The following is a 230,686-nucleotide window of genomic DNA, read 5'->3' as shown; positions in this document are numbered from 1 at the left end:
TACTGAAAACGCGGCTCTTCTTGGTCTTGACGATCCAATGCAAACCTGGTCGTCATCTTGGGGAGATTATGATAATGATGGTGACATGGATCTTTTTGTAGGTGCTAGTTCTGGTGACCATAAATTGATGCGCAATAACAGTGATGGTACATTTACTGATGTTACTGCAGGTGCTGGTGTATCTGGTGCTCCAACAGGTCATGAAAACGTAAGCCATGATATCGACAATGATGGATATCTTGATATTTTATGTAACGGAACTATTTTATATGGTAGAGGAGATTTAACATTTGAAGACGCTGACGATTCTCAAATCAATTATAAAAATGGCTCATTAGGCGATTTAAATAATGATGGGTTTATCGATGCGTACTACAATGGTACTATTTATTGGAACTTGACGACTCCTAACAACTGGATAAAAATCAATACGGTTGGTACAGCCAGCAATGTTCATGGTATTGGTGCTCGTGTTGAAATTTATTCTGATAGTGGAACTCAAATAAGAGATGTTAGAAGTGGTGAAGGTTTTGAGTTTATGAGTACCATAAATACTCATTTCGGACTTGGTACAGATACTACAGTATCACATATTATTGTTTACTGGCCAACTTCTGGTTGTGAAGTATACATGAATCCGCCTGTTAACCAAGAGTTTACTGCTGTTGAAGGTGCTGGTTCTTCTTGTGATCCTTTGGGTGTATTAGATGAAGAGTTAACGGCAGATTTCACAATATCTCCTAACCCAACTCAAAATATTTTAAACATCCATACAGGCATGTCTTTGCAAGGTGCCATTTATAACATTTTTGATATTAGTGGTAGACGTGTAATGGCTAGTTCCTTAAATGGAGCTGAGTCTATTGATGTCTCACAATTAAGTGCAGGAAGCTATATTTTAAGTATTGTTTCCGGAAACTCCATCAATAACCAAAAGTTTATCAAACAATAATAAATTTTATAATTGTTCTTAGAGCCGTTATCAATGATAGCGGCTTTTTTTATACTATTTTTGCACTATGCTAAAAGTTGAAAAACAGTCCTTTTCCTATGGTAAAAAACCGCTCTTAAAAAACCTAAGCTTTAAGGTTAATAAAGGTGAGAACCTTGCTATCATAGGAGAAAGTGGCTCAGGAAAAACAACATTACTCAAATTAATTTATGGTGAACATGACTTAGATGAAGGCGTCATTTTTTGGAAAGATGAACAAATATTGGGTCCAAAATTTAATCTTGTTGTTGGATATGACTTTATGAAATATGTGTCTCAAGAATTTGATTTGATGCCTTTCATTTCGGTTGAAGAAAACATCGGTAAATTCCTTTCAAATTTTTTTCCTGAAGAAAAAAACAAACGTGTCCGAGAACTGCTGGATGTTGTTGAACTTAGTGATTTCAAGGATACAAAAGTTAAAAACTTAAGTGGTGGACAAAAACAGCGCGTTGCGCTTGCTCGTGCATTAGCTAAACAACCTGAAATTATTTTGCTGGATGAGCCCTTTAGCCATATTGATAATTTTAAAAAACAACCGCTTAGACGTAAGGTTTTTAATTATTTGAAAAGAAACAACATTACCTGCTTAGTAGCTACTCATGATAAAAACGATGTTTTGGGTTTTGCTGATAATATTCTTTTTCTAAATAATGGAACTATTGAAATAATGGGTGCGCCAGAGGATTTATACCACAATCCGAAAACACCTTTAATAGCGTCTTTTTTTTATGAATTCAACATTATCGATGGCAAAATAGTATATGCCAATCAACTGAAAGTAGTTGATGATTCTTCTTTAAGGGTTGAAGTTGTTAAATGCTATTTCAATGGAAATGGTTATTTGATTGAAGCATTGCTAAATAATAAAAGCATTCTTTTTGAGTCTAAAAAAGAATTTTCAAAAGCAACACAAGTCTGCTTGGCTATTAACCCTTAGTCTTTATATTTATATCACTTTTGTGATTTCTAATTCCTGGTCTCTGAAAAATATTTTATCGCCTTCTACTTTCCCTTTAAGCAGTTCTCCTATTGGTGAATTAATGGAAACTGCATAGAACAAATCCTTTTTAATTATTAGCTGACCAATACTTACAGAAATAAAATAATTGAGTTGAGAGGTGTACACAATACTACCTAGGCTGACATAATTTAAGGTTCTCTTAGGGTCGAGCTTAGATAATAATTGCATTGTTTTTTCAATTTCGGCGAGCTGATTGCCTGCTTTTTCCCGTTCCATTTGAAGCATCGCGCGACTCGTTTCATATTTATCACCTGCAGTGCTTTTGGTCTCAGAGGCCATAGACTCCTGAATATCACTAATAGTATTTAAAATCGAAGCGTGTCGATTTGCAACAATTGTTTGACATTGATCGTACAGAGCCATTTTAAGTTTACTCATTGTTTTCTTTTGATTTAGGATACGTTAAAACACCGTAATATCCCATTTGGGTAATAATCCATGATTTTCTTTGTTCAATATATCGAGAAGCGGGATTGGCTTTGTAATTAAGTGGATTTGGCAATATGGCTGCAATAGCTGAAGCTTCGCGTTTACTGAGTTGCCACGCTGACTTTTTAAACCAATACTGTGAAGCTGCTTCAGCACCATATATTCCTGGACCCATTTCAATACTGTTAAGATACACTTCCATGATGCGTTCTTTACTCCAAATAAGCTCTATTAAAAACGTAAAATACGCTTCAAATCCCTTTCGAAGCCAACTTCGTTCTGGCCAAAGAAATATATTCTTTGCGGTTTGTTGACTAATCGTACTAGCTCCTTTTACACGCTTTCCTTTTTTATTGTCTTGATAAGCTTTTTCAATAGCCTTCACATCAAAGCCATGATGCGTCATGAAATTTTGGTCTTCGCTACAAATGACCGCCAATTGTAAATATGGAGATATCTTGTCTATTGATACCCAATCATGTTTCCATTCCTTATTACTTGTTTCGGTTTGTTCGAAACTTCGTATCACCATTAAAGGTGTTGTAGGAACAGGAGCCCACTTGAACACCACAACCAAAATAACCGATAGCACTACAAACCAAAACAAGGTTTTGAAAAGAAATTTGAAAATACGTTTTATAATCTTCATAACATCTGTTTATAACAAGTCTGCTAATTCTTTTCCAATCAAGCTGCCAATCGCCACTCCCATACCGCCAAGTCGAACACCACAATGGATGTTGTTTCCAATAGATTTCACTACAGGCTTTTTTTGTTCGCCTACACCCATAATACCAGTCCATCTATAATCGATTTCAAATGGTGTGTTTGGAAGTATGGTGGATTTTAAAAGCATTCCCAATTGGTCTTGAATCATTTTTGTGTGATTAAACTCTGTGGTTTCTTCGCCTTTAAAATCTAAGTTTCTTCCGCCTCCGAACAAAATTCGGTCATCAATATTTCTGAAATAATAATACCCTTCTTCCATGTGAAAAGTCCCTTTAATAAGCAAGCCTTTAATCGGCTTGGTAATCAGTACTTGTGCTCTAGCTGGTTTCACTCTAGGAATGCCAAGTTGGGAAGCAAAACCATTGGTGGCAATACACAGAGCCTTGGTCGTTATTTCAAAATGATTGGTTTTTATTTTTACGGAATTTACATCTTCTAAAAAGGATTCGACCGTAATCGAATTTAAAATGTGTATGTTTTTCTGTTGTGCTTTGCTAAGCAATGCCTGCATCATTTTTCCTGTATCGATTTGCCCTTCAAAAGCATTGAAAGCTAAACTGTTTTCACAGTTATGAAAACCAAAAGGGTTTTCTTTAAAACTGAAAACCTCCTTTTTAAACAACGGGTTTAAAAGTGTATTTATAAAGTCTTTGTTGTCGAGGCATCGTTCTAAAAGATCTGCATCAGAAAACAATTCATAACCACCTAATTGTTGGAAGTCGATCATCTTATCGCCTAAGGTTTTTCTCAATAAGCTTAAACCATCCACTCGTTTTTTCACCAATTGAAAGACTTCTTCTTCAGAATGTGACTGAAGGTCACTAAGTATTTCGCTTAAACTGCCAAAACAAGCAAAACCTGCATTTTTTGTACTAGCGCCTTGAGGTAGAATTCCTTTTTCGAGAACCAGGATCTTAGCTTTGGGAAAACGCTCTCTTAAACGCAATGCACAATTCAATCCAACAATACCACTTCCAACGATGGTGAAGTCTGTATTGGATAACCACGATTTTATTTCCCAGTATGATAGGTTCATAACTCTAAAATAGTGGTTTTTGTGTTAAGGATAGAAGCGGCATCCTTTTTTTGTAAACAAAAAAGATATAGCGGATAGCCTGCCTTTTTGTGAGGCATGAACAAAAAGAACACCCAAATAAAAAAACTCCGAAACCATTTGAATTTCGGAGCTTATAAACTAATCTTCTTTTTCAGGTTGGATCTCAAAATCCTCCATAAACTTGGTGGTATAATTTCCAGCCAAATAATCTGGATGGTCCATAAGCTGTCTATGGAATGGTATCGTAGTTTTGATTCCTTCTATGACAAACTCATCCAAAGCTCTTTTCATTTTATTGATAGCCTCTTCCCTAGTTTGCGCCGTTGTAATCAACTTGGCAATCATGGAATCGTAGTTTGGCGGAATAATATAACCTGCATAAACATGAGTGTCCAAACGTACACCATGACCTCCTGGAGCGTGTAATGTTGTGATGCGTCCTGGTGATGGCCTAAAGTCGTTGAATGGGTCTTCGGCATTGATACGACACTCTATGGAATGTAAATTCGGCGTATAATGTTTTCCAGAAATTGGTACACCTGCAGCTACTAAGATCTGTTCACGTATCAAATCGAAATCGATAACCTGCTCAGTAATAGGATGCTCTACCTGAATACGTGTATTCATTTCCATAAAGTAGAAATTTCGGTGTTTGTCTACCAAAAACTCTACGGTTCCTGCTCCCTCATACTTGATGTATTCGGCAGCTTTAACTGCAGCTTTCCCCATTTTATTTCGCAATTGCTTTGTCATAAAAGGAGATGGCACCTCTTCTGTTAGCTTTTGATGACGACGCTGTACCGAACAATCACGTTCAGATAGGTGACACGCTCTACCTGTAGAATCTCCAACGATTTGAATTTCGATATGACGTGGCTCTTCGATGAGTTTTTCCATGTACATATCGTCATTCCCAAAGGCTGCTTTAGATTCTTGTCTCGCAGAATCCCAAGCTGCTTTGAGGTTTTCAGGTTTCCAAACGGCACGCATTCCTTTTCCGCCTCCACCTGCAGTAGCTTTTAGCATGACAGGATAACCCACTTCTTTGGCAAGTTTTTCACACTCCTTAAAGTCTTCAATAATGCCATCACTTCCAGGAACACAAGGTACTCCAGCCGCTTTCATGGTTGCTTTGGCAGTAGCCTTATCTCCCATTTTTGCAATCATTTCCTCAGAAGCACCAATGAACTTGATATTGTGCTCTTCACATATTTTTGAGAATTTGGCGTTTTCAGATAAGAATCCGTATCCTGGATGGATTGCATCTGCATTAGTGATTTCTGCTGCAGCAATGATGTTGGATATTTTGAGATAAGATTCACTGCTTGATGGTGGACCAATACAAACCGCTTCATCTGCAAATTTCACATGCAAACTTTCTGCATCTGCAGTAGAATAAACAGCAACCGTTTTGATACCCATTTCCTTACAGGTTCTAATAACACGCAGTGCTATTTCTCCTCTATTGGCAATCAATATTTTTTTGAACATAACTTTTGGTTTAAGAATTCAACTTTCCAAGTTCAAACCATCTACAAATAATTAATTGGAAATGGCTAAGCACTTGGTGTTTTGAATTGTTATGATGGATCTACCAAAAATAACGGTTGATCAAACTCTACTGGAGAGGCATCGTCAACTAGAATCTTAACAATTTTACCAGAAACTTCAGACTCTATTTCGTTAAATAATTTCATGGCTTCAATAACACAAAGCACATCACCTTCTCCAATTGTAGATCCTACTTCAACAAAAACCGGCTTGTCTGGAGATGGTTTACGGTAAAAGGTTCCGATGATAGGTGATTTGATTGTTATGTATTTGGAATCGTCTGTAGCGGCAGGTGTTTCCGCTGCAGGAGTAGAGGCCACAGGAGCTGCTGCAGGAACTGCTGGAGCTGGAGCCTGCGCTTGTGCTACTGGAATTTGTTGAACATAAGTTTTTGGTTCGTCTTTGTCATCTGAACCTGTTCTGATGGTGATTTTAACATCATCCATCTCTAATTTAACCTCGCTTGCGCCTGATTTGGCTACAAACTTGATTAAGTTTTGAATTTCCTTAATATCCATAATAATTAGTCATTTTTATTAGTTAGTTAATCATAGTCATTCACTTAGGAGTTATATGCCCATTTAAAATAAATGGCGCCCCAAGTAAAACCGCCTCCAAAGGCAGCAAAAATGATTTTATCGTCTTTTTTCAATTGAGATTCGTAATCGTGTAATAATAGCGGTAAGGTTGCCGATGTCGTGTTTCCATATTTATGGATGTTCATCATGACCTTTTCTGATTCCAAAGCCACTCTATTAGCAGTAGCTTCTATAATGCGTTTATTGGCTTGATGAGCCGCTAACCATGAAATATCGTCGTTTGTTAGGTTATTGCGTTCCATGATACGCTCTGTTACATCTGCCATATTAAATACTGCATTTTTGAATACCGTTCGGCCTTCCTGAAATACAAAATGCTTACCTTCTGCAACAGCTTCTGGAGTTGAAGGGTAAGAAGACCCTCCATATTTGGCCTGAAGAAACTCACGTCCTTCGCCATTACTTCTTAGAAGTTCATCTTGCAGACCATATCCCTCGTAATTGGGCTCAAATAAAACAGCTCCTGCACCATCACCAAAAATGATACAAGTAGCACGATCTTCATAGTTAATCATTGAGGAGTTTTTATCCGCTCCAATAAGTAACACTTTCTTATATTTTCCAGATTCAATGTAACGTGCGGCCACAGACATTCCGTAAAGAAAACTAGAGCAAGCTGCTTCCAAATCAAATGAAAACGCATTGGTTGCTCCTATTTCGGTTGCTGTGTAAGCAGATGTCGATGCGGCTTTCATGTCTGGGGTTGCTGTAGCCACTATAACCAATTCAATATCTTTTGGATCGGTATTGGTTTTTGCGATAAGGTCTTTTGCTGCATTGATGGCTAAAAAAGAGGTTCCTTTTCCATCTTCCTTTAAAATTCTTCGTTCTTTAATACCTGTTCGTGTGGTAATCCATTCGTCGTTTGTGTCGACCATGGTTTCCAAAATTTGATTGGTCAATCTATACTCAGGTAAATAAGCGCCTACTCCTGTAATTGCGGCCGTGATTTTGCTCATACTAGATTTTTAAAAAGCGTCTTAAAAAGACGAAAATCGCCAAAAAAAGCAGAAATTTTAATGAATTTACTAAATTTTGGACGAATATGTTGCAAATTAAGTCGTTTTTAAGACTTTTAGAAATTAAACATAAAAAAAACGCCCAAGATTGAGCGTTTTATTATATGCGTGCATAATACCTATGCCATATTTTCTTCTGCTTCTGAATTGTCAATTAAAACTTGACCTCTATAATAAAGCTTTCCTTCGTGCCAATGTGCTCTGTGGTAAAGATGTGCCTCACCAGTAGTTGGGCAAGTGGCAATAGTAGGAGCCGACGCTTTATAGTGCGTTCTTCTTTTATCTCTTCGCGTTCTACTTATTTTTCTCTTAGGATGTGCCATTTTATATGTTATTTATCCGTTAATAGTTTCTTTAATTTATCCCAACGAGGATCGGTTTCCTCAATTGATTCATTTTCTTTTGTAGCCTGTTTTGGGCTTAATTCTTCTAATCTTTTAAGTATGTCAGAATTTAATGTTCCATCATTTACGCCAGGATGAATCCTTTTTGCTGGTAATGACAACACAATCAATTCATATATATACTGTGCCACGTTTATCTCAAATTCTCCATGAGGCAAAACAACAATGTCTTCGTAATCATCATTGAATTCCTTTCCAAACTTTACAACCAAGTTGAACACATCGTCAACACTTTGGTCATAAGGCTCATTTGTGAGGTCACAGTTAACATTAATGCTTCCTGAGATTCTAAATTGAATCTCTAGCAACGTTGTTTTTTTTTCTAAAAGCAACTCTGCTTTAACATCAACATCATTAAAATCATCATACTCAAAATGCTCAAAGAACGTTTTATCAATCTGATAATCAAAATGGTGCTTTCCTAGTTTAAGCCCTACAAACTGTATTGTATACTCCTTAAGAGGCTTCATCATCGCATTCATTTTGAGCCTGCAAATATAGACATTTTTATTAACTTACAATGCATTAGACTAAAAAATTAAGTCTTTTTAGGCCTTGCTTTTAAAGGGTTTTTTGAAAACTTAGTATATTCTTTTCGATTTCGAAAGATTTGGATAGCCATAAAGATTGCTTCTTTAAACGAACCGTTGTCTGCCTCTCCCTTTCCTGCTATCTCAAATGCGGTGCCGTGATCTGGAGAGGTTCTTACTCTTGTAAGTCCAGCTGTATAGTTCACACCATTGCCAAATGCAATGGTCTTAAATGGCACTAATCCTTGATCGTGATAAGCCGCTATAACCGCATGGAAATTTTTGTAATTTCCTGAACCAAAAAAACTATCGGCAGAGTATGGGCCATATACCAATTTTTTGTTGTTTCTAATTTTTTCTAGTGTTGGCTTCAATACATCATCATCTTCTTGTCCAATCACACCATTATCTCCAGCATGAGGGTTGATGCCCAAAACCGCAATTCTCGGTTTACTGATTCTAAAATCCTTTATTAAAGAATCATAAACAATATCGATCTTATTTTGAATTAACTCTGGTGTGATGTGTTGTGGTACATCTTTAACCGGAACGTGATCGGTCAACAATCCTACTTTTAAGTTTTCGGTTACCATGAACATAAGGCTTTTGCCTCCTAATGTTTCAGCGAGATAATTTGTGTGTCCTGGAAATTTAAACGTTTCTGATTGTATGTTGTGTTTGTGTATTGGAGCCGTAACCAAAACGTCAACAGCATTATCTTTTAAGGCTTGGGTGGCCGCTTCAAGTGATTTAACCGAATAGGCTCCAATAGTTATATCCTCTTCCCCAAAACTAATCTTTACATTCTCTTTCCAAACGTTTAAGACGTTTATCTTGCCATCAACAATTTGGTCGGTGTGGTTAATCCCATGAAAATTAATAGCGCTTCCAAAATGTTTTTTACAAAATGACATGGTTTTGGTAGAGGCAAAGATAACAGGCGTACAAAAATCTAACATTCTGTTGTCTTCAAACGTTTTGATTATGATTTCTGTGCCTATTCCATTTAAATCTCCAACAGAAATTCCAACTTTTATCTTGTGCTCTTTTTTCATTTAATTTCGTCTTGAGTCGTTTTAAAGAAAACTATTTGTTCTAAACTTTAGAAGCTATCGTATAAACTTCTGTCTTTTGTTGTGTATTGTGTATTTTTGTACTTGCAAATTTAACCATTTAATCGACAATATGTTTACAGGTATAATCGAAGATTTAGGAGTGATTCAAAATTTGGAAAACGACAAAGACAACCTCCATATTACTGTAAGGTCTGGATTTACATCAGAATTACAGATTGATCAAAGTGTTTCTCATAATGGCATATGTCTAACGGTTGTAAAAATCGATAATGAAAATTATACGGTTACTGCAATAAAGGAAACTTTGGATAAAACAAATCTTGGGAATTTAAAAATTGGAGCCCTAGTCAATCTTGAGCGCGCTATGAAGTTAGGCGACCGACTTGATGGTCATATAGTTCAGGGGCATGTAGATCAAACAGCTGTATGTAAATCTGTTGAAGATCTTGATGGTAGTTGGGTTTTTACTTTTGAATATGACTCATCGCTTCACAACATAACTATAGAAAAAGGCTCTATAACTGTAAATGGTGTAAGCTTAACGGTTGTGAATTCAAAACACAACAGCTTTAGTGTGGCTATCATTCCTTACACATTTGAAAACACGAATTTTCATGCCATCCAAAAAGGAACTGTTGTCAATTTAGAGTTTGACGTTATTGGTAAGTATGTCAAAAAAATAATGGGTAAAAATCTAGCTTTGTAATTTTTTTGAAAGCTTGATGCGTAAAATAATTCCTGAAATCAGCGCAATCACTAAAAAATAAGGCGCAAAATCATCGATAGGCAACCCAGGAGGAGGAGGTGGCGCTGGTGGTGGAGGCGTTCCGTCTACTTGCCCATTACATACAAAACTTATTAATACAAATAAGATTGAGGCAACATATTTCCTGTTTTGTATTTTCATCAGGCGGTAAAAGTATAAAAAAATCTGTCTTAACAAAATAAAAAAAAATCTAATACACCTCTCAAACGCTAAAAAATTCGACAAAGCGCATTTTTACTTCGTTTTTAGTTAAAATTTTCCTAATGTCAAATATATACTTTTTTGACATAACATAAAGAAAATCAACATTATTTTAGTTTTAAGTTGTTGTTTTCTCTTTAATCTGCTTTATATACGATAATTATCTATGTGCGGTTTTCTTTTTTAATTTTTAATGTCGGTGAATTTTATCCAATAGGCTTATTACTTCTGGTTTTTTTCTAACAGAGACGGGAACATTTTCTCCATTATTAAGCATAAGGTAACCTCCATCGGTTTTTATGAAGGCACTGATGTACTGTAGGTTCACCAAGTGACTTTGATGGACTCTTAAAAACCCGAAAGGCTTAAGCATATCTGAAAAATATTTTAAGGTTTTTGTTACAAATACTTTTTTGTTGTCCTTTAAAAAGAACATCGTGTTGTTGCTATCAGATTCACAACGAATAATGTCATCTAAATCGACAATTATGATTTTTTCAAGCGTATGTAACGATATTTTTTGAGGTTTTCTTTCGGGAGAAATCAAAGTCTCCTTTAAAATGCTTAAGCGCTCTTTGGTTGGTTGGATATGATTTTTCGCTTTTTGAATGGCTTGGTCTAAATCTGAATCACTATACGGTTTTAAAACATAGTCTATGGCTGCAAACTTAAAGGCCCGTATGGCAAATTCATCACTTGCAGTTACAAAAATGACTTTTGATTTGAGGTTTGGAAAAATCTCTAGGACATCAAAACCTGAGCCATCACCGAGCATGATGTCTAAAAACAAAATGTCTGGTTGCGTCTTTTGGAGAATTTTTGCAGCTTCAACGACGCTTTGTGCTGTTCCAACAATTTCAATATCTGAATGTTGGTCTTCAATATCCCTTTTTAAAAGTTCGAGGGCATCTTTAATGTCTTCTACTATTACTGCGGTTAGCATATCAATAATCGGTTTCTAACGGCAACATAAGGCTAATTTCTGTTCCTTTAATGTATCCGTTGGGTTGTTTTATTTCTTGAATTGTTAATGCGTTTTTTCCTGAAATAGATTCCAAACGCTCCTTGGTTACCTTTAACGCCATAGATTGGTGGTCGGCTTTTTGTTTTTGTTGCTGCGATTGATAAATCCCAATTCCATTATCTTGAATGATAACCTCAAGTTGTCCCTCTTTAGTTTTAAAGGAAATCGTCAACTTTCCTTCGTCCTCTATTTTTAGAATTCCGTGGCGAATGGCATTTTCAACAAAGGGCTGAATGAGCATAGGAGGAATCAGGATTTCTTCAGAATCAATTTCTAAATCAAGATCAATGTCATATGTAAATGGTTTTTCAGCCATTAGCTGCTCAACCCTTATGTAATGCTCTAGTGTTTTAATTTCTTGTTTTAAACTGATGAGTTCCTTTCTTGAGTTGTTTAAAGTATCTCTTAACAAGGCGGCGAAACTATTGACCGTTTCCTTCATTTTTTCAGGTTTTGTTGATGCTGTGGCTTTTATGCCGTTCAAAACATTGAATATAAAGTGTGGATTCATTTGGAGCCTTAACGCTTTCTGTTCTAGTGAAAGTAAATGGTTTTCAAGTTGCAATTGCTTTGTTTCTTTTTCATTCTTTTGTTTTAGCCTCTTAACATACTGCAATCCTAGAGTGGCTACTACTAAAAGTGCAAATCCAATTAAAGTCCATTGAAACCAGCTTTTTCGATACAAAGGTTTTTCAATAAAAAATGAAAATTGAAGCGGATTGCTTTCTATCCATCTATAATTTCTAGACTGTACGGTAAAGTCATGTTTTCCAAAATTAAGCTCTGAAAAATCTTGGGTGTTATTTACAGTCCACGGACTCCATCCATCGTTATTTAGTTTATATCTATATTCTATTCCGTCTGGATGATCTAAATCTATGGTCTTAAAAGAAAAGCTGACTTGTCGCTGATTGGGTTGTAATTGCAACACATACTCTGAGTTTGTACTTTTTAGGAGGTTAATTGAATCAACACTTTTATAAGCCACCTTTACGTCTTCCAAAAAAAGCACTGGTGTCTTTGTGTTTTGGTTGTTCTCTGAAGGAATGTATTCTGTTAAACCATAAATCGTCCCGAACCAAAGATGTCTGTTCTTGTCTATATCTACTGCATTAAGACAAGTCTCGACACCTAAAAAACCATCGTTTCGTGAAAAATGGAAAATGTCTTCAATTTCCGAATTCATGTTAAGTTCAAGCTTATCGACACCACGTTCAGAGCCAACCCATAAATAACCTTGACTGTCAAAAATAAGTTGATACACGTTCTCAGAAGTCAGGTCCTTCTTGCCTTGTAATTTTTTAAAACTCCTAAACTCCGTATCGTTTGACCTCCAAACTCCATTTCCTGCGGTTCCCAAAAACATACTGTTATTATTAAACACGATGGAGTTTATAGGACTGTTTTGACCTAAAACTATCCCTAAATCTGTAATCGTATTTCCTTTAAGATATCCCAAATGGCCTTTTTGGGTTACATACCACAATCTATTCTTCTTGTCTTTCTGAATATGTCTTATTTGCAAATCTTCAATGCCTTCAGACGAAGCATAAGTGTTGTATATTACCAATGAATCCTTTTCGGGTTGATAGCTAAATTTTACGATTCCACTCGCATAGGTAGCGGCCCAAATAGTATCATTTTCAGCATGTACCTGTCTAATCCAATCAAAAGGAAAGTCGCTTTCCGAATTTAACACCTTGGTGATTTCACGTTGCGTAAATCTTGGTTTTTTTATTGTTTTTAAACTGTCTTTTAAAATAACCTTTTCTTTTATTTTTCCTTTAAAAAGCAAACCCCTTCCATCAGAACCAAACCACAGATTCCCATTGATGCTACTGCTAATTGTTTTTATCTTGACTTCGGAAAAATCTATAGGAATATCTATGTCTTGAATTCCGAAAGCATTAATTTTCATCAATCCAGCTTCAGAATTAGAAATCCACAAACCATCCGCATTATGGTGAACCGCATAAACTCGGTTACCATTCAATCCTGTATCTGTATTGTAATGTTTGAAATTGTTCTGAAAATATTTATATAAGCCTCCTCCTGAAGTGGCTATCCATATGTTTCCTTGACGGTCTGTAAATGTTTGTCGCACATGTGGTGTTGACAAACCATTCTCTTGATTTATTGTAAAAAGTTCTTCATAAGAGTCGGTGTCAATTACTGATATGCCATTACTATCAGTACAAACCCATAACTGATTAGAGTTTTTTATAGATATCTGGTTGATCCTTAATGGTTCTTTGACCAATACTTCCTCTGACATGTTTGACTGGTTGTAAACTTTGGTTCCGTCGTCAAAGGTTGCAGCAAAAACTTTTGAACCAAAAACAGTAACCGATTTGTAATCATTCGCATCTAAGTTTTCTGCTGAAATCACCTCTTCGTTCATGTCTTTAAATACCCAAAGACCACTGCTAGTTGCCATCCAAAATCGTGAGCCATCATAAATCAAATCATTGATTTGAGAATTGTCAATCTCATTGTTTAACGTCTTCTTGATTAGAGTGTGTTTGTTTGAAAGCATGTAAAGACCACTGTCGGTAAGCACATAGGTTGCATTTCCAAACCTAGTGATATCATTAACCTTGGGCCCAGAAATATTGAATATTTTATTTCTAACCATAAGTGACACTCCTTTGTTGGTGCCTAAAAAAAGGGTGTCCTTCGAAGCCTTAATCGCATTAATGTAATTGGACTCTAAACCTGTTGTCTCATTATAAACTTTAAAGTCTTCACCGTCAAAACATACCAAACCTCCGCCTTGAGTTCCCAACCACAAATAGCCTTTTGCGTCTTGACTGATGGCATATACTTGTGACTGTGGCAGGCCGTCTTCGAGTGTATAAGGCCTAAGTTGTTTGTTTTGGGCATAAGTGATGTTTCCTATTATTAAACCAAGGAAGAAAAAAGGTGATATTAAAAACCTCAATGCTTTTGTCATAACTAAATGCAACTTACAATTTTGAACGCAGTTATAACGTTTCAAGTATGTCTATTTTCAAAACAAAAATTACTGCATTCTTTCAGAATGCAGTAATGAATATCTATCTACGGATGTTTTAGTTTTCATCCTCTGTACAAAATACATACGAATAAGAGGCCGGTTTGGTATTCGTTTTTGTATTTGCAATTACGGTTTCTGACTTCTTTAAGACATTATCCTTAAAGGTGATGTAGAACGGTTTTAGGTTGTTTTCCTTATCCTTATTTGATAGCACAATAACATCAGTGTGTTTCGGTGTTTTTTGAGCTTTTTCCAAAGCAACCATATCGTTGCTTAATCGATCGGACTTAAAAATCATTTTATCCAATTGAACGCCATTTTTAATGGCTCTGACTTGATAAAGCTTATTGCCCTTAAAATCAAATCCCGCTTCACCAAAAACAAATTTCACCTCTGGATTATTATGGCTCACCATGGTTTTTTGGGATATTAATCCGCCCCAAATCCAACCTATCTGAGGTCCCATTTTTACTTTGTACCATCTGCTAGTGATACCATTAATGGTGTGAGGCCTTTCACTTTTGGCCAACAATCTTACATTTGTTCCAATACCAATGGTGGTAAGCTGCTCACATTGTACTGACGGACAATCTCTTAACGCGACATCATCAGCCATAAGATACCTTGAGGCTTTACTCGCCGAATTGGTGTAGACTTCAAATTCTACTTCTGAAGATTGTGAAAATGCTTCAGATGCTATAAAGAATATAGCAACAATTAAAAGTGTTTGAATAATTCTAGTAAACGTATTTACCGTGCTTTGACCTAAGTCTTTTTTTAAAGTTTTCATACTGTTGTGTGTTTTGGAGTTATACTTCTTTTACTCAAATATATATTGACACAACAGTTAAAAAGACGTGCTTTTAGTATTCGTAAGCGCTAAACTAGAATTCGTTAAAATTGCAGGAAACAACCATAAAAAAAGCCCCATAAACTATTTGTTTACAAGGCTTTTTTACTTATTTAAAGTGGTCCCACTTGGGCTCGAACCAAGGACCCTCTGATTATGAGTCAGATGCTCTAACCAACTGAGCTATGGGACCAATAAGGCTGCAATATTACTACATATTTTAATACTCTACAAAAATTTCAAGTCAATTTAAGGCTTTATATCCTGACATAACTCAATAAGGACGCCATTTGTCGCTTTTGGGTGTAAAAATGCAATTATTTTGTTGTCAGCTCCTTTTTTAGGTGTTTCGTGAATCATTTTAAAGCCCTCTTCTTTCAATCGCTCAATTTCTGCTTCAATATCTTCAACAGCAAAGGCAATATGGTGAATGCCTTCACCCTTTTTTTCAATATACTTTGCAATGGGACTTTCTTCGTTTGTGGCCTGAAGCAATTCTATTTTGTTCGGACCTACTTCAAAGAAAGACGTCATGACTCCTTCGCTTTCTACGGTTTCCGTTTTATAATGAGCTTTTCCGAAAAGTTTTGCAAATAAATCATTTGAGCTTTCAATATCTTTAACTGCAATGCCTATGTGTTCAATTTTATCCATGATATTTTATTTGTCATCTATACAAAATTAATCCTTAAGCTTGAATTTTACTATGAAAATCCTCATAATCCTTAAATATCAACTACTTTTGCAAAACAATCAATTGGATTAATACTAAAAGTTGTTATCTTAATCTATAATCGATTTGACGGTAACAAATATGGTGACTATGGAAGAAACGCAAAGACAGAAAAAAATTGGAGGAATCCTACAACAGGATTTGGCAGAGGTCTTACAAAAAGCGGCTACTGATGGTGGATTGCGAGGTGTGATTATTTCGGTTAGTAAAGTTAGTGTGACGACCGACCTGTCAATAGCAAAAGCCTATTTAAGTATTTTCCCTAATAAAGAGGCGAAGGCTCTTTTGGAAGGTATCCGATCAAATACGGCCTTGATTCGTCATGAGCTGGCCAAACGCACCAAGAACCAACTCCGCAGAATGCCCAACCTAGAGTTCTTTATTGATGATTCTCTAGAATATATTGATAAAATTGAACAATCGCTTAAAGGTGAAGAGAACCCAATAAAAGACGAAGACCTTTTAGACAAGCGAAAAAAGTCTTAATCTTTTTTCTTTCGTGAAATAATGAGTTTTTCCTTGTACATCGCAAAACGCTATCTGTTTTCCAAAAGTAGCAACAATGCCATCAATATCATGACATTAATTGCAGCATTGGGAACGATTATAGCTTCTGCTGCTTTGTTTATTGTGTTGTCTGGGTTTGCGGGTTTGAAAGACTTTAGTCTTCGGTTTTCATCATTGGTTGATCCTGATTTAAAAATCGTGCCTGCACAAGGAAAATCCTTTGAAATATCTCAAAAACAATGGAGCGATCTTTCAGCTATTGAGGACATTTCCGTATGTTCCAAAATTATCGAAGAGCGCGCTATTCTTCAATCTGATAACAAACGGCAAATCGTTACCTTAAAAGGTGTGGACTCAAATTACAGTGCCGTAACCACAATTGATTCCGTCATTCTTTTTGGTCACTGGTTGGAACCCGAAACGGTACAAGTTGTGTCTGGTGGTGGCATTTCCAATAAATTATCGTTCGGTATTTTAGATACATCTACAAGCCTAACGCTTTCTGTTCTAAAACCTGGAAAAGGACAAATCACTTCTGTTAGAAGTGCTTTCAATTCCACTAAGGTCTTTAACGTTGGTATATTTGATATCAACGAAACACTTAACTACGAGTATGTCTATGCCGATATCGGCATCGTGAAACAACTGCTTAATTACAACGAAAATCAACTCTCAGGTATAGAAATCAAATTGTCTCCAAATGCAGATGAAGCGCAGATAAAAAAACATCTTCAAAATATTTTTGAAGACCAAATACACATCAAAAACAGAACACAGCTCAACAGCGCTTTATACAAAATGCTCAATACCGAAAACGTTGCGGTTTATCTAATTTTTACGCTTGTCATTGTAATTGCTCTATTTAATGTGGTAGGCGCTTTAATCATGATGATTTTAGATAAAAAAGAGTCTTTACATACCCTGTTCAATCTTGGTGCTACGACTAAAGATATCAGACGCATCTTTTTTCTGCAAGGTAGCTTAATGACCATTCTTGGCGGCATTGTCGGTTTAATAATTGGAGTTGCTATCATATTTCTTCAAAAGCAATTTGCCTTGGTCATGATTATACCCTCAGAACCCTATCCTGTAGTCCTTTCTTGGGTAAATTTTGTGATCGTACTCATTACTATTTCTACGTTGGGAATTTTGGCGTCAAAATTGGCATCCCAACGCATCACTAAACGCTTGGTAAAATCAAATTGATTTTTTTGTTTTGGGCAAGTTGCTATGCAACCAGGCTCTCGCAACTCGCTTTTAAAACCAGGGTTTTAAAGAGCTCAAACAAATTGTCTGCGCAAAGCAGCCAACTTGCTCCATCCTTCTTGCAACGTATTACGATGTAAACTGATAATCTGAAAACGTTTCCAATACCTCATCAAATGCAGCAAATACATCTTTAGAGTCATCGCTGGTTACCATTTTCATTCGGTATTCCTTGAAGTTTGGAATCCCCTTAAAGTAATTGGTATAATGGCGTCGCGTTTCAAAAACACCCAACTTTTCTCCTTTCCAATCTATTGACATTTGTAAATGACGACGTGCAGCTTCAACACGTTCTGCTATAGATATTGGTGCTAAGTGTTCTCCCGTTGAGAAATAATGTTTCACTTGTTTAAAAAACCATGGGTTACCAATTGAAGCACGACCAATCATCGCGCCATCCAATCCGTATTGATCACGCATTTCTTCAGCGCGTTCTGGAGTATTCACGTCACCATTCCCAAATACGGGAATATGCATTCTCGGATTGTTTTTGACTTCAGCTATAGGCTTCCAATCAGCATTACCTTTATACATTTGTGCGCGCGTTCTGCCGTGAATTGAAATCGCCTTGCAGCCCACATCTTGAAGTCTTTCAGCAACCTCAACAATCTTGATTGAATCATGATCCCATCCCAAACGTGTTTTAACGGTTACTGGTAGTTTGGTACGCTTGACCATTTCAGCAGTCAGTTGCTCCATCAAGCAAATATCCTTTAGGATTCCTGCACCTGCACCTTTGCTAACAACCTTTTTTACAGGACAACCAAAATTAATATCAATAATATCGGGATTGGATTGTTCAACAATATCAATGGTTTGCAACATGCTTTCCATGTTCGCTCCAAAAATCTGAATACCTACAGGTCGTTCTTTTTCATAAATATCAAGCTTCATGACGCTCTTTGCGGCATTTCGAATAAGCCCTTCGCTTGAGACAAATTCTGTATACACCACGTCGGCTCCTTGTTCTTTGCACAATGCTCGAAAAGGAGGGTCGCTCACGTCTTCCATTGGAGCCAATAACAATGGAAAATCAGGAAGTTCTATGTCGCCAATCTTTATCAAATCATATTCTTTTAAGCAAAATTAATGTTTTTTACGCTCAAGCTTGTGAGGGATTCTTTTCAATACCCAAAAACCATAAATACCAAGAGCGATTTCAGCAATCATCCCATACAAATAACCAAGCGATGGCGGACCGTCAAGAACTACACTAAGTAGCCTCCCAAAACCCAAGCCCAACATAAAAACAAGATTCGTAATTAATGCTGTCTTTAATAGCCTTGCATTGAAAACTCCTAGAATCCAAATCACAGAACACGCCAAATACAATCCCATTATGGCCTTGTAAAAGTTGTGTTCGTCTGTCGTTTTTGGAAACAATTCAAATTGAGCATCCGGAAAAAAAGCATACATGATGGCTACAGGAACCACAATGATCACCGAAATAATCAAGTGCACTTTGGTAATGATATCTTCCTTGGTGCTTAGGAACAAAACAAATTAAAATTCAAGATCTGCCTCAACTTCTTCTTCGCCTCTCTTAACGACAACTTTAGTCTTGTCGCCTTTATCAAATACCGACAAAGCTCTCATGTAGCTCATCATATCTGTAACAAGACTGTCGCCAAGCTTCACCACAATATCTCCTTTTTGAAGTCCGGCTTTTTGGGCAGGTTTATCTTCACTCACACCATCAATACGCATCCCTTTGCCATCGTATAAATAATCTGGAATAACACCTAAACCAACTTTAAACCTTGGAACATCCTCACTTTCGTTTTTGGTTTTTCTAAAAGCTAATTTTCCATTGTCATCAAGGTCAGAAATGATATCGAAAATATAAGTCGATATTGTTTTCATGCCTTCATAATTTAACTTTTCGAAATCGTCACCAGGTTTGTGATAATCTTCATGTTGACCAGTGAAAAAATGGAGAACAGGAATATCGCTATTATAAAAAGAAGTATGGTCGCTTGGACCAACTCCAGATTCATTTTCAATGATTTTAAATTTAGAGTTGTTGGCTTTTACCACTTGTTTCAATATTGGAGAGGTTCCCAATCCATATACAGCAAGTGTGCTATCTTGTTTTAACCTGCCAACCATGTCCATGTTCAACATGTAGTTTGCCTTTGACAAATCAATAGTCGGGTTTTTAGTGAAGTAATTAGAACCCAATAAACCCATTTCCTCACCTGAAAAAGTCATAAACAAATAGTTGTTCCCTTTATTTTTGCTTTTTAATTTTTTGGCTAAGTCCAATAACACCGCTACGCCACTTGCGTTATCATCAGCACCATTGTGAATTTCATTTTTTTCTCCTCGATACAAAGAGCCTTCTGCTCCATACCCCAAATGGTCGTAATGTGCACCTATGATTATGGTGTTTTCTGCTTTGTTGTCTAAATAAGCAATTACATTGGTTCCCGTAATGGTACTATCACCATCTTTAACCGTATAATTAACTTCCTGATGAGGATCTGTTTTGGGCTTAAATGAAAATTCTTGAAAATACCCTTCAGTTCCCTTAGCTTCCAATCCCATAGATTGAAACCTTTCAGCAATATATTCTGCTGCGGCTTTTTCGCCATCTGAACCTGTTTGACGGCCTTCAAGTTTATCATCTGAAAGAAACTTAACATCGTCTTCAATCGAAACTGCAACATCTGGGTTGGCGGCATTGTCTTTACAAGCAACCAAGGATAATGTCAAAAAAAGGATAAATAATATGTTTTTCATCTTATGAAATATTAATTTTGCGCAAATTTAGTCAATAAAGCTATGAAATACACATTTATCGTCTTAATTAGCCTAATCGTTTTCGGTTGCAAAGATACTAAGGAAGTATCTGAAACATCTGTTGCTGAAGAAAACACTATAACGGTTGAAACCTCAAATGACTCTTTGATATATCCAGGAGAGAAACACTTTAAATCGATACGTCAAGTTACTTTTGGTGGTGATAATGCCGAAGCTTATTGGAGTTTTGATGACAAGCAACTGGTGTTTCAATCAAACAATAAGGCATGGAATGTTGGCTGTGACCAAATGTTCTTGATGAATGTCAACGAAACTTTTAAAGACAAAATGCCTCCAATGATCAGTACTGGGAAAGGGAGAACCACTTGTGCATATTTTCTTCCAGATAACAAACACATCATTTATGCCTCAACACATTTAGGAGGTGATGATTGTCCGGAAACACCATTGCGAAAAAATGGAAAATACATTTGGCCAATATATGATACTTATGACATTTTTGTGGCGGATCTCGAAGGGAATATTGTAAAACAACTTACCAATGAAATTGGTTATGATGCCGAACCAACAGTCTCTCCTAAAGGTGATAAAATTGTCTTTACCTCAACTCGTAGTGGTGATTTAGAATTATACACGATGAACATCGATGGTACCGATGTGAAACAAATCACGAATGAATTAGGTTATGATGGAGGCGCCTTCTTTTCGCCTGATGGCACTAAATTGATTTTCCGTTCTTCTCGTCCAAAAACAGAACAAGAAATTAAAGAATATAAAGAGCTGTTGGCTGAAGGCTTGGTTGAACCAACAGATATGGAGCTTTACATCTGCAATGCCGACGGAAGCGATTTGCGTCAGTTAACGGATTTGGGCAATGCCAATTGGAGTCCGTTTTTTCATCCTTCAGGAGAAAAAATCTTATTCTCTTCCAACTTTGAAGCAGAGCGTGGATTTCCATTCAATTTGTATATGATTGATCTTGATGGAAAAAATCTTGAGAGAGTAACACATGGGGAAACATTTGATGCGTTTCCTGTCTTTTCAAATAATGGTAAGTATTTAGCCTTTTCTTCCAACAGAAATAATGGAGGCGGAAGAGATACAAATCTGTTTATTGCTGAGTGGCAAGATTAAATATGTTTGTTTTACTTATCGCTTCTACTTAAACGCTCGCGTTCTTCAGTGTCAATCGATCGTGCATTAGACTCTAGTTTGGTGTTTCCAAACTTGTATCTAAATCCGAGTCGAACATACCTATTGTCTATATCAGTAAACCCAAAACTGAATTGGTTTTGATATCTGGTGCTATATTCGAAATCTTGAAAATTAAACAAGTCACTTACCGAAAGTGAAATGATGCCTTTGTTTTTTAGAATGCTTTTCGATATCGCCAATTCTGAAGCCAATCTGTTTTCAACCACCTGAAACCCTTGTAAATTTTTTCCAATCCAAGTCAGGGCAAAAGTCATGTTCAAACTTCTGTCTTCCAAAAAGCTAAAATCGTTTTGCAGTATAGAGTAGTTAGACCATTGGTCTTGAGTGACTGCTCCTTGACCAAAATCGGTTTCTTCCTTAAAATTATAAAACGAGGTTACCGCATACACTGACCAGCTATTGGTAACATCAAAGCCTGTTATAAAATCAAAACCAAACTCAACAGATTTGTCAAAGTTTACAGAGATGTATTCAATGACGTTGGTAGCATTATTCTGTCTTGGGATTTCAGAAATGGCACCATCATAGTTTTTATAATAGGCTTCAAATGTAAAATATCGTGTAATACCAGTACCAACAACAAAATGATCTGTAAAGGTTGGAACCAAAAATGGATTTCCCGACACCACATAATTGTCGTTTAAGAAGAAGCGAAACGGATTTAGGTCGGCATAACTAGGTCGCGCAATGCTTCGTTTATAATTAGAATAAACATTATACTTTTCTGAAATATTATACAGAATACTGGCGTTTGGAAACCATTCCAAATAATCTTGCGTATTGGTAATATTGGTTAATGGTGAAATTCCTTCAACATTAGTCTGTTCCATTCGTAAGCCAGCGTTCACACTCCATTTCTCTGTGTTTAAGTCATAATTGGCATAAGCAGCATAGATTTTTTCATCATAATCGAAAGCGTCTGAATTTGGAACATCTAAAGTTTCTGTTCCTGAGTTTAAATCCACATCAAACTGTCTAAGGCTGCTTTCTGTTTTAATGTTGGAATATTTCACGCCTATATCAAAATTGGAATTGTCATCGATTGGCAAACCAAAATCAACTTTTCCTGAAAAAATATTAGTGTCTTGATTGTTTTCGGTGTTGAAGGCGGTTGCGTTCTGAAAACTATTATTGCTATCAAAAAAACGACTGAAGACGTTTTGGTTCCGTTCGTAGTTGTAGGCAGTGTAATGTGCGTTAAAAGCGAGTCTTCCTTTAGAAAGATTATGTTTGAAATCTAAATCAAATGCTAGGTTGTGTTTGTTGTCTCTTGATAAATTATCGGCTGTAAACCGAGATAAAAAAGCACTGTTACTATCACTAATGACGGTGTTGTTTCCAATTTTATATTTAAAATAAGGCACGTATAACGCATTTGAAGACAAGCTCAAGGTGCTTTTGTCACTAATAAAATAGTCAAAATTGGTATTGAGGTTGTGGGTCTCAACCCAAGTGTTTCTATTGGTAAAAGAGCGCCAACTTTCATCAACTCCATTTGAGTTGTTTAGAAAATTAACTGTGTCGTCGCCATCTCTATTGATTTTGTCTTTAGAATAGCTGTAATTTACATTGAAACTGATGTCATCGTTCTTGAAAAAGTGACTGGTCCCCATAGTATATCTAGGAAAAACACCTTGTGTGAAATTGGAAAACACACTGCCTCTGTATCCCGTAATTAAGTTTTTACTCATGACGATATTGACAACCACACCGCTTTCGGCATCGTATTTAGCTGAAGGGTTTGTAATGACTTCCACCGACTTGATAGCGTTTGCAGAGGAACCAGCCAGTAACTGGTTTAAATCCTCAGAAGATAAATTGACCTTTCTGTCGTTTATGTAAACTGTTGGATTGGAGTTTTTAACGGTAATCTCATCTCCGATGACCAAAACACCAGGTGTACTTTTAAGAACTTGAAGCATCGTGCCTTCAACCAAAGCCGTGTTTTCAATGTTGAACACCAAACGATCCGCTTCGCGTTTCAAAGTTGGTTTTTCAACCACAATGCTAACCTCATCCAACTCTTGGGAGGCTTCTTGTAGCGTAATGTTTTTTAAATCTAGGTTTCCAGTTAATACAATTTTTTGAAAATACTCTTCAAAACCTATAAAACTGACTCTTAAAACATAGGTATTGGCTTGCAAATCGAAAAAAGAAAAGGTGCCATTTGTTTCTGTCGATGAGCCCTTAAAAACTTCTGTTTCATCTTGACTCATCAGAACAACATTAGCAAACTCAATAGGATTTCCCATGTCATCAACAACGGTTCCGGTAACAGACATGGTCTGGCCAAAACCAAGACATGTACAGAAAGCAAAGAAGATAAACTTGGTTAGGGATTTCAAAATTAGCTTGGGTTTAATAATGCAATATAGCATTTGTTTTTAAATCCTAATTCTTGAAATTAACATCATTATACAGTTTTGTAGGCGTAAGTAGCATTTTTTGGATAAGAAATCAATTATATTTGCAGCATCTTTTAAAGAGGAACGGATTTTATGAAGCACATTAGAAACTTTTGTATCATTGCGCACATTGACCACGGAAAGAGTACCTTGGCAGATCGCTTATTAGATTATACAGGATCTGTTACGGCTCGTGAAAAGCAAGATCAGTTGTTGGACAATATGGATTTGGAACGCGAACGCGGTATCACTATCAAGTCGCACGCCATTCAAATGGAGTACGTCTACGAAGGAGAAACCTATGTTTTAAACTTGATAGACACACCAGGTCATGTCGATTTCTCTTATGAGGTTTCACGCTCTATTGCCGCTTGCGAAGGTGCGTTACTCATCGTTGACGCTGCTCAAAGTATTCAGGCGCAAACCATTTCTAATTTGTATTTAGCCTTGGAAAATGACTTGGAAATCATTCCTGTGCTTAATAAAGTAGACTTGCCAAGTGCCAATCCAGAAGAAGTTACCGATGATATTGTTGACCTATTGGGTTGTGATCCCGAAGAGGTTATTCATGCCAGCGGAAAAACAGGCTTTGGTGTCGATAATGTTTTAAAAGCGATCATTGAACGAATTCCTGCGCCATCGGGAAATGTTGACGAACCGCTTCAGGCCTTGATTTTCGATTCGGTTTATAATCCGTTTCGTGGTGTTGAAACCTATTTTAGAGTGATTAATGGTTCCATCAAAAAGAATCAAGAAATCAAGTTTATCGCAACCGGAAAAAAATACCATGCAGATGAGGTTGGCACCTTAAAACTAAAGCAATTCCCTAGACAGGAAATAAAGGCTGGAGACGTAGGCTATGTTATTACAGGTATTAAAGAAGCTAAAGAAGTTAAGGTTGGTGATACGATTACTGATGCCAAAAACCCAACCCAAAATGCTATTGAAGGTTTTGAGGATGTGAAGCCAATGGTATTTGCAGGAATCTATCCTGTAGACACCGAAGACTATGAAGATCTTCGTGCGTCTATGGAAAAACTTCAGCTCAACGATGCGTCATTGGTTTTTACACCTGAGAGTTCTGCGGCTTTAGGTTTTGGTTTTCGATGTGGTTTCCTTGGAATGCTTCACATGGAGATTATTCAAGAACGTCTGGAACGTGAATTTGATATGACCGTTATTACAACGGTTCCAAACGTGAGTTATCATGCGTATACAAATAAAGAGCCAGACCAAATTATTATCGTTAATAATCCTACCGATTTACCTGATCCATCAACTTTAAATCGTGTAGAGGAACCTTACATTAAAGCTACGATTATTACCAAGGCTGATTTTGTGGGTAATGTGATGTCGTTATGTATTGAAAAACGTGGCATCATAACCAATCAAACCTATTTAACGACTGAACGTGTTGAATTGAGTTTTGACATGCCTCTAGCTGAAATCGTCTTTGATTTTTACGACCGCCTAAAAACCGTTTCCAAAGGCTATGCGTCTTTTGATTATTCACCAATAGGAATGCGTGCTTCTAAATTGGTACGCGTCGATATCCTACTAAACGCTCAGCAAGTAGATGCGCTTTCTGCCCTGATTCATGCAGATAATGCTTACAGTATTGGTAAGAAAATGTGTGAAAAACTTAAAGAATTAATTCCGAGGCAGCAGTTTGATATTCCTATTCAGGCGGCAATTGGTGCTAAAATTATTGCGCGAGAAACCATAAAGGCTTTACGTAAGGATGTAACCGCAAAATGTTATGGTGGTGATATTTCCCGTAAACGTAAACTTCTTGAAAAACAGAAAAAAGGGAAAAAACGTATGCGTCAAGTTGGTAACGTAGAAATCCCGCAACAAGCATTCATGGCTGTTTTAAAGCTGAATGATTAAACTTTTTTAGTATCTTACTTCATGATCTAATTCATGGAGTCGACACCTAGAAAAATACTTATTTGTGAAGACCATCAAATTGTTGTTGATGGGCTTGTTTCTATTTTTAAGAATCAGCCCGATTACCAGGTTATTGGTTATATCAAAAACGGTGGTGAGGTTTTGACTTTTCTAAAACGCCAATTACCAGACGTGATTTTATTAGACATTAACCTTCCCGAGGTCAATGGTTTGGAAATACTAAAAAGTATAAGGCAATTAGAATATGATATTAAGGTTATTGTCTTAACCATGTACAACAAGGAAAATATCATCAGGAAAGTAAAACAGTTCAATGGAAATGGCTTCCTGTTGAAAAACTCTTCTACAGAAGATGTGCTTAAAGCACTTGATACCGTCTTTGATAGTAAAAGTTTTTACATGGGAAAAGGTGTAAAAAATTTAGTTGACGAAACCGATGGCTTTGTTCAAAAAGTGAATATAACCAATCGTGAGAAAGAAATAATCAAAGAGCTCGTAAAAGGTTATAATGTTCCTCAAATAGCTGAAAGACTATACATTAGCAATTACACTGTGGAAACCCATAAAAAGAATATTTTCAGAAAATTAAATATTCACAATAGTATCGATTTGGTAACGCTGGTCAATGAAAAAAACTTACTGTCATAGCTTGCTTTTTCTTTTTGTATTTGGCGTTACCCTTTGTTCAAATGCCCAAATCGATACGCTTGTTATAAACCATTCATTTACTCAGGTAAATATTAACACATTTGCAAAAAAAGTTCAATCTTCTGAAGGTTTTATCAATGAAGAAGATATCATTAATAGTGTTGGTTTTGAAAATGACCCTTACTTGTTCATTCCTATTGAGGATGATATTGCAACGGTCTTTTTTAGAGTTAAGAATGCAACAAATGAAAAAAAGGAGCTCATTCTAGAGTTGAACAATTCTTTATTGAATCATATTGATTTTTATCAATTTGAAGGCTCTCAGTATACCTTGATTAATCAAACTGGAACCAATTTTGCTTTCAACTCGAGACCTATTAATGATCGAAACTTTGTGTTTCCAATTAATTTGTCATCTCAAGAAACCAAAGCTTATGCCTTACAATTCAAAAAGGACAAAATCAGTGTTGTGGTTCCTTCTACTTTGTGGTCAAAAAAAAACTATGATAGTCATACCAAACGAAGTTATCTCATCATAGGAATCTATTTTGGGATTTCAGTCATTTCAATCTTATTCAGCCTTTATATTTTTAGTTTAGTAAAACTAAGAGTGTATTTAGTTTACGCATTGTACATAATTTTTCTTGGGCTCTATCTGTACTCATTCCTAGGATTGTTTTTTCAATATTTTATTGCCGAAAATGAAGCGTATAATAAATACATACATGTATTTTTTGTTGTTTGTACGACTATTTTTTTCGTACTCTTTTCTCAAAACATTTTAAATGCAAAGGTCTATGCTCCTAAAATCAAAAAAGCTTTGGATGTAATACTAATCATTGTCATCTTGACTCGATTCAGTGATTTTGTATTGCCTCACGAAATGTTCCTGAACATAAAGCCTTTCGTCATGCGGTTGTGGTATTTTTCATTCTTTGCAATCATTGGTCTGCTCTTGGTCCTAATCTACAAGTCTTATCCAAAGCAAAAGAAAATTACGCTTTTTTACTTGTTTGCTTTTTCCTTCATTGGTACTGCAACTATTTTCACGATCATAAATGTGAATAATGGCGCATTGTTTTCTTATGTTTATGGCATTCCTTTAATTCTTTACGCTTCTTTATTTGAAATTATTTTTCTAACCTTCACTTTAGTTCTAACGGTTAAGAACATTTATGATGAACGGAACGCGTTATCTGTTCAATTGGTCGAACAACAGAAAGGATTGTTTAATGCCTTTATTCTAGGAGAAGAAAGGGAAAGAGAAAGAATAAGCAAGGAGCTTCACGACCACATAGGAAGTCGATTAGGTTACCTGAAGCGCTTTGTAATCGACACAGTGAAGAATGACGATGTTGCCGCTTCAATCGATGAGATCTGTAATGATTTAAGGGATATTTCCCATGATCTTTCGCCTTCTGATCTTACATTGGTTGGTTTTGAAAGTTCTGTGGAGGAATTATGTCAAAAAATCGCTTCAGAAACAACACTTACGGTCAACTTTAACAGTCATAAGTTTCCTGAAGCACTTAATCATTCAACCTCAACAAATCTTTACAGAGTGGTTCAAGAAGCCTTCAATAACATTATGAAACACTCGGAAGCCACTCAAGTGGATGTTCAGCTGTTTGGTCATGATGACCATATAAGTATAAGCATTGAAGATAATGGAAAGGGCTTTGAGTTTTCAGTAGAAAAAGGCTTAGGGTTTAAAAACATGTCATCTAGAATCGGCCAAATCCATGGTGAATTAAATGTAGATTCTAAGCCAAACAAAGGGACATTCATTCTAATAAATATTCCTGTTTAAATCTACCTGAATTCAGGTATTGAATTCGAGATTGGGCTAATGTAGATTTATCCTTCTAAAACGCAATTAATTAATTTTCTCGATTAAAAAAAATTCAAGATGTATGTTTTAAATTGATTAACCATTGTCTTGAATGAGAGGCTTAGGTTTCAACACTTAAGCCTTTTTCTTTTATCTCAAAATATACCTGAACTCTGGTATTGCCTTTAAAAGGTCTACGAACCTACATTTACATTAATCAATTTAAATCATACATTATGAGAACAAGACTACTTTTACTATTATGCCTAATGTCTTTTACAAGTAGCATCGCGCAATTAAATGTGTGGACTGGTGCTGTAGATGATTTATGGTCTAACGAAAACAATTGGACGGGAACGGTTCCATCGAACTCTGACGACGTTCTTATACCTTCAGGGTTTGTCGTTACAATCGACTCACCCGCAAATATTCGGTCTATTGAGGTTCAAGGTAATTCCACTCTTAATATTACAGAGGCCTTAATCATTCAAAACCCATCAGAATTTGAAACAAATGTTGTTGTAAACTGGTCTTCGGGTGATTTGATTGGCCCTGGTATCTTATTGAATAGCGGAACCATAAACTTAACGTTTCCTTCATTTGATTTGAGCGGTTCTGTAGTACTCAATAATCTGGGTACAATTAACCTATCATCTGGAGCAAATATTGGTATTGGCACAGACTCTGTCCTCAATAACTCAGGAACGGGAACCATTGACTTCCTAACTACGGGTTCTTCTATTTATGCGGTGAGCGTTCCACCAAATACGCTTAACAACTTTGGTACTATTAAAACATCGTTCCCAAACCCAAGTGACAGTGGGACTATTGGAGGCACATTGATCAATACCGATGGTATTTTTCAAATCGATTCTGGAACACTAAATCTAAATACCACCGCTTTGAACATGATTGGTGGTGAATTTAATGTTGCCGCTGGAGCTACACTAAACTGGAACGGTCCTATTGACGCGATTGGTGTGATTACGGGTAATGTCTTCGGAACCTTAAACTGGGATGACGATTTATCAATGACAACAAACGTAATGCTTCAATTATCAGGAAACGGAGTGCTTACGAATACAGGAGGCAATATTGTTGGTGGAGGAACGCTCACCAATGCATCAACTATCACATTTGCTTCTGGGTCTTCCTCAATTGAAGATGCTTCAACATTGGATAATAACGGGTTATTGACTTTTGAAAGTGGAGCAGATTTAAGATTGGCAGCGAATTGTACCTTAAATAATTCTTCAACAGGAGTTATTGAGGTTTTATCAAATGCCACAGAAATTGCTTCTTTGGGTATTACTGACGATACTAGAGTTTTTAATAACGCAGGACTTATTACGGCAACAATGCCTAATCCGTCCGATACGTCTTCAATTAGTATTACCCTCAATAACGATGATGGAACAATTGAAGTAGACAATGGGACATTGAGCCTAAATTATTCAAATACAACATTGTCAAATGGCACATATAATATAGCCTCAACAGGAACACTGGCTTGGTTGTTTCCAATAAGTATTGAAGGAAACTTAACGGGTAATCTGGAAGGCACTCTTGATTGGCGTGCCGATTTGTTGGTTCCAACATCAGCAACATTGGATTTCACTGGTAATGGGTTTATTGATTGGATAACGGGTGATTTAGATGGTGGAGGTGTTTTGAATAATGAAACCATTATCATTAAATCAAGTGGCGGAACAAAACGAATTGATAACGGAAGCACGTTGAACAACAATGGCGAAATTAGACAAATTGTTGGTGGTACGATATCCATTGGTACAAACTCAATTCTTAACAACACATTAAATGGTACAATCATACTCGAGGCTTCTTCAGGGTTTAGTGCTTTTGGAGTTGCTCCAAACACATTAAACAATTTTGGACTAATTCAAAGCTCAGCAGTATCAAATAACACCTTTTTTAGTGTTCAGCTTTCTAATTCTGGAACTGTAGATGTTGTCCAAGACGGAATGGTTTTCACTGGAACGGGAACTTTTGTTAATAATGAAACTGGAGTCATAAAAGGGCAGGGTTCTATAACGCTTCCTGTTGGTTTTATGAACAATGGCACTGTTTCACCAGGCGCTTCTCCCGGAACCTTAGGGTTTGTAAATGATTATGATTCTAGCGCCACATCAATTCTTGAGATTGAGTTAAATGGCAGTGATCAAGGCGTCAACTACGATTTAATCACAATTAATGGCAATGCCAATCTAGATGGAAGTTTAGATGTCACTTTGGGATTTAACCCTTCCATAAATGATGAATTTGTTGTTTTAACGACTCAAAACAGCATAAATACTTGTAACCTACCTGTTTCTTTAACCTCTTCTTTTGGAGGTTTCAATTATGACTTTGATGTTGTTTGTAGAAATAATAACGTGTTGGTCCTAACTGTAATAAACGAAACCCTAAGTACCACAAACCTTGAAGTTGTAGATTCTAATGTGAATGTATACCCCAACCCTTCCAACGGTATTGTACACGTGAAGTCAAATCAGCGTATTTCGACAATAAATTTATATGACATTAATGGAAGGCATCTTCAAAAATACAATACAAACACCTTAACAATAGATCATCTCCCTAACGGACTTTATTTTATTGAAATAAAGATTGATGAAGTTGTAGTAAAAACAAAAAAACTAATCAAAATTTAAATACTAATTAACCCTTCAAATTATGAAAACTAAAGTTTACAAAACCGTTTTTTTAACCCTATTTGTTTTAGGGTTCTCAACGTCCTTAAACGCACAAGACTTCGGTTCTATAGTTCAAGAAAATGATTTGTTTTCAACGAACAAAGCGACCATAGACCTGCGAACCTATGAAGTCAATGTTGACGATTTTACCTTAGATTATTCTGTTGAAAATGCACCAAAAAGCATTACTGAACATGACGCACAACAAGAGGTCATTGGTTTTGCTTTACAAATGCTGGCATTTGGTGCAGGTCTTGGTTTAAACGGAGACCAGACATTATGGTGTCTTCATGCAGAATATTATTTGCGCTTGGCCATGTTAAAACGTGCAGCATTATATGGCTCGCTTGGTGCTATGTACAATGGATCTAATAGCGATTTACTCACTACAACAATTTTTGATGTGACATTAAAAGTTCTAATGTTTAGTCAGTTGGTAAAGCGCTTTCAACAAGTACGGTTTCTATATGGTCTGGCCGCGGCTTATGGTTTTGGTACTGAAAAATTTGAAGATGGTTTTTCATATGACTTGACAAGATTGACAATAGGGCTTGTCGTTGGTTTTCAAATGATGCTTTCGCCCGTATGGTCAATAATGCTCCAAACGAATATTTTTAATTATGCCGAGCAGACGCGATCGTATGAAGATTTTGAATATACAGACTATTCGAGATGGGCACTTATAAACAAAAGAAACCTAGTGCTTTTTTCTTTAGTATACACTTTGGGTAATTCTAAAAACTAATCATAAAAACACTCATCATGACAACACTAAAATCAAAACACAAACCTTTAATCACATTTATACCTTTAATACTGTTATTTTGCTTTTCATGTAGACCTATTATGGAGCCGATGGATGGACGTGAATACAAATTAGAGCTTCCTCCTGAAGATAAGCCCTCAAAAAATAGCTGGGCTCCTTTTGTTGGAGGTGGAAGTCTAGGCTATGGAAACAATTCCGTGGAAGGCGAATCAACATCTTCTTTTTGTGCTGGTGGAGAATTTATGTACAACTTTCTTGGCAACGATCAAGGAGGGCTTTATGGTGGTGCTTTTGGAAATTATATGACGACAAGTTCTGATGGCTTTGATGAAAGCTTATTCAGAGTGGGATTAAGAGCCCGATACTTTGATCATATCATACCATCGCAACGTCTTCAGCTCAGTTATGGTGCTGATATTTTTGCTGAAAGTGGAGAACGAGAATTCTCTATGGCAAAGGATGATATTTCTGGGTTTGGTGCCTCTGCTAAATTGGGTTTAAACCTTAATCTTCCTGATAACTTTTCAATTGGAGTTGAGGCACCCGTTTTCACATATCTAAACCGTAAATATGAATACAATGGAGGTGAAATAGAACAAAGCAGCACTTGGTTTGGAATCAATAAAGACAATGTGGTAATGGCGTATTTGAGGTTTGGGTTTTAGAACCAAAAACAAGTCGTTTTAAAAATTATTAAAAGACATGGTTTTTAAAATTGATTATTTGAAATTAGTCTTTTACATTGAAGTCTCTCTTGTTGAGACTTCTTTGTTTTGGACTTTTTCTACATCAAAATGCTTTCCTAAATAAACAAGATGATAACCCTCTTTGATACTGTCTATCTCTTTGTTAAAGGAGGAAATGATTTCTAGCTCACCCTCTTTGGTTTTGATAAAAAGAGGGATAATATTCTTATCCTTGTTGGCCATTTCAATTAAGGTAAGATAGTGGTCTTTACTGTTCACTTCAATTTCATGGATTGCAGGATAAGCTCTTGTAACTTCAGTTAGCCTGATATAATCATCTTTGTGTGAAAACAATCCTTCCTTAGGGTTGTTGTTGTCATCATTCATTTCGTCTGGAGTTACCAATCTAAAGCTTCCGTGTTCTCCAAAAACCTTTCCGAAGCGATCTATGGTATACTTATTAATATCTGAATTTGCGGTCATGGCCATTAAGTAGCCTACATCATTCAGTTCAATGTTATCGGTTAAGGTGTCAGAATAAATATTCGTGTTAATAGCTTCAATACCCAGTTCTTTAGCGCTATCAATATTAGATTGGTTACTATCTATCATAACCACACTTCTACCATTTTCTTCTAAATAATGTCCAATGAGCCTTGAAAATTTGGAAGCGCCAACTATTAGTATGCCTTCTGACTTTGTTAAAAACACTCCTACCAGCTTTGCAAAAAATCGTGCCGTAGTTGCATTAAGCAACACCGTTCCCAAAACAATCATAAACACAAGAGGAGTTATATACTCTGCTCCTGCTACTCCTTGTTTGATTAATTTACTACCAAAAAGCGAAGCAATACCTGCGGCTACAATACCTCTTGGTCCTACCCAACTTATAAATATTTTTTCCTTGGTTTTCAGTTTCGAGCCATGTGTACTTAAAAATACTGCCAAAGGCCTGATTACAAAAACTACAATAGCAAATAAGGCAGCTGTTTGCCAATTATAGAGTAATAATAGATCATCCATATTGATATTGGCTGCCAGAAGAATAAAGAGAATAGAAATTAACAGTACGCTTAAAGATTCCTTGAAATATAATAGCTCTTTAATGTTTTGAAGTTTTCCGTTTCCTAAAACCATTCCCATAACCACAACTGCCAAAAGTCCAGATTCATGAGCAAAAACATCAGATTCTACATAGACCAATAAAACCGTGGACAAGGATACCACATTCAATAAATAATGTGGAATTAAACCTTTATTGATTGCAAAAGCCAGCGCATGAGCAAAGGTAAATCCAAAGGTCGTTCCAAATAAAATAATCTTACCAAACTCAATGAATGCCGTTTTGGTAAATCCGCTATCACCTCCAACGCTTATGAACTCAAAAACCAAAACCGCAACCAAGGCTCCTATTGGGTCGATAAGAATCCCTTCCCATTTTAAAACCGTTGAGACATCCTTTTTTAAGGGAATATTTCTCAAAATAGGCGTTATAACGGTTGGGCCTGTAACGATAATAAGCGCAGAAAACAAGAAACTGATTTCCCAGCTCAATCCGAAAATTAAATACGACGCCAATGCAGCTCCAAAAAATGTCACTATGGAACCAAGGGTTATTAGCTTGGTAATCGATGGGCCAACATTTCTAATTTCAGAGCGTTTCAATGTCAATCCGCCTTCAAATAAAATTACGCTGATTGCCAAAGACACAAAATAATAAAGTCCTTCACCTGGGAACAATCCTTTTTCACCGTTCCAAATAGGTTCAATCCACTTGGTGCCATCTTCAGATAAAAACTCGGCAGCAATAGGTCCAACCAAAAGCCCTATTAAAATTAGCGGTAAAATTGCTGGAATCTTAAACTTCCATGCAAACCATTGTGCCAGTATTCCTAAAATGATAATTCCTGCTAATTCTAACATTAACTTGTTTTTGGTTTGGAGTAAAGTTAATAAGATTTACAAGAAATCAAAGACCCAATAAAGTCTAAGGTTTTATTACTTGACACACAACCTTCAAAATTCTTAATTTAATCTTAAGTCTTTAGTGAGTTGCTGTGTTTTTGTTATTTTGCAATCATGAATTTATATCCTATACAAGCCGGTAATTTTAAATTGGATGGAGGTGCCATGTTTGGTGTCGTTCCAAAATCACTTTGGTCTAGAACCAATCCTGCAGATAGCAACAATATGATAGATATTGCAGCACGTTGCTTACTCATTGAAGATGGAAATCGTTTGATATTAATCGATACAGGAATGGGAGACAAGCAAAGCGATAAGTTTTTTGGCTACTATTATCTTTGGGGAGACAACACCATTGATAAGTCTTTAAAAGCACATGGTTTTCATCGTGATGATATTACTGATGTGTTTATGACACATTTACACTTTGACCATTGTGGCGGAAGTATTCAATGGAATAAAGATAGAACTGGATACGAACCTGCTTTTAAGAATGCTCATTTTTGGAGTAATAACAATCATTGGAAATGGGCTACAGAACCAAACAATAGGGAAAAAGCTTCTTTTTTAAAGGAAAACATTCTTCCAATGGAAGAAAGCAGTCAGTTAAAATTTACGTCTTTACCAGAAACTGATTTACTTGAAAATTCTGAATTGGGCTTTGATATTTTTTTTGCCAACGGTCATACCGAAAAACAAATGATTCCTATGATTTCGTACAAAGGGAAGACAATTTGTTTTATGGCAGATTTATTGCCAACGGCTGGTCATATTCCGCTTCCTTTTGTTATGGGTTACGATACAAGACCATTGTTAACCTTGGATGAAAAGGAAAAATTTTTAAACCTAGCGGCTGATCACAATTACTTTTTGTTTTTAGAACATGATGCCCATAATGAAATCATCACGGTTCAACACACCGAAAAAGGGGTTCGTTTAAAAGAGGTATTCACTACCGAAGAAATTTTTAATTGATATGAAACTACATATAAAATATAGTCTTCTTTGTTTAGTTATTTCAACTCTATTCGTGAGCTGTGGTAGTTCTTCAGGAATCATTTCTACGCCCATAGAAAACATTGATAGTTCGCCCTTAAAGATCTCAGATCTCACTGAAGAAGAATTACACAATTGGCAACACCTCGATTTGGCGAATGATACAATTCCTGGAATGAGTGTTGATAAGGCGTATAATGAAATCATAAAAAACAGAAAAGGAAAAACCGTTATCGTCGCCGTTATCGATTCAGCAACAGATATCGATCATGAAGATTTAGATGACGTGCTTTGGGTAAATACAGATGAGATTCCCAATAATGGTAAAGACGATGATAACAATGGGTATGTTGATGATATCCATGGTTGGAATTTTATTGGAGACACCTATTATGAACAGTTTGAATATGTAAGGCTGTTGGCTTCAGGTCAAACCAATCATCCAAGATATACTGAGGCGCAAAATTTATATAACACAGAATACCAAAAGTATTCCCAACTTAAAACACAGTCTACCCAACTTTTACAACAGGTCAAGCAGGCCAATGATTTAATTGTCCTTCATTTAAACAAAAAAGATTATACCAAAGACGAGGTGTCTTCAATAAAAACTGAAGATCAAAACTTACAACAAGCCATTGCCATTGTAAAAAGCATCTATGCTTATGGATATGACCCTGTGTCTGATTTTATAAAAGCCATTGAGGGTGATTTGGTGACAATTAATGATCGCTTAGATTACCAACTTAACAAGAACTTTAAGGGCCGAAAAATAAATGATGATATAAACGATCTTTCTGATGTTGGCTATGGAAACAATAATCCTCGTCCTGTTAACGAAAATGAAAGCCATGGAACGCATGTCAGTGGCATTATTTTAGCCGAACGAAACAATGGTAAGGGCATGAAGGGTGTTGCCAATAATGCTAGGTTAATGGCTATTAGAAGCACTCCAAATGGTGATGAATATGATAAAGACGTGGCTTTAGCAATTAGATATGCTGTAGATAATGGTGCTAAGGTTATTAACATGAGTTTTGGAAAAGCCTTTTCTCCACATAGTGATTGGGTAAGGGAATCTATTGTTTATGCTGCAGCACATGATGTATTAATAGTTCATGGCTCCGGTAATGATTCTGATAATGTTGATATTAACAGCAATTATCCTAATGATGCCAAAGGAACGGAAGCTGAAATTGCCGACAATTTTATTACTGTAGGAGCCTTAAATCCTAGATATGGTGCAAACTTGGTGGCAGATTATTCTAATTATGGAAAAGTTAATGTGGATGTTTTTGCGCCTGGATCAGACATCTACTCTTCTACTCCTAACAATAATTATGAATCTAAGGACGGAACCTCAATGGCTGCGCCAAATGTAACTGGTGTTGCTGCTTTAATTCGTTCACAGTATCCTAATTTAACCGCATCTCAGGTAAAACAAATTTTAATACAATCTGGATTGCCAATCAGTGCTAAGGTGATGGTGGGTAAATCCAAAACCATTAAAAACTTATCTGATATCTCTAAATCAGGAAAAATAGTTAATGCCTACAACGCCCTTATTATGGCTTCACAGCTAGCAAATCAATAATCCAATAGACCTACTTCATGAAATCTCTTTTTGCATTTAGCTTCTGTTTTTTAGTCTTTTTGTCGACTCTGTGTATGAGTGCTCAAAAACCAAAAATGACGTATAAGTCAGACTCCTATTGGCAACAGCAAGCAGATTATATCATGAACATAGATATGGATGTTGAAACGTACCAATACACTGGGACGCAAAAAATTATTTATACCAATAACTCTCCTGATGAACTCAATAACGTATTCTATCATTTGTATTTTAATGCATTCCAACCAGGAAGTGAAATGGATGCGAGGGTTCAAAGTATTTCAGATCCCGATAAGCGCTTAGCCCAAAATATTGAGGGTAAAAATCAGCCTCTTTATGAAAGCCGAATAGCTAAATTACAGCCAAACGAAATAGGGTATTTAAAAGTGATATCGCTTTCCGTAAACGGAAAACCACTAACATATAAAGTTGAAGGAACAATATTAGAGGTCCACCTTGATAAAGGTATTAATCCTGGAGAGAAAGTCGAATTTGATATGGTCTTTAGAGGTCAAGTGCCTTTACAGATTCGTCGTTCCGGAAGGAACAGTAAAGAAGGGGTTGCATTATCTATGGGACAATGGTACCCAAAGTTAGCTGAGTATGATGATGAAGGTTGGCATGCAGATCCTTATATCGGAAGAGAATTTTATGGTGTTTGGGGTGATTACGATGTAAAAATCGCAATAGATAAACATTATACGATTGGAGGCACAGGATATTTACAAAATCCTGAAGAAATTGGTCATGGTTATGCGAAGAAAAATGTGATTACAGATGGTGATAAGCTGGTATGGCATTTTAAAGCGCCCAATGTTCATGATTTTTCTTGGGCTGCAGATCCAGATTACAGGCACGATACTTTTCAAATGAAAGACGGCCCAATGCTCCATTTTCTTTACAAAAAGGACATGGATTCAGAATACCTAAATAATTGGAAAGCTATACAATCTAAAGCAGCTGATTTTTTTGAATATTATAATTTGAATATTGGTTTATATCCTTATCAACAATATTCCATAATTCAAGCAGGTGATGGCGGAATGGAATATGGCATGTGCACATTTATAACAGGAGAACGCAGCTTCAATAGTCTTTTAAGTGTTGTGTCTCATGAAATTGCCCATAATTGGTTTCAATTTGTTGTCGCCAGTAATGAATCTAAGCACGAATGGATGGATGAAGGCCTTACAAGTTATATTGAAGATGAAGCCTTGAATGTAATCAAGGGAACGAATAAAGAAAATGCCCAAGAAACAGCCTATGAACGCTATGTTGGTTTTGCTAATTCAGGATATGAACAACCCTTAACAACACATGCAGATCGCTATGCTTCAAACAAAGCTTATAGCAGAGCTGCTTATAGCAAAGGTGCTGTATTTTTGTCTCAGCTTAGATATATTATTGGTGAAGATCAAGTCAAAAAAACAATCAAAAAGTATTATCGTGATTTCGCTTTCAAACACCCTAAGCCATTTGATATCATTCGTACAGCAGAAAAGGTTTCTGGACTTGAACTCGATTGGTATTTTATAGATTTTGCTCAAACCACAAATACAATCGATTATGGTATCAAAACTGTTGATAAACGCAGCGTAACACTTGAACGCATCGGACTCATGCCTATGCCTATTGATATAACCATTACGTATACTGATGATACTCAAGAACAATTTTATATTCCGCTTCGTCAAATGCGAGGAGAAAAGCCAACTTCAGCAACAATTCTAAGTGATTGGGCTTGGGCATATCCAACTTATTCTTTTGAAACTTCAAAAAAAATAAAATCTGCAGAAATTGACCCTTCTGGGTTTATGGCAGATGTGGATAGGGAAAACAATACGTACAACCGAAAGAAAAATAATTAGTATTTAATGTCTTAGCATGCATTTAGCTTTAGACTCTTTTACTATATTGCTATAATAGATTCTTATTAGAGAATTCAAACAAAAGACCAACACCTTGTTCTCATATTCAAAAAAAGAAAAGCTGAAAAGCCAAAAGTTGATAGAAGAGCTATTTTCACAAGGAAAATCACTAACTGTTTTTCCTTTGAAATTAGTATATCTAAAAACAACTTTTGATGACGGAGCAACAATGAAAACCGGTGTTTCTGTAAGTAAGCGAAATTTTAAAAAAGCCGTTGATAGAAACCGAATCAAACGCTTATTAAGAGAAGCTTATAGGCTTAACAAGGCGGTATATTTTAACAACATTTCAGGCTCTTATGCGTTAATGATTTTGTATCTTGGTAAAGATGGCGCAGATTTTGCTTCTATAGACAAAAAAATGAAAACGCTATTAAATAGCTTTCGTGAAAAAATGTCCCAACCATAAAAAATTTAGTTATGAAAAATAAATTTAAAAAACGTTTTATCATTCCGCTTTTGGCGCTTTTAATTTTTATTGGCTCAACAGCATTTAAAAGCGACCTTTTTGAGGTAGCCAAACAAATTGAAATCTTCACCACAGTATTTAAGGAACTCAACATGAACTATGTTGATGAAACCAATCCTGGAGATCTTATGGATACAGCTATAAAGAGCATGTTAGAAGATTTAGATCCTTATACCAATTACTATAATGAGCAAGATGTTGAAGCTTCAAGAATCAATAACTCTGGTGATTACACAGGTATTGGTGCTAATGTATTAACCTTAAAAGATAAATTGGTAATCATTGAACCCTATAAAGGCTATGCTGCTGATAAAGCTGGACTTAATGCTGGAGATGAAATAATTAAAGTGGATAATGTTGTGGTTTCTGATTTTAAGGACGATGCTGGTAATTTATTACAAGGTGCCGCAGGTTCTGATGTAACCGTAACCTATTTGAGACAAGGTCAAGAAAAAACTGCTACAATTAAGCGGGAAGCAGTTGAAATTAATGCTGTTCCTCATTATTCAATGGTGGACGAGGAAGTAGGTTATATTGTCTTACGAAAGTTTACCCGACAAGCGTCTTCAGAGACCAAAAGTGCCTTAAGAGCTTTAAAGAACCAAGGTGCTAAAAAAATCATTTTAGATTTAAGAGGAAATCCTGGAGGATTATTAACAGAAGCTGTTAATGTCACCAATCTCTTCGTTCCTAAAAACCAATTGGTGGTGACCACAAAATCTAAAGTAAAAAAGTACAATAAAACATATTACACACAAAGAGAACCTGAAGACACTGAAATTCCAGTTGTGGTTCTTATTGATGGTAGAAGTGCTTCTGCAAGTGAAATCGTCTCTGGTGCCTTGCAAGATCTCGATCGTGCGGTTGTTATTGGAGCACGAAGTTTTGGAAAAGGATTGGTGCAGCGTCCGAAACCTTTAACTTATGGCACACAAATCAAGATTACTATTTCCAGGTATTACACACCTTCTGGTCGTTGTATTCAAGCATTGGATTATTGGAATAGAGATGAAAATGGAAAGGCAACTCGCGTCAAACGTGAAAACTACACGGCTTTTAAAACCAAGAAAGGACGAACTGTTTATGATGGTGGTGGTATACAACCTGATTTAGAATTAGAGGTCACTAAAGAAAGTCCGATTACCAATGCTATTTTAGATGATAATCTTATTTTTAAATATGCTACCGAGTATTATTATAGTCATCCTAAGCCAGCAGAATTAGAATCTTTTGAACTCACAGAGGCCGAATTCAATAGTTTTAAAAATTTCTTGAGAACCAATAATTTCAACTTTGAAACAAAAGCTGAAAAGGCATTTGCCGAAGCGTATTTGATTGCCAAGGAAGAAAAGATTGGAACTGCAATCGATACTGATTATGAAGATTTGCTAAATGCTTTAAATCGTTATAAAAATCAAGCTATCGATGCTAATAAATCGGAGATTTTAGCGTTACTATCAGAGGAAATAGTTAAGCGTTATTTTTACCGAGAAGGTCTTTATGAATATTATAAAGCTACCAACCCTGAAATCCAGAAAGGGAAAGATATTTTAGGTGACCTTTCAGAATATAATGGCTACCTGAACTAGTTGAAATTTGATATAAAGCCCTAAATCAACTATATTGGAGGCAACCAAATCGCATTTATGAAAAAAATTGTTTTCATAGCTCTGTTATTTACATCACTACTTTTCGGACAAACGAAAGTGATGACTCATGAGGTTTATTTTGAAACAGATGAGTTTGAGGTTCCACCAACAGAGCATTACAGACTCCTTTTATTTCTTTCAGAAATTGAAGGTATGGATATCAAGAAGGTTTCCATTTATGGCTTTACAGATGATAGAGGAAGTGATGATTACAATCTGGTGTTATCACAAAACAGAGCCAATTCCATAAAAACTATTTTCTCAAACAATGAATTTGACGAAAGCATTATTACCAATGTTGATGGTAAAGGTAAAATTCTTTTGAAATTGATTAAGGAACAAGACGTTCATAAAATCAGAGGTTTAAACAGAAAAGTAGAAATCATTGTACAACCATACGATCCGCCTCGAACACCTAAAATTGAGGAAAAACCTACCGTAGAGGAAATTATCAAAGGCGAACTAAAAGCTGGTGATAAATTCACATTGGATAATATCCTATTTAAGACAGGTTACAGTAAGTTATTACCCGAATCGAAGCCTGTGCTTGAAAATATAGCAAAAGCACTTCTTGAGCGAAAAGACATCTATTTTACCATCCAAGGCCATGTATGCTGTACTCAATTTAGTAGAGATGCTATTGATAGAAAGACTAAAAAGCGGAACCTTTCAGTAGCAAGAGCAAAATACATTTATGATTATCTAGCTAAAAAAGGAATTAGCAAAAAACGTATGAAATATGTAGGAATGCGTCGTAAGTTCCCATTAGGAGGTGAACCTAAATACGATCGTCGTGTGGAGATTTTAGTGACTTACGTAGGCGATTCCAACTAAGATTTAATCATAGCTACATGCGGAATACCATCTTCAAGGTACTCCTCTCCTACTTCAAAAAATCCTAAAGTGTTGTAAAAGCGTTTTAGATAGGTTTGTGCTGATACTTTGATAGTGGTTTCCTTAAACTGCTTTTCAATAGCTTTTATAGAAGCTTTCATAATATCGTATCCATATTGGTGCTTTCGTTCTGAAGCTTTAACCACTACTCTACCTATACTGGCTTCCTTAAAATAGTCACCAGGAGCAAACACTCTTGAATACGCAATTAAGTTTCCATTCTTATAACCTAAAATATGAAGGGCTTTTTGGTCTTTTCCATCAATATCCTGATAAACACAATCCTGCTCAACAACAAACACCTCACTGCGTAATTGTAATAAGGCATATAGTTCTTTTGTACTTAAATCTTGATATGGCTTTACGGTAATTTGTATCATTAGTCCTGAACGATCACTTCTTTAGGATCTTTCTTATTGTATTCCGGCTGAATGGTTACGTGGTTTATATTATGGTTCTTTTGTAAAAGAGTTTCTATTTCTGAAAGTAACACATTAAACTCTGTTGTTGAAATATCTTCATTTAAATCTAAATGCGCTTCCAAATGTAATTCATCATCACTTAAATTCCATATATGAACATGATGAAGCTTTTTTACTTTAGGTAATTGATTAACCTCCCAAACAATATTTTTAATATTGATATGATCTGGAGTAAACAGCATTAACATCTTAGTTGAATCCTTTAAAAGGTAATAGCCAACCCAAATCAGATACAAAGCAATCAATAAAGTCAACACACTATCGACCCAAAAAAGTTCATAATACTTCATCAATAAACCTCCAATAAGAACAGCAACACTTGCTAACATATCTGTTAATAAGTGAAGATAAGCCGATTTGATATTAATATTGTTTTTAGAATCTTTTCGAAGTAAAAGCACACTGAAACCATTGGCTAGAATAGCTATTAACGATAACCAAATAACCACATTAGATTCGATTTCTTGCGGATTGTTAAAACGTTCTATAGCTTCCTTAATAAGTATAACGGCAACGATAATCAAAGTAGCCGCGTTGACAAAAGCTGCTAAAATTTCAGCGCGTTTATATCCAAATGTTCTATTGATGGAGGCTTTACGTTTTGATAATTTAGAAGCTACATAACTCACAATAAGCGATAGTACATCACTAAAATTATGAAGTGCGTCACTCAACAAGGATAAACTACCTGATAGTAATCCACCAACAACTTGAGCTGTAGTAATAATAATATTGAGAACAATAGATATGAGAAGGTTTCTACCTTTTAAGTCAGAATGTGAATGATTATGAGAGTGTGAGTGACTCATATATTAACAAGACATCGGAATCTTATCTACACGATTTTGATGACGACCGCCTTCAAATTCGGTTTCCAAAAATGTATCTACAATTTGAATGGCTTGTTGTAAAGACGTATAACGTGCAGGAATACAACAGATATTGGCATTGTTATGTTGCCTGGTCAATTCGGTAATTTCTTTAATCCAACATAAGCCAGCTCGCACTTTTGGGTGTTTATTTGCTGTCATAGCCACACCATTACCACTGCCACAAATAAGAATTCCAAAATCTACTTTTTTAGAACTGACATCTTCAGCTACTGGATGTACAAAGTCTGGATAATCAACACTACCTGTTGTATCTGTTCCATAATTTTTTACAGAAATTCCCTTTGATTCGAGATGTTTTACAATGGCGTGTTTATAGTCAGTTCCAGCGTGATCGTTTCCTATAGAAATAGTCATGGTGTAAGAATTTTAAGTAATGGATAAAAAACTACAGTTGAAAATTCAACTGTTGACAAAGTTACAAATAATAAAAACCGGTTAATAGTTTTTCTCATGACTTGTTAATATCTAAAAGTAATTTTTGAAAAGATTTTTTTGTGAATTACATATTTTTTTCAAAACAAAAACCGAAATGAAATAACCAAAAAATAACCTTTCTATTTTTAGTAGAGATATCAGCATCAAATTGTTAAGATACCAACAGCTTTTAGGATGTAAATTATTAAAAATAACTTGTCAACATACGTTATAAACAGCTGTTAATAGTAATTTAAATTCATCTAAAAATGAGCTATTTATATGTAAAGTTAATGTTAAATACATATTAAGAGATTATAATAACTCACTTTTCAAAATCAAAATAAAAAAAGTTATTCCACAAATTAACAGGCAATAATCATTACTATATTTTTTTAAAATTTTTAAAAGAAAAAAGATGATATGTATATATGTGTTGATAACAAGTTTTAAAAGAATATTTTACATTATGAAAACATATTTAAATATTTAAACCGTAGATTTGTACAAACGCGATAGATTTACTTCACTTGCTATTGCGTTCACAACGAATGAATTCCTAATACTTTTAGGAAATGAAATGATGATAACAATTACATGACAAAAAAGAAACACAAGAAGTCTAAGAAGAATAAGATTTCTAACCTTACAAATTCCATACTTAGTATTTTAAAAAAAGAACGTAACCAATCGTTCAACTATAAACAAATTGCCGCTATTCTTGGTGTGAGTGATGCCAGTAGCCGCAACCAAATCATAAAGACCTTAGCCAAACTAGCCTCTAAACAAGAAATTGAGCAGGTTGATCGTGGTAAATTCAAAGCTGTGGTCAATACCGAATACCACAAAGGCATTGTTGATATGTCTAGTCGTGGTTCGGCCTATATTATATCCGACGATTTTGAGGAAGATGTATTCATAGCATCCAACAATGTCAATAAAGCTCTTGATGGCGATGAAGTAGAATTTTATGCTTATAAGCGCAGAAAACGAGGCAAAATTGAAGGAGAAATAACCTCTATTGTTAAACGTGCCAAATCAGAGTATGTTGGTGTGATACAAATCCATAAAAATTATGCCTTTGTGATTCCTGATGGCACTAAGATGTACACCGATATTTTTGTTTCAATCAATAAAATCAATAAAGCTGAAGAAGGGGATAAGGTGTTGGTAAGTCTTGAAGACTGGCCAGAAAAAGCAGATTCTCCTTTTGGACGTGTCATCAAAGTCCTTGGTAAACCAGGTGAGCATAATACAGAAATCCACGCTATTTTGGCTGAATACGGATTACCTTATGAGTTTCCACATGATGTAGAAAGCTATGCGAACAGCATCGATACCTCTATTACCCAAAAGGAAATTGATAAACGTCGCGACATGCGCCAGGATTTAACCTTTACGATTGATCCTAAGGATGCCAAGGATTTTGATGATGCTTTATCATTTAAGGTTTTGGAAAATGGCTTATATGAAATAGGCGTTCACATTGCTGATGTATCGCATTATGTTAAGGAAAATACGGTTTTAGATGACGAAGCGTATGAGCGTGCTACTTCAGTGTATTTAGTAGATAGAGTAGTGCCAATGCTTCCTGAAATCTTATCGAATAATGCTTGTTCACTTCGCCCAAATGAAGAAAAATATACCTTTTCAGCCGTATTCAAAATCAATGATAGAGCAGAGGTTAAGGACCAATGGTTTGGAAGAACGGTAACCTATTCCGATGCGCGATTTGCCTATGAAGAAGCACAAGCAGTTATTGAAAACAATCCTAATTTCGGACTGTCATCTCGAGCGCAGTCGAGAGATCTTGTTAACAATGAAATACCTCAAGACGTGTCCTTAACTGGAAAAACGTACAATACACAACCCCAAATAGCAGAAGCAATTTTGGTTTTCGATAGGCTTGCTAAAATCATGCGTAGAAAACGTATGAAAGCAGGTGCGATTTCTTTTGATAAAGTGGAAGTAAAGTTCAATTTAGATGAAGAGGCTAATCCGATAGGTGTGTTCTTTAAAACCAGTAAGGATGCCAATAAATTGATTGAGGAATTTATGCTTCTAGCAAATAGAAAGGTAGCCGAATTTATAGGGAAGCAAAATCCTAAAAAGACCTTTGTATATCGTGTGCACGACGAACCAGATGATAGTAAATTGGCAGCTTTACAGAATGTTGTTGGTAGATTTGGATATAAACTCAACTTTAAGGATCGAAAAAGTGTTTCCAATTCCTTGAATAAATTATTGAGTGATGTGGTAGGTAAAAAAGAACAAAATTTAGTCGATACACTTACCATTCGTTCGATGAGCAAAGCCGAATATACAACTCACAACATTGGGCATTACGGTTTGGCTTTTGATTATTATACGCATTTTACCTCACCAATTCGTCGTTATCCAGATGTCATGGTGCATCGTTTATTGCAGCATTATCTCGATGGTGGTAAATCACCTAACGAAGATATTTATGAAGACCGTTGCAATCACTCCAGTAATATGGAAATGCTAGCGACTAAAGCAGAACGGGACTCCATTAAATACATGCAAATTCGATTTATGGAAGATCATAAAGATGAGGAGTTCGTTGGTGTCATTTCTGGTGTGACAGATTGGGGAATTTATGTGGAGATCATTCAAAATAAATGCGAAGGTATGGTTAGCGTAAGAGATATGAACGATGATCATTATCAGTTCGACCAAGATCATTTTGCCATGATTGGAAAGAACACCAAAACCATGTATCAACTAGGTGATGAAGTCGTGGTTCGTGTGAAAAACACCGATTTGGTCAAAAAGCATTTGGACTTCACATTGATTGGAAAACATGAAGAATAAATTGTAAATTGGGAGTATGATTCTAACAACAACAGATTCTATAGAAGGTAAGACTATTACCGAATATAAAGGCATAGTAACAGGTGTGGCCATTAATGATAAAAAGTTAGCCATGGGTTTTAGTGTATCTAAATATTATAAGGCTATTCAAGACAGTATTGATGATGTCAAGGAGAATGCTTTTCAAAGCTTACTAACTAATGCTAAAAAAATGCAAGCAAACGCTGTCGTCGGAATTAAAATTGATATCGAAATGACAACAAGTAATTATGCTATGGTTTCGGTAACAGGAACGGCTGTAGTTGTACAATAATTTCCAAAAAACTGTAACACTTTTATTTTTATAGACTCTTTATTCAGAAGCAAAGTCTAAATATTAAAACCAATCTCATGAAATTTTTTACAGTTATTACATTATTTATAGTTACCTCAATCGTATCTGCCCAAAATCCAAAAGAAAGACATGTAGGCGATTTTAATGAAGTGAAGGTATTTGATTTAATTGAAGTCAACTTGATTAAATCTGACGTCAATTCCGTTGAAATCACTGGTGATGATGTTGAAGATGTCGAGGTGATCAATAAAGACGGAAAGCTTAAAATTAGAATGAAGTTGGATAAAATATTTAATGGTGATCGAACCTTTGTAGCAGTTTATTATACCAAACTAGATTTGATTGATGGCAATGAAGGTGCTTTTATTACTTCAAATGAATTGATTACACAAGACTATATTGAACTTAGAGCTCAAGAAGGTGCGCGATTAAAAATAGGTTTAGATGTTGACAAAGTGGATATTAAGGCCGTTACTGGAGGAATCGTTGAAACGAGAGGTAAAGCCATTTCTCAAGATATTACCTTAAACACAGGAGGTATTTATGAAGGTAAAGCCTTTGAAACCAAAAACACATCTGTTAATATAAAAGCAGCTGGCGAAGCAGATGTTAACGCTTCAAAAGTAGTTGATGCCAGTGTATTAGCTGGAGGAGATGTATACATTTATGGAAATCCTAATAAAGTCAATGAGAAAACAACTTTTGGCGGTCGTATAAAAAGAATGAACTAGTCCGTTCTTTTTATTAGCTTTGTAGGAAAGCGATTTCCTAATATGTTCGACGATATTTTAGCGGCTATTCCATTTGGGATTATATTGGCATTTACTATTGGTCCAGTATTTTTTGTATTACTTGAAACCAGTGCTACCAAAGGATTTAAAAGTGCCTTTATATTTGATTTAGGGGTTATTTTTGCAGATATTATCTTCATTTTTCTCGCCTTTTACAGTACCAATAAGTTAATAGACAAAATAAAGGACGATCCAAATTTTTTGATTTTTGGAGGTGTCCTACTTGTTGTTTATGGCTTTATTTCTTTTATTAAAACCTCGAAATCTTTCCGTTCCATAGTTCGTGAATACCATAAAGTTGAAATGCCTAAGAATGCCTTTGGAAAATTGTTTATAAAAGGATTTTTACTCAATTTTATCAACATTGGCGTTCTTTTAGGTTGGTTGGGTTTTATTGTGATAGGAAGCTCTATAACAGAGTCGGAAAACGGCGTAACGATCTTTATAGCCACTATGTTAGCCACTTATCTATTGGTTGACTTGGTGAAAATAGCCATAGCTAAGCGTTTACGAAGTAAACTCACACCACGTTTGATTTACAAAACAAAGAAGATCATAGCATTGGTCATTCTAGGCTTTGGTGTATTGTTGCTTGTACAAGGGTTGTTTCCTGAAGGAAAAGACAAAATACAAGAACAAATCGAAAATCGCTTATAAAGTCTGAGTTTGGCAAAAACAGAATATCACATATACGTCGTTGAACTTTCTAAACGAGTTTACACTGAGAACCGAAAATTCAGAGAAAAAAACCCACAATTTAATGGTGTTCTGGAATGTTTGTATGTTGGCATGACCAGCAAAACGCCAAAGGAGCGATTTTTACAACACAAAACAGGTTATAGAAACAAAAAAGGATATAAAGTATCATCTAACATTGTAGAAAAATACGGATCATACCTAAGACCTAGTCTCTACAATCATATTCCGCCACTAAAAACCAGAAGCGAAGCCTTAAAAATGGAGGAAACCTTAGCATTGGAACTCAGAAGGCAACGCTATGCAGTTTGGTATAATTAGTTCAATTAAAGAGCTTAGCTAGACTGCTGAAACGTTTTATTCTTTTCCTTTAAAATTGCCAATTGTTTTTCTAAGAAAGTGATGGCTTGTTCTGTTTTGTAACTTGATCTTGATGCGAAATCCTTTAAATCTTCCTTAAATCTATCTTTACCAGATTTTGCGGCTTTGGATACATCATCTTTAACCTCATTAAAATCTTGAGTGAATTGATCTTTTATATCTTTCCCTTCTTTTTTTAGTTTATCCCTAGTTATACGGCCTTTGTCAGGAGCCAATAACAATCCTGCCGCTGTTCCAATTAATGCTCCTAATATTAAAGCACCTTTATACTGAATCATATCTTACGTTTTAAATTAAACTTTTGGTTATACATTCTATAGGTAGTAAATATGTTTGATTTGTTACAAATAACTAGTTACCAAAGGCTTAATTGGTTTGTATAAAAGCAAAGACGACATTATTCAAGGCAACCCTTTTCCATTTGAGGTGTCCAGCGGATTCGAACCGCTGTATTACTTTCATTAATTTTCATAAAAGTTAAAACAAAAAAAGAGATGCAATGCTGCATCCCTTTTCTCTCTGAGGCGTCTAGCGGATTCGAACCGCTGTAAAAGGTTTTGCAGACCTCTGCCTAGCCACTCGGCCAAGACGCCATTATGTAATCTTCTTTTGTTAAGAAGGAAGGCAAATGTAAAAAAAATTAGCATTATTCGCCATAAAGCCTCACTTTTTTCGTCTTTCGGTCATTTTTATCGTTACCATTTCCACATCACCACCTATTGGCGGATTTAACTTGCTTACGCTAACTGTTGCTTTTGTTACAAGTTGATCTTCTTTTAAAATACGTTTTAAAATGCGTTTGGCAACAGTTTCCAACAACTTTGAGGGTTGTAACATTTCTTCCTTTACAATCCTATTCAAAAGTACATAATCTACGGTATCCTTGAGATTGTCCGTTTGAGCAGAAGCTTTAAGATTAGCCTTTACTTCTAAATCAACACGATAGTCGCTTCCAATGGTGGTTTCTTCTTTTAAACAGCCATGATAAGCAAACACTCGAATATTTTCAACTTTAATGATTCCCATAATTAATAAAATAGTATTTGTAGGTCATTGTAGCAACACCTTAAAGATTCTTGAATTAGAACCATTATAGATTTTAATGAAATAAAAACCACATTCTAGATCTGATAATGAAAAAGATTTTTGAACCCTCTTTACAGATTTGATACGTTTTCCTAAACCGTCAAATACATCAACGTCAACAGATTCAACGAGCCCTTTAATGTTTACGATTCCGTAAGTTGGATTAGGATATATTTTTATAGAATTAAAATCAACATCTATTGTATTTAAACCCGTTACAGGGATTAATTTAGAATAAGTATGCTGTCTTCCACACTTTGTGATGGTTAAATTTACAAGGTACTCTCCAACACTATTAAACGAATGTGTTGGTTGCTGTATTGTTGAGGTATTTCCATCGCCAAAATCCCAATGATAGGTGTCTGCCCCAAAGTTGTCAAATACAAATGAAACAGTTGTGTTTGAAATACTATAATCAAAAAATGCGGTGAAGTCAAAATCTGCCATAACCTGATACAAAACAATATTAACGGCATTTTTAATAGTATTTGCATCTATATCTGATAAGGTATAATTATAGTTGATTGTTAAGGGGTCTGTATTAAAGAAAATTGTATTAAAAGTCACTGCAGCTGCATACGAACCTATTTGACTAGGATGTGAACTATCAGACGTATAGAGATCTAAATCGGGATGATACGTTCTTAAATAACGCCAAACCGCTCCAACAGGAGCAATTAAAGCATGGTTCTGTTCGGCAAGAATTTGATAATTTTGAGCCAGAGCGTCATCCATTCCTTCATAGGAACACATCCAAGGAAACGGATCACAGTCTGGAGATGAAAATCCATTTTCACGTCCCCATGTTCTAAAAAAAACAGGCTGAGTGCATTCGTTATTTAATCTAATATTTTGAACCAATTGAGAAGCATAAGGCGCTACCTCATTATCAAAAACAGGTCCTGTTAAAGCCACCTCAACACTTTGACCTTGAAGTGTAACATAGTCCCAGTCTTGTGAATTAATTTTAATAGATAAATCTGGGTTTTCAGCATGATTTATAAACCGCTGTCCTCCAAGCGTGTGTTCGTCAAAAATAAGCGTGTTTCCTGTTGAAGTTGCAATATCAGAAGTAATCTGAGCCAAATTATTTCCAGCCGTATAACTATTGCCTACAAAAAGAGCAGTTTTGCTTTGTTGTGAGTAAGAAAGCAAGCCAACAAGGACAAACAAAAAGAAAGAATCTATTTTCTTTTGCATAATTAACAAATCACCTATGCTAACAAATATAATTACTTTTCCCTACTATTTTATAAAATCCACCTTCATCAAAGCAACGCATATTGGTTTATTGATTAATTTTGCAGAGTTTTTATGACGTCTTAAGTTTTGATTTTATAAAAATTAAAAGATTTTGGTCTTTAAGAAATTATAATAAGATGTATTATGTCTGAAGAAAAAAAACCACTCAATTTCATTGAGCATATCATAGAGGAAGATCTTTCTAACGGATTGCCAAAAGACAAACTCCGATTTCGTTTTCCTCCCGAACCCAACGGCTATTTGCACATTGGTCACACAAAAGCCATTGGTATTAGTTTTGGGTTAGGGCAACAATACAATGCACCTGTCAATCTTCGATTTGATGATACTAATCCTGAAAAAGAAGAGCAAGAATATGTTGATGCTATCAAACGCGATATTGCTTGGTTGGGTTATCAGTGGGCAAATGAGTTATATTCTTCTGATTATTTTCAGACATTATATGATTGGGCTGTATTATTGATTAAAGACGGAAAAGCTTATGTCGACTCCCAATCCAGTGAAGCTATGGCAGAGCAAAAGGGAACTCCAACACAACCTGGTGTTGATGGGCCTTTTAGAAATAGGAGCATAGAGGAGAATCTAGATCTTTTTGAACGCATGAAAAATGGCGAATTCAAAGAAGGCGAACACATCTTGCGTGCTAAGATCGACATGAAACACCCAAACATGCTTATGCGAGACCCTATCATGTATCGTATCATGAAAAAACACCACCATAGAACTGGATATGATTGGTGTATTTACCCAATGTATGATTGGACACATGGTGAAAGTGACTATATTGAACAGATCTCACACTCTCTTTGTTCTTTAGAATTTAAGCCACACAGAGAGCTTTACGATTGGTTTAAAGAGCAAGTATATAAGTATGCGTCCAAAACGCTTCCGATGCTTCCAAAACAACGAGAATTTGCTCGTTTGAACTTAAGCTACACGATAATGAGTAAACGAAAGTTGCTCAAATTGGTTGAAGATGGTATTGTTTCGGGTTGGGATGACCCAAGAATGCCAACGATTTCAGGACTACGACGACGCGGTTACACTCCTAAATCCATAAGAAACTTTATTGAAAGAGTTGGTGTGGCAAAACGCGAAAATATTATCGACGTCTCCTTATTGGAATTTTGCATACGTGAAGATCTTAATCAAGCGGCTCCTCGAGTGATGGCTGTTTTAGATCCTGTTAAACTAGTTATCACCAATTACCCTGAAGATAAAGAAGAGTGGTTAGAGGCGGAAAATAATCAAGAGGACGAATCTGCTGGTTTCAGAAAAGTGCCGTTTTCTAGAGAACTCTATATCGAGCGTGCCGACTTTAAAGAAGAGCCTAGCAGCAAGTTTTTTAGATTGCAAATAGGAGGTGAGGTGCGTCTTAAAAATGCATATATCATTAAAGGCGAGAGAGTTATTAAAGACAATCAAGGTAATATTACTGAAATTCACTGTACCTATTCAACTGATACAGAGAAGAAAGTAAAGGGCACACTACATTGGGTATCGATCAAACACGCTATTAAGGCTGAGGTTAGGGAATATGACCGTCTTTTTATGGACGAAGCTCCAGATGGTCATCAAGACAAGGATTTCATGGACTTCCTGAATCCGAATTCCCTCAATATCTTAGAAGCTTTTGTTGAACCGAGTTTAACGGATGTAAAACCTGGAGATCGCTTTCAGTTTCAGCGATTGGGCTACTTCAATGTAGATGATGATTCCTCTGAAAATAAGCTTGTGTTCAATAAAACAGTTGGATTAAGAGATTCATGGGCGAAGCAAAAACCACAACCACCACAAAATAAGCCACAACAGCAATATCAGCGTCCTGCTATTGAAGAGATTAAGAAGCTCGGAAAAAAGTATGCCAATTTACCTCAAGCGAAGCAAGAAAAGACAAAAGCAGAAATCTTAAAATTAGCAGAAAAGGTAAACTACGAAGAACTAGAACCGCTATTTGAAACTTCTGTTAAGAAAACAGGGACTCGAATAGCAACTGTATTAACTCTAAGTGTTCTTCTGAAAAACGGATTAAAAAGAAATGACACTATTGATGGTTTCATATCCTCAGCCCTTGAAGATAAAAGCGAGATTTTAGTATCTGAAGCAAAATCTATTGCTAAATAATTCTATAGAGGTCTTCCCAGAAACGTTAAAAACAATGAGTTGTAAGCGATTTTAGCTATATTTATTGAACTAACTATAATCAATTACATCATGGAATTCAATTTTTTAGCATTTTTAGTTGCGGCTATCGTGCCTTTAATTACAGGTTTTATCTGGTATAATCCAAAGACATTTGGAACCGCTTGGGCAAGAGTTGCTGAGATGACCGAAGAGAAAATGAAAAGCGGCAATATGGCTGTTATTTTCATCGTAACACTTGTTCTGTCATTCGTTTTGGCTTTTATGGTCCAATTTCTTGTTATTCATGAAATGGGAGCTTTCGGAATGGTTGAAGGCGATACGTCGTCAGCAACTTATCAAGCCTTTATGGAAGAATTCGGAGGCAAGTATCGCACGTTTAAGCATGGTGCTTTACATGGCGCAATGTCTGGATTGTTTTTTGTATTACCAATATTGGGTATCAATGCACTTTTTGAAAGAAAAGGGTGGAAGTACATTCTTATTAATACAGGATATTGGGTTCTTACAATCGCTATTATGGGAGCTATTATCAGTGGCTGGAAATAAACATGTAACAATCATACAAACATAAAGACTGATAACTTATCGTTTTCAGTCTTTTTTATTTTTTTGTCTTGACGCATTTCAAACTCTATTCTTCTACCAATGAACTTCCAATTGAATGGGATGCCTTATCAGTTGAAGATATCTTTTTAAAAACAGAGTTTCTAAGCGCATTAGAGACATCATCACCTCCCAATATTTCCACTTATTTCTTGGCGGTTTATTCATCTGATGTTCTAGCGGGAATTGCTGTTATCCAACGTGTAGAAATGTATTTAGATGATGTGTTTAGGCGTACATCCAATAAGTTTTTTAAGCGTATAGGCAAGTACCTTATTTCAAAACTCGTTAAAGGAAATGCCTTAATTGTCGGCAACTTAATGCATACGGGACAACACGGGTTGTATTATGATGCTGATAGTATTTCACAAGAGGTATTTTTAGCTGAATTAGAAAACGGCCTAAAGGCTTTATCTAAGTTGGTTTATCAGCAATTCGGAAAAAAAATCAGAATCATTGGCTTTAAGGATTATTTTGAAAACGATTGGTTCAATCAAAATGAAACATTTACCGAACGACTAGGACTTTACAAGGCAAAGGTTCAGCCGAACATGATTTTCAAAATGCAATCCAATTGGAAAACGGCCAATGATTATGTGCAGGCCTTTAATAAAAAATACAGACGACGCTATAAGACCGCAAGGAAAAAGAGCAAAGAAATTGTTTGTCAAGAAATGGATGTTAATGAGGTAAAATCTCACTCTGAACAGTTATATAAGCTTTATGAGAATGTTTCCGATAATGCAGGCGTAAATTCCTTTAAACTTCACCCAAACCACTTTTACCAGCTAAAATTGAAACTTCAAGACAACTTCAAGGTTTATGGTTATGCTTTAAATAACCAGCTCATCGGTTTTTATACATTTATCAAGAATTACGACGCTATAGAAACCTATTTTTTAGGCTATGATCCAGATTTACAGCACAAGCACCAAATGTATTTAAATATGCTATTTGATATGGCTATTTACGGTGTTGAAAACAATCATGAACAAGTTGTTTTTGCTCGAACCGCTATGGAAATTAAAAGTTCTATTGGCGCCAAACCATTCGACATGTTTATTCACGTTAAACACACCCACAACTTTATTGCAAATACCATCCTTAGGTTAGCGGTTAAATATGGCAACCCAGTAAGGGATTGGGAAGAGCGTCATCCGTTTGAAACGTGAAATCTAGGTTAAATCTCTTTGATTTAAGCTATGGATTCTGTAGTTTATAATTTAATAATTACAACTATGGACCATAAAAGCAGCGCTATTTTGACCGAAATCGCTAAAGTGACTCGAGACATTGAAGCGCATTATCCGGAGCTTCAAAAATATTTAGATGAAACCCGAAGCACTTTACCACAAGGAGATGATCTTGAGCTAAACAACAAAGTACTCAAAGACTATCTCGACGGACTTAAGAATATGATTGAAAAATACAAATCATAAAAAAAGCCCCAAAATAAACTTGAGGCTTTGTAAAATAAGATGCTTAAAACAAGCTTAATCTTCTTTTTTCTTCTGCGCATTTTTCATGGCTTCACCAATTTGATTGCTTGCGGTAAAACTAGCGACCATTTCATTGAGCATTTGGCTTCCTGCCTGAGGTGAATTTGGCAATAAGATCAAGTTACTATTGGTTTCTTCACCTAGAGCCTGTAACGTGTCATAATGCTGTGTCACAACAATTAGCGCAGACGCTTCTTGGGAATTAATCCCAACGCGATTCAAAACTTCAACAGACTCTTCAAGGCCACGTGCAATTTCACGTCTTTGGTCAGCAATACCTTGACCTTGTAAACGCTTACTTTCAGCTTCTGCTTTAGCTTTTTCAACTATCAGGATACGTTGCGCATCACCTTCAAATTGTGCTGCGATTTTTTCACGTTCAGAAGCATTGATTCGGTTCATTGCGGCTTTTACCTGAGCATCAGGATCGATGTCAGTGACTAGTGTTTTTATGATATCAAAACCATAATCTAACATCGCATCATTCAATTCAGCCTTAACGGCTAAGGCAATATCGTCTTTTTTAACAAAGACATCGTCTAATTTCATTTTAGGAACTTCAGCACGTACCACATCAAATACATAAGACGTGATTTGCTCGTGTGGATAATCTAATTTGTAAAAGGCATCATATACCTTGTTTTTGATAACCATATATTGAACCGAAACTTTCAGTCTTACAAATACATCATCCAAGGTTTTTGTTTCAATGATAACGTCCAATTGCTGGATTTTTAAACTTAACTTTCCCGCAATACGATCTACTAAAGGAATCTTAATCTGTAAACCAGAATGTCTAATGCTTTGAAATTTACCAAATCGCTCAATAACGGCAGCAGTTTGTTGCTTGACAATAAATAAAGACGAAATCAAAATGATTAGGCCTAAAAAGATAATAGGTATGTAAATAAAATTCTCCATAACAAGTTTTTAATGGTTAGATAAAATAATCAGTTACTAATTTAAGTTATATTTGTTCAAATCGCATTAGGAAGTCATGCAAAAAAAACAGTACATACTATTAGTAGCACTATGCATAGGTTTTGTTACAAGCTCTATTGCTCAACACAAACGCTATAAGATTAAAAACGGGATAGGTATCATCGGTGGATTAACACAATTTGACATCGCAACCGATAATTTTTCAACTAAAAGCGGTACGGGTTTTTTGGGTGGTTTGACGGCAACGGTTGACATTCCACATAAATGGTTTACGGTGAGTTACGGACTTCAATTTTCTCAAAACTCGTTGGAAATTGAAGGGTGGTCTCCAGTGACTCCTACTCAAGTTGAAATGCTTGAATACGACATTATGGCTGTGCAGCTTTCTTTTTTGCTTCATGTGAAGTTGATAAGCGACAACCTTACTCTAGACCTTGGACCACAATTGCAGTACAATAGTAAAATGGACTTAAAAAGCAGTAGACAAGAAGGGTTTTATGTACAAGGCTATGATAGTTTGTTGGCAGAAGACATAATCGATATTGCTCCATTTAATGCTAACGGTGTAGTTGGAGCCTCTGCTGGCATTGGAAACTTCAAATTAAGAGCCATGTATAGTTATGGCTTTACAAATATTTTAAGAAAGCTTAATGATCAAGACCTAAATACAACGCCATCCTCTAAAGATTTTAAAGGCAATCAAAACATGTTGATATTTGGGTTGATGATTACCTTTTAAATTGAAGCGGTTAAGGCGTCTATACGTCTAGAGGTTTCTGCTTTTCCAATCATGTAAATGATGTCAAACACATCAGGACCTTGCAAAGCACCTACTAAGGCCAATCGCAAAGGCATCATAACTTTGCCAAAACCGATTTCATTTGATGTAATCCATCCTTTCACAACGTTTTGAACATTGTCTTTTGTAAAATCTTCAACATCATTAATGATTGTCTTTACTGTATTTAGAATTGAAACCGTATCATCTTTTATGGCTTTTTTACAAGCCTTGTCATCATGGGTTTCAGGAGCTACAAAAAAGAAATGACTCAAATCCCAAAAATCGCCAACAAAGGTTGCGCGTTCTTTAATAAGCGCTACAACCATTTCAATGTATTGTGTATCAATTGAAGACAGCTCTGTTTTAGAGTTTTGAAAAGCAATAGCCAAGCCATAATTATCTTGCTCTTGCATGTAGTGGTGGTTAAACCACTTGATCTTATCTGGATCAAATCGTGCTCCAGCCTTGTTTACACGAGTTAAATCAAAAGCTTGAATCAATTCTTCTAGACTGAAAATTTCTTGTTCGGTACCGGGATTCCACCCTAAAAATGCCAAGAAATTAACCATCGCTTCAGCAAAATAACCATCTTCTTTATAACCTCTTGAAACCTCATTGGATTTAGGATCTGTCCATTCCAACGGAAACACGGGGAACCCAAGTTTATCACCATCACGCTTACTTAATTTCCCTTTTCCTGTAGACTTAAGAATCAATGGAAGATGAGCAAATTGTGGTTTTTCCCAACCAAAGGCATCATATAATTGATGATGAAGCGCCAAAGACGGTAACCATTCTTCACCACGAATCACATGGGTGATTTGCATTAAGTGATCATCTACAATATTGGCCAAGTGGTAGGTTGGCATACCGTCACTTTTAAAAAGAACCTTATCGTCTAGAATATTGGTATCAATGGAAATATCGCCACGAATAATGTCTTTAAGCGCTAAAGTTTGATCTTGAGGTGATTTAAATCGGATGACATAATCCTCTCCAGATTGCAGTTTGGTATTTACTTCTTCTTCAGATAAAGACAACGAGTTGCTTAATTTTTCCCTATTGTGCCAATTGTAGATAAAGGTTTTTCCTTTAGCCTCATGGTCTTTTCTATGAAAATCTAGAGTTTCGGCTGTATCAAAAGCATAATAAGCGTGTCCAGTTTGGATTAATTGATCAGCATATTGTTTGTATAAATGCTTGCGCTCGCTTTGTCTATAAGGACCGAAAGTTTCGTTTTTCCCCGGACCTTCATCAAACGGAATATTGCACCAGTTCAAGGCTTTTACAATATAATCTTCAGCTCCTTCAACATAACGGTTTTGATCTGTGTCTTCAATACGAAGTACAAAAGTACCGTTGTGTTTTTTTGCAAATAAATAATTGAAAAGAGCTGTTCTTACACCTCCAATATGTAAAGGTCCCGTTGGACTTGGTGCAAATCGCACACGAACGTCTTTAGTCATGGTCTTGAATTTATGACTGCAAAGATAAAACGATAATTAGGAAATAAAACAGCTAAGCAGAAATCATTTCCCTTGGCACGCGCTTGTTCATTATTTTGAACCATAACGGCGGAACCAAAGCTAAGACCATAGAGGTTGGATAACCAAAGGGCATTTGCGGACTTTCCTCATGGCAATCGAGCACCTGGTATTTTTTTGAGGACTTAAAATGGTGATCACTGTGTCTTGTGAGCTCATACAAAACGATTCTTCCAATGATATGATTAGAATTCCAAGAATGGATTTCCTTCACACGCTCATATCTTCCAGATTTGGTTTTTAAGCGTAATAATCCGTAGTGTTCAATATAGTTAACGGTTTCTAGCAATAAAAAGCCAACAACTGCTGACGAAACAGCAAATAAGAGCCCCAACTTTCCGAAGAACAGAACGATTAAAATCAAATACAGTGTTTGAAAAACCGTAAACCAAAACATATCATTTTTAAAGGACAAAAACGAACGGTTATTGTTATTTAAAAGTGTTTTCTGAATTTTCCAAGCATTAACATATTGCCGACTTACCGAAGTTATCCAAAAAGAGTACAAAGGTTGGTTATAACGAGCGGTTGCAGGATCTTCTGGAGTTGCCGCATGCAAATGATGACCAAAATTATGCTCAATGTAAAAATGCATATAGAGAGAAGGCAATAGCAGCGCTTTTCCTAAAAAACGCTCATTTGTTTTTAGTCTGTGACCTAGTTCATGACCAACATTAATACCATTTACACCTAAAACAATACCTACTGATAAGATTATTCCAACCCATTCAAAAGTGGTCAACACAGTTGTGCTTGTTTGATACAGACCAAAGGCTACAAGACTATACACAATAGGCAGGTTTAAGTATAATAACCAATCGAAAAATGTTTTTTTAAGCTGATTGTCAGCTTCTTCTGATGTTAGGTTTTTGCTATCAAGAGGAAAAATGACTTCAAGTATGGGAATAATTCCAAACGCATAAAATGGCGCTAAAAAAGTCCAATAATCCTTAAGGTACAAGCCAATAAAAGCCACCATTGGAATTGAAAAGGCAGCAAGATATTTAAGATCTTTCATAATGCTTCAGTTTATTGTACACCTTGATTTTAACACAACTCCTCGAAATTAACAGAATCTTACCAAATTTAGCTATTTGTCGTTTAAAATAAAATTGTAGATTAGTGAGTTATTTAAAGGTATGGCAGATAATTTCAGACATATTCAGCATAAGCTGGAAGCATTCATTAGAAGATATTATACTAATGAATTGCTTAAAGGAGCTATTCTGTTTTTTGCAATTGGCTTGCTGTACTTTATAGCTATTTTACTGATAGAATACTTTTTATGGCTAAATCCAACGGCAAGAACGATTTTGTTTTGGGTTTTCATTGCTGTGGAATTGGCGCTATTTTCAAAATTCATTGTATTTCCATTGGCTAAGTTGTTCAAGCTTCAAAAAGGGATTGATCACGAACAGGCCTCCAAAATAATCGGAAATCATTTTCCTGAAGTCAACGATAAACTTTTGAATGTCCTACAGTTAAATCAAAATAATGCACAAACCGAACTTTTAAAAGCAAGTATTGAACAAAAATCGGTTGAATTAAGTCCAATACCATTTAAGCTTGCCGTCAACTTTAAGAAAAACACCAAGTATCTGAAATATGCTGCAATTCCTATTGCGATCTTGCTTATATCTTATCTTTCTGGAAAAATAAATTGGTTCAGCGACAGCTATAATCGCGTGTTGAATTATAAAACAGCTTACGAACCACCAGCACCATTTCAGTTTTTTATTGTTAATGATGATTTAAATGGTATTGAAAACAAGGCCTTTAAGCTCTATGTCAATACAGCTGGAGAGGTTATTCCAGAAAACGCTCAAATCCACTTCAACGGACAATCTTATTTTTTACAACAAACAACCGCAGGAAAGTTTGAATACACATTTCCTCAGCTAAAGGAATCTGTGAATTTTAACTTATCTGCAAACGATGTAAGGTCTCAAGACTATACTATATCAGTCACAAAAGTTCCTACTTTAGTAAGCTTCGAAATGGCCTTAGACTATCCAGCATACACACTAAAGCCAGATGAAGTATTGAAAAGCACAGGCAATGCTATTATTCCAGAAGGAACCAAAGTTACCTGGAAGGTATCTACTAAGTCTACAGATAAGGTGGCGCTTTACACAAAGGATACTTTGGACTTCAAAAGTGTTTCAGAAGACGTTTTTGAAGCCTCAAAACGTGTGTTTTCTAATACCGAGTATAGTATAAGTACCAGTAATGCCAATTTAAATGATTATGAAAACCTTGCATTCTCACTCAATGTAATTAAGGATGGTTATCCTGAGCTAAACCTCAAAATGGAAAAAGACTCCTTAGACCAACAAACACTTTATTTCTATGGTCAGGTGAGCGATGATTATGGGTTGCGAAAACTTCAAATGGTGTATTATCCTAGTTCGGATCCCGAAAGCAAATCGTTGGAACAAATACCCATTTCGAAATCCAATTTTGATGAGTTTGTTAGCGTTTTTCCTAATCAACTAAATCTCGTTGAAGGTGTAGATTATGAGTTTTATTTTCAGGTATTCGATAATGATGTGCTACACAATTATAAAAGCACAAAAAGTACGGTATATAATTATAGAAAGCTCACTAAAGAGGAAGAGGAGCAAAAACAACTTCAAGAACAGAACGAAACCATCAAAGACATTGGAAAAACTTTTGACAAGTTAAAGGAACAAGATCAAAAACTAGAGGAGTTGTCAAAAACACAAAAGGAAAAAGAAGAGCTCAATTTCAATGACAAAAAGAAGCTTCAGAATTTTATTAAGCGTCAAAAGGAACAGGAACAGTTGATGCAAAACTTCAACAAAAAACTAAAGGAAAATCTTGAAGAGTTTCAAAACGAGAACCAAGAACAAGACGAATTTAAGGAAGCCTTAAAAGAACGCTTAGAAGAAAATGAGGAGCAATTAAAAGAAGATGAAAAACTATTGGAAGAGCTCGAAAAACTTCAAGAAAAAATTCAAAAGGAAGAACTGACCCAAAAGTTAGAGGAGCTGGCAAAACAAAACAAAAACAAGGAACGTAGCCTAAAACAATTATTAGAACTTACGAAGCGATACTATGTTGCCAAAAAAGCCGAAAAACTACAACAAGAATTAGAGCAACTGGCGGAAGAGCAAGAGAAACTTTCAGAAGAGTCCGAGGAAAACAACACGAAAGAGGCCCAGGAAAAGCTGAATGAAAAATTTGAGAAGTTTCAAAAAGAAATGGATGCACTGCAGAAGGAAAATAAAGCTTTGAAACAGCCTATGGAATTGCCACAAGACAAACCAACTGAGGAATCCATAAAACAAGACCAACAAGAAGCTACAGACGCTCTAGAGCAAAAAGAATTGGAAGAACAACAGGAGCAAGGCGAAGAGCCTGAGCCTAAAGACCAAGATGGAAGTCAGCAAAATGATGCTCAAGAAAAGGCCAAGAAAAAGCAAAAGCAGGCTGCTAAGAAGATGAAGGAAATGAGTGGACAAATGGGGCAAATGATGCAAATGGGAAGTAGTGATCAGATGCAAGAAGATGCTACTATGCTAAGACAAGTTTTAGATAATCTAGTATTGTTTTCTTTTGACCAAGAAAACTTAATGGATCAATTCAAAAGCATTGAGCCAAACCACAACGAGTATGGTAAGTTTATTAGGAAACAAAGCAACCTTAAGGAGCATTTTGAGCACATTGATGACAGTTTATTTGCGCTTTCATTACGACAACCAAAAATTTCGGAGCTTGTTAACAAACATATTTCTGATGTGTTTTTTAATATTGATAAAGCGCTAGGGCAACTATCAGAAAACCGAATCTATCAAGGTGTGGCAGCACAACAATATACGATTACCTCTACGAATGAATTGGCTAATTTTTTAAGTGATGTTCTTGATAACATGAATGCCCAAATGAATCCCTCTATGGGGCAAGGAGGAGGTGACATGCAACTACCAGATATTATTATGAGCCAAGAACAGCTCAACCAACAAATGAAAGATGGCATGAAAAAAAGCCAAGATGGAAATCCTCAGGAAGGTGAAGGCGAAAAGGATGGTGATGGAGAAGAGCAAAAGGAAGGAGATGGTCAAAAATCTAAGAGTGGTAAGGATGGTAAACAGGGAGAAAACGGAAAAAACCAAGGCGAGGGTGAAGGCAGCAATGAAGAACTGAATGGCGAACTCTACAGAATTTACCAACAGCAGCAACAGTTGCGTCAAGCCTTAGAAAACAAGCTGGGCGAAATGGGAAAAGAAGGTTTAGGAAAACAACTTCTTGAAGACATGGAAGAGATAGAGCTGGATTTAATTAATAAAGGCTTTACAAATCAAACTCTTCAAAAAATGATGGATTTACAGCATCAATTATTAAAAATGGAGAATGCAACATTTGTGCAAGGCCAAGACAATAAAAGAAAATCTGAATCTGATAACACAAACTATAAGAATACCACAAATAACAAACTACCGACCGCAAAAGAATATTTCAACACTACCGAAATTTTAAATCGACAAGCTTTACCTTTGCAAGACGTTTATAAAAAGAAAGTCCAAGATTATTTTAAAAAAACAAATGATCAACTTTAATTATGAAACAGCATTTGAATTACTTAATGAAGATTTATTTTCATCTTGGATTTCAAGTGTTATTGATCAAGAAGGTTTTAAAGAAGGAGATATTAATTACATTTTCTGTGATGATGACTATCTTCATGATATCAATCTCAAATATTTAAATCACGATACCCTTACAGATATTATCAGCTTTGATTATTCAGTAGGAAAAAGCTTACATGGAGATATTTTTTTATCGGTTGAAAGAGTGGCTGATAACGCGAATGATTTTGGTGTGGAATTCATCCAGGAACTAAAACGTGTCATGATTCATGGTGTGCTCCATTATTGTGGTTACAAGGATAAGACTGATGATGAGAAAGCGTTAATGCGTCAGAAGGAAGATTTTTATATCAATCAATTTTCTAAGCCTTAGGAATTAGACTTATATTTGCAAATTATTAAACTCACAAAATAAATGTTCCACGTGGAACACTATTTAGATTATGTTCAACGAAGTATATGATGTAATTGTAGTTGGTGCTGGCCATGCAGGCAGTGAAGCCGCTGCTGCTGCTGCTAACATGGGAAGCAAGACCTTATTGATTACTATGAATTTGCAAAATATAGCGCAAATGTCTTGTAATCCTGCTATGGGAGGAATTGCTAAAGGACAAATTGTACGAGAGATAGACGCTTTGGGAGGCTATAGCGGTATTGTTAGCGATACTTCTGCTATTCAGTTTAAAATGTTGAACAAATCCAAAGGTCCAGCAATGTGGAGTCCAAGAGTGCAAAGTGACCGAATGCGTTTCGCTGAAGATTGGCGTTTGCTTTTAGAACAAACAAAGAATTTGGACTTTTATCAAGAAATGGTTTCCGGAATTCTTATTGAAGGAGAAAAAGTTGTGGGCGTTAAAACATCTTTAGGTATTGAGGTCAAAGCCAAAAGTGTTGTTTTGACTAATGGTACCTTTTTAAATGGCTTGATACATATTGGTGATAAAAATTTTGGAGGCGGTCGTGCGGGTGAGCGTGCCGCTACAGGCATCACTGAACAATTAATTGATTTGGGTTTTGATTCCGGTCGAATGAAAACAGGAACACCTCCAAGAGTAGATGGAAGATCTCTAGACTATTCAAAAATGATTGAGCAACCTGGCGATGAGCAACCCGAGAAGTTTTCTTATTTAGAATCAATTAGGCCTCTTAAAGAACAACGTTCTTGCCATATGACTTATACTAGTCCGGAAGTCCATGATCTGCTTCGTGAAGGTTTTGATCGTTCACCAATGTTTAACGGAAGAATTCAAAGTACAGGCCCAAGGTATTGTCCTTCCATTGAAGACAAAATAAATAGATTTGCCGAACGTGACAGACATCAATTATTTGTCGAGCCTGAGGGCTGGAATACGGTTGAGGTTTATGTAAATGGTTTCTCTACTTCACTGCCTGAAGACGTTCAGTATAAAGCCTTAAAATCGGTTAAAGGATTTGAAGATGTTAAGTTTTTTAGACCAGGTTATGCCATTGAATACGACTATTTTCCGCCAACACAATTAAAGCATACTTTAGAAACGAAACTGGTTGAAGGTTTATATTTTGCTGGACAGATAAATGGTACTACAGGATATGAAGAAGCAGCTTCACAAGGACTTATGGCGGGAATTAACGCAGCATTAAAAGTCCAACAGCGAGAAGAATTTACACTTAAAAGAAATGAAGCATATATAGGGGTACTTATTGACGATCTGATTACTAAAGGTACTGAAGAACCCTATCGGATGTTTACATCGCGAGCAGAATACAGAACGTTGTTAAGACAAGATAATGCTGATTTTAGATTGACACCAAAAGGCTATGATTTAGGCTTGGCTAGTGAAAAAAGATTAAGACGAATGGAGCAGAAGCAAGCGCAATCTGAAAATTTCGTACAGTTTTTTAAAGATACCAGTGTTAAACCCGAGGAGGCAAATCCGGTTTTAGAAGCCAAGGGTTCTGCTTTAGTTAAGCAATCTGATAAGATGTTCAAATTGTTTGCAAGACCTCAGATCGGTATTAATGATATGCGCCAATTTGAAGCGGTAGAAACCTATATTAATGAACACAACTTAGATAGTGAAGTAATTGAACAGGCAGAAATACAGGTGAAGTATTCTGGTTATATAGAGAAAGAAAAGAACAACGCAGATAAACTTAACCGTTTGGAAGATGTTAAGATTCCAAAGAATTTTGATTATACTAAACTAAAGTCAATGAGTTCTGAAGCTAAACAAAAATTATCTGCAATTCAACCGGTTACCATTTCACAAGCATCTAGAATTTCAGGGGTTTCTCCTGCAGATGTTTCTGTGCTTTTAGTGTATTTGGGACGTTAATCTTTGAGCGTTCCACGTGGAACATATTCTACATGAAGAACAATAAAGCATATTTAACTGTTAAGGATTATTCGGTTTCAGGAGAGTTGTTTCAATTATTATATAATGAAGAACTGGATCTTCTTGAAACAAGTCCGCGACCTTCAAGTGAAGATTTAGGAAAATACTACAATACTGAAGACTACATTTCACACACAGATTCTAAAAGAAATCTTTTCGAAAAAGTTTATCACCTGGTTCGTGCCACCACTCTTAAGCGAAAACGAAAACTTATTAATTCTTTTAAAACTGAAGAGAAAAAACTTTTGGATGTTGGTTGTGGTACAGGAGATTTTTTGAGTTTATGTAAACAAAATGAATGGCAAGTGGTCGGGATTGAGCCTAATGTAGATGCTAGAAATATTGCCAATCAAAAAGTAAACAGCAACATATATGATATAGATAGGCTGGAAGCTTTTGAGCAGAATAGCTTTGACGTCATTACATTATGGCATGTGCTCGAACATTTACCAAATCTAGAAGCTCACCTATTAATATTTAAACGTCTTTTAAAGCCTAACGGAAAACTTGTCATTGCTGTACCAAATTATAAAAGTTTTGACGCTGCATACTATAAAGAATTTTGGGCTGCTTATGATGTGCCGAGACACTTATGGCATTTTTCAAAAAAATCGATTAACAAGTTGGTTTCAAAAGAAGGCCTGGTTGTAGAAAAAATCCTACCAATGAAATACGATGCGTTCTATGTATCGTTACTTTCAGAAAAGTACAAAAAAGGGTTTATGAATCCATTGAAAGCATTTTGGATTGGTTTGCGGTCTAATTTGAAAGCGAGAGGCTCTGGAGAGTACTCATCGCTCATTTATATCATTAAAAAAGACCAAAATTAATTATTAGACGTTTTAAGCTCCTTTTAAGCCATTTGAATTAATATGATGTGGCTGATTTTTAAAAAGCTCGTAGAAATGGTTATTTGGAACTATTTATCATAAATATTTACTATAAAAATCAAATCAAACATAGATTAAAACTATAACGTGTTTTTTTTAAGATTAATAACATCACTTTTATACATTTGCAGAAATTAATAAAATATAAAATGAAAAACATATTTAGCGTTTTGATTTGTTTGATTGTTTTATCATCCTGTCAAGAACCACAAAAAATTGCGTTTATAGACAATTCTAAAGTTGTTAATGAATTTCAGAAGAAAGTCAATTTTGAAAAGAGATTCCAAACCAAGGTTGACGCCTTCAACAAAAAAGCTGATAGCCTTGACAAGGCTATACAAATGGAAGCTCAATTATTTCAAAGTAAAGCCAATAATATGGCTCGCAAACAAGCAGAATCTGAATACCAAGCCTTACTTCAGAAAAAACAAATGCTAGACTATCAATTAAAAGCCGAAGAGCAGAGCTTACAATCGGAAGGACAAAAAAAGATCGATACTTTGATAAAAGAGGTTAAAGAGTTTGTTAAGGATTATGGTAAAACAAATGGCTACACTTATATATTGGGAGCCAATGATGCTGGTAGTGTGATGTACGGTACAGAAGCAAACGATATTACACAAACGATTATAGATGCTCTTAATGCAAAATCTAAAGAGGAGTAGTCAACAAGTTTAATATATATTGAAAAAGCCGATTGTTTCAATCGGCTTTTTTATGCAATAACCTTGTTAGCTTAATAGATAAATCGGTTAGAATAATCTTGGAGTTTCCATTGCGCTCTATGTGATAAATGGCTTCTTGAAGTTCATTTGAAATATCCAAAATGTTATTGCCATGGACAAAAGGCGCAAAGTTTTCAAGTTTAAAAGATGTTTTTGGTTCCATGAACACCAAACCTTCAGCTTTATAATTCAACAGTAAAGCTTGTCTGAAAAAATCAAGACAAAAATTCAGGAACTGTTTTTGGGTTTCACGGCCAGTTTTAGCAATGGTTTCACTCCAAGAAATCAAATCGTGAATTGCGCTTTTATTGCCCTTGGCCTTAAATGCTGAACGAATCCAAAACACAAACCACTCCTCAAATTGGGTATCCTCGCTGTCACTGTAAACCAAATCACAAGCTTTGTTATAGTTTCCGTTGGATTGATGCGCTATTTTGATGGCATCTACCTCTGGAATTTGGTAGTTTTTCATCAACGCTTTTTTGATATCATCTTCGGCTAAAGGCGGAAAGTGTAAAACTTGACATCGTGATTTTATAGTATTGATAATCTGTTCTTCGTCCTCGGTTATTAAAATAAAAACAGTGTCTTTTGGAGGTTCCTCAATAAGCTTTAATAGCTTATTGGCAGATTGGGTGTTCATCTTTTCAGCCATCCAAATCAACATGACCTTATAACCACCTTCGTAAGACTTTAGCGATAATTTCTTCACGATATCCTGAGCTTCGTCTACACCAATTTGACCTTGCTTGTTATCAATTCCAAGTAGTCTATACCAATCGAATAAATTACCGTAGGGTTGACGATCAATGAGTTGTCGCCATTCCTCCATAAAATGATTGGAAACAGGGTGTTTTTTAACTTTATCATTGGTGGCTACCGGAAAAGCAAAATGCAAATCGGGATGTGAAAGGTTTTCAAACTTTAAATTACAGGCTTCATTACCATTTGAATTTTCACCTCCAGAGTTTTTACACAGTAAATACTGGGCATAAGCAATAGCCATAGGTAAAGTGCCGGAGCCTTCAGGACCTACAAATAATTGGGCATGTGCTACACGTCCATGATCCGCACTTTTAGTGAGATGGCTTTTAATGTGTTCTTGTCCTAAAACCTCTGAAAACAACATGTGGCAAAGATATATTTTTAAACCATTAAAGTATCAATCGTTTTCGTAAAAAACAGCTTTTATGGGTTGGTATTATTGACTACATTTGTGCTTCAACCTTGTAAAACACATTCTAATGAAAACCATAAACGACTTTAATTTTGAAAACCAAAAAGCCTTAATTCGCGTAGACTTCAACGTGCCTTTAAACGATGACTTTGAAGTTACAGATACTACTAGAATTATTGCTGCTAAGCCAACAATAATTAAGGTTCTTGAAGATGGTGGAAGTTGTATATTGATGTCCCATTTAGGACGCCCAAAAGGAAGACAAGATGAATTCTCATTGCGTCACATAGTAAACAAGGTAGAAGATGTTTTAGGTGTTGAAGTAAAGTTTGTAGAGGATTGTGTTGGGCCAGATGCAGAAGCAGCTGCAAGAGAACTCAAGCCTGGAGAAATCTTAATGCTTGAAAACTTAAGATTTCACGATGAGGAACAAAAAGGGGATAAGGTTTTTGCTGAAGCACTGTCTAAATTAGGAGATATTTATGTTAATGATGCATTCGGAACGGCTCATAGAGCACACGCTTCGACTACTATTGTTGCTGAATTTTTCCCTGAGCGCAAATGCTTTGGTGGTTTATTGGCGAAAGAGATTGAAAGCATCAAAAAAGTTATGGAAACTGGAGAAAAGCCTGTTCTTGCTGTTCTTGGAGGTGCAAAAGTGTCTTCAAAAATCACCATCATTGAAAACATTTTAGATAAGGTTGATCATTTAATCATTGGTGGCGGCATGACCTTTACCTTTATAAAAGCTAAAGGAGGCAATATTGGCGATTCCATATGCGAAGACGACAAAATAGATTTAGCATTGGACATCCTTAAACAAGCCGAAGCTAAAAATGTTGTTGTGCACTTACCAGTTGATGTGTTAGCAGCTAATGCTTTTTCTAACACAGCAGAAACTCAAGTTTTAGACGTTGATAAAATTCCAGATGGATGGCAGGGTTTAGACGCAGGACCCAAAACCATAGAGAACTTTCACAGTGTTGTAATGGAATGCAAAACCATTTTGTGGAACGGTCCTTTAGGTGTTTTCGAAATGGAAAACTACTCTAAAGGCACTATTGCCTTAGGAGATGCTATTGCTGAAGCCACTAAAAATGGAGCTTTTTCATTAGTAGGAGGAGGTGATTCTGTTGCAGCCGTTAAACAGTTTGGCTTTGAAAACAAAGTAAGCTATGTTAGCACTGGTGGAGGAGCCATGTTGGAAAGCCTTGAAGGAAAAACACTACCTGGTATTGCTGCAATCTTAGACTAAAAAAACGTTTGATCATTTTAAGCGCCATATAGGCTTTGTTAAATTGCTGAGTCAAACTTTCATTTTCGCTAAAAAAATACGATTTTAGCTATTCTATCGTTCGTGATAGACAAATCAACAGACCAATGAACCTAAAGCACATAATCCTTACTTTAGTCTTTCTATGCCATAGCTTAATTAACTTGGCACAAGATTCTATTCCCAAGGCTTCTGAATCAGGTTCCAAAGCTAGCAATATTGTAAAGAGCTCAACCAGTCTAGACACTATCATCGACGGGAAAAAGACAGCGAAAGTAGTAATTAAACCAGAACTTGATACAATTGCTATCAAGAACTTGGAAGACCACCAACTTGCTTCAGAGATAGATCAGAAATGGTTAGACGAATTATATAATAATGTTCTTTTTGATTCTATCTATAAAGCTGTTTCAGAACTTAAATATGATCCAGTTGATTACCCAGAACTATCAACAGATACACTAAAAGCAAGACTGAAAATTCTCAACGCCAGAACACCATTCAATATCGACTATAATCCGTCTTTAGAAAGTGTCATCAAAATGTATTTAAAAAACAGAAGGCGATCCCTTGAGAGTTTAATGACATTAAGTGAGTATTATTTTCCGCTTTTTGAAGAATCACTTGACAATTACGATATTCCACTGGAAGTAAAATATTTAGCCATTGTTGAATCGGCTTTAAAACCACGAGCTAAATCAAGAGTTGGCGCTACTGGCTTATGGCAGTTTATGTTTGGTACAGGAAAAGAATATGGATTGAACGTCAGCAGTTATGTCGATGAGCGCAGTGACCCAATTAAATCAACCGTTGCAGCAAGTAAATATTTAGCCAAATTATATAAGATTTTTGGCGATTGGGATTTAGCCTTGGCGGCTTACAACTCTGGACCTGGTAATGTTAGCAAGGCCATTCGTCGTTCAGGAGGCTATGAAAATTACTGGAATATTAGACCGCATCTTCCACGTGAAACAGCAGGATATCTACCATCTTTTTTGGCTACTATGTACATTTTTGAGTTTGCTGAAGAACATGGTTTTAAAAAGCAAAGACCGAATTACCATTATATTGAAACAGACACAATTCATGTAAAAAAGATGATCACTTTAGATCAAGTTTCTGAATTATTGGAAGTGCCTATTGAAGAACTTCAGTTTTTGAATCCGTCATACAAACTAGATATCATCCCATACATTGAAGGTGAAAATTATACCTTGAGGCTACCGAGAGAAGTTGTGGGCAAATTTGTGACTAATGAGGATCAAATTTATGCTTTTGTAGAAAAAGAATTCAACAAACGCGAAAAACCCCTACCACAATTTTTTGATTCTGATTCTAAAATAAGGTATCGTGTACGCTCAGGAGATTACCTTGGAAAAATTGCAAGGAGATATGGCGTGCGAGTTAGTCAGATTAAAAGTTGGAATGGTTTACGGAGTAACAACTTAAGAATAGGGCAGCGTTTAACCATCTACCCAAGAAAACCTGTTACAAACACTTCTACATCCAAAACGACAACACTTAAAAAAACAATAAACACAGAAGGGAAATCTACTTATATTGTTCAAAAGGGTGATTCTCTTTGGAGTATATCACAAAAACTTCCAGGAGTTTCTGTCCAGAATATTAAAGATTGGAACGATATTAGTGGTAATAAACTCAAAATTGGGATGACACTTATTGTATCAAACTAAAAAACACTTTTTAATGAAAAACGCAACCTTAGTATTATTAGCCACGATATTGCTTTGTTTTGGATGTAATAACAGCAACAACAAACGCATCGTTCCAAAATCTAATGGAGGAGCCCTAAATGACATTAATGTTGTTGTCGATAACTTATTATGGGAAGACAAAGTTGGAGAAGTCATAAGAGATACCTTAGCGGCTCCTGTTGAAGGACTTTCCATAGAAGAGGCCCAGTTTAGGTTGCGCCAGATGCCACCTTCAGTTTTTACTGGTTTTGCCACAAAAGGGAGAACAATACTGAAAATTGAAAAAGGAGAACCGGCTAACACCCAAATTTTATCTGATGTTTACGCCAAACCGCAAACGGTTGTGGTTATATCTGGAGACACCAATTCTGAAATCATTGATCAAATCAACAAGAACTCAGCGAAGATTGTGGATGCTTTCAAAAAAGAAGAGCTGAAGGAAAAACAGCGACGTATCAAGAAGTCTTTATTCAACGACAAACCCATTGAAGATCAATTGGGCATATCATTAGATTTCCCTACTGCTTATAGGATTGCCAAAAATGAAGATGGCTTCTTTTGGCTGCGAAGAGATATTGAAACAGGAACGGTAGATTTTATGATTTACGAAACACCCTTATCAGCTATTAGAAAAGGTGATAGCGCTGTAAAGGATGTGGTAAGACTGAGAGATTCTGTTGGGAAAATATATATTGAAGGCCCATTAGAGGGTTCATATATGGGTACAGAAGATGCTTTTTCCCCATTTATTTCCAAAACGATAATCGATAATAAACCAGCACTTGAAACCAGAGGGCTTTGGGATGTGAAGAATGCGTTTATGTCTGGTCCTTTTATCAATTATGCTATTGAAGACAAAGTAAATAACCGAAACGTTATTGTTGAAGGTTATGTGTTTGCGCCTTCGGTAAACAAGCGAGATTATATTTTTGAATTGGAGGCCATCATAAAATCTTTGGCCATCAATTAAAACAAAAGCCATCAATAATTAATTGATGGCTTTTTTAGTAGATAACTTATACGTGCTTATTTTTTGTCAGAATCAGTAGTTGAAGGTTTGTCTTCTTCCTTGCTGGCATCCTTAAACTCTTTTATACCACTACCTAGACCTCTCATAAGTTCAGGAATTTTCTTTCCACCAAAAAGTAATAGAACTACGACAACGATTAGAACAATTTGCCATGCTCCAAAAGCTAAAAATGTGCTCAATGCAATCATAATGTATTGTTTTAAGTGCAAATTTAGTAATTAAACTTAAGAATAAACGTTTAAACACAAACTTTAAGAATTCACCTAATGAAGGCGTTCAAATTTTATTAATTTTGTTTAACGATGGCAACAAAAACCAAAAAGCGAAAAATAGCTAGGAAATTACTTCACAAGTATCGTTTAGTTGTGCTAAACGAAGACACGTTTGAGGAGCGGTTTGCAATTAAGCTAACACGATTAAATGTGTTTATTATTGGTTCTCTTTGCACAATCTTGCTAATAACTGGCACTATATTTTTAATTGCCTTTACCTCTCTGCGCGAATTTATTCCTGGTTATTCTTCAACGGCATTAAAGAAAAAAGCGACAGAGCTACACTATAAAACAGATTCCCTTCAACGTGTTTTAGATTTAAATGAACAATATTATGCCTCAATTAAACGTGTGCTGACTGGTGATGTTTCTGATGTGGAGTTCAATAGAGATTCTATTGTTGATGCCTCAAGTTTAGACCCAAGCGAGTTGAATCTATCACCATCAAAAGAAGATTCACTCTTAAGGGATGTTGTAGACAAGGAAGACAAATACAATGTGTTTGAATCCAATCTCTCAAACACCAATTTCGTGCTTTTTCCTCCAGTTAACGGAACTATTTCCGAGCCTTTTGATCTTAAGGTGAAGCATTACGCTGTTGATATCGTTGTTCCAAAAGACACGCCTGTTAAATCAACTGCCGATGGAACTGTTATCTTTTCAGAATGGACAGCTCAAACGGGTTATGTCATTATTGTTGAACACAGTGGTGAGCTTATTTCGGTTTACAAGCACAATGCGACACTCACCAAGCAACAAGGAGATTTGGTGAAAGCAGGAGAGGTTATTGCAATGGCTGGTAATACAGGCGAATTATCTACAGGTCCGCACTTACATTTCGAACTTTGGAATAGAGGCTACCCTGTAAATCCAACTAATTTTATAGAGTTTTAAATATGCCATCACTAAAATCGGTATTAGCAATTCCTTTTGCAAAATTGGTAAGGGCGTCAGTTTATAAATGGGCTAAAAATCCTATTGAAACACAACAAAAGGTGTTCGAATCTCTTATTTCAGAGGCATCTCAGACCCAATTTGGTATCGACCACAATTTTAAAGACATAAAAAACCATTCTGACTTTGTAACTCAAGTCCCTGTTCGAGATTATGAAGGTTTGCGTGAATATATTGATAAAGTGGTTGCTGGAGAGGCCAACATACTTTGGAAGGAAAAACCACTGTATTTTGCAAAGACCTCTGGTACAACATCAGGCGCAAAATACATTCCATTAACGAAGGAAAGTATGCCAACCCATGTTAAAGCAGCAAGAAATGCGATCTTAATGTATATAGCAGAAACGGGGAATAGCAATTTTGTAAGCGGTAAAATGATTTTTTTACAAGGAAGCCCAATTTTAGATAAGAAAAATGGTATCCAACTTGGAAGACTCTCAGGAATTGTGGCCCATTATGTACCAAAATATCTTCAAAAGAACAGAATGCCGTCTTGGGAAACCAATTGTATTGAAGACTGGGAAACCAAAGTCGAGGCAATTGTTGATGAAACGATCAATGAAAACATGACTGTTATCTCTGGAATTCCATCTTGGGTTCAGATGTATTTTGAAAAAATACACCAACGAACAGGCAAAAAAGTGGGTGAAGTTTTCCAAAATTTTAATTTATTCATTTTTGGAGGTGTTAACTACGAGCCCTACAGAAGTAAATTTGAAAACCTTATTGGAAGAAAAGTTGATAGCATCGAATTGTATCCGGCAAGCGAAGGTTTTTTTGCATATCAAGACCGACAGGATACTAAAGGAATGTTGCTTCAATTAGATTCTGGGATTTTTTATGAGTTTATTAAGGCTGAAGAGTTCTTTGAAGACAACCCAATTAGGTTAACCATAAAAGATGTTGAGGTTGGGGTCAATTATGTTATGATTATCTCCACCAACGCAGGACTTTGGGCCTATAATATTGGTGATACTGTTGAATTTACAAGCACAAAACCATACCGACTTATTGTGTCTGGTCGTATAAAACATTTTATCTCTGCTTTTGGAGAACATGTTATCGGGAAAGAAGTTGAACAGGCCATGAATGAAGCTATTTTAGGGTCGGATATCCAAATATCAGAATTTACGGTGGCACCACAGATAAATCCAGATTCAGGATTACCTTATCATGAGTGGTTAATCGAGTTTGAAACCCAACCCAATAGTTTGGCAGATCTTGCGCAAGTTCTTGATAAGTCGCTCCAAGAACAAAACAGCTATTATTTCGATTTAATCGATGGAAATGTGCTCCAGCCACTAAAGATTACCGTCATAAAGAAAAACGGATTTCAAGACTACATGAAGTCTATCGGAAAATTAGGAGGACAAAACAAGCTTCCAAGGCTATCCAATGATAGAAAAATAGCAGATTCGTTATACCACCTTAAATTGACGAAATAATATTATATTTGCTCGCTAAATACTTCATATGAATAAGAAAAAACCGCACGAGAGAACAAGGGCTCAAGAAAGCTCAAATGCCATCGAAAGGATGTATATTACCATGAGGCATTTGTTTAATCGCGGGTTTTATAAACCAATGGGAGTTTCAGGCGAAACGCTTCGAGAAGCGTTATTGCTATTAAGGCCAGAAATATACGGTTCTATTGCTGAAGAAAAAGCCGAATTGGAAGGCCTTCTTTATGTTATTGACCGACTTCCAGAAGGAATAGAAGAATGCAGGTACATTAACCTTACTAGTGATGAAGGATACAGCAATTCGCATTTTAAACCTATAATTCCACCCAAAAGGAGAAGAAATTGTTACCGTATTGACGAAGAGCAAATGAATATTGAAGTCACTCGCGGTCGCTCAGAAATCTATGATATCTTAACCCACTTAACATTTCTATTCATTGAATCCCATAAAATTAGCAAGCGTGTTTTGATTGATGAAGATGGTGCGACTTCTCGAGATTGGATGAAACTGGAAAGCGCGGTATTATCAAAAGGCAAACTTAGCCAAAAAGATAGGGAAATTGCCATCACACATACCGCAAACATTTTAGGTAGAACGTTTAACGAATTAACAGAAGCCCATCAAAAATTCACTTCCAACGCAAAACCAGATCGACTATTGCACATTATTTATTGGTTAGGAAGATTGGCAATTGATGAAGTGATTGAAAACAATAAAAGAACTGTAACCTTTAGTCCGGTTTTACGGGAGCGTTTAGGCCATCATATTCATGGTGAGATTTGGGCCGACCATATAAAAACGGTGCTTCATAAGCACAATTTGTTAACACGTCCTATACATGTCATCAGTGCCAATATGCATAGTGTCATGAACTCCATATTTGCACCAATAGCATTGAAGTCTTTAACCGCTAAAAAGGAAATTTTTGAGGTTTATGAAGCATTAAGTCAAAAAGAAAATCAAGCCTTGCGCAATAAAGTTTCAAAAGAAGCGTTGCAAAATGGAATGATATACATTGAGGACACGTCTGGAACCAACATTGATGTTCAAATTTTTGACACTGAAAAAATCGATTTTTCCAAAACCGATATTGAAGTGAACAGCCTTCGTAATAGCGACCAGAAACCTGTAATTTTTGTTATGGATTATGCTTTTGGTGAGCAAGCTTACGAAACTATTGATGAACTTTTCAAACCGATTAAGGTTAATGGCGAAAAAGTATATTTAAATGTTGAGTCGGTTTCCATCATGGGAAAAGCAGGAATTTTAGAAGGCGGAAAAGGAGATATTATGATTCCTTCGGCCCATATTTTTGAAGGAACAGCAGATAATTATCCATTTAAAAACGAATTGTCTAAATCTGATTTGGAAGGACAAGGCGTTAATGTTTATGAAGGGTCAATGATCACTGTATTGGGAACTTCATTGCAGAACAAGGAAATTTTGAAATTTTTCTACAACTCAACGTGGAATGTTATTGGACTCGAAATGGAAGGTGCTCATTATCAAAAAGCGATACAGGCAGCATCTAAAGTTAGAGGCAGTATTAATCCTGATGTTAAAGTGCGATATGCTTATTATGCCAGTGATAATCCTCTAGAAACAGGAAGCACCCTGGCCTCTGGAGGTTTAGGTACTTCTGGAGTTAAACCAACATACTTAATCACAAGAAAAATATTACAACAAATATTTTAAAAACTATAATATGACTGAAAATACACCTGAGAAAGTAAAGGAGGATGAAATTGACTTAATTGTCTTCTTTAGATTAGTTGGAAATTTTTTCTCAAAGATTTACGACTTTTTTAAGTCGATATTCAAATCTATCTTATCTGTTTTAGTATTTCTATTAAAGACGCTTATTGATAACATCAAACTGATTGCTATTTCACTTGTAATTGCTGCATGTATCGGGTATTTCTTAGAGAAGGTAAGAACGCCTATATATTATTCGTCTATGTTTGTTAAGCCTTATTTCGATTCTAAATACCAATTGGTAAATAATATCAATTACTTTAATGCTTTAATTGAAAACGAGGATTTTGATGGTCTGGCAGAAATATTTACAATCGAAACAGATGACGCCAAGATGATTAACAAGTTCGAAATTGCTATTGGGCCAGAAAGCGAGAATGAAAAAATCAAGCAATATGATACTTATTTAAAATCATTAGATAGTATTAGAGCACAAGATATTAGCTACGATGATTTTATTGAGAATAGAAACATATACTCATCTGATTTTTTCGAGATATCAGTAGAAGCTAGAAAAAAGAATATTTTTAAAAATCTCGAAGGAGGTCTTAACGATTCTTTTAAAAACACTTATTCAGAGAAAAAAATGAAGAAAAGAGACTCTTTGATTTATATCCAAAAACAAAGTGTTATATCGTCTATAAAATCTGTAGATTCATTACAACAAGTCTACATTAAAGTACTAGAGGAAGAGTCGAAATCAACTAATGCAACAATAAGTCTAAGAGATGGTCTTTCGGTAGAACCGGAAAAATCTAGAACCAAAGAATTTGAGCTTCTTAATAAAGAGTTAGCCTTAAGAAACGAGTTGAGGCTATTAGATGAGAAAAAGATTGAGGAAGATGTGTTCTTTGATACAGTTTCAGGGTTCCAGGAAGTAGGAAGTATTAAAGATTCTTTTTTCCAAAGGTATTCTGTAGTATTTCCAGCACTAACATTCATAGTGTTTTGTTTGATATTCCTTGCGAGCAGAACATTAATCTTTGTAAGAAACTATGAACATTAAAAAAAAAGTTCTTGTTACTGGAGGTGCTGGTTTCATAGGTTCACATGTAGTTAGATTATTTGTCAGAAAATATCCGGATTATGAAATCCATAATTTAGATGCTCTTACTTACGCCGGAAACCTAGAAAACCTAACCGACATTGAAAACGAGCCTAATTATCGTTTTATTAAGGGAGATATAACAGATCAACCTTTTATACAAGAACTATTTGAAGTCCATAGGTTTGATGCTGTGATTCATTTAGCGGCAGAATCCCATGTTGACCGATCTATAACAGACCCCTTGGCTTTTGTGAAAACCAATGTTATTGGAACAATGATTTTGCTAAATGCGTTTAAATCTTGTTGGGAAGATAGTTTTGAAAAGAAGCGTTTTTACCATATTAGTACTGATGAGGTTTATGGCACGCTAGGGCATACGGGACTTTTTACAGAAAAGACGTCTTATAATCCAAATTCACCATATTCTGCCTCTAAAGCAAGCTCTGACCATTTTGTTAGAGCCTATGGCGAAACATATGGCTTGCCTTATGTTATTTCGAATTGTTCCAATAATTATGGGCAAAACCAGTTCCCTGAAAAGCTTATACCGCTTTTCATCAACAACATAATTCACAACAAACCCTTACCTGTGTATGGAGACGGAAACTATACTAGAGATTGGCTCTATGTAAAAGACCATGCGATTGCTATTGATACAGTTTTTCACAAAGGAGTAATAGGAGAAACCTATAACATAGGTGGATTTAATGAATGGAAAAACATAGATTTGGTAAAGTTGCTTTGCCAACAAATGGACGAGAAATTAAATCGTGAAAAAGGGTCTTCAGAAGCTTTGATTACATTTGTAAAAGATAGGCCAGGACACGACTTGAGGTATGCAATAGATGCCTCTAAAATAAAAAATGAGCTGGGATGGAAACCTTCGGTTACTTTTGAAGAAGGGCTTGGAAAAACCATTGATTGGTATTTGAATAATGAATCTTGGCTGAGTAATGTCACCAGTGGCACTTACAAATCTTATTATAAAAAGCAATACGGATAATGAAAGGAATTATTTTAGCAGGAGGCTCTGGCACAAGATTACACCCATTAACCTTGTCGGTTAGCAAGCAGTTAATGCCTATTTACGACAAGCCAATGATTTATTATCCATTGTCTACTTTGATGTACGCAGGCATCAAAGAGGTCTTGATTATTTCCACACCTAAAGATTTACCTTTATTCAAAGAGTTGTTGGGTGACGGAAAAAAGTATGGGTGTAAATTTGAATATGCAGTTCAGGAAGCACCTAACGGATTGGCAGAAGCTTTTATCATTGGAGCTGATTTTATAGGAAATGACAAAGTAGCTCTTATTTTAGGAGATAACATATTTTACGGTTCTGGACTTTCAAAACTCCTTCAGGCCAATAATGATCCAGACGGAGGAATCATTTATGCCTATAGGGTTCATGATCCAGAACGATATGGTGTAGTTGAGTTTAATGAACACGGTCAGGCCATTTCTATTGAGGAAAAACCTAAAAAACCCAAATCCAATTTTGCTGTTCCAGGTATTTATTTTTATGACAACTCTGTTGTTGAAATAGCAAAAAACATTCAACCAAGTGATCGAGGCGAACTTGAAATTACAGATGTCAACAAAGAATATCTTAAGCAAAACAAGCTAAATGTCAGTATTTTAGATAGAGGCACTGCTTGGCTTGACACCGGGACTTTTCAATCCTTAATGCAAGCCTCTCAATTTGTTGAGGTCATAGAAGAGCGTCAAGGATTAAAAATAGGATCGATTGAAGCAGCCGCATTTGAAATGAACTACATTACTGAAAGTGACTTCAAGAAATTAGCAAAACCATTGATGAAAAGTGGATATGGCAAAAATCTATTAGGATTACTTAAAAGCAAACAATGAAGATTGAGGAAACAGAATTAAAAGGGTGTTTCATTCTAGAGCCAACTATATTTGAGGATAACAGAGGGTATTTTTTTGAGAGTTTTAAGGATAGAACTTTCAATCAGCTAACAGGAACAGAAACAATATTTGTTCAAGATAATGAGTCTTGCTCCCAAAAAGGTGTCTTAAGGGGTCTTCACTATCAAATAGGTGAATTTGCTCAAGCAAAATTGGTTAGAGTGGTTAAGGGAAAGGTGCTGGATGTTGCTGTTGATTTAAGAGAGGGATCACCAACATTTGGTAAACATGTTGCTGTAGAATTATCAGAAGACAATAAGAAGCAATTATTTGTGCCCAGAGGTTTTGCTCATGGATTTGTTGTTTTGAGCGATATTGCGGTGTTTACATATAAATGTGACAATTATTACAATAAAGAATCTGAAGGAGGCGTCATCTACAATGACCCAACTTTAAATATCGATTGGAAATTAAGCAACGACGAGCTTGTGGTTTCAGATAAAGACTTAATTTTACCAAAGCTTCAAGACGCTAGGCTATGAAAAAAATTTTGGTAACTGGTGCAAATGGTCAACTGGGAAGGTGCATTCAATCCATCAAAGATGAATTTCCAAATTTCAAATTTACTTTTGTAGACAGGTCCCAATTAGACATTACAAATGAAAAAGAGGTCGTTGGGTTATTTAAATCCCACGATTTTGATTGGTGTCTAAATTGTGCTGCCTATACTGCTGTTGATAAAGCAGAAGAAGATATCGAGAAGGCAACAGATATCAATGTGAACGCTCTGAATTATCTTGTCAAAGGCGCAGAGATAAATAGCACTAGGTTTATTCATGTTTCAACCGACTTTGTTTTCAATGGAAAAAAGAGTGTCGCTTATACAGAAATCGACGATACTAATCCATTAGGGATTTATGGAAGTACCAAGCGTGAAGGTGAATTGCTCTTGAATAAAACATATAAAAGGTATTTTATTATCAGAACATCATGGCTTTATTCTGAATACAACCAAAACTTTTTAAAAACAATGTTGCGTTTGGCTGGCCAAAGAGATGAAATCAATGTCGTTTCCGATCAAATAGGCACACCAACCTACGCAAGAGATTTGGCCTATTCCTTGCTAACGATTATCAAACAAGATTCTGAGGCCTACGGTATTTATAATTTTAGCAATGAAGGTGTGGCTAGTTGGTACGATTTTGCAAAAGCAATTTTTGAAATCAACAATACCAAAATCAACGTCAATCCAATTCATACAGAAGATTATCCAACACCGGCTAAAAGACCACATTTTAGCGTACTTGACAAATCAAAAATAAAGAAGACGTTTAACATATCTATTCCATATTGGAGAGACAGTTTAAAAATAGCAATTACGAATTTATGATTGAAAACAACCTTAAAACAGCAATAAAAGCCTCTTTAGAAGCGGGAGACGTTATAATGCAAGTTTATGACACAGCGTTTAATGTTGAAATAAAAGACGACAAGTCACCATTAACAGAAGCAGATAAAAGAGCCAACGATGTTATCAATTCATATTTAAAAGATACAGGGATTCCAATTATTAGTGAAGAGAACAAACAAATTGATTTTGATACACGAAATCAATGGAGTACTTGTTGGGTAGTAGATCCGGTTGATGGAACAAAAGAGTTTATTAAACGAAATGGTGAATTTACAGTCAACATAGCACTAATTTCTAATGGCAAACCGATTTTAGGAGTGATTTATGTGCCAGCGACCAAGACAATTTATTTTGGAGATGTTTCCAAAAAACAAGGGTTCAAGGCTCAATTATCATCACACCAAACGCCCTTGGAGGAACTTACTAATAAAATAAAGCCTTTAAACCCTAAATCGGCTGATGGTTCAATAGTTCAGGTAGTAGGAAGCCGCTCTCATATGAGTACCGAAACGTTAGATTTTATTGACACCATTAAACAATCGGGAAAAGAAGTTGAAGTAGTTTCAAAAGGAAGCTCTTTAAAATTTTGTTTAGTTGCGGAAGGAAATGCGGATGTTTATCCTAGATTTGCACCAACAATGGAATGGGATACTGCGGCAGGTCATGCAATTTGCAATGCTGTTGGATTGGAAGTGATTTCAAAAGAGACAAACGAACCGTTGCTATACAACAAAGAAAACCTTTTAAATCCTTGGTTTGTAGTGTCTAAGCAATAATATTGAAATGGCAACATACAAGAGAGAATCACATATACGAAGCCTAATTAAAGGTATATCATGGAGAATCGTTGCTACAGCCGACACGATTCTCGTAGTATTGTTGGTGACTTGTCTCAATGATAATTGTAGTTTAGATAACGCCATTAAGATTGGTGCCATTGAATTCTTGATAAAGTATTTTGTGTATTATTTACATGAAAGAGCATGGCAAAAAGTGCTATTCAACAGAGCTGTTTCTCAAATACAAACCTTACAAAAAACAATATCTTGGAGAATCATAGCTACTGCCATGACATTCATAATTTCAGGATCGGTTCTGAATTCCTTTAATGAAATAGCATTGTATATTGCACTTACAGAATTATTTACGAAATTCGTATTGTATTATTTACACGAAAGACTTTGGTTAAGACTTCCTTTAGGAAAAATCAGACAGTTCTTTTTTGGAAAAAAACAATAACATGTCAAAACATATTATTCCCCATAGCTATCAAATAGCTAAAGAAGACCGCTTAAACGCGAACAAACACACATCCTTTTTACTTTGGTTCACCGGCTTGTCAGGTTCTGGAAAATCAACAATAGCTAATGTTGTTGAACAAAAGCTTTTCGAGAAAGGGATTAAAACCTATTCTTTAGATGGCGACAATATCCGAAAAGGGATCAATAAAGACCTGAGTTTTTCACCGGAAGACAGAACAGAAAATATTCGACGAATTGCAGAAGTTGCAAACCTTATGATTGATGCTGGACTTGTTGTTCTTGCCGCCTTTGTCTCTCCCTATAAAAAAGACCGTGAGAACATTAAAAGTATCGTCAAAGATGTTAACTTTGTCGAGATTTATATCAATACTAGTTTAGACGAATGCGAACGTCGAGACGTAAAAGGACTTTACAAAAAAGCCCGAGCAGGAGAAATCAAAAATATGACAGGTATATCAGCACCTTACGAGGCACCTGAACATCCTGATGTTGAGATTAAAACTGAACACGAATCGATTGAAGCAGCAGCTCAGAGGATAGTTGATTACATAACTCCAAAATTGTCAGTGAACAATGAGTAAATATTATTTAAATTATTTAGATGAATTAGAAAGCGAGGCCATCTTTGTACTACGAGAGGTTTGGGCTCAATTTGACAACCCTGTTATCCTATTTTCTGGAGGAAAGGATTCTATTTTGGTGACTCATTTAGCGAAAAAAGCATTTTATCCATCAAAAATTCCATTTCCCTTAATGCATGTTGATACAGGACATAATTTTCCCGAAACGATTGAATTTCGAGACAATATCATTAAGGAATTAGGAGTTGAACTTATTGTTGGCTCTGTCCAAGAATCTATTGATGAAGGTCGTGTTGCTGAGGAAAAAGGAAAGAATGCTACCAGAAACGCCCTGCAAATAACCACGCTCTTAGATGCCATTGAAACGAACAAAATTGACTGTGCGATAGGTGGTGGAAGAAGGGACGAGGAAAAAGCGAGAGCTAAAGAGCGCTTCTTTTCACATAGAGATGATTTCGGACAATGGGACCCAAAAAACCAAAGACCTGAACTTTGGAACTTATTCAACGGTAAGCATTTTGAGGGTGAACACTTTAGAGCGTTTCCAATCAGTAATTGGACCGAAATGGATGTTTGGAATTACATCAAACGTGAAAACATAGCCATCCCGTCATTGTATTTTGCTCATGAAAGGGAAGTAGTTTGGAGACAGGATAGCTGGATTCCGAATTCAAAATTTTTAGTTTTAGAAGATCACGAAGAGATTGTTGTAAAGAAAGTAAGGTTCAGAACATTAGGTGATATAACGATTACTGGTGGAATTGAATCAGATGCCGATACACTAGAGAAAATCGCCGACGAGGTTTCTGGTATGCGCCAAACAGAACGTGGAAATAGAAGCGATGATAAACGCTCAGAATCTGCAATGGAAGATAGAAAACGTCAAGGATATTTTTAAAAAAAGACACATGCTAGACAATAACCAATTATTACGATTTACAACCGCAGGAAGTGTTGATGATGGAAAAAGTACATTAATAGGGCGTTTGTTATACGATTCTAAATCGATTTTTGAAGACCAATTACAAGCTATCGAAAACACTAGCAAAAAGAAAGGGCACGATGGAGTTGACTTGGCTCTTTTTACAGATGGTTTAAGAGACGAAAGAGAACAAGGGATTACCATTGATGTTGCATATAGATATTTTACAACGCCAAAACGCAAGTTTATCATTGCCGACACACCAGGTCACATCCAATATACGAGAAACATGGTCACTGGAGCGTCAACTGCTAATGCCGCAATTATTTTGGTGGATGCTAGACATGGTGTTATTGAGCAAACAAGACGACATTCTTTCATTGCTTCATTATTGCAAATTCCGCATGTAATTGTTTGTATCAACAAAATGGATTTGGTAGACTTTTCTGAAGAGGCATATAATAATGTGATCAATCAATTTGAAGAGTTCTCTTCTAAAATGCTTATAAAAGATGTTCGTTTCATTCCTATAAGCGCATTGCTTGGAGATAATGTGGTTAATCGTTCAAAACATATGGACTGGTACCAAGGCGCGCCTTTGCTTCATACTCTGGAGACGATGCACATTAGTAGCGACATCAATAAAGTTGACGCTAGATTTCCAGTTCAAACTGTATTGAGACCACAAAGTGAAGAGCATAGAGATTATAGGGGTTATGCAGGTCGAGTGGCTAGTGGAATTTTAAGAGTAGGAGATGACATTACCGTTATGCCTTCTGGGTTTACTTCAAAAATTAAAAGTATTGATACTTATAAAAAGTCTTTGGAAGAAGCCTACGCTCCAATGTCGGTATCTATTACTTTGGAAGATGACATCGATATCAGTAGAGGTGATATGATTGTTCGATCTAACAATAAACCAGAACCTTCTCAGGACATTGAGGTCATGCTATGTTGGTTACACAATAATCCAGCTAAGCCAAGAGCCAAATATAGTATTCGCCATACTTCTAACGAACAAAAGGCCATGATTAAAGAGGTGGTATATAAGTTTGACATCAATACTTTAGAACGTAATAGTGACGACAAGGAACTTAATATGAACGACATATCTAAAGTAAGAATAAGAACTACTAAGCCATTAATGGTTGATTCGTACAGAGAGAACAGAACAACAGGAAGCGTTATATTAGTAGATGACACAACCAATGAGACCGTTGCAGCTGGAATGATTGTTTAAAAACATGGATATGAAATTCAAAACAACCTTTATTTTATTGCTTTTATTGACTTTTAGTTGTAAAGACGAAAAGCGTACAGCCGATACGAATGTCCAGGAGAAAAAAGAGTATTTTTCTTTTACAATCAACGCGGTAATTGAAAAGGATGATGAATTTACATTGTTTTACCTTGATGAAGAAAACACTGATATCAAAAAAGAAAATTCTGTAAGTGTTAAAACAAAGGGTAGTAGCACACCTCAAGAATTGTTTTTTCAGCTACCTGATGATACTTTACCATTGCGCTTACTGTTAAGGTACGGAAACGATGAGAAATCCCAAACAATTCAAATTGTTGATGCCAAGCTGAGTTATCATGGAAAAGATATTATTGTAAGCAGGCAAAACTTTTTTCAGTTTTTTAATCCCAATAAATTTATTGACTATAATCAAGAAGAGTTTAAAGCGGTATCTAAAGAAATGGATGGAACTTATAGCCCAACATTTATTTCCAGAAAAGTTTTAGAGAATAAAATTGATCACAAACTCTACTAATAAGTAAGTTGACTCCCTTTTAATGCAGGTTACAAAAAAGACGAAAGCACTACTTCAAAGTGTGTTCAATGATAAGGATTTTGCTGAGTTGTTAAAAGGCGGAGCAACTGTTTTTTTATTGAAGATATTAGGTATGGTTTTAGGCTATGCCATCATGCTATACATCACTAATAACTTTGGGGCAAAAGATTATGGCGCTTACGCCTTCAGCATTGTACTATTAAATATCTTAATTATCTTTCCAAGGTTTGGACTGGATAATTCCCTAGTAAGAATAATCACAGCTATAAATGAAGAGGGAAATTATCGGCATATTAAATCGGTCTTATTTAAAGCGTGTTTGATTGTATTGTTGGTTTCGGTACTTATTGTGTCAATCGGATTAATTTTTAAAGATCAGTTTATTGAATTTATTGATAGTGAAGGATTAAAGGAAAACTACACATACGTTCTTTACACATTAATCCCTTTTTCTTTACTGGTTATTATTTTTGCAACATTTCAATCCTACAAGAACAGCAGTCTTTTTATTCTTTTTAAATTCACACTGGTTAATGTGTTCTTTATATCTCTTTTGTTGGTTTTCAAAGCTTTCGGAATTGATAAACCCTTGTTCAGCATTTATTTTTATGCAACACTTCTCACATTTGTATTTGGATTACTTTTTTTTCTAAAAAAACTCAAAAATATATCACGAAAACCTGATGAGATAAAGGTTGCTTATGTGACCAATTATGATTTCAAGAAGATTATTTCCATTTCTACTCCAATGCTATTTGCAGGGTCTTTTTTATTTATAATCAGCTGGATAGATATCATCATGATTCAGCTATACATGGAAGACTATGAGGTGGGTTTGTATTCGGTAGCACAGAAAATATCAGTATTGTCAAGCATCTTTCTATTCTCCATTAACGCCATAGCAACACCAAAATTTGCTGAACTGTTTGCTAGTCAAAAAATTGAAGAGCTTGGATCAGTAGTACGAAAATCTACCAAATTGATATTTTATTCCACGGCACCTCTACTGATTGTCTTGGTGGTATTTTCAGACTTTGTTTTAGGCCTAAATGGCGATGAGTTTATCAATGCCAAAACAGTTCTGATTTTATTGTGTATAGGACAATTCATTGGGTCTATCTCAGGTTCAGTTGGATATATAATGCAAATGACCAATAATCAAAAGTTGTTTCAGAGGGTTGTATTTTTTTCAGGAATACTTAACTTAACGCTAAACTTTATATTGATTCCTATTTATGGGATAAACGGAGCAGCCATATCGACAATGACCACTATTATTCTCACGAATATATCATTAGTTATCATAATAAAGCGTAAGTTAGGTTTTTGGACCTTTTACCTGCCATTTAATAAGTTGAGTTAACAATGATCAGCAACGCTAAAACAGAAGTAAGGAAGTTCTTGGAGAACCGAAAAATAGGACGTAACATAGATGTTATAGAGTCTGATGTTTATTTGGTATCATATCCTAAAAGCGGAAACACTTGGTTGCGTTTTTTAATTGGTAACATTATTAGTGACGATTTCAATTTCACCAATATGAATAGCCTGATTCCAGACATCTATAAGATTAGGAATAAAGACTTAAAGAAGTTTGAATCGCCGAGAATATTAAAAAGCCATGAATATTTCGACCCGAGATATAAAAAGGTCGTTTATATCGTTCGTGACCCAAGGAGCGTTTGTGTATCTTACTACGAATACCTTAAAAAAATGAATAAAATTAAGGACAATCTTAGTATGGATGTTTTTGTTGACAATTACATTAAGGGAAACTATGATCCTTATGGGTCATGGAAAGAAAACGTTGGGAGTTGGATGGGATCATGTAAAGACTCAGATAAGTTTTTATTGGTTAGGTATGAAGACTTGAAAGAAGACACTTCAAAGCACCTTAGAAACATTCTCAATTTCATGAATATTGATTATACCGAAGAAAAGTTGTCTTGTGCCATTGAAAAGAGCTCTTTCAAAAAAATGAGAGCCAATGAAATTGAGAACAAAAAGCAGATTAAAGCCCTCAAAAATAGCAGGCAAAACATGCATTTTGTTAGAAAAGGGGAAACCAATGAATGGATGAAAACCCTAAGTCAAGAAAACCAAAATAAAATTTGCGAAGCATTTGAATCTACACTAAAAGACTTAGGGTATATCTAAACCTAAGGACATTCTCTTTTTGCAAATTTTTAAAGTTATCTATTTGAAGCCTCTACTGTGAATTCTTTAGATTATATTTAGAGCAGAAAACAACGTAAGTAATCGATAGCATTCCTTAATGAAGCAAGTCTTTATCTTTTCTTTACCAAGGTCAGGTTCTACATTAATGCAAAGGACATTAATGGCACATAAAGACATTGCCAGTACAGCCGAACCGTGGATATTATTACCTCAAATATACGGTTTGAAAGAAAAAGGGTCCTTGTCAGAATATGGTAGTATGCTTGCGGCCAAAGCAATAAACGATCTCATTGAGAATCTGCCCAATAAGCAAGAAGATTATGATACAGCACTGAGGAATTTTATTGTAGACATTCAATCGAAATTATCAAAAAACAACGAAAGCTATTTCCTTGATAAAACGCCTCGATACTATCTAATTATTGATGAGATACATAGGATATTTCCTGAAGCAAAATTTATTTTTTTATTCAGAAGTCCAGAGCAAATCTACACTTCAATGCTTAGTACTTGGGCCAATAATCGTCTTAGACCATTTTTAGATTCGTATAATGATATTGTTGTTGGTTATAAAATGTTATCACAGGCATATAGAACCTACCAATTAAAATCAATTGCGATTAATTACGAAAGCTTTGTCGAGGCTCCAGAGTCTCAACTTAAAAATATCATGTCGTATTTAGATTTGGAGTATGATGAGTCTATGATCAACAAATTCTCATCTCAGGAAACAAAGGGTAGTTTAGGTGATCCCACAGGTATAAAAGATTACAAAACCATTAGTATCAATAGCCTTGCAAAGTGGAAACAAATTTTAGACACCAACTTTCGTAAGCGTGTTGCTTGTAAGCTAATCAATAAAATTGATTCTGAAGATCTCAAGGCCCAAGGCTACGATAAATCAGAAATCATAAATTCTATAAAATCAATAAAAACTAAGACCAGATTATTTACTTTTACAGACTGGTATGATTATTATTTAAATCTACTGATCAGGCGTTTTAATCTGCACTTGTATTTTGCAAAAAGCTTTAAGTGGTTAAAAGGTAAATTTATGTCTTAAAATGAATTGCGCATAAAAGACAACAGGGATTTTCTTTTAGTTTATCTTATAATAATTAACACTAGAAACCGAAATTGATTTTATGAAGTTTAGTGTCATTACGTCTTCTTTTAACAGTGATAAAACTATTACTAGAACTCTAGATTCCCTACTCAATCAAACCCTAACTGATTTTGAGTATATTGTTATTGATGGCGCTTCAACCGATAATACGGTACAAATCCTTAAAGCCTATGAAGCTAAGTTCAAATCTAAAAATATTTCTTTCAAATGGATTTCTGAAAAGGACTCTGGTATTTATGATGCATGGAATAAGGGTTTAAAACTAGCTTCTGGAGATTGGATTTCATTTCTTGGCTCTGATGACTACTATTTAGAAGATGCCTTGGAAACGTATGATAAACTATCAGAAAACACATCAGCAGATTGGATGTACTCTAATGTGTTGTATGTTGAAAGCGAAGACAATAAAAGGCTTCTCGACACTGTTTGGACCTGGAAAGGTTTCCGTAGAAACATAGTTATTACTCCAGCTCATGTAGGATCGTTTCATAGCAAAGCATATTTTGATGCCTATGGAAATTACGATACATCTTATAAAATTGCGGGTGATTATGAACTTTTATTACGTGCAAAACAAAAACTTAGAACACTGAAATCTGATAAAACCACTGCGGTAATGAGTGGAGGTGGTGTAAGTAATAATATGGTTAAAAAGGCGCTTTTAGAAACCGCTAGGGCAAAACACCAAACAGGAGGTTTAAGTAAGTTTATTTGTAATTATGATTATCTCTATTTGATGGTTAAATTCAAAATAAAAAGTATAATAAAAGGCTTAAAAACGCTAAGAGTTTTTAAATTTAAAGAAAAAGTTTAGCTTGCAGTAATGAAGATAAGATTAGACTCTGTTTATAAGGTCGTTTTTGCGAGTTCGATAATTATTCCTCCGCTGATATTTTCCATTGAAGTCAATATTCTTTTAATGATTTTGGTATCGACATTCATTTTTATGAATATTCGCTACAAATACTCAAATAACTTCCTCAATATTATTGCTCCTTTAGTGGCGATTTTCTTGTTGAGTATCTTTTCTTCATTCTTTTATCCAAGCAAGATTTTAGACATCATAAAAGACTTTTTCTTTTTAGCAAAACCTTTTCTATTCATTTTAATGGGATATTATCTCATTAGTAAGATTGAAGACAAAAAGTTCATTTTTAAAGCGATTATTTACATCGCATTCTTTTTTGCAATCATTCATATATCACAAGTACTCTACTTCCTTACAGACAATGACTTCAATGTCAATAAAGTAAGGAACTTTGCAGGTAGAGGTAACGTGGTGGAAATTTTTGCAGTGGTCTTATTATTTTCAAAAAAAGGAAGAGAACTTTATACTCTTAAATCAAAATACAGAAAGACCATTATCGCTATCATATTGATGTCGTTCATATTTTATTTTTCTAGAACCGCTACAGTTGCTGCCATAATTCTATTATTATCAATAAATGGGTATTTGGCTATCACACGAAAGGGTTTGATTTACATGACTGCATTCTTTACGGCTGTTTTACTGTTTTACGCCTATTTATTTTCTACAGACCTCGAACGTGGTGCAGACGGTCTGGAAGGATTCTTATATAAAGTAAAGATCGCACCATCAGAGATTTTTTCTTCGGAAATAAATATTGAAGATCACTCAGACCTATGGGATCATTGGCGTGCTTATGAAGCAAAAAAGGCTTTTGAACAGCTCGCTGACACACCTATGGGCTTTGGGTTGGTTTGTGGAAAAGGGGTTGGCTCATTAGTTGATTTGGAGTTTGTAGCACCATTGAATGCAGAAGGTATTCAGTACATAACAACCATACATAATGGGTACGCTTATATTGCTTATAAAGCAGGTTTGCTGGGAGTATTGGCCTTTCTCGTTTTTCTCTTAACCTTGTATTTACAAGTTTATATCAGAACAGAAAACAGACAGGCAATTATTATTAACAATTTATTGTCAGGCATTGCCATTTATTATATGTTTACAACACTGATAGTTTCAGGAATTTACAACCCAAGAGACTATGGAGGTATTATTTTAGGGGGAATTATTTACTTAAGCTATTTCTATAATACTCAACAATCAAAACTGACTACAACTTAAATTTGAATATGTTAAAGCAATTACTTCAAAAGCTCCTAGTGAAATTTGGGAAGTCATATACTTTGGATGATAACATTTCAAATAAACTCGTCATTTCTTTTTTGGTAAATAGAACAGTAATGATGCTTAGAGGACTCATTAAAACCAGACGTAAGATATTCTTAGGATCGAAAGTTCGCATATTGAACAAATCCAACTTTTATTTCGGGAAGGGTTGTACTATCGAAAGGCATGTGGTAATAGATTGTCATGCAAGTCAGGAAATAAAGCTTGGAGATGTGGTTAAAATAGGAGCCTTTACCACCATAAGCACCACCAGTCACTTGTCTAAATACGGAAAAGGTCTACAAATTGGCAATAATTCCGCTGTTGGAGAATACTCCTATTTTGGCTGTTCTGGAGGTGTTCGTATAGGGAACGATGTTATTATGGGTCAGTATATTAGCTTTCATTCGGAAAACCATAATTTCTCAGACACAAAGTTGTTAATCAGAGAGCAAGGCGTTACTTCAAAAGGTATTGAACTCGGAAATAATATTTGGGTAGGCTCTAAAGCCACGTTTTTAGATGGTAGCAAAGTTGGTAACAATTCTGTTGTGGCGGCAGGATCTGTTGTTAAGGATGAATTTCCAGATAACGTTGTAATTGGTGGAGTGCCAGCAAAAATTTTAAAACATCTTAATGGCTAAAACCATACTTTATATTCACCAGTCTTCAGAGCTTTATGGATCTGATAAGGCTTTATTATATTTAGTAAAGTCTATTGAATCATCTCCAGAATTTAAAACCATTGTGGTTCTACCCAACAAAGGACCTTTAAAAGACCTGCTAGAGGCTTTTGGTGTAAACGTCATTGTATTTCCAGTTATAAAAATTTCTAGAAGTATCTTTAAGCCACTAAAGTTATTAAGCCTACCTTTTGAGATAGCTAAAACGACCAAACGTTTACATAGGCTATTGAAAAATGAGAATATTGATTTGATACACTCAAACACATTGGCGGTTTTATTAGGTGGATTTTATGCAAAACGCTATAAAGTGAAACACTTGTGGCATGTTCATGAAATTATAAAGAAACCTAAAATTGTCAGTAAAATTTATCCTTTTCTCGTGAATTCATTGTCTGACACAGTGGTTTTTAATTCTGAAGCTTCTAAGGAAGTCCTATGTAAAAACAATCAGAAGCTCACAAAAAAAGCGATTGTCAATTTAAATGGGATGGATAGAGAAAAACCACCTACTTCTGATAAAGATATCAAAGCTATAAGGAGGGAACTTTTTGGTGTGAACGACAATGAAAAAGTAATCGCTTTAATAGGAAGAATTAGTAAATGGAAGGGACAAACGTTGCTATTAGAGGCGTTTAAAAAGGCATCTCCTGAAAACAAAAATGCAAAGCTGATTTTTGTAGGTTCAGCACCTCCAAACCAAGAGTATTTAGTTGAAGAACTTCAGCAAAACATCACACAAGCATCATTAGAAAACTTGTGTAGCATTATTCCTTTTCAGGAAAACATCTGGAGCATTTGGGATAGTATCGATATTGCTGTCGTTCCGTCAATTGAACCAGAGCCATTCGGACTTGTCGCTTTAGAAGCGATGCTATCAAGAAAACCAGTTATTGCTGCAAATCATGGAGGTTTAAAGGAAATTGTTTTGGATGGTGAAACGGGTTATTTTTTTAATCCAGGCGACGTAGACGATTTGAGCAAAAAGCTAAAACTCATGTTGACTAATGAAGAAAAATCAATTGACTTTGGCAAAAAGGGATATGAACACGCCAAACAAAAATTTTCTTTAGACAGACATGTCTCACAATTTATAGATATTTACAAAAAAAATTAACAGACCATTTCAATATTTCAAAACACTGAAAATGAAAATAGGGATTTTAGGCACAAGAGGAATACCAAACCATTATGGTGGTTTTGAACAGTTCACAGAGTTTTTTGCAGTGTATCTTGCAGAAAAGGGTTATGATGTTTACGTGTACAGCTCTAGTTTGCATAAATACCAAGAAGAAACATTCAAGGGTGTCAAATTGATACATTGTTATGATCCAGAGGATAAGGTTGGTACTTTCGGACAGTTTATATACGACTTCAACTGTATCGTTGACTCTAGAAAAAGAAATTTCGATGTCTTGCTTCAGTTGGGATATACCAGTAATACAATTTGGCATTGGCTATTGCCTAAAAAAAGCGTCATCATTAGTAATATGGATGGATTGGAGTGGAAGAGATCAAAGTACTCTGCTCCAGTTAGAAAGTTCTTAAAGTATGCTGAAAAACTAGCTGTAATTTCAAGCGATTATCTTATTGCAGATTCTATAGGAATTCAAAATTATTTGCTTAAAGAGTATGATGCTTCATCTGAATACATCGCTTATGGTGCAGAACTGTTTAAGACACCAAATGAAGAGATTTTGGATCTGTATAAGGTTCAAAAGCATAATTACAACATGTTAATTGCACGTTTTGAACCCGAAAACAATCTAGAAACTATTTTAGATGGTGTTGCATCAGCAGCAACCAAAACACCTTTTTTAGTGGTTGGAAAACACAATGTGAATAAGTTTGGAGCCTATCTTAAAAAAAAGTACGCCGAAATTGATCATATCAGATTTACAGGAGGTATTTATAATCTTGAACACCTCAATAACTTAAGGTATTTTTCAAACCTATATTTTCATGGGCATTCTGTAGGAGGAACGAACCCTTCCTTATTGGAAGCCATGGCTTCTAAGGTGATGATGATTGCTCATAACAACGAATTCACTAAATCTATTTTGGGCGATGATGCGTTCTATTTTAGCTCAGCTGATGACGTTAAGGAACACATCGATTGTACCAAAAAGGAAGACCATTTGGATAAAATTGAAAATTGTTATAAAAAAATTGAACATAGTTTTCAATGGGAAATGATCAACAAAAAATATCTCGACTTTCTAGATGAGTGCTTCAAAAAACATCAAAAGTAAACTCAACTCAATAGAGTTTTTAATGCTGCTTTTAGGCTTGTCCTTATCCACATTGTTGTTGGGATTTGCCGCTAGCGGAATTATTTTAGGAGTTTTTGTGGCTTTTGGATGTCGATATACCTATTTAAATAAAATCAAGCCAAGACTTCATAAAGGTCTTATTATTCCTGTACTGCTGTATGTTTTTGCTGTCTGTTCTTTCCTATGGAGTGTTGACATTGAACAAACCACAAAAGGAATGGAGAAGATGGTTGTTATTTTTGTTCTTCCTATAGTGTTCATGTTTCTTCCAGAAATTAAAAAAAAGCAATCTGACATTGTATTTAAGGTGCTTACAGTATCAAACACACTCCTTGGAGTTTTTTTTATCTGTAACGCCATCTACAATTATATAAACACAAAGTCTTTAATGGTGTTTACTTATCACCAACTTGTAGAGGTTTTAGAATTGAATGCCATATATGTATCGCTTCTTTTTTCTATGAGCTTATTCTATTTGATTTCATTGCAACAAAAACGAAAAGCGCATTATGTTCTTATGGGCTTTTTTGCCATGCTGCTATTTTTACTTTCATCAAAAACAATACTGGCTGTCATTTTAATAGGATTCATTATCTACTTATTTAAAATGAGATTCAAAAACCTTAATAAAAGAAAGGTTATTATTGGTTTTGTAATGGCATTTATTTTAGTCGGAATTAGCTCTATTACATTAGCCGAGCGCTTGATTTTTGAAAAGCACTCTAAGCTTGAAGAGGTTTTAACACAAGAAAAGTTTGGAAAAATATACTATTGGACGGGAAGCTCTATACGATTACTCCAATTAAGAATCCTCAAAGAGCAAATAGAAGAAGAACCTATTTTGATTAAGGGATTCGGACTGTTTGCCTCAAGAGATAATGTTGCAAAGCGGCATACGGAGTTTGACACCTATTTCAAATTCCATGAATACAATTATCACAATCAATATGCTCAAACACTTTCAGAACTTGGCCTGATAGGCTTGTGCCTTCTACTGGCAGCTCTGGTTGTAATTTGGTCAAAAGCCATAAATACCGGAGACTATTTAATATTGATGTTTGCTATTTTAATGACATCTGTCTTCTTTACCGAAAGTATTTTATGGCGACAAAGAGGGCTCTTTTTATTCATCATATTGTATTCGCTGTTTTTGAAACGATGGTTGAAACAAAGCCCTACACAAAATTTAAACGCCTCTAATTAACAGGCTGCGTTTCTGTGTATTTAACTTCTAGCAATTAGCTATTTTTTATAGATTAAATTATATTTGCCTCGAAGCAATGTAAACTATTAAATGTCAAAAAACGTTGGATATTCTAATTTAATTAGACCTACATTATATGTAATCGATTTATTGATTATCTCAACGCTATCTTATTTTTTCTTAACTGAGAATATTGTTGACATTTCGTTTTTTGTTGTGTTTTGGTTTGCCATATCAATATTGTATTCTTTTTATGAAGTATACAGGTTTACTAAAATTGTAAAGATTGTTTCTTTATTGCTACAACAAATCATCTTATATACTTTAGTAATCCTATCCTATTTTTACCTTACCCATAAAGACATAGCCTTAGAAAGTATTTCAGACTATTTCTTCCTTTTGTTATTTGTTTTAACCGCGTGGAGAATCATACTGTTTGTTGTATTCAGAAAATATAGGATTATAACGGGTAGCAATTACAAAAGAGTAGTAATTATTGGAGCTAACCAATCCACCAAGAAGCTACAGGATTTTTTCAATTTTCAGCCAGGATATGGGTATAAGTTTGAAGGGTTTTTTACCGATTTAAATGATGTCAACAAAAGCGGATCTGTCAAAGACAGTTTTAATTTCATCGAGGCCAATCAAATTGATGAGGTATATTGTTCGTTAAAGGAACTATCTAACAGCACTGTCAAACAATTTATTGAATTTTGTGACGTAAAAATGAAAACCCTGAAATTCATCCCTGATAATAAAGGGCTGTTCGCAAAAAACCTATACCTCAATTATTACGACATAACACCCATACTTTCCTTAAGGGAAATACCTTTGGACGATCCTTTTAAAAAAGCAATCAAAAGAACCTTTGACATTGTTTTTGCGTTAATAATAATATGTTTTGTTTTATCATGGTTGATTCCTATTTTGGGCTTAATCATTGTTTTAGAAAGCAAAGGACCAATCTTCTTTCAACAAAACAGACCAGGCATTAAGGAAAAGGGTTTTTTGTGTTATAAATTCAGATCGATGGCTATCAATTCAAGATCTGAAGAATCAGCAACACGAAATGATTCTAGGGTGACAAGAGTTGGAAAGTTTATTAGAAGAACAAGTATTGACGAACTACCTCAGTTTTTCAATGTGCTGTTTGGCTCTATGTCTGTAGTTGGTCCTCGTCCTCATCTATGGAAGCAAAATGAAATGTATGGCACTAAAATTTCTAAATATATGGTGCGACATGTTGTAAAACCGGGTGTTACTGGTTTGGCACAAGTAAGAGGTTATAGAGGAGAAATTGAAACTAGGGACGACATTGTAAATCGAACAAAATACGACATATTTTACATAGAAAATTGGTCATTGTTGTTGGATTTTAATATTATTGCCCAAACAGTATTGAACATATTTAAAGGAGAAGATAAAGCTTATTGAATTTATAAATAAATGAAAGTATCAGTAATTGGAACAGGTTACGTTGGCTTGGTAACCGGAACATGTTTAGCCGAAACAGGAAATGACGTTTTATGTATTGACATCGATCAATCTAAAGTTGATAAGATGCGAAAAGGAGTCGTTCCAATTTACGAACCGCACTTGGATGTCCTTTTTCATAGAAATATTAAGGCCAACAGATTGCATTTTTCGACCTCACTAGAAGAGGGTCTTAAGCATGGGGAAATTATTTTCCTTGCTTTGCCAACACCAGAAGATGAAGATGGATCAGCAGATTTGTCCTATGTTCTTGGATGCGCAAAAGATATAGGTAACCTTATTGACGACTATAAAGTTATCGTTGATAAAAGTACTGTTCCTGTTGGAACTGCCGAAAAGGTAAAACAAACCATAGCGAGTCAAACCGATGTCGATTTTGATGTGGTTTCAAATCCTGAATTTTTAAGAGAAGGATTTGCCGTGGATGACTTTCTTAAACCCGAAAGAATCGTCGTTGGAAGCAGCTCTGAGCGCGCAACGAAACTAATGGAGAAGTTGTACAAACCATTTGTGCGTTCTGGAAACCCAATCATAATCATGGATGAGAAATCTGCCGAACTCACAAAGTATGCAGCCAATTCATTTTTAGCAACAAAGATTACCTTTATGAATGAAATTGCTAATTTCTGTGAAATGGTTGGCGCAGACGTAGATAAAGTTAGAGCTGGTATGGGAACCGATTCCAGAATTGGCAAGCGCTTTTTGTTTCCTGGAATTGGTTATGGAGGCTCATGCTTTCCAAAAGATGTTAAAGCCCTTCATAAATCTGGTAAGGATTCAGGGTACCAATTTGAGATTTTGGAGTCTGTAATAAAGGTAAATAACAATCAAAAAACAGTTCTAATTCCTCGAATCAAAGCGTATTTCAATAATGATTTAAAAGGAAAGTGTTTCGCGGTTTGGGGATTAGCGTTTAAACCAGAAACCGATGATATTAGAGAGGCTCCAGCATTATATATCATAAAAGATTTGCTTGACATGGGCGCAACGGTAAAGGTATTTGATCCTGAAGCGATGGAAAATGTTAAGCGTAAGTTTGGAGACAAGTTGGAGTATTCTAAAGGCATGTATGAAGCTACAGAAAATGTAGATGCTTTAATAATTTGTACAGAGTGGAGCATCTTTAGAACACCAGATTTTTCTAAGCTTAAAAAAGAAATGAATGCGCCTGTAATATTTGACGGTAGAAATCTATACGATATTCAAGAGGCTCAAAAAGAAGGCTTTTATTACAGTTCAATTGGAAGAGAAACAAAAACACCATGAAAAGAGTATTAATTACTGGAGCAGCCGGATTTTTAGGTTCGCATTTGAGTGATCGGTTTATTAAAGAAGGTTACTATGTTATTGGGATGGATAATTTCATTACCGGAGATCAAAAAAATATAGAACACCTTCTCAATAATTCTAGTTACGAATTTATAGAACACGATATCACCAAATATATTTCTATTGAAGGTGATTTAGATTACATACTGCATTTTGCTTCTCCTGCTAGTCCAATAGATTACTTAAAGATACCTATTCAAACTTTAAAAGTTGGGTCGCTTGGAACGCATAACTGTCTTGGTCTTGCAAAGGCGAAAAATGCAAGAATATTAATTGCGTCAACATCTGAAGTCTATGGAGACCCATTAGTCCATCCTCAAACCGAAGAATATTATGGCAATGTCAATACCATTGGTCCAAGAGGTGTTTATGATGAGGCAAAACGATTTCAAGAGTCCATTACTATGGCCTACCATAGGTTTCATGGATTGGAAACAAGAATCGTTAGAATTTTTAATACCTATGGTCCTCGTATGCGACTAAATGATGGAAGAGTGATTCCTGCCTTTATGGGACAGGCACTTAGAGGTGAAGACTTAACCGTATTTGGAGATGGATCGCAAACCAGGTCTTTCTGCTACGTGGACGACCAAGTCGAAGGAATCTTTAGACTACTTCACAGTGATTACTCCAAACCAGTCAATATAGGAAACCCACATGAAATTTCTATCAAGGATTTTGCAGAGGAAATCATAAAACTAACAGGAACCAAGCAAAAAATTGTCTATAAAGAACTTCCTGTTAACGATCCTATGCAACGCCAACCAGATATTACGTTAGCAAAGAAACTTTTAAATTGGGAGCCTAAGGTCGATAGAGCTGAAGGTATGAAAAAAACCTTTGAGTACTTTAAGAATTTAACGCAAGAAGAGCTCTATAAAAGCGAGCATAAAGACTTTTCTGATTACATAAATTAAACTTTTGTATGGAGTTTAGGCGCGGAAGATATTCATGGGTCTTACGACCTGTTCTGATTGTATATGACCTTTTCATAGTTAATATATTCGCGTTTTACTTGCTGAACTTCAATGATGAAGACTTATACTTTTTTTCATCAAAGACACTTAATGACAAGCATCTTTTGTTTTTGTTTTATTCTGTGCTCTATTGGTTGATCTCTACTTATGCCAATGATTTTTATAAGGTGTATAGATACACCTCTTTGATAAACATATTGTCGCTTATTATCAAGCAATTTATTGTTTTCGGACTTGGCGTTTTTGCCTTTGAAGGCGTCTTCAGAAGCATAAATATTGAGGCAATTGAAACCTTGAAATATCTATTGTATGTGTTTGCCTCTATAAGTATTATCAAGCTTCTTAGCTATTATCTTTTAAAAACCGTACGATTGTATTTAAAAGGAAACTTCAGAAATGTTGTTATCATAGGTCGTGGAGATACAGTTAAGGATTTAAAAAAAATGTTTCTTGAAAAAAAGGATCTAGGGTATGCACTAAAAGGCGTGTTCAATAATTCTAATGAAGAGGGAGTTTCAGGCACGATAAAAGAGAGTTTTGAATATTTGGAAAACCACAATATCGATGAGATTTATTGCGCCATTGATGAATTACGAGAAAGAGAATTAGCTGAGTATGTAAAATATGCAAATCACAATCACTGCAATATAAAATTTGTACCAAATACCAAAAAGCTCTTTACCAAAAGACTTCAAACAAACTTCTATAGCTATATTCCTGTATTATCTATCCAAGAAGTAGCACTCAATAATGAAATCAACAAGATATTAAAGCGAAGTTTTGACATTGTCTTTTCATTATTCATTATCATTTTCGTTTTATCTTGGATGACAGTTATTTTATACATTTTGGTGAAACTGGAATCAAAAGGGCCACTTATTTATAAGCATAAAAGAACAGGAATTAACTACAAAGAATTTGTCTGCTATAAATTTAGAACCCTAACCATTACAGAAGAGATTAAAGGAACTTATGTAAGTAAGAATGATAGGCGTGTCACTAAGGTCGGAAAGTTTTTAAGGCGAACAAGTCTTGACGAATTACCTCAGTTTATTAATGTGCTTTTGGGAGATATGAGTGTTGTCGGTCCGAGACCTCATATGCTTTCATATACCGATGAGTATTCCAAGAAGATCGACAAGTATAATTTCATCTTCAGACATAAGGTTAAACCTGGCATTACTGGATTGGCTCAGATTAAAGGGTATCGTGGAGAAGTCAAATTAGACAAAGACATCATCAACAGAATAAAGTACGACATTTTTTATATTGAAAACTGGTCATTGATTCTCGACTTTAAGATCATTGTGCAAACCTTTATCAATTTGGTCAAAGGTGATGACAAAGCCTACTAAAGTTTATGTTCCAGCTTTGATAGTTGTGTATTGAGATCAAATTCCTTTTTGGCCACATCCTGAATGTTATTTCGCATTTCCTTTTCAAAAACAGATTTATCAATAGAACTTAAAACCTCATTTAAGTGATTATAATTCCCTGCTTCAGCAACCCAACCTAAATGGTGTTTCCTAATAATGTCTTCACCTTCGCCTCCTCCAAAATAAAGCATCGGCAAACCTAACTTTGCATATTCAAAAATTTTTGAAGGAACTGAACCATAAATACGCTTCAACAATGGAATAATCGTCAAGTCATATTTGACCAACTCAGTATGTAATTCTGAGCGAGAGATATGACCATGGTAAACAATAGGAAGCTCGGCATTTTCCTTAATAAAAGATTCGATTTTAAATTGTTCTGCGCCCGAACCGTAAATGTGAAATTCGATCTTTTCATAATCCAATTCCTGACATAGCTTGTAAATACCTTGAGCTATTCCAAGCAAACCAGCATACACAATCTTTATTCTTTTTTCAGTAATGGCATATTCATAATCACCTATTTCAAAATCAGGATAATTTCTATACAGGTAGGTGTCTTTTTGAGGTGCAATTGATTGTACATGTGAAAGAATCTCATGACTTTGCCCTAAAACTAAATCAGCTCTTTTGTAATTGAAACGCTCTATTTTTTCTAAAAGACGGTAACTCCAGCCTTTTTTGAAGGCACCGAGTTCTAATCCTGCTATTGGCCAAAGATCGCTAACATTGAGTACAAGCTTTCTTTTTTTGGATTTAAGGCATAGCATACAAGTAAAGGCAACCAACAAAGGAGGTGATTGAACAATAGCGGTTTTTGGGATAGCATTTCTAATAAAAAACCACACAAGACTAAAACTGTAAGATAGCATAGCAATCAAACGTAGGATTTTGTTTTTTGAATTACTGGCATAAATCCATAAACGATGAACTGATATTCCTTTTTCGGTCGATTTATGACTGAACCTACCTTTGTAACCATCAAAAATTTTTCCTGTTGGATAATTGGGCAATGGCGTCACAACCGAAACATTGAACTTGCGTTTTTGCAGGCCTTCAGCCAAATGAAAAATCCTATTGGAAGCCGCACCTGTTTCAGGAGGAAAATAGCTAGTGATGATCATAACCTCTTTCATCTATCCTCAGGTTTAATAGATGACACAAACTGTTTCAGTTTTCCACCTTTTGAACGTTTCAACACAATTTCTCTCTCAAACAAAACCTGTATTCCAGGTTCTAGATACCTTATAATTTCTTCCTTAACACGTGATTTTTTTTCTTCAGACAATTCCTGATGACTTGTATAACGCACTTTAAAAATATCTGGTTTTAATTGTTCAATGACAAACTCCTTGACATTACCATCATCTTCAATAAGCGCCTTAGTGATATAATAGAAGGTAAGTCCTGCAGCTTTCTTTCCGCTAGGAAGCACAGCTATATCATTGGTTCTTCCAATGAGTTTTTCAAGGATAGGAAGTTTCAGAGAACTCGATTTTGAAAGCACACCAATATCTCCAATATCATATCTAATAAAGGGATGCGCTTTATTGTATAAAGAAGTAATTACAATCCTTCCTTCTTGTCCGTAAGGTCTAGGCTGATTGTCTTCATCAAGAATTTCAACAAATAATGTCTCACTATTGACTTGCCATTGTCCGTTTGGATTCTGGAAAGCAATCAGGTCCAATTCCGAAGCACCATATTCATTTACAACAGGCACACCGAACCATTCTTCTAGCAACAATTTATCATCTTCAAATAACATTTCTGAAGTTACAACGCAAGCTGTCAAACTTGGACAAAGTTGCGTCAAGATGATTTTCTTTCGTTCCAAAAATTTAGCAAATTGAACAATAGCACTTGTATAGCCATTAATGTATTCAAACGGTTTAGCCTTAAACTTCTCCAATAATTTTTCAAAAGCTTGATCACTCAAATCAAAAACCGAAAACCGAAAACGATTACTCATTACATCTTTAATACGTTCTTTGTAATAGCCTTTTTTGTCCAGAGGAATCCCATAAAAACGAGCCTGCTTAGAAGAGTTGAAATCAAGGCCAAACCAACCAAATCGATTTTGGATAATAGCCCAAGTCAATGCATGACAAAATTTGTCTTTTGCAAAAATAAAAGGATCTCCTGAGGAACCAGAGGTTTTGTTAACATAGCAATTCTTTACTGAAAACCCATCTGACAGCCTTAGGTGTAAAGGTTGTTGTAAATCCCGTTTGGTCATGATTGGAACAGAGCTCCAGTCGTCAAGATTGATATTACCTCCAATACTTTTATAGCTTGTATTATTCTTGAGATGATAGGCAACGATCTCTTTCTTTTTTTGATTTAAATAACTGGCATAATTAGCTTCGGAAACATTTTGAATTTGCTGTAAGGCGGTCTTGGCTTTATCTATTGGAAAGCCATTGAATTTTAAAGTCCAATCAAATACGCGCAAGGTTGTTAGATTCAATTAAGGTTTGTGTAAAATAATTGTTTTTTCAAGTCAAAACCAATTATTTTTGTGCAAACAAGAAATTCCATGAAAATTTTAGTACTAGGTTCTGGTGGAAGAGAGCATACTTTCGCTTGGAAAATAGCCCAAAGCCCATTGTGCACCTCTCTTTTTGTTGCACCAGGCAATTCAGGTACAGCAGATATCGCTCAAAACTTAGACATTAAGGTTACCGATTTTCAAGCTATCAAAAATGCGGTTTTAACCCATGAAATTGACATGGTAGTTGTGGGTCCTGAAGATCCTTTGGTTCAAGGCGTACATGATTTTTTTCTGAACGATGAAGCACTGAAACATGTTTCAATAATTGGTCCGCAAAAAGCCGCAGCAGAGTTGGAGGGAAGTAAGGAATTTGCAAAAGCTTTTATGTCAAGACATAACATTCCAACTGCAGCATACCAGAGTTTTGATGCCTCTTCATTAATGGAAGGCTATAGTTTTCTTGAAAGCTTGAATCCACCATATGTATTAAAAGCAGATGGCTTGGCAGCTGGTAAAGGTGTTTTGATTATCAACGACCTTGACGAAGCCAAAAAAGAATTGAAAAGCATGTTAGTTGATGCTAAATTCGGTAATGCAAGTTCCAAAGTGGTCATTGAAGAATTTCTTGATGGAATCGAACTAAGTTGTTTTGTGCTAACCGACGGCAAACACTACAAAATTTTACCTAATGCTAAGGATTATAAGCGTATAGGAGAAGGCGATACTGGGTTGAACACAGGAGGTATGGGAGCAGTTTCACCTGTGCCATTTGCCACAGAAGAGTTTTTAAATAAGATTGAAGAACAAATTGTTAAACCCACGATCAACGGACTTCAAAAAGACAACTTGCCTTATAAAGGATTTGTTTTCATTGGTTTAATTAAAGTTGGAGATGACCCAAAAGTCATTGAATACAATGTTAGAATGGGTGATCCTGAAACAGAAGTAGTCTTGCCTAGACTTAAAACAGACTTGGTGGCTATTTTTAAGTCGATTTCTGAAGAACGCTTGGATGGGGTCCAACTTGATGTTGACGATAGGGCTGCTACAACAGTTGTTCTTGTTTCTGGCGGCTATCCTGAATCTTATGAAAAAGGCAAGGAGATTTCTGGATTGGACAAGGTTAAAGACTCCATAGTCTTTCACGCAGGAGCCATACCAAAGAATGGAAAAATTGAAACTTCAGGAGGTCGTGTTATGGCGGTAACGTCATATGGAAACACGCACAGCGAGGCATTGAAAAAATCTTACCAAAACATACAACACATACATTTTGATAAGATGAACTATCGAAAGGATATTGGGTTCGATCTATAAGTAAGAGTGAGAGGTAATACTCTTATCTTCTTCGCCGTTGGCATTGTATTTTTTCAACTCATTCATCCAGTAGACAAAAGCAACCAAACCTACAATGATGAAAATCCAAGATAAGAAGTTTGCTGCCCACCAATTGTCAAGTTCAAGAGCACGTAACGCATCAAATGGGTAAAACAAAACATTTACAAATAAATCCTCTATAGCGTAAAAAAAGTCTTTCATGAGTCAAAAATTAATTTTGTTGTAGGTTTAAATTTTATCTTTACGGAACAAAATTACATTTTTTCATTATAAAACGGAAAAAAGAAAACAACAAAAGAACCTTTTTAGGTTTTATTTACTACCATGATTTCAAATTTTTTCAGTCAATCTAAGCCCATTAATTTTGTAGTGGTCAGTTTTCTTTTGCTAACCGTTTTTGTTTTGACCAAACATTTCAATCTTGAAATAGACTTAAGTTTATTTTTTATCTCAAAACAAATCGTTTTGTTTGGGGTTTGTCTGTTTTCTGTTTTTGTGTTTGATTTTTTAGTAAACAAAAACAACCTAACCAAAAAAAACAGTTACAGGATACTGCTTTTTGTCTTGTTCTTCGCGATTTTGCCTGAGACTATCTTAAACTCAAAAACCCTCTTGGCTAATCTTTTTGTCCTGTTTGCAATAAGGCGAATTATTAGTGTTCGCACAAAAAAAGATGTCAAGAAAAAATTATTTGATGCTTCGTTCTGGATTACCTTGGCTGCCTGCCTTCATTTTTGGACCTTGTTGTTTTTTGCATTGATAATTGCAGCCCTTATCGTTTATGTGATAGTAGACATTAAAAATTGGCTCATTCCAATAACGGGTTTTGCAACCGTAATGATTATTGTCTTGTCATATCTTATTTTGACACAACAAGATTTTACTGAAGTATTTAATATGGAACTAATTCAGGTTAGTTTTGATTTTTCGCCTTTAAACTCTAAGCGAATCATTATAGGCTCCACACTTATATTTTCTTTTGGATTATGGTCTATGTTTTATTACTTGAAAAACCTTAAATCTAAAACAAAAAGTTTACGACCATCCTATACTTTAATTATCGTTGCGGTAATTATAGGTTTGTTGATAATCGTCTTATCTCCAGTCAAAAATGGAGGCGAGTTTATTTTCATGTTCGCGCCATTATCAATAATAATCACAAACTATTTTGAGGTGACATCCGAAAAATGGTTTAAAGAAACCTTGCTTTGGGTTCTTTTATTGACACCTTTGGCAATTTTACTGTTGTAGCTTATCTCCAAAAGCCAAATCACCAGCGTCACCTAAACCAGGAACGATGTAGCCCTTATCGTTTAATTCTTTATCAACAGTGGCAATCCACAAATGTGAATTGTTTCCAAAGTGATTTTTAACATAATCCACACCAGCTTGGGCTCCAATAACACTAACGAGATGGATTTCTTTAGGTGTTCCAAAAGGTTTTAAAGCTTCATATGTAGCAACCATAGATTGTCCTGTAGCCAACATGGGATCTGCTAACACTAAAGTTTTACCCTCAAGGTCTGGACACGCTAAATATTCTACTATGATTTCGAAAGACTCAGGGTTTTGCTTATGATGTCTATAGGCCGAAATAAATGCGTTTTCAGCATCATCAAAATAATTTAAAAGTCCATTATGCAGAGGAACTCCAGCTCTCAGTATAGAACAAAGAACAATTTCATTTTGGTAAACAGATGTTTTTTTACTGCCCAATGGTGTTTCAACAATATGTTCCGAATAATTCAAGGTCTTGCTCATTTCAAAACCTAACACCTCACCAATACGTTCTATGTTACGTCTGAACCGCATACGGTCTTTTTGAACGGTTACATCTCGTATCTCGGCAATAAAGGAATTCAAGATAGAATTTGTGTTGGATAAATTGTGGATTTGCATTTTTGGTAGTGACTTTAAGAGTGCTAAAGTTAATAATTACTTCTATATTTGTACTCTAAATATCACGAATATGTTTACTGCAAAAGCGAATAAAATATTTAAGGAAGTGATTGAAAAATATCACGAAATCAATACGGTCGACCAACCTTTCACAAACCCTTACGATAAAGACACAAATTTAATCGAGCATTTATTATATAGAAAATGTTGGATTGATACAGTTCAATGGCATTATGAAGACATCATTAGAGATCCGAATATAGATCCTGTTGCTGCTCTAAAATTGAAACGTCAAATTGATGCTTCAAACCAAGACAGAACAGATATGGTAGAATATATTGACAGTTACTTTCTAGAAAAATATAAGAATGTCTCTCCAAAAGCTGACGCAACTATTAACACCGAAAGTCCAGCATGGGGAATTGACAGATTGTCAATCTTAGCTTTAAAAATCTATCACATGAATGAAGAAGCGACTCGTGAAGATGCTTCTGATATACATAGAGAAGCTTGTCAGAAAAAACTAAATGTACTTTTAGAACAGCGCGTGGACTTATCAACTGCAATTGACACACTTTTAGATGATATCAGTAAAGGGGATAAATATATGAAAGTGTATAAACAGATGAAGATGTACAATGACGATGAATTGAACCCAGTTCTGCGTTCGCAAAAATAAATTCTGTTTGTCATTCTGAACACTATTGAGAATCATAAGCGAAGCCAGAGAACATCTTGTTGCAAAGATGTTTTGAAGACGCGCAAATAGACATGATTACTATTATGTCAAAACCCATTCAACATATCTTGGTTATTAGGCTTTCTGCAATGGGAGATGTTGCCATGTCGGTTCCTGTGCTTCGAGCATTTACCGAACAATATCCTGACATCAAGCTTAGCGTTCTTACAAAGCCTTTTTTTAAACCATTATTTAGGGATATTTCCAACCTCGATGTTGTTGAAGCAGATGTCAAAGGAAAGCACAAAGGTGTTTTCGGACTTTACCGTTTGTCAAAAACACTAAAGCAGAAACAAATAGAAGCCATTGCTGATTTACACAACGTGTTGCGAAGTAAGCTATTGAGAGTTTTCCTGTTTTCCATATTTTCAAAAAAAATTGATAAAGGAAGAACTGAAAAAAAAGCACTGGTTAAAGGAAATCAGTTTGAACCATTAAAATCTACTCACCAACGCTATGCAGATGTTTTTGAAAACTTAGGTTTTCCGATAGATCTTTCTTCAGCAACATTTCCAAAGCCTTACCAACTGAATCAAAAGATAAATCAAGTATTAGGAGGCCTTACCAGACCAATGATTGGGATTGCTCCTTTTGCTGCTTTTGAAGGTAAAGCCTATCCGCTTTCAAAGATGGAGGACGTCATTCGTGCCATCTCAAAATCAGTAACAGTGGTTTTGTTTGGATCCAGTGGTCAAGAGGCAACACAACTTCAAGATCTTGAGGATGAATATCAAAATGTAATCAACATTGCTGGGAAGCTTAATTTAAATGAAGAGTTGGATCTCATTTCTAATTTAGACTTGATGGTATCTATGGATTCGGGAAATGCGCACTTGGCAGCTATGTTGGGTGTTGAGGTGATAACTATTTGGGGCGTAACACATCCTTATGCTGGCTTTTATCCGTTTCACCAAGATCCCAATAATGCTGTTTTGGCTGATCGAAACAAATTTCCTAGAATCCCAACCTCAGTTTATGGGAATTCCTATCCCGAAGGTTACGAGCAAGTGTTTGAAACCATTACTCCAGACGACATCATTTCAAAAGTTAAAACTGTTTTGAAAAAAAAGCCTCACTCAAAAGAGTAAGGCTCTGATTTAGAACGGTTAGATAATCCCTAATGAAATAGCGTCCTAATCATTCGCTAAAGTATTTTTATTAAATGGCTAGGTCAAATCTTTGTAAGAATAACTTTTAAATATTCGACAAAACGACTCATTATTGGGCTGAAAGGCATTTTTATCGGATAAACGTTTCTTGTTTTTCGCTACACATCATCATAATCTACTGTTATTGTATCGGTTATAGGTTGCGCTTGACATGTTAAAATCAAGCCTTCCGCTAATTCACCATCGGTAAGAATATTATTTTGTCGCATTTTAGCTTCCCCTTCTTTGATACGGGCAATACAGGTACTACATATACCACCTTGACAAGAATATGGCGCATCGATATCTTGATCTAAGGCAGCTTCTAAAATGGTTTGCTTTTGCGACATTTCAAATGTGGTGGTTTCCTCATCTAAAAGGACCGTTAATTTGGAATGTCCCGATGTAATACCTTGTGTCAGCGGCTCAGCTTTAGAAGACTTGAAAAGCTCATAATGAATGGTCTCGGGATTTACATCGTGTTCTTCAAGAACATCTTTAACAGTATTGATCATACCTTCAGGACCACAAAGATAAAAAGCGTCTATTTCGAGATGCTTATACTTGTTCTTAACAACTAGGTTTACAGTACTTTTTTCTATTCGACCAAAAATAGAATCATCTTCTTTTGTACGGCTAAACACAAATTGGATAGAAAAACGATCACTGTATTCATGTTGTAGTTTCAAAAGCTCATCCAAAAACATAGTGTCATCAGTGGTTTTGTTTCCATAAACTAACACGACATTACTTTGTTGTTCTTCTTCCAAAGCACATTTTATAATACTTAAAACCGGAGTAATTCCACTTCCTGCCGCAAAAGCAGCGATATGTTTGGTTTTGGAATCATTAGGCTCAAAAACAAAACGACCATTTGGTGTATGAACATCCAAAACATCACCAACCTTAAGGTTTGAGTTCGCATGAGTAGAAAATGTTCCGTTTTCAACAGCTTTAACAGCCACTTTCAGTTCGCCACTTTTAGGTGAAACACATAAGGAATAATCACGCCTAATGTCTTCTCCGTTAAGTTGAGTTTTAATTGTGATATATTGTCCAGCTTTAAACTTAAAGTCGTTTTTTAAGTGCGCTGGGACGTCAAATGTTATAGCTACCGATTGTTCTGTAATACGATCTATCTTTTGTACTTTTAGTGGATGGAAATTTGCCATTGTAGATTTTTTTCAAAAATAAGAAATCGATTACTGAATTGCTTTTCTTTGTAACAAAAATCTGATATTTCGTACTAACGTATAAAATCAAACACTAACCATGATAAAACAATTTATTCGTTTAGAGTGGAAGCAATTTTTTAGAGCTTCCTATTTCCAGAAAGGTTTAGCAATAAAGATTTTACTTGTACTTGCCGCTATATATTTTGGTGGTGCAGCAATAATGATGGGAGTTGGATTGTTTTTCATCGTAAAGAAAGCAGTTCCAGAAACCGATCCCATTGTAACCGTCAACAACTTTATTGTGTATTGGTTTTTATTCGAAATCGTGATACGATTTTTTATGCAACAATTGCCAGTGATGAATGTCAAACCGTTGATGACCATTCCAGTAAAGCGCAATACGGTTATTCACTACTTGTTGGGAAAAACAACCTTATCGTTTTTTAATTTTATTGGAATTTTTCTGTTTTTGCCTTTTACAATAGTCTTGCTGTTTCAAGGCTATCCTATTCTGAATGTTTTGTGCTGGATGCTATCCATTAAGTTTTTAATACTTTCAGTCAACTACTTGAATTTCTTAATCAATAAGAGCAACACGATTTTTTATGTGATGGCCACTTTGTTGATTGCACTCATTGGGTTGGAATACTATGGTGTTTACGCCATCTCTAAACCAATAGGAGTACTCTTTAATGCTTTATATAACCAACCTTATTTAGTGGTATTACCATTGTTGTTAATGGTCGGACTTTATTACGTTAATTTTAAATACATTAAAAAAGGATTCTATTTAGATGACGCTGTTTCTAAAAAAATCAAAGAAGTCAACGCAACAGATTTATCTTGGATGGATCGCTTCGGAAGCGTAGCGCCATTTTTGAAAAATGATATCAAATTAATTTGGAGAAATGCACGTCCAAAACAGGTCATGATGATGTCGTTTCTGTTTTTGTTCTACGGATTGATTTTTTACACACAAGATGTGTATCGAGAAATGCCAGCTTTTTTGGCATTCGCTTCTATGTTTGTAACAGGTGGTTTTTTAATGAGTTTTGGGCAATTGGTTCCGTCTTGGGATAGTGAATACTATAAATTGTTGATGAGTCAAAATATTCCATATAGACAATACCTGGAGTCAAAATGGTATTTAATGGTGGTGGCTGTTGCCATTTCATTTGTGTTAAGTATTCCTTACCTATATTTTGGATGGAAAATTTTTGCGATGATTGCCGCAGGAGCTGTGTTTAATATTGGACTAAATTCTTTTATTACCTTGCTAGGAGGTGCACTAAACCGTGTTCCTATTGAACTCAACGTAAAAGCAAAAGCATTTAGCAATACAAATGGATTCAACCCAACACAAATGCTAATTGCTTTGCCTAAATTGTTTCTTCCAATGATACTTTTCTATATTCCCTACAAACTAATCAACTACGAAGCAGGTCTCATTGCTGTGGCACTTAGTGGTGTTTTGGGAATTATGTTTAAGAACTTCATATTCGAAAAAATTGAGAACATTTACCAAAAAGGAAAATATAAAACTATTGCTGCCTTTGCTGAAAAAGGAAATTAATTAAATTTTACAACGCATGATAACTACATCAAACTTATCTAAGAAATATAACGACATTACCGTACTTAATATCGAAAGTTTGGAAATACCAAAAGGGCAAAGTTTTGGCTTAGTTGGAAATAACGGAGCAGGGAAAACCACCTATTTTAGTCTGTTATTAGATTTGATACAGCCAACAACTGGACACATTCAAAACAACGATGTGTTGGTACACGAAAGTGAAGATTGGAAGCCTTTTACGTCGTCATTTATTGACGAAAGTTTTCTGATAGGATATCTAACAGCTGAGGAATACTTTTACTTTATTGGAGAGCTTCGTGGACAAAACAAAGCAGATGTTGATGCCTTGGTTGCTCAGTTTTCAGATTTTTTTCACGGCGAAATTTTAAACCAAAAGAAATATCTTAGAGACTTAAGTAAAGGTAATCAAAAAAAGGCTGGTATTGTTGCTGCGCTTATTGGCAATCCCGAAGTTATCATATTAGATGAGCCTTTTGCAAATCTAGATCCAACGACACAAATTCGATTAAAGAAAATCATTAAGGATTTAGCTGAAAAGAATGGTGTCACCATCTTGATTTCCTCACACGACTTACTACATGTCACAGATGTATGTGAACGTATTGTCGTTCTTGAAAAAGGGGAAGTGGTTAAAGACTTAAAAACCAGTACCGAAACCTTAAAAGAACTAGAAGCACATTTTGCAGGTTCTGAAACCGTTTAGCACTTGGTTAAACACCTAAAATCAGGCTATTTTTAGACGATAATTCAAAAAGATGCTTATTTTTACGTCGCTGCATAATAAATGTAGTGGTTTAAAGTTATAACATAACAAACAAAAGCACGTTGAATACATCGTATAAAATAATACTTTCTGTTGTTTTGGTGGCCTTGGTTTTTACGGGATGTTCTCGTAAGAACAATACGTTTATCAACAGAAATTTCCATGCTTTAGGAACGAAATATAATATTCTTTACAATGGGAACATTGCCCTTGAAAAAGGACGTGAAACTATTGACAATGCTGCTACAGATAATTTTTGGGAGTTGCTTCCTGTGGAGCGAATGCAGCTGGAAGAAGACATTTTCCTTCCAGGACAAAGCAGAAATCAAGATTTTGAACGCGCTGAAGAAAAGGCGATCAAAGCGGTTCAAAAACACGGTATGAATATTAAGGGTAAGGAGTATAACCCTCAAATTGATGAAGCCTACTTACTTCTTGGTAAAGCCCGTTACTTCGACCAAAGGTTTATACCTGCTATAGAAGCCTTTAACTACATTCTATATAAATACCCAGCCAGTGATAAAATCAACACAGCAAAGGTTTGGAGGGAAAAAACCAATATTCGTCTCGAAAACAACGAACTGGCTCTAAAAAACTTAAAACGTCTGCTTGAACAAGAGGAATTGGAAGACCAAGACCTAGCAGATGCCACAGCGATGATGGCTCAGGCTTACATCAATATAAAGGCTAAAGACAGTGCGCTTACCCAACTTAAAATAGCTGCTGAATACACAAAAAAACAAAGAGAAAAGGGTCGTTATAACTTTATTATCGGACAACTCTATAATGAGTTCGGGCAGAAGGATAGCGCCAATATGGTTTTTGATAAGATTATCGACATGCATCGAAAGATTCCAAGAGCCTATTATGTTAATGCACACTTGGCTAAAGCAGCTAATTTTGACTTGGAAACTGGTAATAAATTAGAGTTTGAAGAGTATTTAACAGATTTAGAAGAAAATCGCGAAAACCGTCCATTTTTAGATAAAATTTACTATCGAATAGCAGAATTCCACAGAGCCAACAAGTCTGATTCCCTTGCGGTTGTTTATTATAACAAATCGTTGAGAAAAACAGGCGACAAACAATTGAGATCCTACGACTATTCAATTTTAGGCGATATGAATTTCGATGAGGCCAATTATAAGGTCGCTGGCGCATATTACGATAGTACAATGACAAACCTAAAATTAAACTCTAAGCCTTATCGTGTTGTCAAAAAGAAACGTGAAAACTTAGATGATGTTATTTACTACGAGGACATTGCTCAGGTTAATGACAGTATTCTTAATTTGGTTAGTTTGTCAGATGAAGATCGATTAGCCCTATTTACCGAATACGCCAACGAATTGAAAGCCAAGGCTGAAGAGGAAAAAAGAAAGGCAGAAGCCGCTGAACGTGTTAATTCAGGTTTAGCAACTGCCAATACAAGTAATAAAGTAGGGAATTCCAGAAGCAATCCGAATAAAAATGGAGGCAAACAAGAGTTCTATTTCTATAATCAGACCACTTTGTCTTTTGGTAAAAATGAATTTGTTAAAATTTGGGGAGACAGAGAACTTAAAGACAATTGGAGACTTTCAAACAAACAGATAAATAAGGCTCAAAACAACCAATCTGAATCATTAGCCTCTGAAGCAAATGAAGAGGAGATTTTTGACCCAGAGTTTTATATATCACAAATACCAACAGATCAAAAGGTAATTGACAGTCTGGCTGGCCAACGTAATTATGCTTATTATCAGTTAGGAGCCATCTACAAAGAAAAGTTCAGTGAGTTTGAACTTGCTAAAGATAAGCTCGAAAAATTATTGATGAATCAACCAGAGGACCGTTTGGTATTGCCTTCTAAATACAATCTTTACAAGATATATCTTGAACTTGGAGAAGACAATAAGGCTGAACAGATGAAGACTGACATCATCACTAACTATTCAGACTCGCGTTATGCAAAAATATTACTGAATCCAGAGTCTGAGTTGGCAAAAGATGAAAACAGTCCGGAATCGATCTACGAATCACTTTATGCGAAATTCAATAATCAAGAATACGCTGAGGTTATTAACGAAGCCGAAACGAACATCTCTCGCTTTGAAGGTGATCCAATGGTACCTAAGTTTGAAATTCTTAAAGCATCAGCAAGAGGGCGATTGTATGGTTTTGAAGCCTATAGGGAAGGGGTTAACTACATTGCTTTAACGTATCCAAATTCACAAGAAGGAAAACGAGCTGAGACAATAATGAGCGAGGTCATTCCAGTGCTAGCCAATAAAACATTTGTAGACAATGTCAAGGCCGAACACTTTAACGTGATCTATCCGTTTGAATCAGGGCAAGACGAAGAGATCAAAGCTTTTGTTGAAAAACTGGATGACGCAGTATCAAAGGCGACCTATTTTGACCTAACAACATCTGTTGATATTTACGACCCTAATACTATTTTTGTGGTTGTACATGGTTTAAAAAGTGCTGAAGGCGCCTCGGGATTTGCAGAAATATTAGAAGAAACCAAACATAAAATCACTCGTGATTTTTATGCCATCTCATCGCCTAATTATGAAATTGTCCAGCGACATAAAAACTTGAACGAATATCTAGCATCCCAATAAAAGAAAGACTATGTTTTCTTCAGATAAAAAAACAGGAAAAATGGCAACAGAAACAATTTCACAGCAAAATACCATTGCAAAAGGAACCACCGTTACAGGTGATATTATTAGCGATGGCGATTTTAGAATTGAAGGCACTCTGCAAGGCAATATAAAAACGTCTGGAAAAGTCGTTATTGGCAAAAGCGGAATCATCAATGGTACTTTGAAAAGCACCAATGCTGATGTTGAAGGTAAATTTTCAGGAAAACTATTAATTTCAGGACTACTTTCCTTGAAGTCAAGCGCTCATGTTGAAGGTGAAGCTGAAGTTGGTAAATTAGCTGTTGAAATAGATGCAACCTTTAACGCAACTTGTGTCATGAAAGGCGCTTTAAAAGAACTGAACAATGGTTCAAGAACAGGACAACAATCAACAATCCAAAGACCAACAGGGCAACAACCAGAAAAAGGACAATCCGCTTAAGAACGTTGCGATTCTATCAGGAATTGCCATCGAAATGGGTGTGATTATCTATCTTTTTGTCATGCTTGGTAAATGGCTAGATTCTACTTACAATGACAACGAAAAATTATATGTTATTTTTTGTACTCTTTTAGGTGTCGCGCTTTCCCTTTTTGTTGTTGTAAAACAACTTAACCGTATCCACAAATGAATTCAGCTATATTTAAGTTTTGTATCAAAATCAGCCTTATATTGGCAGTGACTTTTGGAGTACATCTCCTTTTATTGAACCAATTTGAGAAGCCTCTGTTTGATAATAAGATTGTTCTGTCTTACATCGTTAATGCGCTTATGGCAATCTTCATATTTATGGCCTTATATAAATTGAAAGACCAGTTTAAGGAACAATTGGGATTTTTATTTTTGGCTGGAAGTGTCCTTAAGTTTGTGTTGTTTTTTATACTGTTTTATGGAACCTACAAAGCTGATGGAACGATTTCAAAATTAGAGTTTGCTGCTTTTTTTGTGCCATATATATTGTGCTTGGTAATCGAAACCTACAGCCTATCAAAATGGTTAAACAAACTCCAGTAAACTTTACTTTTTAAGTCATCACGTATAGCACTTTAAATAAAACTGAAAATTGTTTTTGTTTTTCATATAAAAGCCTACCTTTGCAGCGATTTTTAGGCCACTATTATTTTTGAGTGATATGCAACAAATTTTTAACGCTAGACTGTTTGTATTTTTTCTGTTTTTAATAACACTTTCTTCATGTTCCGGAAAATGGACACAAGAAGACAAGGAGAAAATGAAAAAGGAAGTTAGAGAGTACACACAGCATCACCTTCAAGACACTCATGATTTCGCTTTGACATCTTACACAAATGAAGAAGGAGAAAAAGTGCATGTTGGGTTCCCGCTTCCTGTTATTCTTTGGGACAATGGTTTAAAGGTATTTTCTTCGTCAAAGTTCCATCATGGAGAGACACTTGCAGAGGTTGATGGGAATCACTACAAGTTGTATCACGGAAAAATATACAAAACAGATGCTCAAGGCACAATCAATTATGATGAAGAGCATCATGCAACAAACGCAAAACCACTGGATTTATCAATTACAAAAAATGTAGTAGTAATCTTTTTGGTTGGGCTTTTAATGTTCTTCTTATTTAAAGGTTTGGCAAAATCTTATAAAAACAATGGCGGAATTGCTAAAGGCGTTGGTCGCTTTTTTGAGCCTATCGTACTTTATATTAGAGATTATATCGCAATCCCGAACATTGGAGAAACCAAGTATAAAAAATACATGCCGTATTTATTGACGGTTTTCTTCTTTATTTGGTTTATCAATATGTTAGGTTTAACACCATTAGGTGTAAACGTAACCAACAGTATTTCGGTAACCATTGCATTAGCATTGATTACGTTTTTCATTACTAATTTTACAGGAACAAAAGATTATTGGAGGCACATTTTCGATCCATTAGGAAGTTCAATGCCTTGGATTGCTAAAATTCCATTATACATTATTCTAATTCCAATTGAGGTGTTAGGATTGTTTATCAAGCCGTTTTCACTTTTAATACGTTTGTATGCTAATATTAAAGCGGGACACATTGTATTGATGAGTTTGATTGGATTGATGTTTATTTTTAGAAGTTGGGTTGGAAGTCCATTGTCATTCGGACTTGCGTTTGCAATTTCTTTAATTGAATTGTTAGTTGCTTTATTACAAGCCTATATTTTCACGATGCTTTCTGCGCTTTATTTCGGTTTTGCCGCGGAAACTCATGACCATGCTGAAGAACACGAGGGTGAAGTACAGCACTTGTAATAATATAAATTTGAATGTTTAATTTTTAAATATATTTTTTATGGAAATTCCAGTAATGGTAGGTGCAGGTTTAGTTGTGATTGGTGTTGGTATTGGTATTGGTAAGATTGGTGGTTCAGCTATGGAAGCGATCGCTCGTCAACCAGAATCATACGGTAAAATCCAAACAGCTATGCTTATTGCTGCAGCCTTAATTGAAGGTATTGGATTTGCTGCATTATTTGCGGTATAATCAAAACCCATTTAAGTTAACCTTGTAACGGTTGGTTGCAAGGTTGACTTGATTTAAAAATTAAAAAAGAAATAACACTATATAAATTATGGAAAAGCTAATCGGAGAATTTTCAATAGGCTTGTTTTTTTGGCAAACCATTTTGTTCTTGGCATTGTTGTTCTTATTAAGAAAATATGCTTGGAAACCAATTTTAAATGCGGTTAACGATAGAGAGGAAGGCATTAAAAACGCTTTAGATTCTGCTGAAAAGGCAAAACGCGAGATGGAAAACCTTCAAGCTGATAACCAAAAGTTATTGAAGGAAGCTAGAGCTGAGCGTGAAACCATGCTTAAGGAAGCGCGTGAAATCAAAAACAAAATGATTGAAGACGCTAAAGAAGAAGCTAAGGTTGAAGCCAATAAGCTTATCGCTCAAGCGCAAGCATCCATCGAAACCGAAAAGAAAGCTGCGATTTCCGAATTGAAGTCCCAAGTGGCTAATCTTTCTATTGACATTGCAGAAAAAGTAGTGCGCGAAGAACTATCTAACAAAGACAAGCAAATCAAATTGGTGGAGTCAATGTTAGGCGAAGCAACTTTAAACTAATAACGTATGTCTAGAGCAGCAATACGATATGCAAAAGCAGTACTTTCCTTGGCAGTAGACAACAAATCTGCTGAAGCGGTTAGCAATGATATGAAGTTGATTGCCAAAACAGTTTCAGATAACACAGAATTAGATGCAGCCTTGAGAAACGCTATTGCTAAGCAAGATACAAAACGAGATATTTTGGCTCAAGTATTTCCTAAGACCAATCCATTGACAACAAAATTGTTTGACGTGTTGGTTGAAAACAATAGAATTGATATTGCGGCCGATGTGGCTCAAAAGTTCAATGTGTTGTATGAAGATTACATCGGAAAGGAAAAAGCGACGGTTACAACAGCGGTTCCAATGACAGATGATTTGGAGGTTAAGGTTATGGCGAAGATCAAGGAATTGACTAGCAAATCGGTTGAGTTAGAAAATATCGTAGATGAAAGCATCATTGGTGGTTTCATTTTACGTGTTGGAGATATTCAATACAATGCGAGTATTGCCAACAAGTTGAACACATTAAAAAGAGAATTTACATTAAATTAAATGTGTTAGCTAAGAGAGATTTAGCTAACATCTAATATCTAATAAAGATGGCAGAAGTAAAACCAGCTGAAATATCAGCAATCTTAAAACAACAACTTTCAGGTTTTGAAGCAGGTGCTTCATTAGACGAAGTAGGAACAGTATTAACTGTTGGTGATGGTATTGTACGTGCTTACGGACTTTCAAATGCACAATACGGAGAATTAGTTGAATTCGAAGGCGGATTGGAAGGGATCGTATTGAACCTTGAAGAAGACAACGTAGGTATTGTATTGTTAGGTCCTTCTAAAGAGATCAAGGAAGGCTCAACAGTAAAAAGAACCAACAAAATTGCCTCTATCAATGTAGGTGAAGGTATTGTTGGACGTGTCGTTGATACTTTAGGAAACCCAATCGATGGTAAAGGACCAATCTCTGGTGATACGTATCAAATGCCTCTTGAGCGTAAAGCGCCAGGTGTTATCTATCGTGAGCCTGTAACTGAACCACTTCAAACAGGTATCAAGTCTATTGACGCAATGATTCCTGTAGGTAGAGGGCAACGTGAGTTGGTTATTGGTGACCGTCAAACGGGCAAAACTACAGTTTGTATCGATACCATCTTGAATCAAAAAGAATTTTACGATGCGGGTGAGCCTGTGTACTGTATATATGTTGCTGTAGGTCAAAAAGCCTCTACAGTTGCCAACATTTCTAAAGTATTGGAAGAAAAAGGTGCATTAGCATATACAACGATCGTTGCTGCAAATGCTTCTGATCCTGCTCCAATGCAAGTTTACGCACCAATGGCAGGAGCTGCAATTGGAGAATATTTTAGAGATACTGGTCGTCCAGCTTTGATTATCTATGATGATTTATCTAAGCAAGCGGTAGCATATCGTGAAGTATCTTTATTATTACGTCGTCCACCAGGACGTGAGGCGTATCCAGGTGACGTTTTCTACTTACACTCAAGATTATTGGAGCGTTCAGCAAAAGTGATCAATGATGACAATATTGCTAAGGAAATGAACGACCTTCCAGACAGTTTAAAACCAATGGTAAAAGGTGGTGGTTCATTAACAGCTTTACCAATTATTGAAACCCAAGCTGGTGACGTTTCTGCATATATCCCAACAAACGTAATTTCGATTACTGACGGACAGATTTTCTTGGAGTCTGATTTATTTAACTCTGGTGTACGTCCAGCAATTAACGTAGGTATTTCTGTATCACGTGTTGGTGGTAACGCACAGATTAAATCCATGAAAAAAGTTGCAGGTACATTAAAACTGGATCAAGCTCAGTTCCGTGAATTGGAAGCCTTTGCAAAGTTCGGTTCTGATTTGGATGCGGCTACGTTGAATGTTATCGAAAAAGGTAAACGAAACGTGGAAATCTTAAAGCAGGCACAAAACGATCCATTTACAGTTGAAGATCAAATTGCAATTATTTATGCTGGATCTAAAAACTTATTAAGAGACGTTCCTGTTGAGAAGGTAAAAGAATTTGAAAGAGATTACATCGAATTCTTGAATGCAAAACACAGAGATGTGTTAGATACTTTAAAATCAGGGAAATTAACTGATGAGGTTACAGATACATTAAGCGCTGTAGCTAAAGACTTATCAGGGAAATATAGAGCATAATCAAATTCGTCTTGCCTTCTTTAAGAAGGCAAGATCTTTTCATATTTTAATAATATGGCAAACTTAAAAGAAATACGTAATAGAATATCTTCAGTCTCATCAACGATGCAGATTACCAGTGCCATGAAAATGGTATCTGCTGCCAAATTGAAAAAAGCTCAAGATGCTATTACTGCTATGCGTCCTTATGCTGATAAATTGACAGAACTTTTACAGAGTTTAAGTGCCACTTTAGATGCAGATTCAGGGAGCAAATTTGCGGATCAACGCGAAGTCAAGAAGGTGCTTTTAGTAGCCATTACTTCCAACAGAGGTTTGGCTGGAGCGTTTAATTCCAATATTATTAAGGAAGTCAATAGACTTGCATCAGAAACCTATGCCAATCAAGAAGTGTCTTATTTGGCAATTGGTAAGAAAGCAAATGACGCCTATAAGAAAACCAATAAGGTCATTGCAAATAAGAGTGATGTTTTTGATGATTTAACGTTTGAAAATGTTGCTGATATTGCTCAAATGTTGATGGATAAATTTGTGGAAGGCGAATTTGACAAGATTGAAATCGTTTATAACAAGTTTAAGAACGCTGCCACTCAAATTGTGATGACTGAGCAGTTCTTGCCAATCACACCAATGGAAGGCGACTCGACAGTTAATTTGGATTATATTTTTGAACCATCAAAAATTGAAATCGTTGAACAATTGATTCCGAAGTCTTTAAAAACACAACTTTATAAGAGTGTTAGAGATAGTTTTGCCAGTGAGCATGGAGCGCGTATGACTGCAATGCATAAGGCAACAGATAATGCTACAGAGTTAAGAGACCAGTTGAAATTAACTTACAACAAAGCACGTCAAGCTGCTATTACTAATGAAATCCTTGAGATTGTAGGAGGAGCAGAAGCTTTGAATAATTAGTGTTGTTTTCAAGACTTACAGTATAGATAAAACCCAACTTTTTAAGTTGGGTTTTTTTTATGGCATTAATTTTGAAATTGTATATTTATATCAAGACACTTTCAAGATGAAAATTATAAAACATATCGCTTTAACATTAACAATGCTTGTTCTTATGGCTAGTTTTTCTCAATGTTCTTCAGCTCAAAAACTTCAAAAAGAACCTCCAATGGCTTTTGGAGAAGTGTATGCCCAAAAATGGGTTGCAGGTATTGAAGGAGGAGGCTCAGGTATTGATGTGTTTGTGCCTATTGAAAAGAGTAGTATAACCTTAGACAGTATGTTTTTCAGAAAACAAAAGGTTAAACTTGAATTTGTGGAAGGTGACAGCCCAATGTACATTGGTCGATTTAAAACATACGTGAACCAATCAGAAAACATGGTATTGAGCAGCGACATGAAAGAGGAATCTAAAAACGCACTACCTCAACTCGCTGAAAGTATCCCCTTTGATATTGAAGATAATGCATGTGTGATAAGTTATAAGAAAGGTAATAGAACCTTATACTATAAAATTGTTGACATTGTAATGAAACAGCAATTACACTATCCGAGTGCTCCTAAAAACGGCCAATAACATATCTTTGGTTTACGTTTTCTAAAAACGTATTTTTAGCAGTGTAAAACACATCCTTTGAGCCTAGCAAAGACCTTTTTCAAAGACACATTTATTTATGGTTTAGCAATTGTATTGCCTAGACTGATTAACTTTCTTCTTGTACGTTTGCATACGGATGTATTACCAAATGAAGGCTATTCAGAAAATACCGAATTCTACGTTGTAGCAGCTTTTTTTAATGTGATTCTTACCTATGGAATGGAAACCTCTTTTTTTAGGTTTTTCAGTAAGAATAAAGACAAGAACACTGTCATGTCAACTGCTATGATTTCTATTATAGCTAGCACATTGTTGTTTGGGGTAGCTTTGTTTTTGTTTAGGGATCCAATTTCTGAAGCCTTAAATATTAACGCAGATTTTTATTCACTTCTAGTAGGAATTACGCTAATAGACACCTTAGTGGTTATTCCATTTGCTTATTTACGAGTAACTGGAAAACCTGTCAAATTTGCTATAATTAAGCTAATCAACGTTCTTATTATTGTTATTCTTAACATATTATTCCTTTCTACGGTCTACGGATCGGAAGCACTACAATCTGTATTTTCAGTAGCGAATAAAGTAGAATATATCTTTGTAGCGAATCTTATTGCAAGTGCTATTGTCCTTATATTGGTATTGCCGTATTTCTTTAAGTCTAAGTTGAGCTTTCAATTACATATATTCAAAAACCTGTTGTCTTATGGTTGGCCAATAATGGTGGCTGGATTGGCATTTGTTATAAATGAAAATTTAGACAAATGGCTGCTTCCGCAAATAGAAGGCGAGTTTATCAACGGAGCTTATAGCGCTTGCTACAAATTGGCCGTCTTCATGACATTATTCATTCAGGCTTTTCGTATGGGAGCCGAACCATTTTTCTTCAATCATTCCGACAAAACTAATGCTAAGCAAACCTATGCAACAATACTGAAGTACTTTACAATAGTAGGAGCTTTTGGATTAATGTTCGTGATCGTTTATATCGATTTGCTTAGACCAATTTTTATTAAAAAGGAAACCTACCTCTTAGCCTTAGATATCGTTCCAATAGTTCTGTTGGCTAACCTGTGCTTGGGAATTTACCATAATCTTTCAGTATGGTATAAATTGACAGATCGCACAAAATATGGGATGTACATTTCATTGGTTGGCGCTTTGATAACCGTTGGTTTCAACCTTGTCTTTATTCCAAAAATCGGATTTATGGCCAGTGCTTACGCCACACTTTTAGCATATGGATTGATGATGCTTTTGTCTTTCGGAATAGGAAAAAAATTCTATCCTGTACCTTATAATGTGAAACGCATTTCATTATACTTGATTGTTAGTACAATATTAAGTTTTATAACTTATTACCAATTCGATAGAAATATTTTACTAGGAACTGTATTTTTGTTGTTCTTTATCGCTCTAACCGTAGTATTGGAACGTAAAGAATTACAACTTTTTCTGAAAAGATAATTGACCTTACAACCAAAAGAAAATGCAAATTAAAATCATTAATACATCCAACCACGATTTACCTCATTACGAAACTCAAGCGTCTGCTGGTATGGATTTAAGAGCTAATTTATCCGAGCCAAGAACATTAAAACCTTTGGAGAGAAGTATTGTTGGAACAGGTCTTTTTATTGAATTGCCAATTGGATACGAAGCCCAAGTGAGACCTCGTAGCGGTTTGGCCGCCAAGAAGGGAATAACAGTTCTGAATGCACCAGGAACTATTGATGCTGATTATAGAGGTGAAATAGGAGTCATCCTGGTCAATCTATCCAACGAGGATTTTACGATCCAAAATGGAGAACGCATTGCGCAACTTATCATAGCAAAACACGAACGTGCAGAATGGATTCAAGTTGAGGAGCTTTCTCAAACCGATAGAGGTGAAGGAGGATTCGGAAGTACAGGAGTAAAATAAACGACCAATTAAAATATATTTATGAAAATAATAGTACCAATGGCAGGTCGAGGTTCTCGACTGAGACCTCATAGTTTAACCGTACCAAAACCTTTAATTCCTGTAGCTGGACAACCCATAGTTCATAGATTGGTTAAAGACATTGCTAAAGTTTTAAAACAACCTATCGACGAGATTGCATTTGTTTTGGGAGATCCAGCCTGGTTTGGTGACGATGTGGTTGAAAGCTTAAAAAGCTTGGCTGCTAGCCTTGGAGCGAAACCTTCTATTTATCGTCAAGATCAACCTTTGGGAACAGGTCATGCTATTATGTGTGCTGAGCCTTCATTGTCAGGTCCAGCAGTTATAGCTTATGCAGATACCTTAATACGAGCTAAATTTGACTTAGATGCTGAAGCTGATAGTGTTATTTGGACAAAACAAGTGAAAAATCCAGAAGCGTATGGAGTTGTTAAGCTTAACGACCAAGATGAAATCATTGAGTTGGTTGAAAAGCCTAAGGATTTTGTGAGTGATCAAGCGGTTATTGGAATTTATTATTTTAAGGATGTCGCTGTATTGAAGCAAAAACTCAAAGAAATCCTTGATGAGAATATTATGAATGGTGGTGAATATCAGATCAATGATGGTATTAAGCGTATGATGGCCGAAGGTAAAGTGTTTAAAACAGGAACGGTTGACGAATGGATGGATTGCGGAAACAAACAAGTGACTCTAGAAACTAATGCAAAAATGTTAAGTTTTTTGAAGGCTGATGGTGATGAGCAATTAATTTCGTCTTCAGTTTCAAATACGAATTCTACCATAATAGAGCCTTGTTACATTGCCGAAAATGTGGTTTTGAACAATGCAACTATAGGTCCTAACGTTAGCATAGGAGAAAATTGTGTGATCGAAAACTCAAGCGTTAAAAATAGCTTAATTCAAACACACACAACCATTAAAAATGCTACCTTAGATAATGCCATGATTGGTAACCATGTGAGTTATGACGGAAACTTTAATAGCGTTAGCTTAGGAGATTATTCGGTTTTGGAATAGTTATTGACCAACTCTTCTGAATTCACTAGCCATTGTGCTGAAACGCCTTTTTATGAAGACTAAATTTAAAATCCTTTGTCTGTGTTTAGGAATCTTTTTGATTTCCCAACCGATCTATGCACAAGTGGATTTCAATAAACGTCCAGATGATGATTTAGGAAATTACGAAGATGCTTACCAAGAACATTTTTTTGAAGCCCTAAAGCAAAAAGGTATTGAAAACTACCAACGTTCAATAGATGCATTGTTGAAATGTATTAAAATTGATGACTCAGACCCTGTTCTATATTTTGAACTTGGTAAAAATTACAAAAAGCTTAAAAATTTTGGTGCAGCTGAAGACGCCTTAAAAGAAGCAATATCAAAATCGCCTCAAAATGAATGGTTTCTTGATGAACTTTACGATGTGTATATGCAACAAAATGATGTTGACAATGCTTTGAAAACCGTTAAAGAGCTTGTGAAATTCCATCCTGATTATAAGCAGGACTTAGCAAACCTTTACACGGAAGCAAAAAAATATAAGAGCGCATTAAAAATTCTTGATGAACTTGATGCTGAATTTGGCTATAACGAAGAGCGTGATTTTTTGAGAAACCGAATTTATGATATTACAGGAGATGATGATGAGCGTATTGAAAATCTTGAAGAACGCGTTAGTAGTAATCCTGAAGATGAAGACAGCTACCTCAGATTGATATATAGATACAGCGAATCTGGAGAAACTGAAAAAGCCTTTGAAGCAGCTAAGTCCTTACTTAAATCGAATCCAGAATCACAATTAGTACATTTAGCATTATATAAATTTTATCTTGAGAAGAAAAAAACCGATCAGGCTTTAAACTCTATGAAAATAGTGCTTACAAGCCCCATTATAAAGCCTGAAGCAAAGGCCAAGGTTCTAAATGATTTTGTAAGTTTTGTTTCAAAAAATCCAGAATACGAACCTCAACTGGTCGAAATTACCGCCTTGATTGACGATAATAAATCAGAAAAAACTCTAAATGAACTTGCTCAATACCACCTGAAAGTTGGAGACAAGGAAAAAGCTCTAGGATATTATGAACAAATTTTAGAAGTCAACCCAAATGATTTTAACACCATCAAAGATGTTCTCTTATTGCGTTTAGATTTAAATAAGGATGATGAAGTTGTAAAGCTTAGTAATGAAACGCTAGAGTTGTATCCAGCGCAAGCCATTTTGTATTTAGTTAATGGTGTCGCCAACACCAAACTCAACCAACCTAAGAAAGCAATTGAAAGCCTTGAGATGGGTATGGATTTTGTAATTGACGATAAGGCTATGCTTTCAGATTTTTACATCCAATTGAGCAAGGCTTATGAGTTAACGAATAATATTACGAAGTCTGAAGCGTTTGCTAAAAAGGCAGAAGCATTGTCTAAAGAGCAATAATGTTATGAAAGAATTTAAAATAGTTGTCTATTTTGTGTTCATCGTTTTTCTGGTGTCTTGTAAATCTGGAAAAGCGGTCTTGAATTCAGGAGAAATCAATAAAGACATTTCTGCTAAACAACTGATTCGTGAAAATTCCAAAAAGCAAGCCAAGTTCAAAACACTACAAGCTCGAGTAAAAATTGATTACACTCAAGATCTTGAAGAACAAGGGTACACGGTTAACTTGAGAATGGAGAAAGATAAAACCATCTGGATCAGTGCTACTTTAGGTTTGGCAAGAGCCATGATCACACCTAAAGAGGTGAGCTTTTATGATAAAATAAACAATCAGTTTTTTAAAGGTGACTATAAGCTTTTAAGTAATTTATTAGGTGTTGAACTGAATTATGAGAAAGTACAGAGTCTACTTTTGGGTGAAGCTATGTTTGATTTGAAAGATGGAAAATATGTGGCTTCTACTTCAGAAAACTCGTATGTTTTACAACCTGAAGAACAATCTGCTCTCTTGGAATTGTTTCTGCTCATGAATCCTTCTCATTTCAAAATGGACTCTCAACAATTGATGCAGCCACTTAAAAAAAGGTTTCTTCAGGTTGATTATTTAGCTTATCAGGATGTTGAGAAACAAATTTTACCTAAAGACATTAAAATTATTGCTGTTGAGAATAATGAAGAGGTCATTATAGCTATGGAGTACAAATCTGTTTCGTTGAACCAAGATGTTCGTTTCCCATTTAAAATTCCTTCCGGATTTAAAGAAATTGTATTAGATGACACACCATAAACCAACATATTCATTAGTTGTTATAGTTTTTCTTTTTTGTACTGCTTTTGGTTTTGCACAAAGTGACAAGCAGAAAGCACTTGAGGCTAAACGTCAGCAGTATCAAAAGGAATTAAAGCAGATTAACGCGTTGTTATTTTCCGATAGAAAAAAGGAAAAATCATTGGTGTCATTGGTTGAGGATTTGAATACCAAAATAAATGTTAGGAGAAACCTTATCAGAATAACCAACGATCAAGCCAATTTATTGACACGCGAAATCAACGCCAATCAAAATGAAATCTCTAGCTTAAGAGACCAATTGAAAGAGTTAAAACAAAATTATGCAGACATGATTGTAAAGTCTTACAAAAGCAAGTCTGAACAAAGTCGTGTCATGTTTTTGCTATCTTCCGACAATTTTAAGCAAGCTTACAAACGACTTCAGTACATGAAGCAATACAATAATTACCAAAAGGAACAAGGTGAATTGATAAAGGCAAAAACATTAAAGCTTCAAGAACTTAACACAGATTTACTTCGTCAAAAGAAAGACAAAGACAAATTAGTTGAAGAAAACAGAATTGTAAAAAAACAACTGGAACAAGAACTTGAAGAGCAAGAGGTGTTGATGGCTTCCATTAGAAAAAACATGAAGACCTATGCCTCACAAGCGAAACAAAAACAACAAGAAATTGACCGTATCGATCGCGAGATTGAACGTTTGATTCGTGAAGCTATTGCGGCTTCAAACAAAAAGGCAGGTAAGAACACAACCGCTACAAGTAAATTTGTATTGACACCTGAAGCGAAAGCCTTAGCAAAGAATTTTGAATCTAATAAAGGGAAATTACCATGGCCTGTTGAAAAGGGCATCGTCAAAGTTAAATATGGGAAACAACCTTCTCCTATTGACAGAACTGTAACAATCAATAGTCAAGGGGTTAAAATTGCGACAGAAAGAGGCACTCAGGTACGAGCTGTTTTTGATGGAGAAGTATCACAAATATTAGTCATTCCAAATGCAAATCCAGTAGTCATGATTCGACATGGTAACTACATAACAGTTTATAAGAATATGGCCAAGATCTATGTAAAAAAGGGTGACAAGGTCAAGACCAAAGATGTAATAGGTGAAGTGTTTACCAACAATTCAACTGGAGAAACAATGCTAGGCTTTGGTGTTTATAAGGACTCCCAAACCCAAAATCCAGCAAGCTGGCTGTATCAAATGTAAGATTTGTTTAATCTTCTATTTCAAAAATAGCTTTGAGCTCTTTAGCTTCGCTCGGCTTCATTTTTCCCGCAAGCACTAGACTCAATTGCTTTCTACGCAAAGCACCATCAAAGCGCTCTTTTTCCAATTGGGTTTCAGGCACTAATTCAGGAACATTCACTGGGCGACCTGTTTCATCTACTGCAACAAAAGTATAAATAGCTTCATTGGCTTTGGTGGATTCCCCAGATTCGCGATCTTCAATCCAAACATCTAGATAGACTTCCATCGAGCTTTTAAAAGCACGAGAAACTTTCGCTTCAACAGTCACAACACTTCCAAGAGGAATAGCTCTATTGAATGCGACATGGTTTACAGAAGCTGTCACGACAATACGTCTACTATGTCTTCTAGCAGCAATGCTAGCAGCGCGATCCATACGTGCTAAAAGCTCTCCTCCAAAAAGATTGTTTATAGGATTAGTTTCACTAGGTAAAACCAAATCGGTCATAACGGTTTTAGATTGAAATGCAGTTTTTGCTTTCATGTAAGTAGTTTACAATTTTTTGCAAAGGTACATGGAATTCCAGTCTTAAACGAAATGATTTTGAAATTATATAGAATCTACGTGAGGAACCTATCAGTCTAAAGCTTTCACCAGCAACCAAGCTTCTCGATTGTGCTCACGTTTTATTTGACGTAATGCTTGCAATGCTTCAACTCGATCTGAATATGAGGCATAAACGACTTCGTGAAGTCCGTATTTATTGACTCCAATTTTTCTTGCGTTATAACCCTTAGCCTTTAGCTGCTCGACTTTTTTATCGGAATTGGCTTCAATTCGAAACGCTCCAGCAACAATATGGTAATTACCTGTTTGTTGGGCCACTGAAAGTGTTGCTGCAGGAAGCGGATTATCAATAATAAAAGTAGCTTCTTGAACTTTCGCATCCAATTTCTGATTGGCTTCCTCTTGAGCTAATTGATTATGTGTTTCGATTTGGTTGAGGTAATAATTAGATACCGTAAAACCACCCACTGTCAAAGCTATAACAGCTATAGCGGCATATTTTAAATAATTGCGAGATTTACGTTTTTCTGGAGTAATGGTTAATGGAATAGCCTTTTCAATAGTTTCGGCTTCTTCCTTATAGACTTCACGGGTGATTTTTTCTGAAGTAAATTGTGATAATCCAAATGCTTCAGTGAGATAGTTGATATGATGTGATGGCTCAAAATTAATTTTACCTTCGTTATTCAAAACCATTTCACCAACGTTATCAAAAGCTATGGTTTCGCCTTCAACCAAGTAAGACTTAATCGATTTGACGTGCTTACGAACTTTTTTCAAGGCATTAGTGTAAGGAATCTTTTCAACCTCAGCTATATAGTTAGCAAGTAGACCATCATTTACTTGCAATTGCTCATTAAAAGACAATACTTTTTTTGGAGGATAAAAGGCGTGTGTTGTCTCATGAACCTTCGCTGACACACGATTTGTTAAAAAAGCACCTAGTTCAGGTACGATAACACAATCGTAACGGTATAATAAATCACTGATGTAAGTCTCCAGTTGCATAAAAACAAAGTTAAACATTTTTACATGTGAATAAAATCTATGTAAGAGTATTTATTAACAGTGCAAATTTTGTATTTTCATAGAAAATAATCTATAAATGACAGAATCGGATTTGATTTATGTTTTGGCCTTGCAGCATGTTCCAAAAATAGGAGACATAACTGCTAAAAAACTTTTAAATCATTGTGGATCAGCAGAAGCCGTTTTAAAATCTAAAAAGCACCATTTGCTTAAAATAGAAGGCATAGGAAGCACCATGCTAAATGAGTTATTCAATTCAGAACATTTGAAAGCCGCTGAAGAAGAACTTCGGTTTATCAAAGAGAACGATATTCAGTGCTTATATTTTATGAATCCCAATTATCCTGAAAAGTTGAAGCATTGTGTTGATGCTCCGATATTGCTTTTTAAAACCGGAAATATAAATCTAAAACGTCAGCGTATTATCAGCATTGTTGGTACAAGAAAAATAACCAATTATGGAGTTGCCTTTTGTAAAAAATTGGTAGACGAATTAGCGCCTTTTAATCCAGTAATTGTTTCTGGTTTTGCCTATGGAACCGATATTACCGCTCAAAAATCAGCATTGGAAAACAACTTACAAACCATAGGATGTTTAGCACATGGCTTCAATCAAATCTATCCAAAGTCACACAAGAAATACATGGCGCAAGTAAATAGTAATGGTGGTTTTTTAACCGACTTTTGGAGTTCTGATGAATTTGACAGAAATAATTTTTTAAAGCGTAATAGGGTAATTGCAGGCATAAGTGAAGCCACAATTGTTATTGAATCTGCTGAAAAAGGTGGAAGTTTGGTTACGGCAGATATAGCAAATTCCTATAACAGAGATGTCTTTGCCGTACCTGGTCGCGTCACCGATAGTCAAAGCTTAGGCTGTAATAATTTAATCAAATACCAACAAGCCCATGTGCTGTCGAACCCAATGGATGTGCCTTATATCTTGAATTGGGATATAGAAAGCAAAGCCACAGCTTCAGTTCAAAAACAACTGTTTGTTGAATTAAATCCAGAAGAACAATCCATTCATGACTATTTGAAAAGTCATGAGAAACAACTTTTGGATATCATTGCCCTGGAATGTCAAATGCCAATCTTTAAAGTAGCCAGTATTTTATTGGCAATGGAATTAAAAGGAGTTGTAAGGCCTTTGCCTGGTAAATTATTTCAGTTGTCTTAGTTTTTTTCGCTGAACAAAAAAGTGAATCCAAGTAATAATGATAAGAATTATTGGAGCGACTAATAACCAATCAAACCCTTCATGGTCTGATACCAATCTTGAGGCAAGCAACAACAGCATTGATATGGTATTTATGATGCAGAAAATCAGCAAACGTTTCATTAGTAACCTACTTTTTGTCTAACGCGTTGAAGCACATCATTTGCAACTTTTGAAGCTTTTTCAGCGCCAATAGCTAAAGCATCATCTATTTCGTTGAGGTTGCTCATGTAATGAGCATAACGCTCACGTTGAGATGAAAATGTATCTAAAATGAGTTCAAAGAGCGCTTGCTTTGCATGTCCATAACCATAACCACCTTTTTCATAATTGGCTTTCATAGTATTTACATCTTCTTTTGACGCAAGTAATTGATAAATGGCAAAACAATTACAGGTTTTCCAGTCTTTAGGGTCTTCTAAAGGCGTACTATCTGTTTGGATTGACATAACTTGCTTTCGCAGCTTCTTTTCAGGGAGGAAAATATTAATGGTATTCCCTCTACTTTTGCTCATTTTTTCACCATCAGTACCAGGTATAAGCATAATGTGCTCTTCAACCTTAGCTTCTGGCATGACAAAAGTTTCACCCATTTTGGTATGAAATCTAGAAGCCACGCTACGTGTCATTTCAATATGTTGCAATTGATCTTTCCCAACAGGAATAATATCGGCATCGTACAATAAAATATCAGCCGCCATGAGCATAGGATATGTAAATAAACCTGAGTTTACATCTTCCAATCGATCAGCTTTATCCTTAAAACTATGGGCAAGAGTTAGGCGTTGGTAAGGGAAGAAACAACTTAAATACCATGATAGTTCAGTTACCTGTGGAACATCACTCTGTCTGTAAAACACGGTTTTTTCTATATCTAATCCAAAAGCCAACCAAGTGGCAGCGGTTGAATACGTATTTTCCTTTAAAAGAGCCGCATCTTTAATTTGCGTTAAGGTATGCAAGTTGGCAATAAACAAAAAAGAATCGTTATTATCGTCATTAGCCATTTCAATAGCAGGTCGTATTGCTCCTAGAATATTTCCTAAATGTGGTGTTCCTGTACTTTGTATTCCTGTTAAAATTCTTGCCATATTCTTAGTTTCGCTATTGCGGAAATTAAATTATTATTTGTGAACTATATCGTCAGCAAAGGTAAATTTTTTAGTAGAATTGTTGAATTAATTTGAGTAGTTTTGAGCCAGATGAGATTTTTTAAATACATCTTTTGGATTCTTTATCGAGTTTGGTTCTACATTTTAGTAGCGCTTCCTATCATTGTCTTGATGCCAATTTTAATCGTATCGATTCTGAAGGAGTCTTGGTATCCTTTTTTCTTTAAACTGGCTCGATTTTGGGCTAAGTTCATTTTGATTGGTATGGGCTTTAATATCAAGATACAGAGAGAACAAATTCCAGAACTTAGTAAGAGCTATATGTTTGTGGCAAATCATACGTCTATGACAGATATTATGTTGATGCTGGTTGCTGTAAAAAATCCGTTTGTTTTTGTTGGGAAGAAAGAGTTGGCTAAAATTCCCTTGTTTGGCTTTTTTTATAAACGTACAAGCATCTTAGTCGACAGAAGTAACCCCAAAAGTAGGCAAGCAGTATACTTAAGAGTTCAAAAACGCTTAAAACAAGGACTGAGTATTTGTATTTTTCCTGAAGGAGGTGTTCCAGATGAATCAGTTATTCTTGACGAATTCAAAGATGGTGCTTTTAGGATGGCCATTAATCATGGAATACCTATTGTTCCGCTTACTTTTGCCGATAACAAAAAACGATTTTCATATACTTTTTTTAGTGGAGGCCCAGGACAAATGAGAGTTAAGATTCATCGGTTTATAAAAACAGAAGACCTTAATATCAAGGACACCCAACTTCTAAAAGAAAACACCCACAATTTGATATTCAATGAATTACAGATATTTGATAAAAACCCAAAAGCTACCCTTAGCGCAGAGTAGCTTTTAAGTCGCTTTTGACAAACAATAACGATCTAACCAACTAAAAAACCTAAAACTTATAACTAAGTCCAGTATATACACCAATGAAAAATGGTTGAAAATTTCCAGAGGCATTATTGAATGTATTTATTTGATATTTAAAGGTCGGTTCAAGATTAAACTGCCATTGCTTTGAAAAATTATAGTCTAATCCAACACCAAAGTTAGCAGAATAGCTTACGTCCCTTACATTGGAAGCATCTCCTAAACGGGCACGTTCACCGCTATTGAAAACCGCATAAACATCATTATTATTTAAAAACAAGGTACTAAAGCCACCAATCAAATTCACTCCCAGTTTTCTTTCAATTAAGCCATATTCAATTTCAATAGGAACTTCAATAAAGCCAAGTTGCTGGTCAATAGAACCATGTTCAAGGGTAAATAATGAAGTTGGAGCACTGTCAAATTTAAAGTTATTGACACTATAAACCGAATGGCTACCAACACCTTGAACCATATTTATATTGCTTAAAGGGCTACTTGTTCTTGCAACAGGACCACTATTGTTTTCAAAAATTAGAACATCATTAGTAGTCTGCCCTAGATTAACACGGTTAATACCTGCTCTGATTTTCAGTTTCTTGTTAATGGCATAACTTCCAGAAACACCATAACTCATATTGATTTCAGCTTGTTTGTTATTCTTGACGAATTGATCATCTATCGAAGAGCCTTCACCTAAAGAACTGAAATAAACAGGCGCCACGTTTGGGGAAACGCTCCACCTGTTTAGTTTCTCTTCCTCTTTTTCTTTTTCATTGGTGTTTTCAGCTTCGGCAATAGCATTTTCGATAGCATTGCTGTCTTCTGTAATAGAATCTTGCTGATTATCATCAGTAGTAGATTGAGAATCAGGCTTAGGATTATTTATATCAGTAGTGTCTTTTTCAGAATGATTATTGGTAACAGCTGTTTTGGAATCTTTTGTGTTTTGTATTAAAGCATCCATTTCAGTTGGGCTCTTTAAAATAGCTCCATTTTCGCTTTTAGTGTTTGAACTTGACGAGTTCTTGTTGGATTGAGCAACAGCATTACTACCAGAAGTTTTAGGATTTTTAGTTAACTTCTGCGCACTATCGTACGACTCATCTTTAGCATTATTTGTTGAATAATTAGGCGTTTTGTTATCATCACCTTGAAGCTTAGTGTTCGGGTTAGTAGCCACAATCTGGTCTTCGGAATTATCATTATTCGTCAAGCTGTTTTGATTGTTCTTATCTTTAGTAGCCTGGTTATCTTCTAAATCATCATTAGCTGAATTAGCTACAGATTGAAGGTCATTATTTTCTGAAGAGAGGTTATTACTGTTTTGATTTTCTAAATCAAGATTTCCATTTTTAGGATTGTTTTGCTTTGTATTAGCATCATCAACAATAATGTTTGTAGGATGATTTTCATTGTCTGATGAATTGAGCATCAGATTAGCAATAGTAAAAATCAAGGCTAAACCAGCAGCAATACCAGCAAATTTCCACCATATCGGAATCACACGACGTTTCTTACGCTCGTCTTGGTGGAGTTCTTTTTCAATCTGTTCCCAAACAGCATCACTTGGAGTCGCTTCGAAATCTTTGAGCTGCTCCTTAAAAAGCTTGTCTATGGTCTTTTTTTCTTTCATTATAAACTCTGCGAATTAAGATTCGCTTTGTATTCTTCAATTTTATCTTTTAAAATCAAACGAGCACGAGCAAGATTTGATTTTGAGGTGCCTACTGAAATGTCTAGCATTTTTGAAATCTCCTTATGCGAGTAGTCGTCTAAAGCATAAAGGTTGAAAACCAATCGATAGCGATCTGGAAGTTCTTGGATGATTTTCAACAAGAAATCTAAATTCATCTCATCGTCATCAATTTCAATTGAAACACTTCCTTCAATTTGATCTTCATTTATGATATCATAAACACCAACACTTCTATAGCGTTGTAAGGCAGTATTAATAGTTATTCGTTTCAACCAGCCTTCAAAGGAGCCTTTACCTTTGAACTGATCTATTTTTTTAAATATGGTAACATATGCGTCTTGCAGATTATCTTCAGCTTCGGCATAGTTACGCGAATACTTCAAGCAAATCGAAAACAGTTTACTCGCAAAGAGCTTGTATATTTGACTTTGGGCTTGAGTATCATTTTTTTTACATTGTTCTATGAGTTGTTCTAAACTCAATTGAGTCGCTGTTGTTAGTTAATTTTTAGCTATTCTACTACTGGAACCTCTACGATGTAATAAATGTCATTTCCGTTGGCATCTTCACCTTGCCAGAACCTAAAAATATAAGTTCCATTATTGTTTACTTGAAAATTTAAGGTTACTTGAACTTCTTCATTTTCAAAAGTTTCACAATCAATATCAGTAAAAACAGAAGTTATAATAGCTACGGTTCTTTGATTTAGCTCACTTACATAATAAAAATCACTAAACACGTGACAACCAGTAGGCCTTAAGTATGTCATTGTAATTTCATGTGAACTGCCGAGCTGAAATTCACTTGGCATGTTAACACTTTCAACAGGTAAAATTTCATTGTAGAAATTGGGTGTGTTGTCATCCTCGACACTACAAGATAAAACAGTACATACCAAAAAGGCTAAAAACAAAAGCTTCTTCATCTATATTGTTTTATGGTCAACAGACCAATTTTCATTTACTAGATGCTCAATATATAAAATGGTTGCGTGTAAAAACAAAAAAAATCCCAAATATTGGGATTTTAAGGAAGCATAGTGTACTAATCGTTGGAATTTATGATGTCTCGAACTTTCTCCTCAAGCTCTTCCATAAGTTCTGGATTGTCTTTTATTAGTGACTTGACAGCATCACGACCTTGCCCAAGTTTGGTGTCTCCATAACTGAACCAAGAACCACTTTTCTTAATGATTTCATGTTCCACAGCAAGATCCAAAACCTCACCAACTTTAGAGATACCCTCTCCATACATGATGTCAAATTCACACATTTTGAAAGGAGGAGCCACTTTGTTTTTCACGACCTTAACACGTGTTTTGTTTCCAGCAACACTTCCGTCGGTTTCCTTAATTTGAGTTGATCGTCTAATGTCTAAACGAACTGAAGCATAAAATTTCAAGGCATTACCTCCAGTTGTCGTTTCCGGGTTTCCAAACATAACACCAATTTTTTCTCTTAATTGGTTAATGAAAATCACAGTACAGTTGGTCTTACTTATAGATCCTGTTAGTTTTCTAAGAGCTTGAGACATCAATCTAGCATGCAGACCCATTTTGGAGTCACCCATTTCGCCTTCAATCTCACTTTTTGGCGTTAATGCTGCTACAGAGTCAACCACTACGATATCGATTGCTCCAGAGCGAATCAAATTATCAGCAATCTCTAGAGCTTGTTCGCCATTATCTGGTTGGGAAATGATCAGATTGTCAATATCGACATTTAATTTTTCAGCATAAGTTCTATCAAAAGCATGCTCTGCATCAATAAAAGCAGCAATACCTCCAGCTTTTTGAGCCTCGGCAATAGCATGGAGTGTCAATGTTGTTTTTCCTGAAGATTCAGGACCATAAATTTCAATGACTCTCCCTCTAGGATAACCTCCAACGCCAAGGGCAATATCCAACCCTAGTGATCCAGATGAAATGGCATCAACATCAACCACTGCCTGATCACTCATTTTCATTACCGTTCCTTTTCCGTAAGCCTTATCAAGCTTGTCTAATGTTAATTTTAAAGCTTTTAATTTTGCCTCTTTTTCACTACTCATTTCTCTATATTTTAATTTTTGATAGTTCTGCTAAATTACAACAACTTTTAATTTTTTCAATCGATTGACGCAACCTTTTTAAACAATTTGCATCTACCAATTGAGATTGGAAAATCTTGCTATGAAAAAGGTCAAATTGTTGACCAAAAATAATTCTTACTAAACAATGAAGTTTTTTAGAAAAATTATTTTTAACAACACATTAGGTGTTTCAGTTGCTGTACACATAAACAGTAACTGTAAAGCCGATGGCGGCTAACTCGTTCAATATTTTTAAGGATAAATTAAAAATATTAGTAACGAGTTAGTCTGTAAAAAAAGCACTGTGGAGAAGCCATTAGTGCTTTTTTGTTGTTTTATAGATTGATACTCAATGGTTTTTCTATCTTTGCACCTCACTATTTCTTAAACACCTAAAAATTAGTATAGCATGCAACTGTACAATAACTTAAGTGCCAAAGAAAGAGCAGAACTTATTGAAAAAGCGGGAAAAGACCGCTTGACAATCTCTTTCTATAAATATGCCAAAATTGGCAATCCGCAACTTTTTAGAAACCATATGTTTTTGGCTTGGGATCAATTGGAAGTACTTGGTCGCATTTATGTTGCTAAGGAAGGCATAAATGCACAACTATCTGTTCCTGCTGAAAACTTCAACAGTTTCAAAGCTCATCTTGATACGATAACTTTCTTGGAGAATGTAAGGCTTAACATTGCTATTGAACATGATAATTTCGCCTTTTTAAAACTTAAGGTGAAAGTGCGTCATAAAATTGTAGCAGATGGGCTTAACGATGATACTTTTGATGTGACCAATAAAGGAATTCATGTCGACGCCGAAAGATTCAACGATCTGATTGAGGATCCAGATACGGTTTTAGTTGACATGAGAAATCACTATGAAAGTGAGATAGGTCATTTTAAAAATGCCATTACTCCAGATGTCGATACATTTAGGGAATCTTTAGACTTGATTGAAGAAGATTTAAAAGAACACAAGGAAGACAAAAAGCTTGTGATGTACTGTACTGGTGGTATTCGTTGTGAAAAGGCGAGTGCTTACTACAAACACAAAGGCTTTAAAAATGTGTTTCAGTTGGAAGGAGGCATCATAAACTATACCCGACAAGTAAACGATAAGGGACTCGAAAACAAGTTTATAGGGAAGAACTTCGTGTTTGATCAAAGACGCTCAGAGCGTATCAGCGATGATGTTATAGCCAATTGTCATCAATGTGGTCAGCCTGCCGACACACACACCAATTGTGCTAATGAAGCCTGTCACTTGCTTTTTATTCAATGTGATGAGTGTAAGGAGAAAATGTCTAATTGCTGCTCAACCCATTGTCAAGAAATTATTCAGTTGCCCTATGAAGAGCAAAAAGCACTTCGAAAAGGCCAAGGAAATAGTAACGATATTTTCAAAAAGGGAAGAGCCGACCATCTTTCTATGAACAGTGATTTGAGAAATATACATGAGTCTTTTGTCAAAACGGAAAAATGAACATCTACAAACTCCTACAACTTAATAGAAAAATAAAAAGTCATAGGGTTAAGTTTTTGGCGCTGTTCCTTTTGCATAAGCTTAACAGACGTTACTTGGCAGTTAATCTAGATCCTGTTCTTGCGTGTAATTTGCGTTGTAAAATGTGCTATTTTACAGATGCAGATTATGTGAAAACCTTAAAAGGACAGTTTAAACCTGAGGATTTAGACCTTGTTGCAAAAGCCATATTTAAAAGAGCCTTGAAACTGCAAATAGGTTGTGGCACTGAGCCAACACTCTACAAAGACTTGGTTAAAATTGTAGAATTAGGAAAAGCCCACCAGGTTCCATACATATCGATTACCACAAACGCAAATTTGCTTACAGAAGAGAAAATCGAAGCTTTGCTTAAAGCAGGTTTAAATGAATTCACCATCTCTCTGCATGGTGTTACAAAACAAAGCTATGAGCATTTTATGAAAAAAGCCAGCTATGAAAAATTTCAAAACGCATTCAAGGTTTTCTCTAAACTAAAAAAGATGTATGATTTTAAAGTGAGAATCAATTACACGTTTAACAAGGACAACTTTTATGAGTTAAAGGACTTTTTTAAACATTTTGATGCTGAAGGCTTTGACATTCTACAAATAAGACCAATCCAAAAAATCGGGAATACTGAATACAACAATTTTGATATTTCCACTTTGGAGGACGATTATCCAGAAGTGATTTCCGAAGTCAGAACCAATTGCAGTGCCAATGATATTATCTTAATGGCACCTCAAACATTATCAGCTTTAAAGAGTACTAACCAATTCAGTGTGATTTTCGACTACACATTTTGTTATATATCACCTAATAAATTTTGGAAAGAAGGATTTAATTGGCGTGAAGAATCTTTTAATGAGTTTTCCAAAAAAATAAAATGGAGCCAACTCTTGTTGTCGAATGTATTTAAATCGCGATCAAATTTAAAAACCCGATCAAATAAACTCAATTACGAGGTAGAGTTCAACTAGTTTATAGAACCATCATATACATTAAGAAGTTATGCAAAAGATAGAATTAATGGCGCCTGCAGGAAATTTCGAATCACTTCAGGCTGCTTTAGACAATGGAGCGGACTCTGTATATTTTGGAGTTGAGCAACTCAACATGAGAGCACGTGCCTCCATTAATTTTACACTTGATGACTTAGAGGAAATATCAAAACGTTGTAAGGCTAAAAATGTAAGGACCTACCTTACTTTGAATACGATAATTTATGATCATGACTTATCGATTGTAAAGACTCTCGTCAAAAAAGCGAAAGAAGCTGATATTACAGCTGTCATTGCTATGGACCAAGCAGTTATTGCTATTGCAAGAGCTCATGATATGGAAGTCCATATTTCTACACAAATAAACATCACAAACATTGAAACCGTAAAGTTTTATGCCATGTTTGCAGATACTATTGTGTTAAGTAGGGAATTAAGCCTTCGTCAAGTCAAGCACATTACAACCCAAATAGAAAAAGAGAGAATCAAAGGGCCTTCAGGACGACTTATTGAAATAGAAATTTTTGGACATGGTGCTTTATGTATGGCTGTTTCTGGAAAGTGCTACATGAGTTTACATTCCCAAAACTCTTCTGCAAATAGAGGAGCGTGTAAACAGAATTGTAGAAAAAAATACACGGTTATCGATCAGGAAACTGGTTTCGAAATGGAGTTGGATAATGAGTATATCATGTCGCCAAAAGATTTGTGTACGATTGATTTTCTCGATCAGATTGCTGATGCAGGAATCAAGGTTTTAAAAATTGAAGGTCGTGGAAGAGCTCCAGAATATGTAGCAAAAGTTATTAAATGTTACAGAGACGCAATCGATAGTTTAGAAAACAACACTTACAGTAAGGATAAGGTTATCAGTTGGATGAAAGATCTTGAAAAAGTTTATAATAGAGGGTTTTGGAGCGGTTATTATTTAGGTCAAAAATTAGGTGAATGGAGTAAAGGCTCTGGAAGTCATGCCACCCAAAAGAAGGTTTACATTGGAAAAGGAGTTCATTTTTATCCAAAAGCGCAAATAGGCGAATTTAAGATTGAAGCTTTTGATTTGTCGATTGGAGACCATCTTTTGATTACTGGTCCGACAACAGGTGTCGAAGAGTTTCAGCTGGAAGACATGTTGGTTAACGACAAAGCAAAGAAAAAAGGGACTAAAGGAGATTCTGTTACGATCCCTCTTAAATTTCGCGTAAGACCTTCTGATAAGTTGTATAAAATAATTGAAACCAAAACAGAGGCTTAATGGTTGTCGTTACTCTTCAAAGACAAAAATGTATTGGTTGCAATTACTGTGTTGAACTAGCGCCTGAACAGTTTCAAATGTCAAAAAAAGACGGAAAATCTGTTTTGCTTCACAGCACTGACAAGAAAGGGTTTTTTACGCTCAAGTCGCAAGATTATGCAATTTTTGAAACTTGTGACAGGGCTTCAAAAGCTTGTCCAGTAAAGATTATTTCAGTAAAACATATTTAACAAAGCATCTTATTCAAAAATTTTAAAGTCATTTAAATAATAGTATCTTTACAACTTAGATGATTTATGAATCCTTCATTCGAAATGGCAATGACATTTCGATACTATATACATTAATTTATGGCTTGTAACAGTTGCTCCACTGGAAATGATGGTCAACCAAAGGGATGTAAAAACAATGGTACTTGTGGTACAGATAGCTGTAACAAACTTACTGTTTTTGATTGGTTAGCCAATATGTCGTTACCACAAGGACAAGATCCTTTTATTGGCGTTGAGGTGCGTTTTAAGAACGGAAGAAAACAATATTACAAAAACACCGAAAATTTATCCCTAAGCATAGGAGATATTGTAGCTACACAAGCAAAATCTGGACATGATATCGGTATGGTGACACTTACAGGTGAACTTGTAAGAGTGCAAATGAAACGCAAAAAAATAGATATAAATGACGAAGAAAACGTCTTAAAAATATATAGAAAAGCAACCCAAAAAGATATTGATGTTTGGTCAGCTTCTAGAGACAAAGAAGAAGACATGAAGGTCAAGGCGCGTCAATTTGCCATTGACCTTAAATTAAAGATGAAAATCTCAGATATTGAATATCAAGGAGATGGCAGTAAAGCAACATTTTATTACACAGCCGAAGATCGTGTTGATTTTAGAGAGCTTATTAAATTGTTTGCTCGAGAATTCAGAACGCGAATTGAAATGCGTCAGGTCGGATTTCGACAAGAAGCAGCAAGACTTGGAGGTATTGGTTCATGTGGTCGTGAATTGTGTTGTTCGACTTGGTTAACCGATTTTCGATCGGTTAGCACCTCAGCTGCAAGATATCAGCAACTGTCACTTAACCCTTTGAAATTGGCTGGCCAGTGCGGAAAACTTAAGTGTTGTTTAAATTACGAATTGGATGCTTACTTAGATGCATTAAAAGCGTTTCCCAAAAAGGACACAAAGCTATATACGGAAAAAGGTGTTGCCATCTGTCAAAAAACAGATATTTTCAAAGGGCTTTTATGGTATGCTTATGAAGGCGAATGGATGAATTGGCATGTTTTAACTACCGATCAGGTAAAGGAAATCATTGAAAAAAACAAGTCCAAAGAAAAGGTTGCAAGTCTTGAAGAATATGCTTCTGAGTTGGCGATAGATACTAAAACTGAGTTTGAAAACGTTGTTGGTCAAGATAGCTTAACACGTTTTGATAAACCAAAAGCAAAAAAGAAGCGTAGAAGAAACAAATCGAGAAAACAAAGGCCCAATAAGTCGCAAAAGAATGCAAAAAAATAAATATATAATTGTTTTTTTATGGGTCTTATTCATGACCTCATGCGATTCTAGTAGAGTTTTTGACGATTATAAATCCGTTTCAAACCAATGGCATAAAGATTCGATTGTTTCATTTAAAATTACCTCACCCGATACAACTAATACCTACAATTTATTTGTAAATTTAAGAAATACAGATGCCTATAAGTTTAGTAACCTGTTTTTAGTTGTTGGTTTAGATTACCCAAATGGGAAAACCATGATTGACACCTTAGAATACAGAATGGCAGCGCCAGACGGTACTTTTTTGGGCACAGGGTTTTCTGATTTAAAAGAAAACAAGTTATGGTATAAGGGACATGATAAGCCTTTTAAATTTACTGAAACAGGAGATTATGAGGTACATATCCAACATGCCATGAGGAAGAATGGAGAGGTTGATGGCATCGTGAATCTCGAAGGAATTACTGATGTTGGTTTAAGAGTAGAAAAGGCTAATACAAACTGATTATGGCAAAAAAGGCAGTAAAAAAGAAATCGTCCTCAACAAAAACTGAGGATTTTTCAAAGTACATTCGCTGGTTTTGGATCACCTTTACAGGAGGCATCTTCTTATTTATTCTTGTCTTCCTTCTGGCTTCTTGGGGCTTTTTGGGAGAAATGCCAGATCATACGATTCTTGAAAATCCCAAAACACACCTTGCTACTGAAGTCATCTCTTCAGATAATAAAACACTGGGGAAATTTTATCTAAATGATAATAGAACACCTGTAGATTATGACGAATTACCCAAACATCTAGTCGATGCTTTGGTTGCCACAGAAGATATCAGGTATTATGACCATGCAGGTATAGACGCTCGAGGAACCATTAGGGCATTTGCGTACTTAGGTAAAAAAGGTGGCGCTAGTACCATTTCTCAACAGTTAGCAAGACAGCTTTTTGTAGGTGTAAGATCTAAAAACAAGTTTGAGGCGATTACTCAAAAAATTAAAGAATGGGTTATTGCGATTCGCTTGGAACGACAATATACCAAAGAGGAAATTATTGCCATGTATTTCAATATCTACGATTTTGGAAACAATGCTGATGGTATTCGAAGTGCTGCTAGAATTTATTTCGGAAAGGAACCTAAAGAGCTCGATATCAAAGAATCTGCAATGTTGGTTGGGATGTTTAAGAATTCATCGTTATATAATCCAAGGCCTCATCGCAATCCGATAGGAACAAAGAACAGACGTAACGTCGTGTTCAGTCAAATGGAAAAGTATGAGTTCATAACGGAAGCTCAAATGGATTCCCTTCAGAAAACGGAATTGGATCTCAATTATTCACCAGAATCCCATAGAGAAGGAATTGCGACATACTTTAGGGCTTATCTTGACGGATTTATGAAAGATTGGATTAAAAACAACCCGAAACCTGATGGTGAAAAATATAATCTGTATAATGATGGATTAAAAATATACACGACTATAGATTCCAGAATGCAGCAACATGCAGAAGATGCCATCAAAAGACACATGCCGAGATTACAGGCTGAATTTGATCATCAAAACACTCCTGATCGCAATAAAACAGCTCCTTTTTTAGAACTTGAACAAAATGAAATAGAGGCGCTTATGAATGCTTCTATGCGTCGTTCTGAACGTTGGCGAGTTTTGAAAAATCAAGGCAAATCAGACAAAGACATTGAAGCTTCCTTCAAGAAACCTGTTCAAATGACGATTTTTGCTTGGAAAAATGGAAAAGCCTCAGAGATTGACACCATCATGAAGCCAATCGATTCTATGCGCTACTACAAATCATTTTTACATCCTGGAATGATGTCTATGGATCCCCAAACAGGCCATGTGAAAGCTTGGGTTGGTGGTATGAATTACAAACACTTCCAATACGATCATGTAAAACAAGGAAAACGCCAGGTTGGATCAACTTTTAAACCGTTTGTTTATGCAACAGCAATTGATCAGTTGCACTTGTCTCCATGTGACACTTTACCTAGACAGCAAATAACAATTGAAGCCGAGAAATATGGGAATCCTAAACCATGGACTACAAAGAATTCTGATGGAAAATATGAAGGATTTTTAACCTTAAAGGCCGCATTGGCAAATTCTGTAAATACTATTACAGCAAGATTGATGGACAAGGTCGGACCACAACCAGTAATTGATATGGCAGAGCGTTTAGGTGTGGAGTCTGACATTCCACCAGTTCCTGCTATAGCTCTGGGAACACCTGACTTAAGCGTTTATGAAATGGTAGCGGCTTATGCCACATTTGCTAATAAAGGCGTGTATAACAAACCTGTTATGGTTACTCGAATTGAAGATAAAAACGGAACGGTTTTATATCAATTTACACCTGAAAGTCGCGATGTATTAAGTGATGAAGTGGCTTATACAACTGTGAACCTTATGGAAGGTGTAACACAGAGTGGGTCTGGTCAAAGATTACGACATAATTGGGCTGCTAAAGTTCCAGTTTACAAAGAAATTATTACGGGTTACCCTTATGAGCTTACAAATCCAATTGCTGGGAAAACGGGAACCACACAAAACCAGAGTGATGGCTGGTTCATGGGAATGGTTCCAAATTTAGTTACAGGCGTTTGGGTAGGCGCTGAAGATCGTGCAGCTCATTTCAAGACTATTACCTATGGTCAAGGAGCCTCAATGGCGCTTCCAATTTGGGCTCTATATATGAAGGCTTGTTATGACGATCCTGAACTAAATGTATCAAAAGACGCATTTGAAAAACCTAGCGAATTGTCTATAGAGGTTGACTGTGCTAATTTGAAAGCAAGTGATACTATTGAAGTTGATCCAGCTGACGATTTAAAGGATGTATTGGATTTTTAAATTTTAAAGTCACACCCAAAATCATTAACCATTCTTTTTTAGAATGGTTTTTTTATTTCGTATTTTTCGCTATCAAATTTTTTAAAAATGATTAAGAAAAACGTTGCTGGAGTTAATGATGCCTTAAAAGGTGTGAAAGATAACATGACCTTTATGTTGGGCGGTTTCGGCTTGTCTGGAATCCCCGAAAATGCCATAGCAGAATTGGTACGTCTCAATGTTAAGGGAGTAACCTGTATTTCAAACAATGCTGGAGTTGACGATTTCGGATTAGGGCTTCTGTTGCAGAAAAAACAAATCAAAAAAATGATTTCATCTTATGTTGGTGAAAATGAAGAGTTTGAAAGACAAATGTTATCTGGTGAACTTGAGGTAGAATTAATTCCTCAAGGCACATTAGCCGAACGATGTAGAGCAGCTCAAGCAGGTTTTCCTGCTATATATACACCTGCAGGTTATGGAACCGAAGTTGCAATTGGAAAGGAAACAAGAGAGTTTGATGGGAAAATGTATGTGTTGGAAGAAGCTTTTAAAGCCGATTTTGCTTTTGTAAAGGCTTGGAAAGGAGATTTAGCAGGTAATTTAATTTTTAAAGGAACGGCTAGAAATTTTAATCCAAATATGTGTGGCGCAGCAACCATTACTGTTGCAGAAGTAGAAGAATTAGTTCCTATCGGAGAGTTGGATCCTAATCAAATTCATATCCCTGGAATTTTTGTACAACGTATTTTTAAAGGAGAACGTTACGAGAAACGAATCGAACAACGAACAGTTAGACAAAGAGATTAATTATGTTAGATAAGAATGGAATCGCCAAACGAATTGCAAAAGAAGTTCAAGATGGCTTTTATGTAAATCTAGGAATTGGAATCCCAACTTTGGTTGCCAATTACGTAAGAGATGATATTGAAGTTGAATTTCAAAGTGAAAATGGTGTTTTGGGCATGGGACCTTTCCCATATGAAGGAGAAGAGGATGCAGATATCATAAACGCAGGAAAACAAACGATTACTACTTTGCCAGGGGCAAGTTTTTTCGATTCAGCTATGAGTTTTTCAATGATTCGTGGAAAACATGTTCATTTGACAATCTTAGGAGCTATGGAAGTTGCTGAAAATGGTGATATTGCTAATTGGAAAATCCCAGGAAAAATGGTTAAAGGAATGGGTGGTGCGATGGATTTGGTAGCTAGTGCCGAAAATATTATTGTGGCCATGATGCATACCAATAGAGCTGGAGAATCCAAATTATTGAAAAGATGTTCATTACCATTAACTGGAGTAGGTTGTGTAAAAAAGATAGTAACTAATTTAGCTGTTTTGGAAGTGACTAAAGACGGGTTTAAATTATTAGAGCGTGCACCAGGTGTTTCGGTTGAAGAGATTAAGTCAGCAACTGAAGGTCATTTAATTATTGAAGGCGATATCCCAGAGATGCAGCTATAATTAGTGTATAAATAAGTTATAAAGGAGCCACTTTTTTAAGTGGCTCTTTTTATTATATAGTTAATATTTTGTAAGAAAAGTCAACATAAATATCATGAAATGTTAAAATAAAGTGTATTTCATCGATTTATTGTGTATTACAACTGATAATTTAAAAATTATGTTTCATATTAGCAAAACCAAATCGAAAACAATTATTAACCCAAATTTGCCATAAACTTAATTAATGATTTTGCCCCAAATTTATCATGAATTTTAACCTATGAACTTTTTTGCCCCAAATCTACTTAAACCTACAAATCGTGAAAGTAAACTGATAACGTCCTTTCACAAAACCCTAAGATTGCTCAAAAACATCTTAACATTAACTAAAAAAATATTCATGCTATAATCCCTTAGGAATAGCATGAATAAGTTTTTTAGTGTATTCCATTTTCGGATTTTCATAAATTAAATCTGCATCTCCAATTTCTTCAACCTTACCTTTATTCATTACCAATAATTGGTCAGACATGTATTTAACAACTGCGAGGTCATGGGAGATAAAAATATATGTAAAACCAAAGTTGTCTTTTAAATCATTCAAAAGATTTAAAACTTGAGCCTGGACAGAGATGTCTAATGCCGACACGGATTCATCACAAATAATGACTTTGGGTTGTAAAGCGATAGCCCTTGCGATTCCGATTCGTTGACGTTGACCTCCTGAAAATTCATGCGGATAGCGGTTGAAGTATGATGCATCTAAACCTACTTTTTCCAAGAGTACCATAACTTTTTCTTTTCTATCTCTTTCTGAAGAACCTATTCCATGAACTTGCATTGGCTCCATAATTGCTTTGCCAATCGTTAATCTCGGATTTAGTGAAGCGTAAGGATCTTGAAAGATGATTTGAATATCCTTACGAAGTTGCCTTTCCTGTTTTTTATTTAATAAAGTAATATCGACTCCTTGGTAAAGTATTTTTCCTGATGTTGGCTTATCCAATAATAAGAGAGCATTGGCCAAAGTACTTTTGCCACAACCTGATTCACCTACCAGTCCTAAAGTTTCACTTTCATATAATTTAAAGCCGACTTGATTGACCGCTTTAAAGTGGTCTTTTTTTCCAAACCAACCTGATTTTGACACATACTCTTTTTCCAGGTCAATAACTTCTATAAGAGGAGGCTTGCTATAAATTAATTTGTGGTTTTTTTGACGTTCCGCTGTATCAATGATATTGCTTTTCGGTTGCCCTTCCATATAATCCTTAATCGTTGGCAATCGTTTTAAACGCACCTCCAAAGAAGGCTTTGAACTTAGCAATGCTTTAGTATAGGTGTGTTTAGGATTATTAAATACAGAATCAACGTCTCCTTCTTCAACGATTTCTCCACGATACATCACTATAACACGATTAGCTATTTCGGAAACCAAAGCGAGATCATGGGAAATAAATATGATACTCATCCTCTCCTCTTTTTGTAGTTCCTTAAGAAGTTTGATAATTGATTTTTGAACCGTAACATCTAAAGCTGTTGTTGGTTCGTCAGCAATTAATAGTTTGGGTTTACAAGCCAATGCCATGGCAATCATAACACGCTGTTTTTGTCCACCAGATATTTCGTGAGGATAAGCCTTAAATACACGTTTTGGCAAAGGAAGTTTCACCTTTTCAAATAGCGCCAATGCTTCAGTTTTGGCTTCAAATTTTGAAATATCACAATGTTGCAGCAGAATTTCAACCACTTGTTTTCCACAAGTCATGGAAGGATTCAAGGAACTCATAGGTTCTTGAAAAATCATTGCAATGTCATTTCCTCGAATGTTCTGTAATTGTTTTTCTGATATTTTGGTTAAGTCTTTTTCATTGAAAAAGATACTTCCATGTGTTATTTTAGATATACCCTTTGGTAATAGACCCATAATTGCTAAGGAGGAAACCGATTTTCCTGAACCTGATTCTCCAACAATACCTAATATTTCATTTTCATTTAAACAATAGGATATACTATGAATGACTTCAGACGCTTCTTTTTGGTTAAAAAATGAAACTGAAAGGCTTTTAATTTCTAATAGTTTGCTATTGGGCATATGTAAAAATAGACAAATTAAAGTTGATAAATGAGAAGAAACAAAACATAAAGTAAGATAAAAGCTACAAAAGCATGTTTTTGACCAAATGACTAAACTATTAAAAATCAGATAAATAAATATTCAATGATAAAAAATATTGCATTTCATCGATATTTTATGCATTTTGTCTATTAAAATTAATTAAGATGTTATATATTAGCCGAAAATAATTTCATAGAAATCCCCTAAATCGAATGAAAAAAATTACCCTTACCTTAACCGCTATGTTCATTCTTGTGCTTTTTTCAAATGCACAAAATCCAGAAAAACTAAAAGCTGAAAAATACCTTGGTCAACAAGGTGAATTAACGTTTACATTTCAAATAGAAAATGAAAACGAACTCGAATTAATGACAAGTGATATGTCATTAATCAATTATGATCCTGTAACTAAAACTGTTAAAGCTTGGGCTAATGAAAAACAGTTTAGACGTTTTGAAAATACTAATGTCAATTATCAAGTTCCTGAAAAGGAAAATGAGGTAGACGAAGCTACTATATATGATGTTAGACCATTGGCATTTCGATCAACGGCTGCAACATTAACTTTCCCATTGAGCTCTTATCCAACCTATGCTGAGTATGCGCAACAAATGCAGGATTTTGAAGATGATTATCCTACATTGGTTGAAAAAATCAGTATTGGAACCACTGGGCAAGGTGATAAGGAATTATTGTTTGTCAAGATTTCAGATAATGTATCTACAGATGAGCAAGAACCTAAATTAATGCTGACATCCTCTATGCATGGTGATGAAATTGCAGGCTATCCTATGATGTTGACTTTGATTGATTATATTTTAACGGTTTACAATGATCCTGGTCATGCAGATTATGCTAGAGTGCAAAACTTGGTTGAGAATACAGAGTTATGGATTAATCCAAATGCCAATCCAGACGGGACTTATCATAACAGTGCTACAAATACCTCGGTTGTTAATGCAAGACGAGGGAATGGTAATAATATCGATTTAAACAGAAACTATCCTGATAACGTTGCAGGAGATCATTACGATGGCAACGCTTATCAAGCGGAAACCTTAGCATTTATGGCTTTGGCAGATGCACATGATTTTGTGATTTCTGCTAATTTCCATGGTGGTACCGAATTGGTCAATTACCCTTTTGACAATGCTTATCCAAGTCAGTATGAACATGCAGATACGCAGTGGTATGAATATATTGGTGTTGAGTATGCTACCAATTGTCAAACAGATGCCAATTCTGGAACCACAGCTACACCACCTTACACCAATAAAGCATCCTATATGACTGATGATGATGATTGGGATGGCTCACCAACTTATTATATGCAAAGTCCAGGGGTTACCCATGGTGCTGAATGGTATCGCGTATATGGTGGGCGACAAGATTATATGAATTACTACCATAGTTGTAGAGAAGTAACAATTGAATTATCAGATACGAAGATTTTACCTGAAAGTTCTTTAGATGATTACTGGTATTACAATAGAGATGCCTTATTAGATTTCTTGACTCAAGGAACCTACGGATTTAGAGGTCTTGTGCTTGATGCTACAACTAATAATCCTATTGAAGACGTCAAAGTAACGGTTGTTGGTCATGATGCTTATAATTCTGAAATTTACACAGATAATCATGGAGCATATTACAGACCTATCAAAGGTGGAGCTTACGACCTTTTATTTGAATCAGGATGCCACCAATCGGTAACGGTTTCATCACAGTCCATAACAGATGGAAACACAGTCGTTTTATCAGATGTTATTATGACGCCTATTAATACAGTGCCAACAGGCTTGTCGGCTTCAAATGTATCTACAGCAAGTGCAACTCTCGATTGGAATTTAGTTTCTGGAGCCTCTTATAGTTTGAGGTATCGTGAAGTAGGAGCACCAACATGGACATCAACTACGCTTACAGAAAACACTTTTGATCTTACAGGTCTAACAGCATTGACACAATATGAAGCTCAAGTAAGAAGCGAGTGCTCTGGAGGAAATGTATCAGCCTATAGTACTAGTATTAATTTCACTACAACAGATATCATTCCGTGTACTGGAGCTGTTGTGTCTTCTTTCCCATACTTGGAAACGTTTGATTCCGGACAAGGAGATTGGACCCAAGATGCTGGCGATGATGGAGATTGGACTTTAGACGACAATGGAACACAGTCTGGAAATACAGGACCGTCAGATGATATCACAGGTAATGGCAATTATTTCTACACTGAAGCTTCAACCAATGGTTTAGGATCCAATGCCACGACAATTTTAACAAGCCCTTGTTTTGATCTAACCAATTTAAACAATGCACATTTTACTTTTTATTACCATTTATATGGAACCAATATGGGATCTTTAGACTTGGAAGCTTCTACCGATGATGGCAATAACTGGTCTAACGTATTCAACGCTTCTGGTAACCTTGGCAATGCTTGGAATTTTGCAGATATTGATTTAAGTGGTTATTATGGTGAAGTTGTAAAGCTTAGATTTATAGGAACAACGGGTAATGGATTTAGAAGTGATATGGCGATAGACCATATTGGTCTTAGTGAGTTTCTACCTGATGTTTGCGCTTCTAATGGTAACGACACTTCAGATGAATTTATTAATAGAGTTCAATTGAACACCTTAGACAATAATAATTCTGGAGCAGGAACCACAAGTACAGGATATTCAGATTTTACATCTAGTACGTCTTTGACCACTAATTTGTATTCAGGTACACAATACTCTATTACAATTACACCTCAATGGAGTGGTTCTGCATTTGACGAAGGTTATGCTGTTTGGATAGATTACAACAAAGATGGAGATTTCAGTGATTCAGGTGAATTGGTCTGGTCGCAAGCCCCAAGCCAAACATCTCCTGTTACTGGAACTTTTACCCTTCCAGCACCAACAGAGGCTAATTATGGGCAAACGCGTATGCGAGTATCTATGAAGTACAATGCTATTCCAACAGAGTGTGAATCTTTTGGCTATGGTGAAGTAGAAGACTATAGAATAAACATTTTATTTGATGGGCTATTATATTTAGATGGATCATGGGTGCCTAGTGCGCCAAATGCAACAACATCAACTGAAGACATTTTGATCTATAATGGTTTGTATAGTGTCGGTTCTGAAATAAGTGTTAATAGTATTTCGGTTAATACAGGTGCTACAATTGACGTTGATAAAAGCTCTAGTGTTACTGCAGCTGGAAATATAATAAATGATGGCGAGTTTATCCTAAACTCTGATTCGAATGAGTTTTCTAGTCTATTAGTTGATGGAACCGTTACAGGTAACATCAAGTATAATCGTCATGTGACCTCTAATGCTGGAGGAAATGACATTATTTCACCTCCAGTAAGTGGAGAAGCATTTACTAGTTTTATAGCTAGCAATTCAAATATTTTATCAAATTCTGGACAAACACTTTATTTGTTCGGACCATTTGAAAAACCCGCGAATGACTATGCCTTATATTCAAATACCGAAACAGCTACTTTAGATGCTGCTAAAGGATATCGTGCAGCTTCCACAGATGATGGAACTTTTACCTTCACAGGAACCGTTACGAATACGACAATGAGTGTTCCAATAGAAAAGACTGGAGGAGATTTTGCAAAATGGAACTTAATAGGGAATCCTTATACATCTTATATCAAGTTATCAGATTTCATAACGGCAAACCTCACTAACCTTGACCCTCAAAGCGTTGCCATATATGGATATGATGCTAATGATTCAGATGGAAGTGTTTGGACTATTTGGAACATGGCGTATTCTGATGCCAACCCAAATTCTTTGATTGCGCCAGGACAAGGGTTCTTCGTGTCATCTAAAGATGGAGGTTCTAATGTGTCTTTTACACCATCTATGAGAGCTACGGGTTCTTCAGATGATTTCATTCAAGGAAGAAGTAGTGGTGAAATCGCTCATTTTATACTTAATATGACCTCTGCTGATGACATTTCAAGAACAGATATCTACTTTAAGAATAATGCGACATTAGGATTGGATATTGGTTATGACGCTGAACTTTTCCAAGGTAGTAACCCTTCTCCATTTTCGCTATATTCTGAATTAACAGAAAATGGTCAAGATTTAAAAATGGCCATCCAATCCATTGGTTTTGATGATGTAAATGGTAATACGAGCATTCCGTTAGGCGTGAACCTTTCTCAAGGTGAGCAAGTGTCGATAAGCATGGTTACAACTGAATTGGATTTTAATGTGTATTTAGATGATACTTTGACCAATACGTCAACACTGTTAAATACTTCAGAATACACCTTTACAGCTAATACTGATTTGTTGGGTACTGGTCGTTTCTATTTACGATATGAAGCTGAAACCTTATCAGTAGTTAATCCAGAATTGGAAAATGTTTTAATATATAACGACTCCAATTCCGACCAAATTATTGTTAGTGGTCAGTTAAATGAACCAACAACATGTGTGCTTTATGATATTCAAGGAAGAGAGATCTTGAAGACAAAGCTAGATAAAAACAAAACGATCAATACCATTGGTACTCAAGGTTTTTCAAATGGTGTGTACGTGGTTCAACTAGCAAATGCTTCAACTTCAATCACTAAAAAAATAATTATTCGTTAATGAAATAACAAAAATATAACTCCAAAAAGCCTAGTAAAATCTAGGCTTTTTGTTTCGTTAAAAAAATCAAATTATTGTTCCGAGGCAGATGTTTGTTTTAACAGAAATATTGAAAAAACCGCTTCAATTTGGTCTATTTGAAAAGACTTGCTTTAGATTTATTGAAGTTTTTTTGCATTATTCTCAATAATGGGTATTTTTGACGGTTACTAAATCCCATTTTACAATGAAGTTAAGATTACTATTTCTCGCATTAATTTTTAGTTCCAATTTAGGTTTTTCGCAGGGGAAGACACTTTGGCAAAAGCAAGCCGTCCCAGGCTCGCTCAGGTTAAAGCCGGGCAAACAAGATCTGCCAAAAGCACAAACGTTCAATTTGAACATTGACGCTTTAAGGCAGGCCTTGGTAAACGTGCCCCTGAGGCACCATTCGAATACGGCGTCCAATGTTGTACTGTCTTTTCCAAATCCTGAAGGCGGTTTTGAGCGCTACAGGATCTATGGGACGTCTGTCATGAATGCCGATCTGGCGGAGCGCTATCCAGGGATTAAATCCTATATGGGCCAGGGCATTGACGACCCATCGGCCGTAATCAGTTTCAGTGTGACGCCCCTGGGGTTCCAGAGCATGCGATTAGCAGTTGGAAAACCGGCGAGCTTCATAGAGGCAATAACCTCTGATGCATCGGTATACACGGTATTTTCAAGGGACCAGAAGCTTAACATGAACGATGATTTCGAGTGTTCGGTGACGCAAAGCCTGAACAAGACCATGGCTTCCGATAATGTAGCCTACAGAAACGCCGATGACGGCATCTTAAGGACCTATAGGTTGGCCGTTTCAACAACCGGAGAGTATACGGCCTATCACGGCGGGACCAAGCCCTTGGCCTTGGCGGCTATAGTTCAGACGATGGTCCGTGTCAATGGTATTTTCGAAGTGGATTTCAATGTCACCATGACCTTGATAGCGAATACGGATGACGTGATCTATACCAACGCAGGTTCAGACCCTTACACCGGATCTTACAATTCTCAGCTCCAGTCCACTCTAACGAGCGTGATTGGTGAGGCGAATTATGATATCGGACACTTATTTGTCCAAGGATCCAATAACGGTAACGCGGGCTGCATTGGTTGTGTATGCGTGAACAACCAAAAGGGAAGTGCGTTTACGTCCTTGACGGCACCCGAGGGAGATCTGTTCGATGTGGACTATGTTGCCCATGAGATGGGGCACCAGTTTGGGGCCAACCATACATGGACCTTCAATGGGAACGAAGGGACAAATGTCCAGGTAGAGCCGGGAAGTGGCTCGACCATTATGAGCTATGCTGGTATCACTGGTGCTACCGATGTCCAGGCGAATGTGCACCCTAACTTTCACGCGGTCTCGATTGAACAGGTTACGGATTATGTAAAAAGCACAAGCTGCCAGACCAATACGCCTACAGGGAACTCGGTTCCGACGGTTAGTGCCGGTGGTGATTACACGATTCCTCGAGGCACACCGTTTGTTTTGGAAGGTACGGCTTCTGATTCAGATGCTGGCGATGTATTGAGCTATAGTTGGGAACAGATGGATGAGAACAATGCTTCGACCACTTACCCGAGCACAACCGCTACTACCGGTGTTGCATTTAGGGCCTATGAACCAACAACAAATCCAAATCGCTATTTCCCAAGATTGGAGACCATTAAAACAGGAGCGACCTCTTGGCAATGGGAAGCGGTTCCCAATGTAGCACGGACCTTGAATTTTAGATTGACTGTTAGGGACAATGTTGCCGGAGGAGGGACCAATAACAGTGATGATATGGTGGTTACTGTAAACGGAACAGCTGGACCGTTTGTGGTAAACTCTCCCAATACAAATGTGACATGGGATGCAGGGACAACCCAAACCGTTACCTGGAACGTGGCAGGGACCACGGGGAATGGAGTGAATGCAGCTAATGTTGATATTTTTCTCTCAACCGATGGAGGAGACACGTATTCGGTAACATTGGCAACGGGAGTTCCTAATGACGGTTCCCATGATGTTGTTGTTCCTAACAACCAAGGGACTCAAAACCGAATCATGGTCAGAGGGTCAAACCATATCTTTTTCGATATTTCAGATACTAATTTTAACATTGGCGCACCAGTAGTTTGTAATGCGGATGTCCCTTCGGGATTGGCCGCATCAAATATTGCCGAAACTACCGCTACATTAAGCTGGAATTCTGTTTTTGGTGCTACTTATGATGTAAGATATAGAGAAGTGGGAGCTTCAACATGGACAACGGTTTCAGTTACTGGTATTTCATATAACGTAACGAATTTAACAGCCTTAACCCAGTACGAAGCGCAAGTAAGAAGCGAATGTTCTGGCGGAAGCAATTCTGCATATAGTAGTTCAGTGGTATTTACAACAACAGATGTACAATTGAATTATTGCGGTTCCGCAAGTACAAATACGAATGATGAATATATTAGTCGTGTGCAATTGAATACCATTGATAATTCTTCTGGCCCACAATTTTATTCAGACTTTACAGGGATTTCCACGACTTTAACAAAAGACACACAATATACAATCACGATTACGCCTACTTGGACAGGTACTGTATACAATGAAGCCTACAGTGTTTGGATTGATTATAATAGAGATGGTGATTTTACAGATGCAGGTGAACAAGTGTTTACCCAAGGAAATACGCAGGCTACTTCCGTAAGTGGAAGTTTTACGATTCCTAGTGGAGCTGTTGAAAATGCAACACGAATGAGAGTCACGATGCGATACAACCAAATACCTGGTCCATGTGATAGCTTCACTTATGGTGAAGTTGAAGATTATACTGTTATTATCGAAGGTTCTGGGCCTGATACTGAAGCTCCCGTTATTACATTGAACGGCACTTCGACTGTCAACTTGAATATTGGTGATACCTATACAGAACTTGGTGCAACTGCTACCGATAATGTAGATGGCAATTTGACCTCAAGTATAGTAATTGGAGGAGATACTGTAAACACTTCTATTCCTGACACGTATGTGGTGACTTACAATGTTAGTGATGCAGCAGGAAATGCAGCATCAGAAGTTATTAGAACCGTTATTGTCAATCCAGATACTACAGCACCTGTGATTACTTTAAATGGTGCTTCAACCATTACGTTGAATGTTGGTGATACTTATGTAGAACAAGGTGCAACAGCTGTTGACAATTGGGATGGCGATTTAACGTCAAGTATTGTTATTTCAGGTAGTGTAAATACGTCTGTTGCAGGAACGTACTTTGTCAATTACAACGTTAGTGATTCTTCTGGAAATGCAGCAAATCAAGTCACTAGAACCGTTAATGTGACGGCTGATACTACTCCACCAGTAATTGTCCTTAATGGTGCATCTGTAATTAATCTTTTGGTTGGTGACACTTATAATGAGCAAGGTGCTACGGCAACAGATAACTTAGATGGTGATTTAACCTCTAGTATTATTATCGGAGGATCAGTTAATACAAGTGTTGCAGGCACTTATAGTGTTACCTATAATGTTAGCGATTCTGCGGGTAATGCAGCTGCTGAAGTTATTAGGACAGTAAACGTAAGCGAACCATCTTCAGGTTGTTCAGGAGGTGTTTCTACATTTCCATATACTGAAGGTTTTGAATCATCATTTGGAGGTTGGGTACAGTCTGGAGCTGATGATATTGACTGGACAAGAGATGCCAATGGAACACCTTCCAGCAGTACAGGTCCATCAAGTGCTTTTGAAGGCTCATTTTATATTTATGTTGAAGCATCAGGTAACGGTACAGGCTATCCAAATAAACAGGCTATCCTGACCTCACCATGTTTTGATTTAAGTAGTTTGTCTGAAGCAACATTTAGTTTTAAATACCACCAGTATGGTTCTTCTAATATGGGAACCATTGACTTGGAAATCAGTGATGACAATGGTGGCTCATGGAGTTCTATTTGGAATAGTTCAGGAAACCTAGGTAATTCTTGGCAAACAGCAAATGTTAATCTTGATGCTTATACAGGAGGAAGCATTCAATTGCGATTCAATAGAATTACAGGTAGTACATGGCAAGCAGACATTGCTATTGATGATATAAGTTTAGATGACGGTAATGTTGTTATTTCTGGATGTACAGGAGGAATTTCTACTTATCCATATTCTGAAGGGTTTGAATCTTCATTTGGAGCTTGGACACAGTCTACAACCGATGATATCAATTGGACAAGAGATTCTAACGGAACACCATCGAGTGGAACAGGGCCTTCAAGCGCTATTCAAGGATCTGTTTACATCTATGTTGAAGCTTCTGGAAATGGTACAGGTTATCCTAACAAAAGAGCGATTCTTAACTCACCATGCTACGATTTAAGCTCTGAGTCTTCTGCAACATTTAGTTTCAATTATCATCAATACGGATCTTCAAATATGGGAACCTTAGATTTGGAAGCGAGTAATGATGATGGTTCGACTTGGGTTTCCATTTGGAGCAGTTCAGGTAACTTAGGAAACTCATGGCAATCGGCTAGTGTTAATCTAAGCTCCTATACTGGTGGAAGTGTTCAGTTACGCTTTAACAGATTAACGGGTAGTACTTGGCAAGCTGATATAGCTATAGATAATATTAATCTAACGACTGGATCTTCAGCAAAAGGTGAAGTGATAGCAGAAATAGCTAATGATAATCCAAAAGACATCCAATTGTACCCAAACCCAGTAAAAGGGGATCAATTATTTGTGTCATCAACATTTTCTGATGTAACCTATGAGATTTACAATACGGTTGGACAAATGGTATCTAAAGGGGTATTGAAAAACGGTGTTATTGATGTGAGCCATTTAGATGGAGCGATCTATCAAATCCTATTCACAACTGAAGGAGAAACACTAGTTAAGCGTTTTATCAAACAATAGCTGCTCTCTATTTCATTAAAAAGCCCAAACATAAGGTTTGGGCTTTTTTATATATGAATGATTTCATTTTCTAGCAGTAGCTCATCTCCTCTAAATTTTAAGAGAATCTGAGCCACTGAAATCGTATCTTTTTCGCAGTATTGAATGATGCGATCAATATCGTTCTCTTTGTAATAAACACTATATACTTCACTTCCATCAATATCATCCTTAGGTGAAGGAATACCTAGTACGTTAGTCAAAAGTTTAAGAGACGTGTAGGTTTTAAAGTCGCCAAACTTCCAAAGCTCTAAAGTGTCAAGATGCGGGACTTCCCAAGGTTTTTTTCCAAAGAGATTAAGTTTATAAGGTAACATAATGTTGTTAATGATCATACGTCTAGCGATGTAAGGAAAGTCAAATTCCTTCCCATTATGAGCACATAATAAATGATGTGATTGACTAAAATGAGAAATGAGTAGATTCTTAAAATCTTTTAAAATACTGGTTTCATCACCATAAAAAGAGGTCACTCTAAACTTGCGTTCTTCTCCTTTATGAGTAAAATACCCAACAGAAATACATACAATCTTTCCAAATTCAGCCCAAATTCCAGCACGATCGTAAAATTCTTCAGCAGTGTAATCTTCTCTTCTTTGGTATTGGGATTTTAATTCCCAAAGCTCTTGTTTAACAATATCTAAATCAGAAAAATTTTCGGTTTCAGGAACCGTTTCAATATCCAGAAATAAAATGTGTTCTAAGTTGAGCTTTGAAATCATAGTATTAAGATTTTGAGGATTTCAATAAGATTGAGATCTGTTTTCCCAAAACAGCAGCGATTCCAGTAGCAATTCCTCCGATGATTCCTGTCAACAGTAAGAGCAAGTAAGGATTCCCGTTAAGTGGTAAGAGTTCAGCTATTTTCTTTGATAGTATAAAATCATTTGCCTGACTTAAACTATATGCATAAACCATCCAAAATAAAGCGACCGCTAAAAAAGGAACAAAAAACACAGCACTTCGTTTCAATGGAATTAAAAGCCCTGTTATTAATCCAGCTAACATTACTGACCACCAAGGCAATACTTGCGATAATAAAACCGCAATTATAATTGTTGCTATAAAATTTAAAAGATATCTTTTCATTGTTTTGGTGTTAATGTTTGCGAGGATAAAATTCCTTCAGTTGCGTTTTCGTTTTGCATAAAAATAAGGTCGTAATAATTACCCTTTGCCCAATCATCAATAAAATTATCATAGTATTTGCTTCCAGGATTTCCAGATTGACCACCAGGATAAATCCCATAGGCTTTTGGAGGTGACGATAGCTCAACAATCATGCGCCACGATGGTCCATGATTGACATCAGAGGCGTTAACCGTATTGCGATCGCCACCAATGGGAATATCAAATCTTGAAAACGCAGGAAGTACTTGTAGTAAATGTCCAACATAAGCACCTTTGTAGTTTTTCCATTCCAAAGAACCGTTTTCGGCTTCCCATTCCTTTAGTTCTTTTGCTGCAGCCTTGAATGAAATAGTATAGAGATCAATAGCTGTTTCTTTCAAAGGTGTATCCTTGATGTCCATTAGCGGATCGTTGGGATAATTCTTTAAAAGATAGTGAGATTGATAGGTAAAAGGTGTTTTTAAAGCCAGTGTGTCATTATCGAATTCATCCCAAGTGAGCTGATGTAAATGTTTGTTCCAAGCAGTCCAAATACTAGGAGCAATATTATCGATAGTATTGATATAGTTCCAATGTCTTAAATGATTCAATAGTTGTTGTTCTTCATTATTTAAAGCTGAAGTTTCCATGTGATCAATCATAAAAGGAATCAACTCTTGAGCTTTTAAATTAAGATTGTTGTTCTGAAGGTTTTTAAAGTTTTCAATGCTAAGCTTTTCCCTGACACTTAAATAATTATTAATGACGCGATTTCTGTAAGTTTCATAACCATCGTTAAACACATAAAATGGATAAGAGGCATCCACAGGATGTTGGTTGGCTGAACTCACAAATCCACGTTCAGGGTTTTTAACATGTGCATTGAATTCCTGGGGAATAAAACTCTGCCAATCGTGTTCAGGATTACTACCATCTAATAAAAATTTCCCTTGACCTTTCCATTTGTTTGGAAATTTTCCTTGAATCCACATTGCGATGTCCCCTTCTTTAGAGGCAAAGGCAAAATTTTGTGCAGGTGCTACATGATTGGAAATAGCTTTCAAGTAGTCATCATAATTTTTGGCTTTGTTTAAGTTTAGGAACAACTTAGCGAAATTATGACCAATATGTCCAGCCCATTTCATGGCATAGCCTTTTTTTGGATTATCACTTTTGAAAAGGTGGTCATAACTTACAGGTCCATGATGTGTATATATAACTGAATCTATGAAAGTTTCTTTGTTTCTGATTTTAATCTCTTCCAATCGCAAATTGGTATCCCGCCAACCGTCACCATATTTGTACGTTTTACGCGATTCATCTTGAAACTCTATTTTGTACCAATCCATCACATCTCTTGTAGCATTGGTAACTCCCCAAGCAATATCTTCATTAAAACCAATGATAATTCCCAAGGCGCCAGGAAGTGTCGCGCCAAAAACATTTTGGTTAGGTGAATGTAGTTGCATGACAATCCAAATGGAAGGTAGTTTTAATCCTAAATGTGGATCATTGGCCAAAATAGGATGTCCAGAATAGGATTTTTCTGGACCAACAACCCAATTGTTGCTTCCATTATTGGGATGTGGCTTTTCCATTGGCTCTACCATAATCGAATCAGTAGGTAATTCGCTTTGAGGTGTTTCTGTGATAGCCGTGTCAATAAAACTCCAATCTCGAGCCTTTGGAATGATAGGGTCGTTTACATCAAAAAAATCAGGAAATAACAAATCGAAACGCTCTTTACCAAGTAGTTGCAACATGTTAGTAAATTCCAAATCGTGGTTTCTAGAACACAACATATCAGTCATATACATCAATAAATGCATGGTTTTGTCAATACTCCAAGGTTCAGGCTTGTAGTCGAGTAATTTATATTCAACAGGATAATCTTCAGGTTTGAGTTGTTCGATATAGGCATTAACACCATCACTGTATGCTTGAAGAAAGGCTAAGGATTCAGCATCTTTTTTTATGACTTCCAAGCTATTTTCTGCTCCAAACAATAATCCTTTTCTTCGTTGGGTTCTGTCAAATTGCAACGCTTTTTCACCAATGATTTCAGACAATCGACCTGCAGCAGCAAAGGTTTGAAATTCCATTTGCCATAAGCGATGTTTTGCGGTAATATAACCTTGGGCTTTGTAGAGGTCGGAATCATTTCGCGCAAAGATGTGAGGAATCAATTGCGCATCGTAATGAACAGTTACGTCATCGATTAAATCTTTAATGACAAGTGTTCCAGAAGTGGATTCTGTGCCTTCATTTTGCCAAATTCCTTCAGTAGGTGATAAAAATTTTCCAAGAGGAGGAAGACTTCCAAGTTTTGTGTTTAATAGATAAAACACAACAATAGTGAGCATTAGTGAAGTGACGAACTTAATGTATTTCATGATGGATTAAGTGTTCTGAGCTAATATACAAAAATATAGAAAATAATCTACATCTTATATTGTTTAGTTCTATATGTTACGGATTGTTTTATTCGTTTAACATTTCGTAAGCCTCTTCTATGTAAAGAGAAATATCATCAGTAAAGGTTTCTAATGCATTTCCTGGACTTTTTGAATGTCCAAGTCTTACGATAATGATATTATCCTCAGGTTGCACAAACACATATTGACCTAAGTGACCTCGCATCATAAAAAAGGATTTTCCAAGGTGTTCTTTCAACCACCAGCCATAACCATATTCTGGGCTATCCGAAAAACGAGGTGTTACTGATTTTGCGACAAACGACGAATCCAATAGTTGTTTCCCCATCCATTTTCCATGGTCTTTATAGAGTTTTCCAAAGCGTGCAAAATCTTTGGCATTACTTGCAATACAGCAATAGGCTTTAACCAAATCGTGACCATCACTATCCACTTGCCATAAGGCGTCTGTTTCACAACCTAAAGGTTTCCAAAAACTTTCTTCTAAATAGTCATACAATTTTTTACCTGTAGCTTTTTCTATGACCATGGCGAGCATTTGAGTGTCACCACTAGCATATTTGAAGGATTGTCCTGGTTCGTTCACAACCTTTAGTCCGTTCATCACTTTCGCCAAGTCATCATCAAAATAGGCTCTTGTAGTAATAGATAATGGCGAATAATACGCTTCATCCCAATTGGTTCCAGACGCCATTGATGATAAATCACCAACCGTCATATTAGCTGCTTTTCCTTCACAAAATGCTGGGAGAAAATCGCAAACAGGTTGATCTAAACTTTTGATATGACCTTCCATTATGGCCTTACCTAACATTCCTGACACATAACTCTTAGCCATCGAAAACGAATTTGATTTTGAATCCTCTCCAAAGCCGTCATAATAATTCTCAAACCATATACTGTCATTTTTGATGATTACAAAGGCAATGGTTCCCCAATCTGTATTGGCTTTTTTCAAAGTTTCTGTGACATCGACACTATTATAGTCTTTGTGATTAGGCCAAGCCAGAGGTTGATCTGAAGCTTCAATTACACGATTATCAAATTCCTTATAGTCTTCTAAAAAAGCAGTGGTGTGACCTTTCATATAAATCGTTCTCACAGCTTTGATGAGGTAATCAGTATCAGTGATGTAGAGAATAACCACTAACAATCCGATGATTATGACTAAGTATTTTAAGAGTTTTTTGATGACTTTCATTTAAGGCTTTATTAATTGTATGACCTTCTAAAAATAGTGAATTTATCTATTAAAAAAGGGATTGTTGTTTGTACGGACTTTCATGCTCGAGAAGCCATTGTTTTCTGTGCAGTCCACCAGCATATCCTGTTAAACTTCCATCACTTCCAATAACGCGATGGCAAGGAATGATAATCCATAATGGATTTTTGCCGTTGGCTTGAGCTACTGCTCGAATAGCCTTAACATCTCCTAATTGTTTTGAAAGTTCGAGGTAACTTGTTGTTTTTCCAAAGGAAATATGTTGCAATGCATTCCATACTGATTTTTGAAATTCAGTACCTTGAGGATTCAACTTTAGGTCAAATGATTTGCGTTGTCCAGAAAAGTATTCTTGTAATTGGATGACACAATCTTCCAAGACTTCAGGAATGATATCTGTAGTGTGTTCTTCGGAATCTAGAATTGAAACCTGAGTAATTCCAGCATCATCTCCAACAATTTTTGTAAATCCCAATGGCGAAGTGATGATACAGGATTCCATGTTTACTCGTTGTCTTTTGGCGTGATGTCATCTTCAATAATTCCGAGCTTTTTTGCTCTGGCTTCCCAGCTCTTACGTGCTAAGTACTGAAGGTCTGAAACATTATCGCTTTCATCCATGATTTCCATACCCAGTAAGGTTTCAATCACATCTTCCATAGTAACGAGTCCGCTCACAGAGCCATATTCATCAACAACCAAAGCCATATGGTTTCTACTTTCTACGAGCTTTTCAAATAATTTTGGAATCGGTAAATCACGATTCACGACGATGATACTTCGTTTTAATTCGGATAATTTTTTGGATCCATTGTTCAAAGCCATTTCCTTAAACACCTCATCCTTTAGAACCAAGCCTTTAATGTTATCAGGATCGTCAGAATAAATAGGAATTCTTGAAAATCTCAAGTTGAGGTTTCGTTTGAAAAAATCCTCAACCGTTGTTTTTTCATCTTCCGATTTCATTACGGTTCGAGGTGTCATTACATCTTTTGCAAAGACTTCCTTGAAGGTCAATAGATTTTTGATGATTTTACTTTCATTTTCCTGAAACACACCTTCTTCGTGTGCCATATCTGCCATTACGAGAAACCCTTCACGACTTAAAATACTGCCATGTCCTTTGCCGCCAATCAGTTTTGTGGTCAATTGTAGAATCCATAAAATCCCAGTCCATTTCAAAGGAAAAATCAACACATTCAATGCTTTTGAAGTAAAATTGGCTAATTGTTTCCAATAGGTGGCTCCAATGGTTTTCGGAATGATTTCCGAAGCGACCAAAATCAAAATGGTCATAATGGTAGAAACCACACCAACCATTAATTCTTCAGTAAACTGAACACCCATAACCGTATGTGTTTCACTTCCATAAAGTTCTGCATAAGCTGCTTTGGCTTGAACACCAACCAAAATGGCACCAACCGTATGCGCAATGGTATTTAACGTTAGAATAGCAATGAGTGGACGATCGACATCTTTTTTTAAAGTTTCTAAATCTTCAGCATAAGCTTTGCCTTCACTTTTTTTGACATTGAGAAATGTAGGTGTGATACTAAGCAAAACCGCTTCTAGAATGGAGCATAAAAACGAAAAGAAAATAGAAATTATCGCGTAAAAAATAAGTAATGCCATAAACCGAATTTAGTTGTTGCTAATTTACGATAATAATTTCACTACGTCCTTAGCAAAATAACTTGCAATGATATCAGCGCCTGCACGTTTGATGGCAGTAACTTGTTCCAACATCACGGCATCGTGATCTAGCCAGCCTTTTTCAGCTGCAGCCTTCAGCATAGCATATTCGCCAGAAACCTGATAGACAGCCACAGGAACATCGACAACATTTTTGATATCACGAACTATATCTAAGTAGCACAATCCGGGTTTTACCATCACAATGTCTGCACCTTCAGCAATATCCATTTCAGTTTCCTTAATAGCTTCAATGCGATTGGCATAATCCATTTGATAGGTTTTTTTATCCTTTGGAATGTCTTTTACATCCACAGGAGCAGAATCTAAAGCATCACGAAACGGACCATAAAAAGCCGAGGCATATTTTGCAGAATAGCTCATGATGCCAGTTTTCGTAAAGCCATGATTTTCGAGTGCTTCACGAATGCCTAAAATACGTCCATCCATCATATCACTTGGCGCTACAAAATCGGCACCAGCTTCAGCATGTGACACACTCATATCTGCCAAAACCTTTACAGTGCTATCATTTACAATAGTGCCATTGGCAATAATACCATCATGACCATAAGATGAAAACGGGTCTAAGGCTACATCTGTCATAACCAACATGTCAGGACACGCATTTTTAACGGTTTTGATAGCACGTTGCATTAAACCATTCGGATTTAAGGCTTCAGTACCTTTGTTGTCTTTTAGATTGTCTGGAACTTTTACAAAAAGCAATACCGATTTCAAACCGAGTTGCCATAAGTTTTTGACTTCCTTTTCCAGAATATCCAAGCTGTAACGAAAATAGTTAGGCATGGAGTCGATTTCCTCTTTGATGCCTTTGCCTTCGACCACAAATAGTGGCACCAAAAAATCATTTGGTGAGATAATAGTTTCTCGCACCAAACTTCTAATGGCTTCGCTTTGTCGTAATCTTCGGTTTCTTTGTAATGGGAACATAGTTGCAATAATTTTAAACCCAATCTTTAGGGTTTTGTAATACGTTAATTAATCGTTCTTCTTCACTTCCTGGCTCTGGTTGATGGTCGTAAACCCATTGCACATGAGGCGGCAAACTCATAAGGATGCTTTCAATTCTTCCGTTGGTTTTTAATCCGAACAGTGTGCCTTTATCGTGAACTAAATTGAATTCCACATAACGACCACGACGGATTTCCTGCCAATCTCTTTGATCTTTTGAATAGCTTAAATCTTTTCGTTTTTCAACAATAGGAACATAGGCTTCAAGAAAACTGTTGCCAACTTCAGTGACGAAATCGTACCAGTTTTGCATAGACATGTCGTCTGTCTTTTTACAATAGTCAAAAAAGAGTCCTCCAATGCCACGTGCTTCATTTCGATGTGTATTGTAAAAATAGTCATCACACTTGGCTTTGTATGTTTTATAAAAATCAGGATGATGTTTATCGCAAACTGTTTTGCAAACCCGATGGAAATGTTTGGCATCTTCTTCAAACAAATAGTAAGGCGTAAGATCTTGTCCACCACCAAACCATTGGTCTACAATATTGCCATTCTGGTGATACATTTCAAAATAACGCCAATTGGCATGCACAGTTGGTACCATCGGATTTTTGGGATGTAAAACCAAACTTAAGCCACAGGCAAAAAAATCGACATCCTTTACACCAAAATAGGTTTGCATCGATTCGGGTAATTTGCCATGAACGCCTGAAATATTTACGCCTCCTTTTTCGAAAACCGCTCCATTTTGTATCACTCGTGTTCGTCCACCACCACCTTCAGGACGTTTCCATATGTCCTCATGAAATTTGGCTTCACCATCAATAGTTTCCAATGTTGAGGTAATTTGATCTTGTAAGTCTTGTATGTAAGTAAAGAACTTATCTTTCATGAATCTTAATCTTTGTATAGTTCGTACAACTCCATATCCAAGGCTTCTTCACCTCTTGGTGTGTAAAATTGAGCTAAGGTTTTTTGCCACTTGAAACCATTATTTAATGCTACTGTAGCACTAGCCATATTATCTTTATGCGTTACAATTTGCAAACGTTCCAATCCAAGCGATTCAAACGCATATTGTGAGAGCTCACCAATGGCTTTAGACATGATATTTTGACCTTTAAAGTTATAGTCAATAGCATAAGCATATTCACCTTGTTTGATGGTCCAATCCAAATTTTTAAGGACTATAAGTCCGACAAATCTTCTGGTTTCTGTTTCCTTGATGGTAAACACAAAAAGTTCTTTGTTTGCAAAAGCCTTCACCCTGTTTTTGACATAGATTTCAGAGAGTGTCGGATTAAGATTTTGCTCCAAGGTTTTAGGAAGATAGCGCTTAAGACGATCGGTATTTGACACAACAAAATCACAAATTTTCCATGCATCACCTTCATGAATCGGGCGGATTTCAAAAGTGTCAAAATGCAAGGTCATTTTACAATTGGTTTAGGTTCAGAAAGCAAATCCTTTTCCTTCAGGAGCTCAACGGTTTTTAGAGAAGCGGCTGTAACACTCATTGGGAGCACTAAAATCACACCAAGCACAGGTATTAATAAAAATAGGATAAACACAATCCCATTACCAATGGCAATTCCTCTATGTTGTCTTACAAACTGAATACTCTCTCGGTACTTAAAATGGCGCTCTAAAGTATAATCCATGTTTCCAAATCCAGCATAATAGGCTTGAACCAAAAACAATAATACTGTTGAAAAAATATTAATGATTGGAATGAACTTCAGAAGTAAAATAGGAAGGGTCAAAAGTAGTTCTCTTCCTAGGTTTCTCATGTTAATGCGAATACCTCTCCAAAGTTGTTCCTGAAATGTGGTGTTTCTATGATAGTGTGTTTTTACTCCAGTGAAGTGCGCTTCAATTTTTTCGGACACAGGACTCATAAATGGAGCCGACAACGCCATGATGATATGCTTATACAAAATGAGTCCGATTGCTAAAATGACAATAGCTCCAATAAATGAGGAAATGGCAGTGAATGTTTCCTTGCCAAATTCCCAAACCCAAATTTTTGAAATAAAGCGCCCGATATTATCTGACAATCCGTAAGCTGAGAACCCAATAATAGCAGCAGTAATGATACTGATGATGATAGGAACAAAAAAGTATTTCCATAGCTTCAACTTTGAAATCAAAGCCAATGCTCCTGAATATGCTTGAATACCTTTTAAAACATTATTAATCATACTAACGTACGTGATTAGCTTCCATATTCCTTCACAGCATCAATAAATGCTTTCGCATGATCGAGCGGAATATTGGGTAGAATACCATGTCCAAGATTGACAATATATTTATCCTTTCCAAATTCATCAATCATTTGATGGACCATCTTTTTGATTTCTGAAGGAGGCGAGAACAATCGCGTTGGGTCAAAGTTTCCTTGTAAGGTAATGTTTCCACCAGTTAAATAACGTGCATTTTTTGGTGAGCAGGTCCAGTCAACACCCAAAGCAGAAGCGCCGGATTTTGCCATATCACTTAAGGCAAACCAACAACCTTTTCCAAAGGCTATAACAGGTGTTTCATCTTTTAAAGCATCAATGATTTGTTGGATGTATTGCCAAGAAAATTCTTGATAATCCACAGGAGATAACATGCCTCCCCAAGAATCAAAAACCTGAACGGCATTGCAACCAGCCTTTACTTTTTCCTTTAAATAGGCAATGGTAGTATCAGTAATTTTTTGAAGCAGTTGATGCGCAGCCACAGGATTAGTAAAACAAAATTCCTTGGCTTTATCAAAATTTTTGCTGCCTTGCCCTTGAACGCAATAACACAAAATCGTCCATGGTGAACCAGCAAATCCGATTAAAGGAATTTCGTTGTTGAGTTTTTCTTTTGTCGCCTTAATGGCTTCATATACGTAATTCAATCGGTCTTTGACATCAGGAACTATTACATTATCGACATCTTTTTGGGTGCGAACAGGTTGAGGAAGGAAAGGGCCAACATTAGGCTTCATCAAAACCTCAATATCCATGGCTTGAGGAATCACCAAGATATCACTGAATAAGATGGCCGCATCCATACCATAACGTCGAATCGGTTGAACCGTAATTTCACTGGCCAGTTCTGGTGTTTGGCACCTTGTAAAGAAATCATATTTAGCCTTGATTTCCATGAATTCAGGTAAATAACGTCCTGCTTGACGCATCATCCAAACGGGTGGACGCTCAACAGTTTCACCTTTTAAGGCTCGTAAAAACAAATCATTTTTTATCATCCTAAATATAATCTTCGTTTACCAATTCAATAACGCTTTCCACCGTTGGGAGTTTAGCTACTTTAATATTCTCAAAATGTCTTTTAGCTTCTGTTGCCGTGGTTTCACCAATACAATAAGCAATGATATCATTGCCATTTTTTTGCTTATAACTTTTCACTGTAGAAGGGCTAAAAAACATAACACCTTTGACAGAAGAACCAACCTCAACACCATCAAATTTGGTGTCGTATGCAATCACTTCGGTAACGTCTATGCCATTATCTTTTAAAATGCTTGGCAATTCATCAAGACGAATATCACTACAGAAGTAGGTTACGGTTTTCGAATCCAACTGTTGCGTTAAGTATTCTGCCAATTGTTTGGAGTTATTTGCAGTGTGTTTTACAGGGCCGATTTTTCGCTCTATCAAACGTTTGGTTCTTCGTCCAACACAATAAATGTTTTCAAATTGTAGTTCGCTTTTGTCGAAATTCATCAATAAAGCTTCCACAGCGTTTTTACTCGTAATAATCACATGCTTTGGAAATGGCTTTAACACTCTTGGCGTCATTCTATTAAAATTGATCTTGACAAAATCAGAGCTTTCCACAACCACATCGTTATGAAACAATTGCTTTTGACTATTGGAAAGTGTTTTCGTAGAATAGACGTTTACTTCTTTTGAACCAGATTTAATAGTATCCATTAAACGCTTTCCTCCACGTTCGATAATATAATTGGCACAAAATTCAGCCAAGTTATCATGTTTGCCAAGTGCAACTGTTTTCTGAACTTCAATTTTCTTGGTGCCGTCAAGACTTAATAACACGCCTTGAAAATGAAGCTCTTCATTTTTAACATACGCCAAAGCACCAATTGGAGCTGAACATCCACCTTCCAAACGTTGTAAGAACTCACGTTCGATAGAGGTACATATTTCGGTTTCCTTATCATTAATCTCTGAGCAAGCTGCTATAATTTCCTGATCGCTTTCAAGAGCTGTAATCATAATTGCGCCTTGGGCAGGAGCAGGAATCATCCAATCTAAATTGATGGTATTTTCTGGACGAAGGTTGATTCTTCCCAATCCGGCAGCAGCAAAAATAGCAGCATTCCAATCATTGTCCTCAAGCTTTTGTAATCTCGAATTGACATTGCCTCTTAGGTCAACTAAAGTATGGGTTGGATACCGATTCAGCCATTGGGCACGACGTCTTAGGCTTCCTGTGGCAATAACAGCATCACGTTGGGATAAGAACTCTTCATTTTTTTTAAACACCAAACAGTCCTTAACATTGCCACGTTTTATCACTGCTGCTTGAACAATGCCTTTTGGTAAAGCAGTAGGCACATCTTTAAGCGAATGAACCGCAATATCAATTTCCTCATTAAGCATGGCAATGTCCAATGTTTTTGTAAAAACACCAGTAATTCCAAGTTCATAAATTGGTTTGTTGAGTACTAAATCACCTGTGGATTTTACAGGAACAAGTTGCGTTTTATATCCAGATTGCTCAAGAAGCGACTGAACGGTTTTGGCTTGCCATAGCGCGAGTTCACTATCACGAGTTCCAATTCTTATAATTTTAGGCATTGTCTGTTGTGGCTTCTAATTGAAAGACTTTTTTGATCAATTCGAGACTGTCATCTGTTGACACATCATCTCCCTTGAGGTGATGGGCAAAATGGTTGGTTATTTTTTGAATGATATTCTTACTGATAATCTCAGCTTGACTTTCATTGAAATCTTCCATTTTTTTACGTTGGGTTTCCAATTCAGCGCTTGCAAAATCAGACAACTTATGCTTTAAAGCCTTAATAGTTGGAGCAAATTTTCGAGTAGCTAACCAAGCTATAAACTCACCTTTAACATCTTCAATAATAGCTTCTGCAAAAGGTATGTGCTGCTTTCTTCGCTCAAGGGTTTCGTCTGTTATTTGTGCTAAATCATCCAAGTGTACCAAAGTTACGTTATTTAATTCAGTAACATTAGGATTTACATTTTTAGGGATGGAAAGATCGAGAATCAATAACGGGTTTTTGGTTTGAATACAATGTTTGTCAACCGTCGGATTTTGTGCTCCTGTAGCAACAATCAAAATATCTGACGTATTGATTTCTTCCTGTAAGTTGGCGTATTCTTTTACATGCAGATTGAACTTGCCTGCAATGGCTTCGGCTTTATCCTTTGTTCTATTGATTAAGGTGATGTGTTTGTTTTTGGTGTGCTTAACCAAATTCTCACAGGTGTTTCTTCCTATTTTCCCAGTACCAAAAAGGAGAATGTTCTTTTCTGAAACATTTTCAATGTGGTTCATGATATATTGAACCGATGCAAAAGAGACCGAAGTCGCTCCAGAGGAAATTTCTGTTTCGGTCTTGATGCGTTTTGATGCTTGAATCACGGCATTGATTAAGCGTTCCAAATAAGGATTCAACAAATGGTGCTTTTTGGAAACACGAGCACTAGATTTTAACTGACTGATAATCTCAAAGTCGCCAAGAATTTGGCTATCCAACCCTGATCCAACCCTAAACATATGCGAAATAGCATCAGAATTTTTATAAACGTAGGCTACTTTTTGAAACTCTTCAACGGTGCCTTTGGTGTTATCGCAAAGTAGTTGAATCAGTTGATAAGGATGCTCTGCAAAACCGTAAATTTCTGTACGGTTGCAAGTAGAGGTTACGATGAGGCTTTCAATTCCATTTTGCTTCGCTTGTTCTAACACATTGACTTTAGAATGATCGTCTAAACTAAAATGGCCACGAATTTCTGCATCAGCCTTTTTGTAACTAAGACCAATGGCGTAAAAAGTAGTGCCTCTCGACATATTGTAATGCTCCATACCTGATTTGGATAATACGGAAACAAAAATAGAAAGCCTGTTGAATAAAAAACAACGCTAGAAGAACTTTTAGTATCGTTTCGGGTTTTTTGAAGTTATTTCTAAATTAAAAATGATAAATATCATATTTTTGTACTAAAATCAACTGGTTTAACCCAATTAGTTTAGAATGAATCTAAATAACAATGAAAATAATTTAGCTTTTCAAAGTTCCAAAAATATCGCTAAAGGTTCTTTTGAGGAAACCAAGCTTGATGATGGTTTTTTCTTATTGGCATTTCGAAATGATGAAAGTGATATTCAAATCGCTGAACGTGAGATTGATAATACTTTCATCCAATTTCACTTTTGTATCAAAGGCTCAAGTCAATTTGTGTTCAATAATGGTAATTATAGGTTGAATATTGAAGAGGAAAATTCTCTCATACTTTATAATCCACAACGTAGCTTACCTATCCATTTGGAAGTCCATCCGAAATCTTGGTTGGTTTCTATATTGGTTTCCATTAAAAAATTTCACGGACTATTTTCGCAAGAAGCAGATTACATTACGTTTTTGAGCGAGGATAATAAAGACAAGAAATATTATAAAGATGGTAAAATCACACCATCGATGGCGATTGCATTAAATCAAATCATCAATTTTAATTTGAACAATTCCATTAAATCACTTTATTTCAAAGGAAAAGCTCTTGAAATTTTAAGCTTGTATTTTAACAGAAGTGAAGATGCCGACATTGAACAATGCCCTTTTTTGGTAGATGAGACTAATGTTATCAAAATCCGAAAAGCCAAGGACATCATTATTTCCAGAATGGCTGAACCACCGACACTCCATGAGCTATCTGAAGAAATCGGACTAAGCTTAAAAAAATTAAAGGAAGGTTTTAAACAAATCTATGGTGATTCGGTATTTAGCTTTTTGTTGGATTATAAAATGGAAGTGGCTAGAAAACTTCTCGAAGAAGGTAACCATAACGTGAATGAAGTCGGACTCAAAGTAGGCTATAGTACTTCAAGTCATTTCATTTCAGCTTTTAAAAAGAAATTCGGGACCACGCCAAAAAAGTATTTAATGTCTTTAACTTAAATTTTTGAATAGCGGTATAAACGATTTAAATTTTATAGTCCATTAACTTCAATTATACTGTCGTACTTTTGTATCAATAAAATCATCCAAATTAGCCACATGAAACAAGTTATCACTTTAGCTCTATGCTGTTTGTTGTCATTATCATCTTTAGCACAATCGGACAAAACAATCATTCAAAATCATGTCGAAACGTATTTCGAATATATGACCAATCAAAATTTTGATGGTGTTTTGGATTATATGTATCCCAAAGTATTTGATATGGCTCCAAGATCACAAATGAAACTTGGTATGGAGCAAATGTTTAATGCCGAAGGCATGAAGATCGCGTTTTTGTCCAATGATGTAACTAACGTCTCTGACCTCATTGATTTTGAAGGGAAAAACTATGCATTGATCAATTATAACAGCAAGATGAAAATGACTTTTTTATCGGAGCAGAACCAACCAGAAGAAGATCAAAAAGGTTTTCTGACATTTATGAAAGCGACTATGGAAACGCAATTTGGTGAAGGAAATGTTACTGATGAATTAGAAACCATGTCTTTAATAGTCAATATGGACGCTACTATGTATGCTATTAAAGACCCAAACTATGAAGGGTGGAAATTATTAGGCAATGATGATGCCATGAAAACTTTAGTTGATACGATCATTCCAGAAGAAGTTAAATCAAAAGTTCAAAACGAAAAAGAATAAATGATATGAAAGGTGTTTTGCTCGTAAACTTGGGGTCTCCAGATTCTCCAAACCCTAAAGATGTTAAACGTTATTTGGGTGAATTCTTAATGGATGAACGTGTCATTGACGTGCCTCTTTGGGCTAGAACCTTGCTGGTTAAAGGAATCATCTTAAACACAAGACCTAAAGCATCAGCTGAGGCCTATCAAAAAATCTGGTGGGATGAAGGTTCACCGCTTATAGTATTATCTGAAAGGCTTCAGGATAAGATTCAAAAACAAGTTGAGTTTCCAGTTGCCTTAGCGATGCGATATGGCAGTTTAACCATAAAAAAAGGCTTACAGGAACTCTCAGACCAAGGCGTTGATGAGGTGTTTTTGATGCCCTTATATCCACAGTATGCTATGGCAACTACAGAGACCATTTTGGTTTTGGCCGAACGTATTCGAAAAGAACATTTCCCTGAGATGATTATGCAAGATCTGAAACCATTCTACAATGATTCAGATTATATTAAAGTCCTTTCCAATTCTATTGCAAAACATCTTGACGGTAAACAATATGAACATTTGTTGTTTTCCTATCACGGTGTTCCAGAGCGTCATATTAGAAAAAGCGATGTCACCAATTCCCATTGTAAAATAGATGGTAGCTGTTGTGTGACACAGAGTAAAGCCCATGAGTTTTGTTACAGACATCAGTGTTTTGAAGTTACGCGTCTAGTAGCTCAGTCATTAGGACTTAAAGAAGGCAGCTATTCTTCATCTTTTCAGTCACGTTTAGGTTTTGATCCTTGGTTACAGCCCTATACTGACAGAACCATAGAACGTTTAGGAAAACAAGGTGTTAAAAACATGGCTATTGTTACTCCAGCCTTTGTTAGTGACTGTCTTGAAACTCTTGAGGAAATTGCTATGGAAGGTCAAGAGATTTTTCATGAAATGGGAGGAAATGAATTTACTACAGTTCCTTGTTTGAATGACGATCAGGAATTTGTAGGTATACTAGTGAAATGGATTAGAGAGTGGGCTGAGTCTGAAACCGTAAACGCATAATGGCAAAAGTATCTTCCAAAGATTTAGGAACACAGCCCATTGGGAAATTGTTGATTAAACAAGCCGTTCCTGCATCTATTGGAATTTTGGTCATGTCACTTAACATCTTGGTCGATACCATTTTTGTAGGAAATTGGATAGGCTCTGTAGCCATTGCAGCTATCAATGTAGTACTTCCGGTTTCTTTTTTCATTGCTGCTTTAGGAATGAGTATTGGTGTTGGAGGTTCGTCAATTATTTCACGTGCTTTAGGCGCAAATCAAGAGATTAAAGCGCTTCAAACATTTGGAAATCAAATTACTTTAACGCTGCTTTTAACGGTGTCTTTGGTCATTCCTGGGTTACTTTTTGTGGATGACATTATTCCAATGTTTGGAGGTAAAGGTGCTATTTTTGAACCCGCAAAAATATATTACACCATCGTACTTTACGGAATTCCTTTTTTGGCGCTCTGTATGATGGGAAATACAGTTGTTAGGGCTGAAGGCAAACCAAAATTTGCCATGTATGCGATGATGATTCCTTCCGTTGGAAACCTGATTTTAGATTATGTACTTATAAAAGGTTTCGACTTAGGAATGGCAGGTGCAGCTTGGGCTTCAACGGGATCGTATGTATTGTGCTTTGTCTTTCTTCTTTGGTATTTTCTATCAAAACAATCAGAACTTAAGCTAACCAATTGTTATTTCAGATTAAGACTACCAATAATCAAGGAAATAGGTTCTCTAGGTTTTGTTACCTTATCTAGACAAGCAGTAGTTAGTGTGACCTATCTGTTGATGAATAATATCTTATTTGAGTTTGGCGGAGAAACTTCCGTAACAGCCTACGCTATTGTAGGGCGTATGCTCATGTTCGCTTTATTTCCTGTTTTTGGTATTACACAAGGATTTTTACCGATTGCCGGATTTAATTATGGTGCAGGACATTATGAACGGGTTCGTTTAACCATTGCAACTGCCTTGAAATATGCTGCAGCTCTGGCAACCATTGTATTTATTATTCTGATGGTATATCCTGAGACCATAACAACACTTTTTACTAAAGACCCAGAAGTATTACGCGAGACGCCTTCCGCAATGCGTTGGGTCTTTGCTGCTACACCAATCATCGCTGTACAACTTATTGGAGCAGCTTATTTTCAGGCTGTTGGAAAAGCTATTCCAGCACTGCTTCTCACTTTGACAAGACAAGGTTTTTTCTTTATTCCATTAATTTTCATCCTACCTCAATTCTATGGAGAACTCGGAGTTTGGATGTCATTTCCTGTTGCAGATGTTTTGTCTACGATAGTTACCGCTATTTTTTTGCATCGCGAGGTTAAATTAAAACTATTGGCTCATCGTAATTAGTCTGATATAATTAGTATTTTTAACTACTAAATAAAGCCAATACATTATGAGAAGCTCTTTATTCTTTTTGAGTTTTTTAGCTCTAATTTCTTTTAAAATAGAAGCTCAGACATTTGATTCAACACAATTTTCAGCATTAGAATATCGATTGCTAGGTCCTTTTAGAGGTGGAAGAAGTGCTGCGGTTACAGGTGTTCCAGACAAACCAAACCTGTATTATTTTGGATCGACTGGCGGTGGTATTTGGAAAACTATGGATGGAGGACGAAGTTGGGAAAATATTTCAGATGGTTTTTTTGGAGGAAGTATAGGAGCCATTACAGTATCCAAAAGCGACCCAAATGTTATTTATGTTGGTGGTGGTGAAAAAACGGTTCGAGGCAACGTATCTTCAGGTTACGGCATTTGGAAAAGTGTAGATGCTGGAAAAACTTGGGTTTCTGCAGGATTGAAAAGCTCTAGACATGTGCCAAGAGTTGCTGTCGACCCAACAAACCATAACGTGGTTTATGCTGGGGTTTTAGGAAATATATACAAGCCAACACAAGATCGTGGACTTTATAAAAGCATTGATGGTGGAAAGACTTGGAGAAAAACACTCTTTGCAAATGATCAAGCAGGTGTCGTCGATTTGATCATCGATCCTACAAATCCACGAATTTTGTATGCTTCAACATGGCGAGTACAACGTACACCATATAGTTTGAGTTCTGGAGGAGAAGGTTCTGCGCTTTGGAAAAGTACAGATAAAGGAGAGACATGGACTCAAATATCAAATCATAAAGGGTTTCCTGAAGGTACACTTGGAATTATAGGCGTAACAGTATCTCCTGTAAATAACCAACGAATTTGGGCTATTGTTGAAAATAAGGACGATGGTGGATTGTACCGAAGTGATGATGGAGGCGAAACATGGAAACAGGTCAATAGTGAACGCAAGCTTCGTCAACGTGCCTGGTACTATACAAGGGTTTATGCAGACTCGAAAGACGAAGAGATTGTTTATGTTCTTAATGTGCGCTACCATAAAAGTACTGATGGTGGCAAATCGTTCAATACCTATAACGCACCTCATGGAGATCATCACGATTTATGGATTGCTCCTGAAGATCCAAATCGTATGATTATAGGAGACGATGGAGGCGCACAAGTAACCTATGATGGCGGTGAAACCTGGAGTACTTATCACAACCAGCCAACATCTCAATTTTATCGCGTGACCACCGACAATCATTTTCCATATAGAATTTATGCCGCTCAACAAGATAACTCTACAGTGAGAATTCCACACAGAACAGATGGACGATCCATATCTGAAGACGATTGGGAGTCTACAGCTGGTGGCGAATCGGCTCATATCGCTGTCGATCCAGAAGACAATGACATTGTATATGGTGGAAGTTATGACGGATTTCTAACTCGTGTGAATCATAAAAAAGGAACGGTTAGAGCGATTAATGTTTGGCCAGATAATCCCATGGGTCATGGTGCTGAAGGGATGAAATACCGCTTTCAATGGAATTTCCCAATTATATTTTCAAAGCACAATCCGAATCGTTTGTATACCTTTTCCCAACATGTTCACGTCACAGAAAATGAAGGACAATCTTGGGAAATTATAAGTTCGGACTTAACTAGAAATGACCCAGAGAAATTGAAATCTTCAGGTGGACCGATAACACAAGATAATACTTCAGTTGAATATTACTGTACCATTTTTGCGGCTCAAGAATCGCCAATTACTGAAGGCTTGCTTTGGGTAGGAAGTGACGATGGATTGGTTCATGTCACCAGAAATGGCGGACAAACTTGGGAAAACGTCACACCTAAAGGCATGCCTGAATGGATGATGATCAACAGTATTGAACCAAGTGCTTTTGATGCAGGAACCTGTTACATTGCTGGAACAAAATATAAAACAGGTGATTTCAAACCTTATTTGTATAAAACTTCAGATTATGGCAAAACTTGGAGAAAAATCACAAATGGGATTCCTGAAGAGCATTTTACAAGAGTACTTCGTGAAGATCCTAAACAAAAAGGATTGTTGTATGCAGGAACTGAAACAGGCATGTATGTGTCTTTTAATGATGGTGAGGATTGGCAAGCTTTTCAGTTAAACCTTCCTATTGTTCCAATTACAGATTTAGCCGTTAAGAATGACAACTTGATTGTGGCTACACAAGGTCGTAGCTTATGGATCATGGATGACTTAACGGTTTTACATCAACTAAACAAAGCAAACAACCAACAGAATCAACTTTTTAAGCCTAAGGACACTTACAGAATGAGAGGTAGTTATAGAAAAGGTAGTAAAACAGATGGGACCAATCATCCAAATGGTGTGATGACATTCTTCAACATCAAGCAATACAATAAAGAAAATGATGAAGTGTCGTTAACCTATTTTGATACAAAAGGAGACACAATAAAAACATTTTCAAACAAAAACAAAAAGAAAGATAAATTGGAAGTTAAAGAGGGTATGAATCAATTTATTTGGGACATGACCTATGATGGTGCCGAAAAATTAGATGGTATGATTCTTTGGTGGGCAAGTCTTGATGGACCTCAAGCGATACCAGGAGTTTATAAAGTGAATCTGAATATCAACAGTGATGTTCTTTCCCAAAGCTTTAATGTGATTGCCGACCCAAGAGCTGAAAGCACTTTAGAGGATATGAAAAAACAATTCGACTTTATTACAGATGTGAATAAAACTATGGATAAAGCGCATAAAACCATAAAAAAAATCAGAAACATAAGAAGTCAACTACAAGCATTTCAAGAACAATACAAAGGGAATAAAGATTTGGAAGACTTACGTAATAAGGCTAAAACCTTAAATGAAGAATTGACTGAAATAGAAGAAGCTTTGTATCAAACCAAAAACAGAAGTGGTCAAGATCCATTAAATTTTCCTATCAAGCTTACCAATAAATTAGGACATTTAAACGCCTTGGTAAGTATCGGTGACTTTGCACCAACAGATCAAGATGTTGCAGTAAAAAATGAATTAACAGGCAAGATTGATACTCAGTTGGAGGCTTTTAATGCTATAGTTTCTGAAAAGATAAAACAGTTTAATGCTGATTTTAATGCCAAGAATTTAAACTATCTTTTTGTTGAAGACTAATGGAGTACTACAATTATATTAAAGCCTTGCATTTGATTTTTGTTGTGACTTGGTTTGCTGGACTTTTCTATATACCAAGACTGTTCGTTTATCAAATTGAAGCATTTCACAAGCTATCTCCAGATAAGGAGATTTTAGGAAAACAGTTAAAGCTTATGGCGAAACGTTTGTGGAATATCATCACATGGCCATCGGCAATTTTGGCAACAGTTTTTGCTATTTGGCTCATTCTTTTGCAACCTTTTTGGTTAAGTCAGCCTTGGATGCATGTAAAGCTAACGTTTGTAGTATTGCTTATCATTTACCATTTAAAAACGCATCAATATTACAAACAACTTCAACGCGATGAGGTTAGGAAAACATCCAATTTCATGCGATTATGGAATGAAGGCGCTACCTTTATTTTGTTTGCTGTTGTGTTTTTGGTGATTCTTAAAAGTGCTATGAATTGGATTTTTGGTGTCGTGGGAATTTTTGTTCTCGGAGTCCTTTTAATGTTGGGATTCAAGATGTACAAACGTATTCGCGATAAAAATCCGGATGCTTAAATTTCCTCATGCCTAAAGACTTTGGATTGATTATTGCTATATTTATCGGACGACAAATTTTTAAATGAAGCTTAATAAATTATCCTTACGTGTTCGCATCTTTTTTGCTATGATACTTCTAGTGCTCATAGCTTCCATATTGATAGCTGCAGTAACTATTTATCAATACAATGAAGAGGCAAGAGATTATCACAAAGAACGACTTGAACGTAAGGAACGTGCCATTATTAGTGATATTGATTATGTTATAAAGGAAACAACTTATCCTGTTGAAACTGAAAAAGTACCACTCATCTTTAAAGACGAGATCTATAGAATTGCAGCAATCCATGGCTTAAAAATTAATCTCTATGATTTACAAGGACACCTTCTGAAAACATCCAAAGCAAGTTTTTCGCAGGATCCCAATATAAGTTCCTTAGGAGTAGATGTTCTTAACACGATTTCTAATTCGGCAGATCATCGTTTTGTTGTTAAAAACAAAAAGAACGGTGAAACTTTCCAATCGAGCTACACTTATATTTACGACTCTAAATCGAAGCCTTTAGCCATTTTAAACTTACCTTATTTAGAAAATGATGATTTCCTAAATAAGGAGCTAAACGAGTTTCTGGAACGCTTGGCTTATGCTTATTTATTTATGATGCTAATTGCAATTTTATTGGCATTACTTCTTTCAAAATACATTACCAAAACCCTTAAAACAATTGCTGATAAGATTAATGAAACGCGACTGGAAAAGAAGAACAAGAAAATTGAAATCCAATCTTCGAGTGAAGAAATCTCCACTTTGGTCAATTCTTACAACAGTATGATCGATGAATTGGAAGAGAGTGCCGTACAGTTGGCAAGAAGTGAAAGGGAACAAGCATGGCGAGAGATGGCCAAACAAGTCGCTCATGAAATTAAAAATCCGTTGACACCAATGCGATTGAGCGTGCAAAATTTCCAACGTAAGTTCAATCCAGAAGATCCAAATATCCACCAAAAAGTGGATGAGTATAGCAAAACGCTTATTCAACAGATCGATACCATGAGTTCCATTGCCTCGGCATTTTCCAATTTTGCTAAAATGCCAGCGCAACAAAGTGAAACACTCAATGTAAGTAGCATCGTAAAATTAGCACTAGACATTTTTAGTGAAGATTATATTGAGTTCACAACAGATGATGATCAAATAACCGCAAATTTTGATCGTACACAGTTGATACGGGTCATAACGAATTTGGTAAAAAACAGTATACAAGCTATTCCTGTCGACAAGGAGAACCCTAAAATTGAAGTCAACTTAACTTCCGAAGAGCACATGGTTAAGTTAACGGTTAAGGATAATGGTTTAGGTGTTTCAGAAGAAAACAAGGATAAAATTTTCGAACCTAAATTCACGACAAAATCCAGTGGTATGGGGCTAGGATTGGCAATGGTCAAAAATATTGTGGAAACTTATAAAGGAAATATTACCTTTACATCTCAACAGGAAGAAGGAACGACCTTTACTGTTTTATTTCCAAAAACCTAAAGCAAAACTGTATCATGACTTTTGAAAATATCTTGTCTGAAACCTCAAACGGCATTACAACGATTACCATTAATAGACCTAAGAAACTGAATGCTCTCAACAAAGCAACCATTCAAGAATTACATGAGGCTCTTGAAGAAGCGAATTCAGATTTTGATACGAAGGTCATTATTATAACTGGTAGTGGTGAGAAAGCCTTTGTGGCAGGAGCAGATATTAGTGAGTTTGCTCACTTTGATGTTAAAAACGGACAAAAATTAGCGGCTAAAGGACAAGAGTTATTGTTTGATTTTGTTGAAAATCTTTCCACTCCTGTAATTGCAGCTGTAAATGGTTTTGCACTTGGAGGAGGTCTGGAATTGGCGATGTCCTGTCATTTTAGAATCGCAAGTACGAATGCCAAAATGGGATTACCTGAAGTGTCGCTTGGAGTGATTCCTGGTTATGGAGGTACGCAACGTTTACCGCAATTAGTAGGAAAGGGAAGAGCTATGGAAATGATTATGACCGCAGGAATGATTGATGCCAACCAAGCATTGGAATATGGCTTGGTAAATCATGTGACTTCTGAAGAGGATTTGATGTCATTTACTGAAAAAATTGCCTCTAAAATTATGCGAAATTCATCAGTTGCAATTAAATCGGCTATCAAAGCCATAAATGCCAATTACAAAGATGGTGTTAATGGTTATCAAGTTGAAATAGAGCAATTTGGAGCGAGTTTTGGAACTGAAGATTTTAAAGAGGGCACTTCGGCCTTTCTGGAAAAAAGAAAAGCAGATTTTCCAGGAGAATAAGATACAGTTTCTTATAACTTAATGACTTAATAAAAGCAATCTTAAAGGGTTGCTTTTTTTCTTATTTACTTATTACATTTTAACAGTTATTTTGTTTAATAATTCATACTTTTAGATAGCATCACTTCAGTAGAATTTATAAATGAAAAGCACTAAAAACATCATTAAAGGTCGCGGCACTCAAATAAACGTACACAATCGTTTTTTTGAATTAAGTCATGAAATGCGAGATGATTTTTTAGAATTTTGCGCCAAGGAAAATGAGGAAGTTGACAATAACAAAACGCAATATCTTCCAGTATTTCCAAAAACCATAGTCAATAAAGTCGAGAGTCCAGATATTGGTTTGGCATATTCCATGAATATGTACCAAGGTTGTGAACATGGTTGTGTCTATTGTTATGCAAGGAACTCCCATGAATATTGGGGTTTTAGTGCTGGTTTGGATTTTGAGCGTAGAATACTTGTAAAAAAAGAAGCAGCTCAACTTCTCGAAGCCTTCATAAAACGAAAAACCTGGAAAGCGCATACAATAGTGATGTCTGGTAATACGGATTGCTATCAACCAGCTGAAAAAAAGTTTGAAATTACGCGACAGTGTTTAAAGGTGTTTTTAAAGTACAAACACCCTGTTTCCATTATTACCAAAAACGCACTTATCGTAAGAGATCTTGATATTCTTGAAGCACTAGCCAAGGATGATCTAATAAGTGTTAATGTTTCAATTACCTCTTTATCGGAAACAACTCGCCAAATATTAGAACCAAGAACAGCAACGATTAAAAAACGTATTGAAACAGTTCGTTTATTAAGTGAAAAGGGAATACCTGTAAATGTCATGTTAGCACCGATTATTCCATCGATTAATAGCCATGAAATTTTACCATTGGCCAAAGCAGTTTCAGAAGCTGGTGCCTTAAGTATTGCTCATACTATTGTGAGATTAAATGGAGCAATCGGAGCGCTTTTCACAGATTGGATTCACAAGGCATTACCTGATAGAGCTGAGAAAGTTTTGAACCAAATAAAGAATTGTCATGGAGGCACATTGAACGATTCGAGGTATGGAACAAGAATGCGAGGAGAAGGGCAAATAGCAAAACAAATTAATGACTTGGTTCATCTAGCTCGACTAAAATATTTTAAGGGTAAAGTGATGCCTACTCTTAACTGTGATTTACATGAAGCTTATAAAAATGGTCAGTTGAAACTCTTTTGAACATAATGACCAAAACCAAAAAAGGTTACTCTATAAAGAATAACCTTTTTATGACGTTATGATTGCGAATTGGGATTAAATCTCAAAGTGATTGATATAACTTCTATCCTTAGCTTTAACAACAGTATGATATTTACCAGTTTCCAATTTAGATAATTGATACACTCTATTAACAATGGTTTCATTATTGACAGTTTCAGAATAAATCATGTCACCATCATAAAAAATCTCAATTTTTACAGCATCGTTATCCAAATTAAGTTTTGAAACTCGTAACTGATTGTTTTCTGCAACTACCAAAGGTTTAAACTGTTTTGTAGCTTCACTTGTTAAAAAAACAACTTGATTGTTAGTGATTTCAAAAGGTTTGATAATAATTTCAAAGTCCTTGTTCAACTCTAAAGTGTATTTACCATCTTTTAGCTCTTTTAGATCAAATGTCTTAGACAATGTACCATTCGTATTGATTGTTTCAGAATATATAATACCATCTTGAGCATCCTTTACAAAAAGCTGTTGACCTTTCTTAACATTCTCAAATTCAAGAACAGCAATTTTAGCATAAGTTCTAGTGTTTAACACTTTACCTTTTTCTGCGTAGCCCAATGTTGAAACTAACACCGCTGCTACTAAAATGATTTTTTTAATTGTTTTCATCATAATTTGGGTTTAATGATTTTATACTACAAATGTATGTGTGATCTCAACAGTAAGAAACAAGTATATTTTCTGATTTATATATTATTTTAACCCTGTATAAGATATTAATGGCGTATAAAGTTAATTTAGCATATATTTGAGATAATTGTACATACAATCATCAATTCTGTTACAATTACTTTTGTAAAAAATTGATTCATGAATAACCGAAAACCTACATTAGAAAAAATAAGCCCTGAATTTGGTAGTTCTATAAAGATTATAAAGAATGAGGCTTATGTTGGTGAGAAAAAACCGTTTTGGCATTTTCACCCAGAACTCGAGTTGGTATATGTTAATAAAGGGAAAGGGAAACGCCATATAGGGAACCATTTGTCTTATTTCAATAACAGTCAGTTATTGCTAATAGGTTCTAATTTACCTCACAACGGATTCACCGATAGATTAACTGTGAATGGTACTGAAACCATCATTCAGTTTCGTAAGGAATTTTTAGGAGAGTATTTTTTTGATGTTCCGGAAATGGAAGGCATCAATAATTTATTCGAACGTGCAAAAAGTGGGATTCTATTTGGTGTAAAAACCAAACAAAAGATTGGTGCTAAAATAGAAAAGTTGCCTAAAAAGGAAGGTTTTAAAAAAATATTAGTCCTACTTGAGGTGCTTCATGGATTGGCAAAATCTAAGGATTATACCATTTTAAATGCTGACGGATTTGTTTTTGAAGCCGAGCCACAGGATAATGCAAAGGTTGATATCATTTTTAAGCATGTTAACAGCAATTTCCAAAGAACTATTCCCTTAGAGGAAATTGCAGATAAAGTGAGTATGACGGTTCCAGCGTTTTGTAGATACTTTAAAAAAATTACAGGAAAAACGTTTACAAGATTGGTCAATGAATATCGTGTTGTGCATGCTACGAAATTATTGTATGAAAGTCAGATGAGTATTTCAGACGTGAGTTTTGAATGTGGTTTCAATAATTTTTCCCACTTCAATAAAGTGTTTAGCGAAATTACAGGTAAAAGTGCTTCAAAGTACAGAAAGGAACTTAAGTTAGTACACCAATAATTATAGTTTTCCTTCCCATTCGGCATAAAAACGATTCAAAAACCCTTCCATATAACGATGCCGATCTAAAGCCATTTGCTGTCCTGCTTTTGTATTCATACGATCTTTTAAAAGGAGTAACTTTTCATAAAAATGATTGATGGTAGGCGCTTTAGAAGCCTTGTATTCTTCTTTTGACATGTTTAGTTTTGGAGGAATTTCAGGATCGTATAATTTATGGTTTTTGAAGCCTCCATAATTGAACGTACGTGCAATACCAATAGCACCTAAAGCATCTAATCGATCAGCATCTTGAACGACCTCCAATTCTTTTGAATGGAATTGCTGAGGTTCATTACCACCTTTAAAAGAGATGTTTTCAATAATCTTGACAACGTGCTCAATTGCTACTGAATCGATATTTATTCCGAACAGAAACTCACGTGCCTTTTGCGGACCAACAGCTTCATTACCATCATGAAACTTACTGTCGGCAATATCATGAAGTAGTGCTGCTAGTGCCACGATATATAGGTCGACAGGTTCCTTTTCAGCAATTTTTAAGGCATTATGGTATACACGTTCTATATGAAACCAATCATGACCACCTTCAGCAGTTTCAAGTGTCTGCTTTACAAATGCTTTTGTTAATTTGATATGTTTCTGCTCTAATTCGTTCATGATTGTTAAACCAAACTACTTTCAATTGTTTCTTCCAGTTGTTTAATAAATGATTTGTGGTCCTCAACCGTTTGAAGATCTACAGGCTGATGTACTGTAAATTTGATGTGGTTTCCAATTCCCATAGGAAATTTACCATAGCGTAACATTTTCCATGAGTTATTGATGGTTATAGGAACGATTATAGCCGATGGAACGACTTCAAATAATAACTCGAGGCCTTTGGTTTTAAAAGGCTTGAGCTGTCCATCCTTACTTCTGGTGCCTTCAGGAAAAATCACAGCCGCACGTTTTGTGTTTTCAATATATTCGCCAAATGCCTTCATGGCTGGCAAGGCTTGTTTTGGATTTCTTCTATCGATTAACACAGAACCTCCATGCCTCAAATTATAGGACACACTTGGAATGCCTTTTCCAAGTTCCTTTTTACTGACGAATTTTACATGATGTTGTCTCAAGTACCAAATAATAGGTGGAATGTCATACATGCTCTGATGGTTGGAAACAATAAGCAAGGGTCTGTCTTTTGGAATCTTGTAAGTGTTGTTCCAGGAAAAACGAGTTCCTAAGACATTAAGACATCGCATTATAGCAAATTGCAAGTAATCGACACTTATTTTATGGGCTTGGTAACCAAACAAATTGAAGCAAATCCACTGAATCGGATGAAACACTACAAGCGTTAACCCAAAGAATAAGAAATAAAGTACAGTAAGAGGATATGCCAGTAGTTTTCTCATGTCACAAAAGTAATTCAATGACAAGAATACACAAAAAAACCACGATGGCTAAATCGTGGCTTAAGGGAATTTAATTTTTTAAGTTCTTAACAATGCTCGTTGTAAGCATCCATTAAGTTTTCAGCAATCAATTCTGCTGGACGACCTTCAATATGGTGACGCTCTAACATGTGAACCAATTCTCCATCTTTGAATAACGCCATACTTGGCGAACTTGGAGGAAATGGCACCATATGCGCTCTAGCTGTGTCAACAGCTTCTCTATCAACACCTGCAAAAACGGTAACAATATGATCTGGACGCTTTGCGTTTTGTAAACTCATTCGAGCTCCAGGACGTGCATTTGCTGCGGCACAACCACAAACCGAATTGACAACAACCAATGTTGTTCCTTCTTTTGCCAAAGCTGTCTCAACAGCTTCTGAAGTGTGCAGTTCTTCAAAACCAACTCTGGTTAAATCTTCGCGCATTGGTTTAACTAATTCTGCTGGATACATATAATTTTGTTTTTCTAATTAAAGTTTAAATTGGGTACAAAGATACGTAAAAATATATGCTTCGATTTCTTTTTTAGTTAGCTATTTGAATACTGCCATTAGTCTTTTCAATTGGGATTTTAAGTAACAATTTCGATATAAATACTACTAACCTTTAGTATATTTGAAATCTTAATTCAATACATTTTTACATGGGATTTGCAAAATGGATTGGTGGTGCCATAGGTTGGTCTTTTGGAGGACCAATAGGTGCAATCATTGGAGTTGCGATAGGAAGCTTGATAGATAGTTCTTCACAAGAAGGGTTTTTGTTGGGCGAAGGAAATAACAACCGAAGACAAGGTAGAGGTACTTATCGAAAAATGCCTAATTATGAAAGGTCATCAAGACCTAAGACACATTCAGGAGACTTTGAGGTAAGCTTATTGGTCTTGGCTTCTGTAGTCATCAAATCAGATGGTAATAGCGACCAAAGAGAGTTAGACTATGTGCGTCAGCAGTTTGTGAGTATGTACGGTAAAGAACGTGCCAATCATGCGTTTCGTTTGTTTAAGAACATCAACCAACAAGACATTCCGACACGTCAAGTTTGTCTTCAGATTAAGCAAATGATGGATCACGCCTCGCGTTTACAGCTATTACATTTTTTGTTTGGGATTGCTAAGGCTGATGGTACGGTTACTGAAATAGAAGTGCGACAGATTTATACGATTGCAGGTTACTTAGGCATTAGTTCAAAAGATTATAACAGTATCAAAGCTATGTTCTACAATAGTAGTGACAATGCTTACAAAATATTGGAAATTGATAAATCTGCTTCTGTAGAAGAGATTAAAAAAGCCTACAGAAGAATGGCTAAAAAATACCATCCTGATCGTGTTGGCCACTTAGGAAAGGAACATCAAGAAGGTGCAGAGGAAAAATTTAGGCAAGTGCAAATGGCTTACGAACAACTTCAAAAGGAACGCAGATTTTAATACTTACAATTATGCTCTATTGGATTTTAGGTTTTATTGTTATCATTTTTGCGGCTTTGGTTATTATCAAGCTTAGCGTTAATACCAATGATAATCCCGATTCTAATCTAGGTGTTCTGGAGCATCCAAGCTCGTTCGAAAAGCAAGGGATTGAGTATGTAGATAAAAGCTTAAAATCGGATTCGAAAAAAGAATAGCCTCAATAGAATGGATAAAGAAAAAATAAAACAAGCCATAGAGGCAGAGATTTTAAAAACAGAAAAATCCATTGCTGAATATAAAGAACTCACCCAGCCCATTCCTCCAAGTGAAGCTATTGGCCGTGTGAGTAGAATGGATGCCATTAACAACAAGACCATTAATAAGTAAAAGCATGTATGAGTGATCAAGACATTTTAAAACTTTTTAAGAACGGTCAACGCGATAAAGCCTTTGCAAAACTGTATCAGCTTTATCCGAGAATTGAGAAGCTCATTCTCTCAAAAGGTGGCAATAAGGCAGACGCTAATGATGTGTTTCAAGAAGCCCTTATTATTCTAAATCGAAATTTAGAATCGTCAAATTTTAAACTCACCTCTTCATTTTACACTTACCTATACTCGGTATCAAGGTTTGTGTGGTCTGATATTCAAAAGCAAATGACAAAAAAAGAACTGCATCAACTTGATGGTCATGAAGTTCAAGTCTTTCAGAATGTCATAGAAGAAAAGAAGTACCAAATAGCCGAACATGCTTTTTTAGAAATTGGAAAACGATGTCAACAATTGCTGCAATTGTTCTATCACAAAGCGATGTCTTTTAAGGAAATCGCTCAAGTGATGCAATTTAATTCTTCAAAAATTGCGAAAAACCAAAAGTACAAGTGCTTACAAAAAGCCAAAGACATCTACCAAACCAAATTAAAATCAGTAGAATCCTAATCTAAAATCGCATGGAAACGAATAGTACAAACATAGACCTTATCAATGCCTTTTTAAATAACGAATTGGCTCAAGAAGACCGAACGGATTTTGAATCAAAAATCCAAAAGGATTCTGCTTTTAAAGCCCTTTATGAGGAACATGTTGTTTTTATAAAAGGTTTGGAAAGAATTCAAGTCAAAAAGGATATTTCAAAAGCAAAACAAACCTACAACTTAAGAAAATGGATAAAGATTTCAGGAGTTTCTCTAGTTGCAATATTAGCTTTGGTCATGCTAGTTGTTTGGGTTTTCAAAGCTTCGGAAACAGCATATGATAGTCAAGATCCACCTAAACAGTCTTTGATTATAGTATCTGATTCTATACCTATTTCAAAATCAAAAACCGAAACGGATTCCATAACAATAGATGAGTCAACAAAAACAACTTCATCTCAAGACACCTATGTGACTTCAGCAGTAAAACAAACGTATGGCAGTTTGAGTTCAACCCAAAAACAGCTCCAGAAGCGCGCCCAAAAAATCAAAATCAATACGGAAAAAGACACGATAATAACTTGTAGTGAAGGCACTGTATTGCATATCAAGAAAGAATCTTTTGTAAACCCAAATACTGGATCTATTGTTACTGGTCCTGTCGATTTGTATGTGACTGAATATTATGAACTCTCAGATATTTTATTAGCAAAATTATCGACCGTTTCCAACGATCAACAATTAGAAACTGGAGGCATGCTTTATATAGAAGCCAAACAAGGTGACACCTCAGTTGATGTAAGACCAAATGCGTCTATCGATATCATGTTTCCTACGAGTGATAAAAAACCAGGAATGCAATTGTTTGATGGGCAATGGAATGATGATACAATCAATTGGACTTTGCAAAGTCAGGCAGATGAGCTCATTGAAGACATAGAAATAGAGGAAGGCTTAATTGAAGTTCCATTTAACGTAGTTGAGGTAGCACCCATATTTCCAGGTTGTGAAAACAGTATTGATAACGATGCTAGGAAGCAATGTACTAAAGAAGCAATTTCACAATTTATAACCCGAAATTTTAATACTGATATTGGCTTTGGTACTGGACTCTCAGGACAACAACGATTAACCAGTTTTTTTAAAATTGATAACAATGGTAATGTTGGGTTTATTCAAACAAATGCACCACACCCAACCCTAAGTCAAGAGGCTAATCGGGTTCTTGGACTTTTACCTCAAATGATTCCTGGGAAGCAACGTGGCAGAAACGTTACTGTGCCTTATTCGTTACCTATTAATCTTTTTATTGATAATAAAGGAATAAGTAGCAACATTACACGTGATAGTTCATTAATACAATTAAACCCAAGGGATTTTGACACAATTTATGTCACTCGTAGAGGTATAACTGAACGCATTAGAGAGATCATGCACGATAAAGATTTTCAAGTAGATTCTTTATTTTTGGAACAATGGGAGCAGTATAAAAAACAACGTCTTATCAGAGAAATAAATGCTTCAAATGATTCACGATATATACTACGGAAATCGCTTTTTGAAATGACCGATTCTAAGTTCAAAATCCTAGAGGACGATTCAATAACCAGAGGAGGACATGTCATTCGGATACCTTGGGATAGTTTGAAAGTGCCAACAACAAGTAGGATCATGAGAATTGTTCCTAAGCAGCGATTTTCTGCTGGAAGGGAAAGTGTTTCAGAAGAAGATTTCTTAACACGACTAGAGGATGAAGGTGATACTACCTTGTCTTCAAGAGATGTCACTAATTATTATATGCTAAAAACGTCAAATTTGGGTTGGATTAATTGTGACCGTTTTATCAATGGGAGAAGTAAACGAATCAAATACAAACTGAAGATTAAAAATCCCGATGGTGCAGTCGTGAGTATGGTATTCAAATCCTATAATTCTGTTTTGCCAAGTTGGTATCGAAATGGTGCTTATGACTTTCAAAATGTACTTGAGAACGAGCAAGTCATCCTAGTTGCTATTAAAAGAAAAGAAGGCAAGTTGTATTATGATGTAATTGAAACACAAACAGAGGTAAACCCTAATGTAGATTTCAATTTTAAGGAAGTGAGTGTGGAAGAATTCAAAAGTAAAATAGAAGATTTGAAAAACTTGATAGAATAAGTTTTATCCTCTAAACAAAAAGAAATCATCTTTCATGTCTTCAATTTGAACATCTTCGTTGGTGATGATATAATCTATAGCTTGAGTTGTAAATTCATCACCTTTTGGAGTTAACGAAACCACTTGGTTGTCGATTTCAATCATGTTATTCTTTAAGGCTAAATCCAATACTGTTTTTGAACGTACCTTTTGCCAATTGATATGCTCATTAAGGTGATTGACATGACGTTCCTCGATTTCATCGTGATTTTTCAAGTGCAATAAGAAAGTTAATAAAGAGACTTCCGTACGTTGTTGTTTTTCGCGATACATCACAGCAATGATACCTTTATCTGGTGCAAACAAGTACACTATCAAAAACAGAGTTCCAAGCACAGTTGTAATAGAACCAGCGATAGACGCATCGAGCCAATGGGCAAACCAATATCCTGAAATGGCACTAAAGACACCAAAAACAATTGAAATAATCAACATTTTCTTTAGGTCAGTGGTCAATAAATAAGCTGCAGCTGGAGGTGCAATCATTAGTGCAACAACCAAAATAGCACCAACAGCATCAAATGCGCCAACGGTTGTGATTGAAGAGACGCTCATTAACCCATAATGAATCAAAATAGGCGAAAATCCCAGTGAAGCTGAAAGCCCTTGGTCAAATGTGCTTAGTTTTAATTCCTTGAAAAAGGCATATAGCAGGATTAGAGTAATGATAAGAATGCTTCCAATGATCCAAAGTGATTTCGGACCAACATCCATCCCAGAAATATAAAAACGATCAAAAGGCGCAAAGGCCAATTCTCCAAGCAATACGGCATCAATATCCAAATGCACATCATTGGCATTTTTGGCAATCATGATAACGCCTATACTGAACAACACAGGAAATACCAAACCTATGGCTGTATCTTCTTTTACCAAACCGGTTTTCTGAATATATTCCACCAAAACCACAGTAATGACACCAGTGACAGCAGCCAAAAGAATAAGTAAAGGAGAGTTGAGGTCTTGTGTTATAAAAAAACCAATAACAATTCCAGGCAAAATAGAATGGCTAATGGCATCACTAATCATGGCCATCTTTCTGAGTACCAGAAAAGTTCCAGGAATGGCACAAGCTATGGCGACCAAACTAGCAATAAGTTGTATTTCCAATTGTGCGCTACTCATCGTTCTTAGATAATTGGTTATACAAATTTGCAGCTGAATCAAAGCCTTCTTTAGTTAAACTCCAAGTAGATCCTTGAAGCGTGACATAGTGTTTTTCAACTAATTTTTTCAAGGTGCCTTTTGTAAAACCATGGAAATTATTCAAAATTTTAATCTCATGTGGATGAGAAATATTATCATGGGTTTCAGCAATGTGATACATGAAGGCTAAGGTCTTATGCAACTCAAGATCGCGTCTGTTTTTTATGATACGAATTTGTTTGAACAAAAGGCCTCGAGTAGGAGAGAAGACAAAAGAAATGAACACAAAAACAGCAGCAATGATTACAATGACTGGTCCAGTTGATAAATTATCCTGACTAGCACTGATGGCTGTTCCGAAGACACCGGAAAGCGCTCCAAAAATAGCAGCAATAAACACCATTTTCGCCAAATTGTTGGTCCATTGACGCGCCGCAGCTGCAGGAGCCAAAAGCATAGCACTCATTAGTACGACACCAACTGTTTGAAGTCCGAGAACAATAGCAAGTACAATAAAACTAGTGATGAGGATATCAATAAATTTGGTATTAAAACCAAGTGTTTTAGCATAGTCTTTATCAAACAATAAAATCTTGAACTCTTTCCAAAATAATAGCAAAACCAAAAGACAAATACTGGTAACCACAGCCATCATCCACACATCGCTTTCCACTAACGTAGCCGCTTGTCCGAATAAATACTTATCAAGTCCAGCTTGGTTGGCATTGGGCTGTTTTTGAATAAAGGTGAGTAGGAGCATTCCGAAACCGAAAAACAAAGAGAGGATCAAACCTAAAGCTGTATCCGATTTTAAATGGGTTTTTGTAATGATACCTCGAATCCAAAAGGTGCCAACCAATCCGCTAAGTAAAGCACCTAACAACAAGGTATTGCTGTCTTTTGCTCCAGTAATTAAAAAGGCTATAGCAATTCCTGGTAAAGCAGCATGGGAAATGGCATCTCCCAATAGGCTTTGTTTACGTAATACAGCAAAGCTTCCCAGCATCCCAGTAACGGCTCCCAATATTGCAGTACCCAAGGTGATGGTTCTTAGGGTGTAATCAGAAAACACTAAAGTGAAATACTCTTGAATATCCATTACTCTTGAATACTAACTTTATAATTGATACCATAGGTCTTCGTCAGGTTATCATCATTGAAGATATCCTTAACCGGACCTGTGGCTATTTTTTTGACGTTTAAGAAGGTCACCCAATCAAAATATTCTGGAACAGTTTGTAAATCGTGATGCACAACCACAACAGTTTTTCCAGCTTTACGCAATTCCTTTAAAATGTTAATAATGGCAATTTCGGTTGTAGCATCCACTCCTTGAAAAGGTTCATCCATAAAGTAAATGGCAGCATCTTGAACCAGTGCTCTTGCTAGGAAAATTCGTTGTTGCTGTCCGCCAGACAACTGACTTATTTGTCGGTTTTTAAATGGTAGCATGCCTACTTTTTCTAGGGCTTCCAAGGCGGCTTTCTTTTCTTTTTGACGAGGTCTTTTGATCCAGCCTAGACTGCCGTAGGTTCCCATCATCACGACATCTAAAGCAGTGGTTGGAAAATCCCAGTCCACACTTCCTTTTTGAGGTACATATGCAACTAATTTGCGTTGTTGCTTGTAAGGTTTGCCATAAATGGAAACACTACCAGCAATAGGTTTCAAAATACCTAGAATAGCCTTAATAAGAGTAGATTTACCAGCACCATTCGGACCAACAATTGCCATAAGCACACCTTCTGGGATTTCTAAATCAATATCCCAAAGTACAGGTTTATAGTTGTAAGCAACAGTTAAATCGTCAACTTTTATGGCAATAGATGAACTCATTATTTTAAGGCATTAACAATCGTGTTTACGTTATATTCAAACATTCCGATATAAGTTCCCTCAACGGTTCCATGGTCGCCAAGTGCATCAGAGTATAAGGTGCCTCCAATTTCAACATCATGACCCTTCGATTTTACGGCAGCTTGTAGCGCTTCAATGGTACGTTTTGGAACTGAGCTTTCTACAAAGATAGCTTTGATTTTTTTATCAATGATAAATGCAGATAACTTCTGAACATCTTTTACACCTGCTTCAGTTGCCGTTGATAAGCCTTGTAAGCCAACGACTTCAAAATCGTAAGCTTTTCCGAAGTAATTAAAGGCATCATGAGCGGTCACTAAAATGCGTTTTTCTTTTGGTAATTCTTCAATTTTTAACTTGATATCAGACTTTAGACTTAAGAGTCGTTTGTAGTAATTTTGCCAATTTTCCTCGTAAATTTGTGCATTTTCAGGATCATTTTCCTGTAAAACCCTAGATACTTCATTTCCAAAACTGATAAAGTAATCGATATCAAACCAGACATGTGGATCATAATTTGAGGCAAAATAATCGGAACCAATTAATGTGCTTTTGTCTAATTTTTCTCCTAGTGCAATAGGTGTTTTGCCTTTCATTTTCTCAAAGACTTCTACCAGTTTGCCTTCTAAATGCAAACCGTTATAAAAGATAATATCTGCATTAACGAGCTTGGTTACATCACCTTCACTGGCTTTGTAGAGATGCGGATCAACACCACTTCCCATTAAACCTTCAACATTAATGTTGTCACCACCAATATTCTTGACCAAATCTGTAATCATGGTAGTAGTGGTCACGACATTCAACTTTCCATTGGATGAGTTGTCGTTTTTGCATCCAAATAAAACCAAGGAAATTAGTATGGCTGTAATAAGTTGTATTGTTTTCATGTTAATTGCGTTTTGTTGGGATTTTAAAGCTTACACCAGCACTTAATAAGATATCTTGACCTTCGGTAATTCCTGAACCTACTGTGGCATCGAATTGTAAATTGTTTGATACAAGGTAGGTTAATCCAGCATCCCAAAAGTGGTTTGCGGTATTGTTTTCAGGTAAATCGCCATAGACTTCTGCATAGGCACCAATCGTTTCTGATATACTATATCCGTAGGAAATGGAATAGAGATACGAAGCTTCAGCAGAATCATCAAGCCAATTTGCACCTATGTTATATCCTAAACTTGATTTTTCGCTTAGGGTATGAGCAAAAGCAAAAATGAATTCCACTCCTGTTGTTTCTGGCTTGTAATCATTACCTGCGGAAAAAGGTAAATATAAATGCCCTAGAAGTGCCATTTGTGGCCTAATTCCTTTTTCTTCCGATATGGCAATCTTGGTTCCAAATAACAACGGACTGAAGCCGCTTGAAACATCATCTAATTTGTTGTTATTTATTGAAGTCTGACCTTCAACAAAATCCCATCCTAAACGGAATTCGAGATTGTCCAACAGACCTAATCGAACTAATGTTGTATTAAACGTAAAAGATTCGAACTTGGTTGAATTCTCTTTAAAACTTTCATAAGAGCTTCCCGTTTCAATCTGGATAAAACCAGGCGAGATTGTAGTCGCAGACTCTGTGGCATCAGGTCGATCTGTAACCAAAGGCTCTGTTTCTGTAGGTTCTGAAGTATTCTGAGCAACAGAAACAAGGCTTATCAAATAGATTAACAAAGAAGTTATAGTAGGTTTATTTTTCATCGACATAAATAATTTTAGTGAAATCCTGATTTAGGACAATGGTATTGGAGCCAATAGTAATTTGGGTCATTTTGTTGGTAATAAATTGCTTAGAAACGGTAATGGTATTGCGATATTTGATATCATTTAAGGCACAAAACTCAAAGAATTCCTTGTTGTCACTCATAAGTCGAGAGATAACATAGGTTTGTCCTTCCTTAGCATCGGCAAGCGCAATGGAATGATCTTCAGTGGTTATTTCTCCGTTGGAATTCGGAATGGGATCACCATGCGGATCAAACTTTGGATGTCCTAAATAGGCACTGATTTTATCTGCGAGTAAATCGGAGGTTTGGTGTTCCAATAATTCAGCTTCACGATGGATATCATGCAAGGACATATCAAACATTTTAAACAAAAATGCTTCCCAAAGCCGATGCTTTCTCACCACGTTGAGCGCCATTTTTGTGCCCTTGTCCGTAAGTTGTAAAGCTTGGTATTTTTCATAGTGCAGCAAATTCTTAGTGGCCAATTTTTTAGCCATATCTGTTGCAGCTGCGCTCGAAATGCCAAGCTGTTTGGCAATATTTCCCGGTTTGGTGTCCTTTATATCGTGACTATCATTATTGTAGATGGCCTTTATAAAGTTTTCAATTGCTACTGACATTTTTAGTTACTTTAATTAATTTTTAAGTTAACTTAAAATTTTTACAAAGGTAACTAAAATATTTAAAAATAAAACTTATTGTTTAAACTACGTATTAGTCTTAGATGCCAATCAGGCTAAATGCACCTTTACTTAGTATTTTATCTGCATTTTTAATATTGGAACTATTTTTCAGTTCCGTAAGACCATCAACTGTAGTACCAACATCAACCTTTTGCTGATTGAAATAGTATTGATTTTCATCTTCTTCATCTAAAGTCAAAATATAGTTTTCATTATCTACTTCTACAACAGCTGTTTCAGGCAATACCACAGCATTTTTATTGTTAATAATGATGTCAGCATTAACAAACATACCTGTTAGAAAATGTCTTGAATCATCTTTAGGGTGTCCATGCACTTTTATTGTTCTGTTGTCTTGAATAACCGTTCCTACCAAATATACTTCAGCGTCATAGGTTTCATCAGAAGCTTCAGGGATTTTAAAACGAATATTTTGCCCCTTCTTTATCTGTAGAATATCTTTTTCAAATACGGAAAGTTCCAGATGGATATGGCTGTTGTCTACTATTTCAATAATGGTTACAGCAGGAGATACATAAGAACCTTTTGAAACATTAACTTTGGATACACTACCTTCAATTGGAGAATATAAAGTAATCACAGAGGTTATTGAACCGTTCTCAACGCGACCTGGAGATATATTTAAAAGTAGGAGTTGTTTCCTTAAACCTGAGTATTTTGCCATAGCCGATTTATAACTACTTTCAGCTCTTAAATAATTTTTTTCAGAGGTGATGTTTTCATCCATCATGGTTTTTTGACGATCAAATTCAGCCTTTAAATAACTTATCTGACCTTTTACCTCCATGTAATCCTGTTGTAAGGTGACGAATTCTGGATTTTCAAGAGTCACCAAGGCTTGTCCTTTTTTCACTTGGTCACCTTCCAGTAGATGTGTTGTTTTGATGAATCCACCCATTGTTGAATTGATGATAGCTCTGTTTTCTGGTGGTACATCAATCATTCCATTCACCGAAATAGAAATCGGAAAAGCCTTCTCTTCTGTTGATCCGAATTGCATTTTAGAAGCTTCAAACTGAGCTTTTGAAATTACAATACGATTGTCAATTTCAGTATTTGAGTTGTTATCTGTTTCTTTTTTGGTATTGCCACAACCTATTAAGATGGTAGCAAATAAGATGGTGTAAATGGTATATTTATAACGTATCATAACGATGTAGTTTATAAGGTTAAATAATTGAGTTTTAAAACGGTTTGGTTGAAATCGTTTAGCTTGTTAAGATGATTCAATTGAATGTCATAAGCATTATCCGTACTTAGTATATATTGATAGAAGTCGATTTCACCATTTTTGAAACTGCTATTACTAGTTTTAAGAATTTCTTTGGAAAGGGTTTCGCCTTCGTTTTCGAAATACTCTAAAGCCTTTTCTTGTTGCATCAGTTGATTCAGCAAGGTTTCATATTTAGAATTGAGCTGAATCTGATAATTGTAAGATTCATCTTCGATGATATCCTGATCAATTCTAGCAGCTTTTATTCTTGAGGATTGTGCATTGAAAAACAACGGAATTTTAAGTCCGAACTGATACCCAATCAGATTGGAATTGATTCCAGAATTGGTCCCTTGGAAATAATTTACAGTAATATCTGGTAGTAATTTTTGAGTTTCCACACGTCTTTGGGCTTGGAATAGCGAAGACTTGTTTTTGTAAAATTGCATTTCCGGACTTGAATCTAAATCAACTTCTAGACGTTGCACTTTCACAAGAGGTTGCGAGTTGATAACAAGGGAATCTTCACTTTGTACAACAGCCTTTAACTTATTATAGGCGATTTGAACGTCTTGTTTGGCATCTATCAAATTTAGATGAATCTGTTTCTGTTTGGATTCAGCTGTAATTTTCTCTAAATAATTGGTTTCACCCAATTCAAAACGCCTGTTGGCAATAGCGGAAAAGTTTTGATACAAACTATCCAATTGAGCATACAAACGTTCTTTTTCCAATTCATACAAATACTGATAATAATTTGAGGTGACCTCATATTTTATTGCTTTTTCCTTGATGCCATAATGAGACTGTTCCACATTGAATCTTGCTTGATTCGCTTTTTTTGAAGCAAAATAAAAAGTCGGGAAGTTAAAGTCCTGTTGAATACCAAATACATTTATAGGTTTGTTGTTAAGCGCTAAATTATTTTCATCATACGAATAGTAGATTTGAGTTTTGTCTAAATCAAATGCAGAGTTGATTAAGATATCTGATTGTTCAACTTTTAGTTTAGAGGCTTGTAATCCAGCATTGTTTTCTATGGCTAAGTCAATCAATTCATCTAAATTTTTTGAGTCCTCTTGCCCAAAAACAGTTGTAGAGCTAAGACATAAAATGACTATAATTGTTACTTGGCTTTTTCTGAATTTAAAACGTTTCTTTTTAAAATCATTAAAATAGGCATAGAGCACAGGAAGAACGACTAAGGTCAGAAGTGTAGCTGTAATTAAACCACCAATAACAACGGTTGCCAAAGGACGTTGTACTTCAGCACCTGCATTGGTCGACACAGCCATTGGCAAAAATCCTAATGCTGCAGCTGTAGCAGTTAACAATACAGCTCGTAAGCGATCTTTAGTACCTTCTTTGATTAAGTCTTCTATAGAGTCAAATTCTTTGTGTTTTAATTCCTTGAAATGTTCTATAAGTACAATACCATTCAAAACAGCAATCCCAAAAAGTGCTATAAATCCAACACCAGCCGAAATACTAAAAGGCATATCTCTTAACCATAAAAACAAGACACCTCCAACTGCAGCTAGTGGAATTGCAGAGTAAATCAAAAGTGCGTCTTTAACCGATTTAAAAGCAAAATAGAGCATGATAAAAATAAGTACTAAGGCAATAGGAACAGCCACTAACAGGCGTTCCTTAGCGTTCTGTAAATTTTGAAATTGACCTCCATAGCTAATGGTATAACCAACAGGTAGGCTGAGGTTTTTATCAATAAGGTTTTGAACATCCTCAACAACCGATTCCAAATCTCTGTCACGAACATTAATACCAACCACAATGCGTCTTCTAGTATCATCTCTTGATATTTTCGCGGCACCTTTCTGATAGGTGATGCTTGCTAATTCATCGAGTGGGATTTTGCCACCATTAGGCAGATCTACATACAGATTTTTAAGATTGTCAATAGATTTTCGTTTGGAGGCATCAAGCCGAACCACGAGATCAAAACGTTTTTCGCCTTCAAAAACACTTCCTACGGATTTACCTGCAAATCCCATTGAAACCATTTGGTTGAGGTCTTGAATATTGATTCCATAACGTGCGATTTTTTGACGATCATATTTTACATTCATTTGAGGAAGCCCATCAATTTTTTCTACGGAAATATCTGCAGCACCTTTCACCTCTTTAATTAAGGATTTAATTTCATCGCCTTTTTTTGAAAGAATATTTAAATCTTCTCCGAAGACCTTAATGGCAATGTCAGATCTCACACCTGTAATCAATTCATTAAAGCGCATTTCGATAGGTTGTGTAAATTCAACTTCCATTCCTGGAATGATTTTCAAAGCTTCCTTGAACCGATTTGCCAATTCATCTTTAGAATCTGCTGAGACCCATTCACTTTTTGGTTTCAATACGATAATGACATCACTTTCTTCCATCGACATTGGATCAGTAGGAACTTCGGCAGCACCAATTCGAGTGATAACTTGTTTCACTTCTGGAAAATTTTCTAAGAGAATTCGTTCAATTTCGGTTGTGATTTCAACAGTTTTACTTAGCGATGTTCCTGTTTTTAGCACAGGCTGTATCACAAAATCTCCTTCATCCAAAGTTGGCACAAATTCACCTCCCATTTTTGAAAACATGTATATGGAAACACCCAATAGCACAGTTGCAACACCCAAAACCAATGGTTTTTTATGCAATGCCCAATGAATGGTTGGCTCATAAATGCGATGTAACCAATTCATCAATTTCACTGAAATATTGCGATTGGATGTTTTGCTAGGTTTTAGAAAAACAGATGCTACAACAGGCACATAGGTAAAACATAGAATCATAGCACCAATGAGTGCGAAACTGAAGGTTAATGCCATAGGCTTGAACATCTTGCCTTCAACACCGCTCAAGGAAAGTATTGGAATAAAGACGATTAAGATAATGAGCTGGCCAAATACAGCGGAGTTCATCATTTTTGAAGCCCCATGAAATGTAATTTCATCTTTTAAGGCTTGAACTTTTGAAATTTCAATGTTAGACAGTTCGCTATGTTTTTGAGTAATTCTAAAAGCAATGAACTCAACGATTATGACAGCACCATCGATGATGATTCCGAAATCAATAGCACCTAAACTCATCAAGTTGGCATCTACTCCAAACACATACATAAAGGATAAGGCAAAAAGTAAACACAAGGGAATGACAGAAGCCACAACGAGTCCAGAACGCAAATTACCCAACAAGATGACCACTACAAAAATAACAATTAGGAAACCTAGAACTAAATTCTCAGTAACTGTAAACGTTGTTCTTCCTATTAGATCGCTACGATCCAAAAAGGCGTTAATATATACACCTTTAGGTAACGATTTTGAAATAGATGCGACACGTTCCTTAACGGCATCGATAACCTGTTTTGAGTTGGCGCCTTTCAACATCATGACCTGACCTAGTACTTTTTCACCTTCAGCATTTCCAGTGATGGCACCAAAACGCGTTGCATTGCCAAAGCCTACTTTAGCAATATCCTTGATGTAAACGGGAACACCGTTCTTGTTTTTTATGACAATATTTTCAATATCCTGAATGGAGTTCACCAAACCATCGCCTCTGATAAAAAAGGCTTGATTTACCTTTTCGATGTAACCGCCTCCTGCAACATTGTTATTGCTTTCCAAAGCAGCAAAGACCTCTTGCGCTGTAATGTTCATAGCATTGAGTTTTTCGGTACTTATTGCTACTTCATATTGCTTTAAAAATCCGCCCCAAGTATTGACTTCAACCACACCAGGAATTCCAGACAATTGACGTTTGACAATCCAATCTTGAATGGTTCGAAGGTCTTGAGCAGTATACTGATCTTGGTATTCGGGCTCAACATCTAAAATGTATTGATAGATTTCTCCTAAGCCTGTAGTTATTGGACCCATTTCAGGAGAACCAAATCCTTCAGGAATTTTTTCAGATGCTGACTTGATTTTTTCAGCAATAAGTTGACGAGGTAAATAAGTTCCAACGTCGTCATTAAATACAATAGTGACCACTGATAATCCAAACTTTGAGACTGATCGGATTTCTTCTACTCCAGGAAGGTTGGCCATTTCCAACTCGATAGGATAGGTAATAAACTGTTCCATATCCTGCGTGGAAAGATTTCGAGATGTGGTAATGACCTGAACTTGATTATTGGTAACGTCTGGAACGGCACCAATAGGAATTTGTGATAACGAAAACAACCCGAAACCAATAATAAATACCGTAAATAGGAGAACAATAAACTTGTTCTTTAAGCTAAACTTTATAATATGTGAAAGCATAATTCATTGAGATAAAAGTATACATCTGCTAAGAGATAAAAGCAGAAAAAAAGACTCGATAAAATGAATTATACGTGCTTAGGCGGTTGCAGCAATCCTTCTTTGTGAAGTGTAGAAAAAGGATCTAAATAAATATAACTTGTGTTTCTAGATTCAATAATCTGAAAAGCGACTGTTTCCAGAGCCTGGTTTTCAATCACAAATAATGATATAGGAACAATATGGTCACAGTTTTGAAATGGTAATTCTTGATGGTCATGACCTTTTTCTTTATGGTCATTATGATCATTTTTTAGCTCACCATAATGCTTGGAAATAAAGACAAAAAAATTATCACCATATTTAGCTTTATGATATTGGGCGTGTTCAATCAGTTCATCTAATTGAACAATATCATTAAAACTAATATTAAAACTTTGTATAAGTAATAATGAAGATAATACTATGGAAAACAGATTATTCACTTCCTCAAAGTTAATAAAAAATGCTTAGACTGACTTCAAGTTAGTTTCACCAAATTATTAGTAATTTCACAGTCTTAATTTAATCTTCATAGTATGTATCGATTTTGCTCCTTGTTTTTTTTGGTGTTTTTTTTTCAATTAAGCTTAGCACAAACCCAAAAATCACCGTTTCAGCCATTAGATGTGTTTGATTTGGAATGGGTTAGTGACCCACAAATCTCTCCTGACGGAACTCAAATTGTTTACCGAAGAAGTGGTTTTGATATCATGAAGGATAATTCTAGAGGGAATCTTTGGATTATCAATGCAGATGGTTCTTCTCACCGAAAATTGACCTCTAGGGAAGTTGGAGAATCACAAGCTTGCTGGTCACCATCAGGTGATAGAATTGCTTTTACGAGCGCTACAGATGAAGGTTCTGAAATTTATATGTATTGGGTTAAAACAGGTCAAATAGCCAAACTATCGCAATTGGAAAAATCGCCTGGAAACCTGACTTGGTCACCAGATGGAACCCAATTGGCATTTACCATGTTTGTGTCCCAAAAACCACCTGTTGTTGCCGAGATGCCTTCTAAACCTAAAGGCGCAAAATGGGCTGATGCAGCAAGAATTACAGATAGACTAAAACACGAAGCTGATGGGCGAGGTTATATGGAACCAGGATTTACACATATTTTCATCCTTCCTTCTGAAGGCGGTTCAGCAAGACAACTAACTTCAGGCGATTATGATCACAATAGTAATTTGTCCTTTTCACCTGATGGAAAAGAGATTTATTTCTCTGCCAATAGAGTGGAGGATTGGGAATATAGATTCAGGAATAGTGAGATTTATAAAGTTAATGTCGATACTAAAAAAATCACAGTATTGACCACACAAGACGGACCAGATTATTCGCCTCAAGTATCTCCTGATGGAAAAACGGTCGCGTTTTTAGGTTATTTGGATAAAGTTCAAGACCATCAAAATATCGTTTTACATCTTATGAATTCAGACGGAAGTAACCGAAGAATCATATCATCAAATTTAGATGAAAGTATTTCCAATATTACTTGGGATGATTCTGGGAAGGGACTTTATTTTATGTATGATGAAAAAGGAAACACAAAAATAGGTTATATCACAAAAGGCGGGAACATTACTAAGAAAGTTGATAATGTTGGAGGCACAACCATTGGAAGACCTTATGCCTCAGGTTCCTATTCAGTATCTAAAAGTGGAACGTTGGCCTTTACACAAACACGACCAGAATATCCAGCTGAATTGGCTGTTTTGCAAAACAAAAAAGAACCACAATTAATCACCAACTTAAATGCTGATGTGCTTGGACAAAGACAACTTGGTAAGGTTGAGGAAGTTTGGTACAAATCCACATTTGACGGAAGAGATATACAAGGCTGGATTGTTAAACCACCATTTTATGACGATTCAAAAAGCTATCCGTTGTTGGTTGAAAACCATGGTGGACCAATCCTAAATTATGGTGATCGCTTCACGGCAGAAATTCAATTGTATGCTGCAGCAGGTTACGTCGTATTTTATCCAAACCCAAGAGGAAGTACAAGTTATGGCGAGAAGTTTGGGAATTTATTAAAAAACAATTATCCAGGGCAAGATTATAACGATGTGATGGATGGTGTGGATTATTTGGTTCAAAAGGGTATTGCAGATAACAATAGATTGTTTGTTGCTGGCGGAAGTGCAGGAGGCATTATGACTGCTTGGATGATTGGAAAAAATAACCGTTTTAAGGCTGCTGCAGTTGTAAAGCCAGTAATGAATTGGATCAGTAAAACTTTAGTGGCCGATAATTATTTTTATTACGCAGATACACGTTATCCTGGTCAACCATGGGAAAACTTTGAAAACTATTGGAAGTTTTCCCCAATTTCTCTAGTTGGAAACATTGAAACACCTACGATGGTTATGGTTGGTATGAATGATTTACGAACGCCTCCAAGTGAAGCAAAACAATTATACCATGCTTTAAAGTTGCGAAAAATTGAAACCGTTTTGGTCGAAATACCAAATTCATATCACAATATCGCTGGCAAACCAAGTAATTTGATTAGCAAAGTGGCACACACCTTAGCTTGGTTTAAAAAGTATGATAAATAGGAGGCTTGTTAATGACAACCACAACTGTCATTGTCACTACAACCCTTAGAAGAAGGTGTTTTTCGTGTCGGCAAAACGAACTTGCGAATGAGATATTGAAGCGCTAAAGCCAAAGTAATGAAGACAAGTATATTTTGGATGATTGTATTCATTTATTTGAGTAATTGAAAGGCGATTAATGCAATAATATAAGCAAAAGCACTCATAACCACAAGCTGGAGCGTAGGCCATTTCCAGCTATTGGTTTCCCGTTTGACAATGGCTAAAGTACTCATGCACTGCATGGCAAACGCATAAAACAGCAATAAGGAAATACCACTTGCAAAATTGAATAACGGTCCGCCCAAAATAGGATTCACTTCTCCAGCCATTCTGTTTTTTATGGTGTCTTCCTCATCACTTCCAACACTGTAAATAGTGGCTAATGTTCCGACGAAAACCTCTCTGGCAGCAAAGGAACTGACGATGGCAATTCCAATTTTCCAATCGTAACCTAAAGGTCTTATGACAGGTTCAATGGCACGACCAGTGATACCAATAAACGAATGTTCTAGTTTTTGGGAAGCAATTTTTTGTTGTAATTCCTCTTCTGAAAGATTTTCGGAAGCATATTCTGTTCTCACAATGTCTTCAGCATTATTAAATGCTTCTCCTGGACCATAAGAAGCTAAAAACCAAAGCACGATTGAAATTGCAAGAATGATTTTACCTGCTCCAAACACAAAAGATTTGGTTTTCTCAACAACAGTTAAAGCTACATTTTTAAATAATGGTAGTTTGTAATTAGGCATTTCAACCACAAAAAAACTTTTGCTTCTAATCTTTAAAACCTTATTCAAAATATACGCTGAACCTACAGCAGCTCCAAAACCGATGAGGTATAATAGCATTAAGGTTAAGGCTTGGTAGCTAAGACCCAAAAAACGACCTTGCGGAATCACCAATGAAATGATAATTAAATAGACTGGTAATCTGGCTGAACAAGTTGTAAATGGTGTTACCAAAATGGTGATTAAGCGTTCTTTCCAACTTTCAATATTTCTGGTTGCCATAATCGCTGGAATGGCACATGCTGTTCCTGAAATCAATGGAACGACACTTTTTCCGCTCAATCCGAAGCGACGCATCACACGATCCATCAAAAAGACCACACGGCTCATATAGCCACTTTCTTCCAAAACAGAAATAAACAAGAATAAAAAAGCAATTTGAGGTATGAAAATAACAATACCACCTAATCCAGGAATAATACCTTCAGCAATCAAATTGGTAAAAGCACCTTCAGGCAAACTGTTTTTTGTCCATTCGCTCAATGAAGCGAAGGCAGTGTCTATCAAATCCATAGGGACTTCTGCCCAATCATAAATAGCTTGGAAGATGGTCAGTAATATGATAAAAAAGATAAGATAGCCCCAAACTTTATGTGTTAAGATTCGATCTAGTCGGATTCTTAAATCCTTTGCCGACTTAAGGTCTATGGTTTGTCCTTTTTTAAGGGTGTCATTTATGAATTGATAGCGTTTGATGATTTCCTTTTGCTGTAAGCGTTTAATATCTGCATTGCTTTTAGTTTTAAAGCTATGGATGTCTTCCATTTCCTGGCGATTGGTTTTTCCAAAATTGACATCTTGGGTAATGACCAACCATAATTTATAAGGCAATTGATTAGGATAGGCTTTGTTCAGCTTGTCAAAATAAGCACGATCAATATCAGAAGCATTCAAACAAGGTTTTGTTGGAAGTTCCTGATATTTGGCAATTAGATCTTTTAGGCTTTGAATACCAGTATTTTTTCGAGTACTAATAAGAGCTATTTTGGTATTTAAAGTTTCTTCCAAATAAGGAATGTCCAAAGAAATGCCTTTATATTTCATTCGGTCAGACATATTAATGACCAGAATGGTTGGTATCTCCAAATCCTTGATTTGGGTAAACAATAAAAGGTTGCGTTTCAAATTTTCAACATCACTAACCACAACAGCTACATCTGGAAAATCTTTGTCTTTCTTATTAAGAAGTAGTTCAATTACTACATTTTCATCAAGTGAAGAGGCATTTAAGCTATATGTTCCAGGAAGATCAATAATATGGGCTTTGAGACCTCTCGGCAACTTACAAATGCCTTCCTTTTTTTCAACGGTTATTCCAGGATAGTTCCCTACTTTTTGGTTTAAACCCGTAAGCGCATTAAAAACAGAGGTTTTTCCTGTATTCGGATTTCCGATAAGTGCGACATTAATTTGTTTAGGCATTGGTAATGTCGATTAATATATGAATTGCAGTTTCCTTTCTAATAGCCAGATGCGTTCCGTTGATATTGAGATACATAGGATCAGCAAATGGTGCGACTTGCAAAAGCTCGACTTCATTTCCTGGAAGACAACCCATTTCCAAAAGTTTTAGTGGAATATGAATAGACGAAACATCAGCAATAATGCCTATTTGTCCCTTTTTTATGTCCGCTAATGTGACCTGCAAGCTTATTTAGATTGATTTTAAAGAAGCAAAAATAAGTGAAAATTTCAACCTAATGAAATTGTGAGCCCAAAACTATTGGTATTCTTTTTTAAGCTTTTGGATATCTTGTAAAAGTGAGTCTACAGAAGTCGGACTCACGCCATTATAAATACCTCTAATTTGTCTTTTCTTGTCAATAAGTGCAAAGTTTTCGGTATGCACCATCCCATAATCTTCAGAATCGTCATGCTTAACAACGAGATAAGATTTCCTTGCCAAGTCATAAATCTGTTTACGGTCACCTGTAACGAGATTCCATTTTTGATCTAATACGCCTTTTTCGATAGCATACCGCTTCAATTGTTCAACAGAATCAATTTCAGGAGTCACAGAATGTGAAAGTAGCATAATCTCATCATCATCTTTGATTTCCTCTTGAACACGATGCATTTGGTCGGTCATTATCGGACAAATAGTTTGACAGGTCGTGAAAAAGAAATCGGCAACATAAATTTTGTCTTCGTAGGTGTCTTGGGTTATCGTGTCACCATTTTGATTGATAAGTTTGAAATCGGCAATGGTGTGATATTTCTTTTTGTGCTGAATAGAACTGTCCACCAAGGAAGCATCAATTCGGTTGGGTTGGTATATCGGCAATGGCTTCTCGACATCAAGAATGTTATAAAACACTAAGATGATAATAGCCGACAGAACAATTAAGGCAATGAAAAAGAATTTCAATTGTTTAAAAAACCTAAGCATGGTTGAATTTTTAAGGCAAGTTACAAGATTGAAATGCAAAAATACGACACATTTGTTACAAAATCAGTACATTTAACAAGCCATATTGCTTAAAGAAAAGAAAATTTCACTCATGAGACTTACCTTGTTTTTTATCGGTTTTTTGTTCAGTTGTAATGTTTTTGCCCAAGATCTTGACAAGATTCTTGAAGAGGTTAGGATAGCAGAAGCAAAATCGGCATTGAATCAAATGATGTTCCGTGCTAATCTGAATACTGGAAATTATGATTTGCGTTATCATAGACTGGATGTAAATATAGACCCTTCCGTAGCATTCATCAGTGGCGATGTCACTAGTTATTTTGTGGCTAAGGAAGACATGACTCAAATTACTTTTGATTTAGCAGATAATATGACCGTTTCGCAAGTCATGCAAAGAGGTAATAGTTTAGCGTTTACCCAAAACGCAAACGATGAGTTGGTGATTACACTTCCTTTGGTTCAATCTGCTAATGTATTAGATTCTCTTACAATTAGTTATTCGGGAAACCCAGTAACTTCTGGATTTGGGTCTTTTGTTCAGCAAACCCATAATGGAGATCCGACCATATGGACCTTGTCTGAACCTTATGGAGCCAAAGCTTGGTGGCCTTGTAAGCAAGATTTGATTGATAAGATTGATTCTGTAGATGTGATAATTACTTCGCCTCAATTCAATCCATCTAACGAAGAATATGTTGCTGTTTCCAATGGATTGGAACTGAGTCAAGTGGTAAATGGCAATGAGAAAACGACACATTACAAACACCGTTACCCGATTCCAGCATATCTCATAGCAATTGCTGTAACCAATTATCAAGTGTATTCACACCAAGTTCCGAATAATGGAAATCCATTCGATATTGTAAATTATGTGTATCCTGAAAGTTTTGCTTCAGCTCAGGCGAGTACTCCAGTAACGGTTGATATCATGAATTTGTTCATTAATTTGTTTGAACCATATCCATTTGAAGATGAAAAATATGGTCATGCACAATTCGGATTTGGAGGAGGCATGGAACATACCACAGTATCTTTTATGGGTAGCTATGGAAGAAATCTAATTGCCCATGAATTAGCACATCAATGGTTTGGAAATAAAATCACCTGTGGAAGCTGGAAAGATATTTGGTTAAATGAAGGTTTTGCAACGTATTTATCTGGTTTGGTTTATGAAAACTTAGATGGCAACGATGTTTTTAGAACTTGGAAACAACAGGTGAACAACTCCATAACCTCATATCCAGGAGGAGCAGTCTATTTATCAGATGTAGATACACTGAGTGTAAGTCGAATTTTTAGTGGACGATTAAGCTATAACAAAGGCGCGATGGTTTTACATATGCTGCGAAAAAAATTAGGCGATGTCAACTTTTTCCAAGCATTACAAACCTATTTAACAACTCCAGAGCATGCTTATGCTTATGCTAAAACTGAAGATTTTATAAGTATTGTTGAAGCTTCTTCAGGAGAAGATTTAACCGAGTTTTTTGATGATTGGTTGTATAATGAGGGATATCCTAGTTATACGGTGAATTGGAATCAGGTTTCAGCAAATGAGATTAATATTCAATTATCGCAAACACAAAGCCATTCCTCTGTCGATTTTTTTGAAGCACCAGTTCCGATTCGATTGATCGGAACACTAGGTGAAACTCAGGATTTGGTTTTAGATCATAGCTCCAATGGTCAATTATTTACGGAAACAGTAGCTTTTGAAGTGCAGACTATCTTATTCGACCCAGAATTTGATCTTATTTCTAGAAATAATGATGTCTTAAGTCTGAATACGTATCAAATTGAATCATTTCAGATCTATCCTAATCCGACCTCAGGTGTTATCAACCTTAAAAAACCTGAAGCGCTTCAAGTGAAATCCATTAAAATGCATAATACACTTGGTCAATTACTTTTAGAATCTGAATGGACCGAACAAATAGATCTTTCAAACTTTGCTGATGGTTTGATTTTAATTCAGTTGGAAACAAGTGAAGGCATTATTAATAAAAGGCTGTTAAAAAAATAGCCATTACTCCTAATATAGTTTTCTAAATGCTTACAAAACACTATTTTTGTGCCTTGAAATTTTGACAAGACACATGGAGTTTGTAATACGAATATCACAATTTTTATTGAGCCTTTCCCTTTTGATTGTACTTCACGAGCTAGGCCATTTTATACCTGCCAAAGCATTTAAAACCAGAGTTGAGAAATTTTATTTGTTTTTTGATATTAAATTTTCCCTGTTCAAAAAGAAAATAGGAGAAACGGTTTATGGTATAGGTTGGTTGCCACTAGGAGGTTATGTGAAGATTGCAGGAATGATTGACGAGAGCATGGACAAAGAACAAATGGCACAACCTGCACAGCCTTGGGAATTCCGTTCAAAACCAGCTTGGCAGCGATTAATCATTATGCTTGGTGGTGTTACGGTGAATTTCATTTTAGCTTATGTCATTTATGTTTTTATAGCTTTCGTATATGGCGATAAAACCGTTAAGGTTAGTAGTTTGGAAGATGGCTATTGGGTAGAAAACAAAATACTTACGGATATCGGATTTAAAACTGGAGACAAGGTTTTAAAAGTAAATGACTTGGAAGTGGTTAATGATTATGATGTGCGTTCAAATATTATTGGTGCTGAATCCATTACAATTAGTAGAAACGGAAAGGAAGAAAAAATTCAACTCCCGGAAGATTTTTTAGGCCAGCTATCATCTTCTGATGATAGGAGTCTTTTTGAAAGACGTATTCCTTTTATGGTTGGTGTCATTTCTGATTCTTCACAAAATAAATCAGCAGATATAAAGGTTGAGGATATCATTACAAAGATTGATGGGAAACCTTTAAGGTATTTTGACCAATTAGATTCCTTAATGACAGATTATAAAAATGAAAATGTTGATGTAGAGCTTTTAAGAGGTGAAGAAACAATTACTAGACAGCTTAAGGTAGATGAAAAAGGAAGGTTTGGTTTTAGGCCAGCTATTGATGATGATCGCTTTGCAGAATTGGGCTATTACGATATTGCCACTAAGACCTATACTTTTGGTGAAAGTTTTGGGGCAGGAGCACATGATTTTGTAGATACATTAAAGAAGTATGGTGCTCAGCTTAAAGCAATTTTCAATCCGAGTACAGGAGCTTATAAAGGTGTTGGAGGTTTTAAGGCCATTTACAGTATTTTCCCAAGTGTATGGAGCTGGCAGGCTTTTTGGGTATTGACTGCATTTCTGTCGATTATGCTTGGAGTCCTTAACCTATTGCCAATTCCAGCTTTAGATGGAGGTCATGTGATGTTTCTGCTATATGAAATGATTTCTGGCAGAAAACCTAGTGAAAAGTTCTTGGAACGTGCACAATTAGTAGGTTTTGTAATCTTGATTACATTGGTTCTTTTTGCCAATTTGAATGACTGGATTTAGTAAAATAACAAACTAATTTTTTAATTTTTTTGTTTGCTAAACCTAAAAAATAATATATATTTGCGCTCGCTTAAGCGAAGAAAAACACTCCTCAGTAGCTCAGTTGGTTAGAGCATCTGACTGTTAATCAGAGGGTCACTGGTTCGAGCCCAGTCTGAGGAGCAAAAAAAACCACTCAATATTTTGAGTGGTTTTTTATTTGCATCATTATTTGGTTTTTAGGCCTCACAACTTGTACAAGCCTTTTTCTGCTTAAACTTTTGTGCAGCATTCATACTGTGTTGGTAATACAAGGATTTTAAACCAAGTTTCCATGCTGTAACATGAATGTTGTTGATTTCCTTCACTGGCATCTCTGGATGAACGATGATGTTTACCGATTGTCCTTGATCAATAAACTCCTGACGACTGGCTGCTTGGTAAATGACATCCATCTGATCTATCTCTGAATAGGTTTTGAACACTTCTTTTTCGTTTTCCGTTAAGAAATCCAAGTGCTGAACAGAACCATCCATATCTCTAATGCTTCTCCAAACTTCAGTGGTATTCTGACCTTTATCTTCCAATAATGCTTCGAGGAAAGGATTTTTGATGGTCGTCTTGATTTTTGCAATATCCTTCACATAAATGTTGGACCAAATCGGTTCGATACCTTGAGATACCTGTCCTAAAATAAACGCTGAAGACGTAGTTGGCGCGACAGCATTTAAAGTTGTATTTCTTCGTCCATAGCCTTTCAATACTTCAGGTTCGCCAAATTTGTCAGCTAGTCTTTCAGAAGCTTTATAAGAACGTTCTTTAATGGTTTTAAAAATTTCACGATTTAAATTAAACGCTTCTTGACTATTGAAGGCATGCATTTTCGATTGCAATAACGAGTGCCATCCCAGTACACCTAAACCAAGCGCACGATTTTCTTTGGCAAAATTATAAGCGCGTTCCATAAACAAGAAGGTCTGACGATCTTCACGATCTGAAGAATCGCGATACACTTCTAATTTCTCTATAAATTCAGTAATCACAGCATCTAAGAAGTAAATCATGGTTTCAACAGCATCTGTATCTTTCCACTTATCGTAATGTAATACATTAATACTTGACAATACACAAACAAAAGACCAGTTGTCATTGGATGGCAGCATGATTTCAGTACAAAGATTACTCGCATGAATACTTAAATCCTTGTTTTTATAAACCTCTGGTTTTCCAGCATTGGCATTATCTGTAAAGAAAACATAAGGATAACCCATTTCGCCACGACTTTGTAGCACTTTAGCCCATGTGGTGCGTTTTTCAACATCACCATCAATCATCTCCTGCATCCACTTGCTGGTAACAGTTACGCCATGCGTCAATTGTTGGATTGGATTACCTTCAGTACCAATCTCAAGGAATTCTTTTATATCTGGATGTTCAATTGGTAAATATGGGGAAAATCGTCCGCGACGAACAGAACCTTGACTAACCACGTCAACCATAGATTCAAACAATTGCATGATATGCACAGCACCAGATGCTTGTCCGTTATTTTTAACAGGAGCACCTCGATGGCGAATTTTACCAAAATAACCTGAAGTTCCACCTCCAAGTTTAGACATCATTCCTACTTCAGATTGGGTATAGAGAATGTTACCCATATCATCATCGATATGAGATCCAAAACAACTGATTGGTAAACCACGTTCTTTTCCAAAGTTAGACCATACAGGAGACGCTAAAGAGAAAAACCCTTCAGACATATAATTGTAAAATTTGTCGGAATACCCAGGAATGTTGAGGATTTGTTCGGCTCTATCGGCAATTTCCCTAATACGCTGCTTAGGTGTAACGCCTTCAGTTAGGTAACCCGAAGCCAAAAATTGTTGGCTGTATTCATTTAACCATTGGAAACCCTCTTCTTTGTTTGTAGTGTTTAAATATTCTTTTCTTGCGTTTAGAAGATCTCTGGATGTGATGTTTTCCTCTTCTTGTAACTTAAGTAGGTCAGTCGTTTTGTTCTCCATAGGTTAAAATAAATCGTCGCTAGTTATACTTTGTGTTCTTTTGCTATAGTTGATGGAACGCTTCACGAAGAAATCGCCGTGCTTAGTTCCTATAATTTCATCATCAAACCATTCGGTTTGTGCTAGTAGGTCTTCATTTATTTCGAATACTTTGGAAATTCCGATGCTTTCCAAAGAATTGTTGAATCGGTTTTTGATAAACTCATTAACAACATCTTTTGGAAGGAATTCTAATTCGCCTTCTTCGAATATCCAATCCACAATTTTACTTTCAGCAGAAAAGGCATCCTTACACATATCTTGAATCATAGTATGGTAAGCCTCATCAAACCACTCTGGATGTTCATCTCTGATGATGTTGATTATTTCAATACCAAAATCACCATGTATTTGCTCTTCTTTAGAGGTAGCTTCCACTACGTTTGAGATTCCTTTAAGCACATTTTTATGCTTGTTGAAGGCCATAATAATCAAGAATTGAGAAAATAAGGATACGTGCTCAATGAATAATGAAAAGAGTAAGATAGACTCAGAATACTCTTTGTTGTCCTCACTTTTAGCATTTTTAAGTGCGGTTTCCAAATACTGGACACGTTTCATAATGACCGGTTTCTTCTTGAGTTTTTCAAACTCTTTGTTCAAACCCAAAATTTCGAGCAGGTGCGAGTAGGCATCGTGGTGTCTAACCTCACTTTCAGCAAAGGTTGCACCAACGGATCCAATTTCAGGTTTTGGCATTCTGTGATAGATGTCTCCCCAAAATGTTTTAACAGCCACTTCTATTTGTGAAATGGCCAACATGGTGTTTTTTATAGCACTTTTTTCAACACTGCTTAAATTAGATTTAAAATCCTGAATATCACTAGTGAAATTAAACTCTGTATGAATCCAATACGAATGACGAATAGCTGGAACATATTCGTAAAGTTGTGGATACTCGTATGGCTTGAGATTTACGCGTTTTTCAAAAATATTACTCTTACGACTCAAGGCTTGCTTGTTTCTATAAAGAATATAGGCTTTTGCCACATCGTGAAATGCACTGGACATCAATTTGTCTTCAACAACATCCTGTACTTCTTCTACAGTAGGCACATATTCGGCATCTTCAGTTTTGCGCTTAAGCAATTGATCATGTACAGCATTTGCTATCAATTGTGCGTCTGCAGCTTCACCATGCCCAACCGCTTTCATGGCTTTTAAAATAGCATTGGTGATTTTGCTTAATTCAAAAGGCTTTCGGCTAAAATTTCTTTTAGTGATATATAAAATTTCCATAAGAGTTTGTATTGGAATCTAACTTGATAACAGTGGTGTAAAAGTGGCAAATATTTCTATATGATTTGGATAGATACGTTCATTCTTCTTAACAATTTATCAACATAGAATTTTAGTTCGCTTAATCTTCGAAGTCTTTTTTTATTGCTTTCTAAAGTATTGTTTCACTTTAAATAAAGACGCTTAAAACCTTGTATTTACTAATGTTTTAAGAATATTTATTAATGTTTGGTTTAGAAAAGCGAAAGCCTATAGCTTACAATGCTCACAATTTTCAATCTGTACGATGTAGCTATATAAACCATTATAAAGCTATTAATTATGAAACGAATTTTACTACTATTATTGATGCTATCAAGTACAATAATTATGGCTCAGACCACATGGACAGGTTTGGGTGCTAACACCAATTGGAACAATCTAGACAATTGGGATACCAATATGATTCCGACCGCATCAGATGACGTCATTATTCCTACGGGATTTACGGTAACATTGAATGTTCAAGGCAACACCAATTCTTTCGAATTGCAGGGAAATTCAGTATTAGAAATGGCAAACAACTTGGCGTTTGCGGCAGATTCCAACTTTGGGCCTAACACGACAGTGAACTGGAGTGCTGGGATTATTTTTGGTCCCGATTTTACTCTTACCAATCAAGGAGAAATAATTTTAACAGGTAATGCTTCTAAATTTATTTCTGCTGGAACTACAGTAATTAATGAAGGTACTATAACCATTGCTTCTGCTGGTGACCTTTTTATAACCGGTAACACAGCTTCACTGAATAATCTTGCAAATGGTGTAATCGACATGCAATTTGATGGAGGCGACATCACTTGGAGCAGTTCACCGGGTGTTCTGAATAATTTTGGTCTTATCAAAAAAACAACTTCTTCTGGAGAGGCACAAATAGTTGCTGCCTTGAATAATAATGATGGCGTCATACAGGTAGAAGATGGTACTTTATCATTTCAAAGCGCAGCCAAAACATTTAATAGTGGGACATACAATGTGTTCTCGGGCGCTACTTTAGATTGGGACACTGCATCAACTATTTCCGGAAACTTGACTGGGACATTGGATGGCTCTATGAACTGGAATAACAATGTTACTATAGCTGCTGGTGATACGGCAAGCACCAACTTTCCCCAAAATTTTAATTGGAATAGTGGAATTATAACAGGAGGTGGGACTTTAAATAACTTAGGAAAAATGACACTTGCAGGAAATGCCAATAAAACAGTAAATGCAGAGACCACGATTAATAATTCTGGAACTATAGAAATTGTTTCCGCTGGTGACCTTCTTATTGTTGGCGTAACAACTGTGTTAAATAATTTGGCTTCTGGTATTATAGATTTTCAAGCTGATGGTGGTAATATTACTTGGGCTTCTGCACCAGGTGTATTGAATAACGAAGGACTTATCAAAAAAACTAACTCAACAGGTGAAGCTCAAATAATAAATACTTTAAATAACATTAATGGAACAATTCAAGTGGAAAGTGGAACCTTATCTTTCCAAAGTGCGGCTAAAAATTTTATTGACGGCACCTATAATGTGTTTTCTGGTGCTATCCTAGATTGGGATACTTCAGCAACTATTTCTGGAAACCTAAATGGAACTTTAGATGGAGAAATGAATTGGAACAGTAATATTTCTGTTGCAGAAAATGATACAGCGAGCTTAAATTTTGCGCAAAACTTCAATTGGTCTGTAGGCAACATATCAGGTGATGGAATATTGAACAACAACGGTACTATGGAGTTGGTCTCTAATGCAAGCAAATTTGTCACAGGGACTATCACCTTTAATAATAATGGAACTATATTGATTGTATCTTCTGGCGATTTATTATTGTCAAGTGCAGATGTAACCCTTAATAATCCAATGGGTGGTGTTATTGATCTTCAGGTTGCTGGTGGTAATATAACATGGAGTTCTGCCTCAGGAACGATTAATAACTCTGGTGTAATAAAGAGAACCAACTCAACTGGTGAAGCACAAATCATTACCATTCTAAACAATAATGACGGTACTATTCAAGTGGAAAGTGGAATTTTATCTTTTCAATCGTCACCTAAAAACTTTACAGATGGTATTTATAACGTTTTTGAAGATGCAATATTAGATTGGGATGTTGCTTCTACTATTTCTGGAAACCTAACAGGAACACTTCTTGGGACGATGAACTGGAATAGTAATATCAATGTCCTAGCTGGAGATACAGCAGAAGTGAATTTTGCAGATAACTTCAACTGGAATTCTGGAATTGTTTCCGGAGATGGTACTCTTGTAAATAGTGGTGTGTTATCACTCGATTCTAATGCAAGTAAATTTATCACAGGTGCTACAACCCTAAATAATCAAGGTGAATTAAGAATTGTATCACCAGGTGATTTACTTTTATCAAGTGCAACCGTCACTCTCAATAATGAGATTGGAGCACTTATAGATTTTAGAGCAGATGGAGGAAACATTACATGGTCATCTGCCCCTGGAGTTCTCAATAATTTTGGACTGATAAGACGATCTGAAACCTTAGGAATTGCACAGATTGTCACAGATTTTAATAATTCTGGAACTATAGAAGTGGCTTCAGGTGAGCTGGAAGTAGCAGACTCTAGACCTTTTGTAAATCTTGAAAGCGGAGTGGTAACCGGAACAGGTGTTTTTGATGTACCAGCACCATCAAATTATACTAATAACGGAACCTTTGCGCCTGGAAGCTCGCCAGGAACTCTTACGGTTCAAGGTACTTATACTTCAACAACACTATCAGAATTAGAGATTGAAATTAACGGACTTATTCCAGACACAGAACATGATGTTTTGGCAATTATTGGTAATAATAATGTTTTTGAAGGTAGTGTTAATGTCATTATGGGTTTTGAAGGTACTATTGGAGACGCATTCACTATAGCAACTACCTCTGGGACTATTGCTTCTGGTAATTTAGAATCACCTATTGAAAATGTAGATTTTGATGGTAAGCGTTATACGTTTGAAGTGTCCTATCCAGATAATAATAAGGTTGTGTTAACCATAACAGATAAGTTGGATATACTTCCTCCAAATGTGATCACTCAAAACATTACTGTACAACTCGATGCTTCAGGAAATGCTTCTATTTTACCTTCTGAAATTGATAACGGTACAACCGATAATTGTACACCAGATAATGAATTACAATTTGTTTTAGATGTTGATAGTTTTACTTGTGCAGACTTAGGCGATAATACCGTTAATTTGACAGTGACAGATAATGATGGAAATTCTGCCTCGGCACCTGCAACTGTAATTGTTGAAGATGTTATAAGTCCAACAGCTGCAACTCAAGATATTACAGTTCAGTTGGATGATTCGGGATCTGTTAGTATTCTAGCTTCTGAAATTGATAATGGCTCATCCGATAATTGCTCAATTGTGGATTTAAGTCTTGATAAAACAAGCTTTACCTGTGCCGATTTAGGTGAAAATACAGTGATTCTAACAGTTACAGATCAAAGTGGAAATTCTGCTTCTGCTTCAGCAACAGTTACTGTAGAAGATGTCATTAGTCCAACGGTTCTTACCCAGGATATAACGATCCAATTGGATGGTTCAGGTACTGCCTCGATTACAACAATGCAAATTGACAATGGTTCAAGTGATAACTGTATGGTTGCAAGTTTATCTTTGGACATAACAGACTTTAGTTGTTCTGATTTGGGCGATAATACAGTAGAACTTACAGTTACGGATCAAAGTGGTAATGGTAGTTCAGGGTTTGCTACAGTAACAGTTGAAGATGTCACAAGTCCAATGGTTTCAACACAGGATATTTCCGTTCAATTAGATGCTTCGGGAAATGCAAGCATAATTCCTAATGACGTTAATAATGGTTCAAGTGATAATTGCTCAATTGCAAGCCTTAGTTTAGATGTAACCGATTTCACTTGTGCCGATCTAGGCAATAAAACGGTGACCCTAACGGTGACAGACCAAAGCGGGAATTCAGCTTCTGAAACAGCAACCGTGACCATTGTGGACGACATTGATCCGACTATAGATTGTCCAGCCGATTACACTGTTGAAACGGTTGGAGATTTTATCCTTCCAGATTATGTAACTGAAGGAGATGTCACGGTGTCTGATAATTGTGGTTTTACTGTTGAGCAAACACCTGTAGCAGGTACCAACCTATCTGATGGAGAGTACGATATTATCTTTGTTGTAACTGATAGCTTTGGGAATACAGCAACATGCATGTTTCAACTTAAAGTTGAAGATACGACACTTGGAATTAACAATTTTGAAATAAATGAGAGAGATGTTTTGTTATTCCCGAACCCTGCACATAATGTACTCAATGTTAAAAATAACAGCGGAATTGACTTACAGCGTTTGGATATTTATGATGTTACAGGCAAGTTGGTTGATAGTTTAGATTTAAAATCTGTTAACGATAAGATTGAGATTCCTGTAGGGCATTATGCAAATGGTGTTTATTTTCTGAAACTTAATACCAATAGCAATACTGTTATTAAACGATTTATAAAACAATAATTAGTTATGTTAGTTGTAAAAAGGCTGCCAAAATTTAATTTTGGTGGCTTTTTTTATAAATGGTTTTGGAAAGTAAAATAATTAGGAAAAGTAATAAAAGACATCCAAGAACCCAATACCATAAATTGGTCTCAGAAGTATTTAAATCAATTGGAGAGGTATCACCGATTAATATTAATCCAGCCCAGTATTGCGGATTGGCAGTTCTACCCTTGGCATTTGAAATATAATCTAACTTCGCCTTTTGAAGCGCTATATCTTTAGCCATGCCTTCAGAAATATTTTTATAGAAAAGGGCTATGATTTCAGCACTGGATTTCTCGTCTATCTTCCACAAACTTGTCAAGATGCTTTCACTGCCAGCATAATTAAAGGCATGGGCAAGCGAAATCATACCTTCACCAGCTTGATAGGTTGGTTTTCCTGTTTCACAAGCCGTTAATATAGCCAGATTAGAGGCGAGATTCTGATTGTAAATTTCAAAGGTGTATAAGGAATTGTCATTTGTGGCTATGGAATCATTTACGTTTTTAGCGAAAATTAATCGTGATAATTCTGGCGAAATATTGTTGGATTCAGCGTGTGTGCCTATATGAATGATTTTATGTTCCTTGGCAGTTGAAGTGAAAATTTGTTTTGAAGCTTTTTCATTTAAAAATGAGGTGCCATCAAATAATCTTGAGGACACTTTTGCTAAGTTTTTGGTGAAAGGTTGAGGTAAAAGTGTTAGATAAGAATCATCAATACCTAAGGTATCAGAAATAGACAATTTGTATTCAGTCTTCATTTCTGAATTAAACTCAGGTGCAAAGGCTATGAAATTACTATCATAACCGACGGTCTTACTATTCTCACCTATTAAAAATAAGCTGTAATTATATGAAATAACATGTTTAGAGAGCAAACTCTTATGGGCAATATCGTTAAAAGAAGACACCAATTCAGAGGTTAACATTTCAAAGTTCAAATTGAACAGCGCTTGATCGGGAAAAATAGAAACAGATGTTGTTGTAATACTGTTTTCCAGAGGTTTCCATAAAATTTGATAAAGTTCATGAAGCGCTTTAAAATCATATGCTTTTGTAACATCTTCTTCACGTAATCGATTGATTAAGGATTCAACCTTTATGGGATCTAATTCAAAAAGTTCAGTTTTTGAGGAATCAATAACAAATGCGTATAGATTTGAATTGATATAAGCATAGCGAACCAATGTTTTGTCTTTAGGAACTTTGTTTTCAATATCTTCAGTTGATTTTGAAATCGATGCGTACCTCAGGCTATAGTATTTTGGATAGCTGGTTTTCAACATACTTAAGAAATCGTTCCATTCTAATTCGGCTTCAAAATACATGTCAAGACCATCGTTTTTTGAAAGAGCCGATTTTAGATTGTTTTTGAGCGTTTTTTCTTTTTCTACTACATTTTTTGGAATATTGGCAAATGCAATTGAAGACTGTGCATTCAAACGATTTCTAATTCTATTATAGAGCATCGACTCATGAAGATTCAAAGCTTTTTTTAGATAGATACTAGACGTTGTTTCATGGTATAGAGAAATAGATATGTGTTTGGCAAGCTCAAAAAGCTCGTTGTTGTTTTGAAGTAAAATCGATACAGAATTTTCGTCAGAGAGGATGGCTTTTTGTTCTTCAAGAAGGCTAATGGCTTCTTGAAGCTCATCGAGTTTAGATTTTAAAAATGAAGTGTCTTTATTGGTTTCCAATTGAAACTCAGACTTGGTTTTAGTCAAAATAGCATCTGGCTTTAAGGCATTAATCCGTAAGCGATCAAAATCATTGTTTTTGATAAAGGTAGAGTCCTTAAGAATATTAATTGCTCGATTACTGTGTTCTAAAGCTTTTGAGTAATTTTTTAGATTGTATTGTATTTCGGCAAGATTTAAAACTTGAAAATATTCCAATACTGTTTTTTTGCCTTGATTCTCAATGATATAGTCATATGCCGCATCAGCCATTTTTACAGCCTTCTCGGAATTGTTGTTTTCAGCATAGAAACTTGAGGCATTGATAACAAAGTCGAGATAGATTTCATCGTAATATTCTCCCATTGAAGCTTTAAAATAATCTTCACTATTCTTAAAGCAATTCATGGCAATGTCTACATTGCCCATATATCTATTGGCTTGCCCTTTGTAATAGTAGGCCATGCCCAACCAATGATTGTACGGACTTTCATTGGCTTCGAATTCTTGTATGCTTTCATCGAGAATCGCATTGGCTGTTTCATGCTCTCGTAAATCCACATTAATTTGACCAACCAAAACTTTACTTTTCGAGATTTCAGGGCTGCCTTGGGTTAGGTTTGCTTTTTTTAGTTTGTAGGCATAGGTAATGATTTCCTTAGCTTTATGGTAGTCTCCTATTTCCTTGTGCAACCTCGCGTAATTATCCATAGCTTGATATAAAAACTCTCTAGCATGTTGCTTGTTTACGGTCTTGACGCTATCCTGTTTTAAAAACAATTTTAAATTATCAACACTCTTTTGCATTTCTTGAATGGCTGCATCTTGATTGCCTTGGATACTATAAATGCCTGAAATGTTATTTTGCAATGAAGCTGTTCTGTAATACTGGTTCCATGGTGTCGGCTCCATTTCTTTTAAAATGCCTTCTGCTTTTCTAAAAAACACTAAAGCACTATCCATTTTAGATTGGTACCACATCATGGCACCTAATGAATTATAATTGATGTAAAAACTTTGTTTAGGAGTAGTTTCATCGCTCAGAAATGACTTTGTTGCTTTTGAGTGATACTCAATGGCTTTTTCAAGATTTCCAATTCTGGTGTAAAAAACACCAAGATTACTTTGGATAAGTCCGAATAACTGACCTGGCGCATCAGGCATTTTAGAGGTATAGTCTAATGCCTGTATATTGTGACTTATAGCAGTATCTGAATTACCAAGCGTTTCATAAAAAGAGCCTACTTCAAGATGAAACTGTCTCAATGCCTTTGGATCTTCAGTAAGACTTTTTATTTGTTTTAGAAGCCCTAAGACTTTAGTTTCAGCAATCGTACTACCTTTTAACTCTAAATTGATCGTACCCAAGTAGTACACATAATCTGCTAACTCATAATACCGCTTTTGAGACAGAAGCGTAGTAATGTTTTGGTCTAAAATAGTTTCGGCTTCCGAATACTTTTCATCTGAAATTAATTTGTCAAGTTGCTGTAATGCTGAATCTGGCTCATTTTGTGCTGATATATCAAGTGTAAGCAACACAAATATGCTCATGGTAAAGATGTATCTTAAATAATCATGCCGACTCATGCGTATGGTATATAAACTAATTTAAAAGCTCTGACAATAGCATTTTGCTTTCTTTGTTCTCACTTTTTTTAAGGTGTTCAATAGCCTTTTCAATTTTGTTGTCTTTAAGGTAAGCCAGTCCGAGATAAAAGTTGGCTTCACTTGTCAACGAAAAATCACTATCCTGAATAGATTTTTCTAGAAAAACAATGGCATTATCTTGGTTTTTTAAAGCCAGATGAGAAACGCCTAAAAAATAATTAACAGTATCGTTGGTTGAGTTTAAAGCTTCCCATTTTTGAATGGCAGACTTATAGTCGCCTTGTTTATAATCTACCATGGCATCATAAAATGAATAGTTGGATGAATTACTCATGGTTGTTGGTAAACCAGGATCTGGAGTGAAATATTTAGCATAGAGTTTGTCATTGGTGTTTTGATTGAAAAACCAAAATCCACCAACAGATAAAATGAGTACTGCAGCAACAGCCCATTTTCTAAAATCTAATAACCTTACTTTTGAAGAATTTGACTCAAGTTTTTGCAAGGGAATCTCCATATGGAATTCATCTAATTGCTCCTTGAGGGATTGTGCTTCAATTCCAGTGAGTAAAATTCTAATATCTTCAACTTGCGTTTTGAATTCAGGATCGTTTTCCAACTTGAGATTGAATGCTTTCAATTCTTCGGAAGCCATTGTTCCATTGATGTAGCGCTCTATGGCTTCAAGTTGTTCTTGTGATATGTTGCTATTTTCTTTCAATTTTTTATGATTTTGAGGACAATGCGATGCTTCGGAGTTTCTCCATGCATCTGTATTTTTTATTTCGAACAGAAGCTTCACCGATATTCAATTCTGAAGCAATTGCTCTTAAGGATTTTTTGCTGAAATAAAAACTGGTTAAAAGTGATTTGCAAGGCTGACCTAAGCTTTTAAAGGCTTCCATAGTGATATTCAACTTCTTTTCGGTTGGGTCTTCTTCAAGCTCTTCTTTAGGGTTTTGTTTTAACATAGCTTGCATATCTTCGGACAAACCATAGGTGTTTTTAAACGATTTCGAACGCAAGGTATCTATCCATTTATGTTTCGCTATTTGGTAAAGATAACCTTGTAAAGCCGATTCGTTTTTGGGAACAAAAGCTTCAGTTTTAAGGTTTTTCCAAACCGCTATAAAACTATCCTGATATAAATCCTTTGCATGTTCTTTAGACCCACTATTTTTTAAAACCATGGCTTCAATTTTATAATAATTATGTACATAAAATTGTTTTAAAGCAATTGGATCGTTCGCTTTAATGGCTTCTATAAGTTGTAACTGATGGTCGGTTTTTTGGGCTTCCCTCATGTTAATAGCTAATCAAGAGAAAAGATACAACTATTTCATTTTGCGACAAATACTAAGCTATTAAATCAATATTTCAACGATGAGTTGCTTTTTGTTTGTTTTATAATCATCGAAATGATTAATAATTGTCATCAGTATATTCCAATTGCTCCCAATCAATTCCGTTGGTGGCATTATCAATATTTGGATTCCAATTGGTATTATTCGTTCCAATGTATGTATTGTCATTACTGCCTTTCCAAACATTGTCATAATACCCTTCAACCTGATATTGATTGCCACTTTGATCTTGCATTGTACTACGTTCCCATATACCACTATTGATGGTGTTTGAGTGACCAGCATCAGTCATCGCATTGCGACGTTTCCAACTTTCATGATTGCTGTCCAATATTGAGCTGTAGGTATTTCCGTTGTTACGGATGGCTTGCCCTTGAGCTCTTATAGCAGCCATGCGTTGTTGATGCTGTGCATTGCTTTGTTGCGATTTTTGAGCATAATACTGATTGTTTTTTTGAATCCAATTTGGATTGATCTGCAAATTTGTCAAGGCACTGAGATAAGCTTTTTTAGCTGCATCATAATCAGATTCAGGTGCTTCCATACTATTTAGGGTGTAACCCCAATCCATAGCTCCCATTGTAGTATAGTAATTTTTGAAGTAACGTATTACTCCTAGGGAACGCATACCATTTTGATCTTTCCATTCGGTAACAACGCATTCAAAAGTTTTGTTTTCAGGCATTGACTTAAATAAAGCTTTGTCAAAGTTTTTATCTAATTGAGCCATTTTAGGTAAAGGAAAATTACCTAAATAAGTCAACCCTTTTGATTCTAAAAAAGGTCTTAAGTCTTCATTGATAACCTTGTCAATAGATTTAGGCGGTTTCACTGTGCTACCACTTTGTTCAGAGTAATAGTTTAATTCAGGATTGTTTGAATAAGAATACCTTACAAATTGCTCGTTAAAAACCTTAATTCCGTTTGGCCCTTCGAAAAGGATGTTCTCTTTATTATTATTTACAGCTTTCCATGAGGATGGAATTGGCATGACTCCAAAAATCATATCAAACTGTATGCTTTTTATCTTATACAACTTTGTAGCAGAAGCTTGATTTTGTTTTTTAATCAAACTTGCATTTTCACCATTTTCATTTAAGGAATAGGCTTCTGAATCGAATTCAGATTCACTGTAGGAATACGAATCGTTTTTGTCAAAACATGAAAATAATAGAGTTAGGCTTAGCAATAACAAAATAGACTTCATTTTATCAATAGTTTATGATTGTTTCTATTGATAAATCGAAAAATATCTAAAATGTCATCAGATAATTAAGAGACTTTTTCTGAAGAGCTGTACTTTTTTTGTAACTGAGTGATCATTTCATCAGTCATGGCATCCAAATCAAAAGTATGTTCCCATTTCCAGTCTTTACGAGCTAAAGAATCATCAATACTCTTTGGCCAGCTATCGGCAATTTGCTGTCGGAAATCGGGTTCATAAGAGATGGTAAATTCTGGGATATGCTTTAATATTGAATCGGTAATCTCTGCAGGCGTAAAGCTCATGGCAGCTAAATTATAAGACGATCTGATGCTGATGTTTTTAGAAGGTGCTTGCATGATATTCACAGTAGCATTAATGGCATCATCCATAAACATCATTGGCAGTTTAGTGTTTTCAGAAAGAAAACATTTGTATTGGCTTTCGGTTATGGCTTTGTGGTATATTTCAACAGCATAGTCGGTTGTTCCTCCTCCTGGCATCGTTTTCCAACTGATGATTCCTGGATACCTAAGGCTTCTTACATCCACACCATATTGCTTATGATAATATTCACACCAACGCTCACCAACTTGTTTTGTAATACCATAAACGGTTGTAGGTTCCATAATGGTATGCTGAGGAGTCTCATTAGTTGGAGTTGTAGGTCCGAAAACCGCAATACTTGAGGGCCAAAAAACTTTTTTTATGCAGCCATCCTTCGCTAAATTTAACACATGGAAGAGTGAATTCATATTTAAATCCCAAGCTCTCATTGGATACTTTTCACCAGTGGCACTGAGCATGGCTGCCATAAGGTATACGGTATCAATATCGTATTTTTCAACGCAGACTTTTACAGCATTATAATCTTTGGCATCAAGAATTTCGAAATTACCAGAATTGACAACATCTAAATTTGAAAAACTGATATCACTAGCAATCACATTATCGTTACCATGAATATCTCGAAGCTTGTAAGTCAGTTCAGAACCTATTTGACCACAAGCACCAATGATTAAAACTCTTGACATAGATTGAATTCATTAAAGTGAACCAAAAATACTAAGAATATAAAGGACAAAAAACTTTGAGGCTTAAAATTAACAACTCTTACATTTTTGTTAAATCTAAATCAGAAAATCAGTTAATTTTACGCTTTGAGTATATTTACAAACCAGTACGGAGGATTATATGTTACCAAAACCTTTTATTTTAAGTTTTTTATGTGTGCTTTTTCTTGCTTGCAATGACGGCAACAATACAACAGAAAACAAAAAAAATGATGACGTAGCTGAATCTGAATCTACAACCATTTCCAAAAAGGACATCCAGAGTTTAAAATTCACAGATTATGGATTAAGCTTTAAGGCAAAAGATAAGGTGTCAAACTGGCAAAAGTATCAAGAGTTGACCAATCAAATAGGATTTTTAAAACAGGCAGACCTTTCTTTTTATTCTAGTGATGTTTCCTTAATAACGACGTTTTTGAATGATTTCAAAATTGAAATTCCAAAAGAATTAGCTACCAACGAGATTTTGGCTAGAATAACGGTTTTAGAAACCAAAACATTAAGTTTAAATAGTGTTTTATCCTTAGATAACATCTCCAAAAACGAAAAGCTCCAAGCAGTCAAAGAGTTATTGGTGTCTTATTCTAATTTGAACTTACAGATTAATAAAAAACTAGAGTTTGATAGCAATAATATTTCCAAACCTCAGTAACTCAGATTTAAGTCAAAATCACATATCATAATTTTTTGTTAATATGTAACAAATGTGGGATTCAGGCTTCTAATTAATAACTAATTTTAAATCAAATTAATTTTAATCACACTATGAAAACTAATATCAAGAGTATTTTTGTAGTTGTTTTGATGGTTGCTTTTGCATTTATTTCATGTAAAGAAGAACCTAAGGAAGAAACAGCTATGATCGAGAAAATTCCTGGAATTAATCTCGAAAACATGGATACAGAGGTGAGCCCAAAAGACGATTTTTACAACTACGTTAATGGAAATTGGGCTAAAAACACACAAATTCCAGATGATGAAACACGTTGGGGCGGATTTGGAGTTTTAAGAAAATCAACAAGAGCAGATGTTCTAGAAATCCTAAACACATCTAAAGAACTAGGAAAGTATGAAGATGGTTCAGACCAAAAGAAAGCTTTGCTTATTTATGAATCAGAATTGGATACTGTTGCTAGAAACGAAGCAGGTATCACTCCATTGAAACCTTTATTGGAAGAAATCAACAGTATCAAAAACGTTGAAGACATGCAGACTGTTTATGCGACAGTCATGGGAGTATCTGCACCTTTTGCTGGAATTGCTGCTAGTCCAGATTTAAACGATAGTAGTATGAATGTTGCATGGATTTTCCCTGGAGGATTAGGATTACAACGTGATTACTATTTAGATCAAGATTCAAAATCTAAAGAAATTAGAGAAAAGTATAAGGCTCATGTGTCTCGAATGCTTCAATTTATTGAATATAGCCAAGCAGATGCTGATGCTGCAGCAGAGAAAATTCTGGATATGGAAACGCAATTGGCAGAACCAAGACTAGATAAAGTAGCTGCAAGAGATGCTAGAAATTTCAATAACCCTAAATCGATTTCTCAACTTCAAGAAATGTGTCCTGCTATTAACTGGAGCAAAATGATTTCTGATTTGGGAATCAAAAAAGAACTTGATACAGTTTTGGTGATGCAGCCAAAATATATGAAGGCAATGAATGACTTCCTCAATACTACCTCTATCGACGACGTTAAGACTTTGATGGATTGGAGTACCATAAACAATGCAGCTGGATTCTTAACCACTGAAATTGAAAAAGCAAATTGGGATTTTTATTCCAAAACCTTAAGTGGAGCTAAAAAGCAAAGACCTGCCGAAGAGCGTGCCCTTGGTACCGTAACAGGTTCTGTTGGTGAAGCAATTGGTAAACTATATGTAGAATCTAAATTCCCTCCAGAAGCTAAGGCGAAAGCTGAAAAAATGATTGAAAATGTCATTACTGCTTTTCAAAATAGAATTAGCAAATTAGACTGGATGACAGAAGAAACAAAAGCAAAAGCTATTGAAAAACTTGACAAGTTTACAGTTAAAATTGCATATCCAGACGAGTGGGAAGATTATTCTGAACTTCAGGTAGAAGAAGGAAATAGCTATGCTGAAAATATGCTTGCTGTAGGTAAGTGGAGCATGGAAGATAACCTTTCTGATATTGGAGAACCCGTTGATAAATCAGAATGGGGAATGCCACCTCAGATGGTTAACGCTTATTTCAATCCATTAAATAATGAAATAGTTTTCCCTGCGGCTATACTTCAACCACCTTTCTATAACTATACGGCTGATGAAGCAGTAAATTATGGTGGTATAGGAGCCGTTATTGGACACGAAATTTCACATGCTTTTGATGATTCTGGAGCACGTTTTGATGCCGATGGAAATCTAAAAAACTGGTGGACAGATGAAGATTTAGAGGAATTTACCAAAAGAGGTAATGCTTTAGCTGAACAATACAGCAGTATTGAAGTTATGGACAGTCTTTACGTTAATGGTAAGTTTACTTTAGGTGAGAATATTGGAGATTTAGGAGGTGTGCTTGGAGCTTATGATGGACTTCAATTATATTTTGAGCAAAATGGCAGACCTGAAAACATTGATGGATTTACTCCTGAGCAACGATTTTTTATGTCATGGGCAACCGTTTGGAGAACTTTAACGCGTGATGATGCATTAAGAACGCAAATTCAAACAGACCCTCACTCACCAGGAATTATTAGAGCGACACAACCTTTAAAAAACATCGATGCATTCTATGAAGCGTTTGATATTAAGGAAGGTGATAAAATGTGGCTTGCTCCTGAAGATAGAGTAAGAATTTGGTAAACACCAATTAATAGAAAAATAAAAGGCTGTCATTTTTGACAGCCTTTGTTATTTTATTCCTCTTCGTCATCTACATTATAATCAGGATATAAGAAGTGGTTATACGGAAATCTGGTGATATGAATATCTCGAACTTCATCGTAAACTTTCTTCTTGAACTCATTGAGATTTTGCTTGTTTAATGCTGAAATAAATAAAGCATTATCTCCCAATCGATTCATCCAAGTGCTTTTCCATTCGTTAAGACTGTAGTGGGCAGTTGTTTTTTCAGTGATTAGATCGTCTTCATCAAGAGGCTCTGGTTCGTAAGCATCAATTTTGTTAAAAACCATAATTGTTGGTTTATCGGCACTATCAATTTCACCAAGAACCTTATTAACAGATTCGATGTGTTCTTCAAAATTTGGATGTGAAATATCAACAACATGTAACAACAAGTCTGCTTCACGAACTTCATCTAAAGTACTCTTGAAAGATTCTACCAACTGGGTAGGAAGCTTTCTAATAAATCCAACAGTATCTGTCAGTAAAAATGGCAAGTTCTTTATAACTACTTTTCTAACAGTTGTGTCAAGTGTGGCGAACAGTTTATTTTCTGCAAACACCTTACTTTTGCTAATAACATTCATTAAGGTTGATTTTCCAACATTGGTGTAACCAACAAGGGCAACCCTTACCATTTTTCCACGATTACCACGTTGAACGGCCATCTGTTTATCAATGGTTTTTATTTTTTCCTTTAGAAGGGCGATTTTATCGCGTACAATTCGTCGATCAGTTTCAATTTCAGTTTCACCAGGACCACGCATTCCAATACCACCTTTTTGACGTTCAAGGTGTGTCCACATACCTTTTAATCGCGGTAAAAGGTATTCGCATTGTGCCAGTTCCACTTGAGTTCTAGCATAACTTGTCTTGGCACGTTGCGCAAAAATATCAAGAATGAGATTGGTGCGGTCTAAGACCTTGCAATTCAAAATTTTACTGATATTACGCTCTTGAGCAGCAGACAATTCATCATCGAAAATGGCAGTTCCTACATCATGCTCTTTGATAAATTGTTGAACCTCTTCAATTTTTCCAGTTCCGATAAAAGTTTTAGGATTTGGCATATCCATTTTTTGCGTAAATCGCTTTAAAACTTCACCACCTGCAGTATAGGTTAAAAACTCTAGCTCATCCAAATATTCCTTAGACTGATCTTCATTTTGTTCTTTTGTAATGACACCAATTAAAACAGCCTTTTCTAAATCTATGTTCTTTTTTTCTAGCATATATTGAAAATATAAACAAAGTTACATAATTGCCTTTATGATGATTAATTTTTAAAATATAAATTTGTCCTGTGGAAAAACAAAATTTTACAGAACGTCTCTATACCATCGCCTTTTATAATCTAGAAAACTTATTTGATATTAAGGACGATTACAGAACTAACGATAATGATTTTTTGCCGACTTCAGAAAAACGTTGGAATCGAAAACGCTACGAAAAGAAACTTTATAAGTTAGCAGATGTTATTTCTAAGATTGGCTACGAAAACTCACAAAAACCTCCAACAATAATTGGTGTTGCTGAGGCAGAAAACAAAAAGGTACTTTTCGATTTAATTAATGAAGGCGAGTTAAAAAAATACAATTATGATGTTGTTCATTATGATTCAAAAGATGAACGAGGTATAGATGTTGGCTTGATTTACAACAAAGATGAGTTTTTAGTTGAAGATTCAAGACGGTTTTCTATTTACATTGAAAAAGAGCCAGGGATTCAAGATTTTACAAGGGATATACTTTTGGTTTCAGGACAATTAGATGGTGAAACAATCCACTTTATTATTAATCATTGGCCATCTCGACGTGATGGTGTTATTGAGTCTGAAGTTAATAGATTGGCTGCATCAAATAAAGTTTTGGAAATAATAGGAATACTAAAGAAAAAGAGCATTGACCAAAAAATCGTAGTTATGGGAGATTTTAACGACAATCCTGATGACAAGAGCGTCAAAAACCTTACAAACAATGAGCATCTCTATAATCCCATGAAAGCCTTGATGTCTTATTCTAGAGGAACTCAAAACCACAACTTTAAGTGGAATGTATTCGATCAAATATTATTTACCACAAACCTCTTTGAAGATAACAATGGACTTGCATTCGAGGAGGCTGATATTTTTGACGAAAAATTTTTAACACAATATAGGGGTAAATATAAAGGACAGCCTTTTAGAACTTATGTTGGTAAAAAATATAAAGGTGGTTATAGCGATCATTTTCCTGTTTTTATACAATTAAGTAAGAGCTTTTAGAAGCCCAAATCTTTTTATCGATAAAAACGGCACTTTATCTATTATAGTATTGTTAACGCATTGTTAATTGCCATTTTTTTTATCTTCGGATACTTATTTAGCTCCAATTTATTTTTTGTTTAACCTTACATGCTTAATCCTTAAATAAGGATTGGTACGTAAGCCTTTTAACACCAATAGTTTAAAAATAATTAATAGTACTTTATATGAAAAAGATTACTTTATTACTTTCTTTAAGTTTTTCTCTTTTGCTTTGGCAAGCGACATCACAGACCTATTTGCAGGAGGGATTTGACACGGAGATTCCTGCGACCTGGTCAGTTACCGATGGCGGTGGTGCGACGGGAGATTCCTGGATATCTGGTCAGCAGGGCGGCATCAACAGTCTCAACGGCACGAA

General features: G+C 35.8%; 204 protein-coding genes and 3 tRNA genes (1 of these 207 cut by a window edge). 124 read left to right on the top strand and 83 right to left on the bottom strand.

Going from position 1 to position 230,686, the window contains the following annotated elements; all coding sequences use genetic code 11:
• Nucleotides 1-952 carry the end of an FG-GAP-like repeat-containing protein gene (locus AB9K26_RS11990; protein WP_369972797.1) on the top strand. Its footprint begins 1,457 nt before the window's first position, so only the last 952 of its 2,409 coding nucleotides appear in the window; its start codon lies off the left edge, out of view; it ends in the stop codon at nt 950-952.
• A gap of 67 nt (nt 953-1,019) precedes the next feature.
• Nucleotides 1,020-1,931 (top strand): ABC transporter ATP-binding protein, encoded by a 912-nt coding sequence (locus AB9K26_RS11985; protein WP_369972796.1) that lies wholly within the window; start codon nt 1,020-1,022, stop codon nt 1,929-1,931.
• Nucleotides 1,932-1,940: 9 nt separating this feature from the next.
• Here the strand turns inward: AB9K26_RS11985 and AB9K26_RS11980 are convergent, their stop codons facing one another.
• The 9 genes from AB9K26_RS11980 to pdxA all read right to left on the bottom strand — a co-directional run bounded on the left by AB9K26_RS11980 (nt 1,941) and on the right by pdxA (nt 9,388).
• Entirely contained in the window at nt 1,941-2,393 is a 453-nt protein-coding gene (locus tag AB9K26_RS11980; protein WP_369972795.1) for a 3-oxoacyl-ACP synthase, read from the bottom strand.
• On the bottom strand, nt 2,386-3,087 hold the full coding sequence (gene mtgA, locus AB9K26_RS11975; RefSeq protein WP_369973091.1) for a monofunctional biosynthetic peptidoglycan transglycosylase: 702 nt from the start codon (nt 3,085-3,087) through the stop codon (nt 2,386-2,388). Before mtgA ends, AB9K26_RS11980 begins: the two co-directional genes overlap by 8 nt.
• Before the next feature lie 15 nt (nt 3,088-3,102).
• Complete coding sequence (locus AB9K26_RS11970; protein WP_369972794.1) at nt 3,103-4,209, bottom strand: NAD(P)/FAD-dependent oxidoreductase; 1,107 nt, start codon at nt 4,207-4,209, stop codon at nt 3,103-3,105.
• Nucleotides 4,210-4,368: 159 nt separating this feature from the next.
• Entirely contained in the window at nt 4,369-5,721 is a 1,353-nt protein-coding gene (gene accC, locus AB9K26_RS11965) for an acetyl-CoA carboxylase biotin carboxylase subunit (RefSeq protein WP_369972793.1), read from the bottom strand.
• Between the two features lie 89 nt (nt 5,722-5,810).
• On the bottom strand, nt 5,811-6,299 hold the full coding sequence (accB, locus tag AB9K26_RS11960) for an acetyl-CoA carboxylase biotin carboxyl carrier protein (protein ID WP_369972792.1): 489 nt from the start codon (nt 6,297-6,299) through the stop codon (nt 5,811-5,813).
• A 44-nt stretch (nt 6,300-6,343) separates the two neighbouring features.
• Nucleotides 6,344-7,339: a beta-ketoacyl-ACP synthase III gene (locus tag AB9K26_RS11955; RefSeq protein ID WP_369972791.1), complete on the bottom strand. Its 996-nt coding sequence runs from the start codon at nt 7,337-7,339 to the stop codon at nt 6,344-6,346.
• A gap of 179 nt (nt 7,340-7,518) precedes the next feature.
• Entirely contained in the window at nt 7,519-7,722 is a 204-nt protein-coding gene (rpmF, locus tag AB9K26_RS11950) for a 50S ribosomal protein L32 (RefSeq protein WP_369972790.1), read from the bottom strand.
• A gap of 8 nt (nt 7,723-7,730) precedes the next feature.
• Nucleotides 7,731-8,273 carry a DUF177 domain-containing protein gene (locus AB9K26_RS11945; RefSeq protein ID WP_369973090.1) on the bottom strand — a complete coding sequence of 181 codons (543 nt, stop codon included), beginning with the start codon at nt 8,271-8,273 and terminating at the stop codon, nt 7,731-7,733.
• Nucleotides 8,274-8,341: 68 nt separating this feature from the next.
• A complete protein-coding gene (gene pdxA / locus AB9K26_RS11940) occupies nt 8,342-9,388 on the bottom strand; it encodes a 4-hydroxythreonine-4-phosphate dehydrogenase PdxA (protein WP_369972789.1) in 1,047 nt (348 codons plus the stop codon).
• A gap of 130 nt (nt 9,389-9,518) precedes the next feature.
• Between pdxA and AB9K26_RS11935 the strand changes: the two genes are divergently transcribed.
• A complete protein-coding gene (locus AB9K26_RS11935) occupies nt 9,519-10,115 on the top strand; it encodes a riboflavin synthase (RefSeq protein ID WP_369972788.1) in 597 nt (198 codons plus the stop codon).
• Here AB9K26_RS11935 and AB9K26_RS11930 read toward each other — a convergent pair.
• The 6 genes from AB9K26_RS11930 to mce form a co-directional block, all read right to left on the bottom strand.
• The gene (locus AB9K26_RS11930) at nt 10,104-10,316 is read right to left on the bottom strand and encodes a hypothetical protein (RefSeq protein WP_369972787.1); all 213 of its coding nucleotides are present in this window, start codon (nt 10,314-10,316) and stop codon (nt 10,104-10,106) included. The genes AB9K26_RS11935 and AB9K26_RS11930 overlap by 12 nt on opposite strands.
• A 250-nt stretch (nt 10,317-10,566) precedes the next feature.
• Nucleotides 10,567-11,319, bottom strand: coding sequence for a LytR/AlgR family response regulator transcription factor (locus tag AB9K26_RS11925; protein WP_369972786.1), 753 nt, complete (start codon nt 11,317-11,319; stop codon nt 10,567-10,569).
• A 1-nt stretch (nt 11,320) separates the two neighbouring features.
• The gene (locus tag AB9K26_RS11920; protein ID WP_369972785.1) at nt 11,321-14,353 is read right to left on the bottom strand and encodes a two-component regulator propeller domain-containing protein; all 3,033 of its coding nucleotides are present in this window, start codon (nt 14,351-14,353) and stop codon (nt 11,321-11,323) included.
• Nucleotides 14,354-14,471: 118 nt separating this feature from the next.
• Complete coding sequence (locus AB9K26_RS11915) at nt 14,472-15,206, bottom strand: hypothetical protein (RefSeq protein ID WP_369972784.1); 735 nt, start codon at nt 15,204-15,206, stop codon at nt 14,472-14,474.
• Nucleotides 15,207-15,385: 179 nt separating this feature from the next.
• Nucleotides 15,386-15,459, bottom strand: a tRNA-Ile gene (locus AB9K26_RS11910).
• A 56-nt stretch (nt 15,460-15,515) separates the two neighbouring features.
• Entirely contained in the window at nt 15,516-15,920 is a 405-nt protein-coding gene (gene mce / locus AB9K26_RS11905) for a methylmalonyl-CoA epimerase (protein ID WP_369972783.1), read from the bottom strand.
• Nucleotides 15,921-16,089: 169 nt separating this feature from the next.
• On the opposite strand from mce, the gene rbfA reads away from it, so the two are divergent.
• Nucleotides 16,090-16,485, top strand: a complete 396-nt coding sequence (gene rbfA, locus AB9K26_RS11900) for a 30S ribosome-binding factor RbfA (RefSeq protein ID WP_369972782.1) — start codon at nt 16,090-16,092, stop codon at nt 16,483-16,485.
• Nucleotides 16,486-16,506: 21 nt separating this feature from the next.
• Complete coding sequence (locus tag AB9K26_RS11895) at nt 16,507-17,712, top strand: ABC transporter permease (RefSeq protein WP_369972781.1); 1,206 nt, start codon at nt 16,507-16,509, stop codon at nt 17,710-17,712.
• Nucleotides 17,713-17,841: 129 nt separating this feature from the next.
• Here the strand turns inward: AB9K26_RS11895 and dusB are convergent, their stop codons facing one another.
• From dusB to AB9K26_RS11880, 3 genes are read right to left on the bottom strand one after another with little or no spacing between them, the layout of a single operon-like run.
• Nucleotides 17,842-18,837 (bottom strand): tRNA dihydrouridine synthase DusB, encoded by a 996-nt coding sequence (gene dusB / locus AB9K26_RS11890; RefSeq protein WP_369972780.1) that lies wholly within the window; start codon nt 18,835-18,837, stop codon nt 17,842-17,844.
• A gap of 21 nt (nt 18,838-18,858) precedes the next feature.
• On the bottom strand, nt 18,859-19,269 hold the full coding sequence (locus AB9K26_RS11885) for a DUF4345 domain-containing protein (protein ID WP_369972779.1): 411 nt from the start codon (nt 19,267-19,269) through the stop codon (nt 18,859-18,861).
• A 6-nt stretch (nt 19,270-19,275) separates the two neighbouring features.
• Nucleotides 19,276-20,514, bottom strand: coding sequence for a M28 family peptidase (locus AB9K26_RS11880; RefSeq protein WP_369972778.1), 1,239 nt, complete (start codon nt 20,512-20,514; stop codon nt 19,276-19,278).
• 42 nt (nt 20,515-20,556) lie between these two features.
• On the opposite strand from AB9K26_RS11880, the gene AB9K26_RS11875 reads away from it, so the two are divergent.
• On the top strand, nt 20,557-21,669 hold the full coding sequence (locus AB9K26_RS11875) for a TolB family protein (protein WP_369972777.1): 1,113 nt from the start codon (nt 20,557-20,559) through the stop codon (nt 21,667-21,669).
• Nucleotides 21,670-21,680: 11 nt separating this feature from the next.
• Here AB9K26_RS11875 and AB9K26_RS11870 read toward each other — a convergent pair whose 3' ends face one another.
• Nucleotides 21,681-24,095 (bottom strand): TonB-dependent receptor domain-containing protein, encoded by a 2,415-nt coding sequence (locus AB9K26_RS11870; RefSeq protein WP_369972776.1) that lies wholly within the window; start codon nt 24,093-24,095, stop codon nt 21,681-21,683.
• Nucleotides 24,096-24,248: 153 nt separating this feature from the next.
• Here AB9K26_RS11870 and lepA point away from each other — a divergent pair, with 153 nt between their 5' ends.
• The 6 genes from lepA to AB9K26_RS11840 all read left to right on the top strand — a co-directional run bounded on the left by lepA (nt 24,249) and on the right by AB9K26_RS11840 (nt 32,690).
• Entirely contained in the window at nt 24,249-26,045 is a 1,797-nt protein-coding gene (gene lepA, locus AB9K26_RS11865) for a translation elongation factor 4 (protein ID WP_369972775.1), read from the top strand.
• A gap of 33 nt (nt 26,046-26,078) precedes the next feature.
• Complete coding sequence (locus AB9K26_RS11860) at nt 26,079-26,714, top strand: response regulator (protein WP_369972774.1); 636 nt, start codon at nt 26,079-26,081, stop codon at nt 26,712-26,714.
• Nucleotides 26,692-28,524 carry a 7TM diverse intracellular signaling domain-containing protein gene (locus AB9K26_RS11855; RefSeq protein WP_369972773.1) on the top strand — a complete coding sequence of 611 codons (1,833 nt, stop codon included), beginning with the start codon at nt 26,692-26,694 and terminating at the stop codon, nt 28,522-28,524. Before AB9K26_RS11860 ends, AB9K26_RS11855 begins: the two co-directional genes overlap by 23 nt.
• Before the next feature lie 257 nt (nt 28,525-28,781).
• Nucleotides 28,782-31,217: a beta strand repeat-containing protein gene (locus tag AB9K26_RS11850; RefSeq protein WP_369972772.1), complete on the top strand. Its 2,436-nt coding sequence runs from the start codon at nt 28,782-28,784 to the stop codon at nt 31,215-31,217.
• A gap of 22 nt (nt 31,218-31,239) precedes the next feature.
• Nucleotides 31,240-32,004, top strand: a complete 765-nt coding sequence (locus AB9K26_RS11845; RefSeq protein ID WP_369972771.1) for a hypothetical protein — start codon at nt 31,240-31,242, stop codon at nt 32,002-32,004.
• Nucleotides 32,005-32,021: 17 nt separating this feature from the next.
• On the top strand, nt 32,022-32,690 hold the full coding sequence (locus AB9K26_RS11840) for a hypothetical protein (RefSeq protein ID WP_369972770.1): 669 nt from the start codon (nt 32,022-32,024) through the stop codon (nt 32,688-32,690).
• Between the two features lie 72 nt (nt 32,691-32,762).
• On the opposite strand, the gene AB9K26_RS11835 is transcribed toward AB9K26_RS11840, so the two are convergent.
• A complete protein-coding gene (locus tag AB9K26_RS11835) occupies nt 32,763-34,634 on the bottom strand; it encodes a cation:proton antiporter (RefSeq protein WP_369972769.1) in 1,872 nt (623 codons plus the stop codon).
• A 156-nt stretch (nt 34,635-34,790) separates the two neighbouring features.
• On the opposite strand from AB9K26_RS11835, the gene AB9K26_RS11830 reads away from it, so the two are divergent.
• From AB9K26_RS11830 to AB9K26_RS11805, 6 genes are all read left to right on the top strand, one after another.
• Nucleotides 34,791-35,651, top strand: coding sequence for an MBL fold metallo-hydrolase (locus tag AB9K26_RS11830; RefSeq protein WP_369972768.1), 861 nt, complete (start codon nt 34,791-34,793; stop codon nt 35,649-35,651).
• A 1-nt stretch (nt 35,652) separates the two neighbouring features.
• Nucleotides 35,653-37,266, top strand: a complete 1,614-nt coding sequence (locus AB9K26_RS11825; protein WP_369972767.1) for a S8 family peptidase — start codon at nt 35,653-35,655, stop codon at nt 37,264-37,266.
• A 95-nt stretch (nt 37,267-37,361) separates the two neighbouring features.
• On the top strand, nt 37,362-39,155 hold the full coding sequence (locus tag AB9K26_RS11820) for a M1 family metallopeptidase (RefSeq protein ID WP_369972766.1): 1,794 nt from the start codon (nt 37,362-37,364) through the stop codon (nt 39,153-39,155).
• A gap of 136 nt (nt 39,156-39,291) precedes the next feature.
• Nucleotides 39,292-39,624: a ribonuclease P protein component gene (gene rnpA, locus AB9K26_RS11815; RefSeq protein ID WP_369972765.1), complete on the top strand. Its 333-nt coding sequence runs from the start codon at nt 39,292-39,294 to the stop codon at nt 39,622-39,624.
• Nucleotides 39,625-39,635: 11 nt separating this feature from the next.
• Nucleotides 39,636-41,273 carry a S41 family peptidase gene (locus tag AB9K26_RS11810; RefSeq protein ID WP_369972764.1) on the top strand — a complete coding sequence of 546 codons (1,638 nt, stop codon included), beginning with the start codon at nt 39,636-39,638 and terminating at the stop codon, nt 41,271-41,273.
• Nucleotides 41,274-41,330: 57 nt separating this feature from the next.
• A complete protein-coding gene (locus AB9K26_RS11805) occupies nt 41,331-42,167 on the top strand; it encodes an OmpA family protein (protein WP_369972763.1) in 837 nt (278 codons plus the stop codon).
• On the opposite strand, the gene AB9K26_RS11800 is transcribed toward AB9K26_RS11805, so the two are convergent.
• From AB9K26_RS11800 to rpiB, 3 genes are read right to left on the bottom strand one after another with little or no spacing between them, the layout of a single operon-like run.
• Nucleotides 42,164-42,607 (bottom strand): GNAT family N-acetyltransferase, encoded by a 444-nt coding sequence (locus tag AB9K26_RS11800; protein ID WP_369972762.1) that lies wholly within the window; start codon nt 42,605-42,607, stop codon nt 42,164-42,166. The genes AB9K26_RS11805 and AB9K26_RS11800 overlap by 4 nt on opposite strands.
• Nucleotides 42,607-43,518 carry a cation diffusion facilitator family transporter gene (locus tag AB9K26_RS11795; RefSeq protein WP_369972761.1) on the bottom strand — a complete coding sequence of 304 codons (912 nt, stop codon included), beginning with the start codon at nt 43,516-43,518 and terminating at the stop codon, nt 42,607-42,609. Before AB9K26_RS11795 ends, AB9K26_RS11800 begins: the two co-directional genes overlap by 1 nt.
• A 3-nt stretch (nt 43,519-43,521) precedes the next feature.
• On the bottom strand, nt 43,522-43,956 hold the full coding sequence (gene rpiB, locus AB9K26_RS11790) for a ribose 5-phosphate isomerase B (protein ID WP_369972760.1): 435 nt from the start codon (nt 43,954-43,956) through the stop codon (nt 43,522-43,524).
• 657 nt (nt 43,957-44,613) lie between these two features.
• On the opposite strand from rpiB, the gene AB9K26_RS11785 reads away from it, so the two are divergent.
• From AB9K26_RS11785 to AB9K26_RS11765, 5 genes are all read left to right on the top strand, one after another.
• Entirely contained in the window at nt 44,614-46,851 is a 2,238-nt protein-coding gene (locus tag AB9K26_RS11785) for a ribonuclease R family protein (RefSeq protein ID WP_369972759.1), read from the top strand.
• Between the two features lie 16 nt (nt 46,852-46,867).
• On the top strand, nt 46,868-47,164 hold the full coding sequence (locus AB9K26_RS11780) for a YbjQ family protein (protein WP_369972758.1): 297 nt from the start codon (nt 46,868-46,870) through the stop codon (nt 47,162-47,164).
• 77 nt (nt 47,165-47,241) lie between these two features.
• Nucleotides 47,242-47,916 (top strand): head GIN domain-containing protein, encoded by a 675-nt coding sequence (locus tag AB9K26_RS11775; protein ID WP_369972757.1) that lies wholly within the window; start codon nt 47,242-47,244, stop codon nt 47,914-47,916.
• A 42-nt stretch (nt 47,917-47,958) separates the two neighbouring features.
• Nucleotides 47,959-48,633 carry a LysE family translocator gene (locus tag AB9K26_RS11770; protein WP_369972756.1) on the top strand — a complete coding sequence of 225 codons (675 nt, stop codon included), beginning with the start codon at nt 47,959-47,961 and terminating at the stop codon, nt 48,631-48,633.
• Nucleotides 48,634-48,642: 9 nt separating this feature from the next.
• On the top strand, nt 48,643-48,993 hold the full coding sequence (locus tag AB9K26_RS11765; RefSeq protein WP_369972755.1) for a ribose-5-phosphate isomerase: 351 nt from the start codon (nt 48,643-48,645) through the stop codon (nt 48,991-48,993).
• A 14-nt stretch (nt 48,994-49,007) separates the two neighbouring features.
• Here the strand turns inward: AB9K26_RS11765 and AB9K26_RS11760 are convergent, their stop codons facing one another.
• From AB9K26_RS11760 to AB9K26_RS11745, 4 genes are all read right to left on the bottom strand, one after another.
• A complete protein-coding gene (locus AB9K26_RS11760) occupies nt 49,008-49,331 on the bottom strand; it encodes a YtxH domain-containing protein (RefSeq protein ID WP_369972754.1) in 324 nt (107 codons plus the stop codon).
• A gap of 244 nt (nt 49,332-49,575) precedes the next feature.
• Nucleotides 49,576-49,646: transfer RNA gene (locus AB9K26_RS11755), tRNA-Cys, on the bottom strand.
• A 70-nt stretch (nt 49,647-49,716) separates the two neighbouring features.
• Complete coding sequence (gene folB, locus AB9K26_RS11750; RefSeq protein WP_369972753.1) at nt 49,717-50,079, bottom strand: dihydroneopterin aldolase; 363 nt, start codon at nt 50,077-50,079, stop codon at nt 49,717-49,719.
• Between the two features lie 24 nt (nt 50,080-50,103).
• The gene (locus AB9K26_RS11745) at nt 50,104-51,339 is read right to left on the bottom strand and encodes a PKD domain-containing protein (protein WP_369972752.1); all 1,236 of its coding nucleotides are present in this window, start codon (nt 51,337-51,339) and stop codon (nt 50,104-50,106) included.
• A gap of 186 nt (nt 51,340-51,525) precedes the next feature.
• Between AB9K26_RS11745 and AB9K26_RS11740 the strand changes: the two genes are divergently transcribed.
• The 4 genes from AB9K26_RS11740 (at nt 51,526) to AB9K26_RS11725 (ending at nt 55,589) form a co-directional block, all read left to right on the top strand.
• Nucleotides 51,526-53,526, top strand: coding sequence for a glutamine--tRNA ligase/YqeY domain fusion protein (locus AB9K26_RS11740; protein ID WP_369972751.1), 2,001 nt, complete (start codon nt 51,526-51,528; stop codon nt 53,524-53,526).
• Between the two features lie 90 nt (nt 53,527-53,616).
• Nucleotides 53,617-54,093, top strand: coding sequence for a DUF1761 domain-containing protein (locus AB9K26_RS11735; RefSeq protein ID WP_369972750.1), 477 nt, complete (start codon nt 53,617-53,619; stop codon nt 54,091-54,093).
• A gap of 68 nt (nt 54,094-54,161) precedes the next feature.
• Complete coding sequence (locus tag AB9K26_RS11730; protein ID WP_369972749.1) at nt 54,162-55,322, top strand: GNAT family N-acetyltransferase; 1,161 nt, start codon at nt 54,162-54,164, stop codon at nt 55,320-55,322.
• Nucleotides 55,323-55,388: 66 nt separating this feature from the next.
• Complete coding sequence (locus AB9K26_RS11725) at nt 55,389-55,589, top strand: hypothetical protein (protein ID WP_369972748.1); 201 nt, start codon at nt 55,389-55,391, stop codon at nt 55,587-55,589.
• Between the two features lie 54 nt (nt 55,590-55,643).
• Here the strand turns inward: AB9K26_RS11725 and AB9K26_RS11720 are convergent, their stop codons facing one another.
• Nucleotides 55,644-56,570: an SPFH domain-containing protein gene (locus AB9K26_RS11720; protein WP_369972747.1), complete on the bottom strand. Its 927-nt coding sequence runs from the start codon at nt 56,568-56,570 to the stop codon at nt 55,644-55,646.
• A gap of 76 nt (nt 56,571-56,646) precedes the next feature.
• On the opposite strand from AB9K26_RS11720, the gene AB9K26_RS11715 reads away from it, so the two are divergent.
• Entirely contained in the window at nt 56,647-57,330 is a 684-nt protein-coding gene (locus AB9K26_RS11715) for a hypothetical protein (RefSeq protein WP_369972746.1), read from the top strand.
• Here AB9K26_RS11715 and gltX read toward each other — a convergent pair.
• Both gltX and AB9K26_RS11705 read right to left on the bottom strand, forming a co-directional pair.
• A complete protein-coding gene (gltX, locus tag AB9K26_RS11710; protein ID WP_369972745.1) occupies nt 57,327-58,838 on the bottom strand; it encodes a glutamate--tRNA ligase in 1,512 nt (503 codons plus the stop codon). The genes AB9K26_RS11715 and gltX overlap by 4 nt on opposite strands.
• Nucleotides 58,839-58,890: 52 nt before the next feature.
• Nucleotides 58,891-59,934 (bottom strand): alkane 1-monooxygenase, encoded by a 1,044-nt coding sequence (locus AB9K26_RS11705; protein WP_369972744.1) that lies wholly within the window; start codon nt 59,932-59,934, stop codon nt 58,891-58,893.
• Nucleotides 59,935-60,055: 121 nt separating this feature from the next.
• On the opposite strand from AB9K26_RS11705, the gene AB9K26_RS11700 reads away from it, so the two are divergent.
• The 5 genes from AB9K26_RS11700 (at nt 60,056) to AB9K26_RS11680 (ending at nt 67,456) form a co-directional block, all read left to right on the top strand.
• Nucleotides 60,056-63,496 (top strand): DUF4175 family protein, encoded by a 3,441-nt coding sequence (locus AB9K26_RS11700; RefSeq protein WP_369972743.1) that lies wholly within the window; start codon nt 60,056-60,058, stop codon nt 63,494-63,496.
• Nucleotides 63,483-63,899 (top strand): rRNA maturation RNase YbeY, encoded by a 417-nt coding sequence (ybeY, locus tag AB9K26_RS11695; RefSeq protein ID WP_369972742.1) that lies wholly within the window; start codon nt 63,483-63,485, stop codon nt 63,897-63,899. The genes AB9K26_RS11700 and ybeY overlap by 14 nt, the downstream gene beginning before the upstream one ends.
• 70 nt (nt 63,900-63,969) lie before the next feature.
• Nucleotides 63,970-65,841, top strand: a complete 1,872-nt coding sequence (gene mnmG, locus AB9K26_RS11690) for a tRNA uridine-5-carboxymethylaminomethyl(34) synthesis enzyme MnmG (protein WP_369972741.1) — start codon at nt 63,970-63,972, stop codon at nt 65,839-65,841.
• A 32-nt stretch (nt 65,842-65,873) separates the two neighbouring features.
• Nucleotides 65,874-66,731 carry a class I SAM-dependent methyltransferase gene (locus tag AB9K26_RS11685; RefSeq protein ID WP_369972740.1) on the top strand — a complete coding sequence of 286 codons (858 nt, stop codon included), beginning with the start codon at nt 65,874-65,876 and terminating at the stop codon, nt 66,729-66,731.
• 209 nt (nt 66,732-66,940) lie between these two features.
• Nucleotides 66,941-67,456 (top strand): OmpH family outer membrane protein, encoded by a 516-nt coding sequence (locus tag AB9K26_RS11680; protein WP_369972739.1) that lies wholly within the window; start codon nt 66,941-66,943, stop codon nt 67,454-67,456.
• A gap of 37 nt (nt 67,457-67,493) precedes the next feature.
• On the opposite strand, the gene holB is transcribed toward AB9K26_RS11680, so the two are convergent.
• Nucleotides 67,494-68,645 carry a DNA polymerase III subunit delta' gene (gene holB / locus AB9K26_RS11675; RefSeq protein ID WP_369972738.1) on the bottom strand — a complete coding sequence of 384 codons (1,152 nt, stop codon included), beginning with the start codon at nt 68,643-68,645 and terminating at the stop codon, nt 67,494-67,496.
• 115 nt (nt 68,646-68,760) lie between these two features.
• Here holB and pgk point away from each other — a divergent pair, with 115 nt between their 5' ends.
• The 3 genes from pgk to AB9K26_RS11660 all read left to right on the top strand — a co-directional run bounded on the left by pgk (nt 68,761) and on the right by AB9K26_RS11660 (nt 72,651).
• Complete coding sequence (gene pgk, locus AB9K26_RS11670) at nt 68,761-69,948, top strand: phosphoglycerate kinase (protein WP_369972737.1); 1,188 nt, start codon at nt 68,761-68,763, stop codon at nt 69,946-69,948.
• A 125-nt stretch (nt 69,949-70,073) separates the two neighbouring features.
• Nucleotides 70,074-71,660 (top strand): LysM peptidoglycan-binding domain-containing protein, encoded by a 1,587-nt coding sequence (locus AB9K26_RS11665; RefSeq protein ID WP_369972736.1) that lies wholly within the window; start codon nt 70,074-70,076, stop codon nt 71,658-71,660.
• 13 nt (nt 71,661-71,673) lie between these two features.
• Nucleotides 71,674-72,651 carry a DUF4837 family protein gene (locus AB9K26_RS11660; RefSeq protein ID WP_369972735.1) on the top strand — a complete coding sequence of 326 codons (978 nt, stop codon included), beginning with the start codon at nt 71,674-71,676 and terminating at the stop codon, nt 72,649-72,651.
• Nucleotides 72,652-72,707: 56 nt separating this feature from the next.
• Here AB9K26_RS11660 and AB9K26_RS11655 read toward each other — a convergent pair whose 3' ends face one another.
• Nucleotides 72,708-72,899: a twin-arginine translocase TatA/TatE family subunit gene (locus AB9K26_RS11655; protein WP_369972734.1), complete on the bottom strand. Its 192-nt coding sequence runs from the start codon at nt 72,897-72,899 to the stop codon at nt 72,708-72,710.
• A gap of 114 nt (nt 72,900-73,013) precedes the next feature.
• Here AB9K26_RS11655 and AB9K26_RS11650 point away from each other — a divergent pair, with 114 nt between their 5' ends.
• The 27 genes from AB9K26_RS11650 to AB9K26_RS11520 all read left to right on the top strand — a co-directional run bounded on the left by AB9K26_RS11650 (nt 73,014) and on the right by AB9K26_RS11520 (nt 100,804).
• A complete protein-coding gene (locus tag AB9K26_RS11650; protein WP_369972733.1) occupies nt 73,014-73,877 on the top strand; it encodes a M23 family metallopeptidase in 864 nt (287 codons plus the stop codon).
• Nucleotides 73,878-73,879: 2 nt separating this feature from the next.
• Nucleotides 73,880-75,382, top strand: coding sequence for a GH3 auxin-responsive promoter family protein (locus AB9K26_RS11645; RefSeq protein WP_369972732.1), 1,503 nt, complete (start codon nt 73,880-73,882; stop codon nt 75,380-75,382).
• A gap of 28 nt (nt 75,383-75,410) precedes the next feature.
• Complete coding sequence (locus tag AB9K26_RS11640) at nt 75,411-77,096, top strand: hypothetical protein (RefSeq protein WP_369972731.1); 1,686 nt, start codon at nt 75,411-75,413, stop codon at nt 77,094-77,096.
• Between the two features lie 10 nt (nt 77,097-77,106).
• On the top strand, nt 77,107-78,162 hold the full coding sequence (locus AB9K26_RS11635; RefSeq protein ID WP_369972730.1) for a hypothetical protein: 1,056 nt from the start codon (nt 77,107-77,109) through the stop codon (nt 78,160-78,162).
• Complete coding sequence (gene rfbB / locus AB9K26_RS11630) at nt 78,152-79,207, top strand: dTDP-glucose 4,6-dehydratase (protein WP_369972729.1); 1,056 nt, start codon at nt 78,152-78,154, stop codon at nt 79,205-79,207. Before AB9K26_RS11635 ends, rfbB begins: the two co-directional genes overlap by 11 nt.
• Nucleotides 79,207-80,076, top strand: coding sequence for a glucose-1-phosphate thymidylyltransferase RfbA (gene rfbA, locus AB9K26_RS11625; protein WP_369972728.1), 870 nt, complete (start codon nt 79,207-79,209; stop codon nt 80,074-80,076). The genes rfbB and rfbA overlap by 1 nt, the downstream gene beginning before the upstream one ends.
• Nucleotides 80,073-80,618, top strand: a complete 546-nt coding sequence (rfbC, locus tag AB9K26_RS11620; RefSeq protein ID WP_369972727.1) for a dTDP-4-dehydrorhamnose 3,5-epimerase — start codon at nt 80,073-80,075, stop codon at nt 80,616-80,618. The genes rfbA and rfbC overlap by 4 nt, the downstream gene beginning before the upstream one ends.
• Nucleotides 80,615-81,466, top strand: a complete 852-nt coding sequence (gene rfbD, locus AB9K26_RS11615; protein ID WP_369972726.1) for a dTDP-4-dehydrorhamnose reductase — start codon at nt 80,615-80,617, stop codon at nt 81,464-81,466. The genes rfbC and rfbD overlap by 4 nt, the downstream gene beginning before the upstream one ends.
• Complete coding sequence (gene cysQ, locus AB9K26_RS11610; protein ID WP_369972725.1) at nt 81,463-82,263, top strand: 3'(2'),5'-bisphosphate nucleotidase CysQ; 801 nt, start codon at nt 81,463-81,465, stop codon at nt 82,261-82,263. Before rfbD ends, cysQ begins: the two co-directional genes overlap by 4 nt.
• 7 nt (nt 82,264-82,270) lie before the next feature.
• A complete protein-coding gene (locus AB9K26_RS11605) occupies nt 82,271-82,726 on the top strand; it encodes a DUF2061 domain-containing protein (protein WP_369972724.1) in 456 nt (151 codons plus the stop codon).
• Nucleotide 82,727: 1 nt separating this feature from the next.
• The gene (cysC, locus tag AB9K26_RS11600; RefSeq protein WP_369972723.1) at nt 82,728-83,330 is read left to right on the top strand and encodes an adenylyl-sulfate kinase; all 603 of its coding nucleotides are present in this window, start codon (nt 82,728-82,730) and stop codon (nt 83,328-83,330) included.
• Nucleotides 83,323-84,228, top strand: a complete 906-nt coding sequence (gene cysD, locus AB9K26_RS11595; RefSeq protein WP_369972722.1) for a sulfate adenylyltransferase subunit CysD — start codon at nt 83,323-83,325, stop codon at nt 84,226-84,228. Before cysC ends, cysD begins: the two co-directional genes overlap by 8 nt.
• A gap of 10 nt (nt 84,229-84,238) precedes the next feature.
• Nucleotides 84,239-85,492 (top strand): sulfate adenylyltransferase subunit CysN, encoded by a 1,254-nt coding sequence (gene cysN, locus AB9K26_RS11590; protein ID WP_369972721.1) that lies wholly within the window; start codon nt 84,239-84,241, stop codon nt 85,490-85,492.
• Between the two features lie 10 nt (nt 85,493-85,502).
• Nucleotides 85,503-86,027: a hypothetical protein gene (locus AB9K26_RS11585; RefSeq protein WP_369972720.1), complete on the top strand. Its 525-nt coding sequence runs from the start codon at nt 85,503-85,505 to the stop codon at nt 86,025-86,027.
• A 22-nt stretch (nt 86,028-86,049) separates the two neighbouring features.
• Entirely contained in the window at nt 86,050-87,411 is a 1,362-nt protein-coding gene (locus AB9K26_RS11580) for an oligosaccharide flippase family protein (RefSeq protein ID WP_369972719.1), read from the top strand.
• Between the two features lie 2 nt (nt 87,412-87,413).
• Nucleotides 87,414-88,205: a sulfotransferase domain-containing protein gene (locus AB9K26_RS11575; protein WP_369972718.1), complete on the top strand. Its 792-nt coding sequence runs from the start codon at nt 87,414-87,416 to the stop codon at nt 88,203-88,205.
• Between the two features lie 118 nt (nt 88,206-88,323).
• Entirely contained in the window at nt 88,324-89,289 is a 966-nt protein-coding gene (locus AB9K26_RS11570) for a sulfotransferase (protein ID WP_369972717.1), read from the top strand.
• Nucleotides 89,290-89,371: 82 nt separating this feature from the next.
• A complete protein-coding gene (locus AB9K26_RS11565; protein ID WP_369972716.1) occupies nt 89,372-90,166 on the top strand; it encodes a glycosyltransferase family 2 protein in 795 nt (264 codons plus the stop codon).
• A gap of 9 nt (nt 90,167-90,175) precedes the next feature.
• Entirely contained in the window at nt 90,176-91,444 is a 1,269-nt protein-coding gene (locus tag AB9K26_RS11560) for an O-antigen ligase family protein (protein ID WP_369972715.1), read from the top strand.
• Nucleotides 91,445-91,452: 8 nt separating this feature from the next.
• Nucleotides 91,453-92,133 (top strand): acyltransferase, encoded by a 681-nt coding sequence (locus AB9K26_RS11555; protein WP_369972714.1) that lies wholly within the window; start codon nt 91,453-91,455, stop codon nt 92,131-92,133.
• Nucleotides 92,126-93,289 (top strand): glycosyltransferase family 4 protein, encoded by a 1,164-nt coding sequence (locus AB9K26_RS11550; protein WP_369972713.1) that lies wholly within the window; start codon nt 92,126-92,128, stop codon nt 93,287-93,289. Before AB9K26_RS11555 ends, AB9K26_RS11550 begins: the two co-directional genes overlap by 8 nt.
• A gap of 31 nt (nt 93,290-93,320) precedes the next feature.
• Entirely contained in the window at nt 93,321-94,424 is a 1,104-nt protein-coding gene (locus AB9K26_RS11545) for a DUF1972 domain-containing protein (RefSeq protein WP_369972712.1), read from the top strand.
• Nucleotides 94,396-95,649 carry an O-antigen ligase family protein gene (locus AB9K26_RS11540; RefSeq protein ID WP_369972711.1) on the top strand — a complete coding sequence of 418 codons (1,254 nt, stop codon included), beginning with the start codon at nt 94,396-94,398 and terminating at the stop codon, nt 95,647-95,649. The genes AB9K26_RS11545 and AB9K26_RS11540 overlap by 29 nt, the downstream gene beginning before the upstream one ends.
• 90 nt (nt 95,650-95,739) lie before the next feature.
• Nucleotides 95,740-97,083 (top strand): exopolysaccharide biosynthesis polyprenyl glycosylphosphotransferase, encoded by a 1,344-nt coding sequence (locus tag AB9K26_RS11535; protein ID WP_369972710.1) that lies wholly within the window; start codon nt 95,740-95,742, stop codon nt 97,081-97,083.
• Nucleotides 97,084-97,095: 12 nt separating this feature from the next.
• Nucleotides 97,096-98,409, top strand: a complete 1,314-nt coding sequence (locus AB9K26_RS11530) for a UDP-glucose/GDP-mannose dehydrogenase family protein (RefSeq protein ID WP_369972709.1) — start codon at nt 97,096-97,098, stop codon at nt 98,407-98,409.
• A complete protein-coding gene (locus AB9K26_RS11525) occupies nt 98,406-99,389 on the top strand; it encodes a UDP-glucuronic acid decarboxylase family protein (RefSeq protein WP_369972708.1) in 984 nt (327 codons plus the stop codon). Before AB9K26_RS11530 ends, AB9K26_RS11525 begins: the two co-directional genes overlap by 4 nt.
• An 8-nt stretch (nt 99,390-99,397) precedes the next feature.
• Nucleotides 99,398-100,804 carry an exopolysaccharide biosynthesis polyprenyl glycosylphosphotransferase gene (locus AB9K26_RS11520; protein WP_369972707.1) on the top strand — a complete coding sequence of 469 codons (1,407 nt, stop codon included), beginning with the start codon at nt 99,398-99,400 and terminating at the stop codon, nt 100,802-100,804.
• Here the strand turns inward: AB9K26_RS11520 and AB9K26_RS11515 are convergent.
• Nucleotides 100,801-101,961 carry a glycosyltransferase family 4 protein gene (locus tag AB9K26_RS11515; protein WP_369972706.1) on the bottom strand — a complete coding sequence of 387 codons (1,161 nt, stop codon included), beginning with the start codon at nt 101,959-101,961 and terminating at the stop codon, nt 100,801-100,803. The two genes, AB9K26_RS11520 and AB9K26_RS11515, sit on opposite strands and share 4 nt — an antisense overlap.
• A complete protein-coding gene (locus AB9K26_RS11510) occupies nt 101,958-103,280 on the bottom strand; it encodes a phenylacetate--CoA ligase family protein (RefSeq protein ID WP_369973089.1) in 1,323 nt (440 codons plus the stop codon). The genes AB9K26_RS11515 and AB9K26_RS11510 overlap by 4 nt, the downstream gene beginning before the upstream one ends.
• A gap of 84 nt (nt 103,281-103,364) precedes the next feature.
• Between AB9K26_RS11510 and purD the strand changes: the two genes are divergently transcribed.
• Nucleotides 103,365-104,636: a phosphoribosylamine--glycine ligase gene (gene purD / locus AB9K26_RS11505; protein ID WP_369972705.1), complete on the top strand. Its 1,272-nt coding sequence runs from the start codon at nt 103,365-103,367 to the stop codon at nt 104,634-104,636.
• Here the strand turns inward: purD and AB9K26_RS11500 are convergent.
• Nucleotides 104,631-104,858 carry a uracil phosphoribosyltransferase gene (locus AB9K26_RS11500; RefSeq protein ID WP_369972704.1) on the bottom strand — a complete coding sequence of 76 codons (228 nt, stop codon included), beginning with the start codon at nt 104,856-104,858 and terminating at the stop codon, nt 104,631-104,633. The genes purD and AB9K26_RS11500 overlap by 6 nt on opposite strands.
• 123 nt (nt 104,859-104,981) lie before the next feature.
• On the opposite strand from AB9K26_RS11500, the gene AB9K26_RS11495 reads away from it, so the two are divergent.
• Nucleotides 104,982-105,908, top strand: coding sequence for a DUF6427 family protein (locus AB9K26_RS11495; protein ID WP_369972703.1), 927 nt, complete (start codon nt 104,982-104,984; stop codon nt 105,906-105,908).
• Here AB9K26_RS11495 and upp read toward each other — a convergent pair.
• The gene (gene upp, locus AB9K26_RS11490; protein ID WP_369972702.1) at nt 105,897-106,556 is read right to left on the bottom strand and encodes a uracil phosphoribosyltransferase; all 660 of its coding nucleotides are present in this window, start codon (nt 106,554-106,556) and stop codon (nt 105,897-105,899) included. The two genes, AB9K26_RS11495 and upp, sit on opposite strands and share 12 nt — an antisense overlap.
• A gap of 70 nt (nt 106,557-106,626) precedes the next feature.
• Here upp and AB9K26_RS11485 point away from each other — a divergent pair, with 70 nt between their 5' ends.
• On the top strand, nt 106,627-107,235 hold the full coding sequence (locus AB9K26_RS11485; RefSeq protein WP_369972701.1) for a DUF4254 domain-containing protein: 609 nt from the start codon (nt 106,627-106,629) through the stop codon (nt 107,233-107,235).
• Between the two features lie 104 nt (nt 107,236-107,339).
• Nucleotides 107,340-108,383, top strand: a complete 1,044-nt coding sequence (locus AB9K26_RS11480; RefSeq protein ID WP_369972700.1) for a glycosyltransferase family 9 protein — start codon at nt 107,340-107,342, stop codon at nt 108,381-108,383.
• Nucleotides 108,384-108,562: 179 nt separating this feature from the next.
• On the opposite strand, the gene AB9K26_RS11475 is transcribed toward AB9K26_RS11480, so the two are convergent.
• Nucleotides 108,563-109,615: a 2Fe-2S iron-sulfur cluster-binding protein gene (locus AB9K26_RS11475; protein ID WP_369972699.1), complete on the bottom strand. Its 1,053-nt coding sequence runs from the start codon at nt 109,613-109,615 to the stop codon at nt 108,563-108,565.
• Between the two features lie 100 nt (nt 109,616-109,715).
• On the opposite strand from AB9K26_RS11475, the gene AB9K26_RS11470 reads away from it, so the two are divergent.
• The 19 genes from AB9K26_RS11470 (at nt 109,716) to AB9K26_RS11380 (ending at nt 127,783) form a co-directional block, all read left to right on the top strand.
• A complete protein-coding gene (locus AB9K26_RS11470; protein ID WP_369972698.1) occupies nt 109,716-111,191 on the top strand; it encodes a DUF5687 family protein in 1,476 nt (491 codons plus the stop codon).
• Between the two features lie 16 nt (nt 111,192-111,207).
• Nucleotides 111,208-111,915, top strand: a complete 708-nt coding sequence (locus AB9K26_RS11465) for an ABC transporter ATP-binding protein (protein ID WP_369972697.1) — start codon at nt 111,208-111,210, stop codon at nt 111,913-111,915.
• Between the two features lie 122 nt (nt 111,916-112,037).
• Entirely contained in the window at nt 112,038-114,584 is a 2,547-nt protein-coding gene (locus AB9K26_RS11460; protein WP_369972696.1) for a hypothetical protein, read from the top strand.
• Between the two features lie 40 nt (nt 114,585-114,624).
• Nucleotides 114,625-115,050 (top strand): polymer-forming cytoskeletal protein, encoded by a 426-nt coding sequence (locus tag AB9K26_RS11455; protein ID WP_369972695.1) that lies wholly within the window; start codon nt 114,625-114,627, stop codon nt 115,048-115,050.
• Nucleotides 114,974-115,240, top strand: a complete 267-nt coding sequence (locus AB9K26_RS11450; protein WP_369972694.1) for an AtpZ/AtpI family protein — start codon at nt 114,974-114,976, stop codon at nt 115,238-115,240. Before AB9K26_RS11455 ends, AB9K26_RS11450 begins: the two co-directional genes overlap by 77 nt.
• Entirely contained in the window at nt 115,237-115,623 is a 387-nt protein-coding gene (locus AB9K26_RS11445) for a DUF6168 family protein (RefSeq protein WP_369972693.1), read from the top strand. Before AB9K26_RS11450 ends, AB9K26_RS11445 begins: the two co-directional genes overlap by 4 nt.
• A gap of 118 nt (nt 115,624-115,741) precedes the next feature.
• Nucleotides 115,742-116,866 carry a F0F1 ATP synthase subunit A gene (atpB, locus tag AB9K26_RS11440; RefSeq protein WP_369972692.1) on the top strand — a complete coding sequence of 375 codons (1,125 nt, stop codon included), beginning with the start codon at nt 115,742-115,744 and terminating at the stop codon, nt 116,864-116,866.
• A gap of 40 nt (nt 116,867-116,906) precedes the next feature.
• Complete coding sequence (gene atpE / locus AB9K26_RS11435) at nt 116,907-117,098, top strand: ATP synthase F0 subunit C (protein ID WP_033959615.1); 192 nt, start codon at nt 116,907-116,909, stop codon at nt 117,096-117,098.
• A gap of 88 nt (nt 117,099-117,186) precedes the next feature.
• On the top strand, nt 117,187-117,687 hold the full coding sequence (locus AB9K26_RS11430) for a F0F1 ATP synthase subunit B (protein ID WP_369972691.1): 501 nt from the start codon (nt 117,187-117,189) through the stop codon (nt 117,685-117,687).
• A gap of 6 nt (nt 117,688-117,693) precedes the next feature.
• Nucleotides 117,694-118,224, top strand: a complete 531-nt coding sequence (gene atpH, locus AB9K26_RS11425; RefSeq protein ID WP_369972690.1) for an ATP synthase F1 subunit delta — start codon at nt 117,694-117,696, stop codon at nt 118,222-118,224.
• 47 nt (nt 118,225-118,271) lie between these two features.
• Nucleotides 118,272-119,852: a F0F1 ATP synthase subunit alpha gene (gene atpA / locus AB9K26_RS11420; RefSeq protein ID WP_369972689.1), complete on the top strand. Its 1,581-nt coding sequence runs from the start codon at nt 118,272-118,274 to the stop codon at nt 119,850-119,852.
• Nucleotides 119,853-119,906: 54 nt separating this feature from the next.
• Nucleotides 119,907-120,767, top strand: a complete 861-nt coding sequence (gene atpG / locus AB9K26_RS11415; RefSeq protein WP_369972688.1) for an ATP synthase F1 subunit gamma — start codon at nt 119,907-119,909, stop codon at nt 120,765-120,767.
• Between the two features lie 106 nt (nt 120,768-120,873).
• Complete coding sequence (locus AB9K26_RS11410; RefSeq protein ID WP_369972687.1) at nt 120,874-121,383, top strand: hypothetical protein; 510 nt, start codon at nt 120,874-120,876, stop codon at nt 121,381-121,383.
• 57 nt (nt 121,384-121,440) lie between these two features.
• Nucleotides 121,441-122,868, top strand: a complete 1,428-nt coding sequence (locus AB9K26_RS11405; RefSeq protein ID WP_369972686.1) for an oligosaccharide flippase family protein — start codon at nt 121,441-121,443, stop codon at nt 122,866-122,868.
• 22 nt (nt 122,869-122,890) lie between these two features.
• Complete coding sequence (gene dut, locus AB9K26_RS11400; RefSeq protein WP_369972685.1) at nt 122,891-123,325, top strand: dUTP diphosphatase; 435 nt, start codon at nt 122,891-122,893, stop codon at nt 123,323-123,325.
• Nucleotides 123,326-123,346: 21 nt separating this feature from the next.
• Complete coding sequence (locus tag AB9K26_RS11395) at nt 123,347-124,366, top strand: sugar phosphate nucleotidyltransferase (RefSeq protein ID WP_369972684.1); 1,020 nt, start codon at nt 123,347-123,349, stop codon at nt 124,364-124,366.
• A gap of 52 nt (nt 124,367-124,418) precedes the next feature.
• Nucleotides 124,419-125,780, top strand: a complete 1,362-nt coding sequence (locus AB9K26_RS11390; protein WP_369972683.1) for a tetratricopeptide repeat protein — start codon at nt 124,419-124,421, stop codon at nt 125,778-125,780.
• Between the two features lie 4 nt (nt 125,781-125,784).
• Nucleotides 125,785-126,567 (top strand): DUF4292 domain-containing protein, encoded by a 783-nt coding sequence (locus AB9K26_RS11385; protein ID WP_369972682.1) that lies wholly within the window; start codon nt 125,785-125,787, stop codon nt 126,565-126,567.
• The gene (locus AB9K26_RS11380; RefSeq protein ID WP_369972681.1) at nt 126,554-127,783 is read left to right on the top strand and encodes a murein hydrolase activator EnvC; all 1,230 of its coding nucleotides are present in this window, start codon (nt 126,554-126,556) and stop codon (nt 127,781-127,783) included. The genes AB9K26_RS11385 and AB9K26_RS11380 overlap by 14 nt, the downstream gene beginning before the upstream one ends.
• A gap of 7 nt (nt 127,784-127,790) precedes the next feature.
• Here the strand turns inward: AB9K26_RS11380 and AB9K26_RS11375 are convergent, their stop codons facing one another.
• Entirely contained in the window at nt 127,791-128,309 is a 519-nt protein-coding gene (locus AB9K26_RS11375; RefSeq protein WP_369972680.1) for an acyl-CoA thioesterase, read from the bottom strand.
• Between the two features lie 93 nt (nt 128,310-128,402).
• On the bottom strand, nt 128,403-129,341 hold the full coding sequence (locus tag AB9K26_RS11370; protein ID WP_369972679.1) for an SPOR domain-containing protein: 939 nt from the start codon (nt 129,339-129,341) through the stop codon (nt 128,403-128,405).
• Nucleotides 129,342-129,438: 97 nt separating this feature from the next.
• Here AB9K26_RS11370 and dprA point away from each other — a divergent pair, with 97 nt between their 5' ends.
• Nucleotides 129,439-130,542, top strand: a complete 1,104-nt coding sequence (gene dprA, locus AB9K26_RS11365; protein WP_369972678.1) for a DNA-processing protein DprA — start codon at nt 129,439-129,441, stop codon at nt 130,540-130,542.
• A 37-nt stretch (nt 130,543-130,579) separates the two neighbouring features.
• Nucleotides 130,580-130,726, top strand: coding sequence for a hypothetical protein (locus AB9K26_RS11360; RefSeq protein WP_369972677.1), 147 nt, complete (start codon nt 130,580-130,582; stop codon nt 130,724-130,726).
• Here AB9K26_RS11360 and trpS read toward each other — a convergent pair.
• Nucleotides 130,704-131,672, bottom strand: coding sequence for a tryptophan--tRNA ligase (gene trpS / locus AB9K26_RS11355; RefSeq protein ID WP_369972676.1), 969 nt, complete (start codon nt 131,670-131,672; stop codon nt 130,704-130,706). The genes AB9K26_RS11360 and trpS overlap by 23 nt on opposite strands.
• 111 nt (nt 131,673-131,783) lie before the next feature.
• On the opposite strand from trpS, the gene AB9K26_RS11350 reads away from it, so the two are divergent.
• On the top strand, nt 131,784-132,548 hold the full coding sequence (locus AB9K26_RS11350; protein ID WP_369972675.1) for a lysophospholipid acyltransferase family protein: 765 nt from the start codon (nt 131,784-131,786) through the stop codon (nt 132,546-132,548).
• Nucleotides 132,549-132,597: 49 nt separating this feature from the next.
• On the opposite strand, the gene AB9K26_RS11345 is transcribed toward AB9K26_RS11350, so the two are convergent.
• The 4 genes from AB9K26_RS11345 to recA all read right to left on the bottom strand — a co-directional run bounded on the left by AB9K26_RS11345 (nt 132,598) and on the right by recA (nt 136,320).
• The gene (locus AB9K26_RS11345; RefSeq protein WP_369972674.1) at nt 132,598-134,208 is read right to left on the bottom strand and encodes a hypothetical protein; all 1,611 of its coding nucleotides are present in this window, start codon (nt 134,206-134,208) and stop codon (nt 132,598-132,600) included.
• Nucleotides 134,208-134,753 carry an RNA polymerase sigma factor gene (locus AB9K26_RS11340; RefSeq protein WP_369972673.1) on the bottom strand — a complete coding sequence of 182 codons (546 nt, stop codon included), beginning with the start codon at nt 134,751-134,753 and terminating at the stop codon, nt 134,208-134,210. The genes AB9K26_RS11345 and AB9K26_RS11340 overlap by 1 nt, the downstream gene beginning before the upstream one ends.
• A 29-nt stretch (nt 134,754-134,782) precedes the next feature.
• Entirely contained in the window at nt 134,783-135,196 is a 414-nt protein-coding gene (locus AB9K26_RS11335) for a hypothetical protein (RefSeq protein ID WP_369972672.1), read from the bottom strand.
• A 119-nt stretch (nt 135,197-135,315) separates the two neighbouring features.
• Entirely contained in the window at nt 135,316-136,320 is a 1,005-nt protein-coding gene (gene recA / locus AB9K26_RS11330) for a recombinase RecA (protein WP_369972671.1), read from the bottom strand.
• A gap of 430 nt (nt 136,321-136,750) precedes the next feature.
• Here recA and AB9K26_RS11325 point away from each other — a divergent pair, with 430 nt between their 5' ends.
• The 9 genes from AB9K26_RS11325 (at nt 136,751) to AB9K26_RS11285 (ending at nt 145,913) form a co-directional block, all read left to right on the top strand.
• Nucleotides 136,751-137,824 (top strand): rhodanese-related sulfurtransferase, encoded by a 1,074-nt coding sequence (locus AB9K26_RS11325; protein ID WP_369972670.1) that lies wholly within the window; start codon nt 136,751-136,753, stop codon nt 137,822-137,824.
• Complete coding sequence (locus AB9K26_RS11320; protein ID WP_369972669.1) at nt 137,821-138,825, top strand: radical SAM protein; 1,005 nt, start codon at nt 137,821-137,823, stop codon at nt 138,823-138,825. Before AB9K26_RS11325 ends, AB9K26_RS11320 begins: the two co-directional genes overlap by 4 nt.
• A gap of 31 nt (nt 138,826-138,856) precedes the next feature.
• Nucleotides 138,857-140,101, top strand: a complete 1,245-nt coding sequence (locus tag AB9K26_RS11315) for a peptidase U32 family protein (RefSeq protein WP_369972668.1) — start codon at nt 138,857-138,859, stop codon at nt 140,099-140,101.
• Nucleotides 140,101-140,331, top strand: a complete 231-nt coding sequence (locus AB9K26_RS11310) for a ferredoxin (protein WP_369972667.1) — start codon at nt 140,101-140,103, stop codon at nt 140,329-140,331. Before AB9K26_RS11315 ends, AB9K26_RS11310 begins: the two co-directional genes overlap by 1 nt.
• 120 nt (nt 140,332-140,451) lie before the next feature.
• Nucleotides 140,452-141,624, top strand: a complete 1,173-nt coding sequence (locus AB9K26_RS11305) for a stage 0 sporulation family protein (protein WP_369972666.1) — start codon at nt 140,452-140,454, stop codon at nt 141,622-141,624.
• A complete protein-coding gene (locus AB9K26_RS11300) occupies nt 141,611-142,111 on the top strand; it encodes a gliding motility lipoprotein GldH (RefSeq protein WP_369972665.1) in 501 nt (166 codons plus the stop codon). The genes AB9K26_RS11305 and AB9K26_RS11300 overlap by 14 nt, the downstream gene beginning before the upstream one ends.
• A gap of 2 nt (nt 142,112-142,113) precedes the next feature.
• Nucleotides 142,114-144,468 (top strand): penicillin-binding protein 1A, encoded by a 2,355-nt coding sequence (locus tag AB9K26_RS11295; RefSeq protein ID WP_369972664.1) that lies wholly within the window; start codon nt 142,114-142,116, stop codon nt 144,466-144,468.
• Between the two features lie 87 nt (nt 144,469-144,555).
• Nucleotides 144,556-145,257: a CoA transferase subunit A gene (locus tag AB9K26_RS11290; protein WP_369972663.1), complete on the top strand. Its 702-nt coding sequence runs from the start codon at nt 144,556-144,558 to the stop codon at nt 145,255-145,257.
• Nucleotides 145,258-145,259: 2 nt separating this feature from the next.
• Entirely contained in the window at nt 145,260-145,913 is a 654-nt protein-coding gene (locus tag AB9K26_RS11285; RefSeq protein WP_369972662.1) for a CoA transferase subunit B, read from the top strand.
• Between the two features lie 385 nt (nt 145,914-146,298).
• Here AB9K26_RS11285 and AB9K26_RS11280 read toward each other — a convergent pair whose 3' ends face one another.
• Nucleotides 146,299-147,990 carry an ABC transporter ATP-binding protein gene (locus AB9K26_RS11280; protein ID WP_369972661.1) on the bottom strand — a complete coding sequence of 564 codons (1,692 nt, stop codon included), beginning with the start codon at nt 147,988-147,990 and terminating at the stop codon, nt 146,299-146,301.
• Nucleotides 147,991-148,226: 236 nt separating this feature from the next.
• Between AB9K26_RS11280 and AB9K26_RS11275 the strand changes: the two genes are divergently transcribed.
• Both AB9K26_RS11275 and AB9K26_RS11270 read left to right on the top strand, forming a co-directional pair.
• Nucleotides 148,227-152,627 carry a M14 family zinc carboxypeptidase gene (locus AB9K26_RS11275; protein ID WP_369972660.1) on the top strand — a complete coding sequence of 1,467 codons (4,401 nt, stop codon included), beginning with the start codon at nt 148,227-148,229 and terminating at the stop codon, nt 152,625-152,627.
• 376 nt (nt 152,628-153,003) lie between these two features.
• Nucleotides 153,004-157,548: an immunoglobulin-like domain-containing protein gene (locus AB9K26_RS11270; protein WP_369972659.1), complete on the top strand. Its 4,545-nt coding sequence runs from the start codon at nt 153,004-153,006 to the stop codon at nt 157,546-157,548.
• Between the two features lie 47 nt (nt 157,549-157,595).
• Here AB9K26_RS11270 and AB9K26_RS11265 read toward each other — a convergent pair whose 3' ends face one another.
• The 13 genes from AB9K26_RS11265 to hemA form a co-directional block, all read right to left on the bottom strand.
• Entirely contained in the window at nt 157,596-158,309 is a 714-nt protein-coding gene (locus AB9K26_RS11265; RefSeq protein WP_369972658.1) for a 3'-5' exonuclease, read from the bottom strand.
• 4 nt (nt 158,310-158,313) lie between these two features.
• Entirely contained in the window at nt 158,314-158,676 is a 363-nt protein-coding gene (locus AB9K26_RS11260) for a hypothetical protein (RefSeq protein ID WP_369972657.1), read from the bottom strand.
• Nucleotides 158,673-161,090 carry a penicillin acylase family protein gene (locus AB9K26_RS11255; protein ID WP_369972656.1) on the bottom strand — a complete coding sequence of 806 codons (2,418 nt, stop codon included), beginning with the start codon at nt 161,088-161,090 and terminating at the stop codon, nt 158,673-158,675. Before AB9K26_RS11255 ends, AB9K26_RS11260 begins: the two co-directional genes overlap by 4 nt.
• 88 nt (nt 161,091-161,178) lie before the next feature.
• Nucleotides 161,179-162,333 (bottom strand): serine hydrolase domain-containing protein, encoded by a 1,155-nt coding sequence (locus AB9K26_RS11250; protein WP_369972655.1) that lies wholly within the window; start codon nt 162,331-162,333, stop codon nt 161,179-161,181.
• Nucleotides 162,334-162,382: 49 nt separating this feature from the next.
• Nucleotides 162,383-162,856 carry a methylated-DNA--[protein]-cysteine S-methyltransferase gene (locus AB9K26_RS11245; RefSeq protein WP_369972654.1) on the bottom strand — a complete coding sequence of 158 codons (474 nt, stop codon included), beginning with the start codon at nt 162,854-162,856 and terminating at the stop codon, nt 162,383-162,385.
• A gap of 2 nt (nt 162,857-162,858) precedes the next feature.
• On the bottom strand, nt 162,859-163,986 hold the full coding sequence (locus AB9K26_RS11240) for a CNNM domain-containing protein (RefSeq protein ID WP_369972653.1): 1,128 nt from the start codon (nt 163,984-163,986) through the stop codon (nt 162,859-162,861).
• Nucleotides 163,987-164,010: 24 nt separating this feature from the next.
• Entirely contained in the window at nt 164,011-165,000 is a 990-nt protein-coding gene (gene hemB / locus AB9K26_RS11235; RefSeq protein WP_369972652.1) for a porphobilinogen synthase, read from the bottom strand.
• A gap of 13 nt (nt 165,001-165,013) precedes the next feature.
• Nucleotides 165,014-165,916: an oxygen-dependent coproporphyrinogen oxidase gene (gene hemF / locus AB9K26_RS11230; protein WP_369972651.1), complete on the bottom strand. Its 903-nt coding sequence runs from the start codon at nt 165,914-165,916 to the stop codon at nt 165,014-165,016.
• A gap of 5 nt (nt 165,917-165,921) precedes the next feature.
• Entirely contained in the window at nt 165,922-166,458 is a 537-nt protein-coding gene (locus tag AB9K26_RS11225) for a GNAT family N-acetyltransferase (protein ID WP_369972650.1), read from the bottom strand.
• Entirely contained in the window at nt 166,455-167,225 is a 771-nt protein-coding gene (locus AB9K26_RS11220) for an EI24 domain-containing protein (RefSeq protein ID WP_369972649.1), read from the bottom strand. Before AB9K26_RS11220 ends, AB9K26_RS11225 begins: the two co-directional genes overlap by 4 nt.
• 14 nt (nt 167,226-167,239) lie before the next feature.
• Nucleotides 167,240-168,265, bottom strand: coding sequence for a uroporphyrinogen decarboxylase (hemE, locus tag AB9K26_RS11215; RefSeq protein ID WP_369972648.1), 1,026 nt, complete (start codon nt 168,263-168,265; stop codon nt 167,240-167,242).
• A 1-nt stretch (nt 168,266) separates the two neighbouring features.
• Entirely contained in the window at nt 168,267-169,841 is a 1,575-nt protein-coding gene (gene hemC, locus AB9K26_RS11210) for a hydroxymethylbilane synthase (protein WP_369972647.1), read from the bottom strand.
• A complete protein-coding gene (gene hemA / locus AB9K26_RS11205; protein WP_369972646.1) occupies nt 169,834-171,096 on the bottom strand; it encodes a glutamyl-tRNA reductase in 1,263 nt (420 codons plus the stop codon). The genes hemC and hemA overlap by 8 nt, the downstream gene beginning before the upstream one ends.
• 169 nt (nt 171,097-171,265) lie before the next feature.
• Here hemA and AB9K26_RS11200 point away from each other — a divergent pair, with 169 nt between their 5' ends.
• From AB9K26_RS11200 to AB9K26_RS11160, 9 genes are all read left to right on the top strand, one after another.
• Nucleotides 171,266-172,186 (top strand): helix-turn-helix transcriptional regulator, encoded by a 921-nt coding sequence (locus AB9K26_RS11200; RefSeq protein ID WP_369972645.1) that lies wholly within the window; start codon nt 171,266-171,268, stop codon nt 172,184-172,186.
• A gap of 99 nt (nt 172,187-172,285) precedes the next feature.
• A complete protein-coding gene (locus AB9K26_RS11195; RefSeq protein ID WP_369972644.1) occupies nt 172,286-172,888 on the top strand; it encodes a hypothetical protein in 603 nt (200 codons plus the stop codon).
• Nucleotides 172,889-172,893: 5 nt separating this feature from the next.
• A complete protein-coding gene (gene hemH / locus AB9K26_RS11190; protein ID WP_369972643.1) occupies nt 172,894-173,925 on the top strand; it encodes a ferrochelatase in 1,032 nt (343 codons plus the stop codon).
• A complete protein-coding gene (locus tag AB9K26_RS11185; protein WP_369972642.1) occupies nt 173,925-175,277 on the top strand; it encodes an MATE family efflux transporter in 1,353 nt (450 codons plus the stop codon). The genes hemH and AB9K26_RS11185 overlap by 1 nt, the downstream gene beginning before the upstream one ends.
• Before the next feature lie 46 nt (nt 175,278-175,323).
• Nucleotides 175,324-178,413: a glycosyl hydrolase gene (locus AB9K26_RS11180; RefSeq protein ID WP_369972641.1), complete on the top strand. Its 3,090-nt coding sequence runs from the start codon at nt 175,324-175,326 to the stop codon at nt 178,411-178,413.
• A complete protein-coding gene (locus tag AB9K26_RS11175; protein WP_369972640.1) occupies nt 178,413-178,961 on the top strand; it encodes a CopD family protein in 549 nt (182 codons plus the stop codon). The genes AB9K26_RS11180 and AB9K26_RS11175 overlap by 1 nt, the downstream gene beginning before the upstream one ends.
• 64 nt (nt 178,962-179,025) lie before the next feature.
• The gene (locus AB9K26_RS11170) at nt 179,026-180,480 is read left to right on the top strand and encodes a PAS domain-containing sensor histidine kinase (RefSeq protein ID WP_369972639.1); all 1,455 of its coding nucleotides are present in this window, start codon (nt 179,026-179,028) and stop codon (nt 180,478-180,480) included.
• Between the two features lie 14 nt (nt 180,481-180,494).
• The gene (locus tag AB9K26_RS11165) at nt 180,495-181,277 is read left to right on the top strand and encodes an enoyl-CoA hydratase/isomerase family protein (protein ID WP_369972638.1); all 783 of its coding nucleotides are present in this window, start codon (nt 180,495-180,497) and stop codon (nt 181,275-181,277) included.
• A gap of 142 nt (nt 181,278-181,419) precedes the next feature.
• Complete coding sequence (locus AB9K26_RS11160) at nt 181,420-182,496, top strand: PA0069 family radical SAM protein (RefSeq protein WP_369972637.1); 1,077 nt, start codon at nt 181,420-181,422, stop codon at nt 182,494-182,496.
• A 75-nt stretch (nt 182,497-182,571) separates the two neighbouring features.
• On the opposite strand, the gene AB9K26_RS11155 is transcribed toward AB9K26_RS11160, so the two are convergent.
• Nucleotides 182,572-183,153 (bottom strand): hypothetical protein, encoded by a 582-nt coding sequence (locus AB9K26_RS11155; RefSeq protein ID WP_369972636.1) that lies wholly within the window; start codon nt 183,151-183,153, stop codon nt 182,572-182,574.
• 201 nt (nt 183,154-183,354) lie between these two features.
• Here AB9K26_RS11155 and AB9K26_RS11150 point away from each other — a divergent pair, with 201 nt between their 5' ends.
• Nucleotides 183,355-184,227 carry an AraC family transcriptional regulator gene (locus AB9K26_RS11150; RefSeq protein WP_369972635.1) on the top strand — a complete coding sequence of 291 codons (873 nt, stop codon included), beginning with the start codon at nt 183,355-183,357 and terminating at the stop codon, nt 184,225-184,227.
• On the opposite strand, the gene AB9K26_RS11145 is transcribed toward AB9K26_RS11150, so the two are convergent.
• From AB9K26_RS11145 to AB9K26_RS11135, 3 genes are all read right to left on the bottom strand, one after another.
• Nucleotides 184,228-184,887 (bottom strand): HD domain-containing protein, encoded by a 660-nt coding sequence (locus AB9K26_RS11145; protein WP_369972634.1) that lies wholly within the window; start codon nt 184,885-184,887, stop codon nt 184,228-184,230. It lies immediately after the preceding gene.
• 5 nt (nt 184,888-184,892) lie between these two features.
• The gene (locus tag AB9K26_RS11140) at nt 184,893-185,627 is read right to left on the bottom strand and encodes a lysophospholipid acyltransferase family protein (protein ID WP_369972633.1); all 735 of its coding nucleotides are present in this window, start codon (nt 185,625-185,627) and stop codon (nt 184,893-184,895) included.
• Nucleotides 185,628-185,713: 86 nt separating this feature from the next.
• Nucleotides 185,714-186,124: a BrxA/BrxB family bacilliredoxin gene (locus AB9K26_RS11135; protein WP_369972632.1), complete on the bottom strand. Its 411-nt coding sequence runs from the start codon at nt 186,122-186,124 to the stop codon at nt 185,714-185,716.
• A gap of 191 nt (nt 186,125-186,315) precedes the next feature.
• Between AB9K26_RS11135 and AB9K26_RS11130 the strand changes: the two genes are divergently transcribed.
• The 5 genes from AB9K26_RS11130 to AB9K26_RS11110 are packed head-to-tail and all read left to right on the top strand — an operon-like array spanning nt 186,316 to nt 190,153.
• A complete protein-coding gene (locus AB9K26_RS11130) occupies nt 186,316-187,101 on the top strand; it encodes a TerB family tellurite resistance protein (protein ID WP_369972631.1) in 786 nt (261 codons plus the stop codon).
• 11 nt (nt 187,102-187,112) lie between these two features.
• Nucleotides 187,113-187,298 carry a hypothetical protein gene (locus AB9K26_RS11125; RefSeq protein ID WP_369972630.1) on the top strand — a complete coding sequence of 62 codons (186 nt, stop codon included), beginning with the start codon at nt 187,113-187,115 and terminating at the stop codon, nt 187,296-187,298.
• Nucleotides 187,299-187,308: 10 nt separating this feature from the next.
• Nucleotides 187,309-187,470, top strand: coding sequence for a hypothetical protein (locus AB9K26_RS11120; protein ID WP_369972629.1), 162 nt, complete (start codon nt 187,309-187,311; stop codon nt 187,468-187,470).
• An 8-nt stretch (nt 187,471-187,478) separates the two neighbouring features.
• Nucleotides 187,479-188,021, top strand: coding sequence for an RNA polymerase sigma factor (locus AB9K26_RS11115; protein WP_369972628.1), 543 nt, complete (start codon nt 187,479-187,481; stop codon nt 188,019-188,021).
• Between the two features lie 11 nt (nt 188,022-188,032).
• A complete protein-coding gene (locus AB9K26_RS11110) occupies nt 188,033-190,153 on the top strand; it encodes a hypothetical protein (RefSeq protein WP_369972627.1) in 2,121 nt (706 codons plus the stop codon).
• 3 nt (nt 190,154-190,156) lie between these two features.
• Here the strand turns inward: AB9K26_RS11110 and AB9K26_RS11105 are convergent, their stop codons facing one another.
• The 9 genes from AB9K26_RS11105 to AB9K26_RS11065 all read right to left on the bottom strand — a co-directional run bounded on the left by AB9K26_RS11105 (nt 190,157) and on the right by AB9K26_RS11065 (nt 201,580).
• A complete protein-coding gene (locus AB9K26_RS11105) occupies nt 190,157-191,317 on the bottom strand; it encodes a metal ABC transporter permease (protein WP_369972626.1) in 1,161 nt (386 codons plus the stop codon).
• Nucleotides 191,310-192,437, bottom strand: coding sequence for a metal ABC transporter permease (locus AB9K26_RS11100; protein ID WP_369972625.1), 1,128 nt, complete (start codon nt 192,435-192,437; stop codon nt 191,310-191,312). Before AB9K26_RS11100 ends, AB9K26_RS11105 begins: the two co-directional genes overlap by 8 nt.
• Nucleotides 192,437-193,174: a metal ABC transporter ATP-binding protein gene (locus AB9K26_RS11095; RefSeq protein WP_369972624.1), complete on the bottom strand. Its 738-nt coding sequence runs from the start codon at nt 193,172-193,174 to the stop codon at nt 192,437-192,439. Before AB9K26_RS11095 ends, AB9K26_RS11100 begins: the two co-directional genes overlap by 1 nt.
• A complete protein-coding gene (locus AB9K26_RS11090; RefSeq protein WP_369972623.1) occupies nt 193,174-194,085 on the bottom strand; it encodes a metal ABC transporter solute-binding protein, Zn/Mn family in 912 nt (303 codons plus the stop codon). The genes AB9K26_RS11095 and AB9K26_RS11090 overlap by 1 nt, the downstream gene beginning before the upstream one ends.
• A 1-nt stretch (nt 194,086) precedes the next feature.
• The gene (locus AB9K26_RS11085; RefSeq protein ID WP_369972622.1) at nt 194,087-194,896 is read right to left on the bottom strand and encodes a transporter; all 810 of its coding nucleotides are present in this window, start codon (nt 194,894-194,896) and stop codon (nt 194,087-194,089) included.
• Complete coding sequence (locus AB9K26_RS11080) at nt 194,886-195,542, bottom strand: metal-dependent transcriptional regulator (protein WP_369972621.1); 657 nt, start codon at nt 195,540-195,542, stop codon at nt 194,886-194,888. Before AB9K26_RS11080 ends, AB9K26_RS11085 begins: the two co-directional genes overlap by 11 nt.
• A 100-nt stretch (nt 195,543-195,642) precedes the next feature.
• The gene (locus AB9K26_RS11075) at nt 195,643-196,776 is read right to left on the bottom strand and encodes an efflux RND transporter periplasmic adaptor subunit (protein WP_369972620.1); all 1,134 of its coding nucleotides are present in this window, start codon (nt 196,774-196,776) and stop codon (nt 195,643-195,645) included.
• A gap of 11 nt (nt 196,777-196,787) precedes the next feature.
• A complete protein-coding gene (locus AB9K26_RS11070; RefSeq protein WP_369972619.1) occupies nt 196,788-201,116 on the bottom strand; it encodes a CusA/CzcA family heavy metal efflux RND transporter in 4,329 nt (1,442 codons plus the stop codon).
• Between the two features lie 68 nt (nt 201,117-201,184).
• Nucleotides 201,185-201,580, bottom strand: coding sequence for a hypothetical protein (locus AB9K26_RS11065; RefSeq protein WP_369972618.1), 396 nt, complete (start codon nt 201,578-201,580; stop codon nt 201,185-201,187).
• A gap of 93 nt (nt 201,581-201,673) precedes the next feature.
• Between AB9K26_RS11065 and AB9K26_RS11060 the strand changes: the two genes are divergently transcribed.
• Nucleotides 201,674-203,701, top strand: coding sequence for a prolyl oligopeptidase family serine peptidase (locus tag AB9K26_RS11060; protein WP_369972617.1), 2,028 nt, complete (start codon nt 201,674-201,676; stop codon nt 203,699-203,701).
• A gap of 8 nt (nt 203,702-203,709) precedes the next feature.
• On the opposite strand, the gene AB9K26_RS11055 is transcribed toward AB9K26_RS11060, so the two are convergent.
• From AB9K26_RS11055 to AB9K26_RS11040, 4 genes are all read right to left on the bottom strand, one after another.
• Nucleotides 203,710-203,853, bottom strand: coding sequence for a FeoB-associated Cys-rich membrane protein (locus AB9K26_RS11055; RefSeq protein ID WP_369972616.1), 144 nt, complete (start codon nt 203,851-203,853; stop codon nt 203,710-203,712).
• Entirely contained in the window at nt 203,854-205,953 is a 2,100-nt protein-coding gene (gene feoB, locus AB9K26_RS11050) for a ferrous iron transport protein B (protein WP_369972615.1), read from the bottom strand.
• Nucleotides 205,946-206,179, bottom strand: coding sequence for a ferrous iron transport protein A (locus AB9K26_RS11045; protein ID WP_369972614.1), 234 nt, complete (start codon nt 206,177-206,179; stop codon nt 205,946-205,948). Before AB9K26_RS11045 ends, feoB begins: the two co-directional genes overlap by 8 nt.
• Nucleotides 206,180-206,251: 72 nt before the next feature.
• Nucleotides 206,252-206,920, bottom strand: coding sequence for an SCO family protein (locus AB9K26_RS11040; protein ID WP_369972613.1), 669 nt, complete (start codon nt 206,918-206,920; stop codon nt 206,252-206,254).
• Nucleotides 206,921-207,032: 112 nt separating this feature from the next.
• Here AB9K26_RS11040 and AB9K26_RS11035 point away from each other — a divergent pair, with 112 nt between their 5' ends.
• The 3 genes from AB9K26_RS11035 (at nt 207,033) to AB9K26_RS11025 (ending at nt 210,525) form a co-directional block, all read left to right on the top strand.
• Nucleotides 207,033-208,964, top strand: coding sequence for a M1 family aminopeptidase (locus AB9K26_RS11035; protein WP_369972612.1), 1,932 nt, complete (start codon nt 207,033-207,035; stop codon nt 208,962-208,964).
• A 73-nt stretch (nt 208,965-209,037) separates the two neighbouring features.
• Entirely contained in the window at nt 209,038-210,363 is a 1,326-nt protein-coding gene (rseP, locus tag AB9K26_RS11030) for an RIP metalloprotease RseP (protein WP_369972611.1), read from the top strand.
• Nucleotides 210,364-210,451: 88 nt separating this feature from the next.
• Nucleotides 210,452-210,525 (top strand) — tRNA-Asn (locus tag AB9K26_RS11025).
• A 56-nt stretch (nt 210,526-210,581) separates the two neighbouring features.
• Here AB9K26_RS11025 and AB9K26_RS11020 read toward each other — a convergent pair.
• Together AB9K26_RS11020 and AB9K26_RS11015 are read right to left on the bottom strand one after the other, a co-directional pair.
• The gene (locus AB9K26_RS11020; RefSeq protein ID WP_369972610.1) at nt 210,582-212,366 is read right to left on the bottom strand and encodes a ribonucleoside-diphosphate reductase subunit alpha; all 1,785 of its coding nucleotides are present in this window, start codon (nt 212,364-212,366) and stop codon (nt 210,582-210,584) included.
• 3 nt (nt 212,367-212,369) lie between these two features.
• Nucleotides 212,370-213,644 carry a ribonucleotide-diphosphate reductase subunit beta gene (locus AB9K26_RS11015; protein ID WP_369972609.1) on the bottom strand — a complete coding sequence of 425 codons (1,275 nt, stop codon included), beginning with the start codon at nt 213,642-213,644 and terminating at the stop codon, nt 212,370-212,372.
• Between the two features lie 321 nt (nt 213,645-213,965).
• Here AB9K26_RS11015 and AB9K26_RS11010 point away from each other — a divergent pair, with 321 nt between their 5' ends.
• Nucleotides 213,966-218,195, top strand: a complete 4,230-nt coding sequence (locus AB9K26_RS11010) for a T9SS type A sorting domain-containing protein (RefSeq protein ID WP_369972608.1) — start codon at nt 213,966-213,968, stop codon at nt 218,193-218,195.
• Between the two features lie 34 nt (nt 218,196-218,229).
• Here the strand turns inward: AB9K26_RS11010 and AB9K26_RS11005 are convergent, their stop codons facing one another.
• The 5 genes from AB9K26_RS11005 to AB9K26_RS10985 form a co-directional block, all read right to left on the bottom strand.
• Nucleotides 218,230-221,490 carry a CHAT domain-containing protein gene (locus AB9K26_RS11005; RefSeq protein WP_369972607.1) on the bottom strand — a complete coding sequence of 1,087 codons (3,261 nt, stop codon included), beginning with the start codon at nt 221,488-221,490 and terminating at the stop codon, nt 218,230-218,232.
• 16 nt (nt 221,491-221,506) lie between these two features.
• On the bottom strand, nt 221,507-222,232 hold the full coding sequence (locus AB9K26_RS11000) for a tol-pal system YbgF family protein (RefSeq protein WP_369972606.1): 726 nt from the start codon (nt 222,230-222,232) through the stop codon (nt 221,507-221,509).
• A 4-nt stretch (nt 222,233-222,236) separates the two neighbouring features.
• Entirely contained in the window at nt 222,237-222,815 is a 579-nt protein-coding gene (locus AB9K26_RS10995) for an RNA polymerase sigma factor (protein WP_369972605.1), read from the bottom strand.
• A 118-nt stretch (nt 222,816-222,933) separates the two neighbouring features.
• Nucleotides 222,934-224,082, bottom strand: coding sequence for a hypothetical protein (locus tag AB9K26_RS10990; RefSeq protein WP_369972604.1), 1,149 nt, complete (start codon nt 224,080-224,082; stop codon nt 222,934-222,936).
• A gap of 65 nt (nt 224,083-224,147) precedes the next feature.
• Nucleotides 224,148-225,113 carry an NAD-dependent epimerase/dehydratase family protein gene (locus tag AB9K26_RS10985; RefSeq protein ID WP_369972603.1) on the bottom strand — a complete coding sequence of 322 codons (966 nt, stop codon included), beginning with the start codon at nt 225,111-225,113 and terminating at the stop codon, nt 224,148-224,150.
• A 196-nt stretch (nt 225,114-225,309) separates the two neighbouring features.
• Here AB9K26_RS10985 and AB9K26_RS10980 point away from each other — a divergent pair, with 196 nt between their 5' ends.
• Both AB9K26_RS10980 and AB9K26_RS10975 read left to right on the top strand, forming a co-directional pair.
• The gene (locus AB9K26_RS10980) at nt 225,310-225,804 is read left to right on the top strand and encodes a hypothetical protein (RefSeq protein WP_369972602.1); all 495 of its coding nucleotides are present in this window, start codon (nt 225,310-225,312) and stop codon (nt 225,802-225,804) included.
• A gap of 113 nt (nt 225,805-225,917) precedes the next feature.
• The gene (locus tag AB9K26_RS10975) at nt 225,918-227,981 is read left to right on the top strand and encodes a M13 family metallopeptidase (RefSeq protein WP_369972601.1); all 2,064 of its coding nucleotides are present in this window, start codon (nt 225,918-225,920) and stop codon (nt 227,979-227,981) included.
• A gap of 53 nt (nt 227,982-228,034) precedes the next feature.
• Here AB9K26_RS10975 and hflX read toward each other — a convergent pair whose 3' ends face one another.
• A complete protein-coding gene (gene hflX / locus AB9K26_RS10970) occupies nt 228,035-229,255 on the bottom strand; it encodes a GTPase HflX (protein ID WP_369972600.1) in 1,221 nt (406 codons plus the stop codon).
• A gap of 71 nt (nt 229,256-229,326) precedes the next feature.
• Here hflX and AB9K26_RS10965 point away from each other — a divergent pair, with 71 nt between their 5' ends.
• Complete coding sequence (locus tag AB9K26_RS10965; protein ID WP_369972599.1) at nt 229,327-230,286, top strand: endonuclease; 960 nt, start codon at nt 229,327-229,329, stop codon at nt 230,284-230,286.
• Between the two features lie 206 nt (nt 230,287-230,492).
• Nucleotides 230,493-230,686, top strand: a 194-nt coding sequence (locus AB9K26_RS10960; protein WP_369972598.1) for a hypothetical protein, incomplete at its 3' end; no start/stop codon positions are given.

The sequence above is a fragment of the Psychroserpens sp. XS_ASV72 genome, from assembly GCF_041224425.1.
Classification (GTDB): domain Bacteria; phylum Bacteroidota; class Bacteroidia; order Flavobacteriales; family Flavobacteriaceae; genus Psychroserpens.
The sequence above is the reverse complement of the archived record's forward strand: the minus strand, read 5'-3'. Positions and strand labels throughout refer to the sequence as shown.

Excerpts from the sequence above, each read along its gene's own strand:
- AB9K26_RS11955 (WP_369972791.1), bottom strand. The coding sequence starts at position 7,339 with ATGAGCAAAATCACGGCCGCAATTACAGGAGTAGGCGCTTATTTACCT.
- AB9K26_RS11265 (WP_369972658.1), bottom strand. The coding sequence starts at position 158,309 with ATGATTTCAAAGCTCAACTTAGAACACATTTTATTTCTGGATATTGAA.
- AB9K26_RS11685 (WP_369972740.1), top strand. The coding sequence starts at position 65,874 with ATGAAGAACAATAAAGCATATTTAACTGTTAAGGATTATTCGGTTTCA.
- AB9K26_RS11285 (WP_369972662.1), top strand. The coding sequence starts at position 145,260 with ATGTTAGATAAGAATGGAATCGCCAAACGAATTGCAAAAGAAGTTCAA.
- AB9K26_RS11930 (WP_369972787.1), bottom strand. The coding sequence starts at position 10,316 with ATGAAAATACAAAACAGGAAATATGTTGCCTCAATCTTATTTGTATTA.
- AB9K26_RS11735 (WP_369972750.1), top strand. The coding sequence starts at position 53,617 with ATGGAATTCAATTTTTTAGCATTTTTAGTTGCGGCTATCGTGCCTTTA.
- AB9K26_RS11005 (WP_369972607.1), bottom strand. The coding sequence starts at position 221,490 with ATGAGTCGGCATGATTATTTAAGATACATCTTTACCATGAGCATATTT.
- AB9K26_RS11160 (WP_369972637.1), top strand. The coding sequence starts at position 181,420 with ATGAAAAGCACTAAAAACATCATTAAAGGTCGCGGCACTCAAATAAAC.
- AB9K26_RS11010 (WP_369972608.1), top strand. The coding sequence starts at position 213,966 with ATGAAACGAATTTTACTACTATTATTGATGCTATCAAGTACAATAATT.
- AB9K26_RS11240 (WP_369972653.1), bottom strand. The coding sequence starts at position 163,986 with ATGGCATTACTTATTTTTTACGCGATAATTTCTATTTTCTTTTCGTTT.
- hemA (WP_369972646.1), bottom strand. The coding sequence starts at position 171,096 with ATGGAGCATTACAATATGTCGAGAGGCACTACTTTTTACGCCATTGGT.
- AB9K26_RS11250 (WP_369972655.1), bottom strand. The coding sequence starts at position 162,333 with ATGAAAGTCATCAAAAAACTCTTAAAATACTTAGTCATAATCATCGGA.
- AB9K26_RS11500 (WP_369972704.1), bottom strand. The coding sequence starts at position 104,858 with ATGAAAGACTTTTTTTACGCTATAGAGGATTTATTTGTAAATGTTTTG.
- AB9K26_RS11575 (WP_369972718.1), top strand. The coding sequence starts at position 87,414 with ATGATCAGCAACGCTAAAACAGAAGTAAGGAAGTTCTTGGAGAACCGA.
- AB9K26_RS11130 (WP_369972631.1), top strand. The coding sequence starts at position 186,316 with ATGGGATTTGCAAAATGGATTGGTGGTGCCATAGGTTGGTCTTTTGGA.
- folB (WP_369972753.1), bottom strand. The coding sequence starts at position 50,079 with ATGGGAATCATTAAAGTTGAAAATATTCGAGTGTTTGCTTATCATGGC.
- AB9K26_RS11925 (WP_369972786.1), bottom strand. The coding sequence starts at position 11,319 with ATGCTAACCGCAGTAATAGTAGAAGACATTAAAGATGCCCTCGAACTT.
- AB9K26_RS11360 (WP_369972677.1), top strand. The coding sequence starts at position 130,580 with ATGATAAGAATTATTGGAGCGACTAATAACCAATCAAACCCTTCATGG.
- AB9K26_RS11075 (WP_369972620.1), bottom strand. The coding sequence starts at position 196,776 with ATGATACGTTATAAATATACCATTTACACCATCTTATTTGCTACCATC.
- AB9K26_RS11525 (WP_369972708.1), top strand. The coding sequence starts at position 98,406 with ATGAAAAGAGTATTAATTACTGGAGCAGCCGGATTTTTAGGTTCGCAT.
- feoB (WP_369972615.1), bottom strand. The coding sequence starts at position 205,953 with ATGCCTAAACAAATTAATGTCGCACTTATCGGAAATCCGAATACAGGA.
- AB9K26_RS11040 (WP_369972613.1), bottom strand. The coding sequence starts at position 206,920 with ATGCTTAGGTTTTTTAAACAATTGAAATTCTTTTTCATTGCCTTAATT.
- rseP (WP_369972611.1), top strand. The coding sequence starts at position 209,038 with ATGGAGTTTGTAATACGAATATCACAATTTTTATTGAGCCTTTCCCTT.
- AB9K26_RS11585 (WP_369972720.1), top strand. The coding sequence starts at position 85,503 with ATGAAATTCAAAACAACCTTTATTTTATTGCTTTTATTGACTTTTAGT.
- AB9K26_RS11795 (WP_369972761.1), bottom strand. The coding sequence starts at position 43,518 with ATGAGTCACTCACACTCTCATAATCATTCACATTCTGACTTAAAAGGT.
- cysC (WP_369972723.1), top strand. The coding sequence starts at position 82,728 with ATGTCAAAACATATTATTCCCCATAGCTATCAAATAGCTAAAGAAGAC.
- AB9K26_RS11785 (WP_369972759.1), top strand. The coding sequence starts at position 44,614 with ATGACAAAAAAGAAACACAAGAAGTCTAAGAAGAATAAGATTTCTAAC.
- AB9K26_RS11820 (WP_369972766.1), top strand. The coding sequence starts at position 37,362 with ATGACGTATAAGTCAGACTCCTATTGGCAACAGCAAGCAGATTATATC.
- AB9K26_RS11970 (WP_369972794.1), bottom strand. The coding sequence starts at position 4,209 with ATGAACCTATCATACTGGGAAATAAAATCGTGGTTATCCAATACAGAC.
- AB9K26_RS11540 (WP_369972711.1), top strand. The coding sequence starts at position 94,396 with ATGAGTGCTTCAAAAAACATCAAAAGTAAACTCAACTCAATAGAGTTT.
- AB9K26_RS11290 (WP_369972663.1), top strand. The coding sequence starts at position 144,556 with ATGATTAAGAAAAACGTTGCTGGAGTTAATGATGCCTTAAAAGGTGTG.
- cysQ (WP_369972725.1), top strand. The coding sequence starts at position 81,463 with ATGATTGAAAACAACCTTAAAACAGCAATAAAAGCCTCTTTAGAAGCG.
- AB9K26_RS11015 (WP_369972609.1), bottom strand. The coding sequence starts at position 213,644 with ATGGAAATTTTATATATCACTAAAAGAAATTTTAGCCGAAAGCCTTTT.
- AB9K26_RS11305 (WP_369972666.1), top strand. The coding sequence starts at position 140,452 with ATGGCTTGTAACAGTTGCTCCACTGGAAATGATGGTCAACCAAAGGGA.
- AB9K26_RS11035 (WP_369972612.1), top strand. The coding sequence starts at position 207,033 with ATGAGACTTACCTTGTTTTTTATCGGTTTTTTGTTCAGTTGTAATGTT.
- AB9K26_RS11520 (WP_369972707.1), top strand. The coding sequence starts at position 99,398 with ATGGAGTTTAGGCGCGGAAGATATTCATGGGTCTTACGACCTGTTCTG.
- AB9K26_RS11255 (WP_369972656.1), bottom strand. The coding sequence starts at position 161,090 with ATGAAATACATTAAGTTCGTCACTTCACTAATGCTCACTATTGTTGTG.
- AB9K26_RS11410 (WP_369972687.1), top strand. The coding sequence starts at position 120,874 with ATGAAAATTATAAAACATATCGCTTTAACATTAACAATGCTTGTTCTT.
- AB9K26_RS10985 (WP_369972603.1), bottom strand. The coding sequence starts at position 225,113 with ATGTCAAGAGTTTTAATCATTGGTGCTTGTGGTCAAATAGGTTCTGAA.
- AB9K26_RS11170 (WP_369972639.1), top strand. The coding sequence starts at position 179,026 with ATGAAGCTTAATAAATTATCCTTACGTGTTCGCATCTTTTTTGCTATG.
- AB9K26_RS11280 (WP_369972661.1), bottom strand. The coding sequence starts at position 147,990 with ATGCCCAATAGCAAACTATTAGAAATTAAAAGCCTTTCAGTTTCATTT.
- AB9K26_RS11740 (WP_369972751.1), top strand. The coding sequence starts at position 51,526 with ATGTCTGAAGAAAAAAAACCACTCAATTTCATTGAGCATATCATAGAG.
- AB9K26_RS11395 (WP_369972684.1), top strand. The coding sequence starts at position 123,347 with ATGAAAATAATAGTACCAATGGCAGGTCGAGGTTCTCGACTGAGACCT.
- AB9K26_RS11020 (WP_369972610.1), bottom strand. The coding sequence starts at position 212,366 with ATGGAGAACAAAACGACTGACCTACTTAAGTTACAAGAAGAGGAAAAC.
- AB9K26_RS11125 (WP_369972630.1), top strand. The coding sequence starts at position 187,113 with ATGCTCTATTGGATTTTAGGTTTTATTGTTATCATTTTTGCGGCTTTG.
- AB9K26_RS11725 (WP_369972748.1), top strand. The coding sequence starts at position 55,389 with ATGGACCATAAAAGCAGCGCTATTTTGACCGAAATCGCTAAAGTGACT.
- cysN (WP_369972721.1), top strand. The coding sequence starts at position 84,239 with ATGCTAGACAATAACCAATTATTACGATTTACAACCGCAGGAAGTGTT.
- trpS (WP_369972676.1), bottom strand. The coding sequence starts at position 131,672 with ATGGCAAGAATTTTAACAGGAATACAAAGTACAGGAACACCACATTTA.
- AB9K26_RS11220 (WP_369972649.1), bottom strand. The coding sequence starts at position 167,225 with ATGATTAATAATGTTTTAAAAGGTATTCAAGCATATTCAGGAGCATTG.
- purD (WP_369972705.1), top strand. The coding sequence starts at position 103,365 with ATGAAAATTTTAGTACTAGGTTCTGGTGGAAGAGAGCATACTTTCGCT.
- AB9K26_RS11855 (WP_369972773.1), top strand. The coding sequence starts at position 26,692 with ATGAAAAAAACTTACTGTCATAGCTTGCTTTTTCTTTTTGTATTTGGC.
- AB9K26_RS11680 (WP_369972739.1), top strand. The coding sequence starts at position 66,941 with ATGAAAAACATATTTAGCGTTTTGATTTGTTTGATTGTTTTATCATCC.
- AB9K26_RS11375 (WP_369972680.1), bottom strand. The coding sequence starts at position 128,309 with ATGAAAGCAAAAACTGCATTTCAATCTAAAACCGTTATGACCGATTTG.
- AB9K26_RS11515 (WP_369972706.1), bottom strand. The coding sequence starts at position 101,961 with ATGAAAGAGGTTATGATCATCACTAGCTATTTTCCTCCTGAAACAGGT.
- mnmG (WP_369972741.1), top strand. The coding sequence starts at position 63,970 with ATGTTCAACGAAGTATATGATGTAATTGTAGTTGGTGCTGGCCATGCA.
- AB9K26_RS11845 (WP_369972771.1), top strand. The coding sequence starts at position 31,240 with ATGAAAACTAAAGTTTACAAAACCGTTTTTTTAACCCTATTTGTTTTA.
- AB9K26_RS11370 (WP_369972679.1), bottom strand. The coding sequence starts at position 129,341 with ATGCAACTGGAGACTTACATCAGTGATTTATTATACCGTTACGATTGT.
- AB9K26_RS11715 (WP_369972746.1), top strand. The coding sequence starts at position 56,647 with ATGCAAAAAAAACAGTACATACTATTAGTAGCACTATGCATAGGTTTT.
- AB9K26_RS11605 (WP_369972724.1), top strand. The coding sequence starts at position 82,271 with ATGGCAACATACAAGAGAGAATCACATATACGAAGCCTAATTAAAGGT.
- AB9K26_RS11770 (WP_369972756.1), top strand. The coding sequence starts at position 47,959 with ATGTTCGACGATATTTTAGCGGCTATTCCATTTGGGATTATATTGGCA.
- AB9K26_RS11895 (WP_369972781.1), top strand. The coding sequence starts at position 16,507 with ATGAGTTTTTCCTTGTACATCGCAAAACGCTATCTGTTTTCCAAAAGT.
- AB9K26_RS11300 (WP_369972665.1), top strand. The coding sequence starts at position 141,611 with ATGCAAAAAAATAAATATATAATTGTTTTTTTATGGGTCTTATTCATG.
- AB9K26_RS11100 (WP_369972625.1), bottom strand. The coding sequence starts at position 192,437 with ATGGATATTCAAGAGTATTTCACTTTAGTGTTTTCTGATTACACCCTA.
- AB9K26_RS11295 (WP_369972664.1), top strand. The coding sequence starts at position 142,114 with ATGGCAAAAAAGGCAGTAAAAAAGAAATCGTCCTCAACAAAAACTGAG.
- AB9K26_RS11450 (WP_369972694.1), top strand. The coding sequence starts at position 114,974 with ATGGTTCAAGAACAGGACAACAATCAACAATCCAAAGACCAACAGGGC.
- rfbB (WP_369972729.1), top strand. The coding sequence starts at position 78,152 with ATGAACATTAAAAAAAAAGTTCTTGTTACTGGAGGTGCTGGTTTCATA.
- AB9K26_RS11945 (WP_369973090.1), bottom strand. The coding sequence starts at position 8,273 with ATGAAGCCTCTTAAGGAGTATACAATACAGTTTGTAGGGCTTAAACTA.
- atpB (WP_369972692.1), top strand. The coding sequence starts at position 115,742 with ATGCAACAAATTTTTAACGCTAGACTGTTTGTATTTTTTCTGTTTTTA.
- AB9K26_RS11635 (WP_369972730.1), top strand. The coding sequence starts at position 77,107 with ATGACTGAAAATACACCTGAGAAAGTAAAGGAGGATGAAATTGACTTA.
- AB9K26_RS11830 (WP_369972768.1), top strand. The coding sequence starts at position 34,791 with ATGAATTTATATCCTATACAAGCCGGTAATTTTAAATTGGATGGAGGT.
- AB9K26_RS11495 (WP_369972703.1), top strand. The coding sequence starts at position 104,982 with ATGATTTCAAATTTTTTCAGTCAATCTAAGCCCATTAATTTTGTAGTG.
- AB9K26_RS11780 (WP_369972758.1), top strand. The coding sequence starts at position 46,868 with ATGATTCTAACAACAACAGATTCTATAGAAGGTAAGACTATTACCGAA.
- AB9K26_RS11700 (WP_369972743.1), top strand. The coding sequence starts at position 60,056 with ATGGCAGATAATTTCAGACATATTCAGCATAAGCTGGAAGCATTCATT.
- AB9K26_RS11760 (WP_369972754.1), bottom strand. The coding sequence starts at position 49,331 with ATGATTCAGTATAAAGGTGCTTTAATATTAGGAGCATTAATTGGAACA.
- rpiB (WP_369972760.1), bottom strand. The coding sequence starts at position 43,956 with ATGACTATTTCTATAGGAAACGATCACGCTGGAACTGACTATAAACAC.
- AB9K26_RS11140 (WP_369972633.1), bottom strand. The coding sequence starts at position 185,627 with ATGAGAAAACTACTGGCATATCCTCTTACTGTACTTTATTTCTTATTC.
- AB9K26_RS11260 (WP_369972657.1), bottom strand. The coding sequence starts at position 158,676 with ATGAAAAGATATCTTTTAAATTTTATAGCAACAATTATAATTGCGGTT.
- AB9K26_RS11980 (WP_369972795.1), bottom strand. The coding sequence starts at position 2,393 with ATGAGTAAACTTAAAATGGCTCTGTACGATCAATGTCAAACAATTGTT.
- AB9K26_RS11550 (WP_369972713.1), top strand. The coding sequence starts at position 92,126 with ATGGCTAAAACCATACTTTATATTCACCAGTCTTCAGAGCTTTATGGA.
- AB9K26_RS11060 (WP_369972617.1), top strand. The coding sequence starts at position 201,674 with ATGTATCGATTTTGCTCCTTGTTTTTTTTGGTGTTTTTTTTTCAATTA.
- AB9K26_RS11090 (WP_369972623.1), bottom strand. The coding sequence starts at position 194,085 with ATGAAAACAATACAACTTATTACAGCCATACTAATTTCCTTGGTTTTA.
- AB9K26_RS11485 (WP_369972701.1), top strand. The coding sequence starts at position 106,627 with ATGTTTACTGCAAAAGCGAATAAAATATTTAAGGAAGTGATTGAAAAA.
- AB9K26_RS11070 (WP_369972619.1), bottom strand. The coding sequence starts at position 201,116 with ATGCTTTCACATATTATAAAGTTTAGCTTAAAGAACAAGTTTATTGTT.
- AB9K26_RS11915 (WP_369972784.1), bottom strand. The coding sequence starts at position 15,206 with ATGAAAACTTTAAAAAAAGACTTAGGTCAAAGCACGGTAAATACGTTT.
- AB9K26_RS11535 (WP_369972710.1), top strand. The coding sequence starts at position 95,740 with ATGTCAAAAAACGTTGGATATTCTAATTTAATTAGACCTACATTATAT.
- AB9K26_RS11080 (WP_369972621.1), bottom strand. The coding sequence starts at position 195,542 with ATGTCAGTAGCAATTGAAAACTTTATAAAGGCCATCTACAATAATGAT.
- upp (WP_369972702.1), bottom strand. The coding sequence starts at position 106,556 with ATGCAAATCCACAATTTATCCAACACAAATTCTATCTTGAATTCCTTT.
- AB9K26_RS11545 (WP_369972712.1), top strand. The coding sequence starts at position 93,321 with ATGAAAATAGGGATTTTAGGCACAAGAGGAATACCAAACCATTATGGT.
- AB9K26_RS11665 (WP_369972736.1), top strand. The coding sequence starts at position 70,074 with ATGAACCTAAAGCACATAATCCTTACTTTAGTCTTTCTATGCCATAGC.
- atpH (WP_369972690.1), top strand. The coding sequence starts at position 117,694 with ATGTCTAGAGCAGCAATACGATATGCAAAAGCAGTACTTTCCTTGGCA.
- rfbA (WP_369972728.1), top strand. The coding sequence starts at position 79,207 with ATGAAAGGAATTATTTTAGCAGGAGGCTCTGGCACAAGATTACACCCA.
- gltX (WP_369972745.1), bottom strand. The coding sequence starts at position 58,838 with ATGACTAAAGACGTTCGTGTGCGATTTGCACCAAGTCCAACGGGACCT.
- atpA (WP_369972689.1), top strand. The coding sequence starts at position 118,272 with ATGGCAGAAGTAAAACCAGCTGAAATATCAGCAATCTTAAAACAACAA.
- AB9K26_RS11110 (WP_369972627.1), top strand. The coding sequence starts at position 188,033 with ATGGAAACGAATAGTACAAACATAGACCTTATCAATGCCTTTTTAAAT.
- AB9K26_RS11310 (WP_369972667.1), top strand. The coding sequence starts at position 140,101 with ATGGTTGTCGTTACTCTTCAAAGACAAAAATGTATTGGTTGCAATTAC.
- AB9K26_RS11445 (WP_369972693.1), top strand. The coding sequence starts at position 115,237 with ATGAATTCAGCTATATTTAAGTTTTGTATCAAAATCAGCCTTATATTG.
- hflX (WP_369972600.1), bottom strand. The coding sequence starts at position 229,255 with ATGCTAGAAAAAAAGAACATAGATTTAGAAAAGGCTGTTTTAATTGGT.
- AB9K26_RS11800 (WP_369972762.1), bottom strand. The coding sequence starts at position 42,607 with ATGATACAAATTACCGTAAAGCCATATCAAGATTTAAGTACAAAAGAA.
- AB9K26_RS11705 (WP_369972744.1), bottom strand. The coding sequence starts at position 59,934 with ATGAAAGATCTTAAATATCTTGCTGCCTTTTCAATTCCAATGGTGGCT.
- AB9K26_RS11320 (WP_369972669.1), top strand. The coding sequence starts at position 137,821 with ATGAACATCTACAAACTCCTACAACTTAATAGAAAAATAAAAAGTCAT.
- recA (WP_369972671.1), bottom strand. The coding sequence starts at position 136,320 with ATGAGTAGTGAAAAAGAGGCAAAATTAAAAGCTTTAAAATTAACATTA.
- hemB (WP_369972652.1), bottom strand. The coding sequence starts at position 165,000 with ATGTTCCCATTACAAAGAAACCGAAGATTACGACAAAGCGAAGCCATT.
- AB9K26_RS11455 (WP_369972695.1), top strand. The coding sequence starts at position 114,625 with ATGGCAACAGAAACAATTTCACAGCAAAATACCATTGCAAAAGGAACC.
- AB9K26_RS11745 (WP_369972752.1), bottom strand. The coding sequence starts at position 51,339 with ATGCAAAAGAAAATAGATTCTTTCTTTTTGTTTGTCCTTGTTGGCTTG.
- AB9K26_RS11920 (WP_369972785.1), bottom strand. The coding sequence starts at position 14,353 with ATGACAAAAGCATTGAGGTTTTTAATATCACCTTTTTTCTTCCTTGGT.
- rfbD (WP_369972726.1), top strand. The coding sequence starts at position 80,615 with ATGAAAAAAATTTTGGTAACTGGTGCAAATGGTCAACTGGGAAGGTGC.
- AB9K26_RS11175 (WP_369972640.1), top strand. The coding sequence starts at position 178,413 with ATGGAGTACTACAATTATATTAAAGCCTTGCATTTGATTTTTGTTGTG.
- AB9K26_RS11655 (WP_369972734.1), bottom strand. The coding sequence starts at position 72,899 with ATGATTGCATTGAGCACATTTTTAGCTTTTGGAGCATGGCAAATTGTT.
- mce (WP_369972783.1), bottom strand. The coding sequence starts at position 15,920 with ATGGATAAAATTGAACACATAGGCATTGCAGTTAAAGATATTGAAAGC.
- cysD (WP_369972722.1), top strand. The coding sequence starts at position 83,323 with ATGAGTAAATATTATTTAAATTATTTAGATGAATTAGAAAGCGAGGCC.
- AB9K26_RS11840 (WP_369972770.1), top strand. The coding sequence starts at position 32,022 with ATGACAACACTAAAATCAAAACACAAACCTTTAATCACATTTATACCT.
- ybeY (WP_369972742.1), top strand. The coding sequence starts at position 63,483 with ATGATCAACTTTAATTATGAAACAGCATTTGAATTACTTAATGAAGAT.
- AB9K26_RS11570 (WP_369972717.1), top strand. The coding sequence starts at position 88,324 with ATGAAGCAAGTCTTTATCTTTTCTTTACCAAGGTCAGGTTCTACATTA.
- rfbC (WP_369972727.1), top strand. The coding sequence starts at position 80,073 with ATGAAGATTGAGGAAACAGAATTAAAAGGGTGTTTCATTCTAGAGCCA.
- AB9K26_RS11530 (WP_369972709.1), top strand. The coding sequence starts at position 97,096 with ATGAAAGTATCAGTAATTGGAACAGGTTACGTTGGCTTGGTAACCGGA.
- AB9K26_RS11560 (WP_369972715.1), top strand. The coding sequence starts at position 90,176 with ATGAAGATAAGATTAGACTCTGTTTATAAGGTCGTTTTTGCGAGTTCG.
- AB9K26_RS11565 (WP_369972716.1), top strand. The coding sequence starts at position 89,372 with ATGAAGTTTAGTGTCATTACGTCTTCTTTTAACAGTGATAAAACTATT.
- AB9K26_RS11350 (WP_369972675.1), top strand. The coding sequence starts at position 131,784 with ATGAGATTTTTTAAATACATCTTTTGGATTCTTTATCGAGTTTGGTTC.
- AB9K26_RS11660 (WP_369972735.1), top strand. The coding sequence starts at position 71,674 with ATGAAAAACGCAACCTTAGTATTATTAGCCACGATATTGCTTTGTTTT.
- hemF (WP_369972651.1), bottom strand. The coding sequence starts at position 165,916 with ATGAAAGATAAGTTCTTTACTTACATACAAGACTTACAAGATCAAATT.
- hemE (WP_369972648.1), bottom strand. The coding sequence starts at position 168,265 with ATGATAAAAAATGATTTGTTTTTACGAGCCTTAAAAGGTGAAACTGTT.
- rpmF (WP_369972790.1), bottom strand. The coding sequence starts at position 7,722 with ATGGCACATCCTAAGAGAAAAATAAGTAGAACGCGAAGAGATAAAAGA.
- accB (WP_369972792.1), bottom strand. The coding sequence starts at position 6,299 with ATGGATATTAAGGAAATTCAAAACTTAATCAAGTTTGTAGCCAAATCA.
- AB9K26_RS11200 (WP_369972645.1), top strand. The coding sequence starts at position 171,266 with ATGAATCTAAATAACAATGAAAATAATTTAGCTTTTCAAAGTTCCAAA.
- AB9K26_RS11105 (WP_369972626.1), bottom strand. The coding sequence starts at position 191,317 with ATGAGTAGCGCACAATTGGAAATACAACTTATTGCTAGTTTGGTCGCC.
- pdxA (WP_369972789.1), bottom strand. The coding sequence starts at position 9,388 with ATGAAAAAAGAGCACAAGATAAAAGTTGGAATTTCTGTTGGAGATTTA.
- AB9K26_RS11180 (WP_369972641.1), top strand. The coding sequence starts at position 175,324 with ATGAGAAGCTCTTTATTCTTTTTGAGTTTTTTAGCTCTAATTTCTTTT.
- AB9K26_RS11825 (WP_369972767.1), top strand. The coding sequence starts at position 35,653 with ATGAAACTACATATAAAATATAGTCTTCTTTGTTTAGTTATTTCAACT.
- AB9K26_RS11470 (WP_369972698.1), top strand. The coding sequence starts at position 109,716 with ATGATAAAACAATTTATTCGTTTAGAGTGGAAGCAATTTTTTAGAGCT.
- AB9K26_RS11775 (WP_369972757.1), top strand. The coding sequence starts at position 47,242 with ATGAAATTTTTTACAGTTATTACATTATTTATAGTTACCTCAATCGTA.
- dut (WP_369972685.1), top strand. The coding sequence starts at position 122,891 with ATGCAAATTAAAATCATTAATACATCCAACCACGATTTACCTCATTAC.
- rbfA (WP_369972782.1), top strand. The coding sequence starts at position 16,090 with ATGGAAGAAACGCAAAGACAGAAAAAAATTGGAGGAATCCTACAACAG.
- hemC (WP_369972647.1), bottom strand. The coding sequence starts at position 169,841 with ATGCCTAAAATTATAAGAATTGGAACTCGTGATAGTGAACTCGCGCTA.
- AB9K26_RS11335 (WP_369972672.1), bottom strand. The coding sequence starts at position 135,196 with ATGAAGAAGCTTTTGTTTTTAGCCTTTTTGGTATGTACTGTTTTATCT.
- AB9K26_RS10990 (WP_369972604.1), bottom strand. The coding sequence starts at position 224,082 with ATGAAGTCTATTTTGTTATTGCTAAGCCTAACTCTATTATTTTCATGT.
- AB9K26_RS11345 (WP_369972674.1), bottom strand. The coding sequence starts at position 134,208 with ATGAAAGAAAAAAAGACCATAGACAAGCTTTTTAAGGAGCAGCTCAAA.
- AB9K26_RS11380 (WP_369972681.1), top strand. The coding sequence starts at position 126,554 with ATGACACACCATAAACCAACATATTCATTAGTTGTTATAGTTTTTCTT.
- AB9K26_RS11085 (WP_369972622.1), bottom strand. The coding sequence starts at position 194,896 with ATGAAAAATAAACCTACTATAACTTCTTTGTTAATCTATTTGATAAGC.
- AB9K26_RS11155 (WP_369972636.1), bottom strand. The coding sequence starts at position 183,153 with ATGAAAACAATTAAAAAAATCATTTTAGTAGCAGCGGTGTTAGTTTCA.
- AB9K26_RS11115 (WP_369972628.1), top strand. The coding sequence starts at position 187,479 with ATGAGTGATCAAGACATTTTAAAACTTTTTAAGAACGGTCAACGCGAT.
- AB9K26_RS11195 (WP_369972644.1), top strand. The coding sequence starts at position 172,286 with ATGAAACAAGTTATCACTTTAGCTCTATGCTGTTTGTTGTCATTATCA.
- AB9K26_RS11185 (WP_369972642.1), top strand. The coding sequence starts at position 173,925 with ATGGCAAAAGTATCTTCCAAAGATTTAGGAACACAGCCCATTGGGAAA.
- AB9K26_RS11465 (WP_369972697.1), top strand. The coding sequence starts at position 111,208 with ATGATAACTACATCAAACTTATCTAAGAAATATAACGACATTACCGTA.
- AB9K26_RS11390 (WP_369972683.1), top strand. The coding sequence starts at position 124,419 with ATGAAGACTAAATTTAAAATCCTTTGTCTGTGTTTAGGAATCTTTTTG.
- AB9K26_RS11475 (WP_369972699.1), bottom strand. The coding sequence starts at position 109,615 with ATGGCAAATTTCCATCCACTAAAAGTACAAAAGATAGATCGTATTACA.
- AB9K26_RS11385 (WP_369972682.1), top strand. The coding sequence starts at position 125,785 with ATGAAAGAATTTAAAATAGTTGTCTATTTTGTGTTCATCGTTTTTCTG.
- AB9K26_RS11985 (WP_369972796.1), top strand. The coding sequence starts at position 1,020 with ATGCTAAAAGTTGAAAAACAGTCCTTTTCCTATGGTAAAAAACCGCTC.
- AB9K26_RS11580 (WP_369972719.1), top strand. The coding sequence starts at position 86,050 with ATGCAGGTTACAAAAAAGACGAAAGCACTACTTCAAAGTGTGTTCAAT.
- AB9K26_RS11095 (WP_369972624.1), bottom strand. The coding sequence starts at position 193,174 with ATGAGTTCATCTATTGCCATAAAAGTTGACGATTTAACTGTTGCTTAC.
- AB9K26_RS11055 (WP_369972616.1), bottom strand. The coding sequence starts at position 203,853 with ATGAATACAATCATCCAAAATATACTTGTCTTCATTACTTTGGCTTTA.
- AB9K26_RS11150 (WP_369972635.1), top strand. The coding sequence starts at position 183,355 with ATGAATAACCGAAAACCTACATTAGAAAAAATAAGCCCTGAATTTGGT.
- AB9K26_RS11650 (WP_369972733.1), top strand. The coding sequence starts at position 73,014 with ATGGCAACAAAAACCAAAAAGCGAAAAATAGCTAGGAAATTACTTCAC.
- AB9K26_RS11875 (WP_369972777.1), top strand. The coding sequence starts at position 20,557 with ATGAAATACACATTTATCGTCTTAATTAGCCTAATCGTTTTCGGTTGC.
- AB9K26_RS11935 (WP_369972788.1), top strand. The coding sequence starts at position 9,519 with ATGTTTACAGGTATAATCGAAGATTTAGGAGTGATTCAAAATTTGGAA.
- AB9K26_RS10995 (WP_369972605.1), bottom strand. The coding sequence starts at position 222,815 with ATGAGGGAAGCCCAAAAAACCGACCATCAGTTACAACTTATAGAAGCC.
- AB9K26_RS11720 (WP_369972747.1), bottom strand. The coding sequence starts at position 56,570 with ATGGAGAATTTTATTTACATACCTATTATCTTTTTAGGCCTAATCATT.
- AB9K26_RS11135 (WP_369972632.1), bottom strand. The coding sequence starts at position 186,124 with ATGTATCCAGCAGAATTAGTTAAACCAATGCGCGAAGATTTAACCAGA.
- AB9K26_RS11850 (WP_369972772.1), top strand. The coding sequence starts at position 28,782 with ATGAGAACAAGACTACTTTTACTATTATGCCTAATGTCTTTTACAAGT.
- AB9K26_RS11640 (WP_369972731.1), top strand. The coding sequence starts at position 75,411 with ATGAATAAGAAAAAACCGCACGAGAGAACAAGGGCTCAAGAAAGCTCA.
- AB9K26_RS11805 (WP_369972763.1), top strand. The coding sequence starts at position 41,331 with ATGAAAAAAATTGTTTTCATAGCTCTGTTATTTACATCACTACTTTTC.
- AB9K26_RS11835 (WP_369972769.1), bottom strand. The coding sequence starts at position 34,634 with ATGTTAGAATTAGCAGGAATTATCATTTTAGGAATACTGGCACAATGG.
- pgk (WP_369972737.1), top strand. The coding sequence starts at position 68,761 with ATGAAAACCATAAACGACTTTAATTTTGAAAACCAAAAAGCCTTAATT.
- AB9K26_RS11480 (WP_369972700.1), top strand. The coding sequence starts at position 107,340 with ATGTCAAAACCCATTCAACATATCTTGGTTATTAGGCTTTCTGCAATG.
- accC (WP_369972793.1), bottom strand. The coding sequence starts at position 5,721 with ATGTTCAAAAAAATATTGATTGCCAATAGAGGAGAAATAGCACTGCGT.
- AB9K26_RS11325 (WP_369972670.1), top strand. The coding sequence starts at position 136,751 with ATGCAACTGTACAATAACTTAAGTGCCAAAGAAAGAGCAGAACTTATT.
- AB9K26_RS11810 (WP_369972764.1), top strand. The coding sequence starts at position 39,636 with ATGAAAAATAAATTTAAAAAACGTTTTATCATTCCGCTTTTGGCGCTT.
- AB9K26_RS11275 (WP_369972660.1), top strand. The coding sequence starts at position 148,227 with ATGAAAAAAATTACCCTTACCTTAACCGCTATGTTCATTCTTGTGCTT.
- AB9K26_RS11645 (WP_369972732.1), top strand. The coding sequence starts at position 73,880 with ATGCCATCACTAAAATCGGTATTAGCAATTCCTTTTGCAAAATTGGTA.
- AB9K26_RS11880 (WP_369972778.1), bottom strand. The coding sequence starts at position 20,514 with ATGAAAAACATATTATTTATCCTTTTTTTGACATTATCCTTGGTTGCT.
- AB9K26_RS11430 (WP_369972691.1), top strand. The coding sequence starts at position 117,187 with ATGGAAAAGCTAATCGGAGAATTTTCAATAGGCTTGTTTTTTTGGCAA.
- atpE (WP_033959615.1), top strand. The coding sequence starts at position 116,907 with ATGGAAATTCCAGTAATGGTAGGTGCAGGTTTAGTTGTGATTGGTGTT.
- AB9K26_RS11120 (WP_369972629.1), top strand. The coding sequence starts at position 187,309 with ATGGATAAAGAAAAAATAAAACAAGCCATAGAGGCAGAGATTTTAAAA.
- AB9K26_RS10975 (WP_369972601.1), top strand. The coding sequence starts at position 225,918 with ATGAAAACTAATATCAAGAGTATTTTTGTAGTTGTTTTGATGGTTGCT.
- AB9K26_RS11315 (WP_369972668.1), top strand. The coding sequence starts at position 138,857 with ATGCAAAAGATAGAATTAATGGCGCCTGCAGGAAATTTCGAATCACTT.
- AB9K26_RS11145 (WP_369972634.1), bottom strand. The coding sequence starts at position 184,887 with ATGAACGAATTAGAGCAGAAACATATCAAATTAACAAAAGCATTTGTA.
- holB (WP_369972738.1), bottom strand. The coding sequence starts at position 68,645 with ATGTTGTTTTCAGAGGTTTTAGGACAAGAACACATTAAAAGCCATCTC.
- dprA (WP_369972678.1), top strand. The coding sequence starts at position 129,439 with ATGACAGAATCGGATTTGATTTATGTTTTGGCCTTGCAGCATGTTCCA.
- hemH (WP_369972643.1), top strand. The coding sequence starts at position 172,894 with ATGAAAGGTGTTTTGCTCGTAAACTTGGGGTCTCCAGATTCTCCAAAC.
- atpG (WP_369972688.1), top strand. The coding sequence starts at position 119,907 with ATGGCAAACTTAAAAGAAATACGTAATAGAATATCTTCAGTCTCATCA.
- AB9K26_RS11225 (WP_369972650.1), bottom strand. The coding sequence starts at position 166,458 with ATGACCTTGCATTTTGACACTTTTGAAATCCGCCCGATTCATGAAGGT.
- lepA (WP_369972775.1), top strand. The coding sequence starts at position 24,249 with ATGAAGCACATTAGAAACTTTTGTATCATTGCGCACATTGACCACGGA.
- AB9K26_RS11165 (WP_369972638.1), top strand. The coding sequence starts at position 180,495 with ATGACTTTTGAAAATATCTTGTCTGAAACCTCAAACGGCATTACAACG.
- AB9K26_RS11245 (WP_369972654.1), bottom strand. The coding sequence starts at position 162,856 with ATGGAATCCTGTATCATCACTTCGCCATTGGGATTTACAAAAATTGTT.
- AB9K26_RS11860 (WP_369972774.1), top strand. The coding sequence starts at position 26,079 with ATGGAGTCGACACCTAGAAAAATACTTATTTGTGAAGACCATCAAATT.
- AB9K26_RS11555 (WP_369972714.1), top strand. The coding sequence starts at position 91,453 with ATGTTAAAGCAATTACTTCAAAAGCTCCTAGTGAAATTTGGGAAGTCA.